Source organism: Bacillus sp. 205(2023), from assembly GCF_037027485.1.
GTDB lineage: Bacteria > Bacillota > Bacilli > Bacillales > Bacillaceae > Bacillus > Bacillus halotolerans.
The window spans coordinates 57,672-261,451 of the sequence record NZ_JAXCHF010000006.1 but is presented as its reverse complement, the minus strand read 5'-3'; the positions used below and the strand labels follow the sequence as shown (position 1 = coordinate 261,451).

Below are 203,780 nucleotides of genomic sequence, written 5' to 3'. Positions count from 1 at the left end.
ATACATTTATTATTATAACAACATTCGTATTCAAACGAAACTAAACAGCCAATCACCGATAAGCTATCGGCAATTGGCTGTATAAAAGGTGTTTTGATCCCTGTCTCAAAAACAGGGGTCAGTCCCTGTCGGAGAGGTTTTTTTATTGCAGCCAGCTGGATCAAAGTCTTTTCAAATGCTGAAAAGTTGTTTGAAATTAATAAGTAGCCCAAAATGTATAGCTGATGGTCTTTTTAGTTCCTGTGTTAGTGAATTTGAATCTGTAATTTGTTTTGTAGCTTTTAGAAGCTTGTTTGTAACTTAAATTTGTAGAGCCTTTTTTCTTTGCATAAAAAGTTTTCACATTTTTCCAGCCTTTATTTGTCTTTTGTTGCAGAGTGGCTGTAATTTTCCCGCTGCCTGATCCGTTCGCCGTAATGTTGGCCCAAGTACCTTGCCCTGGATAATAAATATGAAAAGTTGGCGAGTAAGTATAGTTTTTAAATGAGCCCGAATGGTAATGAGTACTCCATATTTGACCTTTTTTAACCCAATCTTTAGCTTCTGCTTTGTTGTTTACTAGGTCAATAGCCGTAAAACTTGTTACGGCTACGACGAAAGCCAGCAACATCATATATAGCTTTTTCTTCATTGAGTATTTCCTCCTAGCTTATTCTGGTTCTTTCTTCATGTTCATATCATAAACCGTGAGAAATAATGTAACATCGTCCTAATCTCCCAAATTAGAAACTTTATTTTGTTGAAATATGTCGAAATTGGATAAAAAATGACTATTTTACTGCGTCTATAGGTATGATAGCAAGGATGGAAGGCTATTGATTTTGTTTGCTATATGGATGATAATACAGCCAGTTTAGTCACTCTTCACGTGAGATGAACTGATAAACACGGCAACGCTCTGTGTGTGTTTAAAATGAAAAAGATATATTTTCATATGGAAGATTGAATGTTATAAGGAATCGATACTGATGAAAGAGAAGATTCGCAACCTAAAAAAAGAACGTAAAACAGTGATCAAAGTGTTAAAATAAAAAAACCGATTTCGAGTTGAAATCGGTTTTTTTATGCATATAAATAACCCAAACCTTGAACGATGTTGGGTGAATGTGCTATTATAAATTGTATTTGCCTGCTTTTATCATATATTAAATATATATCCAATTCTATTTTACATTATTTCTTCTTCGTTTGTCAACTATTTTCTGGAGGTGCCGTTCATGAATCAGCATGATAAGGAATGGAAAGAAGAGCAGTCAAGAATAGATGATGTACTGCAGGAGCTCGAGAATAAAGAGCGGCTTCTCGAAACGTCCGCGGGCGGATTAAAGCATGATATTATCGGATTACGAAAAAACTTCTGGGAGGATGTCACGGTTAACTTTGATGACGTCCATGAAGCGGTTGAAACGATGGCAAGCATTAAGCAGCAGGCAGAGCTGCTGTCTGATCGGGAACGGAATCATCGGCATATGGATCAGCAGCTCAAACGAATTCATCAATTAAAAGCATCGCCTTATTTCGGCCGGATTGATTTTATTGAAAACGGCGAGAAACAGGCGGAGCAGATCTATATCGGTTTAGCATCCTGTATGGATGAGCTGGAGGAACACTTTCTGATTTATGATTGGAGAGCACCGATATCAAGCCTTTACTATAATTATTCCCCAGGAAAAGCTGAATACGAGGTTCCCGGTGAAACGATAGAAGGGGAAATGGTGCTGAAGCGCCAGTTTATCATTAAAAACGGCGCTCTCAAAGCGATGTTTAATACTGATATGACGATTGGCGATGAAATGCTGCAAGAGGTATTAAGCCATCACTCTGATACACAAATGAAAAACATCGTGTCCACGATTCAAAAAGAACAAAATCAGATTATCCGAAATGAAAAAAGCAAATTTCTGATTGTGCAGGGTGCGGCAGGCAGCGGAAAAACGTCAGCAGCGCTTCAGCGTGTCGCTTACTTGTTATACAGGCACCGCGGTGTAATTGATGCCGGACAAATCGTTTTATTTTCCCCAAACTTTTTGTTTAACAGTTATGTCTCCTCTGTTTTGCCTGAATTAGGTGAAGAAAATATGGAACAGGCGACGTTTCAGGAATATATCGAGCATCGGCTTGGCCGCAAGTTTCAATGTGAAAGCCCCTTTGATCAGCTGGAATATTGCCTGACCAAAACAAAAGATGGCAGTTTTCAATCAAGGCTTGCCGGAATCACGTGGAAAGCAGGCTTATCTTTTCAGCAATTTATTGATGAATACGCCAGCAGGCTGTCTTCTGAAGGAATGATTTTTAAAAATATCGTTTTCCGCGGACAAAAACTGATCACAAAGGAACAAGTCCAAGCGTATTTTTACTCGCTCGATCAAAGCCTGTCCATTCCGAACCGGATGGAACAAACGGCAAATTGGCTGCTGAGTGAGCTTAACAAGCTGGAGAAAAAGGAACGGCGAAAGGATTGGGTCGTTCAGGAAGCCGAACTTCTCGACAAAGAGGAATATTTGGAAGTGTACAAAAAGCTGCAGGCAAAGAAACGGTTTAGTGAGAGTACATTTAACGATCATCAGAGAGAACAGCAGCTGCTTGCCGCCATGATTGTAAAAAAGGCCTTCAAACCAATTAAACAGGCGGTCAGGCAGCTGGCGTTTCTTGATGTCAAACAGCTGTATCTGCAATTGTTTTCTGACTGGGGAAGCAAAACTCAAACAGAGGATACTGCGGCAATAGGGGAGCTGACAAGATCGGCATTTGGAGAAAATAAACTGCTCTATGAGGACGCGTCTCCATTTCTATATTTGCAGGATTTGCTAGAAGGCAGAAAGAAAAACACACAGATCAAACATCTATTTATCGATGAAGCTCAAGATTATTCTCCATTCCAGATGGCGTATATCAGGAGTATTTTTCCGTCTGCCAGCATGACGGTGCTCGGTGATATCAATCAGTCTATTTACGCCCATGCGATAAACGGTGCAGCACGTATGGATGCCGGCTTTGAAAAAGAGCAGGCTGAGTGTGTCCGTTTAAAAAGAACGTACAGATCAACGAGACAAATTGTGGAATTGACAAAAGCGCTGCTGCAGGACGGGGCGGACATTGAGCCTTTTAACAGAGATGGGGAAATGCCCTGCGTGTTAAAAAGCGAGGGTCGCGAGGATCTTTGTCAAAAGCTTACGCGAGAAATTGGGCGACTTAGAAAGAAAGGGCATGAAACCATTGCTGTTATTTGCAAAACGGCGCAGCAGTCAAGACAGGCACACGCTCAAATGAGCGAATATACCGATATTCGGCTGATTCATAAAGAAAACCAAACGTTTCAAAAGGGAGTCTGTGTGATTCCGGTTTATTTAGCGAAGGGAATTGAGTTTGACGCAGTACTTGTCTATGATGCCTCAGAAGAACAATATAGAACAGAGCACGACCGCAGGCTGCTGTACACTGCTTGCACCCGGGCCATGCACGGGCTGACCGTTTCTTCTATCGGTGAACCAAGTCCGTTTGTGAGTGCTGTGCCCCCTCATTTATATAAGAATGTTGATTGAAAGAGAAGGGGTGCCTTCTCTTTTTTCTTCATTTAAATGAGACAAAGGGGTTTTATCATTAATAATCTTAATCGTTATCATCATGTAAATATATTTTACTTGCGGTGTGTCTTCCGGTAAAGTTCAATTAGATACTATTTCGATCAGTTTATACAATTTTGTGAGGTGGATACGTTGCAACTTCAGGTAATGAACAGTCCGTTTAATCAGGAGCAGGCAGAGCTCCTTAACCGTCTTCTGCCAACCTTGACAGAATCTCAGAAAATCTGGCTGAGCGGCTATTTATCAGCGCAATCTGTTTCCGTGCTGGAAACATCGGGGGCGCCGGCTGCTGTGTCTGCGGGTGTAACGGCACCGGCCATTTCAAAAGAAGTCACCGTCCTTTACGGTTCACAGACGGGAAACGCACAAGGGCTTGCAGAGAACGCCGGCAAGCAGCTTGAGGAGCGAGGCTTTCAAGTCACCGTTTCATCCATGAGCGACTTTAAGCCGAACCAGCTCAAGAAAATTAACAATCTTCTGATTGTCGTCAGTACGCATGGCGAAGGTGAGCCGCCTGATAACGCGCTGTCGTTTCACGAATTTTTGCACGGAAGACGGGCGCCTAAGCTTGAGGATCTTCGCTTTTCTGTTTTGGCGCTTGGTGACAGTTCATACGAATTCTTCTGTCAGACAGGAAAAGAATTTGATCAGCGCTTAGAAGAGCTTGGCGGAAAACGAATTTCTCCGCGCGTTGACTGTGATTTGGATTATGATGAGCCGGCTGCTGAATGGCTGGAAAGCGTATGTGAGGGCTTAAGTGAAGCCGAGGGCGGAAGCGTAGCGCCTGCGCCGGCCGCAGCGCCTCAAACTGGTGAATCTGCGTATTCAAGAACAAATCCTTTCCGGGCGGAAGTGTTAGAAAATTTAAATTTAAACGGCCGCGGATCAAATAAAGAAACACGACATGTAGAGTTGTCTCTTGAAGGATCAGGACTTACGTATGAACCTGGTGACAGCCTCGGCGTCTATCCGGAAAATGATCCGGAGCTTGTCGATTTGCTGCTTCAGGAAATGAATTGGGACCTCGAAGAAATTGTGACGCTGAATAAGCAAGGCGATGTCCGCCCGCTGAAAGAAGCGCTGATTTCTCATTATGAAATTACTGTTCTCACAAAGCCGCTTCTTGAACAGGCTGCTCATTTGACGGGAAGCGAGGAGCTTAGAGAGCTTTTAGCACCGGGAAATGAGGGTAAAGTGAAAGCGTATATTGAAGGGCGCGATTTGCTTGATCTGATCCGGGATTATGGCCCGTTCAGTGTAACGGCGCAGGAGTTTGTATCCATTCTTCGAAAAATGCCGGCCCGCCTCTATTCAATTGCGAGCAGCTTATCCGCAAACCCGGATGAAGTGCATTTAACAATTGGTGCAGTCCGGTACGACGCGCATGGCCGCGAACGAAAAGGCGTCTGCTCGATTTTATGTGCGGAGCGTCTGCAGCCGGGAGACACACTGCCGGTTTATGTCCAGCATAATCAGAACTTCAAGCTTCCGAAGGATCCTGAAACACCGATTATCATGGTCGGTCCTGGGACAGGCGTTGCGCCGTTCCGTTCCTTTATGCAGGAGCGCGAGGAGACGGGAGCTGAAGGAAAAGCATGGATGTTCTTCGGTGATCAGCATTTTGTTACAGATTTCCTATATCAGACAGAGTGGCAGAATTGGCTGAAAGACGGCGTGCTGACAAAAATGGACGTAGCGTTCTCACGCGATACGGAAGAAAAAGTGTATGTGCAGCACCGCATGCTTGAACAGAGTGCAGAACTGTTTGAATGGCTTCAAGAAGGAGCGGCTGTTTACATTTGCGGAGATGAAAAGCACATGGCACACGATGTCCATAACACACTCTTAGAAATTATAGAAAAAGAAGGCAATATGACCCGTGAAGAAGCGGAAGTTTATCTTGCCGATATGCAGCAGCAAAAACGTTATCAGCGTGATGTATACTAATTTGACCTGAAAGGAGTTTTTCAACATGGTGACCAAAATCTTAAAAGCACCGGACGGCTCTCCAAGTGACGTCGAGCGCATTAAAGAAGAAAGCGATTATTTGCGCGGCACACTAAAAGAAGTGATGCTGGATCGGATCAGTGCGGGAATTCCGGATGATGACAACCGCCTGATGAAACACCACGGCAGTTATTTGCAGGATGACCGCGATCTCCGCAATGAACGCCAAAAGCAAAAGCTTGAACCGGCTTATCAATTCATGCTGCGCGTCCGTATGCCGGGCGGCGTATCGACGCCTGAGCAATGGCTCGTGATGGATGAACTTTCGCAGAAATACGGTAACGGCACCCTAAAGCTGACGACGCGTGAAACGTTCCAAATGCACGGGATTTTAAAATGGAACATGAAAAAAACCATTCAGACGATCCATTCGGCTCTTCTGGATACAATCGCGGCTTGCGGAGACGTAAACCGGAATGTGATGTGCGCATCAAATCCTTACCAGTCTGAAATCCATTCCGAAGTATACGAATGGTCCAAAAAATTAAGTGATGATCTCCTGCCTCGAACAAGAGCGTATCATGAAATTTGGCTTGATGAGGAAAGAGTGGCCGGCACGCCTGACGCAGAAGAAGTCGAGCCGATGTACGGGCCGCTTTACCTGCCGCGGAAATTCAAAATCGGTATTGCGGTTCCGCCGTCAAATGATATTGACGTCTTTTCACAGGATCTCGGATTCATTGCGATTGTGGAAGATGGCAAGCTTATCGGATTTAACGTGGCAATCGGCGGCGGTATGGGAATGACGCACGGCGACAAAGCGACATATCCGCAGTTAGCCAAGGTAATTGGATTCTGCCGTCCTGAACAGATGTATGACGTTGCTGAAAAAACAATTACGATTCAGCGTGACTACGGAAACCGTTCCGTCCGTAAAAATGCCCGTTTCAAATACACAGTTGACCGCCTCGGTTTGGAAACAGTGAAAGAGGAATTGGAAAACCGTCTCGGCTGGAGCCTGGAAGAAGCGAAGCCGTACCATTTTGATCATAACGGCGACCGCTACGGATGGGTGGAAGGCATTGAGGATAAATGGCATTTTACGCTGTTTGTCGAAGGCGGCCGTGTGACGGATTACGAGGATTATAAGCTGATGACAGGCTTGCGTGAAATTGCTAAAGTTCATACAGGCGATTTCCGTCTGACAGCCAATCAGAACTTGATTATCGGTAATGTTCCAAGCGAGAAAAAGGATGAAATCAACGCATTAATCGATCAATACGGATTAACTGACGGAAAGCATTATACAGCGCTGCGCCGCAGCTCTATGGCGTGTGTTGCTCTTCCGACCTGCGGATTGGCGATGGCTGAAGCAGAACGTTATTTGCCGTCCCTTTTAGATAAAGTGGATGAGATTATTGACGAAAACGGTCTTCGTGATGAGGAAATTACCATTCGCATGACAGGCTGCCCGAACGGCTGCGCCCGCCATGCGCTCGGAGAGATCGGATTTATCGGAAAGGCGCCTGGCAAATATAATATGTATCTAGGCGCTGCATTTGACGGCAGCCGCTTAAGCAAAATGTACCGCGAAAATATCGGAGAAGAAGACATTTTGAGCGAGCTGCGCGTCCTGCTTTCCCGCTATGCGAAAGAACGCGAGGAAGGTGAGCACTTCGGTGATTTCGTCATTCGCGCCGGTATCATTAAAGCGACAACTGACGGGATGAATTTTCATAATTGAGATGAGAGACAGGGGGATTGCCCTGTCTCTTTTTGATTTTGCTTTGCGGCAAAAAAGTTCACCATGAGCATATCATGAGAAAAAATACCCTAAAAAGGGTACTATAAAAGAAGACTAGTGTGGAGGAGACTCCTGCGGAATCCAGTATTGGATGTAAGGCCATCCTTTATCTTTTGCAAGCCTCAGCCTCTTCGGACAAAAATTTATCAACTCATCAAGCAGATACGCAGCAGATTAAGGAGGTTATGCATTTGGACATATTTTTAGTCGTCCTTGTTTTACTGGCTATTATTGCGATTTCTAACATTGTCAATCGGTTTATCCCGTTTATTCCAGTGCCTCTGATTCAGGTGGCGCTTGGGATTATTGCCGCCTCATTTCCACAGGGGCTTCATTTTGAATTAAACACGGAATTGTTTTTCGTCTTGTTTATTGCGCCTCTTCTGTTTAATGATGGAAAGAGGACGCCTCGGGCGGAGCTTTGGAATTTAAGAGCTCCAATTTTATTGCTTGCACTTGGCCTTGTATTTGCGACTGTGATTGTAGGAGGATACACGATCCATTGGATGATTCCTGATATTCCGCTGGCAGCGGCCTTTGGACTGGCAGCCATTCTTTCGCCGACTGATGTTGTCGCTGTCAGCGCATTATCAGGAAGGGTGAAGATGCCGAAAGGAATTCTGCGCCTGCTTGAAGGGGAAGGGCTGATGAATGATGCATCAGGTCTGGTCGCCTTTAAATTTGCGATTGCCGCAGCGGTTACCGGGGCATTTTCACTGGCGCAAGCAGCGGTCAGCTTTGTGTTTATTTCTGCTGGCGGCCTTTTGTGCGGAGTTGTCATTTCGTTCTTGATTATCCGCTTTCGTCTATTCCTGCGCCGCCTTGGCATGCAGGATGTCACGATGCACATGCTGATTCAAATTCTGACGCCTTTTGTGATTTATTTGGCAGCGGAGGAAATCGGTGTTTCCGGCATTTTAGCCGTTGTGGCGGGCGGTATTACGCATGCGGTTGAACAGGACCGTCTCGAATCGACGATGGTGAAGCTGCAAATCGTCTCATCGAGTACGTGGAACATTATTTTATTTATTTTGAACGGTCTTGTCTTTGTCATCCTTGGCACACAGATTCCGGATGTCATTTCGGTGATTTTTAACGATACAGCGATCAGCAACATGAAAGTGATCGGCTATATTTTGGTCATTACATTTACGTTAATGCTTCTTAGATTTCTGTGGGTGCTGTTCTTCTGGAACGGCAAGTGGTTCTTTAATAAAGATCAAACCATTTATAAGCCGGGACTTCGTTCTACATTGTTAATTTCCATTTCAGGTGTGCGGGGAGCGGTTACGCTTGCAGGTTCATTCTCCATCCCATATTTCCTGGAGGATGGCACACCGTTTCCGGAAAGAAATCTGATTCTCTTTTTAGCCGCAGGCGTCATTTTATGCACGCTTGTTATCGCCACCTTCGTGCTTCCGCTTCTGACTGAAAAAGAAGAAGATGACGAAGAAAAAAATAAGAAGCTGCTGACGGCGAGACGCAAACTGATTAAAACGGCTCTCAAAACGATCAAAGAAGACATGAATGATACAAACAAAACGGCGTCTCTTGCGGTCATTGCCGAATACAATGAGAAAATGAAAAACCTTCGTTTTCAGCAATATACAACGTCAACCCGCATAAAAAAGTATGAACGGAAAGTCCGCGCTCAAGGGATTAAAGCCGAGCAGGAAGAACTGATGAAACTGCTGGAGCGGGGAGACATCCCGGAAGAAACGGCAAATGCTCTGCAAGAACGGTTTAATGAATTGGAAATTTTGTATGCCAACCCGTTTAAAGTCGGTTTATCAAAAACAAGGCTGAAACGTCTGATGTATTGGATTTTCTTCGGAGAACATAAAAAGCCGGAGATGTCGATTTTAAACGAAGAGGGATTAATGAGAGCAACTAGGGTTAAAACGGCTAAAGCTGCGATAGGACATTTGGAAAAGCATATACCGGAAGAACATAAGGAAGTATTTTTATCTGTCATCTCGTTTTATAAACAATTAATTTTCAGATTGGAGCACAGCCATCACGAACATAAATCGAACGCCCATTTTGAAAATCAGAAGCTGGAAGTGAAGCTGAAGGCTGTGCAGGCGATCAGAAATGAGATTCAGACGCTCTTTGAGGAGCGGGAAATTTCCCGGGACATCTCTCATGAGCTTCGCCAATATATTAATGATGTGGAAGCCGCAATGCTAGAAGGCGGCGAATAATGCCAAGAAAAAAAGCTGGCATCGGACGCCAGCTTTTTTCTATAGGTTAGGGGCGATGGAATTCGACAGTGTTGTCGTTTCGGTCGAACCAGCCTCTGAAGGCCCAGTTGATCCAGCCGCCGTCTCCTTTGTTTGTGAAGCTTCCGTCTTCAAATACCCAAATGCCGTACGTAATGCCGTCATAAACGGCCGAGCCGTAAAACTGAACACCATTTAAGTGATCTTCATATTCCTGGCTTAAGTTAAAAACCATGACGTTGTATTTTTGGCCGGATGCGTAGAAGGAAGATTCCATGAGATTTTTCACAAAACCGTCCCTGTTCTGGGCTGATTTAATGGCATCTGAGATTTGGTTGGCAATCCCAAGCAAATCAAGGTTGACGTTTAAACCGACTTCTGCGGCAGCTGTTCCGGCTGTTGTTTTCTGTGAGATCTTCGGTGCGGGATTTTCCTCAGCAGAGGCAAGGGACAAAGGGGCAATTGTCAAAGCGGCGCCAAGTGCAAGAGTCATTGGGATACGAATACGTTTCAATTTGTTTCCTCCTCTATGTTTTTGTGGGCTACAGTATTCGCTTACCCTGCTCACTGTCTAAATAATCTTATAATTGATAAAATAGGAAAAAAATAGTACAAATGCGCATTGTTTACTATGAAATAAAAAACGTCCGTATGAAAAAAGAAGCAAAAAGAGGCTCTTAAGCGTATTATTGGTATCTGCTGAGAGGAATGTGAGATAATATAGACGCTTACATTTCGATGAAAGGGTGGATGTTCAAGTGGCAACAAGTTTAAAAGATACTGTAAAGCTACATAACGGAGTTGAAATGCCTTGGTTCGGTCTTGGTGTTTTTAAAGTAGAAAACGGAAGTGAAGCGACTGAATCGGTTAAAGCTGCGATTAAAAATGGCTACCGCAGCATTGATACAGCGGCTGTCTATAAAAATGAAGAAGGTGTAGGCATCGGCATTAAAGAATCCGGTGTTGCAAGAGAAGAGCTCTTCATTACATCAAAAGTATGGAATGAAGATCAGGGTTACGACACAACGCTTGCTGCCTTTGAAAAAAGCCTGGAAAGACTTCAGCTTGATTATTTAGACTTATATTTAATCCACTGGCCTGGCAAGGATAAGTATAAAGATACATGGCGCGCGCTTGAAAAGCTGTACAAAGACGGCAAAATCCGCGCGATCGGCGTCAGCAACTTCCAAGTTCATCATTTAGAAGAGCTTTTGAAAGATGCTGAAATCAAACCGATGGTGAACCAAGTTGAATTTCACCCTCGTTTGACGCAAAAAGAATTAAGAGACTACTGCAAAAAGCAAGGCATCCAGCTGGAAGCATGGTCTCCGCTTATGCAGGGCCAGCTGCTTGATAACGAAGTGCTGACACAGATCGCTGAAAAATATAATAAATCTGTAGCACAAGTGATTTTGCGCTGGGATCTTCAGCATGAAGTTGTAACGATTCCAAAATCGATTAAAGAACACCGTATTATCGAAAACGCTGATATTTTTGATTTCGAATTGTCTCAAGAAGACATGGACAAGATTGATGCGTTAAATCAAGATGAACGTGTCGGTCCAAACCCCGATGAGCTTCTGTTTTAATCAAAAACTCCCCGTCTGCACAAGGGGAGTTTTTTAGTGGGTTTTTTTCAGTTGAATCAAAAAAAGCATCAGAAAAGAAATGACGATGATACAGACGACCCACGCCCATGCAAGTGCGTTGTTGCCGGAATCCAAAGCGACATAAATGGCTGTCGGCAGTGTTTGGGTAACACCCGGGATATTCCCGGCAAACATTAAGGTGGCGCCGAATTCACCGAGCGCCCGCGCCAGACTGAGAATGCTTCCGGTCAGCAACGATGGATACGCCAGCGGAATGGAGATATGGATAAACACCTTCCATCTGCTTGCTCCGTCTACCATTGCCGCTCCCTCTATATCGGGGTCAATATCGGAAAATCCGGTTTTGGCCGATTGATACATAAGCGGAAAAGCCACGATAGCAGAAGCAATCACAGCAGCCCACCAGGTGAAAATCACAGGCTGGTGAAAGATCCATTCGATCGCTTGTCCGATGAAGCTGTGCTTTCCAAACATGACGATCAAAATAAAACCGACAACGGTGGGCGGAAGAACGAGAGGAAGCATAAAAATCGTTTCGAGTACGGTTTTTCCGAAAAATGACGCTCGTGACATCCATGCCCCTGCCAAAGTTCCGAGAATGATCACCGCGATTCCGGCGACCGCCGCCACTTGAAAGGAAAGCATAACCGGCGTGAAAAATTCTGAAGTGCTGATGTTATTCAGCAGTAAAACCATATTTCTCAAACACTTTCATCGCTTCATCTGTTTGCAGGTAATCGTAAAATTCCTTCGCTTCCTTATGGTGTTTCGTATCTTTTACAATTCCTAACGGATAAACGATCGGGCTGTGTGTATCAGCTTTTGCCTCGTCAACGATTTTGACTTTCTTAGAGATCAGCGCGTCTGTTTTATAAACGACACCTGCGTCTACATTGCCTGTTTCTACATATGAAAGAACCTGGCGAACGTCTTTTCCGTACACGATCTTATCTTTTACTTTGCCCCAAAGAGACAGCTTTGTCAGTGATTCTTTTCCATAAGCTCCTGCCGGTACAGATTCTGGAGTCCCGAGAGCAATTTTTTCTGAATCAGTCAGATTGTCGAAGCCTGTGACCGGTGAATCACCATCCTTAGGCACAACGAGCACAATTTCATTTCCGACTAAATGGGTGCTGTCTTTTTTAGCGATATCCCCATCATCTACAAGCTTTTGGAATTTGTCCTCAGCGGCTGAGAAGAACAGATCGGCCCCGGCTCCTTGAGAAATTTGCTTTTGCAAGGCACCTGATGAGCCAAAGTTATCTTGGATCGTAATATTGTGATGGGTTTTCTCGTAATTCTTTTGAATTTCCTCGAGTGCATCCTGGGCACTGGCAGCTGCTGAGACAGTTAAGGTCACTTTCTTCTCATTGTCACTTGATGATTGGCTGGCAGAGCAGCCTGCTGCAAGCAGAAAAACAGTTAATGCTGCGGTCAGAATGGAATACTTCTTAAACATGATTGCACCCCTTATAATTAGTTATATCCAATTATAACTGATTATGTTTGGGTTATGTGGGTTTTTTTACATTCTCCGAAAAGGTATAATGAAATAGGAGAGTGATGATGATGAATGAAACCTCTTCCTATACGATAGAAGAAGTTGCTGGTCTGCTGAAGGTATCAAAGCTGACCGTTTATGATTTGATTAAAAAAGGCATGATCCCTGCTTACCGTGTCGGAAGGCAGATGCGTGTCGATGAAGCAGATTTAAAGCAATATAAGGCGAACATGAGAATGTCTCAGCCTGTGTCTTCACCCGAAGAGCCGAGAAAGGCACAGGAGCCGATGCCGGAGGGAAGGCGGAATGTCGTCATCAGCGGACAGGATATATCGATGGATCTGCTCAGCAAGCATTTGGAAAATGCCATTCAAGAGACGCCGCTCCGCCAATACAAAGGAAGCTTAAACAGCCTCATTGACATGTACCAAGGCAAATGCGACATTGTCAGCCTGCATCTGTACGATGCGGAAACCGCTCAATATAATACGCCTTATGTGAAACGCATTCTGTCAGGCGAACCGTTTTGTCAGATGAATGTTGTCCTTCGCAAAGCCGGCTTATACGTTCAAAAAGGAAATCCGAAAAACATACAAGGCTGGGATGACCTGAAACGAACCGACATCCGCATCATCAACAGAGAAAAAGGATCGGGCGCAAGAGTGCTGCTTGACGAACAGCTTGGTCTGCTTGGTGTGACACCTTCAGATGTCAAGGGCTACAGTGACATTGTGACTGATCATTATGCTGTTGCCTCCCAAGTCTCGAGCGGACAGGCAGACGCGGGAATCGGGGCGCAGCACGCGGCACATATGGGAAGCGTTGATTTTATCCCGCTCATCGAGGAACAATACGACATTGTCATTTTGAAAAAACACCAGCAGCTGCTTGAAGCTGTAAAGAGCATCTTGAAATCGGAAGAATATAAGGCCAACCTGTCTCATCTTAATGGCTATCAAACGAAGCTGACAGGTAAAGTGATATACGAAACATGAAAAAAATCCCTCGTAGAGGGATTTTTTTATTGACCATAAAAGCGCAGAAGGTCTCCGTTTAACATTTTATCAGAGAGAGACAGCTCTTCATTTGCTTTTTCTTTATAGGGAGCGCACGCATCTTGATTTTCTAACACTTCTCCTGTTTTTTGGCTGTAGCATGTGTTTTTCGTATATACATAGTCGTTCGTGATAAAGCTGCCGTTTCTCAGCACGGCAAATGGCGTTCGGTTGTTTGACAGCAAATCATTGCCAAACTGAATATCACCTTTTGTATCAATTCCGAGCAGGTGCATCAGAGTCGGCCTGACGTCAACCTGTCCTCCGGCATCGGAGATTGTTTCCGGGTTTTGATCAGTGATTCCAGGAATATGAATGATAAACGGCACCCGCTGAAGCTGGACGGTGTCATATGGCGTAATTTCACTTTTTCCTAAAAACTCAGCCAGGGCTTTATTATGGGCTTCTGATATGCCGTAATGATCTCCCATAAAGACAATCATCGAGTTTTCGTATAAGCCTTCATCCTTGAGCTTTTTGATAAAATGCTTCAGTGCCTCATCCTCATAGCGAACCGTCGTCACATAGCGGTTTAACAGGTCACTGCTTGAATCATATTCATCAATCAGCTGATCCTTTTCATCAATTTCAAACGGAAAATGGTTCGTCAATGTGATGAAATTGCTGTAGAACGGCTGCGGCAGGCTTTTCAGTTTACCAGCTGACTGTGCCAGAAATTCCTTATCCTTTAATCCCCAGCTTGTTGAGGTTTCAGGAGTCACATGGAACTCATCGACATCAAAAAAGCGGTCAATCCCAAACGTTTTATACATCACATCTCTGTTCCAAAATGTTTTATGATTGGCGTGAAAGACGGCTGAATAATAATCATTCTGCTTGAGTGATTTGTACATCGTATGAAATTGATGGTCACTTTTCGTAAAAAAGACGGCGCCGCTTAGGGAAGGATATAGAGAGTTAGCGACGATAAATTCAGAATCAGACGTTTTTCCTTGCTCTGTTTGCTGGTAAAAATGATCAAAGGAATAGCTTTTTTTCATCAGATCATTCATAAACGGGGTAATTTCTTTTCCGTTTACCTTTTCATTCAGAACAAAGCTTTGAGTCGATTCAAGCGTCACAAAAATCACATTCCGTCCCTTTGCCAGTCCGAACTTGCTTTGATCAGGCTTGCTGTAGTCAGCCTCAGTGTAGTTTTTGATTGTAGAGAGGCTGTCTTCATCGGCAAATGCCTTCGCACTCATATTGACAGTCTGAGAAATGGTATCGTAGATGTGGAACTGAAACAGGCCAATGCTTTTGACAAGCACTTCCCGGTCGAAGGAATGTGCCAATAGCTTCGGCTGTTCAATTTCTGCAAGCCCCAGCGTACTTATAAGAATCCCGCAGGAAGCGGCATAGTACCGCTTGACCGTACGGGGGTTCGCTTTTGACTCGGGACTCTTCTCTTTTCTGGAGAGCAGCAGAAGAAAAGCCAAATCCGCAAACAGAGCGATGAACAAAGGATTGAACAGTTCTTTTACACTGCTGCCCATATCGCTCATGTTGCTGGCCTGAAACAAAACCGGGATGGTAATAAAATCGATATAAAAGCCGTAAAAAATCGTGTTGGAGATCAAAATGGCAGTCAGAACCAAATTGGCAATCAGCAAAAAGATGCGCTGCTTGCTGCCTTTTAAAAGCAGTCCAATCCCAAATAGAGGGAGTATGAAGCTAAGCGGATTGATCAGCAGAATCAGCTCCTGCAATAGAGAGTCGATCTGCAAATCAAAACCCAGTTTATAGATCACATAAGTTTTGATCCACATGAATAAGATGGATAAACTTAAAAAACGCTGATTGTGAAAAAAGGTTCCTTTCATCAATTTATAACTCCTCACGTTTTCTTGAACATCTGCCATGAGATGCTTCTTATGTAAAACCTACTAAAAACAGTCTTCTTAGACAAGCTTCAGCACTCGTGTTTAAAACATACGCCCATGGAACAGCATATAAAAATAATAGCATGATGCTATTGTCAGACCGGCCAACACAAGCTGTTCGGAAAAACTGCCTGTCTTCATATACAGCGGCAGCCGTATGCGAATGGTTGAAGGGAATAACAATTTGATGCCATTCACTGTCCAGGCATCCAGAACCAAGTGGCTTGCCATTCCGATCATCAGCCCTGCTGATATGTTTTTATCTGGAATATATGTGGCTGTGATAAAAAACATGATGAGCAGAAACAGCAGGCTGTGTGTAAAGGTGCGGTGGCCAAATACGGAACTGACAATTTTCGATAAGATAGGAAATCTTCTTCCGATTTTACTCTGCGTGTGGCAGATGTCGGGAATTAATGCGCCAACCGCGCCGGACGCCGCCATGAGTACTGGGTCAAATCCATAATAATAAGCCGCTGCGGTACAAGAAGCGATGCCTCCCATGATGTGTGTTTTTCCTGTCATTTCCCCGCTTCTCCTTTATCTTTTGCAAAAATCTCTGAATTACAAATATATCAAGAGAATGTATGTTTGAGCAACAGAACTTTGGCCGATAAAAAAATGAGCCGCATAATTTCCTGAGAAAAAGGCATCTTAAAGATGTACCTATTTTCTAAAAGAGGTGATACGAATGGCTTTCTTTAATAAAGATAAAGGTAAACGTTCTGAAAAAGAAAAAAACGTAATCCAAGGAGCTCTTGAAGATGCCGGTTCAGCTCTTAAAGATGATCCGCTTCAAGAAGCTGTGCAAAAAAAGAAAAATAATCGCTAACCGCATGCGGATAGGGCTTGGCTCTATCCGTATTTTCCATCTGTTCCCTTTGACAGATCATTCTTTCTTTGATAACCTTCTGGGAGTAACTGAATAAATAAATCCTCACTCTTTCTCAGTGAGGTAGAGGTTGCGCGGATGATGAGTCACACATGCCAGGCTGACAGGAGCTGTTAAACATGTGTAAAAGGCATCAGCGCCGAAGTGTGGAGAAAGCCGATCCTTCTCTATGCTGGGACTGTATCTGAATAAGTGCAGGACTGCCGCGTGCTTTTTCGCGGAGGGCTATCCGGAGATCAAGGGTGTGTGTTTCTTTAAGCATGGACTTTTGTTCAGGCTTTTTTTGTGTTTACATGATCTCGGGTTCTGGTCCGTACAAAGAATCATTGGAGGTACTGGAATGGAACAGACAAAAAAATGGGGTTTTTGGTTATTAACGGCGTTTGTCGTTGGAAATATGGTTGGATCGGGGATTTTCTCCCTGCCGAGTTCGCTTGCTTCGATTGCAAGTCCGCTTGGCGCTACGTCCGCCTGGCTTTTGACAGGTGCGGGCGTGCTGATGATTGCGCTTGTCTTCGGGCACTTGTCTATTCGCAAGCCTGAGCTGACAGCGGGGCCGCAAAGTTATGCGAGAGCGCTGTTTTCTGATCCGAAAAAAGGGAACGCTGCCGGATTCACAATGGTGTGGGGCTACTGGGTAGCGAGCTGGATCAGTAACGTGGCGATTATCACAAGTCTTGCCGGTTACTTGACTTCGTTTTTCCCGATTTTAGTTGATAAACGTGTACTGTTTGCTGTCGGCAGCCAAGAGGTGACACTCGGCCAATTGCTGACGTTTGCAGTATGTACGATTTTGCTCTGGGGAACGCACACGATTCTTGTTGCAAGCATTAACGGTGCAAGTAAATTAAACTTTATCACAACGTTTTCAAAAGTATTAGGTTTTGTTTTCTTTATCATTGCCGGATTGTTTGTGTTTCAAACGACATTATTCGATCATTTTTATTTTCCGATTCAAGGTGAGAACGGCACAAGCATTGGCATCGGCGGACAGGTTCACAACGCCGCCATTTCTACTCTATGGGCGTTTGTCGGAATTGAATCAGCAGTGATCTTGTCTGGACGCGCGCGTACTCAGCGTGATGTGAAACGTGCGACCATCACAGGTTTGTTGATCGCGTTAAGCATTTACATTATTGTCACATTGATCACAATGGGGGTTCTGCCGCACGATAAGCTTGTCGGATCTGAAAAACCGTTCGTTGATGTGCTGTATGCGATTGTCGGAAACGCAGGAAGCGTGATTATGGCGCTACTGGCGATTCTTTGCTTATTCGGAACGATGCTCGGCTGGATTTTGCTTGGCTCTGAGGTTCCGTACCAAGCTGCTAAAGCAGGAGATTTTCCGGCGGTCTTTGCGAAAACAAATAAAAAGGGAAGCCCGGTTATTTCTTTGATCATTACAAATGTGATGTCACAGGTCTTCATATTCTCTGTTATTTCCCGGACAATAAGTGACGCATTTACGTTTTTAACGACAGCGGCAACCCTTGCGTATTTAATTCCGTATTTAGTGTCTGCGATTTACAGCCTGAAGCTTGTTATAAAAGGCGAAACGTATGATCAGCTGAAAGGTTCCCGGGTAAAAGACGGATTGATCGCGATTTTAGCGTGTGTATACTCATTGTTTGTTATCGTAACAGGCACAGCGGATTTAACGACATTTATTCTCGGCATCGGTTTGTTCTTTGTCGGTCTGGTGATTTATCCGTTTGTGATTAAGAAATTCTCGAAAGAAAAACAAGCATAAAAAAAGACACCTGACAATGCAGTCAGGTGTCTTTTTTATAAAAACGTTATTTCTCCTGTTATAAGTCCCATACACAAAATAACGGACAGGAACGCTGTCAGTGATAGGACATTCGAATATGCAAAAAACGCTTTTTCAGTTTCTTCAGAAAATGAAACAAAGCCAGCACTAGGATAAAAACGAGAAGCACATGAGAAAAAGGGTTTCCGATATAAAGACCGTTGAAAAAACTAATGGCAATGATGATGCAGCTTAATAGGAATTGAGAAAGAAAATATGCGATGCGGTTCAATAGGAGTTGCTCCGTCCTGTCGGATTCTTTGCAATATAGAAAAGAGCCGCAGATAGTGCGGCTCTTTGTTTATTTTGTTAAGCTTTCCGTAATAAATTTCAGCTGTCCTTCTAGTGAAATCGGGTCTGAGAAATAGAAGCCGATCGGGTCAATTTTATAGACATGATCATTTTTGACAGCATCGAGGTTTTTCCAAATGGAACTGTCAAATACGCCGCCATCGTCTCCGCCTGATTGCCATGGACCCGCAAAAATGTAATCTCCGGCGAAGTCAGGGAGCTTTTCTAAAGAAATGCTGGTATACCCTGGGCCTTGGTCAATCGCTTTTTCCTTTGTCAGCTTTGTGGCCTGTAAACCAAGATCTTTGTAGACGATGCTTCCGCCTCTTCCGAAATCTTTACCGAATACATAAATGTCTTTGCCGTTTGTTTGCATAATAGAAACTGTTTTGTCACCAATGACTTTTTGAATTTTTGTTTTGGCTGCCGCGACTTTTTTGTCCCACTCGGCAAGCCACTTCTCCGCTTTATCTTCCGTTCCTGTCATTTTTGCGAATTCTTTCAGCTGTTCAATGTTATCGAGCTTATCGTATTTCACCGCAACAGTCGGCGCGATTTTTTCGAGCTTTTTAATATCGGCGCCTTGTGTTGTCCAAACGATGATCAGGTCAGGCTTTAAATCAATCACTTTTTCAACAGAAGTGCCGTCTCCGATATTTGTGACACCGTCGGTTTTACCTTTGTAGTAAGGGTTTTTAAATACATTTTCAGGTGCTCCGACGACGTTGATGCCCAGTGTTTTGAAGTCTCCGTAGTAGCCGTCAGCCATGACAACCACCCGTTTAGGATGTTTAGGAATTTTCACATTTCCGTTTTCAGCCTTGTATGTAATGGTTTCTTCGTCTTTTGAATCAGAGGAAGAGCCTTTGCTTTCTGAGTGATTTCCGCAGGCTGCCAGCGCTGCAATCAATAGCAGGGCAAAAAATGCGGCTCCGAGTTTCTTATATATATGGGTCATATCTCATACCTTCTTTCTGGAAAATGGGTGATAAAGAGAATCATTATCAATGTGATTATACCATCGCAAGAGCCAGTTGACACGATATTTTTGCAATTATATTCTCATTTTTGTTTAAAACGCTCTATTAAATCAGCGGAAAAAAGTGATATACTGAAACAGCAATTGATAATCATTATCATTATCGAAAGGAAGTACGGCTGTTGAGTCACATGAAAAATAAACAGATGATATCAGATGAAGAAATTCAATGGACATCCCGGTCGTTTGGTGCGGTCATTGTGCTTTTTGCGGGGGTATGTTTATTATGCTTCGGCGCGATGCTGTCCATTTCTCTCGGTGCTGCGGATATCCATTTACGGACTGTGTGGGACGCCATCTTTCATTTCCAGCCAAATGAAACCTCACACCAAATCATACACGATCTTCGGCTGCCAAGAACGGCTGCTGCCGCGCTTGTCGGCGCATTGTTAGCCGTGTCTGGGGCGATCATGCAGGGCATGACGAGAAACCCATTGGCGGAGCCTTCTATTATGGGGATAACATCGGGCTCTGCTTTTGCTATTTCGATTGCGTTTGCTTTTTTCCCAGGACTTTCTGCCTTCGGGCTTGTGCTGTGGTCCTTTGCGGGCGCGGGATTGGGGGCATCGACGGTATTGGGCATCGGCATGTTTTCCAGGGGCGGTCTCACGCCTGTAAAGCTTGCTCTTGCCGGAACGGCCGTCAGTTATTTCTTTACGGGCATTTCAACCGCAATTGCGCTCCGTTTTGATGTAGCACAGGATGTCAGCTTTTGGTACGCAGGCGGGGTAGCGGGTGTGAAATGGTCAGGCGTTCAGCTGCTGGTTATTGCAGGAGCTGTCGGTTTGACGTTTGCGTTTATCATTGCCCGGTCTGTGACGGTGTTAAGCCTCGGTGACGATCTGGCGAAGGGGCTTGGGCAGTATACATCAGCGGTGAAACTGGTTGGCATGCTTGTCGTTGTGGTGTTGACGGGAGCTGCTGTTTCCATTGCCGGCACTATCGCGTTTATCGGACTGATCATTCCTCATATCACAAGGTTTTTGGTAGGGGTTGATTATCGGTGGATCATTCCTTGCTCGGCGGTGCTTGGCGCTGTTTTGCTTGTTTTTGCTGACATTGCGGCCAGACTCGTGAACGCGCCGTTTGAAACGCCTGTCGGCGCGCTGACCTCCCTCATCGGTGTTCCCTTTTTCTTTTATTTGGCACGTCGTGAAAGGAGAGGGCTGTAATGAAAACGAAAACGAAAAAACCTCTAGTTGTGATAGCAGTGACTTTTCTGCTGATCGTGCTTGTCTTTTTTATCAGTCTGAATATGGGTGTCATTAAAATTGCCCCATTGCAAACGCTCAAGGTCTTTTTCGGCCAAGGGACGGCGCGGGATGAGCTTGTCTTATTTGAGTTCAGGCTGCCGCGAATAATGTTGTCGTTGCTTGTTGGGGCGGGTATCGCTGTTGCCGGAGCCATTTTGCAAAGCGTGTCTCAAAATGATTTGGCTGAACCGGGTATTCTCGGGATTAACGCCGGGGGTTCGCTTGCTGTTGTGCTCTTTATTTACTTTTTTCAAGGGTCAGCATCAGATCTCGGCTTTTTAGGAACGTTTATGCTGCCGTTCAGTGCTTTGGCAGGCGCGTTCCTCGCCGCGTTTCTCATTTATCTTCTGGCTTGGAAAAAAGGTGTGACTCCGATTCGGCTGATCCTAGTCGGAATCGGTGTGAATGCCGGATTTAATGCCCTTTTGCTTATTTTTCAGCTCAAAATGGACCCGCATGACTTTATGCAGGCTGCAGTTTGGATATCAGGTTCGATATGGGGGGCCAATTGGAACATGATCTGGGCGGTACTCCCCTGGATTGTGATTTTGCTTCCTTTTACTTTATATAAAGCACGCTATCTGAACATTTTACAGCTGGGAGACCAATTAGCGACCGGACTTGGCACTGCTGTTGAAAAGGAAAGACGGATTCTCCTTCTGGCAGCGGTCGCTCTTGCCGCATCCTGTGTCGCAGCTGCAGGAGGCATCGCGTTCCTCGGATTAATCGCACCGCATGTGGCAAGAAGGCTTACCGGTCCCCGCCACCAGACGCTTATACCGGTTTCCGCCTTTATCGGCGCGTTTCTGTTTCTGCTGGCTGATACGCTGGCGAGAAATGTATTGGCACCGTCAGAAATTCCGGTCGGACTTGTCATCTCCGTATTAGGTGCGCCTTACTTTATTTATTTATTGATGAAATCGAATTGAGGAGGGGACCGAACTTGAATTCATTATCAACGGAACAGCTTGGGATCGGTTATGGAGACAGGCTGATTGTAGAAGATTTAAATATATCCATTCCTAAAGGAAAAATAACAACCTTAATTGGGCCGAATGGCTGCGGAAAGTCAACGATATTAAAAACGATGTCCAGAATTATGCGCTCGCATCAAGGTGCCGTTTACTTAAACGGCAATGTGATTCATAAAATGTCTACTAAGGACATTGCGAAGGATATGGCCATTTTGCCGCAGACGCCTGAGGCTCCGAGCGGATTAACGGTGTACGAATTGGTGTCATACGGCAGATTTCCGCATCAATCAGGCTTCGGCAGATTAAATGATGAAGACCGCCGCATCATCAAATGGGCCCTCGAAGAAACCGGCATGGCGGAATACCATGAGCGTCCGATTGAGGCGTTGTCAGGCGGACAGCGTCAGCGCGTGTGGATTGCGATGGCGCTTGCACAAGGGACAGAGCTGCTTTTGCTTGACGAGCCAACAACATATCTCGATCTCGCACATCAGCTCGAAATCCTGCAGCTGCTTGACAGACTGAACAAGGAACAGGGGCGGACGATTTTAATGGTGATTCATGATCTGAATCACGCGGCCCGTTTTTCCCATTATATGATTGCGCTCAAAAAAGGCACGGTCATCAAGGAAGGGACCGCACTGGAGGTCATGACGCCGGATATTTTGAAGCGGGTATTCCAGATTGATGCCGAAATCGTCACTGATCCTCGTACAAATAAACCAGTATGCTTAACTTATGACCTGATTAAAACTGAAAAACAGCTTGTTTCTGTGTAAGAAAAATCCCGGTATGACGCCGGGATTTTTTATTTTCAACCATAAAAATATAATTTTCCTTGCTAATTCCAGATTTTGAAGAAAAAGATTGAAAGTCTATTTGAATTAATAGATAATATTGGTTAGAATGTTTCGAAAATATTACGAAGATTACAGAAAGAGGAGATCATTGTGTCCAAGAAGAAAAAATGGCTTATTGCCGGTTCGATATGTGCCGGTGTGCTCCTACTGGCGGGGATCGGCGCCGGCGGTTTTTACTTTTTTACTCACATGAACCAAGTTGCCGTATCATCGGAGCCTTATGCTGAAGCGGTCGCGGTGTATATGGGCGGTGAATCTGAATCTGCCCAATCGTTTTCGGGAAAAGTTGAACCAGAGAAACAGCAAAAAGTATACATAGATTCAGAGAAAGGAAGCATTAAAAAAACGTACGTCAAAGAAGGCGATAAGGTTAAAAAAGGCGATAAGCTTTTCGAGTACGAGGGCGAGGATCATTCTGACGAAATTGAGCAAAGCAATTTACAAACCGAAATGACAAACCTTCAAATCAGCCGCTTGCAAAAATCAATAGCAGAAACTGAGAAGAAGCTGAAGACAGCCGGAAAAGACGAGAAAGCACAGCTTCAAGACGAGCTTGACCAGGCCAATTTTGATTTAAAGACAAGCCAGCTTGAACTGAAGCAGCACCAAAAAGAACTGGCTGCACTTACAAAAAACAAAGGTTCAAATGTGATCACAAGCAAGCATGACGGTATCGTTCAGAGCGTCAATCAGGATATTGCGGACGGCGCAACGGGTGATCAGGCAGCAGGCCCGTATATCCAAATCGTTTCAACGGGCAAATACCTTGTGAAAAGCCAAATCAACGAGCTGTTAATGGACACGATTAAAAAAGGCAGCAAAGTCAGAGTTACGCTGAAAACAGGCGGTGAAGGCGAGTGGAAAGGCAAGATTACTTCAATCGGCAAGCTTCCTGCTGGAACAGGCGAGGGGGAAGAGTCAGAAAGTTATGCTGAAGAAGAAATGAATCCCCAATCCTCTAACTATCCTTTCACTGTTTTATTGGACAGCCATAAGGGCCTTGAAGTCGGCTATCATGTCAATATTGAAGTTATGAGTGACGAAGCAGATGCGAATACGATTAAGCTGCCGTCCGACATGATTATCCAGGACGATGGCGAACCATACGTTTGGAAGACGGATGAGGAGCAGAAAGCGGTTAAACAGCCTGTTGAAATCGGAGAGACAGACGAAAGTGACATGGTCGAAATCAAAAGCGGCCTGACACCGGAAGATTATGTGATCTATCCTGATCCAGCGGTCAAGGAAGGAAAGCAGGTTACAGTCAATGCTGACACTGAATAATATTTCTAAATCGTACAAGCTGGGCAAAGAAGAGGTGCCGATCTTAAAGCATATTAATCTCACCGTCAAAGCTGGTGAATTTCTGGCCATTATGGGGCCGTCCGGTTCAGGGAAGTCTACGTTAATGAATATTATAGGCTGTTTGGACAGGCCGACCTCCGGAACCTATATGCTGGACCAGATGGATGTATTAAAAGGGAAAGACGGTGCTTTGGCTGACATTCGCAACGAATCGATCGGGTTTGTGTTTCAAACCTTTCATTTGCTGCCGCGCCTTACCGCACTGCAAAATGTCGAGCTGCCGATGATTTACAATAAGGTAAAGAAAAAAGAAAGAAGGCAAAGAGCCTATGAAGCTCTTGAAAAGGTTGGTTTGAAAGATAGGATCTCTTACAAGCCGCCAAAGCTGTCCGGCGGACAAAAGCAGCGGGTGGCGATTGCCAGAGCCCTTGTCAATCAGCCTCGGTTTATTCTGGCAGATGAACCGACCGGGGCGCTTGATACAAAATCAAGTGAACAAATTTTGTCGCTGTTTTCACAATTGCATCATGAAGGCACAACGATCATTATGATTACCCATGACCCGGACGTCGCCAGAAAAGCCGACAGAACCGTGTTTATCAGAGACGGAGAATTAGTGTTAGACGAGAGAGGGATTAGCCATGCTTGAACATATTCGGATCTCCTTTCAATCTATTTTTTCGCATAAGCTGAGGTCGATTCTTACGATGCTTGGTGTCATTATCGGTATAGCGGCGATCATTGCGATCGTCTCTATGCTGAAAGGCCAAAGCGAGCAATTAAAGCAAAGCATGATCGGCATGGGAAATAACGCGATTAATGTTGTGTACCAGCCAACAGGCGGGGAGGAGGAAGGCGGTTACCAGGAGGTTTCTTACACGTCCGCACCCCCTGTATCTGAAGAAACCATTAAGACAATAAAATCAGACCCGGTTGTAAAAGGATTATCTTTATATTACTTGTCCGAAGGCTCCACCGTTTTTCACTTAACGAACGTTTCTTATCCTCAAGTGTACGGAGTGGATGCTGATTATTTCGATATGTTCCCGATCAGCATCACTGAGGGGAGAAAGCTGGCGGAAAAAGAATTAAACAGCACACACCAAGTGGTTATGATCAATGAGGCCGCAAGAGATGAGCTGTTTCCTGACGGTGACGCTCTGCACAAAAACATTGAGATGAATGGTGTGCCGTTCCGGGTTGCCGGTGTTTTTCATGAAAAGAAACAGGAAGAAAGCATGTTTGATGGCGACTATGCGAATCCGGTTTTATATGTGCCGAAAAAAGTGTGGCCGCTTATTGAAGGATTTGACGCGCCGACACAGATTGCGGTGCAGGCAGACTCTTCTGAGCATATCCAAGAAGCCGGTGTAATGGCCGCGGACCTTCTAAATCAAGGACTTTCAGATGCTGATTTGGAAAAAGCGGAGTACAGCGTGATGGATCTTCAGGAGGTCGCTCAGGAAGTGGAGTCCTTTAACCAGTCGTTTGCTCTGCTGCTTGGCGGAATTGCCAGCATCTCGCTTTTGGTCGGAGGCATCGGTGTCATGAACATTATGCTTGTTTCAGTGACGGAGCGCACGCGGGAAATCGGAATTAAGAAGGCGCTCGGTGCCAAGCGGCGCGTGATTTTATTTCAATTTTTAACAGAGGCCGTCGTGCTGACAAGTATTGGCGGAATTCTCGGTGTGCTGGCGGGCTTTGGCATCGCTAAACTTATCACGGTTATCTTTCCGATGCCTTTTATCATCTCCGTTCCGGCAGTTATCGGAGCACTCATTTTCTCAATGGCAGTCGGCATTATTTTCGGCTTGCTGCCGTCCATTAAGGCATCGAAGCTTCAGCCTGTTGACGCGCTTCGATATGAATAAAAAGAACGCATCCAATCGGATGGCGTTCTTTTTTTATTTGGGCAGTGCTGAATTGCATTTATCCAAAATAAGAAAAACGGCTGCTAGGATCATTTCTTCTGTGGTTGACAGCCAAATGTTATGAATCATTTGATCTGCCGTATAAGCGGTCATCCATAAAAACAGCAGCTGGACGGTGCCGGCCATAAGGATAAAAGCTCGTTTTCCAGTCTTAAAAAACGTAAAACTATGTATCATCAGCCGTTCAAAAGGTTCAAAGCATAGTCCGAGCACAAGAAATAACACAGCAAAAAGCAGGACATGAGCAGCTGATCGGTAGCTCGTTCCCGCCAAAGAAAAGACACAGAGAATGATTGTAAAATAGCAAAATAACACAGCCGCCGCTGCCAGCACATACTGTACGGCCTGCCGTAATAAATACTTTTGATGTATCACTGGTTCATCTCCTTATCAGCGCTTGCAGAGAGAGAACGAGCGCTCTCTGCAAGCTGCCAGTTTTTTATTTGCTGCTTTTCTTTTTCACAACCGGATGCTTTTCTTTTGAAAGGACATCCGTAAATTCTTTGCCTAAGTCAAGGTGTTCTTGGATGAAGGTTTCAGGAAGCATTGCGAGCCATTGGTTTAAAGACACATCGGCATAATGGTCATCTTTAAAGATTTCTAAAAAGACGAGCGGTTCATCACCGAGGTTTTCTACGTAGTGGCCCATCGCAAATGGAACATAACCAACATCCCCGGCTTGATAGTTAAAGGTTCTCGCATGGCCGTCAGCAGCAAAAACAGTCATTCTCGCTTTACCGGAGATGTAATATTGCCATTCATGCGTATTCGGATGCCAGTGAAGCTCTCTCATGGCGCCTGGTTCCACGGTTACAAGCGCAGATGCAATGGTTTTAGACACTGTAAAGTTTGTCGAATCCGCAATGTACACCTTTCCTCCTTCTGATGCAATCGGCTCCTGTTCAAGAAGGCGGTACGTAAACGGATAAGGCACTTCACCGTACGGCCCTTCTACAATGTCATCTTTTAAACAGCCGGGCACAGGTTTTTCAAATATATATTTTTCTTTGCCTGGCAAATTCGCGATTTCTTTTTCTGTTACGCCAAAATTAGCGGCAATCACTTCTTTAGGGGTGTGGGCAAGCCAGTCTGTCAGCTGGAACGTGCTGTTTTCAGAGAATGACCCGTCGTCAAACACGAGCAGGAACTCTGCCCCTTCTTCAAGCGCTTGAATCGAGTGCGGCAGGCCTGACGGGAAGTACCATAAATCTCCTTCGCCTACATCATCAATAAAGCTGCGGCCCTTTTCATCCACAATCGTGACGCGTGCTTTCCCGTAGATCATATAAGCCCACTCTGCTTCCTTATGCCAATGAAGCTCGCGAATGGCGCCTGGCTTCAGCCGCATATTAACAGAAGCCAGGTTTTCTGAAATCGGCAGCTCACGTACGGTAACTTCACGGGCGTACCCGCCTTTTTCCAAACGGTTATGAGTATCTGAGAAAGAAAACTTCATATTTTCAACGGTGCCATGATCGGTTTCCGGCGGTACGAGCATATCGGGATTCTGCCGGTCCCTTTCAATATTACGCGGGATTTTCACTGTCGCTCCCTTATCTCCTCTGATTGGCTGGGGAATGTCGTTTTGTTTTTTCATTTTCCTGTCTCCTCCTTAAAAATAATTGTGGCGCAGAAAGAGAATGTGAAAGGCCTTTCGTTTTCCCTTCTGTCTTGTTAAGTGAAAAAAACCGATGAAAAGTCAACTTCGATACAAAATTAATGTTTCGCTTTCTGATCTTTCAGCTCTGTCATCAGTTCAATGAGCTGATCGAATTTTTTCTCGAAACGGGTCAGCAGGTACATCGCGATCAGTGCCGGGAACCCGAGATTGCTGATCTGCTTGACGACTTCCTCTATAAAAACCTGATCCATGAAAAACACCTCCCTCCTTTTTGTGCAGTCATGTAAGTAAGTGAAGGGAATCCAAGAAATCGTAAACCATGACTGGAAGGTTTGCTTCAGCAAGCGCTAGTCTGAAAGTAGTAGTTTACTTTTTTTTGCTTTCCTTCATTTAATTTAGTAGGGAGGCGGTTTGATGGACTATCAAGGTCTGTTGCGATCGAAATGTAAGGAGATTATGAAGCATCCCATCGTGAAGCATTTTTTGAGCAACCCTCAGCATTACCGTTTGTTCAAAAATGTAATGGAAAACCCGAATGAAAAGGATGCAAAATCGTTGGACGAGCAATTCAAGCAATTTTATAAGGAGATTCGCATCGTCAAGTATATGAATTCAATGATTCGGATTTTTTCCATCGATTTTGATAAGCGGGTTCGCAAAAATCAAAAACGGTATCCGCTGACGGTTGATCATCCGGAAGCAGGGGAACGACTTCCTTCCGAAGCGGGAAGTGACGCGTTTGAGGAATTTTTAGACCTGCAGGATGATTTGAGCCAGCATGTCCAGGATTATCAGCTTTATCAAGCGATCCAGAAGCTGACTGACAAACAAAAAAGCGTGCTGACAAAAGTCTATCTTCACGGTGCCACGATGCAGGAAATCGCTGATTCATTAGGTGAGTCCCGGCAAAATATCTCTAATATTCATAAAAAGGGGTTAGAAAATATCAGAAAGCAGCTAGAGGCGCAAAAAAAGGGGGAAAAGTAAACTGTGAGCGGCCAGTTTGAACATCATAGGAATAAAGATGAAATGTACGACATTGAGCATCTGATTGCATGCTTTTCACCGATGATCAGAAAAAAACTCAGCAATACGTCCTATCAAGAAAGAGAAGATTTGGAGCAGGAGCTGAAAATCAAAATGTTTGAAAAGGCTGATATGCTTCTGTGTCAGGATGTTCCGGGATTTTGGGAGTTTATTCTGTATATGGTAGACGAGAACTCATAACGATATCTCATTCTAAGAAAAACGGGAACATTTTGCAGGTTCCCGTTTCCTGCTGTTCACCCCCGTCAAGAGCCCTCCTATTCAAAAATGTACCAAAAAGAAACGATATAATGATAAGATGAAAAAAAACAGTGACAGAAAGGAACATAAAAGTGGAAAATGCGTCAATTTTAATCGTAGACGATGAGAAAGCGATTGTGGATATGATCAAACGCGTTCTCGAAAAAGAAGGTTATCGACATATACTGGATGCGGCAAGTGCAGAGGAAGCCATTCCGGTTGTCAAGACAAATAAGGTTGATTTAATCGTATTGGATGTCATGATGGGCGGAATGACCGGTTTTGAGGCCTGCACATTAATCAGGGAGTATTCAGACGCCCCGATTTTTTTCCTGACGGCGAGATCATCGGACGCTGACAAATTATCGGGTTTTGCGGTCGGAGCTGATGATTATATTACAAAACCATTTAATCCGCTGGAATTAGCCGCGCGGATCAGAGCGCATTTAAAGCGTACGTATCAGTCGAATGCAGCTGACTCAAACAAAACCTATACATATGATTACTTTACATTTTCTCCGCAAAATGCCGAGCTGATTGTGGGCGGGGAAACTGTAGCCTGTTCGGCTCAGCTTTTGCAGCTGCTTCAGTATTTTTGTGAACATCCCAATGTGGTGCTTTCTAAAGATCAAATTTATGAAAAAGTATGGGGCTATCCTTCGTACGGAGATAACAATACCGTCATGGTTCATATCCGCAAGCTTCGGGAAAAAATTGAGCGTGACCCGAGCAATCCGGAATATATCGTAACCGTTCGCGGTCTCGGATACCGTTTTATCCCGAGTCCAGAAGGAAACGGAAAGCGCCCATGAGGTTAAGGTGGAAGTTTCTGTTTCACTTTTTCGGGCAGATGCTGATTGTTATCCTTCTTCTTTCCATCATGCTTGTGGCTTCCTTTTTCTATTTAGACGCGCGATTCAGCGATGCGGAATCCAATTCAGGGCTGACAAAGGCAACGACTGACACGCTTGAGGCGTATCTCGATGTAAACGAAGACGGGTCATGGGAAGTGGACGATTTTCTGAAGAAATCTGTTGATAAACAGCACGGCTGGATGCAAATCATTGATTCTAATGGAAAAACGGATTATTCCTACAGCGTGCCGAAAGACGTGCCCGGCACCTACACTAAGAAGGAGCTTTTGTCTATTTATAAAAGCAAGAAGCTTGATAACTATAAGCTGAATTATTGGGCAATCAATATTGAAGACAAGTCGTACCTCCTCTTGTTCGGCTGGAAATCAAAGAGCGAACAGCTGCTGACTTCCATTGAAAGCCGTGAACCCTCCATCGACTCTTTGTCACAATATAAGTCCAGTACAATTGACTATATTAAGCGTGAAAAAGGAGCCGTGTATCTGTTAGACAGAAACGGGAACATACTCGACAGCATTAACAGCAAGAAAAGCGAAAGAAAAACGATGAACCAGCTGGAGCTTCTCAAATACAGCTCTAAACCATGGAACTATAAACGGGAGATTTCTGTTAAATTCCTCGATCAAAACAGGTGGATGGTCGCTTCGGTGCCAAACCCTGTCTATATTACTGACCAGGAGTTTAATAAATCGTTTCTGAGGGTTGTCCTGAAAGCGATGTTTCTGATTATGGGCGTTCTGATTCTTTATATATTCTGGATGACTGCCTGGTATATGTTCAGATTCGGCTTGCCGATTTTTCATACAATCAAATGGCTTGTCAATCTATCAAAAGGGAAGCTTGAAGAACCGAAAAACCGTAAAGGGCGCCCTGTCAGTAAAAACAAAAAGGGAAAAATCAAACAGCCGTACCGCTTCTTCGGTGAGATATTTGAATCTATGGATCAGCTGACTGAAACGCTGAGACGGGATAAGACAAACAGAGAAAAAATCCAGGCAACACGGGAAGAATGGATTGCCGGTTTGTCTCATGATTTAAAAACACCCCTCAGCAGCATTTACGGATACAGCATGATGCTTGAATCGAAGCAATACGACTGGTCTCCTGAGGAAGTGAAAGAAATGGGACAGGTTGTCAGAGAGAAATCGGAATACATGTCAAAGCTGATCGAGGACTTAAATTTAACGTATCGTCTGAAAAATGACGCTCTGCCGATGGAGAGAAAGCTCACGAGCCTCATTCCGTTTTTTAAAAATGTCATTGAGGACTTCAAGAAAAATCCGTTTTCTGAAGGATATGATATTTCATTTGTATCAAGAGAAGAGCATATTGAATTTGCGCTGGATGAAGCCTGGTTCAGACGCATTCTGGAAAATCTGCTCGGAAATGCTGTGAAGCACAACGATAAAGGAACAGCGATTCAGGTGATTCTTGAACAGACAAAAAATCATATTTCATTGAAGGTCAAAGACAATGGCAAAGGAATGGATGAGGAAACGATCACCCATTTATTTAACCGTTATTACAGAGGAACCAATACGAAAGATCCGTCTGCCGGGACGGGGCTTGGACTGGCGATTGCCAAAGAGCTGGTGCACCTGCATAACGGAACGATTCACGTCAACAGCAGGATCAATATCGGCTCCGTCATTACCATCCTTTTCAAAAAAGAATAAGGTGTGTGGTTTGGACACCTCTTTGCCGGGAATAACAATATATAGACTGAAGCTAAAGAGGTGTTACACATGGATGCAGTATTAGAAGCAGACACTAGGGCAGTAATCGGTGAAGGTCCGTTATGGGATGAAGAAAACGGCCGTCTATACTGGGTTGATATTTTAGGAAGCGAGCTCCATATTTTCGATCCTAAAGAAAAAATCAATCGTTCGGTCAAATTTACATCCTTTGTGACGGCGCTTGCGAAATATTCAAAGGATGAGCTGATCATGACGATGAAAGACGGTTTTTACCTGTATCATCTTCATGATGACAGTCTTGAAAAAATCAAACAGCCGAAGGATATGCATGAGAGCCTTCGGTTTAACGACGCCAAATGTGATCCGTACGGAAGGCTTTGGGCAGGGACGACGAGCATGGAAGGCGAACAAAAACAAGCCTCGCTTTACCGTTTGGACACAGATGGCAGCCTTGTCAAAATGAAAGATCAAGTTTCAACCTCGAACGGTTTGGATTGGGATCGCGAACGCAGCCTGATGTACTACATTGACACGCCGACGCAGGAGATTGTGTGCTATCAATACGATCCCGAAAGCGGAAACGTCTCAAACCCAGAAACCGTCTATCGTTTTGAAAAATCGGATGGACTGCCGGATGGCATGACAATTGATCAAAACGGCATGCTGTGGGTGGCGCTGTTTGGCGGGAGCCGTGTGGTTCACATTGATCCTTTTCAGAAAAAAGAAATTGATTCAATAAGTGTTCCGGCCAAATATGTCACGTGCTGTGCGTTCGGCGGCCAGGACATGAAAACCCTTTACATCACAACAGCTACTGAACAAATGACCGAAACAGAAAGATATGAACAGCCTCATGCGGGCGGATTGTTTTCAGCAAAACTTGAAACGGGCGGATACCAGCCGGTTCCATTCGCCGGGGAATTATAAAGTTATAAAAAAACGCATCCGAAAACGGATGCGTTTTTGCATTTAAAGTGAACGGATAATTCCGCCTTCCACACGCTGTGCCGTGCCATTAATGGCAGATGCGGCATCAGATGCGAGGAATACAATTGTGCTCGCGACTTCTTCGGCTGTTGCGTATCTTTGAATGAGTGAAGTCGGCTCATTCACTTTAAAATAGTCTTTCACAAATGTATCTGTATCCTGGCCGGCTGCCTTTGCGGCGCCCTCCATATAGGAAGCAACGCCTTCTGTCCAAGTAGGTCCCGGGAGCACTGAATTAACCGTAACCTTTGTGCCCTTCGTCATTTCAGCCATTCCTCTGGACAGGCTGATCAGCGCTGTTTTGGTCATTGAATAAGGAATCATAGTCGGAAGCGGTTTGACGCCTGCTTCACTTGCGATATTCAAAATGCGGCCGCTGTTTTTGGCAAGCATCTTTGGAAGGAAGTGACGGCTTGTCCGAACAGCGCTCATCACGTTTACTTCAAAATATTGATTCCATTCTTCATCCGTTACATCGGCGAAATCCTTCACTTCAAAGAAACCGAGATTGTTGACAAGAACATCTATATCACCGATCTGTTTCACTTTTTCAAGAAAAACTGCTGCTTCATCCGGTTTTGATAAGTCGGCGGCTGCTCCATGCACCGTTCCATATGAAGAAAGCTCTTCAACCGTGCGATCGACTGTCTCTTGTTTTCGGCCATTGACTATAACGGCTGCACCTTCTTGCAAAAAGCTTTTCGCTGCGGCTTTCCCGATGCCGGAAGTTGAGCCTGTGATTAAGACAAGCTTGTCTTTTAGCTGTAAGTCCATAAGAATCATTCCTTTTTTATTGATCATGCTACTTAGTATACAAGATGAAATTTAGTGTTTACGAGAATTTTGCTTCCATACATGCAGCGGCGGAAAAGTCATTCATACTGCATATACAAGCCTGTCAGCCATATAGTATAATAACTCCGAAAAAGGATACGAATGTCAAACAGGTGCCGGTACGTGAAAATAGCCGGCTTAATAGGGAAACCGGTAAAAGCCGGTGCGGTCCCGCCACTGTAATTGGCCTTTGCGCCAAGAGCCAGGATACCTGCCTGTTTGATAAACACGAAATCTGCGAGGACAGATGATGTGTAAACAATAGGCTTTTTTGTTGTTTACAGCGTCTTTACCATCGTAGAGATGCTTTTTTAGTTCATTTAGGAGGAAAGGGTATGAAAAAATTAGCCGCAATATGGACGGCGCTTCTGCTGACCGCCATTATGATTTCAGGCTGCGGCAATGCGGCAGATGAGAAGGATTCCAATGCGAAGCAAAAGACTGCCGCGTCTGAAGCGTTCCCTGTCACAATTGATGATGCGTCAAACCAGGATGTTACCATCAAAAAGGAGCCGAAAAAAATTGTTTCGTTAATGCCGAGCAACACGGAAATTACATATGCTCTCGGACTCGGTGACAAAGTGGTCGGCGTCACAACAAACGATACATATCCAAAGGAAGTCAAACAGGTTGAGAAGGTTGGGGATATGAATGTAAACGTTGAGAAAGTCATTTCTCTTAAACCTGATCTCGTTCTCGCCCATGAATCTTCCATGTCAGCCTCAGCAGATGCCATCAAGCAGCTGAAGGACGCTGGCATTGCTGTGCTGACTGTCAATGATGCACAATCATTCGCAGAGGTATACAAATCAATCGAAATGATCGGTGAAGCTGCCGGGGCTGAGAAAAAAGCGGGCCAACTGGTCAACAGCATGAAATCAGACCTGCAGGAGATTAAAGAAAAAGCGAAATCCATTTCAAAAGGCGAGGAAAAAAGCGTCTTTATTGAGGTTTCGCCCGATCCTGACATTTACACAACCGGAAAAGACACATTTATGAATGAAATGCTGAATGTCATCCATGCTAAAAACGCTGCAGCGGATCAAAAAGGCTGGGTGCAAATGACAGACGAGGCCATCGTAAAGCTGAATCCAGACGCCATTGTCACAACGGACGGTGTGAAAGCGGATGCGGTGGAAAAACGCGATGGCTGGAGCGGAATCAATGCTGTGAAACATCATCGCGTTTATGATGTTGATCCTGATCTCGTCACACGTTCAGGTCCGCGTCTGATCGAAGGGGTCGAAGAACTTGCGGAAAGCATCTACCCGGATACGTTTAAAGAATAATCGCTTTGCTGCTTATAGCATCAGTTTCTTATTTTTAGCTGCCAGTATCATATTGGGCATTTCCTGCGGCAGTCTGCCCATTCCGATATCCGCCATCTTTCATATCTTTTGGCATGAAGGTTTTGGCGGCTCTGCCGGCTCCTATGATCCAATGTATACAAATATTATGATGAATATCAGACTGCCGAGAGTCGTGCTGGCCGCCCTTGTGGGGGCGGCTCTTTCTATCGCAGGGGCTGCTTTTCAGGGACTTTTAAAAAATCCGCTCGCTGATCCGTATACGCTCGGTGTTTCGTCCGGTGCTTCCGTCGGGGCGGTTTCAACCTTATTTTTTGGACTGCAATTCCCTGTCATCGGAGGCTTTACACTGCCGGTTGTAAGTGTAGCTGCAGCGCTTGTCACGATTGTGGCTGTTCTTTCGTTCAGCCGCCTCGTTCACGCTTCGATGTCTGTCTCTACGCTTATTCTGATCGGTGTCATCATCAATTCATTTTTGGGCGCATTTATTTCTCTCATCATTGCTCTGACAGGCGATAATTTGCTGCCGATTGTGCATTGGCTGCTTGGCAGCGTCTCGATGAGAGGCTGGAGCTACGTTGCCCTGTTTCTCCCGTTTTTTCTTTTAGGAACCATGCTCCTGATCATAAACGGAAGAGAACTCAACGTGATGACCTATGGAGAGGAGAAAGCAAGGCTTCTCGGGGTCAGCGTCCAGCATAGAAAAATGCTGATTTTAATTGCAGGGTCACTGCTGACAGGCAGTGCTGTGGCTGTATCCGGCACCATTGGATTTGTCGGGCTTGTGATTCCGCATATCACAAGATTGCTGTGGGGAACGGATCATCGGCATTTATTGCCGCTGTCTGCCTTGCTTGGCGCGGGATTTCTCGTTTTGGCCGATCTGCTTTCGAGAACAATGATTGAACCGGTTGAGCTGCCGATCGGCATTATTACAGCCTTAGCGGGAGCTCCTGTTTTCGCTCTGATTTTAATTCGGCAGCATCGCGGGGGGAGAAGCTTATGATCAAGGCAGAGGGGCTGTCGGGAGGTTACGGAGACAGCCGGCTGATTAAAAATATCAGTTTAACAGTGAAGAAGGGAGAATTTCTTGGCATTCTCGGACCGAACGGGAGCGGAAAAACAACACTGCTTCACTTGCTGACAGGGACACTTCCGGCAATAGAAGGCTCCGTTTGTCTGGCTGGCAAACCACTCACTGAATATAAACCGAAGAAACTGGCGCAAATGATGGCAGTTCTGCCGCAAAAAACAGATCAAGCCTTTAGCTTCACTGTCAAAGAAACCGTATCCTTCGGCAGATATCCATTTCAAAAAGGGCTGTTCAGCCAGCAGACTGAAGAGGATGAAGCCATTATTCGGAATGCGATGGAACAAACAGGGGTACTCGCTTTCGCTGAGAAATCGATTCGTGAACTAAGCGGGGGCGAACAGCAGCGGGTTTATTTGGCTCAAGCACTGGCGCAGCAGCCGCGCATTTTATTTTTAGACGAACCGACTAATTTTCTGGATTTGGCCTATCAAAAAGAACTGCTCGATCTTATCAAGCGCCTGACGAGAGAAAATGGGCTGACTGCTGTCAGTGTTTTTCACGATCTGAACACCGCTAGCCTGTACTGTGATGAAATCGTCTTTATAAAAAACGGAACAGCCGGGCCTAAGCAAAAACCGGAAACCGCCATCACAGAAGAGCACATTAAGGCGTTGTATAACACGAAAGTCAGCACTTTCATCCATCATCAATTGCCTAAACCGCTTATTGCAATTCAGCCTGAAAACTGTACCCTAAAGCAGCAGGCGATTCCGTTTGAAACTTTGCTGCAAGTGCGGCGCGACGAGATCCTCTTGCAAACGGAAATCCCGCTCCGCACGCTGTCTTCTGCTCCTGTCGGTTCAGGCTTTTCTTGGAACCGGACGTTTCTCCATAAACGGCTGCCTGCCCAGTCAGATCAAAAAGAGGAGCTTTCAGCCTATTTATCTGAAAACAGCTTTTATCCGCAGGAAACCTGTGCGATGGCCTCCTCCGGCAGACTTGACCGGCTTGTGTGCCGTACGTTTGAAGACGAAGAGCTGTCCGTTTGTATTTGTGTCATGTCCGGCTTTTCGATATGGATTTTGATCAACGGCTTTGCGACAGACCAATTCTTCGTCAGGGCTGTCATGGGGGCAGAAGCCGAGCGCATGAAAGTGCTGGGCGGTGAACAGGATGAACATGGAGAAATCCTCGTTGCAGCGACACAAACTGAAGAGACATCTTCAGAAACCATAGAAAAACGGCTGAATCAATTGATTCGGTTTGGGACAGCTGAATGTGTGCGGGCGGCTGCGGACCTGCTTGAATAAGTCTGTAAAGGAGACAGATAAGATGAAACTATATACAAAAACAGGCGATAACGGGCAAACGAGTTTAATCGGAGGCAGAACAGACAAGGACAGCCTCCGAGTAGAAAGCTACGGCACGATTGATGAGCTGAACAGTTTTGTCGGACTGGCTTTGGCTGAACTTTCCGGGAAGCGCGGCTTTGAGGATCTAACGGCCGAGCTGCTCAACATTCAGCACGAGCTCTTTGACTGCGGGGGCGATCTGGCAATCATCACAGAAAAAAGAGACTATAAATTGAAGGAAGAATCCGTCTCCTTTTTAGAAATGCGCATTGACGCCTATACAGAAGAGGCACCTGAACTAAAGAGATTTATACTTCCGGGCGGATCAAAGGCCGCTTCGCTTCTCCATGTGGCGCGCACCATTACAAGGCGGGCGGAACGCCAAGTGGTGGCGCTGATGAAAACGGAAGAGATCCATGAAATGGTGCTCCGTTATCTCAATCGATTGTCCGACTATTTCTTTGCCGCAGCACGGGTTGTCAACGTGAGAAGCGGTATTGACGATGTGGAGTATGAAAGAAGCGCTATTGTGTTTCGCGATCGAAACAGCAGCGGATCATAAAAACACATTAATGAAAGCTGGCATTTTCAATACATGCCGGCTTTTTATTTTTTTCATTTTGTCAATTTCCCTTTTTACGACAAAAAATGAACCTTATGAATTATTGACTGAAAAATGGAAAAATGAGATATTGTAACAAAATGATGTAAAAAATAGGCAGTGGGGGGCTCTGATAGATGGTGAGACTCATTGAAAGTGATAGCGTCTGGAAGAGAAATTTCAACTTTCTTTTTTTCTCAAGAATAGTCAAGATTTCCGGCGATATGTTCGCATTTAATTCGATATTATGGTTTTTAATTTTTGACGGTGAAGGTGCGATCGGAACTGCTTTATTGATTGCTGTCACCTTTTTGCCGGAAGCCGTTTTAGCACCTGTGACGGGTCCTTTCATGAAGCAGAATACATTGAAATTCTGGATGTACTTTTCAGACCTGACAAGAGCCGCGGTTGTTTTAATCATTCCGATCTGCCATTTCGGCGGATTCTCTCCGCTGTGGTTTGTTATGACTCTTATGATTGTGCATTCAGCTACTGGCGCTGCCTACAATCCTGCTTCCATTGCTTTAATCCCTCAAATTGTAGATGAAAAGGGCATTCAAAAAGCAAATGCTGTGCTGCAGTCGTCCGCCCAAATTGTCCGGCTTGGAGCTGTGACACTATGCGGCGCTCTCCTTACGTTTATCAGTCCTTCATATACAATGCTTATGGCTCTCGTACTTTATCTTATTTCTGGTTTTCTTGTTCTCTTTATCAAATACACTGCTGTTGAAACAAAATCGGAATCAGCGGCCGTTGCACAGAGAGGTACATATTTTGGCAGACTGAAACGCGGTTTTGTCCTTGTCAGAAAACACCAAATCTTATATCCGCTCGCTATCTATTGTATTTTTATGAATTTCGCGGCAGCCCCTTGGGAAGCTCTCTCCGCTGTGTATGTTGCGGAGGATTTAAACGGACAGCCGATTGTATATTCGCTATTAAAAGCAACCACCGCAATAGGCGCGTTTTTATTGGGATTTGTACTGACAAAAGTAAAAGTAAACAAGTACGGACTGCTTTTCGTAACGGCAGGCATTATTGAAGGATTCGCTTTCTTTATTACCGGAATGAATACCTTTTTGCCGCTCGTCTTTTTCGCCGCCTTTACATTTGGCGCTGCAGTCAGTGCGATCAACGTTCCTGAGTATACGATTATACAGACATCTGTCGATAGCGAGGACCAGCCGCAAGTTTATGCCGTCATACATATGATCTCAAATATTTCGATTCCGGCCGGCGCTGTCATTTGCGGATATGCCGCAAATGCTTTTGGTTCAGGAAAGGTGATCGCTGCCGGGGGAGTTGTGGAAATTATCGCGGGTATCGGAATCCTTCTGTTTACAAAGCTGGCCAAAGCAGAACAATCCGATTTGGTAAAAGAAAGGGAAGCAAGTGTTCATCTGTAAAGGTTTTTGAAGAAGCCATGCCTCGTGCATGGCTTTTTTTTATGCCGCTGGGTCCGGTGCTGTCTACGACTCTGGTCTTATCCAAAAATCAATCTCTGATTCGTTTTGCTCATCTTCTGTTTTGTATAAGATGAAGACAAGGAAAACGAAAGGAGGATCTGCATGAAGATCAACAAGAAAACGATAGGCGGATTCTTATTAATTGTATTTGGAATCTCCGTCTTTTTTGGGGGAGGCAGCTTCGGATTTATGATTCCGCTTGTGATCGGAGGCTTGCTGACATACGCGGGAATCAAAAGATTCGCAGCGGGCAAAACCATTACAGGTATCATCTTGGGCGGAATCGGGGCGATGATGCTCATTTGCTCACTGCCGTTTCTCGTCGGAATTGCACTCGCAGCCGCTATGGTGTATTACGGCTGGAAACTGATGAAAAACGGATCCGCGGAAAGCGATGTGTCAGGCTTTGATCCTGAGCCAGCTTCTGCCGGCTACCAGTCTCATTTTGATGACGAATGGGAAAATTTCTTAAAGAAAAAATAACACATGATATGAGGAGGAATAACGGTATGGTATTAAAAAGAATGAGAGATATGTTTGTTGCGTCAGTTCATGAAGGCTTGGATAAACTGGAGAACCCTAAGATGATGCTGAATCAATACGTTCGTGATATGGAAAGCGATATTGCAAAAGCAAAACAAACGATCGTCAAACAGCATACGATTGCCTATCAATTTAAGAAAAAATATGAAGAAGCAAATGAAGTGGCTGGAAAGCGTAAGAATCAAGCTCAGCTCGCTTTTGATGCCGGTGAAGAAGAGCTTGCGAAAAAAGCGCTGACAGAAATGAAGTATTTAGAGGGAAAGGCAGCAGAGCACAAAGCTTCCTATGAACAGGCAAGCAGCCAGCTGGCTGAGCTGAAAGAACAGCTGGCCACACTGGAAACAAGACTTCAGGACGTAAAGGATAAAAAACAGGCGCTGATTGCCCGGGCAAATGCCGCAAAAGCAAAGGAGCATATGAACGCGACATTCGACAAAATTGACAGTGAAAGCGCGTATCGTGAATTTCTGCGGATTGAAAACCGAATTGAGGAAATGGAAATCCGTGCTGATTATTCGAAATCAGCGGAAGCCGGCACAGAATCGAGCCGAAGTGAATTTGCAGGTGAAGTAGAAGCTGAAATCGAAAAGATGCGGGAACTCTCATTGAAAAAATCAGATCAAACTTCACATGCAGCAAATGAATAAGCGGGACAGGGAAGGGTTTTCGTCAAGTCCTTCCCTTCCGCGCGTATCAATTCACAGGCTTTTCCTTTATAATAGAATGAATGAGAAGGATGAAAACAAATGAAAAAAATGCTGGGCAAACTGCTGATCATTGCCGGTATTCTTATTTTTTCCGCAGTTGTAATCAAAGACGTGCTTGCTGAAGGTCTTTCATTCATAAACGGCACTGAAGCTGACTCAGCCAGTGCTTCACCGCATGAGATCGAAAGCGTAATCATTGAATCGGATCACAAGAATGTGAAGATCATAGCGGAAGAGCGTAATGACATATCAGCAACCATCTCAGGTGACTCCGGGAAATTGTTTGTGGCTGAAAAGAGAAGAAAGCTGGAGCTGACGGCAAAGGAAAAAGAATTTCAATTTTTGAATGGATTTCATCGCTCTTCCCTTGTCGTCCGCATTCCATACACGTACAAAGGCGGTTTGGTTGTGAGAACATCAAGCGGCGACGTGTCTGTAGCCGGTAACAAACATCTCACGCTTTCCGAGCTGAACGCAGCATCTGCAAGCGGAAATATGGACGTAACGGGTATCCGCCTCCAGGAGCTGAAGATGAAGGGCTCTTCCGGGGATGTGTCGATATCAAATACACACGCTAAAACAGCCGGCATCCGCTTAACTTCAGGCGACGCAAACTTGGACGGTGTTTCAGGCTCACTTGATGTACGGATGACATCAGGAAACTTTCGTGCGGATGTAGAAAAGGTAGCAGGCTCTTCAGCTGTCACATTAACGAGCGGTGATGTGTATCTGGAGCTTCCCGAAAACGGCAGTTTCAAAGTCAATGCGGCTTCAAAGAGCGGAAGCGTTAGCTCGGCGTATCCATTTGCTGATACAGCACATAAAGATCATCATCAAATCACAGGCTCACATGGAAGCGGCCAGCATCTAGTTGATATTAAAACAGACAGCGGGGATGTAGCGATACAGTAGCATCTGGCAGAAGAAAGGAGGCGGAACAACCAGAATGACAAAAAAACAGCTTCTTGGACTTATGATTGCTTTATTTGGCATCAGTATGTTTTTGCAAATTATCGGAATAGGCGATCTGCTGTTTTGGCCGCTCTTTTTTCTGATTGCCGGCTTTTTTTTAAAAAAGTACTCCCGTGACTGGCTTGGGTCCGTCATGTATATCTTTGCCGCTTTCTTATTTTTGAAAAATCTGTTCAGCATTACCTTTAACTTATTTGGCTACGCGTTTGCCGCATTTTTAATCTACGCAGGCTACCGGCTTGTGAAAGGAAAGCCAATTTTTGAACCGAATGAGAAGCCTATCGACTTAACGAAAAAAGAAAAACAGTCCGAGCCTCCTAAAGATGTGAAACACCCTGACATGCGAAGCTTTTTTATCGGCGAGCTGCTGATGATGAAGCAGCCGTTTGACCTGAATGATTTAAATGTATCGGGTTTTATCGGCGATGTGAAAATCGACTTGTCAAAAGCGATGATTCCGGAGGGCGAGAGCACGATTGTCATCAGCGGAGTGATCGGAAACGTTGATATTTATGTTCCATCAGACCTTGAAGTGGCTGTCAGCTCGTCCGTTTTTATCGGCGACATTAATCTGATCGGCTCGAAGAAAAGCGGATTAGGCACAAAGGTATACGCCGCGTCTTCTGATTTCAGCGAGTCCAAACGCCGGGTAAAAGTATCCGTCTCCCTATTTATCGGTGATGTGGATGTGAAATACGTATGAGAAAAAAACTGCTTGCCAGTCTCCAGTGGCGCGCCATTCGCATGACAACGGGAATCAGTCTGCTCCTTTTTGTCTGCTTGATTTCTTTTATGATGGTTTACTATCGGCTCGATCCGTTTGTGCTGCTGTCGTCAAGCTGGTTCGGGATTCCGTTTATCCTGATTTTGGTGCTGATCAGCCTTACGATCGGTTTTGCGTCAGGCTACATGTACGGCAACCGGCTGAAAACAAGGGTCGATACATTGATCGAATCGATTTTAACATTTGAAAACGGTAACTTCGCTTATCGAATTCCTCCGCTCGGGGACGATGAAATCGGGCTTGCAGCCGATCAGCTGAATGAAATGGCGAAGCGGGTTGAACTTCAAGTCGCTTCCCTCCAAAAGCTTTCAAATGAACGGGCTGAATGGCAGGTGCAAATGAAGAAATCAGTCATTACAGAAGAACGCCAGCGATTGGCAAGAGACCTGCACGATGCTGTCAGCCAGCAGCTCTTTGCGATATCCATGATGACCTCCGCCGTATTAGAACACGTAAAAGATACGGATGATAAAACTGTGAAACGGATCAAGATGGTAGAGCACATGGCGGGAGAAGCCCAAAATGAAATGAGGGCGCTGCTGCTCCATTTAAGGCCAGTGACGCTCGAAGGGAAAGGGCTGAAGGAGGGTCTTACGGAGCTTTTGGACGAGTTCCGGAAAAAACAGCCGCTTGATATCGAGTGGGACATACAGGATACACCGATTTCCAAAGGAGTAGAGGATCATTTATTCAGGATCGTACAGGAGGCCCTTTCGAATGTATTCAGGCATTCAAAAGCCTCAAAAGTATCTGTCATCCTCGGTGCAAAGAACAACCAGCTGCGGCTGAAGGTCATTGATAACGGAAAAGGATTCAAGATGGGCCGGGTAAAAGCGTCATCCTATGGCTTGAATTCGATGAAAGAACGTGCAAGCGAAATAGGCGGAGTCGCCGAGGTGATCTCGGTTGAAGGAAAAGGCACACAAATCGAAGTAAAGGTCCCGATTTTCCCGGAAGAAAAAGGAGAGAACGAACGTGATTCGAGTATTGTTGATTGATGATCATGAAATGGTCAGAATGGGGCTCGCCGCATTTTTGGAAGCACAGCCCGATATTGATGTCATCGGCGAAGCATCTGATGGCAGCGAGGGTGTACAGCTTGCTGTTGAATTAAAGCCTGATGTGATTTTAATGGATCTTGTCATGGAAGGCATGGACGGCATTGAAGCGACAAAGCAAATTTGCCAGAAGCTTTCCGATCCGAAAATTATTGTGCTCACAAGCTTCATTGATGATGACAAAGTGTACCCGGTCATTGAAGCGGGAGCGCTCAGCTACTTATTAAAAACGTCAAAAGCGGCCGAAATCGCTGATGCGATCCGTGCCGCAAGCAAGGGAGAGCCAAAGCTTGAATCAAAAGTGGCGGGGAAAGTATTATCCCGGCTGCGCCACTCAGGCGAAAACGCGCTCCCGCATGAATCCCTCACGAAACGGGAGCTTGAGATTCTCTGTCTGATTGCAGAAGGAAAAACAAATAAAGAAATTGGGGAGGAGCTGTTTATCACGATCAAAACAGTCAAAACCCACATCACCAATATTTTATCAAAGCTGGATGTCAGCGACCGGACACAGGCAGCCGTCTACGCACACCGCAATCACCTCGTAAAATAGGCGTCCGTTATTTGGACGCGCCCTTCGTTCCGAAGTCTCTGACGACCACATTGACATGATATTCTATTTCCGCATTGCTGAAATAATCATCCCATTTGTTTGAGATCTTTTTCCATTTCTGAGGATAATGGATTCTGACTTCGTTTCCCAGTCCGGTCACGTCTGTTTTGATCTCTTTCTGCAGCGTGCCCTTAATAAATGCTGTGACTGTGTCTTCTAATCGTTTTTCGACTGTTCTTTCAATATCTTTGATATATGAATCCTTAAACGAATCTTCATCAGGATTCCAGTCCTCGGATAAACGCCCTTCAATATTGCGCGTGACGGTGAATGTAAACTTTCCGTCCTTGTAGGATGTCTTGACCTTTCGATTGCTGGAATACACTTCGTAAGAAAAAAGATAGCCATTACGTCTCAAATCAATGACGCCGCCTTTGACCGCGCCGGTAAATAAGTTAATATTTTGAACTTCACCCGGTGTTAAATTTCTGCTCCATAACTTATCTTTTATGATAGCAGCTCCGTTTATTGCGAGTTTGCCGTTTTCCTTACCGACATGAGGGATGAGGAACGAATCGTCAGAGGTCAAGTGTTCTGAGATCTCCCCCAATGTAACAGGCTCCATCATTCTGATCGTGACCGCATTATTCTCTGTCAGATCGTAAATTACATTGGATGCGGGTTCGCCTTGATCATTCATTTTAAATATATCCTTAGTTCTGTCATCGGTGACAAAGACGTATGAACTCCTCCTTGTTCCGTTGTCTCTGACAAACTGGTTAATGATCGCGTCCATTCCAATATGATCCGCAATCACGCTCTTGGAAATCAGAATGAGACGCAAATGCTGTGAAAACGTAGGATTGTGCTTTAATGCCGACGTTCTCATCATTTGATGAACCGTTTCACCCTTTGTGACAGCAATCTGTGTCGGATCAGATGAAGAGCCTTCCTTTGAACTGATTTTTTTCGGCACAAGAATCTGCTGGGTCAGTTCTAAATTATGATCATCCGGCTTGTCTAAGCCTACTCCGATCACCAAGCTTAATTCTTCGATATTCTTGCTGTCCCAGCATCCGGACAGCAAAAGGGTGCATATGAAAATACATAAAATCCGGATTTTCATTTTGCTGTAATCCTCCTTTTGACAGCTACAATGAAAAAGAGAATGAAGGGAAGTAAAAACACGCAGACGAAAATGTATCCGAGATAATCGCTATACATCATGACCTGATTGGCGTCATCCGGCCACAAAGAAAAATAATAGACAGCCGCGCCAATGAGAACCATGCTTTTTTTAGTCGATAATCCAAACGTCTTCTTCAGCCCGTTAGCGGCAAAATACCCGTAAATGACAAACGTTGTGAAAAATTGAATAATCCAAACGACTAGCAAAAACGATTCAAACCGTTCAATGAATATGCCTTTCAGCTCAAAAGACTGAAAGAGAGAAATGGTCGGCCAGATCAGCGTTTTCACCTCAGGAGCTGTCAAAGCCCCGACAACGATGATATACGTCAGGATATATAAAATAATCGGAATCAGAAATCCGATAGCCGCGTATCTGAATGTGTATTTCTTTTTTTTCATATGTTCAGGAAGAAACAGCATCACTTCCATTCCTAAAAATGAGATCGAAACAACAGTAAGGGAGTTCGCAATGGGGCCCAAGCCTTCACCTAAAACAGGGCGCAAGTTATTGATGTCAAAAATTTTAAAACTGATCCCAAACACAATCAGCAAAATAATAATCGTAACCGTTAAATAAAAGGGAAATAGCCGCGAAACATCACTTAGCCCCCCAACGATTAAATAGATGCCGCAGCAGATAAACGTTATAATAATGACCTGAATCGGCGTTCTCTCCAGCAGGAAAAACTTCACCATTTCAGCCATCGCCCTGGTTTCAAAACTGGCCACGCCGATAAAATAGCAGGAGATCAAAAGCCCGATGATGCTGCCAATCCATTTCCCAAGGCCTTCCCGCAAATACTCAAACAGTGAGGGATATTGATGTTTTTTCTGAATGAGCGTGTTTAAATAAATGAAAAAAATAAAAATGACACCTTCTAATATCAGCGAGATCCAGCCGTCAGGAGTATTACCCTTAGTGGTCAGCGCTCGGGGCAATGTTAAAAGACCAGCACCGAGCATTGTATTTGCAACAACAGAAATACCTTGAAAGGTATTAAGTTTGAGTGGAGTCTGTTTTTGGCTCATTTGGATTATTCGCCTCTTTTGGTTTGTTTTTAATTGGGAGACGGATAATGGAATCCTCTGTATTTTTCAGGCTGAAAAATCCATTTGGCGAAAAATACGGAGATCCAAAGCTCGTTTGTCTCGTAAGGTGCGTATAAATGACCAGCATAAATAAAATAATCCCGTACAGCCCGAGTATTGCGGCGGAAAACATCGAAATAAAACGCAGCACCCGGAAAGACAGCCCCATTCCGTATTGGGGAACGGTAAAGGATGCTAGGGCAATGACACTGACGACAATAACCATAATCGAACTGACCAGATTCGCTTCTACCGCTGCCTGTCCGATGACTACGCCCCCGACTAGGCCGATCGTTTGCCCGAGCGGATTGGGGAGACGCAGCCCGGCTTCCCTCAGCAGCTCGATGGTTACTTCCATCAGCAAGGCTTCAAATATCGGAGGAAACGGCACGTTTTCCCTGTTTGCTGAAATTGTGACGGCGAGCGCGGTCGGCAAGAGCCCTTGATGGAATGACACGAGTGCGATATAAATTGATGACAAAAACAAGGTGATAAATATAGAAGCAAAACGCAGCGACCGGATAAGGGATGCCGAGATCCAGCGTTCGTAGTAATCATCCGGAGATTGCATCAGTATACCGAGTGAAACCGGCACCAAAAGCACAAATGGGGAACTGTCCACCAAAATCGCAACCCGGCCGTTGAACAGGGCGGACGACACTTTATCGGGCCTTTCCGTATTTTGAATTTGCGGAAATGGCGAGTATTTATTATCTTCAATAAGTTCTTCTAGCGTTCCGCTGTCCTGGATATCCTCCAGTTTGATATTGTTAAGCCGCGCTTTTACTTCTTTCACAACGGACTTTTTTGCTTTGCCTTCAATGTACATCATCGCCGCCGGCTTCAGTTTGTTATCGCCAATCATGATTTTTTTGGTAATGAGTTTCGGATGAGAGGTCCTTTGCCTAATCAGAGCAAGATTTGTGTCGATATCCTCCACAAACGCAACCTTTGGTCCGCGAACCACTTTTTCAGTCGTCGGCTCTGCCAGGCTTCTTGTTTGTTTCTTTCCTGTGGACAGGATATAGACTTTATTGAGTCCATTAACAAACACCGCACAATTGCCGCTGAGAATCTCCTTAACCGTTTTTTCTGCCGTTTCTACCGGCCTTGCGTCAATTTGGTCGAGGCGTTTTTTGACCTGCTCAAGCGTCAGCGTCTCCTCATCCTTGATTAAGGTTTTGATCGATTCTAAAACCTTCTGCTGGTCATTCAATTCACTAAAGTAGAGATAGTAAAAAACAAGTCCGTTCGCCAGCATTTTTTTATTTTTCACCAGATCATCGTTTTCTTTTAATTTTGGAAGCACCAATGCTAAATTATCGTGTATATATTCCTTAAATTCTGTTTGTTCCAACGAGGTCACCTCTTGTCCAAAACCTTAGTAGAGGTTATCTTTTCCTGTTAAAAAAATGATATACTGTGTTACAGTATTTTATGGCAGAAGTTTTTTTATGAAAGCGGAGGATATGAAGTGGCACAGGTAAGACTTGCAGGAAAACAAGAAGAAATAGAACAGCTCATTAAATCATTTGAAAAGCATTACGATGTCTCTTATACATCAAGGGAGTACGGACGAACGAATCCGAAGTACAAATATTCAAAGGACTCCCGCGTATATCTTGAATTAAAATTAAAATCTGCCAAGATCGAAAAATAAAAAGGATTTTTTATATCACTGGCGAATTTGATCTATTGAAGCAACCGTTATGGAGGGATACATAAAATGGACTACAGAATTGAAAGAGACACCATGGGAGAAGTAAAAGTTCCTGCTGATAAATTTTGGGGCGCCCAAACACAGCGAAGCAAGGAGAACTTCAAGATTGGTTCTGAAAAAATGCCGATGCGTGTTGTGAAGGCGTTTGCAATATTGAAACGCAGCACGGCGATCGCTAATAAACGCCTGGGCAATCTAGATGCGGAAAAAGCGGAAGCCATTGCAGCAGTTTGTGATGATGTGCTCAAAGGCAAATACGATGATAACTTCCCGCTTGTTGTATGGCAGACCGGAAGCGGCACACAAAGCAACATGAACATGAACGAAGTGGTGGCCAATCGCGCGACTGCGTTATTAAAAGAAAAGAACTCTGATCAAACGATTCATCCAAACGATGACGTTAACCGCAGCCAAAGCTCAAACGATACGTTCCCGACAGCGATGCACGTTGCTGCCGTTTTATCTGTCTATGAACAGCTTGTGCCTGCGCTTGATCAGCTTCGCAATACGTTAGACGAAAAAGCGAAAGCATACAATGATATTGTGAAAATCGGACGTACGCATCTTCAGGATGCCACACCTCTGACTCTTGGACAGGAAATCAGCGGATGGGTGCACATGCTCGATCGTTCGAAGGAAATGATTTTAGAAGCGACAGACAAAATGCGTGCGCTTGCAATCGGAGGTACAGCTGTCGGAACAGGAATCAATGCTCACCCGGAATTTGGAGAGCTTGTTTCAGAGGAGATCACGAAACTGACAGGTCAAACGTTTAACAGCTCGTCGAATAAATTCCATGCGCTGACAAGCCATGACGAAATCACATATGCACACGGCGCTTTAAAAGCTCTTGCCGCTGATTTAATGAAAATCGCAAACGATGTCAGATGGCTTGCGAGCGGGCCTCGCTGCGGCATCGGGGAGATTGTCATTCCTGAAAATGAGCCTGGCAGCTCCATTATGCCTGGAAAAGTGAACCCGACACAAAGTGAAGCACTGACGATGATCGCAGCGCAAATTATGGGGAACGATGCGACAATCGGCTTTGCCGCAAGTCAGGGGAACTTTGAACTAAACGTATTTAAACCTGTGATCATTTACAACTTCCTGCAATCCGTGCAGCTGCTGAGTGACGGAATGAACTCCTTCCATGATAAGTGTGCTGTCGGTATCGAGCCAAATAAAGAAACGATTCAGGAAAACTTGTCGAATTCTTTAATGCTGGTTACGGCGCTGAATCCGCATATCGGATATGAAAATGCCGCAAAAATTGCCAAGCTTGCCCATAAAGAGGGATTGACGCTGAAAGAAGCGGCTTTGAAGCTTGAATTGCTGACAGAGGAACAATTTAACGAAATGGTGAAACCGGAAGATATGGTAAAACCAAAGGCGTAATAGAGAAAAAACGGCTGCTTGTAAAGCAGCCGTTCTTCTAAATATATTGCTGTTTCAAGAGATATGTAAGCTGCTCGGCATCCTCTGCGAGAGCTTCCGACTCCATCAGATTATGGATCATTCCTTTTATGATCACCAGCTTCGGTGTTTTTTTCTTCATTTCTGCTTCAAGTATGTCCAAGCTCTCCGATAATTCAAAAGAGGAGTTTGTGTTCAAGTTTTTTATTTTTTCACGAAGGCTTTTCACAATCGATTCAGTCAGCGGGTCAGGCCGTCCGTGAGACAGGGGCCCGAATAAAGAGCTTGCTTCTTCTAATGTAATGAAAGGCTCATCGTTTCGTTCAGACATGCCTTTGACCATATCATCAATTCGGTTAATAACGATATCTGCTAATTGATCCGGCTTCACAGTATACCCGAGCAAAATCATGCATTCCAGGTAAATCTGGCTGATTCCTTCTATTAGAAAACAAAGCTCCGCTGTATAAGGTTCAGCTTTCTCTCCATATATGTTTAACAGACTGTCAATGTGAAATTGAAGGGAAGTCTGTCGGATTTTTTTCGCGTATTGCTCTACTTCATCCGTATAAGGCAGAGAACCTTCCTTCATCTGCATTGTAATAAAGTCTTTGTGTTCAAGGATGTTTTCATAGAACACGGTAAGCTGCTTGCGGTAAGCTGTTCTGGGGCTGTCGCCTTTCGTTTTAATATTTAAAATACGGGTAAACGTTTTATCATAATAGTAATTCAGCATAGACAAAAGCAGCGCTTCTTTAGAAGGAAAATAAATATAAAAAGCGCCTTTAGAAATTTTGCATGCTTTGGCAATTTCCTGAACCGATGTTGAGTTATATCCTTTTTGGGCAAACAGTTTAATGGCTGTTTCAAAAATCAGCTTCTCTTTTTCCTTCAAATGGTTCCACCCTTTCGGAGCCTGAGGCCTACATAGGATATGACCATATAGTCATACCGTACGTTATAAATTTAACCTTATTGTAACTTGTTTTTTTATCATGTATTATTTATATTATAAATTGAGATGACCGAACGGTCAAAGCTCAAGCGAAAGGGTGAATCTGAAATGAGAGAATTGGACGAAATGATCAGCCGCTTGCGAAACAGAGGAATTAAAGTGGAAAAAGTCAAATATCCGAAGCAGACGTTGTCAGAGAAAAAATGGGTTCATCAATGCAAACAGCCGCTCAAAACAAATTACAGAGATTTTAACGGCTATTCTTTCACATAAAAAGTAGACTGCAAAAACATCTACAGTCTATTTTGGCACTGCTATGCGGTATGTTACACCCGTTTTGTCATTTTCAATTGAGATAGACGCCTTATGTAGAGTTAAAATACGTTTTACGATGCTGAGACCAATGCCGAATTCGCCTTTCTTCCCTTTATTAAAAGGCTCATAGAGGCTGGAAAGCATCTCATCTTCAATATGCGGTCCGTCATTTTTAATGGTGATAAAGATATTCCGATCATCTTGTTTCATGATGATTTCAATCTTTGTTGCGGCATAGCGGATTTGATTTTCCAGTATGTTCTCCAGAAGCTTGTTCCATTGCTCGGGATCACCAGGCATGAGAATGTCTTCTTCTACATCAATTCCCCATGATAATTCTTTTCGCGCCCATTTCAGTCTTTCAATGACTTCTTCTGTCACTTCCATAATACTGAATGTTTCATGTTGTACTTTTTGCTTAGATAAGTAATCGAGCTTTGTTAAATATAATAAATCTTTTATTTTTTTCTCCAGCTTAAGGGCTTCGCCTTCAATGACATCTACTGTATTTTCAAGATCTCCTTTAGGAAAAATCCCATCTTTAATGGATTGGGTATATCCCCTGATCACCATAACCGGTGTTTTTAAATCATGAGAAATATTTTGTAAAAGGGTTCTTTCTGTTTCATCCTTTTGCACGAGCTTTTGGCGCATCTCTTCGATGGTATGGCCCAATTTGCCGATTTCATCTTTCCGATCCACTATGACAGGATCATCCCAATCCTGTTCTGAAATCCGTTTGACGTGCTTTTCAAACGAAACGAGAGGCCTTGATAAATATTTCGCAAGCCAAATCGCCGGAATCCAGCTTAATAAAATGACAACCGCTATAATAAACAGCAGCTGTTTGAACAGGGTGAAGGCCAGATCGTCCCGATAAGAATCAAGTGCATAGGACAGCATCATGGCGGATTGCCCGTTGACGGAAAGTCCCTTCTTAATGACAAAAAACACTTTTTCGCCATTAATTTCAGCGCTGTATCGTTTCTTTTTGGCTTCCTGTTTATCAGCCAGTTGGTATACCTTATGGATAAACGCGGACGACAGGATTCTCAAATCCTTGTTTGACGAAGCCGCTTCATTTTCGGGCAGAAGCACGTGCTGTACAGAGCGCACGGTCGTCGGCGCCGTGGCTTCCTCGCTGTAATAGCGCCTTTCGATTGAACCAGGCAGGCGGTACTCAGTCAGAACATGCTGTTCATTTTCAATGGTGGTGTACGTTTCATTGGTGAAAAAATCACGCAGCGTGTTTGAAAATAAAACAAGCAATAAAATTGATATGGCTAACAGGATGCCGGAGATGACAACCCATATTTGAAACGAGAGCGGCTTGTTTTTCATGATGTCATCATCCTGTAGCCAAACCCGTAAATGGTCTCCACTTTGAGTTCAGGCATCTTTTTACGCAGCCTCCGGACAAGATCGTCAACAACGCGGTCAGTTCCAAAGTAATCATGTCCCCATACCTTGACGAGAATATCCTCACGGGAATATGGATGCCCTTTATGATGGATAAATAAGAGGAGGAGATCAAATTCCTTCGACGTTAAATTAATCAAATTGCCGTTTTCATCATAGACCTCACGGGCGTCTTCCGCGACCCGATAGGAGGAGACGACGGTTTCGTTTTTTTGTGCGGCCGGCGCTTCCTTATAGACAAGCTGCAATAGTTTTTGCACACGTATAATCAGTTCCCGCGGGAGAAAAGGTTTTGAAATATAGTCATTGCTTCCAAGCTCTAACCCAAGCACTCTGTCAATATCGGCGTCTCGTGCGGAAATAAAAATGACCGGCACGTCAGGGTCTTTCTCTTTGATTTCTTTTATTAATGTATAGCCGTCAGTATCCGGCAGCATGATATCGAGAATCCACAGGTGGGGAGACGGCGTCATTTTTTTTCTGGCGTCTTCGCCTTTCGTAAAAGATGTAATGTTCCAGCCCTCATTCTCTAAATACTTCGTCAGCAATTCATTCAGATTATCCTCATCCTCAACTAGATAAATGGTATATGACAAGGCTCTTCACATCCTTTCAACGTCATTATAAACTAGTTTTAACATACGGCAGGCAATTTTCATAATTTCACATATTCTTTTCATTTTTATCCCACAATGTTTGTTTATGATGTGTATAAGGGAAGAAAGGAAAAGAAAAGAGCGGGGAAGATGTAGGATGATCAAACATATTCTATTTTGGTGCTTTGCTTTTCTCCTCATTATTGGGACAATTGAACTTGTACATGCGATGAATATGTAACGATAAACGAAAACCGAATAAGGAGTGTATGCATATGGATTACAGACGTGATGACCAAAACGGGGAACAACACACAGAACCTTCACATACAGAAAACCAGAAGCTGATTGAGCATCCTGAACAAGAACTGCTTGATCAGCCTCATTCTGATGAAGCGGGACGAAAAGAAACGGTTTCCGCTTTAGAAATGGAAAAGAAAGAAACAGCTGTAAAAAAAGAAAAGAAGCGGAGAGCCACATGGCTGAGCCCGATTTTAGGCGGGATCATCGGCGGCGGACTGATGCTTGGCATCGCGCCTTATTTGCCGTCTGACCATAATCAGACGACCGAGACGGCTTCCGCAAATAAACAGGTGCAATCAGACAATTTTACAACGACACCTGTGACAAACGCGACCAACGTGGCTGATATGGTAGAGGACTTAGAGCCGACAATTGTCGGAATCTCAAATATCCAAACCTCTCAAAATAACACATTCGGCACAGAAGGCAGCTCCGGCTCAGAAAGTGAAAGCGGAACGGGGTCAGGGGTCATTTTCAAAAAAGACAATAACAAAGCATATATCATTACAAACAACCACGTGGTGGAAGGAGCGAATAAGCTGACTGTTACTCTGTACAATGGAAAAACGGAGACAGCCAAGCTTGTGGGAAGCGATACAATTACAGATTTGGCTGTTTTGGAAATCAGCGGAAAGAACGTCAAAAAAGTGGCGAGCTTCGGGGATTCTTCGCAGCTGCGCACAGGTGAAAAAGTCATCGCCATCGGTAACCCGCTCGGCCAGCAATTCTCCGGAACAGTGACACAAGGGATCATCAGCGGACTTAACCGGACGATTGATGTCGATACGACTCAAGGTACGGTTGAGATGAATGTGCTGCAAACAGACGCGGCAATCAATCCGGGGAACAGCGGCGGCCCGTTAATCAATTCAAACGGCCAAGTGATCGGTATCAACAGTTTGAAAGTAAGTGAAAACGGGGTTGAGTCACTCGGTTTTGCGATTCCAAGCAACGATGTAGAGCCAATTGTTGACCAGCTTCTTGAAAACGGAAAAGTGGACCGTCCATTCTTAGGCGTGCAAATGATTGATATGTCACAAGTTCCTGAAACGTACCAGGAAAACACACTCGGCCTGTTTGGCGATCAATTGAGCAAAGGTGTCTACGTCAAAGAAGTTCAATCCAATTCACCGGCGGCTAAAGCAGGAATGAAATCTGAGGATGTTATTGTCAAATTAAACGGAAAAGATATCCAAAGCAGTGCGGATATCCGTCAAATCCTATATAAAGATTTAAAAGTCGGAGATAAAACAACAATTCAAGTGATACGAAACGGAAAAACGAAAAACCTGAACGTGACACTGACCAAGCAGACAGAAAGCCTCAGCAGCTAAATAGCAAAAAAGCTGAACCCGAAGAGGGTTCAGCTTTTTTTTAGCCTAAATAAGAGGAAAGCATCCATACTTGTTTTTCGACTTCATCGATTAATCCGACAAACAAGTCTGCTGTCGCATTGTCTTGATTTTCTTCCGCAAGGCCGATGACGAATTTAGACTCGCTGCTGATTTGTTTGTAGTCGTTCACCAAAGCTTGGACCATTTCTGAAGCTGACGTTTCGTTTCCGCCGTCTGTGATAGATGCTTGCTCAGTGTATTCTTTCAGAGTGGCAACAGGCTGTCCTCCGATAGCCAGCAGGCGCTCAGCAATCGTATCCACAGTTTCCGCCGCGTGGTCATACAGTTCTTCAAATTTTTCATGCAATGTAAAGAAGTGAGGCCCTTTTACATACCAATGAAAACGGTGCAGCTTGGAGTATAGAAGAAACCAGTTTGATAATTGGGTGTTCATTGAATTCTCAACTAATGTCAGGTTTGTTTTTGCGTTTTCGGTTTTCATAATCTTACGTCCTCCTTGTGATCTGTTAATTTAATTATACCACGTATTAATTAAAAATCAATACTAAATTATAATTATTATAATTTAGATCAGCTGAATAGTTTTTTCTTCAGGATAGACTCCCATGCGGACCAAGGAAAAAGCGCTCGGAATAACAGGGTGAGCTTGACGCCTTTTCCGATCGGATGACGCAATTTCTTTAAACGCTGTTTCATGGCTAATTGATAAATGATGTCGGCAACCTCTTGGGGATCTCCGCTTTCATCGGCATTTTTTTCAACATAAGAAAGGATCTTTTTATAGTATTGATGATAAGCTGAATCGTCAGCCGGCACAGTCATGTGATTCGATAACGATGTTGACCAGATCGATGTTTTGTATGAGCCTGGCTCGATCAGAGCGGTTTCAATGCCGAAAGGAAGCAGCTCCAGACGCAGGCTTTCTGAAAACCCCTCCAATGCATACTTGGAAGAGGCGTAAGGCGACAATGCGGGAAATCCGGTTAACCCGCTGATACTGCTTACGTTTATAATCTTTGCCCCGCTATGCTTTCGTATGTAAGGAAGGACGGTTTTTGTGACATTGATTAATCCGAAAACGTTCGTTTCAAATTGCTTTCTGAAATGCTCCATCGGCACATCCTCGATAAATCCCCCGTAAGCTGTCCCCGCATTGTTGACGAGTAAATCAATTGGGGCATACGCACTTATGGTTTTTCCAAAGGCTTCGATCGAGTGTTCATCAGTGACATCGAGAGCGGTGATGTGAATGGAGTCAGCTACATGATGTTTTGCTGCTAAACCGCGCAGCTGTTCCGCTTTCTCGGGCTGCCTTGCTGTGGCAATGACGAAAAATGACTGAGCCAGTTTGACTGCTGCCAGCAGACCGAAACCGCTAGACGCTCCTGTAACGATAGCTATTTTTTTATTCATTTTCCATATCCTCCTGTTTGGCGCTACAGCTATTGTACAATGATGCATAGAGAATGACGCCATAAAAGAAATTTTTATACAATAATTCAGAATTGTTCTATAATAAAATCAAATAAGGAAAGGGGTTTTGAGTCATGGGATTGCAAGGGGTAAACAAAACATGGGATCTGGATTCGTTTTTTAAAGGCGGGAGCCAGTCAGAAGAATTCAAGGGATATATTGAAAAGCTGTCACAAAGCCTGCGTGCATTTCAAGACATGACAGATGCATTTGAGGCGCCAGAAACATCTGATGATGCTGGAAGGCTGACCGCATTGCTTGATGCATTTGAACAAAATTCGGTCAAGCTGCAGCAGGCCGGTGCTTTTGTCTCTTGTCTTCAGGCACAGAACATTAGCGATCAGAAGGCAAATGAACATAAATCATTCATGCATCAGCTAGTCGCAGATTTTCAGTCCTCCCTTGTCACATTGGATCATAAACTTGTGGAGATTGATCAAGGCGTGTGGGAAGAATTGCTCAAAACACCTGGACTGCGAGAGGTATCATACATATTAAATGAAAGAAGAGAACGGGTTGCGGAAAAGCTCAGCCCAGACAAAGAAAAACTGATTGGAAGTCTTGCGGTTGACGGTTATCATGCCTGGGATGATTTATATCATATCGTTGTCGGAAAAATGACCATTCCGTTTGAGGAAAAACAATTATCTGTCGGACAGGCGGAAAACATGATGTCTTCTCAGGACCGTGATGTCAGGAAAACCGTTTTTGAACGCACCAATCAAGCTTGGGAGCGGGAACAGGATATTTTCAGCAGCACGCTGAATCATTTGGCGGGGTTCCGGCTGGAAACCTACAAAGCGAGGGGATGGGAGGACGTTCTGAAGGAGCCGCTGCAAATCAACCGGATGAAAAAAGAAACGCTGGATACGATGTGGCAGGTCATTACTGAAAATAAGCAGCCGTTCGTTCAGTTTCTCAATCGGAAAGCATCCATGCTCGGTCTCGAAAAGCTCGATTGGTATGACGTTGAGGCACCGATTGGGTCTGCCGGGAAGGAATATTCATACGATGAAGCCGCAAACTTAATTGTCAGCCAATTTTCCACGTTCGGCCGAAAGTTGTCCGCTTTTACAGAAAAGGCGTTCCGTGACCGCTGGATTGAAGCCGAGGACAGAAGCGGAAAAAGAGTCGGCGGCTTTTGCACGAGCTTTCCGGACAGCGGGGAATCCCGTATCTTCATGACGTTTTCCGGCAGTGCCTCGAACGTCTCAACGCTTGCCCATGAACTCGGGCATGCCTTTCATCAGGAAGCGATGCTCAATGTAAGGCCGTTAAATCGATCCTACGCCATGAACGTAGCGGAAACTGCCTCAACTTTTGCGGAAATGATTGTGGCAGACGCGACTGTCAATCAGGCGGAGACAAAGGAAGAAAAGCTTGTGCTTCTGGAGGATAAAGTGCAAAGAAGCGTTGCTTTCTTTATGAATATCCATGCGAGGTTTTTATTTGAAACGAGGTTTTACGAGGAACGAAAGCGGGGAATTGTGCCGGCGGACCGTTTAAACGAGCTGATGGAAGAAGCGCAAAAAGAAGCGTTCTGCGGCGCTTTAGGCGAGTATCATCCGCTATTCTGGGCGTCAAAGCTCCACTTTCATATTACGAGAGTGCCGTTTTATAATTACCCTTATACGTTCGGCTATCTGTTTTCTCTCGGTATTTATGCTCTGGCGCTTGAAGAAAAAAACACGTTTGAAGAGAAATATATAGCGCTATTGCGTGATACGGCATCCATGACCGTAGAAGATTTAGCGATGAAGCATTTAGGCGCAGACATCACGAAGAGAGACTTTTGGGAAAATGCCATCAAGCTGGCAGTGCAGGACGCCGAAGCCTTTTTGCAAATGACTGAATCATAAAGGAAAGCCGGGCGCTGAAGCCCGGCTTTTTCTGTTCTTTTCTCTGAATGAGGATTCCATCCCTTGGACATACCTAAAAGAAAGAGAATTCTACAGGGGGGAACCATTATGCATTTGATCAGAGCGGCGGGGGCCGTTTGTCTCGCAGTTGTTCTGATTGCGGGCTGCCGTCTCAATGAAGAACAGCAGCAAGCAGAAGGAGAAAATACGGCAGTTACTCATATGAAATCTGTTCCTTACAGCAATTTCTCGCTTCGCGTCAGCTATGGTGACGGTGAGCATAATCGCTATGAAGGGATATACGAAAAAAACGGAACTCATGAAACAGCAGAAATACAAGATAAGCTCTCAGGCATCAATCAAGAGGGAGAAGAAGCGTTGGATGAGATGAAAATGATTCTGAGCGAGCTATCCGTGACAGATCAAATGGCTGAAAAGGAAGTAATTCACAGTGTGCTGGCGGCTTTTAACCTTGACAGCCACTATGATCATATCGACTTAAAACTGAAGCTTAAGAACGGCGCTGTCAGAGAAATTAAAAAATAGTCATGTGCTGAAAAACCCATAACCGCCATTTTTGACCAGGAAACTAATTGAAAATGATTTTCAAAGTCACTGTTTTCTGCTACAATGAGGGATATATGACCATATCAGAGACTGAATATTGTATCACTTGCATTGATGACAATTTACTTACATGCATGTCTATATAAAACGTGCGATACATAGAGCTGCTAAAAAGCCAGCAAAAAGGAGCGGTTAAGGGTATGAGTGCAATTTCTACAGAAACGCTGAGCTTAGGGTACGGGGATGCCGTTATTATTGATGAACTGAATTTAACGATTCCAAAAGGTGAAATTACCGTATTTATCGGCAGCAACGGCTGCGGAAAATCGACACTTTTACGTTCGTTGGCGCGGCTGATGAAGCCGAGAGGCGGTTCTGTGCTATTGGAAGGAAGAGCGATCGCCAAGCTTCCGACAAAGGAAGTCGCAAAGGAGCTTGCCATTCTGCCGCAGGGGCCTTCTGCTCCGGAGGGACTGACGGTGCATCAGCTTGTAAAGCAGGGAAGATATCCTTATCAAAACTGGCTGAAACAGTGGTCAAAAGAGGATGAGGCAGCTGTTGAGAGAGCGCTTAAAGCCACAAAGCTGGAAGATATGGCTGACCGCGCCGTCGATTCCTTATCAGGCGGACAGCGCCAGCGGGCTTGGATTGCGATGACGCTTGCCCAGGAAACGGATATTATACTTCTGGATGAACCGACAACGTATTTGGATATGACGCATCAAATTGAAATTCTTGATTTGCTGTTTGAGCTGAATGAGAAGGAACAGCGGACGATCGTCATGGTGCTCCATGATTTGAATTTAGCTTGCCGCTACGCACATCACCTTGTGGCTATTAAAGATAAACAGATTTACGCTGAAGGCCGTCCGGAAGAGGTCATTACTTGTGATCTGGTGCAAAATGTGTTTTCTATGAACTGTCAGGTCACACAGGACCCGCTGTTCGGAACGCCTCTTTGCATTCCTCATGGCCGGGGCAGATGCATTGTCCGGGAAGCGGCTTTCACATCACATGGATAAATAACACGGCTAAAGGAGCTTTCATCAATGAGAAAGCTCCTTGCTGTTTTTTTGAAAGGAAGATGTATAAATGGAACAAAAACTGCAAGAACAGCTGGATGGATTGCTTGAAAAATATACCGAGCTGCTCCTTGGGGAGTCAAATCATGAATTAAAAGAAGAAGTGAAGCAGTGGATCTTGTACACGCATATCGCCAAAAGCATGCCTCCGCTCGCCAAGCATTGGAATACTACATATCCTGACGCAAAGCAGGGCATGAAAGACATCATACAGCATATCAAACAGTTAAATGAAGAGCATCGAAACAAAGAATAGGCTAAAAAAGCAGTCTGCCGCTCATGAACGGCAGACTGCTTTTTGTTATGTGGCTGTTTCATTTGGTGCGAAGGAATCCATAAAGGTACGCAGCGCGCTGCTGATAAACGAATCCTTCCGGAAAATAAACTCCGTTTTCATCTGTCTGAGAGGTTCAGGGAGCGTGTACAATCGGATCGAACCTTCAGACTCGTGTTTTTGTACAACAGTCCGCGGCAGCAATGAGATGCCAAGGCCCGCTGTTACCCCGCCTACAATCGCTTCAAGTGTGCCGAACTCCATAATCACCGGCTGTGTGACGCCGACGGAGTGCAGCCATTTTTCAAGGGTATCTCGGTACGAACAGCCTGTGCTGTAAACGAGAATCGGCTTTGTGATCGCTTCTTCTGCACAGGATACAGATGCAGCGGACACGACTACGGGCTCCTCCTCAAATGCGGGGAAGGACTGAAGCTCAGGATGATTGCATTCACAGCCGATAAACGCTCCATCGAGTTCATACCGAAGAACTTTATCGATTAAAAATTGTGTATGCCCTGTTGTTAAAGACAGCTGTACGTTTGGATACTCTTCATAATACGAAGCAAGCAGTTTTGGAAGCCTGACTGCGGCGGCTGTCTGAGTGGAACCGATCATCAGCTGTCCGCTCGGCTCAGTTGAGGAAGAGAGCGCTTTGGACGCCTCATCCAGCAGCCCGATAATTTTATCCGTATAATCCAGCAGAAGCTTTCCGCTAGAAGAGAGTGTCATCCCTCGATTATGGCGCAAAAAAAGGGTGGTGCCGAGCTCAGCTTCCAATTGCTGAATTCTGGCCGTCACATTTGATTGCACGTAGCCAAGCTGCAGTGCGGCTTTCGTAATTGTGCCTTCACGGGCTACCATTTGAAACACACGCAGATCTCCGCTTTCCATGTTGAATCCCCCGTTCTTTTGATATCAATCTAAATGATATAGAGTATCTTTAACAATCATTATACGTAACACCAAACCTCCATTACAATAGAATCAGCAGTTTAGATTTCAAAATATATACAAACAACAAGGAGTGGCGGCAATGGATCTTAAAAACAAAACAGCTCTCGTCACTGGGGGCGGCACGGGAATAGGAAGAGCAGCATGCATTGAATTAGCGAAACGCGGAGCGATTGTTGCGGTGAATTATTCACGCTCGCGAGCTGAGGCGGAGGAAACAGCAGAAATCATCAAAAGCGAGGGAGGGCAGGCCGTTGCTATCCAAGCCGATGTGTCCAAAAACAGTGAAGTGCAGGACATGGTTCAAGCGATAGTAAAGCAATACGGCACGATTGACGTTTTAATCAACAACGCAAGTATTACACGGCATATTCCAATGGATGATCTCGACGCCGCGACAGAGGACGTATGGGACGAGTTATATGCGGTCAATGTCAAAGGAATGTTTTTTTGCGCGAGAGCAGCGGCTCCTTTCATGAAAAAAAGCAAGGCTGGGGCGATCGTTAATATCGGCAGTATCGCGGGGTCAACCGGGGCGGGCTCTTCTATGCCTTACGCTGTGTCAAAAGCAGCGGTGCACGGCCTGACAAAATCATTGGCACACGCTTTGGCGCCAGAAATCAGAGTGTGCGGTGTCGCACCCGGAGCTGTCGCGACAAGATGGTGGGCGGGGCGTGAAGAAAAAATGAAAAACATGAGCGGCACTTTGCTGTTGCAGCGAATTGCTGAAGCGAGTGATGTGGCACGGCTGATTTGTTCCGTGCTTGAACAGGAATCCCTGACAGGACAAATCATCACGATTGACAGCGGCCAGACGATGTAAAGAAAGGAGCGCGTGAGAGATGCCATTTATACAGATTCATTTACGAGCGGGGAGAAGCAAAGAATGGCTTCAAAAACTGAGCAGAGCCATTCACCAGTCTATGATCGCAGAAATCAATGTACCGGCTGATGATTACTTTCAAGTGATCCGGCAATACCAAAAAAGCGAATTTTTTTATGATCCGTCTTATTTACAGGTAGAGCGCACAGATGAACTGATTTACATCCATTTTACATTGAAAGATTCAAGAACAACAGAACAGAAGAAATCGTTTTACCATTCAGTGGCAAGCCGGATTCATTCGGAGCTCGGTGTAAGAAAAGAAGATGTGTTTATCATATTGGCCGGAAATCAGGATGAGGATTGGTCCTTCGGAAACGGAAGGGCCCAGATGATCGAATAAAAAAGCCCCCGCGGTTATGTCCGCGGGGTGAGCTATTAATGAGAAGGGGATTCAACGGCTTTTGCCGCTTTTTCCTTTTGTTCATCCGTTTTCTTATTCGAAAGCTTAATAGGTTTTAAGAATAAGGTAAATACAGCTCCGACTGCGATAAAGATGAGGCCTGCATAAAAAACACTGTGGAGCGAATCCATCAACGATGTTTTTAATATCGGCATAATATGGGATGAGAAAGCCGCAGGGATTTGTTTAATTGCGTCCGGGCTGAACAGTGATTGCAGCAGCCCTTGCGGATTTGTATCAATCATACCCTTTAGCTGGGCGGCAAATGAGCTTGCCTGTGCCGGAAGCGAGTCTAAATATGGAACCAGTTTATCAGTCAGCAAGCTTCCGGATCTGGCATTCATTACAGCGCCCAGCATGGTAATGCCGAATGTGCCCCCGATAGAACGGAAGAATTGGCTGGAAGAGGTGACGACCCCAAGCTCCTCTTTCGAAAAGCTTTCCTGTAAAGCCAGCGTCAGAATCGGCATCACAAGACCCATTCCAAGACCGATAATGGCCATATAGGATGTTGCGACAAGTTTGCTCGTGTCTAAATCCAAAGTGGTTAACAGAAGGAATCCGCCAGCCATAATCAGCATGCCTGTTATGATTTGCGGTTTAATTCCTATTTTGTAAACAAGCTGGCCGCCGATAATGCTTGTGATGATCATTGAGATCATCATCGGTGTCATAATGGTGCCTGATTCAGACGCGCTTACACCGACAATTCCCTGCATAAAGAAAGGAACAAACGTAATCGCGCCAAACATTCCGATACTCATAAAAAAGCCGATCAGGTTCAAAAACGTAAATGTTCTATTTTTAAATAGATACATTGGAAGGATCGGTTCTTTCGCTTTCGATTCAACAATAATAAAGCTCACAATTCCGATCAGTGCGAGTGCGAACAAGCCGAGAATCTGCCATGAACCCCATGCGTAATCTTTCCCGCCGAAGCTTAGGGCAAGAAGAAGGCTGACAACCCCGACAATCATTGTAAAAATACCGGCGATATCAAAGTTGATCGGACCGGTCTGCTTACGGCCCTGCAATCCTCTGGCAATAAAAATAACCGCGATAATTCCAACAGGAAGGTTAATGTAAAAAACCCATTTCCAGTTTAATGAATCAACGATCCAGCCGCCGATTTGCGGCCCGATAACAGAGGCAAGCCCGTAAATGGCTCCAAAGACCCCTTGGAATTTGGCACGCTGTTTCCCTGTAAATAAGTCACCGATGACAATCATGGCCATCGGCATCATAATACCTCCGCCAATTCCCTGCAAACCGCGGAAAATAATCAATTCTGTCATATTGTTGGCCATTCCGCACAGAGCTGAAGCAGCCATAAAAATAAGCAACCCTGATACATAGACGATCCGGCGCCCCAATAAGTCGGCTAATTTACCGGCAATCGGCACGACCGTTGTTGATGTTAACAAATACGCCGTAGTCAGCCAGGTCATCATGCTCAAACCGCCAAGATCTCCGACGATTTTCGGCATGGCAGTTCCGACAATGGTACCGTCAAGGGCTGAGAAAAACATGGCAATGATTAAGCCTGTTATTAATAAAGTCCGTTTTGATTGTTTTCCTTCATTACTCATTTCATCCGTTTCCTCTTTTCCTATTTTACTTTTCATTGGTTTCGGCAGCAGCTTGTGCAAGCTTTTTCGTCATATGCGCTGCCTGCAGCAGTTCCTCTTCCGTCAGGTAGGAAAGGTATCGTGCCATTATGGCTTTTCTGCCCGCCAAAACGTCCTCGAACTTTCTGTCTCCTTCATCGGTAAGGCTGATATTAATGACTCGCCTGTCTTGTGTATTGTGTTTTCTGACGATCAGACTTTTTTGTTCAAGGCGGTCTGCCATTAACGTTACCGCGCTTGGCTTGACCTCCATCCGTTCGGCAATTTCAGAAATTTTAAGGCTGCCATTCTTTTTTAAGCTTGCAAGCACAAACAGCTGCGCGGGGGTAATCCCCTGTTTCTCCATGCTATCCAGCATTTCAGGCTGTATCTTTTGAAAGAGCGCCTGAAGCGATAACTGAATATCAGACATTAACTGATCCGCACTCTTCATCTTCATTTCTCCTCTTTAATATAACTCATGTTTATATTTAATGTATTGAAATAGTTAATGCTTATTAAATATAAATAAGCGTTAATAAAAAGTCAACTAATTTTACACACAAAAAAAGGATAGATGCCAGTAAAGCACATCATACCCTTTTTGCGGATCTGATTGATGGAACTTTATTGCTGATAAGGAGACTGCTGCTGAATGGTTTGCTGGAACTTTTGATAGGATTGCTGCAGCTTTTGGGCGTCCTCTGCTTCAACAGTATACCATCCATATTGGAACATGAGATCATACAGTTTTCTTTGCGCTTTTTGTGACTCATCAAAAATGGATTGAATATCCTGATAGAGAGATTCATGGCTGAACTCGTGCAGAGCAGTGCAATACGCAGTGGTCATGTATTTTTCCGTTGTCAAAAGTTCATTGACGACATCTCTGTCATTCATTTCTGATGTAGTCGGCACAGGTGTTTGCGGGTTGCCGATTTTCTGATTTTGCTGATTCATTTTGGCGCCTCCTTATTGGATATAGCCGGACTGCTGCTGGCCTGGCTGCAGGTGCTTTAATATTCTTTGATAGTGATCGTGATGCATATGTCCGACGCGGTCTAGTTCTTGTTTTAATGTTTGATCCTGGCACTGCTGCGCCATAAAATGCGCTTTTTTCATTGCGAGCAGATTCCAGTTCAGCATGTCATTCAGATACAAATGATCCTTTGTCGAAATAACAGAGGGCGGCATTTGAGATTGCTGCTGATTGTTCATTGTAATCCTCCTTTGCGTTCTATTCGTTTTATGTTTCCTTCAGTATGGGAGTTATATACAGGTGTTTTGAAGAAGGCTGTATCGTCAGGAGGGAATTGGATGTTGAGACATATGTTTTTATTCATATCTCAAAATAAAACGCTCACCAAGCTTGCCAAAGCATACGGATCACGGCTGGGGGCGCGGAGATTTGTCGCGGGGGACACGATTGAATCGGCTGTTCGGGCCATTAAAAAGCTGAATCAATCCGGATTGTGCACAACCATCGATTATTTAGGCGAGTATGCGGCTACACAAAAAGAAGCAAGTCGAGTCGCAGAGGAATGCAAGAAGGCGATTCAAGCGATTGCCGAATACCGGTTAGATTCCGAGCTTTCCCTTAAGCTGACGTCACTGGGGCTCGATATTTCAGAAGAGCTGGCCGTTTCACATTTGCGTGACATTTTATCTGCTGCGAAGGAAAATGACGTGGCTGTGACGATTGATATGGAGGACTACTCACATTATGAACAGACGCTTGCCATCTACAGGCAGTGCAAGCAGGAATTTGACATGCTGGGTACGGTGATACAGGCGTATCTTTACCGGGCTGCAGAAGATATCCGAAAGCTGCACGATCTCAAGCCGAATCTCAGACTTGTCAAAGGCGCTTACAAGGAATCTGCGGCCGTTGCATTCCCTGATAAAAAAGGAACAGACCTTCACTTTCAGAGCTTGATTAAACTTCATCTGCTGAGCGGGAACTATACTGCCGTCGCTACACACGATGATGACATCATTGCGTTTACGAAGAAACTCGTTGCCGAGCATCAAATCCCGCTGTCACAATTCGAGTTTCAAATGCTTTACGGGATTAGGCCGGAGCGGCAGAAGGAACTCGTGAAGGAAGGGTACAAGATGCGTGTATATGTCCCGTATGGAACCGACTGGTTTAGCTACTTTATGAGAAGAATCGCCGAAAGACCCGCAAATGCGGCTTTTGTGTTAAAAGGGATTTTCAAAAAGTGAAAGCAGCCGCGAACCGCAGCTGCATTGTTATTGTTCCATGTTGTGTTTCTTATACTGCTGATTTTGGCTTGTCCGTTTTCCGCCGCCGTAATGCTGTGTCGGACCGGCATCTCCTTTCACGCTCGCCGCGCTTACTGCTGCTGAAGACGGGTTCTTTTTCTCTCGCACCATTCCCTTCACCTCCGGGTTTAAGTTTCCCGTCTTCTATCTGCTTCATACAAAAAAATAACAAATTAGCTATTGAAGTCGAAACAAAAATCTTTTATGATGAAAGAAGAAACGGGTTTCCATTTTTTTTGACCAAAAAATGAATGATTATTCATTCAACGTTCAAGGGGGATGTCTCATGCACAAACACATTCAAAAAGCAGCCGTTTTAGGATCGGGGGTTATGGGTTCCGGTATTGCTGCGCATTTGGCTAACATCGGAATTCCGGTCCTGCTGCTTGATATTGTGCCGAACGATTTAACAAAGGAAGAGGAGAAAAAGGGGCTGACGAAGGAAAGTCCGGAGGTGCGCAGCAGGCTGAGCAGATCTGCGGTGAAAAAGCTGCTGAAACAAAAGCCCGCCCCTCTTACGTCAGCACAAAATACCGCTTATATTACTCCCGGCAATCTAGAAGATGATGTTGAGAAGCTGAAGGAAGCTGATTGGATTATTGAGGTCGTTGTTGAAAATCTCGAGGTCAAAAAGAAGATTTTCTCTCTCGTGGATGAGCATCGGAAACTGGGCAGCATCGTCTCGAGCAACACGTCCGGCATCTCAGTGCAGGCAATGGCTGAAGGCAGGTCTGATGATTTTAAAGGTCATTTTCTCGGAACACACTTTTTTAACCCGGCGCGATATTTAAAGCTGCTGGAGATCATTCCGATTAAGGAAACGGATCCTGACATCCTGGCGTTTATGACATCCTTCGGTGAAAATGTCCTCGGCAAAGGTGTGGTTACAGCTAAGGACACACCAAATTTTATCGCAAACCGAATCGGGACGTACGGACTTCTCATTACGGTTCAAGAAATGCTGAAAGGTGGCTATCAGGTCGGAGAAGTCGACTCCATCACAGGCCCGCTGATCGGCAGACCGAAAAGCGCAACCTTCAGAACACTCGATGTTGTCGGCCTTGATACGTTTGCTCACGTCGCCCGAAACGTATATGACAAAGCAGAGGGAGACGAAAAAGAAGTGTTTCGCCTGCCTGACTTCATGAATGACATGCTGCAAAAAGGCTGGATCGGAAGCAAATCCGGTCAAGGCTTTTATAAAAAAGAAGGAAAAACGATTTATGAGCTAGACCCGATGACGCTTACTTACGGAGAACGGACAAAGATGAAAACACCGGCTCTTGAAGCAGCAAAGCAAGCTAAAGGGACAAAAGCCAAAATGAAAGCGCTTATTTATTCGGAAGACAGGGCTGGCCAGCTGCTGTGGAATATCACGTCGCAAACGCTGCTTTACTCAGCCCAGCTGCTCGGAGAAATTGCTGACGATATTCATGCAATTGACCAAGCCATGAAATGGGGATTCGGCTGGGAACTGGGACCATTCGAAATCTGGGACGCAATCGGTCTCAGACAGTCGGCGGAAAAGCTTGAACAGCTTGGAGCGGAGATTCCCGGCTGGATAAAAGATATGCTGGACAAAGGGAATGAGACCTTCTACATCAGAGAAAACGGAACAGTGCTTTATTACGAAAGCGGCGAATACAGAGCTGTAAAAGAAAACAAGAAACGAATCCATTTACAATCGGTCAAAGAAACAAACGGCGTCATTGCCAAAAACAGCGGAGCCAGCCTGATCGACCTTGGAGACGATGTGGCGCTTCTCGAGTTTCACTCGAAAAGCAATGCCATCGGGTTCGACATCATTCAAATGATCAACAGAGCTTTGGAAGAAACAGAGCGGAATTATAAAGGGCTTGTCATCGGCAATCAAGGCAAAAATTTCTGTGTGGGCGCCAATCTCGCCATGATCTTAATGGAAGTACAGGATGACAACTTTATGGAAGTTGATTTGATAATACGGCGTTTTCAAGAAACAATGATGAACATCAAATACAGCGCGAAACCTGTTGTGGCAGCTCCATTTGGCATGACGCTCGGCGGAGGGACGGAAGTCTGTCTCCCTGCTGCACGAATACAAGCGGCAAGCGAAGCCTATATGGGACTTGTAGAATCAGGAGTCGGCCTTATCCCTGGCGGAGGGGGCAATAAAGAGCTGTACATCAATCATCTTCGCCGCGGTCTTGATCCGATGAATGCGGCCATGAAAACATTTGAAACGATCGCGATGGCTAAGGTGTCAACTTCCGCCCAAGAGGCTCGGGAACTGAACATTTTAAAAGAGGCTGACCGTATCAGCACTAACCAGGATCACCTCCTGTACGATGCAAAGCAGTTAGCCGCCTCTTTATACGATACCGGCTGGCGGCCGCCTGTAAAAGAAAAGGTCAAGGTTGCGGGGGAAACAGGTTATGCCGCGCTTCTGCTCGGTGCAGAGCAAATGAAGCTGTCCGGCTACCTATCTGAGCATGATATGAAAATTGCAAAAAAACTCGCTTTTGTGATTGCCGGCGGAAAAGTGCCGTTCGGTACAGAGGTGGATGAAGAGTATTTATTGGAAATTGAGAGAGAAGCGTTTTTAAGTCTGGCAGGCGAGGCGAAATCTCAAGCGAGAATGCAGCATATGCTGGTGAAAGGCAAACCTTTACGGAACTAGGAGGGAGTTTATGAAAGAGGCAGTCATTGTGGCAGGAGCAAGAACACCGGTAGGGAAAGCGAAAAAAGGTTCATTGGCCACCGTTCGCCCGGATGATTTGGGAGCCATTTGCGTGAAAGAAACGCTGAAACGAGCAGGCGGCTATGAGGGCAATATTGACGATTTAATTATTGGCTGTGCGACACCTGAAGCAGAACAGGGGCTCAATATGGCGAGAAATATCGGCGCGCTTGCGGGTCTGCCATATACGGTGCCGGCGATTACGGTCAACCGCTACTGTTCCTCAGGTCTTCAGTCCATCGCATATGCGGCAGAAAAAATCATGCTTGGCGCCTACGATACGGCCATTGCAGGCGGAGCGGAATCTATGTCACAGGTTCCGATGATGGGGCATGTGACCCGTCCGAACCTCGCATTAGCCGAGAAAGCGCCGGAGTATTACATGAGCATGGGACACACGGCAGAACAGGTTGCGAAAAAATACGGCGTTTCCCGTGAAGATCAGGATGCTTTTGCCGTGCGCAGCCACCAGAAAGCTGCCAAAGCCCTTGCAGAGGGGAAATTTAAAGATGAAATTGTCCCAGTCGAAGTCAAGGTGACAGAAATCGGCGAAAACCATAAGCCGCAGGAAAAACATACTGTTTTTTCTCAGGATGAAGGTGTCCGTCCGCAAACGACCACAGACATTTTAAGCACATTACGCCCGGCCTTTTCCATTGACGGGACAGTTACTGCCGGAAATTCCTCGCAAACAAGTGACGGGGCGGCGGCTGTCATGCTGATGGATCGCGAAAAAGCGGATGCGCTTGGTTTGGCGCCGCTTGTCAAATTCCGGTCCTTTGCAGTTGGCGGGGTGCCGCCGGAAGTCATGGGCATCGGGCCCGTGGAAGCCATTCCGCGCGCACTGAAGCTTGCCGGGCTTCAACTGCAGGACATCGGGCTGTTCGAACTGAACGAAGCTTTTGCATCACAAGCCATCCAAGTCATCAGGGAGCTGGGGATTGATGAGGAGAAAGTGAATGTCAACGGGGGCGCTATCGCACTCGGACACCCGCTTGGCTGTACGGGCACAAAGCTTACTCTTTCGCTGATTCACGAAATGAAACGAAGAAACGAGCAATTTGGTGTCGTTACAATGTGTATCGGCGGCGGGATGGGAGCAGCCGGTGTATTTGAATTATGCTAAAGGGGGAAAAACAAATGACGAAAAAAACGGCTGAAGTACTAAAAGGCGGCGGTTTCTTAATCGAGGATGTCACATATGATCAGATGTATACACCGGAGGATTTCACCGACGAGCATAAAATGATTGCGAAAACAACGGAGGATTACATTGAGCAGGACGTTCTGCCGCATATAGATGAAATTGAGAACCATCAATTTGAACATTCCGTCCGGCTTTTGAAGAAAGCGGGAGAACTGGGGCTTCTCGGAGCCGATGTTCCCGAGGAATACGGCGGGCTGGGCCTTGATAAAATCAGCTCGGCGCTGATCACTGAAAAATTTTCGCGTGCAGGAAGCTTTTCACTTTCTTACGGTGCACATGTCGGCATCGGTTCCTTGCCGATCGTATTCTTCGGAACGGAAGAGCAAAAGAAAAAATATCTCCCTGATCTGGCTTCAGGGGAAAAGATCGCTGCGTACGCACTGACTGAGCCGGGTTCCGGATCTGATGCGTTAGGCGCAAAAACGACAGCGGTGCTGAATGAAGCAGGAACGCATTACGTATTAACCGGAGAAAAACAGTGGATCACCAACTCAGCTTTTGCCGATGTCTTTGTCGTTTACGCCAAAGTGGACGGCGAAAAGTTTTCCGCTTTTATTGTAGAAAAAGATTTTCCGGGCGTATCAACCGGACCTGAAGAAAAGAAAATGGGAATTAAAGGGTCCTCGACAAGAACCCTCATTTTGGATCAGGCTGAGGTGCCGAAGGAAAACCTTCTTGGAGAAATCGGCAAAGGGCATGTCATCGCTTTTAATATTTTAAATATCGGCCGCTACAAGCTGGCAGTAGGAACGATCGGCGCGTCAAAACGGGTGATCGAGCTGTCTGCAGCTTACGCAAATCAGCGCCGCCAATTTAAAACGCCGATCGCAGGCTTTTCGCTGACCCAGGAAAAAATCGCGACGATGGCATCAAGACTGTATGCGATGGAAAGCTCTGTGTACAGAACCGTTGGGCTGTTTGAAGACAATATGAGCCAGTTCACAGCTGAAGACCTAAAGGACGGAAGACAAATTGCGAAGTCCATTGCCGAATACGCCATTGAATGCTCTCTCAACAAGGTGTTTGGCTCTGAAACGCTTGATTATATTGTCGATGAAGGCGTGCAAATCCACGGCGGCTACGGATTTATGCAGGAGTATGAGGTGGAAAGAGCCTATCGGGATTCCAGGATCAACCGGATTTTCGAAGGAACAAATGAAATCAACCGGTTAATCGTGCCAAGCACGTTTCTGAAGAAAGCGATGAAAGGCGAGCTGCCTCTTTTTGAAAAGGCACAGGCGCTTCAAGAAGAACTCATGATGCTTATGCCTGAGGAGCCGGGCACCGGCGTATTAGAGCAAGAGAAATATATTGTCAAGCAAGCCAAAAAAATCGCCCTGTTCGCCGCGGGTCTTGCCGCGCAAAAATACGGAAAAGCGATCGATCGTGAACAAGAAATTCTCGTAAACGTTGCTGATATTGTCAGCAATGTATATGCAATGGAATCAGCCGTGCTCAGAACGGAAAAGGCCATTGCCGCGCAAGGAAGCGATAAAGCAGCGCAAAAGCTGCTGTACACAGAAATTTTCGTTCAAGAAGCCTTTAACGAAATTGAAGCCCATGCGAAAGAATCTTTACTTGCAATGGAAGAAGGAGATTCTCTCCGTATGATGCTCTCGGCTCTCCGCAAGCTGACACGCGTGACGCCTAAAAATGTCATTCGAAAAAAACGTGAAGCGGCAGCGGGTGTGTTCGAGGCCGAAAAATATATTGTCTGAGTCCCAAGGAGCTCCGCTCATCCGGAGCTCTTTTTTTATGAAGCACTGTTTTAGGTTTTTAAAACAAACTGTGTTAAAATAACCTCGATTATTTTATTGAGGGGGAAGAAGATGTCGTTAACTTTTTACTGGTACCCTAAATGCGGAACGTGCCGCAAAGCGAAGAAATGGCTTGAAGAGCACGGAAAAGAAATCAACGAAATACATATTGCAGAACAGCCTCCAAGCAAAGAGGAGCTAAAATCGCTTTATGAAAAAAGCGGGCTGGATTTAAAGAAATTCTTCAACACAAGCGGCATGAAATACCGTGAACTGAATCTGAAGGAAAAACTGTATCACATGTCAGAAGACGAACAGCTTGAACTGCTGGCTTCGGACGGAATGCTGATCAAGCGCCCGCTCACAACAGACGGCGAAAAAGTGACAGTCGGCTTTAAAGAAGATCAATTTGAAGAAAACTGGTCATGATGTAAATTTTTTTCGAAAAGTGTGGTATCTTCTTATTGTAGTGCTGTAAAAAATGGAGGGATTCAATTGAGCATACCTAAAGATTTGCGTTACTCAGAAGAACACGAGTGGGTAAAAGTTGAAGGAGAAAAAGCCAAAATCGGCATTACCCATTTTGCCCAATCCGAGCTCGGAGATATCGTGTTTGTTGAGCTTCCTGAAGTCGGCGCTGAAATCAAAGCGGACGAGCCTTTCGGAAGTGTAGAATCCGTAAAAACGGTATCTGAGCTTTACGCACCGATTAACGGAACTGTAGTGGAAGTAAACGAAGATCTTGATGACAGCCCGGAGTTCGTCAACGAATCTCCGTATGAAAAAGCATGGATGATCGTCGTTGAACCGTCTGACGCGTCTGAAATTGAAAAACTAATGACAGCAGAGCAATACGAAGAGATGACACAACAAGACTAAAACCGGATAGCTGAGAAGGCAATTGGATACGCTAACGCTATGGGAGGTGTCCAATATGGCTTTCAGCAAACAAAAGCTCGATGTCACCAATGATGTGACAGGCCGCTTTCAAAATGGCCGGCTCTCGTTATATCATGAAGATGAGATGATCGGCCAAATGACAGGCATGAATGAATATGAGCTTAAGTCCGGTTTTACCTACGAAAATGAAAAGTTTTATAAGACAGCCGACGTGGTTTCAGGAGACGATCAGAAATATGTGGATTGTGACTACGAAAGCGGCTGGTGTTAATGTTGGCGGTGAATTTCACTGCCTTCTTTTACAATCTGAACGTTTCAAATTTGACGCGGCAGGTGAAGCAGATGAACATGGACGAGCTGGAAAAAGTCATGATTGTTGAAGGGAAATCAGATAAAGAAAAGGTTGAAAGCGTCCTGGATGAGCCAGTGCGCATTATCTGCACAAACGGAACAATCAGCCAGCTGAAGCTGGAGGAATTGGCAGACGAGCTTTACGAGAAGGACGTCTATATTTTGGTTGATGCCGATGAATCAGGCGAGAAATTGAGAAAACAGCTGAAAAGGGAATTTAATGAAGCCTACCATTTATATATCGACAGAGCCTATAAGGAAGTGGAGGCGGCGCCCAGACACCATATAGCATCTGTATTGCTGAGCGCAAATCTGAATGTCCATACGATTTTTCTTGAAAGAAAGACCTGAGGTGTTATAGCATGAAAGAACTCCAAGAACAAGAACTTGAACACATTACTGATGATGTGTATCTCCTATATTTATATACTCCGTTTTGCGGGACCTGCCAGCTGGCAAGCAAAATGCTGACAGTTGTCGAAGAAATGCTTCCGTCTGTCGCCTTCTATAAAAATAATCTCAACTATTCACCGGCGTTTGCTAAAGCATATCAAATTGAAAGCGTCCCTTGTTTTCTGCTGTTTAAGGGCGGGAAAGTAATTGAAAGAGGGTATGCGTTTCATTCCGTTTCTTACTTATATGAGCTGATCAAACAAAAATCATCTTCTGCATCTCATTTATGACATTTTTCTCGGCGCATTCCAATGAAATTGTCGTTCGTTTTATAAAGGGGTTCTTGCGCTGAAGAGAGAAATGTGTATGTATGACCAACAAATAGGAGGTTGTACAAATGGAGAAAGCGGAAGTTTTAGAAGATGATTACCAGCATCTGTTTTTAAAACCCCTTTTGAACACTTCAACATTGCTCATTACCTTCCAAGGAGAAACAGAAGCCTTAACCGTCTCAATAAACGAACAAGGGGAAATGAAAAAGATTTCTCCGCCCCACACGTCCAACCTGACCTTTTATGGAAACCAAACAGAAATCATTGATCTTTTGCATGGAGACATTTCCCTTCAGCACCTGATCCAGAGCGGAAGCCTAAAGGTAAAGGGTTCATTCAGAGCGCTGTTAAAGCTGGAAGCCATTCTGTGGCTGACTAATGGTTTTTTTCAGAGGATTCTAAAGAATTGAAAAATAGTAAATTATTATAATAGTAAAAGTTGACATTATTTATTTTATTGACATTTTATCATTCGCCATGCTATTCTACATTAAGAATTTCCGGACGAAAAAGACTATATATTTCTCTTATCAAGAGAGGTGGAGGGAAGTGCCCTATGAAGCCCGGCAACCATCAACACTGTTGAAATGGTGCCAATTCACACGAAGCGTTCAGCTTTGAAAGATGAGAGAAAGGCGAGTTTTATATAAGCCTTTCTGCTCAAGTGTGCAGAAAGGCTTTTCTTTTGCAGAAAAAACCGGAAGATTTCTTAGAATAGTGTTAAGGCAGGTGATCGCTTTGATCAATCTTCAGGATGTTTCAAAAGTGTATAAGTCGAAACATGGAGATGTCAATGCTGTCCAAAATGTCTCGCTTTCCATAAAAAAAGGTGAGATTTTTGGAATTATAGGATATAGCGGGGCTGGTAAAAGTTCCTTAATCCGTCTGCTGAACGGACTTGAGAAACCGAGCTCAGGAATCGTGGAAGTGGCGGGAACAAAGATTAATGAAGTAAACGGACGCAACTTAAGAAAAGCACGCCATGAAATCAGTATGATTTTCCAGCATTTCAATTTGCTCTGGTCGCGAACTGTCAGAGATAACATCATGTTTCCTTTAGAAATTGCCGGGGTGAAAAAAAGCGAGCGGATCAAGCGTGCCAATGAATTGATTAAACTGGTAGGTTTAGAAGGAAAAGAAAAATCTTACCCGTCCCAGCTGAGCGGCGGACAAAAGCAGCGGGTCGGAATCGCCAGAGCGCTCGCAAACAATCCAAAGGTTCTCCTTTGTGATGAAGCGACATCAGCTTTAGATCCGCAAACAACTGATTCAATCTTGGATCTTTTGTCCGATATTAATGAAAGACTCGGTTTGACGATTGTGCTGATCACACACGAAATGCATGTCATCCGCAAAATTTGCAACAGAGTCGCTGTCATGGAAAACGGAAAGGTTGTTGAAGAAGGAGAAGTTCTCGATGTCTTCAAGAATCCGAAGGAAGAAATGACAAAACGATTTGTCCAGCAGGTGACTGAGCCTGAAGAAACAAAAGAAACGCTTCAGCATCTTTTTGACGAAAAAGCGTCAGGAACAACGGTTCAGCTCACATTTGTCGGCGAAGCGGCTGAACAGCCTCTGATTACAGAGATGATCAGAAACTTCAATGTCAGTGTCAATATTCTGCAAGGGAAAATCTCGCAGACGAAGGACGGAGCATACGGTTCATTGTTCATCCATATTGACGGTGACGAGGAAGAAGTGCAAAACGTGATCCGGTTTATTAATGACAAACAGGTGAAAGCAGAGGTGATCACGAATGTTTGAAAAATACTTCCCGAACGTTGATGTAACTGAATTATGGAACGCGACATACGAGACGCTTTATATGACGCTGATCTCTTTGGTTTTTGCCTTTGTCATCGGGGTGATCCTCGGTCTGCTGCTCTTTCTCACAAGCAAAGGGAGCCTCTGGCAGAACAAAGCGGTCAACACTGTGATTGCGGCCATTGTCAATGTATTCAGGTCTATTCCGTTCCTCATTTTAATTATTTTATTACTAGGTTTTACGAAGTTTTTAGTCGGCACCATCTTAGGGCCGAACGCGGCACTGCCGGCGTTAGTCATCGGCTCAGCCCCGTTTTACGCGCGGCTTGCTGAAATTGCGCTGCGCGAGGTGGATAAAGGCGTCATCGAAGCTGCGAAATCAATGGGAGCCAAAACATCAACGATTATTTTCAAAGTGCTGCTTCCGGAATCCATGCCGGCCCTTATTTCTGGGATCACGGTTACGGCCATCGCTTTGATCGGCTCAACGGCAATTGCAGGCGCCATCGGTTCAGGAGGCCTTGGAAACCTTGCATATGTAGAAGGATATCAGTCTAATAATACTGATGTTACCTTCGTTGCTACTGTATTTATTTTAATCATCGTTTTCATTATTCAAATGATCGGTGATGTCATAACAAATATAATAGACAAACGATAAGGGAGGATTTACATTGAAAAAGCTATTTTTAGGTGCATTACTGCTTGTATTTGCAGGAGTTATGGCTGCCTGCGGTTCTAATAACGCTGAATCCGGCAAGAAAGAAATTGTTGTTGCAGCTACAAAAACACCGCATGCAGAAATTTTAAAAGAAGCTGAACCATTGTTAAAAGAAAAAGGCTACACACTGAAAGTGAAAGTGCTTAGTGATTACAAAATGTACAACAAAGCCTTAGCTGATAAAGAAGTGGATGCGAACTTCTTCCAGCACATTCCTTACCTTGAGCAAGAAATGAAAGAAAACAAAGATTATAAACTTGCGAATGCCGGTGCGATTCACTTAGAGCCATTCGGTATTTATTCTAAAAAATACAAATCATTAAAAGATCTTCCCGACGATGCGACAATTATCTTGACAAATAACGTCGCTGAACAAGGCCGTATGCTTGCAATGCTTGAGAATGCAGGATTAATTACACTTGATTCCAAAGTGGAGACAGTCGATGCAACACTGAAAGACATTAAGAAAAACCCGAAAAACCTTCAGTTCAAAAAAGTAGCGCCTGAATTAACGGCAAAAGCATATGAAAACAAAGAAGGAGACGCGGCCTTCATCAATGTGAACTATGCGATCCAAAATAAATTAAATCCTAAAAAAGACGCGATTGAAGTGGAATCAACAAAAGATAACCCTTACGCCAATATCATTGCAGTGAGAGATGGCGAAGAGGATTCTGCGAAAATCAAAGCGCTTATGGAAGTTCTTCACTCTAAAAAAATCAAAGACTTCATCGATAAAAAATATGACGGAGCTGTGCTTCCTGTATCTGAATAAGACTGAAACCCCGGATGAGAAATCCGGGGTTCAATTATTGACAAAGCCCTAAAACGATATTGGTTTTAGGGCTTTGTCATCTTTTCGGCGTGATTGAACACCCTTGAAGTCTAGGAAGACCGAGCATTGGGCGGATTTTAAAGGATGTGATGACAACGGTGTTTAGGCAGGACACCTGAGAATTTAGCCGTTGTTCCACTACGTATTGAGCACCAACGCGCAGGTCTGACAACGAATGCGAGGGTTTGCTGACCCGCTGAGACCCTGGATGAGAAATCCGGGGTTTTTTGGGTATTTTCCTTAAAGCTGTTCATAATAAAAAGGAATGTTAAACAGATGGAGGGATTTTCTTTGAATCAAGATAGAGGAAGCATGCAGGACGCGCTAAAACAATATAAACAAAGTTTAGGCACATTTGAACAGAAGATGCCGATGATGGGAAGAAAGTTTAACGAATTTACCGAGCAATGCTTTGCAGCTAATTCACTAACAGAAAGAGAAAAACAGCTGATTGCATTGGGGATCGCTATCAATGCTCAGGACGAATATTGCATGATCTATCACACAAAAGGCTGTCTTGACCAAGGAGCGACGGAAGAAAACATTCTTGAAGCTGTCAGTGTGGCGGCGGCATTCGGAGGCGGAGCTGCTCTAAGCCAAGGTGTGACAGTTGTCCAGCAGTGCATAGAGGAATTTGGAAACACTACGCATTAGAAGAAGGAATATTCCGAAAAACGATTCTCATTTCAACTCAAAGGGTCCTTTCGTCTCATCCGTTGTTATATCAAGCCATATCCATTTTGCAGCGTCAGTCGCAGAGCTGATACAATAGCAGTAAATAAATGAAGGGATTGATTCATTATTTGCAGCAGCCAGGACAGACTGGACCTCGATTATACGTCAGAAATGGAAAAAGCGATGCAGCTGTCGCATGGGATCGGGTACGAGGAATACGGACGCCGGCTGGATACAAGAATGGAAGTTGAGCGGCAGAGAGAGCTTGAATATAAAAAATGCAAGCGGTATTCTGCGGAGCTTAATGAGAAAATCGGTCTTTAAAAAAAGGGTGGGAATCCACTCTTTTTCTTTTTCAATTGCTTTAATAAAGTGCTGAACTTTGTTAAACTTGAGAAATGTGCAAGGCACGATAAAAAGTTGTATTTACTTTTCATTTGTTATAAAATTAGAATGAGAATAAAATGAGAATAATGATTATATATTTTTGGAGGTATAGATATGGCTGCTTCAACATTAACGATCAAAGATCTTCACGTTGAAATCGAAGGGAAAGAGATCTTAAAAGGTGTAAACCTTGAAATAAAAGGCGGAGAGTTCCACGCCGTAATGGGACCGAACGGTACTGGTAAATCAACTCTGTCAGCTGCTATTATGGGGCATCCTAAATATGAAGTAACGAAGGGCAGCATCACGCTTGACGGCAAAGATGTACTGGAAATGGAAGTGGACGAGCGTGCGCAGGCAGGTTTGTTCCTTGCAATGCAGTACCCAAGTGAAATCAGCGGTGTGACAAATGCCGACTTCCTTCGTTCTGCGATCAACGCGCGCAGAGAAGAAGGCGACGAAATTTCTCTTATGAAATTCATCCGCAAAATGGACGAAAACATGGAGTTCTTAGAAATGGACCCTGAAATGGCTCAGCGCTACCTCAACGAAGGCTTCTCAGGCGGGGAGAAAAAACGCAACGAAATCCTTCAGCTGATGATGATTGAACCGAAAATCGCCATCCTTGATGAAATCGACTCAGGTCTTGATATTGACGCTTTGAAAGTTGTATCAAAAGGGATCAACAAAATGCGCAGCGAAAGCTTCGGCTGCCTGATGATCACTCACTATCAGCGTCTGTTAAACTACATCACTCCTGATGTGGTTCACGTTATGATGCAAGGCCGCGTTGTAAAATCCGGCGGTGCAGAGCTTGCACAGCGTCTTGAAGCAGAAGGTTATGACTGGATTAAAAAAGAACTTGGCATTGAAGACGAAACTGTAGGCCAAGAAGCGTAAGCGTTAGGGGGATTAATATGACACTAGATACAAAACTATCCGTAGATCAGGAGTATCTCAAAAGCTTTTCCGAAAAGCATCAAGAACCTGCCTGGCTGAAAAACCTGCGCTTACAGGCTCTTGAACAAGCTGAGGATCTGCCGATGCCGAAGCCTGACAAAACAAAAATCACAAACTGGAACTTCACGAACTTCGCGAAGCATACAGTTGATAATGAGCCGCTTTCTTCATTAGAAGATTTGACTGATGAAGCAAAAGCGCTGATCGATGTCGAAAACGAAGATAAAACGTTATATGTACAGCGTGATCAGACGCCTGCATACCTTTCTCTTTCTCAGGAATTGAAAGACAAAGGCGTTATCTTTACTGATATTTTGACTGCTGCACGCGAGCACAGCGACTTAGTGGAGAAATACTTTATGAAAGACGGCGTGAAAGTTGATGAGCATAAATTAACTGCACTTCACGCAGCTCTTGTTAACGGAGGGGCATTCCTCTATGTTCCGAAAAATGTTCAGGTGGAGACGCCGGTTCAGGCTGTTTATGTCCACGAAAGCAACGATACAGCTCTATTCAACCACGTATTGATTGTGGCGGAAGACCATAGCTCAGTAACGTATGTAGAAAACTACATCAGCACGGTCAACCCGAAAGATGCTGTATTCAATATTATCAGTGAGGTTATCACAGGTGATAATGCCAGTGTGACATACGGTGCGGTGGATAATCTGTCTTCCGGCGTGACAACTTACGTCAACCGCCGCGGTGCTGCACGCGGCCGCGACAGCAAAATCGAGTGGGCTCTCGGCCTCATGAACGATGGCGACACCATTTCCGAAAACACAACAAACCTTTACGGTGACGGCACCTACGGCGACACGAAAACGGTTGTTGTTGGAAGAGGAGAGCAAACAGAAAACTTCACGACACAAATCATTCATTTCGGTAAAGCTTCTGAAGGATATATCTTGAAGCACGGTGTGATGAAGGATTCCGCTTCTTCTATCTTTAACGGAATCGGCAAAATCGAACATGGCGCTTCTAAAGCAAATGCGGAACAGGAATCCCGTGTGCTGATGCTCAGCGAAAAAGCGCGCGGAGATGCAAACCCTATTCTTTTAATTGACGAAGACGATGTAACTGCAGGACATGCGGCATCTGTCGGCCGTGTGGACCCTATTCAGCTTTACTACCTGATGAGCCGCGGTATTGCGAAAGAAGAAGCAGAACGCTTAGTCATCTACGGATTCCTTGCGCCGGTAGTTAACGAACTTCCGATTGAAGGCGTTAAGAGACAATTGGTTTCTGTTATCGAAAGGAAAGTGAAGTAATGAATATCACAGATATTCGTGAACAGTTCCCGATCCTTCATCAGCAAGTGAACGGACATGATCTCGTTTATCTCGACAGCGCGGCGACTTCCCAGAAGCCGCGTGCTGTCATTGAAACACTGGATAAGTATTATAACCAATACAATTCCAATGTTCACCGGGGCGTCCATACGCTTGGAACCAGAGCGACAGACGGTTATGAAGGAGCGCGTGAAAAAGTCCGCAAGTTTATTAACGCGAAGTCAATGGCTGAGATTATTTTCACAAAAGGCACGACCACATCACTGAATATGGTGGCGTTAAGCTATGCGCGCGCCAACCTGAAACCGGGTGATGAAGTGGTCATCACCTATATGGAGCATCATGCGAATATCATTCCGTGGCAGCAGGCTGTCAAAGCGACTGGCGCCACATTAAAATATATTCCGCTGCAGGAAGACGGCACGATTTCATTAGATGACGTCAGAGCAACAGTCACGAGCAATACGAAGATTGTTGCGGTATCTCATGTGTCTAATGTTCTCGGCACGATCAACCCGATAAAAGAAATGGCGAACATCGCTCATGACAACGGGGCTGTCATTGTGGTGGACGGTGCACAAAGCACGCCTCACATGAAAATTGACGTGCAGGATCTCGATTGCGACTTCTTTGCGCTTTCTTCCCACAAAATGTGCGGTCCTACCGGAGTAGGCGTGCTGTACGGAAAGAAAGCCCTGCTGGAAAACATGGAGCCTGCCGAATTCGGCGGTGAAATGATCGACTTTGTCGGGCTTTATGAATCAACTTGGAAAGAGCTTCCGTGGAAATTCGAAGCGGGTACTCCGATTATTGCTGGAGCAATCGGTCTCGGTGCCGCAATTGATTTTCTCGAAGAAATCGGCCTTGATGAGATTTCCCGCCACGAGCACAAGCTTGCAGCTTATGCGCTTGAACGCTTCCGTCAGCTTGACGGCGTGACGGTTTACGGACCGGAAGAGCGTGCCGGGCTGATCACATTTAACCTTGATGATGTTCATCCGCACGATGTGGCAACCGTACTTGATGCGGAAGGGATCGCTGTCAGAGCGGGTCACCATTGCGCCCAGCCGCTGATGAAATGGCTGGATGTAACTGCTACTGCGAGAGCAAGCTTTTATCTGTATAATACAGAGGAAGAGATTGATAAGCTTGTGGAAGCTCTTCAAAAGACAAAGGAGTATTTTACAAATGTCTTTTAATGCAAACTTAGATACATTGTACAGACAAGTGATTATGGATCATTACAAAAACCCGCGCAACAAAGGGGTTTTGAATGACAGCATTGTCGTGGATATGAACAATCCGACATGCGGCGACCGAATCAGGCTGACAATGAAGCTTGACGGAGACATCGTGGAAGATGCGAAATTTGAAGGGGAAGGCTGTTCCATTTCAATGGCATCCGCTTCGATGATGACTCAGGCGATTAAAGGGAAAGATATTGAAACAGCCCTTTCCATGTCTAAGATTTTCTCGGATATGATGCAAGGGAAAGAATATGATGATTCTATAGATCTGGGTGATATTGAAGCCCTTCAAGGCGTTTCAAAATTCCCGGCCCGTATTAAATGTGCAACCCTGTCATGGAAGGCACTTGAAAAAGGAGTCGCTAAAGAAGAAGGCGGCAATTAAAAGGATTGGAGTGAAAATGGATGGCTAAAAAAATGCCTGATATTGGTGAATACAAATATGGTTTTCACGACAAGGACGTTTCCATTTTCCGTTCAGAGCGCGGATTGACAAAAGAAATCGTAGAAGAAATTTCTCGCATGAAAGAAGAGCCTCAATGGATGCTTGATTTCCGCTTGAAGTCACTTGAACATTTCTACAACATGCCAATGCCTCAATGGGGCGGAGATCTAAACTCACTGAACTTTGACGAAATTACGTACTACGTAAAACCGTCTGAGCGTTCAGAGCGTTCTTGGGATGAAGTTCCTGAAGAAATTAAGCAAACATTCGACAAGCTCGGTATTCCAGAAGCTGAACAAAAATACCTTGCGGGTGTTTCTGCTCAGTACGAATCTGAGGTTGTATACCACAATATGAAAGAAGATCTTGAAGCGCAAGGCATCGTCTTTAAAGACACTGACAGCGCGCTGAAAGAGAACGAAGATATTTTCCGTGAGCACTGGGCAAAAGTGATCCCGCCGACTGATAACAAGTTTGCGGCACTGAACTCAGCTGTTTGGTCCGGCGGATCTTTCATCTACGTGCCTAAAGGCGTAAAGGTTGAAACACCGCTTCAAGCTTACTTCCGTATCAACTCTGAAAACATGGGTCAGTTCGAACGTACGCTGATCATCGTTGACGAAGAAGCAAGCGTGCATTATGTTGAGGGCTGTACGGCGCCTGTTTACACAACAAACTCTCTTCACAGTGCGGTTGTTGAAATCATCGTGAAAAAAGGCGGATACTGCCGTTATACAACGATCCAAAACTGGGCGAACAACGTTTACAACCTTGTAACGAAGCGTACGATCTGTGAAGAAAACGCAACTATGGAATGGATCGATGGCAACATCGGATCTAAACTGACAATGAAATATCCGGCTTGTATCCTAAAAGGCGAAGGCGCGCGCGGTATGACGCTTTCTATCGCTCTTGCGGGTAAAGGCCAGCATCAGGATGCGGGTGCGAAAATGATTCACCTGGCGCCAAACACATCTTCCACAATCGTATCAAAATCGATCTCTAAACAAGGCGGGAAAGTAACCTACCGCGGAATTGTCCACTTCGGACGTAAAGCGGAAGGCGCTCGTTCCAACATCGAGTGTGATACGCTCATTATGGATAACAAATCAACATCAGATACAATTCCTTACAATGAAATCTTAAATGATAACATTTCATTGGAACACGAAGCGAAAGTGTCTAAAGTATCTGAAGAACAGCTCTTCTACTTGATGAGCCGCGGGATTTCCGAAGAAGAAGCGACTGAAATGATCGTAATGGGCTTCATCGAGCCATTCACAAAAGAGCTTCCAATGGAATACGCAGTTGAAATGAACCGTTTGATTAAGTTCGAAATGGAAGGTTCAATCGGTTAATGTAAAAATAAAACCCGGCGGAATACCGCCGGGTTTTGTTTGTTTACAGACGAACACTAATCGTGACAACTCCTAGTACGCTTGTTCCCTTATAGATCGTAACTTGAGCAGAACCAGGTATTGACTTGCTGTATACCACTCCGCTTTGACTTACAGAGATATAATCACGACCGGAAGTTACAACATAGCTGGTGGCTCCTTCTCTAGCAATATTTAAGTAACTGTTTACTTTCATTTGGTAAAAGGCATCCATGACTTTAATAGGGCTGTTTGATACATGTTGAATTGAAGGTGTTGGAGTAGCTGACATTTCTTCAGCAGAGGCCACACCGCCTAAGCTTAAAGCCAAAGCTGAAACTGATAGTGCAGAAATAATCGCTTTTTTACATTTCATTTGTAACACTCCTTTTTTATTTTTCCTTACACCTTACAATTTGGATAAAGAAAGGTTAGTTCCTGTTACTTAATATGTATAATTTGTTAACATATGGTTGTTAGCTAAATGATGTATACTTTAAATGATGAGAACCGCAGGCATGTTTAAGCCTGCGGTTGCTATTTCAACTTTCGGATATATCATTAGGATGAATATTGATGGTGGATGCTGCTGAGGGAATATCAACTTTTTTCATCTCTAGCAATTGAGTATAGGCCGTGTCGAATTCATCTTTTGTCATCTGTTTTGCGGCTAATGCAGAGCATAAAATGGCAAAGGCAATCGGCATTGTGTCAATGTGAATATCAATATGGACTTCCGAATTGCCGCTGTTTTCGATAACAGAGCCATTTTTGGGCATTTCCGCAGTATGTCTGTTGATAGGAATGATGTTTTCGTTCATTATTCTTCTCCGTCTTGTGACTGCGCCTGTGACTGATCCTGATCTGAATTCACGTTGACCACGACGCTTGAATTGCCGCTGTTTACAACTTTGGCAATTGCCGCATTGCGGTCTGTGTTTTCTTCATTTTCATGACGATTTTCGCTCATGGTATCATCCTTTCTCTATTGATAGTGACAGGATATTCAATAGGAGAGTGAAGAGATTGGACGAACTTCGCGGTTTTTCCACATTGGGTCTATAGGTCGAAGGAAAGCACTCTATTTGGTAAAATGAATAGATATTATAAAAGAAAAGGTGTTTGCATATGAAGTCTTACATCATCGTCGGCGCAGGCATACTAGGTGCATCGACGGCTTATCATCTCGCAAAATCAGGAGCCCGGGTTACGGTGATAGACCGGAAGGAACTGGGACAAGCTACGGATGCGGCGGCGGGGATCGTCTGCCCTTGGCTGTCGCAGCGCCGCAATCAGGATTGGTATCAGCTCGCTAAGGGCGGAGCGCGATACTATGCGGATTTAATCAAACAGTTGGAAGAGGACGGAGAAACGGATACAGGATATAAGCGTGTCGGTGCGATCAGCATTCACACTGATGCGGTGAAGCTCGATAAGATGGAGGAGCGGGCGTATAAGAGACGGGAGGACGCGCCGGAGATCGGTGAGATTACCCGCTTGTCCGCGAGTGAGACGAAAAAGCTGTTTCCGATTTTAGCTGATGGCTATGAATCGGTTCATATCAGCGGCGCCGCTCGTGTGAACGGGAGGGCGCTATGCCGGTCGCTTTTAAACGCTGCCGAGAAACATGGTGCAGTCATTGTAAAAGGAAACGCGTCCTTGCTTTTTGAGAACGGAAGAGTCACCGGTGTCCAAACAGACAAGCAGCAGTTTGAGGCAGATAATGTGATCGTGACTGGAGGGGCATGGGCCAATGAATTGATGAAGCCTCTGGGCATTCATTTTCAAGTGTCCTTTCAGAAGGCGCAGATTATGCATTTTGAAATCCCTGGCGCAGATACCGGATCATGGCCGGTGGTGATGCCGCCGAATGACCAGTATATTCTGTCCTTTGATGACGGCAGAATTGTAGCAGGCGCCACCCATGAAAATGAGGCCGATCTTAAAGACCTGCGTGTGACAGCAGGGGGACAGCATGAAGTCTTGAGCAAAGCACTTGCCGCAGCCCCTGGGCTTGCTGACAGCACAGTCATTGAAACAAGAGTGGGCTTCAGACCGTTTACACCGGGGTTTCTGCCAGTGGTGGGTGCCGTGCCGAATGTTCAAGGACTTTACGCCGCTAACGGTTTAGGCGCGTCGGGACTAACGATGGGACCGTTTCTCGGTTCAGAGCTCGCAAAGCTAGTTCTCGGAAAGCAGACAGAAATAGACCTTAGCCCTTATGATCTTGCCTGTGCGCTTGCATAATAATGAAAGGCATGACAAACAAATATAGTAAAGCTGTTCTAGCTTTTCTTTCCTGTCTGTGTTAGCATTTATCTTTAATGAAAAAGAGGACGTGAACTGATTTTGATAAAAATTGATATACCCGCACCGAATGTCACCATCACTGAACGACAGCAGTCAGCTAATGATAACGAGCCGAAAATAAAGGCGATTTACGGATTCATCGACTTTCACCAGATACCTAGGGATAAAGGCGGCATCTTCATGTTTTATAACATTCATGACGAACTGCTATTTGTCGGTAAAGCCAGAAAGTTAAGACAGAGAATTAAGAAACATTTTGAAGACACTGTCTCACCGATCAAAAATCACAGGGACGAAGTTTATAAAATTGAAGTATGTGTAGTCGAAGATCCAATGGAAAGAGAAATTTACGAAACCTACATCATCAATACACAGCACTCGAAGTACAATATAGACAAGGTATTTTTTAAATAAGAAGTCAGTCTGCGGATTGAACAGTGAAGCCAGAGCTTGAGTTAAGTTCTGGCTTTTTGATTTGGCATTTTTCTACACGCAGATCCGTTGTCTATCATCTGAGTAAATTATTGAGAAATTTCAGAAAATGATATTGACAATCCTAGCTGCGGACTTTAATATAACAATATATAATGTTATATAACGTTATATAATAAAAACGAGGAGTGAAGGATTTGAGTCAGGTCACAGCAAAAGTTAATCGTGAGGTTCAAGCTTTCTTGCAGGATTTGAAAGGAAAAACCATTGACCATGTATTCTTTGTCGCATGCGGAGGGTCTTCGGCCATCATGTATCCGAGTAAATATGTGTTTGACAGGGAGTCAAAATCAATCAGCTCTGACCTTTACAGCTCTAATGAATTTATTCAGCGAAACCCTGTGCAGCTCGGTGAAAAGTCTCTTGTCATTTTGTGCTCGCATTCGGGAAATACCCCGGAAACGGTAAAAGCCGCTGCATTTGCGAGAAGCAAAGGCGCGCTTACGATTGCAATGACGTATAAGCCGGAGTCTCCTTTAGCACAGGAAGCGCAATATGTCGCCCAATATGACTGGGGGGATGAGGCGCAGGCGATCAATACGAACTATGGCGTTCTATATCAAATCGTTTTCGGCGCTTTGCAGGTATTAGAAAACAATACGACATTTGAACAAGCAATAGAAGGTTTAGATCAATTGCAGGCTGTGTATGATGAAGCCCTTAAGCAGGAAGCTGAAAACACACAGCAATTTGCGAAAGCGCATGAAAAAGAAAGCATCATTTATACAATGGCAAGCGGTGCAAACTACGGTGTCGCTTACTCCTACAGCATCTGCATTCTCATGGAAATGCAATGGATTCATTCCCACGCCATTCATGCCGGAGAATATTTTCACGGACCGTTTGAAATTATTGATGAATCCGTGCCGTTTATCATCCTGCTCGGTTTAGATGAAACAAGGCCTCTTGAAGAGCGGGCGCTTACCTTCTCGAAAAAATATGGCAAAAAGCTGACTGTGCTTGATGCCGCATCTTACGACTTCACTGCAATTGACGATTCAGTAAAAGGCTACCTTGCTCCGCTCGTTCTTAACCGTGTGCTGAGAAGCTATGCGGACGCTTTGGCAGAAGCAAGAAATCATCCTTTATCTCATAGAAGATACATGTGGAAAGTTGAGTATTGATCTGAAAAAGAGGAACCATTATGCATTAGACTATAATGTTATATAACATTATAGTCTAATGTCCAGAGGAGGCCAACCCTTTGAAGAAAATGTTTTTATTTTTGATCATTGCAGCTGTCAGTATGCTTACCATTGCGGGCTGTTCGAGCCAGGGCAGTTCAGCGGATGGAAAGGTGACATTGAAATTTTTCCACAGATGGCCGAAGGAGCCGGAAAAAAGGTATTTTGAAGAGGTTGTAAAGGAATTTGAAAAAGAGCATCCGGATATCGACATTCAAACTGAAGCGGTTTTGAATGACTCCTATAAAGATAAAATTAAAGTTATGCTGGGAACCAGCAGCCCTCCTGATATTTACTTCTCATGGAGTGACGAGTTTGCTTTTAAATTTATCAGAGGAAATAAAGCACTTGATCTCTCGTCCTACTACAAAGATGATACAGATTGGTCATCGCAGCTCGTTCAATCGCAAGTTACACCATTTACGTATGAAAACAAACAATATGGCGTGCCGTGGCAAATGGACGCTAAATCATTTTTCTATAATAAAGATATTTTTAAAAAGCTCAATCTAGAGCCGCCGGCGACTTGGGATGAACTCATCGATGTCTCCAAGAAGCTGAAAGAAAATGGCTATACGCCGATCAGTTTCGGAACAAAAGCGCCTTGGACAATCTCACATTATATCGGCACGCTGAATCAGCGGATGGTCGATGAAAAAACAAGAGAAAAGGATTATAACGCCAAAACGGGTGAATTTACCGATGAAGGCTATGTGAAAGCACTTGAAAAGCTGCAGGAACTGATGCCTTACTTCAATAAACATGTAAATTCCGTCGACCATGAATATGTGAGACAGCAATTTAAGAGCGGAAAGTCGGCGATGATATATGCGGAAACGGCTGAAATCAAACTGGTCGAGCCAGTGAATCTAGGGATGTTCTCATTCCCTGAAATCAGCGGGCAAAAAGGATCTTCAGAAGCGTTAACGGGGGCGCCTGAAGGATTTATGATTTCCTCGAAAACAAAACATCCGAAGGAAGCAGTAGAATTTTTGCAATTTCTGACGTCGAAAAAAATGGGTGAAAAGCTCATTAAAGACGTCGGCAAATACAGTGCGGTGAAAGGGACGGCAACCGAAGAAAATTCTACAGCCATTCAGCGTGAAGCCGTTCAGCATATCGTAGATGCCAAATCAATGGTTCCGTGGTTCGATATGGATGTAGATGTTGAAATCGCAGATGTGTACTTAACAAGCGTCCAGCAAATGCTTGGCGGCGACATGACACCGGAGCAGGTCATGAAAGCCGTCCAAAAAGCAGCCAAGCAAGTGAAGGCGTCAGCTGAATAAATCAAAGAAAAGGTGAAGCGACGCACCTTTTCTTTTTATAAAGGAGATGAGTTATCCTTGGTCAACCAAAATAGAATAATCCCCTATTTGTTTTTACTGCCGGCTCTTGTTTTTCTACTTTTCGTTTATATCCCGATTTTTGAGAATGTCTTTCTCAGTCTGTTTCAATGGAGCTCTTTTTCTCCGGAAAAAACGTTTATCGGATTGAAGAACTATGTTGAATTATTTCGTGATCCTGTCTTTTATCAAGCCCTCACGAATAACGTGCTCTACGCAGTGATCTCAATTGTATGCCAGGTGTTTGGCGGTTTGATTTTGGCGGCGGTGCTTGAGGATAAGCTGGTCAGAAAATGGTCGCCTTTTTTTCGTACCGTTTTCTTTTTGCCGGTTGTCATCTCAATGACGGTTATCGCGCTTTTATTTGATTTTATTTACAACCCTGAGACGGGACTTTTGAATCAGCTGCTTCAGGTAATCGGGCTGGATCAGCTGACGAGGGCATGGCTCGGGGAGGACAGCACAGCTATGCTTTCTGTCATCTTTGTGTCGCAGTGGCAGTCTGTCGGTTATATTGCGATGCTGTATATTGTGTCGATTCAAAAAATACCGGATGAACTGTATGAAGCAGCGCGGCTTGACGGTGCGGGGAAAATTCAGCAGTTTTTTCACATTACCATTCCCCAGACGAAAGAGATGTCTTTTGTTGCGGTGGTGATGACGCTGACAGGCGCTTTTACAGTGTTTAACGAGCCGTACATTTTGACAGGCGGCGGACCGGGAAACGCTTCTGAGGTATTAAGCACATTCTTATATAAAAGTGCCTTTACAAAGGATATGATGGGTTATGCTTCAGCGATTGCCACTATTGTGTTACTCATTACGCTTGCTTTGTCGCTCATGCAAATGAAGTTCTTTAAAACCGGAAAGGAGGACTAACAGATGCTGCCTCAAAAGAAGACAGATTCGTTTAGATTAGAGCCTGTGCCTGACCGGCACATCGAGGTGAAAAGAAAGCCGAGGCGAAAATGGTATATCGGAGAAACGTCTGTATGGGTTTTTCTGTTTCTTTATCTAATCGCGATTGCTTATCCGCTTTTATGGATGGTCATGAGCGCCTTTAAAAGCTCGGATGATATTTTTGAGAACAGCTGGTCGCTGCCGTCTTCGTGGCATCCGGAGAACTTTGTGTCCGCCTGGAATCAGGGGATTTCTTCTTATTTTATGAACAGTGTAATCGTGACGGCGCTGACATGTGTGATTACTGTTTTTATCAGCGCATGGGCGGCGTACGGGCTTTCGAGGTTCGAGTTTAAAGGAAGAGGGTTCTTTTTGGTGCTTTGTCTTGGCGGTTTGATGCTGACGCCTCAGGTCAGTCTTGTGCCGCTTTATTCCATTATTCAGTCGCTGGGGCTTTACAATACGTATTGGGCTTTGATTTTGCCTTATGCGGCTTATCGGATTCCGTTTACCATCATTTTAATCCGCTCTTATTTTCTTTCTATTTCTAAAGAATTAGAAGAGGCGGCTTATTTAGATGGGTGTACGAGTTTCGGAGTATTTTTCAGAATTTTCTTACCAATGAGTGTGCCGATTTTAGTGACGTCGGGTATTCTGACAGCTTACCATACGTGGAATGAGTTTATGTTTGCGATTATTTTCATAGATGACGAGAATTTGCGGACCATTCCAGCGGGGCTGATGCAGTTCCGAGATGCACTGCAGACGGATTGGGGCGTCTTGCTGGCGGGATTAACGATTTCTGCCGCGCCAATTATTATTCTATTTTTATTTATGCAGAAATATTTTGTCCGCGGGATTGCAAGCGGAAGTGTAAAAGGATAAAGGAGGAAGCATAATGAAATTAATTGCTGTTGGAGACAACGTTGTAGACTACTATCAGGATCAAGAAACATTCTACCCGGGAGGAAATGCCTTAAATGTCGCAGTGCTTGCAAAACGGCTCGGGCATGAGGCTTCTTATATCGGAATCGTCGGCAATGACGAAGCCGCGGCTCATCTGCTGAATGTGCTGAAATTGGAGAAGGTAAACGCTGATTTTATTCGCCAGGCGCATGGGGAAAACGGAATGGCAATCGTTACCCTTGATGAACAGGGGGACCGGATCTTTGTCCGATCGAATAAGGGTGGCATCCAGTCGCGTCTCCGTCTTGTGTTTCAGGAAAAGGACTTATCTTTTATCAGCGGGCATGATCTGCTGCATACCAGTGTGTACAGCAAGCTTGAGAACGATTTGCCGCAGCTGTGCGGGCTGATCCCGGTCTCTTTTGATTTTTCAACAAATCGAGAGGATGAGTATTTGAAAAAGGTCTGTCCTTATGTGACGTATGCGTTCTTTTCAGGAAGCGATTTGAGTGAGACGGAGTGCGGCCAGCTTGCCAAAAAGGCACATGAGTACGGAGCAAAAATCGTTTGCATGACCCGCGGCGGGCAAGGAGCGATCCTGTCTGCGGGGGACCGAATCTACCATCAGCCGATTGTGGAAGCTGATATAATAGATACACTCGGAGCGGGAGATTCATTTATCGCGGGATTTTTGACTGCGTTTTGTGAGAAGCAGGATATGACGAACGCTTTGCGCCAAGGAGCGGAAACAGCTGCGAAAACATGCGGAGTGTACGGGGCATTCGGTTACGGCTATCCCTATCGCCTGGAGGAAGGGGGAAGCAGTGAAAAAACGAGAATACTATAAGCAGTGTCTCGTTTTTTATGCCTGTCATGTGTAGGGACTGTTGATTGTAAATGTGACACGGTTTGTGTGCATCAAAAACAGTGAGCAGTAGATCGGCTGATCGTTTGAGGTAAATGCGGTTTTATCGATTTCAAACAGCGCATCCCCGATATCGCAATCCAAGTATTTGCTTTCCTCCTGCTGGGCATAGACAACATTTAATAGTTTTGTATTGTGAGTGGGAACAACTTGGTATTGCTGTTTCAAAATATCATGCATAGATACACCGTCAGCAATAAACGTATTGATGGCAGGAAACATGTCCAGCGGGTAATGCGTGATCTCAAAGGTGAGCGGCTGATCATCGTTATATAAAATCCGTTTTAATTCAACGACAGAGCTCTCGGGATTGATCTGAAGCTTTTCGGCGATCGGTTTCGATGCTGGAATGATTTCATGGGACAGAACCTGGTGCTTCGGTTTTTTTCCGGTTGATTCCATAAATTCCGAGTAGCCGTTTACTGCGATCAGCTCTCTCTTCAATTTAGGCTTTTTAACGAACGTTCCTTTTCCCTGCTGCCTGATCAGATAGCCTTCTTCGACCAGATCGAGAATGGCTTTTCTGACGGTAATACGGCTGACATTATACTTGCTGCAAAGCTCGTTTTCTGTGGGCAGCTTGGCAGCCGGGGAATACAAGCCCTTTTTAATGTCATCTGTTATGATTTGTTTTAGCTGAATGTATAAAGGTGTTGAACTTCCGTTGTTTAACAAGGGGTAGCCTCCTTTTAAGCTATTATTTATATTATAATGTATTATGACGTTATAATACAAATTTGCATTTTTTGTTTTAGAAATATAGCAAATATGGGAATCGATTACTCTAAAAATAACAGAAAGACCGAGTTGTTTCCAGTGACGAAATAACGGAGAAAAAAAGACGGGGGGAGTTTTCTGATGGCTTCATTAACATTTGAACATGTCAAAAAATCATATCATTCACAATTAACGGTGAAGGATTTTGATTTAGATGTAAAAGATAAAGAGCTTTTGGTGCTGGTGGGGCCGTCAGGCTGCGGCAAATCGACAACCCTGCGGATGGTGGCTGGGCTGGAAAGCATTTCGGAAGGAAGCCTCTTTATCGATGGGGAACGGGTCAATGATCTTCCGCCGAAGGAGCGTGATATCGCGATGGTGTTTCAAAACTATGCGCTGTATCCGCATATGACTGTTTTCGATAACATGGCATTTGGACTGAAGCTCAGAAAAATGCCGAAACAAGAAATTGCCGAGCGGGTGCATGCAGCTGCAAACATTTTGGAGATTGAGCATTTGCTGAAGAGAAAACCGAAGGCACTTTCCGGCGGCCAGCGGCAAAGGGTGGCGCTTGGCAGATCAATTGTGCGGGAACCAAAGGTCTTTTTAATGGATGAACCGCTTTCTAATCTGGATGCGAAGCTGAGAGTGACGATGCGGACAGAAATCAGCAAGCTTCACCAGCGGCTGGAAGCAACCATTATCTATGTCACCCATGATCAGACTGAAGCGATGACGATGGGCGATCGGATTGTCGTCATGAATGAAGGTAAAATTCAGCAAGTGGCCAAGCCTCATGATATCTATCATTATCCGGCAAACCTGTTCGTGGCCGGGTTTATTGGCTCTCCCGGAATGAACTTTTTCAAAGGCATGATTGAAGAGCACCATGGCGAGCTGTTTTTCACAAACCCTTCGATCCGGCTTCATATTCCTGAAGAAAAGGCGAAACGGCTGAAGGAAAAAGGCTATGCCGGAAAACAGATGACAGCCGGTGTACGGCCGGAGCACATCGCACAAATGACTGGAAATGACCGGCTGTTTGATTCTGTGTTTAAAGCGACGGTGGAAGTGAATGAAAATTTGGGATCTGAGCTGATTGTGCATGTCAGCGCCGGGAACGAGCGGCTCACGGTTCGCCTGGATGGCGGCAATCGAATCTCCGCGGGCGATACAATTCAGCTGGCGGTGAAAATGGATCACGCCGTCTTTTTCGATGCGGAAACGGAACAGGCTGTGTATTAGAAAAGGTGCTCCCTTCGGGGGAGCACCTTTTTCTTACGGCCAAATGTCGTCTGCCCATTCAGGGTGATCGATAAATGGATTTCGGTTGTGCTGATATTTTTCATAAATGATTTCATTTCTTTTTCTTTCGCGGGCATCAACAGGGTCCTGCCTATTCCATTCAAGCAAGGCGGATTGTTTTCCGTGATAAGGAGCAGAGCCGTTTCCTGTCCTATCATTGAGCTCAAGATCAGGGTAGCCGTCATCTCCTTCGTAACGGACAGCCATGTAAAACAGCATGCGGGCGACATCGCCTTTCACATCATCGCGGGGCTCCCAAGAATCTCCGTCATAATAATTTCCGGGCGCTTTCGCATACTCGTTGCCGCCGTTGTCAAAGTCCATGTTGCCTCTGGCACTGTTTACTTGGACGTCTGCTGGACGCAAGTGATGAATATCAGTGCCGGGCCCTTTGCTTGTACCAAAATCGCCATGGGATTTCGCCCAGACATGCTCCCGGTTCCAGTCCCCGACATTGCCGCCGTTCAGGTTTTTCGAACGGGATTCATTCGTATAGAGCAGGATGACGTTATTCGGATTGGCCGGATCTGCATCTGTTTCTTTCAGCGCGTTCCATACCTCGCTGTAAGACAGCATCGTATGTCCGCTAATGATGCGGTGCAACGCGCTTTTTAACGCCTCTCCGCTTTTTCCTTCAGCACCTTCATAATAGGTGTCTGTGTCGGCGTATGGTGCCGCGGGAGAGACTAATGAGAGAATGCCCCCGGAGGCTGCGGAAGAAGTAGCTGCACGGTCATTCAGGTTCAATCCGGTTTGCGCGCTTGCCGAAGCAGAGGGCGCAAACCATCCGGAAATCAGTAATACACAGACGAGCGGCAGAAACCTTGCTTTTTTTGTCATCACTTGCCCTCCTTTAGATCAGATCATGTCTATTATCTAAAATTGAGATAAAGGTTAGAAGTGTCATTTTGTATATTTTTTATTAAATTTGTAAATTAGTAACTTTGGAGGAGGCGGAACTCTATTGTTCCAGGATCTTTAGTCCGCGTTATTGCTCCCGCTGAGTTTTGGCAAGCGCTGTTCCTTGTTCGAGTGCTGCTTCACTGCAAGCATTGCCTTCCCGTGTTTTTCGCTAGTTCATACAATAAATCTTTAGAACCACTTTTTCCTCTCGCTGTTTTTTTAATCCATTGCTGCCTATTGACTCTCTTCCTTACTGGCTGCTATTCCTAAAATGGAATGGCAGGCTGGTTATTATGACCAAAAAACAAACATTTTTTTGGTTTATGTGCTGATGAACTATACGTCTTCCTCCCTCTATAATGAAGTCACCATAACGGCCAGAGGAGGAAGCACATGGAAAAGCAGAGGCTTTCAGCAGAAAGCGGCATCGCTGATTACATCGATTGGCTTGCCCAATTCGGTGCGTCTGCTGATGGCGGGGTGACGAGACTTTTGTACACCAAGGAGTGGATGGACGCGCAGCTCGCCGTGAAAGCGGAGATGTCGGTTTTTGGGCTTGACGCCAGATTTGACGATGTCGGCAATGTCTTTGGAAGGCTTCAGGGCACCCAGTCTCCGGATGAAGTGATTTTAGCCGGCTCACATATCGATACTGTGATCAATGGGGGAAAGTATGATGGCTCATATGGCGTGCTTGCGGCAATGCTTGCTTTAAAGCAGCTCAAAGAAACATACGGAGCGCCTAAAAAAACGCTTGAGGCCGTGTCTTTATGTGAGGAAGAGGGCAGCCGTTTTCCGATGACATACTGGGGATCAGGGAATATGATGGGTGCTTTGGCATTGAAGCATGCGGAAGTACCGAGAGACGGATCAGGTGTTTTATTACAAGAGGCGATGCATGACAGCGGTTTTGGCAGAGGCGTGTATCCGTCAGCGCACAGGACAGACATCAACGCTTTTATTGAAATTCACATTGAACAAGGACAGACGCTTGAAATGTCAGGACGAGATCTCGGTGTGGTGACAAGTATAGTCGGGCAGAGGAGATATCTGATTACGCTTGAGGGAGAATGTAACCACGCAGGGACCACCTCCATGAAGTGGCGCAAGGACCCGCTCGCAGCCAGCAGCCGAGTGATTCATGAACTGCTGCTTCGCGCTGAAGAACAGCCGGATGAGCTTCGTCTGACATGCGGAAAAATGACGGTGGAGCCCAATGTGGCCAATGTCATTCCTGGACGGGTGCAGTTTTCAATCGATATTCGACATCAAAACCAGCGTGTTCTGGAGCATTTTCATGAAGAAATGACTGCTGTCATCAACGGCATTTGTGACGAAAAAGGGATTCACGCCATGATTGATGAATATATGCGGATAGAGCCTGTGCCGATGGACGAAACGCTTTCTGCCAAGGCTCTTGAGACAGCGGCAGAAAACGGTATCAGCTGTGAAGAAATGGTGAGCGGGGCAGGGCATGATGCGCAAATGATCGGAAGGAGCTGCCCCGCTTGTATGCTGTTTGTGCCAAGCAGAGGCGGCATCAGCCATTCGCCGAAGGAATTTACTTCTGCACGTCAGCTTGAGATCGGCGTCCGCACATTGACTGATTTATTATACAAACTGGCTTACTGATGAAGGAGGAATGGCTGTGTCAGGCAGAAAAGAATTATGTACACCATTAAGAACGATTATGACACCGGGACCCGTAGAGGTCGATCCGCGTGTATTAAGAGTGATGAGCACGCCGGTTGTCGGCCAATTTGACCCGGCGTTTACCGATATCATGAATGAAACGATGGAGATGCTCCGAGAATTGTTTCAAACAAAAAACCGCTGGGCGTATCCGATTGACGGCACATCCCGGGCGGGAATCGAAGCGGTGTTAGCGAGTGTCATTGAACCGGGAGATGACGTGCTTATTCCGATATACGGACGCTTCGGCTTTTTGCTGACTGAAATTGCCGAGCGGTACGGGGCGAATGTTCATACGCTTGAGTGTGAGTGGGGAACGGTTTTAGACCCTGACGCTATTATACGGGAAATGGAAAAAGTGAAGCCGAAAATTGTAGCAATGGTACATGGGGAAACATCAACTGGCCGAATTCATCCGCTGAAAGCGATCGGAGAAGCGTGCCGTGCTTGGGATGCACTGTTTATAGTCGATGCGGTAGCGACAATTGGGGGCTGCGAGGTGAAAGTGGATGAATGGAACATTGACGCAGCTATCGGCGGCACGCAAAAGTGTTTGTCTGTTCCGTCGGGGATGGCGCCGATTACATATAATGAACGGGTGGCGGACATCCTTGCGGCGCGCAAAAAGGTGGAACGCGGAATTGCGACTCAGGCAGACAAGGCGCCGCTTGCCGGAAATCGTCCGATCACCAGCAATTATTTTGATTTGAGCCAGCTTGAGGATTATTGGAGCGAACGGCGGCTCAATCATCATACAGAAGCGACGACGATGCTTTATGCCTTGCGTGAGGGCGTGAGACTGGTGCTTGATGAAGGTCTTGAAGCACGTTTCGAGCGGCATCAATACCATGAGGCCGCATTAATAGCCGGGATTAAGGCGATGGGGCTGAAGCTGTTTGGGGATGAGAGCTGCAAAATGCCTGTTGTCACCTGTGTGCAAATCCCGGACGGCGTGGACGGAGAGTCGGTCCGCCATATGCTTTTGGCACAGTTCGGAATCGAAATCGCCAGCTCATTCGGCCCTTTAGCCGGGAAGATTTGGAGAATTGGTACGATGGGCTACAGCTGCAGAAGAGAAAACGTACTGTTTGTCCTTGCCGGATTAGAAGCTGTGCTCCTCAGACACGGCGCTGTGATCGAAGCGGGAAAAGCGCTTCAGGCCGCGCTTGATGTATATGAAAATGCTAAGAGCCAGGCAGCGATTTAAAGAAAAAGCTTGCGGAATTCCGCAGGCTTTTTTCATTTTCGCTCATTCTCCAATCTGATTTTCTCCGTTTGACTCTTTTTACAAATCCGTTTTCTCTGTGTTGCATTTTCTGACGGAGCATGAGTCACTTTTTCTTTTTTCATCTATTCTTTATACAAGGCACCTATAAAATGACGTTTTATTTCTTACAGCAATTTTTGAAAGGGGGATGCGGCATTGGAGTATTTTCACACGATATTAGATGCGCTTCTGGAAGATCAGGATGAAGCTGTGCTGGCGACTATTGTTCAAGTTGAAGGCTCTGCATATCGAAAAGCAGGCGCCACCATGCTCTTTAAGAAAAACGGAGAAAGAATCGGCTTGCTGAGCGGCGGGTGTCTGGAAGAGGATGTATCCGAAAGAATCGGTGAGCTCGGCGATCAGCTGACGACAGCGCTTATATCCTATGACATGAGAGCTGAAGACGATCTTTCGTGGGGCATGGGAGTCGGCTGCAATGGCGTTATTCATATCTATGCGGAACGAATCTCTCAGGAAAAAAAGCGGCACTATGAAAGAGTAAGAGACTGCCTTCATTCAGGAAAAGCCGTAACAGCCGTTACACAGATTGAATCCTCACAGGCAGGGCGTTATCTGTTTTTGTCAGAGAACGGGTATTTTGGGCACTGGCCGGATGTGCCGCTTCAAGATATTCAACGCACCGCTTCAACGCTTCATGTACCGCATTTTGATCCATCATCAAACATTTTTATTCAGCGTATTGAGCCGAAGCCGCGTCTCATTCTGTTTGGGGCGGGCCCAGATATGATACCGCTCGCCAATTTGGCGGCTGAGACCGGATTTTCTGTCATTGTGACAGATTGGCGGCCTGCATATTGCACAGCCTCTCTTTTTCCAAAAGCAGATCAGCTGATCACTGCCTTTCCGGAGCAGATGCTCAGTGAATTTGGTTTTTCCCCTCAGGATTCCGCTGTTGTGGCGACTCACCATTTTCAGCACGATCAAGTCATCGTTGAATCCTTATTTTCTCGAGACCTTCATTATATCGGGCTTTTGGGTTCCGAAAACCGCACGAAACGGCTGCTGAATGGAAAACAGCCGCCCGCGCATTTTTACAGTCCGGTCGGGTTGAAAATCGGCGCGGAAGGCCCAGAGGAAATTGCCGTCAGCATCGTTGCGGAAATCCTTCAAACACGAAAACGGCTGGCGGTTATATGAGCATTATCGGTGTATTTTTGGCGGCCGGAAAAAGCGAGAGAATGGGCACAAACAAGCTGGCATTGCCGCTAAAAGGAGAAACGATCGGATCGGTTTCATTAAAAACAGCTCTATTATCCCGTCTTGACCATGTGCTGATTGTCGAGAGAACAGAAAATGCTTCACTTGAGTGGATCGGGGCGCAATATCAAGCACCGCCTTTTCTGGATCGCTGGAGTTTGCATGTCTGTAAAGAGGCGGAAAAGGGCCAAGGGCATTCTGTCAGCAGCGGGGTGAAAAAAGCGGAAAGCATGGGGGCAGACGGGATCGTCATTCTGTTGGGTGACCAGCCGCAGCTTTCTGTCGATCATGTAAATGCCCTGATATCAAGGGCTCATGAAATGTTTGCCGTGTCAGCATCTTTGCGTACGCTCAGTCCGCCTATTTATTTCTCATCCGCCTGTTTTCCATATGTAAAGGAGTTAAAGGGAGATGAGGGTGCCCGCAGGCTGCTGAAAAACGGACAGCTTGGCACTGGAGCGGTGCTGGCAGTGAAAGCGTGCGAGGAACTGGAAGATATTGATACGCCGGAGGAATATGACACTGTCAGGAGGCGAATACATGAACGGACAAGTGACACAAGCGCGAATGAACATTCAATTATGGAAGCCGGCAGCGCTTGATGAGGCATTTTCTCTTTTGGAGCAGCTTGCGCCAGATGTGTGTGCAGCATCGGGCAGCACGCTGCTCCAGCTCCAATGGGACAAAGGAATTCTTCCGAAAGCGCATCTCATCAGCCTCGAAGGCATTGATGAGATGAAAGGCATTACCGCAGACGGCACCCATGTGTCGATCGGGGCGCTCACCACGCTGAATGAATGCAGAAAAAAAAGCCTCATCAAGCGAGATCTGGCTTGCTTATGTGATGCAGTTTCTGCTGTTGCAGCGCCGGGAATCCGAAGCCGGGCCACAATTGGCGGCAACATAGCGAGTAAAATAGGGGATTTGATTCCGCTTCTGCTTGTGCTTGATGCGGAGCTTATCGTTTATCAGAAGGAGCTTGTCAGGCTGCCGCTTGCTGAATGGATCTCCAGTGAAGAGTATTCACATGGAATCGTGACGCGTGTGATCATCCCGCGTCCAGAGGGAGATCGTGTGTTTTTCCGCAAGCTGGGAAGGCGGCAGGCATTTACCGGAGCGGTTGCTGTGGCGGCAGGACGTTTACTGAAAGACGGTGACATTCGCCTCGCAGCGGGCCATGCCGATATTAGGCCGAAAAGATTAATAGAGAGCGAATGTAAATGGATTGATCCTGAATGGAAGGCACACGAGCTGTACGAAACACTTATCAAGGAGCTGCCGTTTTCAGCCGATGCTTTCGTGTCAGCGGCATACAGAAAAAAAGCGGCTGCCAACGTCATCATGTCCGAGCTGATGTTTGAGGGAGGGGAATAAATGAGCATAAGCAAACCGCCAAGAATAAGGCCGGATGGAAGGGAAAAGGTCACGGGTGAATTGAAGTATATGACTGATCTCACCTTTCCGGGAATGCTGTACGGCAAAATCCTGAGAAGCGCTTGCCCTCATGCGGAAATCGTATCGATTTGCACCAAAAAGGCTGAAGAAATGGAAGGTGTGCGGGCGGTCGTCACCCATAAGGATGTTCCGGGTTTCAATCGTTTTGGGATTGTCATTCCTGACCAGCCGGTTCTATGCGAGGATAGAGTGCGTTATGTGGGGGATGCAGTTGCCGCTGTCGCCGCAGAAACAGAAGACATTGCCGAAGCCGCGCTGGAGCTGATTCACGTGGTGTACAGGGAGCTGGAGGTCATTGATTCTCCGGAAAAAGCGCTCCGGCCAGATGCGTATATGCTGCACCCGGACGGGAACATCCTTCATCGTGCGTTTTTCTCGCACGGCGATGTGGAAGCGGGATTCCAATCGTGTCACACCATCCTTGAAGAAACCTACGAACTGCCGCGGCAGATGCATACGTATATGGAAACGGAAGGGGGTGTAGCTGTTCCGGAACGTGACGGGGGTTTTACAATGTACGCTGGCACTCAGCACGGCTACAAGGACCGTTTTCAGCTTGCCCGCATTTTTGGTATTCCTGAAGAGAAAATTCGGGTTGTGTCGAGTCCGATGGGCGGCTCATTTGGCGGAAAGGATGAGCTGAATATTCAGCCGTATGCCGCGCTTTTAGCCCGTAAAAGCGGGCGTCCGGTCAAAATTCATCAGACGAGGCAGGAATCTGTACGCTCAGGAATCAAACGCCACCCGATGAAAATCACGATCAAAACAGGGGCTGATCAAACAGGGAAGCTTCTGGCTCATGATGTGAAAATCATTGCCGATACAGGCGCTTACGCCACGCTGGGACCGGCAGTCCTGGATTTTTCTGCCGAGCATGCCGCCGGTCCGTACCGCATTCCGAATATCCGTACTGAAGGGATTTCTGTGTATACGAACAATGGGGTGGCGGGAGAATTCAGAGGCTTTGGCGGCAATCAAATCACATTTGCGCTTGAAACCCATCTAGATCGCCTCAGCAGCATACTCGGCATCGACCCGCTGGAGCTGCGAAGAAGAAATATCAGAAAACCGCATGACCCGGGGCCGCTTGAGCATCGGATTGCGCCCACTGACGGAGCGGCGCAGGTGTTGAACGTCATTTCTGCATCTCCTATTTTCAAAAGAAAACATCAGACGTCTCGTTATAAACGAAGAGGTGTTGGAGCCGCGATTACCATGCACGGGGGCGGGCTTGGCTATGGACGGATGGATGCCGCAGGAGGGCGCCTTTCCCTTTCAAGTGACGGCAAAATCACGGTTTCGTTTGGGTTTGAAGAGTGCGGGCAGGGCATCCTCGCCGCGATTGAACATATTGTGACCGAAGAGCTGGGCTGCGCGGCGGAGGATATTTCCATTATCATCGGGGATACCGCAAAAGCGCCAAAGTCAGGCTCCTCCACAGCATCCCGCGGCACGAGCATGGTGTGGCACGCGATCCAGCGTTTGAAGAAACCGTTTCTATATCAGTTGAAAAAACGTGCCGCACAAATGGTCTCATGTTTGCCTGAACAACTCATTCTCCGCGCTGGGGGGCTGCGGATGCATAATACAAAGGAGCTGGTGGTGACCTATAAGGAATTGGCAAAAAAAGGCCCTTTGACTGAGGAAACAGCATTCGATTTTCCGACAACGCCCGATCCTGTGGTCGGCGGCCATTTTCTCTACTCATTTGGAGCGGCTGCAGTTGAGGTGGAGGTTGATCTATTAACAGGCGATGTCAGAGTGATAGATTGTGAGCACGCCATTGCGGCAGGTCCGGTTGTCAGTCCGCAGGGCTATCGTGGACAAATCGAAGGCGGCGCTGCTATGGCGCTCGGCTATACGCTGATGGAGGAAGCAAAAATGACGGACGGCCGTTACACGGCGGAGAATTTGGATCAATATGTAATTCCGGGAATCAAAGATGTTCCGGCAATGAAACTGACCGCGATAGAAGAGCTGATGGATGGTGACTCATATGGCCCGCGCGGTGTCGGAGAAATAGGAACGATCGCCATCACCCCGGCGATTGTAAAGGCGGTACATGATGCCGTCGGCTGCTGGGTGAACAAGCTGCCGATTTCGCGTGAAGAGCTGCTTGGTGAGATAGACAGAAAGGGGATAAAGCAATGGACGTAAAAGAAGCAGGATCTTTCTCTGTAAAAAAGCATCGGTTCCGAATGAACGTAAATGGAATAGCGCGGGAGGTTGATGCGGTTCCTACAGCTTGCTTGAGTGACCTTCTGCGGACGGAATTCCAGCTGACCGGAACTAAAATTTCCTGCGGAATCGGCCGTTGCGGTGCATGTTCTGTCCTGCTAGACGGCAAGCTCGCCAATGCGTGTATGACCATGGCATACCAAGCGGACGGCCATTCGATCACAACCATTGAGGGGCTTCAAAAAGAAGAACTGGATATCTGCCAAACCGCTTTCCTGGAGGAAGGAGGCTTCCAATGCGGATATTGCACACCAGGGATGACGATTGCGCTCAAAGCTCTGTTTCAGGAAAACCCGCAACCTACTGACGAAGATATTGAAGAAGGGCTGGCGGGCAATTTGTGCAGGTGTACCGGTTATGGAGGGATTATGCGGTCGGCTTGCAGGATTAGAAAAGAGGTAGCAAGTGGGAAAAGGGAGTCATTGGACTTTTCCCGCAGCTACGGCAAAGCACCGGATATAAAAAATTAAGCGAATCGATAAAGGATAAACGTCAATTACAGATCGTGAAGATGAAATACCTCTTCTCCCTTTACTTTTTGCCTAGTTGTGTTTGATACTAGAAATGGGTAATGTTACAAATTAAGGAAAGAGGGAGAAGAGATGATGAATAACTTAAATTGGTGGAAAATACTTTTACTAACCTTTCTTTGTTCCCTGATTTTTTCTGTCGTCTTTGTCACTGTTCAACGGATTGACTTAATACTCAATCCACCGGAAGTACCTGTTAAATCGATTGAAAAAATAAAATAATTCATTTTGGAGAAAAGGGAATGAAAAAAAATTTTTGTAGGTGCGGAAGAAATCGATCCGATAGAAACTAACAAATCCGTTAACAAGCGTTTCTAAATGGTAGGATTAATTGAAGAGCGTGATCAAGACGCGGCCGCGTTGTGGGAAAACATCTCGCTCTCATCTCATATTGTAATGGAGGACGAGGATTTGTAGCGAGTGTTATATTTCCCTGTCAAAACCTTGTCGCTATAGCAAAACAAACGCCATAAAGAATTCTTATGGCGTCTGACGGATATGGGGGAAGGTGAGTTCTTAATAGCCACCGAAGAAAGAAGTGCCAACGATGATTAATAGGATAAATAGCACCACGATCAAAGGGAATGACCTCATAACTTCACCTCCCTTAAAAGAGGATAGTACATGATATGCTGATGGAGATAACTTGATAGTGATACTAGTTTAATTGATTTTAAATTTTTTTTAGTCTAAGTAGAAATAGAGAACGATAAATTTAATATTTAAAAACAAACTCGAACTCTCAAATACGAGGTCCGGATGTGGCATAATTCGCAGGAACCTTCTCACAATAGGGAGGGTCTTTTATTTATGCAGTGATCCAGCAATCACCTAAACATCTACGGAGCCTGCCTCACCAGCGGGCGGGCTCTTTTCTTAACTCCCCCTATACACCTGATAACCAAACGGCGACAGCAAAAGCGGGATATGATAATCAGCTTCCGGATCAGAAAGATGGAAACGAACTGTTACAATCGTTAAAAACGGCTCAGCCGTGTTCGCTTTCTTTCCTGCAAAGTAGTCTCCTGCATGAAATTCCATCACATACTCTCCAGACACCAGCTCTTCCCCTGCCAGTAGCGGAGCATCGACTCGGCCGTCATCGTTGGTGAAGGCCTCTTTAACAGGGATGACCTCTTCGTTCAGCCGCTTCAATTCGATTTTTACGTTCGCCGCAGGTTTGCCGCAGGTTAAATCCAAGATATGCGTTGTCAGCTTCCCCATCAGGCATTCAGGCTCCCTAATGCTTCCCCGGCTTTCCGTTTTTCTTTCTCGGCGTCTTCTCTCGTCACGGTGAACCGCTGGAAACCGAATGGCGGGCGCGGTTCTGTGTAGACTTTTCCTTTTGTGCCCGGAATCTCTTCGACGACTGTATCCCATGTGTGATTTTGAGATTGGAAGCTGACATCCGCGAGCTGCGGGAATCTCGTTAATATTCTGCATCCGATATGATAGATTAAGTTTTGAATGGAGGGCGTTTCGAGCTCGTGAAATACAGTGCTCGCTAAGTCACGTACCTGCTCAGCCGCCACGTAACGGGCTGGATCGGCGGCGTATGCATCATCCGCATGTTCGTAACGCCAGCTGATGTTTAAATAGACAAAGAGCGGCCGATTGCCATCTTCAGGGAGAGTCGTATATTCGTCTCTGATAAAGCCGACGAAGGAGTTTCCGCTTACTTTGACAAGCTGGAGATCCGTGATTTCGCTGTATTGCTCCTTCAGCGTTATCGTATCCCCAGTTCGTTCTGCTTTGAGCACCGACCGAGCGCGTTCATTGCGCGATCTTCTGAAGACAAGCTGGCTTGTGCCGAGCTCTTGATCGTCGTATGCAGGCATCGCTTCAAACGGAATGTCTTCGCCTGTCAGAGTGATCGTGTCCATATGTGAATAGGTGTCTAAAAATCTGTGAGCCACATAATGCAAGAAGCCTTCGGTGGTTGTTCCCTCATAGGAAGCGAGGTGGCGCTGAATAAAGTTTTTCATCGAATCCGTAGCCACGATGAGTGTATTATCTCCGTCTGTAAATGACGGCAAAAAGGCATCTCCGCCAATTTCGCATGTCACATCAATGCCGACAACTGTATTGGTTCTGCCCGTAAAAGAAGACTCTGGGATTTGATTTATGCCTGTGAGCGGTTTTAAAAACGTTCGGTAGGCAAACACATTTCCTTTGCCGTAAGACATGGTTCTTTTCATTTGAATCTCTCCTTTTTCTGTAATGATGTCCTCTAAACGAAAGCGGGCGATGCGGTATATTTCCTCAAGTGCCTGCTGGAATTCTGTTTCTGGTTTGTTCTTCAGCCTTGTCAGCAGGGCTTGGCGGATCTCCTGTTTCGTTTTTTCCTTTACCGCTAAAATAAAAGGAAAACCGAAGTTGTGATAGTAGTCTTCATTTTGTTTGAGAAATTCCTCGTATTCCTGCTGTTCAAGCTTACTGAGCCCTGCGTTTTGCTGCTCTTTTACAGAGGAAGCGCTCATTGGTTTCTTGGTGCCGAGCCGGGGGTGTTTGCAGATGAGCTCAAGCTGTGTCTTGCGATCCGCAGCTTTGACTAAGCGGGACATTTTTTGATGCAAATCAGAAAGGGAGGAAAACGGGCGGAGTGCCGCGGCCTCCTCCGCAATCCATGCAGAGTGCTCGAAAATAGATCCAAGTGTGTCAGTCAGTGTTTGTCTATCCATTTGATTCAGGTCGTCAATCGTGAACATGAGCCATCACCCTTTACGTATTGATTTCCGCGCCATGGGGCCGTTTGAATTGATAAAAAGCGTTCAGTGCGATCGCGGTTAAGCTGCCAATGACAATGCCGCTTCCGGTCAGCACGGAAGCTGCTCCCGGAAGAGATGAAAACAAAGCGGGCACCGTCGTGGCGCCAAGCCCTAAGCTGACAGAAGAAGCAATGATCAGGAGATTGCTTTGTGATTTAAAATCGATGCCGGAAAGCATTTTAATGCCGTAAGAAATGACCATGCCGAACATGACAATCATCGCGCCGCCGAGCACTGCATTCGGGATCACGGTCGTCAATGCCGCGGCTTTTGGAATCAGACCGACTGCCATCAGCATAAATCCCGTGATGGCGATGACATTGACACTTTTCATTTTTGAAAGCTGAACGATGCCGACGTTTTGCGAGAAGGCTGTATACGGAAACGCGTTAAATAAGCCGCCAAGCACAATCGCAAGCCCTTCCGCACGGTAGCCTTTCTCAAGATCTTTTTCTGTTAGTTTCCTGTTTGTCATATCGGAAAGAGCAAAGTAAACACCCGTTGATTCAACAAGGCTGACAATCGCAACCAATAGCATGGTGAGAATGGCGGGAAGCTCAAAGGTTGGCGTGCCGAAATAAAATAGAGAAGGAATATGAACCCAGGATGCCTCCGCGACGTCAGAAAAATCGACTTTTCCCATAAAGAAAGCGGCTGCCGTTCCAGCTGCAAGGCCGAGCAAAATCGCAATGGAGCGGATAAACCCTTTAAAGAAATAAAACAGCACTAAAATAAAGGCTGTAACGGCAAAGCCAAGCAGCACGTTGCCTAGTGAGCCGAAGTCTTTGCTGCCTTCGCCGCCGGCCAGATTATTCATCGCCGTCGGAATCAGGCTGATGCCGATAATCATAACGACTGAGCCGGTTACGACCGGCGGGAAAAAACGGACAAGCTTCCCGAAGAAGCCCGCGGCTAAAACGACAATCAGCCCGGCTGCGATAATCGAACCGTAAATCGCTGAGACACCGTATGTGCTGCCGATAGAAATCATCGGGCCGACTGCAGTAAATGTACAGCCGAGCACAACAGGAAGGCCGATGCCGAAATAGCGGTTTTTCCAGAGCTGTAACAGAGTCGCAGCCCCGCACATAAACAAATCAATGGCAATTAAATACGTCAGCTGGCCCGCATTGAGCCCGATCGCAGCTCCGACGATCAGAGGGACGAGAATGGCTCCTGCGTACATCGCCAGCATATGCTGAAGCCCAAGCATCAAAAGCTGAAAGGAATGATGCTGTTCCTTCATCTCTATTTACACCTCTTTTTCTAAAACAAGTGTGTTTTCTAATACCGGCAGTTCTTCCTTCTGAACGGTTTTTTCCTTGCTGGCACGCAAACTGAAGAATAGGTTTAAAAAGATCGCAGTCAGGCTTCCTGTGATAATGCCGTCACTGACCAAAATGCGGATCGGAGCGGGAAACTCTGCGAAAATCGCCGGCACTGTGCTGGCGCCGATGCCGAGTGCGATTGAGCAGGCGATGGTCAGCAGATGATATTGGTTTTTCAGATCCACTGTGCTGAGCATTTTTACTCCGGAGGCGATAACCATGCCGAACATGACAACGGTTGCGCCGCCGAGTACAGCCGCGGGAACGGAGGAAGCAAGAGCGGCAACCTTAGGAATCAGCCCAAGGAAAAGAAGGATACAGCCCGCGGTGACGACGACGTTTCTCGTTTTCACCTTTGTCAGCTGCAATAATCCGGCGTTTTGTGCAAATGTATTATAGGGAAAGGCGTTGAACAGCCCGCCTATCATAATGGCGATTCCCTCCGCCCGGTAGCCTTTGACCAGGTCTTTTTCGGTTAGGGGCCGGCCGCATATCTTTCCGATGGCGTAAAAAACGCCGGTTGATTCAACGATAATGACAATTCCGACGATCAGCATCGTGATGATCGGACCGATTTCAAAAGATGGAGCGCCAAAGTAAAACGGCTTCGGGATTTGAAAGAATGGGGCTTCAGATACAGATGAAAAGCTGACCTTGCCCATGACGGCAGCCGCCGCAGTACCCGCAGCAATCCCGATCAGAACGGAAAGCGTTCGGGCAAACCCTTTGAGAAAGCGGTTGAGGACTAAGATCAGGATAAGGACGCTGACAGAAAGAAGAAGGTTTTCGAGAGAACCGTACTCGGGATTAGCACTGCCGTTTACTTTTTCTCCGCCAGCCATATTTTTCACACCTGTCGGAACAAGAGAAAGACCAATCAAGGTCACAACAGTTCCTGTTACGACAGGAGGGAATAACACGGTCAGCTTGCCGAAGAACCCGGCACACAAGAAGATCAAGACACCAGCTGCAATGATTGAACCGTAAATCGCTGAAATGCCGTAATTTGCACCAATTGCAATCATCGGGGTGACGGCCACGAACGAGCTGCCGAGCATGACGGGAAGGCCGATGCCGATGTACGCTCCTCGCCAGGTTTGCAAAAGCGTCGCGGCTCCGCATGTTAACAGGTCAATCGCCAATAGATAGGACAGCTGTTCCGACGTTACATTCAGCGCTCTGCCGACAAGCAGAGGCACCAAAATCGCACCTGCGTACATGGCCAGCACATGCTGCAGGCCAAGAGTGAACACTGCAAACGGTTTTTGTTTCACTACAGTCCCTCCTTTTTCATGTAAACTTTAGTAACATGATAACGTGCCGTTTGCCGGCTGTCATTGGCTACAGTAGCTGAAAAATAGGAGCGTTATTGCTGAAAGTAACGAAAAGACATTTCGTTTGTAACATCATGTGACAAGTGCTAGCTGATCAGCCGCTGCATCCGCAAAGCAAGCCGCAACCGCATTGTCGTTTCGGGATCTTTTAAGCTTTTGCCCAGTAATTCTTCACATTTTTCGAGGCGGTAAATGACCGTATTGCGATGCACGTACAAACGTTTTGCCGTCTCGGAAATCTGGCAGTGTGTCTCTAGATAGACAGACAGTGTATGAAGCAGGCTTTGATCCTCCTGCTGCTTTTCAGCCAGGCTTTGAAGAGTGGAATTGTAAAATTTCTTCAAATCCTCAACCGGAAGCAGGCGAAGCAGCTCAGGTACATCTTTTGCGTGATACACTTGGATAAACTCCGTGCTTCTTGATAAATGCCCTGATTGGAGAGCGTCAGACGCTTCTGTGAAAGCGTCCGGAACATCGATCAGCTTTTGGCAAATGTTGCTGATGCCAAAGGACAATGTCCGTTTAAATTGGGTTTTGACCTGTGTTTGGAACTGCTCTAAAAAGCTGATCACTGAGGCGTGCATTTCACTCCAGCTGTCTGTCGCCTCGATCAGCAGAATGCCGACATTTCCTTTAATAAAGAGGTGAGGCGGAAACGGGAAGGCAGACAATTCGCCTTCAAGAAATTCAAATACGCTGTCAGAGGCCAGCTGATTTTCAGTAAAGCTGATCGATCTGTCATTCCGGTCGAGCTTTCCGGCGATGCACATATATTTTTGATCCCAGCGGAGTTTAAATTCTTTTGCCCGGTTTTTGATTTCGTCGTCTGAAGAGAACGACCGCTCGATAAAATTACTGAAAAACTCATTCCGCGCCCGCCAGCTGTATTGCTTCAGCGCGTTTTCCTTCAGCAGCTCAAAGGAAATCACGTTCGCAGCCTGTTCAATGGTGAGAATCAATCCTTTGTCAGCGGCTTGGACCATTTCCGGTATAAGCAGGTAGCCGCAGCTTTTTTCGTGATTATAGATAGGAAGGACAGAATATGTTTTCTGATTTGAGATCGAAGAGAAACAAGTGAAAAACGGCCCGGACACGGTGTGCAGCGTGCTTTTGAGCTTTTCGGTTTCAAATGAAATCTGATGAGATGCAGAAAGCATTTTGGCATGCTGGTCAAGGAGCAGCACGGGAAGATGAAGGAGGTCTGATACCTTTTTGAGCAGAGATTGCAATCCCTTGCCGCTCATAATGTGGTTTGTGAATTTCTTATGTGCGTAAATGGCTTGCTGAAGCTCGTTTGAACGCATATCAAGAATATGGCTCAGCGTGGCGTTGACAATGTCTCCGAGGCGTATATGCTCAGGGAGCTCGATGATCGGAAACGCGTGTGAATCGGCGAGGTCAATGATTTCTTTCGGGATATCCTCCAGGTACCGTTTTGTTTTAATGCCGAGACCGGCACAGCCGCGTTTTGCCATTTGCCGAATCAGCTCTGATAACTGGTGACGATTGTCCTTCAGGTGATACGCGGTGGTGACGAGCAGCTCGTCTTTATGCAAAAAATCCGCGATATCAGGAGCATCCATCATGTTGACATGCTGAACCTCTCTTTCTCCCCCTGCTTTTCCCGCAATTAAAACTGCATTTTCGTAAGCTGGTATTTTCATCACATCAAAAATATTCATAGCTCATTCTCCTTTTCGCACAAAAAGTAACCATTGGTTAAGATGAATAAATTTCATTATTAATTCTAGCTGTTTTGCTGATGTAATACGATCATAGTAACAGTAAAATGTTGAAAATAGACTGATTGTGTTACATAAACTGACATAAAAATTCATCATCCTTACAGGGGAGGGTTCAGTATGGCTTACGATTTAGTAATAAAAGGAGCAAAGGCAGTCACGCCGGATGGTGTTAAAGAAGCTGATATTGCAATGAAAAACGGGACAATTGCCAAGATCGGTTCTGCAATTGAAGCAGAGGGGGCACCGGTTGTGGAGGCTAGCGGGCAATATGTTTTTCCGGGTGCGGTCGATTGCCATGTTCATTTCAACGAACCGGGCAGAGAGGATTGGGAAGGGTTTGAAACGGGCTCACAGATGATGGCTGCAGGCGGCTGCACCACTTATTTTGATATGCCGCTGAACTGCATTCCATCCACGGTGACGGCTGAAAACCTTCTCGCAAAAGCTGAAATCGGCAGGCGAAAATCGGCGGTGGATTTTGCGTTATGGGGCGGCCTTGTGCCCGGTCATATTGATGACATACATCCGATGGCTGAAGCGGGTGCGATAGGATTTAAAGCATTTTTATCAAAATCAGGCACAGAGGAGTTTCGCTCTGTTGATGAACGGACCTTGCTCAAAGGAATGAAAGAAATTGCGGCCGCAGGAAAAATCCTTGCTCTTCACGCAGAAAGCGATGCGATCACAAGCTTTTTGCAGATGGAATGGGCGAATAAAGGGAAAGTGAATGCGGATGCGTACGCGGCCTCCCGCCCGGAGGAAGCCGAAGCTGAAGCGGTGTATCGCACGATTCAGTATGCGAAAGTGACGGGCTGTCCAGTTCATTTTGTCCATATCAGCACGGCGAAAGCGGTCCGGCTGATCAGAGAGGCGAAACGGGAAGGGCTTGATGTTTCGGTCGAAACATGCCCGCATTATGTTTTGTTCAGCCATGACGATTTACGGGAAAAGGGCTCTGTCGCAAAATGCGCCCCTCCGCTCAGATCGCAGCCATCAAAAGAGGCGTTAATTGATACGCTGATCGCGGGGGATATTGACATGGTGTCCTCGGACCACTCCCCCTGCCGTCCTTCTCTGAAGCGGGAGGATAATATGTTTTTGTCATGGGGCGGAATCAGCGGCGGGCAGTTTACTTTATTGGCCATGCTTGAATTGGCCCTTGAGCGGGACATTCCATTTGAAACCATTGCTGAATGGACAGCGGGGGCACCCGCGAAGCGATTCGGCCTTCAGCAAAAAGGGCGGCTTGAAGAGGGGCGGGACGCGGATCTCGTTCTCGTCAGCATGGAGCCGTACACAGTCACAACAGAAACGATGTTTGCAAAACATAAGCAGAGCATTTATGAAGGACATACTTTCCCCTGCCGCATCTCGGCCACCTACAGCAGAGGACGGAGCGTGTACAGTGATGGGGAGAAAGCAGACAGCGAAATTGAGGGAGCACTGGTCGTTCCTTCGTAAGGCCGGCAGATTGAATTCTGCCGGTTTTTTTATGTCAGTGACTTTGGTTTTTAAAAATCAATCATCGTGGTATCTTTTTAAAAAGGGGGCTTTCGATGATGGAACACATCAAACACATACTAAACCAATCATGGTCGCTGCATACGAGTTCCAAATGGACGAAAGAATGCCCGGCATGCGGCCAATGCGGCGTGACGGCATTGGTGATACAGGAGCAATTCGGAGGCGATATTTTCAAAACAAAGGTCGGTGAGAGCTGGCATTTTTATAACAGCATAAATGGGGCTGTGTACGACTTTACGAGTGAACAGTTTCAGGAGGCTATTGAGTACCAAAATATCCCTTCCGCAAGAGAGGAGGCGTTTTTGGATACCAATGAGGAACAATATCAGCATCTGCGCTCAGCGTTTTTCCGCAATATGAACAGCATTTCCGAGGAAACCTGAAAACGCGTGTGATAAACTGGAAGAGAGGTGAATGATTGTGATTTATATCGGACTGACGGGATGGGGGGATCATGACAGCATTTATCCGCCGAAAACGGCCAGCCAGAAAAAATTGCAGGCCTATTCCTCCCATTTTCCGATCGTGGAATTAGACGCGAGCTTTTACGCGATTCAGCCGGCGCGCAACAATGAAAAGTGGGTGAAGGAAACACCGGAAACCTTCCAATTTATCATTAAAGCGTATCAGGGCATGACGGGGCATCAGCGCGGCGACATTCCGTTTGACTCCAAAGAGGAGATGTTTGATGCTTTTAAGCTGTCCTTAACGCCATATTTACATAGCCATAAGCTCGCCATGGTGCTGTTTCAATTTCCGCCGTGGTTTGACTGCAAGAAAGAAAATGTCGCTTATTTAAGATGGTGCAAAAATCAAATGGGCGATATTCCTTGCGCGCTTGAGTTCAGAAACCGCTCCTGGTTTTCGCCGCCATTTTATGAGCAGACGCTTTCCTTTATGAAAGCGGAAGGCTGGATTCACAGCGTATGTGACGAACCGCAAATCGGCGAGGGAAGCGTCCCGACTGTGTTGCGGGCGACCGATGAAAACAAAACGCTCGTCAGGTTTCACGGACGCAATAAGCAGGGCTGGATGAAGCCCGATGGCGGGAAAAACTGGCGTGAGGTCAGATATTTATACCGCTATAACAAACAGGAGCTGGAAGACTGGAAAAAGCATCTGAACGAATTGCAGCAGCAGTGTAAAGATGTATTTGTCCTGTTCAACAACAATTCCGGCGGAGACGCCGCGGATAACGGCAAGCAGATGCTTGAACTGCTTGATATCGAGTACCCCGGACTTTCTCCGAGACAGCTCGATTTATTTTAGAAAAGAGGTTTTGATTGATGTCGTTTGTGATTTTGATCGTACTGGGATTTATCGCGGGTACGGTAGGAAGTTTGATTGGACTCGGCGGCGGGATTGTCATCGTTCCGGCCATGATGTTTTTAAGCGCGGTGACGCCGTATTTTCAGGATGTGACGCCGCAGGTCGCCATCGGGACTTCGCTTCTGGTCATTATTTTTACGGGTCTTTCCTCAACTTTGGCTTATATTAAATATAAAACGGTTGATTATAAAAGCGGGCTCATTTTCTTTATCGGTTCAGGTCCGGGCAGCATTATTGGTGCTTACGTGTCAAAGCTTTTTAATTCAAACTCGTTTTCCATTTGGTTTGGCATATTTATGATTCTTATTTCATTATCCTTAATGCTGAAAGCGAAGGCACGGCCGGTAAACAAAGAGCACAGAGGAATAATACGGACTTTTCAGGATGATGCCGGAGAGCCCTATACTTACTCGTATCAGGCATCTGTCGGGATTGCCATCGCCTTTGTTGTCGGCTTTTTAGGCGGGCTCTTTGGAATAGGCGGCGGCTCGCTGATGGTTCCAGCCATGATGCTGTTATTTCTGTTCCCGCCAAAGGTTGCGGTGGCAACGTCCATGTTCATTATTTTCCTGTCTTCTATGACAGGATCTGTTTCACATATCATGTCCGGGCATGTGAATTGGCTGTATGCCCTCGCACTTGTGCCCGGCGCTTGGTTCGGCGGAAGGCTTGGCGCCGCCATCAACCGAAAAATGCAGACGAAAACGATCGTCATGATTATGCGGATCGTATTAATTTTGATCGGCTGCCAGCTCATTTATGAAGGCATTTTCAGCTGAACGATTAGGGAGAGAATGGGATGAAAGAGAAGCTCCGCTTATATCACACAAATGATTTGCACAGCCATTTTGAAAATTGGCCAAAAATAACAGATTATATTGAGCAAAAAAGAAAAGAACATCAGTTGTACAGCGAAGAGACGCTCGTTTTTGATATTGGTGATCATATTGATCGTTTTCATTTTGTGACAGAGGCGACATTCGGAAAAACCAATGTAGACCTCTTAAACCGTCTTCAAATTGATGGAGCGGCTATCGGCAATAACGAGGGGATTACGCTTCCTCATGAAGAGCTTGCTTCTTTATATGATCATGCCGAGTTTCCCGTTATCGTCTCTAATCTGTATGACAAAAACGGAAACCGCCCGTCCTGGGCGGTTCCTTACCATATCAAAACATTGAGAAACGGTATGACCATTGCTTTGTTAGGTGTAACGGTACCGTATTATCCCGTCTATGACAAGCTGGAATGGACTGTTACTGATGCGCTCGAAAGTATAAAAGAAACCATACAGGAAGTGAAAGGACAGGCTGATATCATCGTTCTCCTGTCGCATTTGGGAATTCTTGACGATCAAGCGGTTGCTGAAGCGGTTCCGGAGATTGACGTTATCCTCGAGTCTCATACTCACCATCTGCTTGAAAATGGACAGATGGTCAACGGCGTATTGCTTGCCAGCGCTGAGAAATACGGAAACTATGTCGGCTGTGTAGACATCACGATGGACACTGAAAAGCGAAAAATCATCAGCAAAACAGCGTCTGTTCAAAACATGGCTGAATGGACAGGGGAATCGGCGGAAACCAAAGCATTTCTTGAGGAAAAAGAACGTGAAGCCAAGGAAAAGCTGTCCGTTGCCGTTGCGGAGCTTGCGCAAGATGCTGAAGTCAAGTGGTTTGAAGAATCCGATCTGCCTTTACTTCTGGCATATGCGTTAAAGGAATGGTGCGGAGCCGACATCAGCATGGTGAATTCCGGCGTCATCCTCGGACCGCTTAAAGCCGGCCCGGTGACCAAACTTGACCTGCACCGCATCTGCCCTCACCCCATCAACCCGGTTACTGTCCGCCTGACGGGAGAGGAACTGAAGGAAACGATTGTTCATGCCGCTTCGGAACAGATGGAGCAGCTTCGAATTAAAGGATTGGGCTTCCGGGGAGAAGTAATGGGGAAAATGGTGTACGCGGGTGTCGATGTCGAAACAAAACGGCTGGACGATGGGATGACGCACGTCACCCGGATTACGCTGAACGGAGATGACATAGATAAAAATAAACAATACGCTGTGGCCGTGCTTGACATGTTTACGCTCGGCAGGCTGTTTCCGATCATCCGCGACGCCGAGGTAAAAGAATATTTTATGCCGGAATTTTTGCGGGATCTGCTTGCCTGGAAGCTTGCACAATAAGGAGGTCAGCCCACAACAAGCCGTGCCCTTCATCATAAAGTGATGAAGGAAGGGAGTGGTTGACGTGGTAAATCTGACACCGATTATGATCGAAGGACAGCCTTTTACAGCTGTGACAGTAAAGCTTCCAAAAACAAATTTCATGGCAGTCTCCAATGATCACGGATACATTATGTGCGGCGCGCTTGATGTGGCGCTGCTGAATGAAAAATTAAAGGAGCGTGGAATTGTGGCGGGACGGGCGGTTGGTGTGCGAACAATTGACCAGCTGTTAGACGCCCCTTTAGAATCCGTCACATATGCCGCAGAAGATCTTGGCATTCATGCCGGCATGAGCGGCAGAGAAGCGCTTTTAAAAATGGTGAAATAAAATAAATTGGCCTTGGCTATTACTATGTCCCCCCTTACAAGCATACATTGTGATATGTAAGGGGGGATTTTCTTGCCAAGATATCGCGGCCCTCTTCGCAAGAGAGGACCTTTGCCTTTCCGGTACGTGCTGCTGCTGTCACTCGTATTCTTTATCATATCTACAACAGTCAGCCTTTGGATTATCAACGGCTCTATTAAACCGGTATTAATGAGCATCGGTGAAATGGAAACGAAGCGTGTGGCAACAGAGGTGATTCAGGATTCGATTGAGGATTATATGTCTGACAGCGAAAATATGAAAGATATGTTTCAAATGAATTCTGATGAAAACGGAAATTTAACGACAATCGATTTTAATACACAGATTATAAACAGTGTGAAAACAAAGGTGACAAAGCAGCTTCAGTCTCATCTGAAAGAGATGGAAACCCACACCGGACACAGCGGCGCCAGTGAAAATATTATGATCAACATCCCATTGGGACAGGTGACAGGAAACAGCCTTCTTGGAAACCTCGGTCCGAAAATCCCGGTCCGGTTCAATTTAATCGGTGACGCCTTTACGGACGTCAAAACAAAAATAAAGCCATACGGCATTAATAACGCACTTATTGATATCAGCATCTTCGTAGAAATTAAAGTGAAGGTCATCATCCCGTTCGCAAGCAAAACAGCCGTGGTCACCAATAATGTTCCTGTATCAATTAAAGCAGTGCAGGGCGAAGTGCCGCAATTTTATAACGGAAGCGGCGGTTCAGGTGTTACGCCTTCTGTCCAGCTTCCAAGCAGCAAAGAAGAAGACAGCCATGATTCAAAAAATGAAAAAAACAGCAAATAAAGCCGCCTTTTCATGAGGCGGCTTTCGTCATTTCTTTTTCTTGTACTCATAGCGCTCCCACGCTCTCAAATGTGGATAAGGATCAAACGACCATTCAGTTTTTCCATTATCCTTATACATGCCATAGTGCAGGTGCGGCGGGAATTTTCCGGCCGTGCCAGGCGGGCCGTATCCTGAGCTGCCCACTGACCCGATCACTTGGCCGGGCTCAACGATCTGCCCTGTTTTAATGCCTTTTGCAAACCCATTGAGGTGGGCGAAATAATGATACGTATTGTTAATATCTCTGATGCCGATTCTCCATCCTCCAAAGCGGTTCCAGCCTTTCATTTCAATGACGCCGTAACAGGTGGATTTAACAGGAAGGCCATAGTGGGCAAAGAGATCTGTTCCTTCATGAATCCGCCTTCCCCCAAAGCCCCGGGCGTCTCCCCACGTGCTGCGGTAACTGTAATCCGTTCTGATCGGAAGCGGAAACGCATGCTCGCCCAAATCAATATGACCGTAAGCCTTAAACAGCTTCATGAACTCGGATATGATTCCCACCGTTTGATCACGGCGGTAATAATTCCAGAGCCCGATGCGGATATTCTCCTCATCTGTGCCGTACGACAGCAGATATTGTGCGAATGTATACAGAATGTCTTCATCATTGCTGACCTCGGCTTTCCCGTCGCCGTCACCGTCCATTCCGATTCCGTCAAACACTTTTATGCTTAACGGCGCATCGTCTTTCGGGTTCGGGTTTTCTGGTCCGCTCCAGATCTCATCCGGTACATAGATGCTGATGATTCCCGTTTTGTCAGGCAGATCCTTTCTGTTGCTCCGCACATTCTCCTCGTATTGATCAACAGCGGCAAGCGCATGCCAAGGAATCTGCGTTACAGCCTCGACTTTATGATATAATTCCATCCGTCTGGAAAGCACCGGATCTGAAAGCTCTTTTCCAGACGCATAAGGTTCAAATGCAAACAAAAGGAGAAGAAGGGCAGATAACACAACTTTCACAAAATAATCTCCTTTCAATATTGAATACACATAGTTTGCGGCAACCCGGCGAGAAAATGTCAGTAATGATCTTCCCTTGTCGAGAAATTTTTCCTATGTTAAAGTGTCTAAAGAAAAGACTTTCTTTAGTTAGAAAAACATTATTTTTGTTGCAGAAATGAAAAAACTGCACCTATCTCGTTTTCAGAATGTTTCGTGTCAGAAATTGAGTATATTGGATATTGGAGATGATGGGAATTGGCAAAGAAAGACGAACACCTCAGAAAGCCCGAATGGCTCAAAATTAAATTAAATACAAATGAAAATTATACAGGACTCAAAAAACTCATGCGGGAAAATAATCTGCACACCGTATGTGAAGAAGCAAAATGTCCGAATATTCATGAATGCTGGGCAGTGAGACGTACAGCGACATTTATGATCTTAGGATCTGTTTGTACGAGAGCGTGCCGTTTCTGCGCCGTCAAAACGGGCCTTCCGACTGAACTTGACCTGCAAGAGCCGGAACGCGTAGCAGATTCCGTCGCTCTGATGAATCTGAAACACGCGGTTATCACAGCTGTTGCGCGTGATGACCAAAAAGACGGCGGTGCGGGTATTTTCGCGGAAACTGTCCGTGCAATCCGGAGAAAAAGCCCGTTCACAACGATTGAGGTGCTTCCGTCAGATATGGGCGGAAACTATGATAACTTAAAAACGTTAATGGATACGCGCCCTGACATCCTGAATCACAATATCGAAACAGTTCGCCGCCTGACGCCAAGAGTCCGTGCGCGTGCGACTTACGACCGTTCATTGGAATTTTTGCGCCGCGCGAAAGAAATGCAGCCTGACATCCCGACAAAATCAAGCATCATGATCGGACTCGGTGAAACGAAAGAAGAAATTATCGAAGTGATGGACGACCTCTTGGCAAACAATGTTGATATTATGGCAATCGGCCAATACTTGCAGCCGTCGAAGAAGCACTTAAAAGTCCAAAAATATTATCACCCTGATGAATTTGCAGAATTGAAGGAAATCGCGATGCAAAAAGGTTTCAGCCACTGTGAAGCCGGTCCGCTTGTCCGTTCCTCCTACCATGCGGATGAACAGGTTAACGAAGCATCTAAAAAACGCCAAGCGCAAGCATAATGCCAAAACGCCAGATCATCTGGCGTTTTTGTCATTCCTATTGGTTTCCTTGTCCTGGCGTGTTTCTCCATTGGCATTTTCGTTTTCCGAGACAGGGCTTCCTTGCGGGGAGGTTTTCATTTCTTGTATCGTCCCCGACATGATATCTCTGACATCTCTTGAACTGGAACCGAGATTGCTGTAATTTTTGATGGCCTGCATGTGATTCGGATTGTCGGAAATGTACACATGATAGTAACGTGGAATCACCGAAACCGCCGTTTTTTTCACTTGATCAGCTGTCAGCTCACGGTTTTTCGAATCGGTTTTGTACACGACAAGCGCTTCTTGGTCAGTGACAAGCGCTGCGGCATCTTGAATATGAGGGAGCTGAACCGTTAAGCTTGATATGATGTGAGCGGTTTCTTCACGGTCTGGCGCCGGTGTCTCCTGCTGTTCGGCGTCCAATTGTTCTTTTTGATAGCGGACATAACCAAACTGTTCATTCTCATCATGCCTGTTAAAAGCCTCATCGCGGTCAGATACATGAATGGGTCTGGTTTCATTTTGATGCTGGGCATTCTGTTCAGCGTTATTGAATCCTGCGCCTCCGCATCCGGATAAAAGCCCGGTCATCAGGCAGAGGCTGACAGCAGTTCGCTTCATTTGTAATCCCTCCTCATGTGTAGGGTAGCCAAATCACACGAATTATTCTTTAGCAATTGATGGGGACGGGGCAATGAATTATGATAGGAATGAGTGAAAAAGAGGTGAGATCATGATTCTTATTCAAAATGCCGAATTTGAGCTGGTGCACAATTTCAAAGACGGCTTCAACGAAGAGGCTTTTAAAGCCCGTTATTCCGATATTTTAAATAAATACGATTACATTGTGGGAGACTGGGGATACGGCCAGCTCAGGCTCAAGGGCTTCTTTGACGACCAGAATCAAAAGGCGACCTTTGAAACCAAAATCAGCACATTGGACGAATACATTTACGAATACTGTAATTTCGGCTGTGCGTATTTTGTCTTAAAACGGATCAGAAAATAACCATTACACAAAGGGGATGCTGTCATGTATTTTGTTGACAGAAACAAGATAGAGCATACACTCGGGTTCTTCGAGCGTCAGCTGGCGCTGTTTCATTCGCAAACAGACTGGAAATCCGAAATCGAGGGGCTCGCGCTTGAACGCATCGGCCACTTGTTAATCGAATGCATTCTCGATACAGGAAATGACATGATTGACGGTTTTATTATGCGGGACCCGGGCAGCTATGATGATATCATGGACATACTGGTTGATGAAAAAGTCGTAACGGAAGAAGAGGGAGCAGAGCTGAAGCAATTGATTGCGTACCGAAAAACATTGGTTCAGCAATACCAGCTCGCTGACAGTGCAGAGCTTTACAAGCTGATCACCGCGCATCTAGCGGTCCTTCAAGTCTTTCCGAAACGAATCAGAAGCTACTTGGAAACAGAGCTGGGCCCTGTTTCCGCGTTTAAATAACGACAGGAAAGCCACAGGAGTGTTTAAAAATGAAAACATATAAAGGATATCTAATTGATTTAGACGGAACGATGTACAACGGCACAGAAAAAATCGAGGAAGCGTGTGAATTTGTCAGAACGCTGAAAGACCGCGGCATTCCTTATCTTTTTGTGACAAACAACTCTTCCCGCACACCGAAGCAGGTGGCGGACAAGCTGGTCTCTTTTGACATTCCGGCAACAGAGGAGCAGGTTTTTACGACAAGCATGGCGACTGCCCAGCATATCGCCCAGCAGAAAAAAGACGCGTCTGTGTATGTGATCGGGGAAGAAGGAATTCGCCAGGCGATTGAAGAAAACGGCCTGACCTTTGCAGAGGAAGAGGCGGACTTTGTTGTTGTCGGAATTGACCGCGGGATTACATACGAAAAACTTGCCGTCGGCTGCCTCGCAATCAGAAATGGCGCCCGCTTTATTTCCACAAACGGTGACATTGCCATACCGACTGAAAGAGGCCTCCTGCCGGGCAACGGTTCACTGACCTCCGTGTTAACCGTATCCACAGGCGTGCAGCCGGTATTTATCGGCAAGCCGGAATCCATCATCATGGAGCAGGCGATGCGTGTTCTCGGCACTGACGTATCCGAAACACTTATGGTCGGCGACAACTACGCGACTGATATTATGGCAGGCATTAATGCAGGGATGGATACGCTGCTTGTCCACACAGGCGTAACGAAAAGAGAGCATATGACAGACGATATGGAAAAACCGACTCACGCTATTGATTCTCTGACTGAGTGGATTCAGCATATATAAAAAAGGGCGCCCCAAAGGGGTGCCCTTTATTCTGTATGCCGCGCGCGGTGTGCAAGCCTGCTGGAGGCCGCAGCGGAAATAGCGCCGACAATGTCATCAAGAAATGTATGGCATTCGCCGGTTGATTTATCATTTAAACGGCCGAGGATACCGGGTTTTTCCTTGTCGATGTATCCATAGTTTGTAAACCCGATGGACCCGTAAATATTCACGATGGAAAAAGCCAGAACTTCATCTACTCCATATAGGCTTTCATCTATCTCCAGCATCGTTTGCAGCGGTTCAGACAGTTTTTTCTGCTCAGCAAGAACGTCCAATTCAATGCCCGTTAAAATCGCGTTTTGCACCTCACGCTTTGCGAGGACCCGATTCACATTCAACGTGCATTCATCCATGGTTAAATCCGGATGATATTTTTTCTGCAGAAAAAAGACAAGCTCGGCAATATCAGATACCTCAACGCCGCGCTCCTTCATCCGTTCTCTTGCTTTGGCTTCCATCTGACTGATTTGTTCTTTATCTGACATCAACTTCACCCAATCTTTTTTTACTAGTTTATACAAAACGTACGAGATGTTTACGACTTTTTCTTGCTCCTTCGTCGGATTAAAATATGTATTCATAATTCCGCCTGTGTATGACTACGATGTGATGAGCCCTAATTCAACAGGCAGGTGATCATTGTGAAAGGCACAATAAAAGAAAAATACGGCATTCATATCAGGCAGCTTTCCATGTATCAGCATACTTATCAATGCTTTCAAACACCGAATTCCTTCTTTTTGATTGTTCCCGTTTCCCATTTCTCAGATGAGGAGCTGGCGGAGCTTTATTACATGAGTCAGTATTTACAAGAACAAAGTGACCCATACGTTTCCGTTTTTATCTTTACAAAAGAAGGCGAGCTGACCTTTGAACATGAAGGAAAAACGTACGCTCTGCTGAAGGCGGCTCCTCCTTTTTCAAACCGGTCATTTTCCATAGGGACAGAACTGGCGGAGTTTCATCGAAAGGGCAGAGGATACCCGTACGAAGTGAAGGAGGCCGGAAGAATCGGGCAGTGGAAAGATCTGTGGGGAAAACGCATTGATCAGCTTGAAGCGTTTTGGCAGCGAAAGGTTCATACCCCTCCGCACGAGCCCTTTGATAAAAAAATGATTGAATCGTTTCCATATTATTTAGGACTGTCAGAAAACGCGATTCAATATTTAGTCGATACTGAGCTCGATGACAAACCGCAAGCGGCTGATTCAGGAACAATATGCCATCAGAGGATGGAAAGAAATACGTGGTCTTCTGAATCCCTTATCAGGATTCCGGCTGACTGGGTCTTTGACCACGCTGCACGCGATTTAGCCGAATATATGAGACACACATTTTTGCACCATCGTGATGATTTTAACCGGCAGGGCTTTCGCTTTTTGCAGGAATACGAGCAAATCACACCGCTGTCTTCATTTTCGAAACGTCTTTTGTACAGCCGTCTCCTTTTTCCGCTTCATTATTATGAAATCGTGGAAGGCTACTATATTTCTTCAGAATCGGAAAAGCACTATTATGAAGAGCAGCTCGACTACATTCTCAGCGATTCGGGCTATGAACAATTTCTGAATGCCGCCCAGGAGTTTATGAACATGAGGGCGCAGAACATTTTTGTTCCCCCTGTCAGCTGGCTCGGAAAGGGCGGCTTGTAAGGAAGGAGAAAATCTGACAAAAATAATTAGAAAATAAAGAATCTTGTCATATCAATTGGTTAAGCGTTTACATTCGCAAAATTCAGCAGATTGTTGTCTTGTCAAAACAGAAATGGGCTTATATAATATTTGTAACTTATATGTCTGTGTTGAGTTAACAATTGTCTCTCTTGAGAGGACAATCCGAAGAAGGGTGGAGTTTTTTTGAAAGCAATTCGTGTAGGGCTTTTAGGCTTAGGTACCGTCGGAAGCGGTGTCGTTAAAATTATTCAAGACCATCAGGATAAGCTGATGCATCAGGTTGGCTGTCCAATTACGATAAAAAAAGTGCTTGTGAAAGATGTAGAGAAAAAAAGAGAAGTAGATTTGCCGAAGGAAGTGCTCACGACAGAAGTATATGATGTGATCGACGATCCAGATGTTGATGTCATCATCGAGGTGATCGGCGGTGTTGAGCAGACAAAGCAATATTTGCTTGACGCTTTGAGATCGAAAAAACACGTTGTCACGGCAAACAAAGATTTAATGGCCGTATACGGTTCTGAACTGCTAGCTGAAGCAAAGGAAAATGGCTGTGATATTTACTTCGAAGCCAGCGTTGCTGGCGGGATTCCAATTCTTCGCACATTAGAGGAAGGCCTCTCATCAGACAGGATTACTAAAATGATGGGAATCGTAAACGGAACAACGAACTTTATCTTAACCAAAATGATTAAAGAGAAAAGCCCTTACGAGGAAGTGCTTAAGGAAGCGCAGGATCTGGGGTTTGCCGAAGCTGACCCGACTTCAGATGTGGAAGGGCTCGACGCCGCACGGAAAATGGCAATATTGGCGCGTCTCGGCTTCTCAATGAACGTCGATCTGGAAGATGTCAAAGTGAAGGGGATCTCCCAGATTACAGACGAGGATATCAGCTTCAGCAAACGTCTCGGCTACACAATGAAGCTGATCGGAATTGCCCAGCGTGACGGCAGCAAAATTGAAGTCAGCGTTCAGCCGACGCTGCTTCCAGATCACCATCCGCTTTCTGCCGTGCATAATGAATATAACGCCGTCTACGTGTATGGCGAAGCTGTCGGAGAGACGATGTTCTATGGCCCGGGAGCGGGAAGCATGCCGACAGCCACATCAGTTGTGTCTGACCTGGTTGCTGTCATGAAAAACATGCGTCTCGGCGTAACCGGCAACAGCTTTGTTGCGCCGCAATATGAGAAAAACATGAAGTCGCCGTCCGATATTTATGCACAGCAATTTTTGAGAATTCACGTGAAGGATGAGGTAGGCTCATTCTCGAAAATCACGTCTGTATTCTCAGAACGGGGCGTCAGCTTTGAAAAAATTCTTCAGCTGCCGATTAAGGGGCATGATGAGTTAGCAGAAATCGTCATCGTCACACACCACACATCAGAAGCTGATTTCAGTGATATCCTGCAAAACTTAAATGATTTGGAAGTCGTTCAAGAAGTCAAAAGCACATATCGTGTAGAAGGGAACGGTTGGAGCTAATGTGGAAAGGACTTATCCATCAATATAAAGAGTTTTTACCCGTAACGGATCAAACACCGGCGCTTACGTTACATGAAGGCAATACGCCGCTCATTCATTTGCCGAAGCTGTCTGAACAGCTCGGGATTGAGCTCCATGTCAAAACAGAAGGCGTAAACCCTACTGGATCTTTTAAAGACCGCGGGATGGTCATGGCGGTGGCAAAGGCGAAAGAGGAAGGCAACGACACGATTATGTGCGCGTCAACCGGAAATACATCAGCGGCTGCGGCTGCTTATGCAGCCCGCGCCGATATGAAATGTATTGTCATCATCCCGAACGGGAAAATCGCGTTTGGCAAGCTCGCTCAAGCAGTCATGTACGGAGCTGAAATCATTGCGATCGACGGCAACTTTGATGATGCCCTTAAGATTGTCCGTTCAATTTGTGAAAAATCACCGATCGCACTTGTCAACTCGGTCAACCCTTACCGCATCGAAGGCCAAAAAACAGCTGCCTTTGAAGTATGCGAACAGCTGGGCGAAGCACCGGACGTTTTGGCGATCCCGGTCGGAAACGCGGGAAACATCACGGCGTACTGGAAGGGCTTCAAAGAATATCATGAGAAAAACGGCACTGGCCTTCCGAAAATGCGCGGTTTTGAAGCGGAAGGTGCAGCTGCGATCGTCCGCAACGAAGTCATTGAAAACCCGGAAACAGTGGCAACAGCGATTCGTATCGGAAACCCGGCAAGCTGGGATAAAGCTGTAAAAGCGGCTGAGGAGTCCAATGGGAAAATTGACGAAGTCACTGACGATGAAATTCTTCATGCGTATCAGCTGATCGCCCGTGAAGAAGGCGTGTTTGCAGAACCGGGCTCCTGCGCATCTATTGCAGGTGTGCTGAAACAAGTAAAATCAGGAGAAATTCCGAAAGGCAGCAAGGTTGTGGCTGTGTTAACAGGGAACGGGCTGAAAGACCCGAACACAGCGGTCGACATTTCTGAAATGAAGCCGGTCACCCTGCCGACTGATGAAGACAGCATCCTCGAATACTTAAAAGGAGCGGCCCGTGTATGAACGATGCCGACATGCTGTTCTCTGTCACTGTTCCAGGAAGCACGGCTAACCTAGGCCCCGGCTTTGATTCAGTCGGAATGGCGCTCAGCAGATATTTGAAGCTGACCGTCTTTGAAAGCGATCATTGGTCTTTTGAAGCTGAAACAGAAACAGTCGCCGGAATTCCGGCGGGTACAGATAATATGATCTATCAAGTGGCGAAACGGACGGCAGATATGTACGGAAAAGCAATGCCTCCTGCACATGTGAAAGTGTGGAGCGACATCCCGCTTGCACGCGGTCTTGGCAGCAGTGCTGCGGCCATAGTGGCGGCTATAGAACTGGCAGACGAATTATGCGGTTTACAGCTCTCCGAAGCAGACAAGCTGCATTTAGCCAGCCTTGAAGAAGGACATCCGGACAATGCAGGCGCTTCTCTCGTCGGCGGGCTTGTGATCGGACTGCATGAAGACGACGAGACGCAAATGATCCGCGTGCCGGATGCCGACATTGATGTCGTGGTTGTCATTCCTTTTTACGAGGTGCTGACAAGAGACGCGCGGGACGTGCTCCCGGCAGAGTTTCCATATGCGGACGCTGTAAAAGCCAGCGCCGTCAGCAACATTCTCATCGCGGCGATCATGTCAAAGGATTGGCCGCTTGTCGGAAAAATCATGAAAAAGGATATGTTCCATCAGCCGTATCGGGCGATGCTTGTCCCGGAATTGTCTAAAGTGGAGCATGTTGCCGAGATGAAAGGCGCTTATGGAACTGCCCTCAGCGGAGCGGGGCCGACGATTCTCGTCATGACCGAAAAAGGAAAAGGAGAAGCGCTGAAAGAGCAGCTCGCACTTCATTTCCCGCATTGTGAAGTCGACGCTTTGACCGTTCCGAAAGAGGGAAGTATAATAGAGCGAAATCCTTTCTATCAAGTGAAAAGTGTATAGTTCATTCCAAGCGTTCCTCAGCGTCAGCGGAGGACGCTTTTTTTCTTCCTGATATAAAGGGATTTTTATTTAGAAAAACGAAATACATGTAAAAAGGAGGAGATTGATATGAAAAAGCTGATGACCGCGGAAGATATGACAGCCATTGTCTCGGTGACAGACCCTCAATACGCCCCGGACGGGAAGCGTGCGGCTTATGTGAAGTCACAAGCAAACAAAGAGAAAGATTCATATACTTCAAATATATGGGTATATGATGCAGAAAGCGGCGCGTCCATTCCTTGGACATATGGAGAAAAGCGGAGTACTGATCCTAGATGGTCTCCTGACGGACGCCAGATTGCGTTTGTTTCTGACCGTGATGGCGATGTGTCTCAGCTTTATATAATGAGCGCTGAAGGCGGTGAGGCAAAAAAACTGACTGATATTCCGTATGGTGTGTCTCAGCCGGTATGGTCTCCGGATGGAGAGTCAGTGCTTGTCACGGTCAGTCTTGGAGATGAAGAAAGTGTTTATGATCAAGAGAAAACGGAACCCGACAGCTTTGAACCGGTTGAAGTGCATGGTTTAGCCTATAAACGGGACGGAAAAGGGCTGACGAGAGGCGCGTATGCACAGCTTGTGCTTGTCAGCGTGAAGTCTGGTGAGGTAAAACAGCTGATTAATGAAAAAGCTGACCACTTCGATCCGGCTTTTTCTCCTAACGGCAAATCTCTCGTTTTTTCGGCTAATTTGACTGAAACGGATGATGCCAGCAAGCCGCACGATGTCTGCATGGTGTCGCTGGAGACTGAAGATCTCAAGCTGATTACCTCTCATCGCGGCTCATTCGGACCCAGCTCTTTTTCACCGGACGGAAGGTACCTTGCTTTGCTTGGGCATGAGCAGGAATATCGGAATGCAACGCTAGAAAAAGCGTGGCTTTATGATATAGAGTTAGACCGCCTTACGTGTCTCACTGATATGCTGGACGTTCACTTAGCAGATGCGTTGATTGGAGACTCACTGATAGGAGGAGCTGAACAGCGCCCGGTTTGGACAAAAGACAGTCAAGGGTTTTATGTCATCGGCACAGAACAAGGCAGCACGGGAATCTATTATGTTTCTATAGAAGGACTCGTATATCCGATTCGGTTAGAAAAAGAATATATCAACAGCTTTTCCATTCACCCTGATGAACAAAGCTTTATTGCCAGTGTGACAAAGCCTGGCAGACCTAGTGAGCTATACAGCATTCCGCTTGGACAGGAAGAAAAACGGCTGACTGATGCGAATGACAAGTTTGTTGACGAGCACCTCATTTCGTTACCTGAAGACATTCAATATGTGACAGAAGACGGGATGACGGTGAACGGCTGGCTGATGAAACCTGCTCAGGCTGCAGAGGGCAAAAACTATCCGCTTATTCTCAATATACACGGCGGTCCGCATATGATGTACGGGCATACATATTTTCACGAATTTCAGGTGCTGGCGGCGAAAGGATATGCAGTGGTTTATGTAAATCCAAGAGGAAGTCATGGCTACGGACAGGAATTTGTGAACGCAGTCAGAGGGGATTACGGCGGAAAAGACTATCAGGACGTGATGCAGGCAGTGGATGAGGCGATCAAAAGAGATCCGCAGATTGATGCCGAGCGGATAGGGGTCACAGGCGGAAGCTACGGAGGCTTTATGACCAACTGGATCGTGGGGCAGACAAATCGTTTTAAAGCAGCTGTCACTCAGCGTTCGATTTCAAACTGGCTCAGCTTTCACGGCGTTAGTGATATCGGGTATTTTTTCACGGACTGGCAGCTTGAGCATGACATGTTTACCGATACAGAAAAGCTGTGGGACCGTTCCCCTTTAAAATATGCGGCAAACGTGCAGACGCCCCTTTTAATTCTTCATGGCGAACGTGATGACCGGTGCCCGATTGAACAGGCTGAACAGCTTTTTATCGCCTTGAAAAAAATGAACAAGGAAACCGTGCTGGTCCGTTTTCCGAAAGCGTCGCATAATTTGTCACGCAGCGGACACCCGGGACAGCGGATCAAGCGCCTGACCTATATAAGCTCATGGTTTGACCAATATCTCTCATAAAAAAAGCCAGGCTGATCAAATATCAGCCTGGCTGCTTTATTAAAAGACTTGTTCTACTTCAATTACACCCGGCACTTCTTCAAGAAGAGCGCGTTCAATTCCGGCTTTCAGCGTAATTGTTGAACTTGGGCAGCTGCCGCATGCACCTAGAAGACGAAGCTTAACAATACCTTCATCAACGTCTACAAGCTCACAGTCACCGCCGTCACGAAGTAAAAACGGACGAAGTTTGTCCAGTACTTCCTGCACCTGTTCTTTCATTTCAACTTCAGTCATGACATTCGCTCCTTTCGTCGTCATAAAACCATTATATTCAGTGTAACAATAAAAATCTATTGTTTGGTTTGCAGAATTGCTCCCATTATTATAGCACATTCAGACTTGAACACAAAAACGGTTTTTTCTATAAAAACGTCTTTTGTCTCTGTATACTTAATAGAAAGAATGTAATGCAGAGAAATGGGGGCACTTATCAATGACCAAAACAGTCATGCTCAGCGTATATGGGGCAGAAACCGTTTGTGCAAGCTGTGTCAATATGCCGACGGCTAAAGATACATATGAATGGCTTGAGGCTGCGCTGAAAAGAAAATATCCGAATCAGCCTTTTGAAATCCAATACATCGACATTTACGAGCCGCCTGACGTCGAAAACGTAAAACAGCTTGCGGAAAAAATCAGAAATGACGAATATTTTTATCCGCTCGTCCTCGTAGAAAATAAAATTGTCGGAGAAGGCAATCCGAAATTGAAGGATGTATATGAGGAAATGGAGAGATACGGTTATACAGAAAACCGCTGACTTCATCAGCGGTTCTGCTATTATCCGTTATGGTGTTTGTACATCCACAGCAAGCCGGATTTCAGTAAACGCGGAACACGGCCGATCAGCGGCCGGTCAGCAACAAGTCCGAAGCCGGCTTTTTTTCCGAGTGAACCTAAAACGCCTTTCAGCTTAAACTGAGGCATTGATTCAGGAAGGGCTTCACCATTCCAGCGTTTTTGCAATATTTGGACAATCTGTTCTGCTTGAGCCTCTGCCAGCTGGGCACTCGGTGCGTGAGGAAGGCTGGCGCAATCTCCGACAACGTACAGATGTTCATCACCCGGGACATTGTGATGAGGGGTTAACACGACACGGCCTTGTGCGTCCTTTTCCACATCCAAGTCTCTGACGACTTTATTCGGCTGTATGCCGGCTGTCCATACGATGGCGTCTGCGGAAATGGCGTCATCGTGGTTATACACAACGCCTTCTTCTACTCTTGTGATATTTGCCCTGTTAATAATGCGGACACCGTGCTCTTCGAACCATTTTTGCACATATTTGCTCAAACGCTCGGGAAAGCTTGATAAAATGAGATCTCCGCGGTCAAACAAAATAATGTTCAGATCGTCACGGCTTTCTCTTAATTCACTTGCAAGTTCAACGCCGCTAAGGCCTGCTCCGACAATGGCAACAGTCGCTTCGGCGCATAAGTTGTTCAGCTTTTGATAGGTTTCGCGGGACTGATCGATGGTTTGAATGCTGTAGGTGAATTCGGGCGCTCCCGGCACGTTATGATATTTATCCTCGCAGCCGAGCCCGATCACTGCGTCATCGTAAGAAATCGGTTCGCGGTCATGGAACAGCACTTGTTTTTGTGCAATATCAATTGATGAAATATCGCCGTACTCGACATCCAGGCGAGGGTGCTCTGGGAACGTCACTCTGATATGGTGGTCAGAAATTGTGCCTGCGGCAAGGGCATAATATTCTGTTTTTAAGCAGTGATAAGGATTTCTGTCAATTAACGTGATTGAAACATCATGAGGCAGCTGGTTGGGCAATAAGCGATGAAGAACACGCATGTTTCCGTAACCTCCGCCGATCAAGACCAATTTTTTCATTTGAATTCCCCTTTAACCCGAAGAGTATGATAGACACATTGATGAAAAATACGAACTTTGTAAAATAACATCTAGAATTATATCGAATTTGATCTAAAATCACAATATTAGTTTCAAAATAACCTACAAATTAGCCTTAAAAGGCAAAATAGTAAAACGTTATTGCAGGAATGATATGTTACGATAATAAATTTTAATGCGTTCGTTGTCTTTGACGAATAGTGAAAAATTCGCGATAATGTTCATATGTGAGGTGAAACCGCATGAATCCAATGATTGAATTTTGTGTCAGCAATCTGGCTCACGGCTCTCAGGAAGCCCGAGCGATTTTAGAGAAAGATCCGAATCTGGATGTTCTTGAATACGGCTGTTTAAGCTATTGCGGGAAATGTATGGAATCATTATTCGCTCTAGTAAACGGAGAAGTCGTTACGGGTGAAACACCTGCTGAGCTTGTTGAGAATATATATACATTTATTGAAGAAAACCCAATGTTTTGAAGAAAAGGGCCTGTTTCAGGCCCTTTTTTATTTTGCGGTACAAAAGTACTGAAAAAATGTGTAGACATCAAAAAATATTATTGTTATCGTATAAAAGATTTGTTTTAAATAAATTTTAAGAGGTGTAGGTGTATTCATGAATGTTCTTTGGGGACTGCTCGGCGCAGTTGGGATAATCGCCATCGCGTTTTTATTTTCAGAAAAGAAAAGCAATATTAGAATAAGAACCGTCATCGTTGGTTTATGTATACAGGTGGCGTTTGGATACATCGTGTTGAAATGGGAAGCGGGACGCGCTGTTTTTTTATGGTTTTCAAGCCGTGTACAGCTTCTGATTGATTATGCGAATGAAGGCATCAGTTTCATATTTGGGCCGCTTTTAAAAGTCGGCGACAGCCCGGCGTTTGCATTAAGTGTACTGCCTGTTATCATTTTCTTCTCAGCACTGATCGCAGTTTTATATCATTTAAAAATCATGCAGCTCATTTTCCGTGTGATCGGCGGCGGATTGTCGAAACTTCTTGGGACAAGCAAAACGGAATCTCTTGCGGCTGCTGCTAATATTTTTGTAGGGCAATCGGAATCTCCGTTAGTGATCAGGCCCCTCATTGCAGGGCTGACGCGCTCTGAACTGTTTACAATTATGACGAGCGGTCTATCGGCTGTTGCGGGTTCAACTTTGTTTGGCTACGCCCTTCTCGGTATTCCGATTGAATACTTGCTCGCGGCGAGCTTCATGGCTGCTCCTGCGGGTCTGGTATTCGGAAAATTAATCATTCCTGAAACGGAAACGCCGCAAACAGTAAAAGGCGATTTCAAAATGGATGAAGGCGAAGGAGCGGCCAATGTAATTGACGCGGCTGCAAAGGGTGCGTCAACAGGTCTGCAAATTGCGCTGAACGTTGGTGCGATGCTGCTTGCCTTCGTCGCATTAATCGCCGTGGTCAACGGTATTCTCGGCGGTGTTTTCGGCTTGTTCGGTTTAAAAGATGTCACATTAGAATCTATCCTCGGCTATGTGTTTTCTCCAATCGCCTTTATGATTGGTGTGCCATGGCATGAAGCCTTGCATGCCGGAAGCTTTATCGGCCAGAAATTGGTGCTGAATGAGTTTGTCGCTTATTCTAACTTCGGTCCGCACATCGGCGAGTTTTCTAAAAAAACCGCTACGATTATCAGTTTTGCGTTATGCGGATTCGCAAATTTCTCTTCGATTGCGATTATGCTCGGTACGCTTGGCGGTTTAGCGCCAAGCCGCCGCTCAGATATCGCACGCCTCGGGTTAAAGGCTGTTCTGGCGGGAACATTAGCCAATCTGCTGAGCGCGGCTATTGCCGGCATGTTCATATAAAAGATAAAAGCTCCTTGCGTCATTGCAAGGAGCTTTTATGTATGAAAAACGGGGGATAATTGTATTGTGTCCGTTTATAATAGCTTTTATACTAAGAAAAAGAGAAAAAGTTGGAGGCATCTATGAACTCATTTCGATTTACCAAAATGCACGGACTTGGAAACAGCTATATATACGTGAATCAATTTGAAGAACAACTGCCGGAAGAACAACTGTCTGAAATAGCGGTTCAAGTGTCTTCCGTTTATACAGGGATCGGCTCCGACGGAATGATCCTCATATGTCCTTCAGATCAAGCACCTGTCAAAATGCGGATTTTTAATAATGACGGGTCTGAAGGGAAAAACTGCGGCAACGGTTTGCGCTGCGTTGCAAAATACGCGTATGAGCATAAGCTGGTTGAGGAAACATCTTTTCTGATTGAAACCCTCTCCGGGCTTGTGAAAGCAGAGGTTCAAGCTGAAAACGGAAAAGTGAATGTTGTCACTGTCGATATGGGTGAACCGCGTCTGACAAAAGCCGAGCTTCCGATGCTTGGCGGCGGTGAAGAGCAAACCATTAATGAAACAATGACATTTGGCGAAGCTGAGCTAAAAGGCACCGCGGTTTCCATGGGCAATCCGCATATCGTTTTTCCGATTGCCGATATTGAACAGGCACCGCTGACGACACTGGGACCGGTGATTGAAAAAGATCCAAGATTTCCGGAAGGTGTGAATGTCGAGTTTGTGGAAACCGTGAATGAGCATGAACTGCACTTCCGCGTGTGGGAACGGGGATCAGGCATCACACAGGCTTGCGGAACAGGCGCTTGTGCAGCGGCTGTCGCATCTGTTTTAAACGGCGTATCAAGACGAAATGAAGACATTACGGTTCATTTAGCGGGCGGAGATTTGGTCATTAATTGGAAAGAGAACGGCCATGTGATGATGACAGGTCCGGCAGAGACTGTTTGTGAGGGCGTCTATTTTTTATAAAACAGCTAGTTTGAGAAATGAGCCGATCAAGTTTATAATAAAAGACAACATCCGGTTTCTAAAAGGAGGTTCACATTAATGAGCAACCCTGTAACAATTACAGAAGCAGCAGCTTTGCATATAAAAGATATGATGAAAGAGCATGAAGAAGAAAACGCGTTTCTGCGTGTCGGCGTTAAAGGCGGCGGCTGCAGCGGTCTTTCATACGGAATGGGCTTTGAGCATGAAAAAAGCGAAGCAGACAGTATGTTTGAGGAGCACGGCATTACTGTTCTCGTTGACAAAGAAAGCCTTGATATCATGAACGGCACTATTATAGACTTTAAGCAATCCATGCTTGGCGGCGGTTTTACCATCGATAATCCAAACGCCATCGCCTCATGCGGCTGCGGTTCTTCTTTCAGGACAGCGACGAATGCAGGTAAACCAGAAGAGTGCTAATAATAGAAAAAGCCAAGTCAAGCGGCGAGCCGCTGACTTGGCTTTTTTTATTTTTAATACTTATCTCCATTAAAAATCGAATTCTTCACGATGACATAATCCACATTGCGGATAGCCTCCAGCTTAGTTCCGCCAGCATAAGAAATAGAAGATTGAAGATCCTGTTCCATTTCAATCAGCGTATCCATGATTGCGCCTTTATGCTCTACGTGCATTTTTTTGCCTTCGACATTTTTCTTTTCGCCTTTTTGATATTCAGAGGCTGAGCCAAAGTATTCTTTGTAGAGCTTTCCGTCTTTTTCAATGGTTTGTCCCGGTGATTCCTCGTGTCCGGCAAATAGTGAACCGATCATGACCATGGTGGCGCCGAATCGAATTGATTTTGCGATGTCGCCATGGGTGCGGATTCCGCCATCCGCGATAATCGGTTTGCTGGCGGCTTTTGCGCACCAGCGCAGCGCGGCTAATTGCCATCCGCCTGTGCCGAAACCGGTTTTAATTTTCGTTATACATACTTTTCCCGGTCCGATGCCGACTTTTGTGGCATCCGCTCCGGCATTTTCGAGCTCTCTGACCGCTTCCGGTGTTCCGACATTTCCCGCGATGACAAAGCTGTCCGGAAGATGTTTTTTGAGGTGCTGAATCATCTCAATGACGGCATTGGAATGTCCGTGAGCGATGTCGATGGTCACGTATTCAGGGACCAGATTTTCTTCTGCCAGGTGACGGACAAATTCATACTCCTCATCTTTGACCCCAACGCTGATAGAAGAGAATAGGCCGCGTGCGTTCATGTCCTTTATAAAGTCAATCCGTTTTTCAGGTTCAAAGCGGTGCATCACATAAAAGTAGCCGTTTTCGGCTAATGAAACCGCAAGTTTCTCATCTATAATCGTCTGCATATTGGCAGGAACGACGGGCAATTTAAATGTACGTCCGCCTAAACGCACGGATGTATCACATTCAGAACGGCTGTTCACAATGCATTTTGCAGGAATTAGCTGAATATCTTCGTAATCAAACACATTTTCCATAGAATCCACTCCTAAATACGAATATTTATAATAAATATATATCAAATGTTCGCCTTGTATAATGTACTCTGTTTGAGAGAGGATGTCAAACGATTTATCTGATGATTGATGTGATCCAGGTGCGGAAGCTTGTCATTCAGGATGAGTTTGGGTATCATAGTCTTAACGAATGATCTCATAGAGCGGATGATAAAACGCTAATATATAAGTTCAGCACAGCTTGGTCCTACAGCACCAGGCTTTCTTTATGACATGGATATGTGAAAGGAGCGAGTGGAGATGACTCAAAACGAGGAACAAACACCGAAGTCCCAAAAGATCCAAGACCGCATTATCATGACCACGATCTGGATTATAGCAGCCCTTGTGATTGCGCTGGTTATTGGAACTGCGATGAATTATATAAATATCTTTAAATAAAAAAGGAGCTGTGTCATCTTGACACAAACTCCTTTTTTTATTATTTATTTTCAAAAAGACTTGTAGAGTGCAGAGGCTGTACGCGAGCTTTCGGGTCCATGTAAGCTTTCGCGTTGTTAACAGCTGTCGGTGCTTCGCCGAAGCCGCTTGCGATCAGGTTGACTTTTCCTTCGTATGTGCAAATGTCACCTGCTGCGAAGAAGCCTTCGATATTTGTTTCCATCGTTGATTTGACGACAATGGAATTTTTCTCAATTTCAAGTCCCCAGTTTTTAATCGGTCCAAGAGATGAGACGAAGCCGTAGTTGACAATTAAGTCATCGATTTCTAAAATCTCTTTGCGCTCGCCTTTCACTTCCTCAAGCACAAGCTGCTCGATTTTGTCTTCTCCGATGAGCTCTGTCGGAACAAATGGAGTCAGGACATTCACTTTAGATGCGTGAAGGTTTTCCACACTGTGCTCATGCGCGCGGAATTTATCGCGGCGGTGAACGATGGAAACTTCTTTTGCGATTGGCTCAAGCATAAGCGCCCAGTCAACCGCTGAATCTCCTCCGCCAAGAATCGCAACGCGTCTGCCGGCGAATTTTTGTAAATCATCAACGAAGTAGTGAAGGTTTTTGCCTTCGTATTGTTCGGCTGTTTCAAGCTCGAGCTTTCGTGGTTTGAATGCGCCGTTTCCTGCAGTGATGATGACCGTTTTAGAGTAATGGGTTTCTTCGTTTGTCACAAGCTTAAACACGCCGTCTGCTTGTTTTTCAACAGATTCAACCGCTTGCTCTAAACAAATCGTTTGGTCGAATTTCGCCATTTGCTCTTTTAAGTTGTTCACTAGCTCTTGGGCGCGGATTTTCGGGAATCCTGCTACGTCATATATATATTTCTCAGGGTACAGGGCACTAAGCTGTCCGCCAAGCTGAGGCAGGCTTTCGATAATTTTGACGCTTGCCTGTCTCATGCCACCGTAAAAAGCGGTGAATAAGCCGACCGGTCCCCCGCCTATAATTGTAATATCATAAACCTTTGTATCCTCTCGCATACGAAAATTGCCTCCTAAATGAAAATTGTTATTAATTATACCATATTGCTCTTAAAATTGACGAGTCAGCAGAAAAATTTGCGAGTGCATTGTATGCGCATTCATTCTTGATCATATGCCCGCGGGCCGATACGATAAGAAAAAAATGAATTCATCTTTTTTCTGAATGTTTCATGAACCAGCCGGATACACATGATAGTAGTGCTATGGGTGTGGACTTCACAAAAAACTTTTCAATATATTTCATAAAATCCTGCCAATAAGCTGAAGATAACACAAATGATGATTTTTATATGCGTCTAACAGAAAAAAAAGAGAAGGTGGATGTGATGGCATTGAATAAGCCCAAAATCGTGATTTTAGGTGCAGGTTATGGCGGATTGATGACAGTGACAAGGCTGACGAAGCATGTCGGTCCGAATGATGCTGATATTACGCTTGTGAATAAACACAATTATCATTATGAAACGACATGGATGCACGAAGCGAGCGCCGGCACGCTCCATCATGACCGCTGCCGTTATCAGATAAAAGATGTAATCAACCAGTCACGTGTCAATTTTGTACAGGATACCGTGAAGGCAATCAAAATAGACGAGAAGAAAGTTGTGCTTGCCAATGGAGAGCTGCAGTACGATTATTTAGTTATCGGCCTCGGAGCGGTACCTGAAACGTTCGGCATTAAAGGCTTAAAAGAATTTGCGTTTCCGATCGCCAATATCAATACATCTCGTGTGCTTCGGGAACATATTGAGCTGCAATTTGCGACTTACAACATCGAAGCTGAAAAAAGGCCGGACAGGTTAACAATCGTTGTCGGGGGAGCCGGGTTTACGGGTATTGAATTTCTTGGCGAACTGGCTGCCCGCGTGCCGGAGCTCTGCAAGGAGTATGACGTTGACAGAAGCCTTGTACGCATTATCTGCGTAGAAGCAGCGCCGACCGTATTGCCGGGCTTTGATCCCGAGCTTGTCGATTATGCTGTTCACTATCTTGAGGAGAATGGCGTTGAGTTTAAAATCGGCACGGCGGTTCAAGAGTGTACCTCAGAAGGAGTCACAGTCGGCAAAAAAGATGAGGAGCCCGAGCAAATCAAATCGCAAACAGTGGTGTGGGCGGCAGGTGTCCGCGGACATCCGATTGTGGAAGAAGCCGGCTTTGAAAATATGCGCGGCCGGGTGAAAGTCAATCCTGATCTTCGCGCGCCCGGACATGACAACGTGTTTATTCTCGGCGACAGCTCGCTGTTTATCAATGAAGACACTGACCGTCCTTATCCGCCGACCGCCCAAATTGCGATGCAGCAGGGAACTACGGTCGCTAAAAACATTGCAAAACTCATTAAGGGCGGCGAGCTTGAAGAATTCAAACCTGATATAAAAGGAACGGTGGCTTCTCTCGGCGAGCATAATGCGGTCGGAGTCGTGTACGGAAGAAAACTGAAAGGCACGCCGGCTTCTTTTATGAAAAAAGTCATCGATAACCGCTCGCTGTTTTTAATCGGCGGACTCGGACTCACACTGAAAAAAGGCAAATTTAAGTTTTTCTAAAAACCCGCTCTCCGCGGGTTTTGTTTTATTAAAAAACGTCAAAATAAAAAGAGAACAAGAGCAAAATAAAAATGTTTCCGCTTACATCAAAAGATTTGTCACATGATCTGACTTTATCATTGACAGCTTGGTATGGTATTATTATCTGAAAATTAAGAAAAAGGTGATGCTAAGATGAAAACCGCAACGACAACCGCTTCACAGGCATGCCCGTTTTGCTCAGGGAAAGGGTATTTTCAATTAATCCTCGGCGGTTCAGAAACTTGTCCGTCATGTCAGGGGACAGGTAAAGACAGTCATTCATTTTCCAGCCGTTGACTTTTTAAAAGCCCCCGCGGTACACTAAAAGTAACGCAGGGGGTGGGGTTTTGATTAGTCTGCCAGTCGTTATCATCTCAATTGTTTTATTTTTTGTTTTGTTTTTTGGAATCGGTTTCTTATTAAACATGCTGCTGAGAATGTCCTGGATTATGGCTGTGATTTATCCGATTGTATGCCTTTTTATAATCAGCAAGGAAAAGCTGATCAGCTATATCCAATCGCCAGGCGAATCCTTTGCCAGCCTGTTTCAGAGAATCGTATCGTTAGCTGCTGCAGATGTATTGATTTTAGCCAGCGGTCTGGCCGGCGCCATTGTCTCAGGCATAGCGATCAACATGCTCAGAAAAAGAGGATATCAGATGTTTTAATGCCGCTTTCTTTCTTAAGAAAGCTTTTTTTGTGCCTTCAGCGCATTCACCGTTTTGAATATTGCTCCCGCTATTTGGGAACAATGATTCGGAGGAGAGGTGAATAATGTTGAAAATGATCAGACGTTTGCTGATGGCCTGTTTATTTCTGCTCGCGTTTGCCACGACATATTTAGCCATATCAGGAGTAGAGGCGAAGGACTTATCAAAATGGGTGCAAGAAAATAATGAGAAGCACTCGAAGAACACAGGGCTGACATTAAAAGCATTGCAGCAGAAAAACGAAAAAACGATGTCCGCTGCAGCCAAAGCAAAAGACAAACCATTGGAAGAAGCCTTTGACTGGAACCAGTATCCAGCGCGAAAAGTAACGGCTACAGGCTATACAGCGGGAGTCGAATCGACGGGTAAAAAGCCTGGTGATCCATTATACGGGCTTACATATTCAGGTGTTAAAGTGAAAAGAGATTTATACTCTACGGTTGCCGCCGATCCATCCGTTTTTCCGATCGGCACCATTTTATTCATCCCGAACTATGGTTTGGGCGTTGTTGCGGACACAGGATCTGCCATCAAGGGAAACCGCATTGATCTGTACTTTGAAACCGTTCATGATGTCTACAATGAATGGGGCAAAAAAACCCTGGACGTGTATGTGATTAAGAAGGGGACCGGAAAAGTCACTGAGGATGAACTGGTAAAGCTTAATGAAACAAAATCATTGCAGGTGTTCAGAAATCAATACAAAACCGTGAAAGAATAAAACGCTCCAGCTGCGGCTGAAGCGTTATTTTTTTACAGAAAAAAGTATGCCAGTGCCAGTGTTAATAAAATTCCTGTCAATCCGCCAAAAAAGACCTCGATTGGCTGATGGCCGAGAAGCTCTTTCAGCTTTTTTTGTTTTTCTTTCTCTTCGGCTTTCGGGAAATCTTTTGCTTCATTCACAAAACGGTTAAAATCAATCACAAGTTTATTAATGACTGTTGCCTGCTCGCCGGCATGACGTCTGACGCCGGTTGCGTCAAACATGGTAATGACGGCGAAAATGGCTGAAACCGCAAAGAGAGAGGAACCTAATCCATGCTCTAAAGCTACGCCGGTAGAGAGCGCCGTAACAGCTGCGGAGTGGGAACTCGGCATGCCGCCTGTGCTTGTCACCAGCGACCAGTCCAGTTTTCTGGATACGATAAATTGTATCGGCACTTTAATGACTTGTGCAAAGATGATGGCAGCAAGGCTTGATAATAAAGGAAAATTCATAAAAAGTTCCATAGGCGACATCCTTTCTATATGAAAATCTTTCGTGTTACAAAAGAAAAAAGCAGGTCTTTGTCTGTTGTTTGATAAAATAAATGTAAGGAAAGAATGTTTTTCCTATTATACCATTGTTCATTACAAATACCCATTACGTTAGGAGTGTAAGCCTTATGTTTTATGCGGTTCAACAATTAGAGCATACTGAAACCCTAGTGGTCGGACTTTTTCAAAAAAGCCAGCTGACAGGCAAAGCAAAGGAAATTGATGAAAAACTGGAAGGCCATCTGACTCAGCTTCTGAAAGACGGTGATGTCTCTGCCAAACGGAATCAAGTATCAAAAGTATTCCCTCCGTCCTCCGCTGGTATGAAACGTATTTATTTCGTCGGTTTGGGAAGAGAGGCGAATTATTCATTTGAAGAGGCGAAGGAAAGCTTTGCCCATGTTTTTCAAGCCATTCATAAAGACAGAAAACAAGAGGCTGCCGTACTGCTTGACACATTTATTTGTGAAGAAGTTCCCGCAGCGGATGCCGCTCACGCATTAGCTGAGAGCTGCCTGCTTGCTTCTTATGAGGTGCAGGATTATAAGCACAAATCAAATGAGCCGGATAAACAGCTTGAATCCATCTATGCCGTCACAGATGAAGATACACAAGAAGTGCAGGCCGGTCTTCTTGTCGGCCGGGCATACGGGCAGGGCACAAATTCGGCGAGAACGCTTGTTAATATGCCGGGAAATATGCTGACAGCAACTGACTTGGCTTCTTATGCGTCCGAGCTTGCGGCGAAGTATGATTTTGAGTGTGAAATATTGGAGAAATCGGATATGGAAGAGCTCGGTATGGGCGCAATCCTTGCGGTAAACCAAGGCTCTGCCGAACCGCCCAAAATGATTGTCTTGAAGTATCAGGGCAAAAAGGAATGGGAAAACGTTATCGGGCTTGTCGGAAAAGGAATTACCTTTGACACAGGCGGTTACTCTATTAAAACGAAAACAGGAATTGTCGGCATGAAATCCGATATGGGAGGAGCGGCAGCGGCCCTTGGCGCAATGGAAACGATCGGCGAGCTTCGTCCGGAGCAAAATGTGCTGGCTGTCATTCCGTCAACCGACAACATGGTTTCAGGCGGAGCGATGAAGCCTGACGATGTCATCGTGTCATTAAGCGGAAAAACAATTGAAATCCTTAACACGGATGCAGAAGGAAGGCTTGTGCTTGCAGACGGCCTTACATATGCAAAACAGCATGGCGCGTCTGTACTTGTTGATGTGGCAACGCTCACCGGCGGCGTTGTTGTGGCATTGGGCACAGAAACAACCGGCGCCATGACAAATAACGAGAGCTTTTATCAGCGGGTGGCTGAAGCTGCGGAAGAGTGCGGTGAGGCCATCTGGCAGCTGCCGATTACAGAAAAGGATAAAAAACGTGTGAAAAACAGCCAAATGGCGGATTTAAACAATTCACCGGGACGGGAAGGCCATGCCATTATGGCAGGAACGTTTCTAGGTGAGTTTGCTGAAACGACTCCTTGGGTCCATCTTGATATTGCAGGCACAGCAACTTCAAGTAAAGCAACCTGCTTCGGTCCGTCCGGTGCAACCGGCGTCATGGCAAGAACACTGGCTACGCTGGCAGAAAGATTCACAGCGGAAGAAGACGCAAAAGCATAATAAATATAGCCCTGCAGCGATTTCGCGGCAGGGTTTTTTTTCTCCAAAATCTTTAGTTGACTAAAGTATCATGAATATGATACGATACGTTCGTACTTTATTTATCTACTACATTAGCAAACTAAAGGATTTTTGGAGGGGTATCATGAATGCAGTCGTCATCGCAGTGCTGCTTATGCTTGTCTTAAGCCTTCTGCGTGTCAATATAGTTATTGCTTTAATCATAGGTGCTTTGGCCGGCGGCTTAACAGGAGGACTCGGCCTGGGTGAAACGGTTAAAGCCTTTACAGAAGGGCTCGGCGGAAATGCCACCGTTGCAGTCAGCTACGCTATGCTTGGTGCGTTTGCTGCGGCTTTAACGAAAACAGGTCTTCCGGATGCTATGGTGGAAGCTTCTGTGAAATTAATTGGAAACAAAGAAGATACTCGAAAAAAGGCACTGTCTAAAGTGCTTATCGTACTGATTATTTTAATCGTAGCTTGTTTTTCACAAAACGTGGTACCGGTTCACATCGCATTTATTCCTGTGCTGATACCGCCGCTTTTAAAAATCTTTAATGAGCTTGAAATGGACCGCAGGCTGATTGCGTGTGTGATTACGTTCGGCTTAACGGCTCCTTATATTGTACTGCCTGTTGGCTTCGGCCAGATATTCCAAGGCATGCTGAAGGACAACATGGCCGATGCAGGTTTAAACGTTCCGCTTGGCGATATCCCGTACGCGCTGATCATACCGGTTGCAGGCATGGTTGTCGGTTTGATTTTATCAGTAATCGTTTTTCGTAAACCAAAAGTGTATGAAACAAAAGAAATCTCAGGTGTAAAAGCATCTCCATATACGAAAAAAAGCCTGGGAATCGCGGTTCTCGCCATTGTAGTGTCACTCGGCGTCCAGCTTTATTTATCGCAGACCTTGGGAGTAGAAGGGATGATTATGGGGGCGCTGGCCGGCCTGATTATCCTGTTTGTCAGCGGTGTAATGAAACGTGACGAAGCGGATTCATTGATTACTGACGGTATGGTATTAATGGCCTTTATCGGATTTGTTATGCTTGTTGCAGCCGGTTTCTCAAATGTATTGACAAAAACCGGAGATGTCGAGTCATTGGTCAAAACATCAGCTGGTATTATCGGGCACAGTCAGTCACTGGGTGCATTGCTGATGCTGATTGTCGGCTTGCTGATTACAATGGGAATCGGCTCATCTTTTGCAACGATTCCGGTGATCACAACGATCTTTGTGCCTCTATGTATGCAGCTCGGCTTCAGCCCGATGGCAACGATTGCGATTATCGGAGCGGCTGCCGCGCTTGGCGACGCCGGTTCACCTGCCAGCGACAGTACGCTTGGCCCGACTTCGGGTCTGAGTGCGGACGGACAGCATCACCACATTTGGGACACTTGTGTGCCGACATTTATCTTTTATAATATTCCGCTTGTTATTTTTGGCTGGATTGCGGCGCTTGTCTTATAGAAAAAAGGCTCTCCTTAACGGGACTGACCCCATAAGATGAGACAAATAAAAAACACCTTCAAGTTTGAAAACGGATGATTGTTAGCCGAAATTAGACTTGGAGGTGTTTTTTCTATGGGGACAAGAGTGAGTTATCCGGTTGAAGTTAAGCAGAAGGCTGTAGAAATGAGATTGGCAGGCGTGCCTATGAAAGAGATCATGCAGGAATTGAAGATCAAGAATAAGACGCAGGTTCAGACATGGGTTAGATGGCATAAGGCTGGGGATACACATCGATTTGAACAGCCTGTTGGTAAGCAATACACTTACGGAAAAGGTCCGGAGTATTCTTCCGAATTAGAGAAACTGCAGGCAGAGAACCGTTATCTGAGACAACAGAATGAAGTTCTAAAAAAGTACAACGAATTGGAAAGGAAGTTGATAGCCAAACGTCAGTCGAACTTGTAGAAGTATTGCACGGCACAATGACCGTACAGAATATCTGTGTTCATTTAGGTATCTCACGAGCGTCTTATTATCGTTGGAAGAAGAACTTGATGAAAGATCATCCCAAGTGCCATTTGGAAAAACAAATCGGCACGTTGTGCCGAGAGCACAAGTATCGATATGGATATCGAAAAATTACAGCTATATTAAAAAAGGAAATGCGTATTAACCATAAAACGGTTCAGCGTATCATGCAGAAAAATCAGTGGCAGTGCCGGGTTAAGGTGAAAAAACGCAAGAAGAATGGGCAGCCATATGCCGTGGTTGATAATATATTAGATCGGAACTTTCAGTCTGATCGTCCTCTTGAAAAACTAGTAACGGACATCACATATTTGCCTTATGGACAGAAACAATTGTACCTTTCCAGTATATTGGATGTATACAATGGAGAAGTAATTGCTTTCACGATTGGAGATAAGCAGGACACAGACTTTGTCTTAAACACACTTGATCAGCTGCCAACACTGCCTCAGAACTGCGTGTTACATAGTGACCAAGGATCTGTGTATACATCTTATGAGTATCAGAAAGCTGTTAAAACAAAAGGCATTACCATGAGCATGTCCCGCAAAGGGACGCCCGCTGATAATGCCTCCATCGAATCGTTTCATTCCTCACTAAAGTCTGAAACGTTCTATCTTAACAGCATTAATCGAACCACGACCGCCATCGTAGAACGCACTGTCAAAGAATACATTTATTATTATAACAACATTCGTATTCAAACGAAACTAAACAGCCAATCACCGATAAGCTATCGGCAATTGGCTGTATAAAAGGTGTTTTGATCCCTGTCTCAAAAACAGGGGTCAGTCCCTAACGGGAGAGCCTTTTTTGTTTATCATTTCAAAAAACCGTCCATCGGAACGGTTTTTAAGTGGACGATATTTGATGTCTGTTAAAGCCGGTTGCTTTATGAATAGAGCGGTAGATCGCAGGTGCGATAAACGTCAGCAGCACAGCCAGCGCCGTGTCTTTTACCATAAACCAAGTCATAAAGCCCCAAGCCGTGCCGTAGCTCACCGGTGTATGAATCCACAGATTCAGCGCAAGATACATATAGGTGGTGCCGATGATATACATAATGGCCGTTCCGATAAGAGAAGCAATCAGAAAACGGGTTTTACTTGGCTGAATTTTGCGTTCTAATAACCATCCAGCTGCGAATGCTGCAGGAATGTATGAGATAATGAAGCCGCCGCTTTTACCTGCAAATGGTGCGAAGCCCGCGGAAAACTGAGCGAACACTGGTGCCCCGGCCAATCCGACAAGCGCATATACAAGCATCGCGATAGCAGCGCGTTTGCTGCCGAGAAGCAAAGCCGCCAAGAGGCAGAAAAACGGCTGCATCGACAGCGGAATGCCGGCAACTTGCAAAAAGGGCGCGACTGATGTAATGTTGGCGCCGACAGCCATAAGTGCGGCGAACATGCCGATCAGCGCCATATCACCCGCACGAAGTTTATGTTGTTTCATCGTTGTTCCCCCTTAGGTTTACATACACAATCATAGAGTAATAAAGATCTGAATGATTGTCAACATAAATATAATTTAGGTTAACAAAAGGAGGATTTGCATGTATTTCGGAAAAATAAAACAGGCAGATCAGTCAGGAAGAGTGCCGCCCAATCAAAATGTGACGACTTCGTTTCCTGTGCTTCATACGGGGAACGTCCCGTATTATGAGGATATGACGAAGTGGAATCTGCAAGTATACGGATTGGTTGATCACCCTATGCTTTTAAGCTTTGAAGATATAAAAGCCTTTCCTCAGTGTGAATCGGAAAATGACATTCATTGCGTGACAGGCTGGTCGCGGCTTGATAATGTTTGGCAGGGGGTAAGGACAAGGGATATTGCGGAGAAAGCCGGGGTAAGAGAAGAGGCGGGCTATGTCATTTTACACGCGGAAGAGGGCTGGACGACAAATCTGCCGCTCGATGACTTTTTGGCTGAAACATCACTGCTCGCTTATGCGCATAACGGCGAACCTTTAACGCCTGAACACGGCTTCCCGCTGCGAGGGGTGTTTCCTCATTTGTATTTTTGGAAAAGCGCTAAGTGGCTGCGCGGCATCCAATTTACGAAAGAAAATCATCCCGGTTTTTGGGAGCAGAACGGCTATCATATGAGAGGCGACCCTTGGCAGAATCAGAGATTTACATGGGATTAAGGTTCTAGTAAACGTAGGATAATCAGCATCTTTTCAAGGATTTTATTTCCATATTGCTAGTCATCAGGTACCTTATTTAGATAAGGTGCCTTTTTTATTAAGGAAAAAGTTGACTTTGTTTGCCAGAAAACCTATTATTTGAGTTGTCTAGTTGATAGTGAAAATCATTATCATAAATGCAGCCAGTTTTAAGGAGAGGAATGTCGTACTGCATGATTGAGAAAAAAACAGATGGGGCTAAAGGCGGGACCTACAACGCATTTACCATTCCGGGAACGGAAGTGCGTAAAATGTCTTCACGCAATGGCAGCCGCGGCTATCAAATCTTTATCTCAAAACCGAGCACAGAGCCGCCGCCTTCTGGTTATCCGGTTATTTATCTGCTCGATGCCAATTCTATTTTTGGTACAATGTCGGAAGCTGTTCGAGTGCAGGGGCGCCGTCCTGAGAAAACAGGGGTGATTCCCGCTGTGATTGTCGGTATTGGCTATGACACAACAGAACCGTTTTCTTCTGCGCGCCACCGGGATTTTACAATGCCTACGTCTTACTCGGAGCTGCCGGTAAGGCCTGACGGCAAAGAATGGCCGGAGCATGGCGGAGCGGGGGACTTTTTAAGGTTTATTGAAGAGGATCTCAAACCGGAGATTGAACAAGATTATGAGATTGACAGAAACAGACAAACGATCTTTGGCCACTCTCTTGGCGGGCTCTTCGTTTTGCAGGTGCTCTTAACGAAACCGGATGCATTCCAAACGTATATCGCGGGCAGTCCGTCCATTCATTGGAATAAACCATTTATTGAAAAGGAAACTGAGCGTTTCGCTTCCTGTTTAAAGAAAAACGGTCAGCCTGTTAATCTTCTGCTTGCGGCAGGAGAATTGGAAAAGCATCATAAATGCCGAATGAACGATAACGCGAAGGAGCTTTACGAGCGGCTGTCTACTTTGGCTGACCAAGGCGTACGGACAGAATTTTGCGAGTTTTCAGGAGAAGGACATATTTCGGTTCTTCCTGTTTTGGTCAGCAGGGCATTGCGTTTCGCGCTTCACCCTGACGGCCCGCACATTTCAATGAGCTGAGAATTGTCTCAGCTCCCATATTTGTCACAAAAATTATATTTGACTGTCGGATGACATAAGGATATGATTATTTTTATAATTGATAATGATAATCATTATCAATAGATTACGATTCATGGTAAGGTGAAGCAGTCTTTTTCGCAAAATGTCATTTTTGGCGTTACAAGCGAAGAAAGGAAATGATGAAATGAATGTAAGAGGTATAGAAGGCAAGATCGCATTGATTACAGGGGCTGCCCAAGGAATAGGTGAAGCTGTTGCACGGACGCTTGCCGGTCAGGGGGCGCACATTGCTGCGGTTGATTACAATCCAGAAAAGCTTGAAAAAGTCGTGAACAGCCTCAAAGCTGAGGGGTGTCATGCCGAAGCCTTTCCGGCGGATGTGAGAGACAGTGCGGCGATTGACGATATCACGGCTCGAATCGAACGTGACATGGGCCCGATTGACATATTGGTGAACGTAGCGGGTGTGCTTCGGCCAGGGCTGATTCATTCTCTCAGTGATGAGGAATGGGAGGCCACTTTCTCAGTGAATTCGACTGGTGTTTTTAACGCGTCGCGCTCAGTCAGCAAATATATGATGAACCGCAGATCCGGTTCGATTGTAACAGTAGGATCAAATGCAGCCGGTGTGCCAAGGACATCTATGGCGGCATACGCCTCATCAAAGGCAGCGGCCGTGATGTTTACAAAGTGCCTTGGCCTTGAGCTTGCAGAATACAACATTCGCTGCAATATTGTTTCTCCCGGATCAACGGAAACAGACATGCAGTGGTCCTTATGGGCTGATGAAAATGGAGCAGAACAAGTCATCAAAGGCTCGCTTGATACATTTAAAACGGGAATTCCGCTCAAAAAACTGGCCCAGCCTTCGGATATTGCTGATGCCGTGCTTTTTTTGGTTTCTGAGCAGGCAGGCCATATTACGATGCATAATTTATGTGTAGATGGCGGCGCGACCTTAGGCGTATAACGTAACTCAAAGGAGGTTTATGAAGATGTTGGAACAAAACGTTATATCTGAAACAAAGGCGGAGCATTTGCTTCGTGATTATCAGCCGGGCACTTTTTTCCTGGCTTCCCCTCACCGTGTGCTGCTTGGAAAAGGAATAAGTGAAACCGTGCCGGATGCAGACGGCCAAAACCAATTAGAAACCTTACCCAGCCGCATTGCTGAGGCGCTTAACAAAGCAAAGCAATCGGGGCAAAGCCGTCCGGTTGTTGTGGGAGCTGTTCCATTTGATCATTTGAAATCGCCCCGGCTCGTCGTTCCGGAGGAGGTACGGTGGTCGGGACCGCTTCAATTCGATCATGCCAACATCGAACAGCAGCGGGAACATACATATCAAATACAGCCTGTACCTGCACCGGAGGACTATAAAAAAGGTGTAGAACAAGGATTGGCAAGCATTGCTGACGGCACACTCAGCAAAATTGTCCTGTCCAGATCGCTGCATCTGACATCATCTGAAGCGATACAAACGGGAGAACTGCTTCACCATCTGGCGCGGCATAATACACACGGTTATACTTTTGCAGCCGATGTATCCGGCCAAGATGATTCATCTTCCCATCGGACACTACTCGGAGCAAGTCCGGAGCTTCTCGTTTCGAGAATGGGAACTCAGGTGGTATCCAATCCGTTAGCGGGCTCTAGACCTCGCAGTGATGATCCTGTTGAGGACCAGCGCCGGGCCGATGAATTGCTTTCCTCCGCAAAGGATCTTCATGAGCATGCTGTTGTGGCTGATGCGGTTGCCGCCGGGCTGCGGCCTTTTTGCCGGACGCTGGACGTTCCGGAAAAGCCTTCGCTGATCCAAACTGAGACGATGTGGCATTTGTCCAGTGTCATTAAAGGAGAGCTTTCTGATCCGACTGTAACCGCGCTGGAACTAGCCGCCGCGCTTCATCCTACGCCGGCAGTCTGCGGAACACCGACTGACCTTGCAAGAGAAGCCATCCGGGAAATTGAACCTTTTGACCGCGGTTTCTTCACCGGCATGGTAGGCTGGTGTGACGATGCAGGCGATGGCGAATGGATCGTTACGATTCGCTGTGCAGAGGCTGAAGAACGTTCACTTCGTCTTTTTGCAGGTGCCGGTGTTGTAGCCGGATCAAAAGCAGAGGACGAGCTCCAGGAGACATCCGCAAAGTTTCGGACAATGCTTCGGGCAATGGGTGTCAATCACATATGATCAGAAATAAATGCAGGAGGGAAACAGCATGCTGAATGGATTTACGCCTTGGCCCAAGGAGTTTGCGGAAAAGTACCGGGAGAACGGGTGCTGGGCCGGTGAGACTTTTGGAGACATGTTAAGAGACAGGGCTGCCAAACATGGCGATCGTATCGCGATTACATGCGGGGACACCCATTGGAGCTATCAAGAGCTTGACACAAGGGCTGACTCTCTGGCAGCCGGATTGCAGAAGCTCGGTATTAAACAAATGGATCGTGTAGTGGTGCAGCTGCCGAATATCGCGGAGTTTTTCGAAGTCATCTTTGCGCTTTTTCGGCTGGGAGCGCTCCCGGTCTTTGCACTGCCCTCTCATCGAAGCAGTGAGATTACATATTTTTGCGAGTTTGCTGAAGCGGAGGCTTATATCATCCCCGATTCTCATTCGGGATTTGACTACCGCACACTTGCCAGACAGGTTCAAAGCAAGCTGCCGTCCTTGAAACACATCATTGTCGCAGGTGAGGCGGAGGAATTCCAGCCGCTTGAGGCATTGCATACAGAACCTGGCGAGCTGCCTGAAGTAAAATCTTCGGATGTGGCGTTCCTCCAGCTTTCTGGCGGAAGCACCGGCTTATCGAAACTGATACCGCGAACTCACGATGATTATATATATAGCCTGCGGATGAGTGCGGAGGTTTGCTGGCTTGATCACAGCACTGTGTACTTGGCCGCATTGCCGATGGCGCACAATTACCCGCTGAGCTCACCCGGGGTGCTAGGCGTATTATACGCTGGAGGAAAAGTGGTTTTATCTCCTTCTCCGAGTCCGGACGACTCTTTCCCTTTGATTGAACGGGAACAGGTGACAATAACAGCTCTTGTCCCGCCGCTTGCAATGGTATGGATGGACGCTGCTGCCTCACGAGATGACGATTTATCAAGCCTTCAAGTGCTGCAGGTAGGCGGCGCGAAATTCAGCGCTGAAGCCGCGCGCAAAGTGAAATCTGTATTCGGCTGCACCTTGCAGCAGGTCTTCGGAATGGCAGAAGGACTCGTTAATTATACAAGGCTTGATGACCTGGAAGAAGTTATTGTTAATACCCAAGGTAAGCCGATGTCTTCTTACGATGAAATACGTGTGTGGGATGACCAGGACCGTGACGTGAAACCTGGTGAAACGGGGCACCTGCTGACACGGGGACCGTATACGATCCGGGGATACTATAAGGCTGATGAGCACAATGCGGCTTCGTTTACCGAGGACGGCTTTTACCGCACTGGCGATCTAGTGAGACTGACACCCGACGGTTATGTTGTCGTGGAAGGACGGGCAAAGGATCAAATCAACCGCGGCGGAGAAAAAGTGGCGGCTGAAGAGGTTGAAAATCATCTTCTGGCGCATCCGGCTGTGCATGATGCGGCAATGGTCTCAATGCCTGACCAATTTCTTGGTGAAAGATCATGTGTTTTCATTATTCCCCGGGATCAAGCGCCGAAAGCCGCAGAGCTCAAAGCTTTTCTAAGAGAACGCGGGCTTGCAGCATATAAAATTCCAGACCGGATCGAATTTGTTGAGTCCTTCCCGCAGACAGGGGTAGGAAAGGTAAGCAAAAAGGCGCTTCGCGAAGCGATCGCCGAAAAACTTCTTGCAGGTTCGAAAAAATAGAAACGATTTGAAAGGGAGTGTTCAAATGGCTATTCCTGCCATTCAGCCGTATCAAATGCCGACAGCGTCTGATATGCCAGCAAACAAAGTATCATGGGTGCCTGATCCAAATCGGGCAGTCTTCTTAATACACGATATGCAGAACTATTTTGTCGACGCGTTTACAGCAGGAGCGTCTCCGGTAACAGAGCTTTCAGCAAATATACGCAAGCTGAAGGATCAATGTGTTCAGCTCGGAATACCTGTTGTCTACACAGCGCAGCCCGGCAGCCAAAATCCGGAGGACCGGGCGTTGCTGACTGATTTTTGGGGACCTGGATTAAGCAGCGGTCCTTACGAGGAAAAAATTGTGGCCGAGCTTGCACCGGAAGACAATGATCTCGTATTGACAAAATGGAGATACAGCGCATTTAAGAGAACGAATCTGCTTGAGATCATGCGTGAACAGGGGCGCGATCAGCTGATCATCTCCGGGATTTATGCTCATATTGGCTGTCTCGTTACAGCATGTGAAGCGTTTATGGAGGATATCGAAGCATTTTTTGTTGCTGATGCAGTTGCGGACTTTTCTCGGGACAAGCATAAAATGGCGCTTGATTATGCGGCTGGGCGCTGTGCGTTTACGCTGATGACCGACAGCTTGCTTGATCAGCTGAAACATACGCCTTCTGCGGCTCAAAAGCCATCAGAAAAAGCTGAAAAACATGTATTTACCTGCGAGAGTATCCGAACACAAATTGCTGAGCTTCTTCAAGAATCGCCTGATGATATTGCAGATAATGAAGACTTACTGAATAGGGGACTTGATTCTGTAAGGATCATGACATTAGTTGAACAATGGCGCCGTGAAGGAGCCGAGGTGACATTCGTCGAACTGGCTGAACGGCCGACAATAGAAGAATGGCAGAAATTGCTTTCAATCCGCATTGAGAGAGTGCTGCCAAACGCGGACTATTTATAAAAGGAGGTAAAAAAACGGATGCCTGATACAAAAGATCTTCAATATTCTTTAACCGGAGCGCAAACCGGTATTTGGTTTGCTCAGCAGCTTGATCCGGATAATCCAATCTACAATACAGCCGAATATATAGAAATCAACGGCCCAATCGACATTTCTCTTTTTGAAGAAGCTTTACGGCACGTAATAAAAGAAGCGGAATCACTTCATGTCCGCTTTGGTGAAGATATGGACGGGCCTTGGCAGATGATGAATCCATCACCGGATGTACAGCTCCAAGTCATTGACGTCAGCTCTGAGCCTGATCCGGAAAAGACAGCTTTACACTGGATGAAAGCTGATTTGGCAAAGCCGGTCGATTTACAGCATGACCCATTGTTCCGAGAAGCTTTGTTTAAAGCCGGGCCTCAGCGTTTCTTTTGGTATCAGCGCATTCACCATATTGCGATCGACGGCTTTGGGTTTTCGCTGATTGCTCAGCGGGTTGCACATGCTTATACTGCACTTGCAGGAGGGCGGTCCGCTGATGATCGTTCCTTCGGCTCTTTGCAGGATATTTTGGAGGAGGACGCAGCGTACCGCGCGTCTGAAACATATGAAGAGGATCGGCAATTCTGGCTGAATCATTTTGCGGACAGGCCTGAAGTTGTCAGTTTAGCAGAACGGGCGCCGAGAACCTCAAAAAGCTTTCTTCGCCAGACTGCTTATTTGCCGCCATCAGATGTAAACGCGCTGAAAGAGGCGGCGCGCTATTACGCCGGAAGCTGGCATGAAGTCGTGATTGCGGTATCAGCTGCTTATGTGCACCGTATGACCGGCTCTGAGGATGTTGTGCTCGGACTGCCTATGATGGGACGGATGGGATCGGCATCCTTGAATGTTCCGGCTATGGTGATGAATCTTCTCCCGCTGAGGCTGTCTGTGAGTCCTTCGATGAGCTTTTCTGAGCTTGTGCTGCAAATTTCCCGGGAAATCCGCAGTATCCGGCAGCATCATAAATACCGCCATGAGGAACTGCGGCGGGACCTGAAACTAATAGGAGAAAATCATAGATTATTTGGCCCGCAAATAAATCTTATGCCTTTTGATTACGGTCTCGACTTTGCCGGAGCCCGGGGGACGACGCACAATCTGTCAGCCGGTCCTGTGGATGATTTGTCGATAAATGTCTATGACAGAACAGACGGAAGCGGGCTGCGAATTGATGTGGATGCCAATCCTGAAGTATACAGCGAGTCAGAAATAAAGGTGCATCAGCAGCGGATCTTACAGCTTTTACAAACGGCGTCAGCCGGTGAGGACATGCTGATTGGGCAAATGGAGTTTCTTTTGCCTGCAGAAAAAACACGGGTCATAAGCGAATGGAATGAGACAGCAAAATCCGAGCGGCTTCTCAGCCTTCCGGATATGTTTCAGGAGCAGGCTGACCGTTCTCCTGAACGTATCGCCCTGATTTGCGATCACATTCAATTAAGCTATCAAGAGCTGAATGAACAAGCAAACCGCCTCGCGCATCTTTTGATAGAAAAAGGGCTTGGGCCGGAGCAGTTTGTCGCCTTGGCCCTGCCGCGGTCTTCCGAGATGGTAGCTGCAATGCTCGCCGTACTAAAGACTGGTGCTGCTTATCTTCCGCTTGATCCGGAGTTTCCTGCCGACAGAATTTCATACATGCTGAAGGATGCAAAGCCATCATGCATTATAACGACTGAGGAAATTGCAGACAGTCTGCCTGACGATCTAACGGCACCGCAGCTTGTGCTGGATCTGCCTGTGACAAAAGAGATTGTGAAGCGTTATTCTGCCGACAACCCAAATGTACATGTATCTCTTGCCCATCCGGCGTATATCATCTATACATCAGGATCAACAGGAAGGCCAAAGGGTGTTGTTGTCACGCTGAAAAGTTTAAGTAATTTTCTGCTGTCTATGCAGGAGACATTTTCTCTCAATGAACAAGACAGGCTGCTGGCTGTGACGACTGTCGCTTTTGATATTTCTGCTTTAGAATTATTCCTCCCGCTTATCAGCGGAGCGAGTATTGTTGTTGCTCAAAAAGATACAATCCGTGAGCCGCAGGCATTAGCTGAAATGATTGAATATTTTGATATAACGATTATGCAGGCAACGCCGACCCTGTGGCATGCGTTGGTCACAAACGAACCTGAGAAACTTCGGGAGCTCAGGGTGCTTGTCGGGGGAGAGGCGCTTCCGAGCGGGCTTTTAGAGGCCTTGCAGGCGCTTGATTGTCCAGTGACTAATTTATACGGTCCTACTGAAACAACCATTTGGTCTGCGGCAGCTTTTCTCGAAAAAGGAGTACAGGGTGTGCCTCCGATCGGAAAGCCGATTTGGAATACGCAGGTATATGTGCTCGATAATAGTTTGCAGCCCGTTCCGCCAGGCATTGTGGGAGAGCTCTATATTGCGGGAACCGGATTGGCCCGCGGATATTTAGGGCGCCCTGATTTAACGGCGGAGCGCTTTGTTGCTGATCCGTACGGACCGCCGGGCACACGGATGTACCGAACCGGAGATCAGGCCCGCTGGCGTGCGGATGGGTCTCTGGATTACATCGGGCGGGCCGATCATCAAATCAAGATTCGCGGTTTCCGCATTGAGCTTGGAGAAATTGATGCCGTGCTTGCTAAACATCCGCAAATGAAACAGGCTGCGGTTGTCGTTCGAGAGGACCAGCCGGGAGATAAACGATTGGTGGCGTATCTGGTCGTTTCTTCAGCTCTAGATATTGCTGAGCTTCGCCGTTATGTCGGTGCCAGACTGCCTGATTATATGGTGCCTGCGGCATTTGTGGAGATCGATGAACTGCCACTAACACCTAACGGCAAGATTGACCGGAAAGCATTGCCGGCACCTGATTTTGGGGCGTCTGTCACTGATCGGGGACCGCGAACGCCTCAAGAAGAGATACTGTGTGATCTGTTTGCGGAGGTTCTAGGTCTTGCCCGCGTAGGCATCGATGACAGTTTCTTCGAGCTGGGCGGCCATTCTCTCCTTGCTGCCCGTTTGATGAGCCGTATTCGTGAGACGATGGGAGCTGAGCTGGGCATCGCCAAGCTCTTTGACGAACCGACAGTTGCCGGACTTGCTGCACATCTTGATCAGGCGCAGAGTGTCCGTCCCGCTTTGCAAAGAGCGGAACGTCCAGAGAACATTCCGCTTTCTTTTGCACAGCGCCGGCTATGGTTCCTCCATTGTCTGGAAGGGCCAAGTCCTACATATAATATCCCGGTTGCCGTCCGTCTTTCAGGTGAACTGAACCAAGAAGCGCTGCAAGCGGCCCTATATGATCTCATCAGCCGCCATGAAAGCCTTCGGACCATTTTCCCTGAATCACAGGGGACATCTTATCAGCGCATTTTGGACGCCGATCAAGCCCGTCCTGATTTATATGTTACAGAAATGAAGAAAGAGGAGCTTTCTGAGAGGCTTGCCGATGCTGCTCGCTACAGCTTTGACCTTGCAGCTGAGCCTGCTTTCCGGGCCGAGCTTTTTGTTATCGGTCCCGACGAGTACGTGCTGCTGCTGCTCGTGCACCATATTGTCGGAGACGCATGGTCATTGACTCCTCTGACTCGTGATCTGGCTGCTGCTTATACCGCCCGCTGTCACGGGAGAGCTCCCGAATGGACACCGCTTGCTGTGCAGTATGCGGATTATGCGCTCTGGCAGCAAAGTCTGCTCGGAAGCGAGCATGATCCAGACAGTTTGATTGCCGGTCAGCTTGCTTTCTGGAAAAAAAGACTGAAAGATTTGCCCGATCAGCTCGAGCTGCCAACCGATTATTCACGGCCTGCTGAGCCGAGTCATCAAGGAGATACAATCCATTTCCATATAGACTCAGAGCTTCACAGGCGATTGCTGGAGCTGGCCCGTGCCAATAAAGTAAGTCTGTTTATGGTGCTTCAATCAGGACTTGCCGCCTTGCTGACAAGGCTCGGAGCTGGTACTGATATTCCGATTGGAAGCCCGATTGCGGGGCGGAATGACGATGCGCTTAGTGATCTTGTGGGACTGTTTATCAATACATTGGTGCTCAGAACAGACACCTCTGGTGATCCGAGTTTCCGTGAGCTTCTTGACAGAGTGCGGGAAGTGAATCTGGCAGCCTATGAAAATCAGGATCTGCCGTTTGAAAGACTTGTAGAGGTGCTCAATCCTGCTCGCTCCCGGGCCACGCATCCATTATTCCAAGTCATGCTCGCGTTCCAGAACACACCTGACGCAGAGCTGAGCCTGCCTGGTACAGAAAGCAGCCTGCGCATTCACAGCGTAGGATCTGCCAAATTTGATTTAACATTAGAAATCAGTGAAAGCCGTCTTGATGACGGGACACCAAATGGACTGGAAGGACTGCTTGAGTACAGCACCGATCTATTTAAACGGGAAACTGTTCAAGCCCTTGCTGATCGCCTTCTGCGGCTGCTTGAGGCTGCCGAGGCTGATCCTGATCAGGAAATCGGAAGACTGGATATTCTTGCACAAGAGGAACGCAGCATCACGGTAACGGATTGGCAAAGTGTTTCTGAAAAGATTCCGCAAGCGTGTCTTCCGGAGCTGTTTGAGAAACAAGCTGCGCTGAGCCCTGATTCCATAGCTGTCGTTTATGAAGATCAGGCGATGAGCTATATGGAGCTGAATGAAAGGGCGAACCGGCTTGCCAGGCTGCTGATCAGTAAAGGCGTCGGACCGGAGCAATTTGTGGCATTAGCTTTACCTCGCTCATTGGATATGACTGTTAGCCTGTTAGCGGTACTAAAAGCGGGAGCTGCATACCTGCCGCTTGATCCGGACTATCCGGCTGACCGCATCGCTTTTATGCTGAGCGATGCGCGGCCTGCGTTTATCATCACGAGCTCACAGGCGGAAAATCAAATCCCGCCTGCAGAAAATGTGCAGAACATTGTGCTGGATGATCCGGAATTACGCGAGAAACTAAAAACATACAGCTCTTTGAATCCGGGTAATACGGACAGGATTCGCCCGCTGTCACCTTTCAGCACGGCTTATGTTATTTATACATCCGGTTCAACAGGCGTTCCAAAAGGCGTCATGATTCCTCACCAAAATGTGACGAGGTTATTTAGAGCGACCGATCACTGGTTCCATTTCGGTTCAGACGACGTGTGGACAATGTTCCATTCCTACGCGTTTGACTTTTCTGTTTGGGAGATTTGGGGACCTTTGCTGAACGGCGGCCGCCTTGTTATCGTGCCTCATGACATCAGCAGATCTCCGGAAGCGTTTCTGCGTCTGCTGGTAAAAGAGGGTGTGACTGTTTTGAACCAGACACCATCAGCGTTCTATCAGTTTATGCAGGCGGAAAGGGAGCAGCCTGATCTCGGACAGGCGCTCAGCCTTCGATATGTTGTTTTTGGCGGAGAAGCGCTTGAACTCAGCCGTTTAGAGGATTGGTATCATCGCCACCCTGAACAGGCGCCGAAACTGATCAATATGTATGGTATTACTGAAACAACAGTGCACGTCAGCTATATCGAATTAGACCGGAATATTGCAGCTTTACGAGCAAACAGCCTGATCGGCTGCGGAATTCCCGATCTTGGGGTGTATGTGCTGGATGAGCGTTTACAGCCGGTTCCGCCGGGTGTGGCTGGAGAACTGTATGTGTCAGGCGCCGGATTGGCCCGAGGCTATTTAGGACGGCCCGGTTTAACGGCGGAACGCTTCATCGCTGACCCGTTCGGGCCTCCGGGCACACGGATGTACCGCACGGGAGATGTAGCCCGCAGGCGTGCTGACGGTTCTCTGGATTATGTCGGCCGTGCCGATCATCAAGTGAAAATCCGGGGCTTCCGGATTGAACTGGGAGAAATTGAAGCTGCGCTTGTTCAGCATTCACAGCTGGAAGATGCGGCAGTGATCGTTCGTGAGAACCAGCCGGGAGATAAACGTTTGGCCGCTTATGTCATACCTTCCTCGGAAGAAACGTTTGATACGGCGGAACTGCGCAGGTATGCTGCTGAAAGACTGCCAGATTACATGGTGCCTTCAGCCTTTGTGACGATGAAAGAATTGCCGCTGACGCCGAATGGAAAGCTTGACCGTAAAGCGCTGCCTGCTCCAGATTTTGCTGCTGCGGTGACAGGTCGCGGGCCGAGAACCCCGCAAGAAGAAATCCTTTGTGACTTGTTTATGGAAGTGCTTCATTTGCCGCGTGTCGGTATTGATGACCGTTTCTTCGATTTGGGCGGACATTCCCTGCTCGCAGTTCAGCTGATGAGCCGCATACGTGAAGCGCTCGGGGTTGAACTCAGCATTGGCAATCTATTTGAAGCGCCGACTGTGGCAGGGCTTGCCGAAAGACTGGAGATGGGATCAAGCCAAAGCGCCCTTGATGTTTTGCTGCCGCTCCGAACAAGCGGAGACCGGCTTCCGTTGTTTTGCGTACATCCGGCGGGCGGACTTAGCTGGTGTTATGCCGGACTGATGACATCTTTAGGAACGGATTATCCCATCTATGGACTGCAAGCGCGGGGAATTGGACAGCAGGAGGCGCTTCCGAAAACACTCGATGACATGGCTGCCGACTATATAGAACAGATTCGGACGATCCAGCCGAAAGGGCCGTACCATTTGCTTGGCTGGTCCCTAGGCGGAAATGTCGTTCAAGCAATGGCAACACAGCTGCAAAAGCAAGGGGAAGACGTTTCTCTATTGGTGATGCTGGACGCCTACCCAAACCACTTCCTTCCTATAAAAGAGGCACCGGATGATGAGGAAGCGCTTATTGCCCTCCTCGCGTTAGGCGGGTACGACCCAGACAGCTTAGGAGACAAACCGCTTGATTTTGAAACAGCCATTGAGATTCTGCGGCGAGACGGAAGCGCACTTGCCAGTCTGGACGAATCGGTCATTTTGAATCTAAAGAATACGTACGTCAATTCTGTCGGCATTTTAGGTTCATATGCACCGAAAACCTTCCGTGGAAATGTTCTGTTTTTCAGATCAACTATCATTCCTGAATGGTTTGACCCGATTGAACCTGATTCGTGGAAGCCTTATATTGACGGACAAATTGAACAAATCGACATTGACTGCCGCCATAAAGATCTCTGTCAGCCGGAACCGCTCGCAGTCATCGGCCGGGTTCTGGCGGCTAAATTGGAAGAAATGAATCAATAAAGGAGGAAAAGCAATGGCAAATCCTTTTGAAAATGCGGATGGCATATACCTTGTTCTCATCAATGAAGAGGGCCAATATTCCTTGTGGCCCGGCTTTATCGATGTGCCGAGCGGCTGGACAGTCGTTCATGAACAAAAAGGGCGTGAGGCTTGTCTGGACTACATCCAATCACATTGGAGCGATATGAGGCCGAACAGCCTAAAGCCTGTTGAAAATGTCTAAATATATTGAGGGTAAAAAAAAGAGACTGCAGAAGGCAGTCTCTTTTTCTATCTTACGCAGACGTTTGGGTATGATCGCAATCTCTGACGGGGTTCCCGTTTTCATCCGTACACCATGACTGGGATAAAAACGCCAAAAACACGGCCGCCCACTGATCGGCAAATTGAATCAGAATACCTCCGTCATGCCAAGAGCCGTTGTCTTTTTTCCAGCGGGTATCCAGCGCATTGCCTTGATTCATGTGGATATTGTGCATACCGTTTGTCGGGGTAAAGCCGAATATTTTATCTGCCGCCTGTTCAGGTCCAAATTTTGATCCAAATATATAAACCGGCGCTTTCTCTTCTTTCGCTTTCTTCATATACGTTTCAATAAAGTCATTTAAATCATTATCAGGCCCCGTGATTTCATGAGGCAAAGGCTTCATTTCCCGTGAATCAAAAAGATTGCCCCGCACGTAATCCAGGGCTACTTCACGATTTTCGTCATTGATCTTCGTATATCCATACGGCATGTTCGGAAGAATGGTAATTGAGCTCGAATCAAACTGATCATCAGCTAAATACAATACTTCTGATTCCTCGGAACTGGACATGACATTGATGGCGCACCTGTAATACGTATTCTCTTCACCGAGCATCTTCACTTGGAAATGAGGACTGTCATCATCTGTTTCCCGCTTCATATCTAAGACAACGCCTTTTAATACGCCATATTGCTGAACAGCCATATGAATCCTCCTTTATGATCAAGTTCTTCGTTTTAATTCGAGAAATCATTTCCATTTTCCTTTTTAAAAGATAAAAAAAGCCTGCAGAAATTTTTCTGCAAGCTCCATATGAATTAAGCGCCCGCCACAGATGATTCATCCTGTAAGGCTTTCTCGGCAGGGACATATTCGTATCCTAAATCTTTGGCAACCGCCTCATAGGTCACGTGGCCGTTTGCTGTGTTTAATCCCGCTCTTAGTGCCGCATTGTCCGCGAGTGCTTGTGCTGCCCCTTTGTTTGCGATTTGCAGCGCGTATGGAACCGTGACGTTCGTTAAAGCAATTGTTGATGTGCGAGGCACAGCGCCCGGCATGTTCGCAACAGCATAGTGAACGACGCCGTGTTTTTCATATGTCGGCTGATCGTGTGTCGTAATGTGATCGACAGTTTCGACGATGCCGCCTTGGTCAATTGCAACGTCCACAATCACTGAACCAGGCTTCATTTGTTTCACCATTTCCTCTGTGACAAGCGTCGGAGCTTTAGCACCAGGGATTAACACGGCGCAAATGAGAAGGTCCGCTTCGGCTACCGAGTCGGCGATATTGACCGGGTTAGAAATTAACGTTTTAATTTGATGGCCGAATATATCATCAAGCTGACGCAGGCGATCCGCGTTTAAGTCGATGATTGTCACATCTGCACCCAGGCCGACAGCCATTTTCGCCGCGTTGGTTCCGACTACACCCCCACCGATAATGGTTACCTTTCCGCGGGCAACGCCAGGCACTCCGGCAAGGAGGATTCCTTTTCCGCCTTTAGGTTTCTCTAGGAACTGCGCTCCGATTTGCGCTGCCATTCTGCCTGCCACCTCGGACATCGGGGTAAGCAGCGGCAATGTCCGTCCCTCACTTACCGTTTCATACGCGATCGCTGTGACGCCATTATCCTTCAGTGCCTGTGCAAGTTCCGGTTCAGCCGCTAAGTGGAGGTAAGTAAACAGTACAAGCCCTTTCCGGAAGTATGCATATTCTTCCGGAAGCGGCTCTTTGACCTTCATGACCATTTCAGCGTCCCATACCTGTTTCGGATCAGCAATGATTTCCGCTCCTGCTGACTCATAAGCTTCATTTTCAAAGCCGCTTCCAAGGCCTGCGCCTGATTCAACCAGCACGCGGTGACCGTTTGAAACGAGCTGTGAAACGCCCCCAGGCGTCAATGCGACACGGTTTTCATTGTTTTTTATCTCTTTAGGAACCCCAATGATCATATCTATTTCCTCCCGTATATGTGATATGTTTAGTGTAGCTTGATTTTTTGGAAAATTCTTTGTTTGAAAAAGAAAATAAAAAAACAAGGGTTTGTGAAATTTCACAAACCCTTGTTTCGAAGTTTGATATCCAAATATATAGTAAACTTTTGATTCACATTTTTTAAATCAATCTCAGCGATCTGGCTGATTCGCTTCAGCCGGTAATGCAATGTATTAACGTGAATATTCAAGACCTTAGAGGCGGTATTCACATTGCTGTCGGCTTCAATAAAACGTTCGAGCGTTTCGACCATATTGGACTGGTGATCCCGGTCGTACTGCTCGAGTTTTGAAAGGGAGTAATTGAAATATCCCGTTTGCTTCCGTTTCTCATCTAACACGTCCAAGTATTGATAAATGCCTAATTCTGAAAAACTGAAAAGATGCTTGGTTTCTTCAGCAAACCGTTCCTTTGCTTTTAATACGGACAATGCTTCCTGATATGAACGGCAGACAAACGAAATGGAGTTGTATATTCCGCCAATTGCAATAGAAGCATCCTCTATTTTATAACGTTCCCTCAGCTGCCTTTGCGTGCTGAAAGCGAACTGTTTTAAATCTTGAAAAGGACGATCCGTTTTTGGCGCGGTTAAAATGATAAGTTCATTGGAGTCAACGGTCGTCAGCAGAGCATGAACCTGCTGGGTCGTTTCCTGCAGATAATGAAGCTGCTGTTCTGTTTTTTCGGTCAGCTCGCCGTTTACCCGGATGATCATCACGGAAAATTCAGAGGGAACGACCATTCCAAGCTTGTTAAACCCATCCGTCATGTCCTGTTCTTGATAGATGTGTCCGGTCAGCATTTTCCAGAAAAATTCTTGGCTGCGCTCCTCATTTTTCGTTTTTCGGATTTGGAGCTTAAGCAGCTTGTTTCTGACTGCATTAGCCGCCATTTTTAATGTCAGCAGATCATCATCCGACAGTGTTTTTTGAATTTCAAGCGCCCAAATAAACCCCAGTACCTGGTTGTTCTTCCAAATCGAAATCGCGACGCGGTTGCTTAGTCCGACTTCGTCAATTTCCTTCACTCTGATCGGCTGGTCCGTTTTTAGCAGTGCGGGAATCGTCCCATCTTTCCACAATTTATTAATAACCTTCTCCGGCACTCTTCTGCCAATGATCGTAGACGTCCGTGCAGGATCAGTACAATCGCTGTGGGTGCTGTAGGCCAGCAGTTTGTGGTTCACATCTTCAATGGTGATCGGACATTGAAGCACTTCACTGATATGATCAGCCACATCTTCCAGTCTGTCAAAACTGTATTTAAACGGATCCTTTGGCATGGTCATCATTATCCCTACTTTTCCATCCTTTTATTCTTTGCTCTCTTTGACATCAAATCGTCTTGCTTTTATTATGATTGTTCTTGTTTGTGAAAATCAACAACAAAGAATGACAGTATAATAGAAGTAAACAAAGTCAAAAAACACTTTTTAAATATAATGAGATACATGTTCTGTCTTGGGCGGGGAACAGGCTGATGAATATTTCTGAAAAACTGAACCTTTCAGAGATGGTGCTGTAGCATCAAATTTTCTGAAAGGTTTTTTTTGGGAGTTAGAGAATCATTTGGGCCTTTTGGATTATTTGAAGAAGGCGGAGCGGATTGAGAAAATAAACCTATTTGTTTAACAAAATATGTAATTTTTAAGAGGTGAGAGGTAAACCATTGGACTCATTTTGTAAAATTAAAACATATTTGTTTGACTGTACCGAAAAACTGTTTTTATAATAATTACGTTCTAAAAATAAGTGAATTAGCCCATATTTAGGCTGATGGCACAGGAGGTAATGAGGAATATGGCAGGATTAATTCGTGTCACACCCGAAGAGCTAAGAGCGATGGCGAAGCAATATGGCGTTGAAAGCCAAGAAGTATTAAATCAGGTTGATCGTTTAAACCGAATGATCTCTGATTTAAAAAGCATGTGGGAAGGTGCTTCTAGCGAAGCGTTCGCAGATCAATACGAGCAGCTCAAACCTTCATTTATCAAAATGTCAGATTTGCTTCAAGATGTAAACCAGCAGCTTGATCAAACAGCAAATACTCTTGAGTCTACTGACCAAGACATCGCAAATCAAATCCGCGGATAACAGTATGAAAGGGAAGGAGCGCCTGATTCACCAGAAGACGGCGCTCTTTCTATGTAAGGGTGAATGAACATGTATATTGATATTACGATAGATTTGAAACATTATAACGGAAGTGTCTTCGATCTCAGATTGTCAGATTACCACCCGGTGAAAAAAGTCATTGACATCGCTTGGCAGGCCCAAAGCGTTTCCATACCTCCGCGCGAAGGGCACTGGATCAGAGTGGTCAATAAGGATACGGTGTTTTCCGGAGAATGCAAGCTATCTGATTGCGGCATTACAAGCGGAGACCGGCTTGAAATATTATGAAAGGATCTGGTTGAATGTCAGGTGAACAAACATCATATTTAGAAAACCAATTAGAAGCTGCTTCTCAGAAAACGGAAGACGGCTATACATTTACCTTTCAACGGGAAAAAATAAAGCTTCTGGACGGTCTCGAAACGAACGTGATCAAGGATGTAAATCCATCTTTTCATAAAGAGATCGATGTGACGGAAGACGAAGTGATCATCACAATCCAACCTCCTCCCTCCTATAAAGAATTTCGCTTAATAAAAGCTAAAGATAAAAAAAGCAAATGGCAGTTTGCCTATCAGCTTGTTCAGGCTGTACAGCAGCACAAGTTATCAAGGCTGCATTTGATTGTGGCCCCGGAAAACATTGTATTCGATAAAGGACTGACCCCATATTTTCTTCATTACGGCGTAAAAGAAAGCATTCCGCCTTACGAGCATGATGAGGAAAGAGTCTGGCGGGAGCTGAAAGCCGCAGCGGCTTTGGCAGTCGACGGCGCTTTTGCATTTGAGGACTATTTGAAATTCAATGAAACGCTGACATTCTCTCCGGAGGCAAAAGCGATATTGGACGCGAAGTCCTATGATGAACTGCTCGAGCTGATTCAGACACATATCGATGAGCTCGAAGCCAAAGCAAAAACATACATACATATCCCGAAAAAGAAATGGAACATCCAAAGATATATCGGCCTGGGACTCATTGTGTTGCTTGTGCCGGCTCTGATTTATTCGATGTATGCCTTATTTTTCGCGCAGCCGAAGCATCAGGCGATTGTGGAAAGCAACCGCGCTTTCTTGAACAAGCAGTACAGCGGGGTCATCAACACGCTGGCTAAATATGATGCGGAAAGCCTGCCTGAATCAGTGCAGTATCAGCTTGCAATGTCTTATGTTGAGGTTGAAAAATTAGGCGACACTCAAAAGAAACAAATTGAAAATAATCTGGTCACGCTGCAATCAGATCCACAGCACTTTCTTTATTGGATAGACATAGGGAGAGGCGAGAATAAAGAAGCCATTAGTATCGGAAGAAAGCTGGAGTATAACCCGTATATAGGGCTGGGGCTGATCCGATATAAGGCTGAGATATTAGCAGATGACAGTATGAAAGATGATGAAAAGCAAAAAGAATTGGATACGGTACAAAGCGAGATCGACCAAATTACCAAACAAATGAAAGAACAAAAAGAAGAAGCGATAACAGACACGGCAGAAACTGATACAGCCAGCCAAGCCGCTGAAGAACAATCAGATAAAGAAAAGCAGCAAGCTGAAGAGAAAGCGGCAGAGGAAAAAGCCGCAGCCGAGGAAAAAGCGAAAAAAGAAGAACAAGAGAAAAAAGAGAAAGAAAAGAAAGATGAGAAAAAAGATGACAAATAAAGTGAAACATGAAGTTCAGGTCATCGCACGCCGTATTTCGGCCGTTAGGGGGTTCGCCATTTGAGTCTATTATGGGTTTTCTATCAGCAAAACGTCCAAAAACTAAAACTGTCTGATCTCCCGGCGTCCCAGCCGGTGACCATAGGGCCTGATGTGAAGGATTCCATTACGATCGGCACCATTCCGTTTGAGAACGGGGTAATTTCTCTTCAAAGGAAGGAATCCGGCGGCCAGTACGATGTTTTCCTGGGAAATGATTGCCTGGGCAGTCTTGAAACTGATACATCATTTTCTCTTCAAACGGATCAGCAGGATATACGTCTGTTTTTAATTGCCGGAAAACCTGAAAAATCCGTTTATTTTACAGGAAACAGAGACGAAATGACATGTTCCTCAGAAAAGACAGATGCAGATATCTATCTGAACCCGAATGATTTTGCTTTTGCGGAGCAAAGCACATTTTCATTACTGCATATCGGCGAGAAATGGTCGATTCTCTCAAAAAGCGGGAATGTGTTCTTGAACGGAGAGAAGGTAATAGGTGCTGCGCCGCTCAAGCCGGGGGATGAAATATTCTGGAACTTTACGCAAATGAGAGTAACTGAACAAGATCTCTTAGAAATCGTTCATTACACACCGCTTGAAACAGTGTTAACCAAAACCGTCAAACCAAGCACAGAAATGCAAAAGAAATATCCGCAGTACAGAAGAACGCCGCGGATGGTGTACGATTTGCCAGATGACCGTGTGTCCTTCAGTTTTCCCTCTCAGGAGAGCGATCAAACCAATAGAGGGCTGTGGCTCGTCATCCTGCCTCCGCTTGTGATGCTGATCGTGATGGGCGTTGTCGCCATCATCCAGCCGCGTGGCATATTTATACTCGTTTCTCTGGCGATGTTTATGATGACCCTTATTACCTCGACCGTTCAATATTTCCGGGATAAAAACCAGCGGAAAAAACGCGAGGAAAAGCGGGAGCGCGTGTATAAGCTTTACCTAGATAATAAGAGAAAAGAGCTTCAGGCGCTTGCTGAAAAGCAAAAGCAGGTTCTTGACTTTCATTTTCCTTCTTTTGAACAAATGAAGTACTTAACAAGTGAAATCAGTGACCGAATTTGGGAAAAATCGCTCGAAAGCAAGGATTATCTCCAGGTTCGGCTCGGGACCGGAACAGTTCCTGCAAGCTATGAAATCAATATGAGCGGCGGAGACTTGGCGAACCGTGATATTGATGACCTTATGGAGAAATCGCAGCACATGCAGCGTGTCTATAAGGACATTCGCAATGCGCCGGTTACGGTCGATTTGGCGGAGGGGCCGATGGGTCTTGTCGGAAAATCGCAGATTGTTAAGAATGAAATTCACCAGCTGATCGGCCAGCTTTCGTTTTTCAACAGTTATCACGATTTGCGCTTCGTCTTTATTTTTCATGAAGAGGAGTATAAAGACTGGGAGTGGATGAAGTGGCTTCCGCAATTTCAAATGCCCCATATTTATGCGAAAGGCTTTATTTATAATGAACAAACGCGTGACCAGCTCCTGTCCTCACTTTATGAATTGATCAGAGAGCGCGATCTCGAAGATGACAAAGAAAAACTGCAGTTTAAACCGCATTTTGTATTTGTCATTACGAATCAGCAGCTGATTTCAGAGCACGTCATTCTTGAATATTTAGAAGGGCAGCATGAGCAGCTGGGCATCTCTACAATTGTCGCCGCGGAAACAAAGGAAAGTTTATCAGAAAACATTACGACCCTTGTCCGCTATATCAACGAAAATGAAGGCGACATTTTAATACAAAAGAAAAAAGCAGTAAGAATTCCGTTCCGGCTCGATCATCATCAGCGCGAGGACAACGAACGGTTTTCACGCACGCTTCGCACGCTGAATCACCAGGTGGGCATTACGAACTCCATTCCGGAAATGGTCTCGTTCCTGGAGCTTTTCCATGCGAAGGAAGTAAAAGAAATCGGAATCCAGCAAAGGTGGCTGACGAGTGAATCGTCAAAGTCGCTGTCGGTGCCGATCGGCTATAAAGGGAAGGATGACATTGTGCATCTGAACCTTCACGAAAAAGCCCACGGGCCGCACGGTTTGCTTGCGGGGACGACAGGTTCGGGGAAAAGTGAATTTCTCCAGACCTACATCTTGTCACTTGCGGTGCATTTTCACCCGCATGAAGCGGCTTTCTTATTAATTGACTATAAAGGCGGAGGAATGGCGCAGCCGTTCCGCAATATTCCCCACCTGCTCGGCACGATCACCAATATTGAAGGCAGCCAAAACTTCAGTATGCGTGCGCTCGCTTCGATTAAAAGCGAGCTGAAAAAAAGGCAGCGTCTGTTTGATCAATATCAAGTCAATCACATCAATGACTATACAAAGCTGTACAAGCAGGGGAAAGCAGAAGTAGCAATGCCGCACTTATTCTTAATTTCAGATGAGTTTGCAGAGCTGAAAAGCGAAGAGCCCGACTTTATCAGAGAGCTTGTCAGTGCCGCACGTATCGGCCGAAGCCTTGGCGTACATTTGATTTTGGCGACACAGAAGCCGGGCGGTATCATCGACGACCAAATCTGGAGTAACTCGCGCTTTAAAGTAGCGCTTAAAGTTCAGGATGCCACCGATAGTAAAGAGATTTTGAAAAACAGCGATGCCGCGAACATCACGGTTACCGGACGCGGTTATTTGCAGGTCGGAAACAATGAAGTGTACGAGCTGTTCCAATCCGCCTGGAGCGGGGCCCCTTACTTAGAGGAAGTTTACGGAACAGAGGATGAAATCGCGATTGTCACGGATACCGGCCTGATACCGCTTTCTGAGGTCGACACGGAAGAAATGGCGAAAAAAGAGGTTCAGTCAGAAATCGAAGCAGTGGTTGACGAAATCGAACGCATTCAAGAGGAAATGGGAATCGAGAAGCTGCCGAGCCCTTGGCTGCCGCCGCTTGCGGAACGTATCCCGCGCACCCTTTTCCCATCAGAAGAAAAGGACCATTTCCACTTTGCCTATGTTGATGAACCTGATCTGCAAAGACAGGCGCCGATTGCTTATAAAATGATGGAAGACGGAAATATCGGCATTTTCGGCTCCTCAGGCTATGGAAAATCGATAGCAGCGGCAACATTCCTGATGAGTTTTGCAGACGTCTACACGCCTGAAGAGCTTCATGTCTATATCTTTGATTTCGGGAACGGAACGCTCCTGCCATTAGCGAAGCTGCCGCACACGGCGGATTACTTCCTGATGGATCAGTCGAGAAAAATTGAAAAGTTCATGATCCGGATCAAAGAGGAAATCGACCGCCGAAAACGTCTGTTCCGTGAAAAAGAAATCAGCCATATCAAAATGTACAATGCGCTGAGCGAAGAAGAGCTTCCATTCATTTTCATCACAATCGACAACTTTGATATCGTCAAGGATGAGATGCATGAGCTTGAATCGGAATTTGTCCAGCTTTCCAGAGACGGACAAAGCTTTGGGATTTACTTTATGCTGACGGCAACGCGCGTAAATGCTGTCCGCCAGTCGCTCTTGAACAACCTGAAAACAAAGGTTGTCCATTATCTGATGGATCAATCTGAGGGATATTCCATTTACGGACGGCCGAAGTTCAGCCTTGAGCCGATTCCGGGGCGCGTGATCATTCAAAAGGAAGAGCTTTATTTCGCCCAAATGTTCCTGCCTGTTGAAGCAGAGGATGATATCGGCATGTTCAACGAGCTGAAAGCAGAAGTGCAGGTTCTTCAGGATCGCTATGCTTCACTGCAGCAGCCGGCTCCGATTCCGATGCTGCCGGAAAGCCTGTCGACGAGAGAGTTTTCTCTCCGCTTCAATCTGGAACGCAAGCCTTTATCTGTGCCGATCGGGCTTCATGAAGAAAGCGTCAGCCCGGTGTACTTTGACTTGGCTAAGCACAAGCATTGCCTGATATTAGGGCAGACACAGCGAGGAAAAACAAACGTCTTAAAAGTGATGCTTGAGCATCTGCTTGATGATGAAACGGAAATGATCGGTTTGTTTGACTCGATCGACCGCGGTTTATCCAAATATGCCAAAGAAACAGATGTCGCATATATGGAAACAAAAGATGATATTGAACAGTGGATTGAAACAGCAGAAGACATTTTTAAAACAAGAGAAGCAATGTATGTAGAAGCCGTTCGCCAGGGAGACGCACAAAGCCTGCGATTCTCTCAAGTGGTTCTGATGATTGACGGAATTACGAGATTCCAGCAGACGATTGATACGAGAATTCAAGACCGCTTGGCGAACTTTATGAAATCTTACGCGCATCTTGGCTTCAGCTTTATTCCGGCAGGCAATCACAGTGAGTTCTCCAAAGGCTATGATTCCCTGACGACTGAGATGAAGCAAATCAGACACGCTATCCTGCTGATGAAAAAATCTGAACAAAATGTCATTCCTCTTCCGTACCAAAGACAGGAGCCGGAGATTCAGCCGGGCTTCGGATATGTTGTGGAAAACGGGAAGGAGCAAAAAGTTCAAATTCCTTTATGTTCTGCTGAAAGGGAGAGTGCTAGATGACAGAACAACGAAAAAACTTGATCAAGTTAATATCCGCCGTCATCATTATTTTGCTGCTGCCGGTTTTGTTTTTCCGGTTCATCGGGGAAGATCCGGCGAAAAAAGCAGCCAATTCCACGCGGCAAATCGCAGTGGTGAATGAAGACACAGGCGTATTGAGTGATGAGGTGAAAGCGGACGATGAGGATGATCAATCCGCCCAGTTCGGTAAGGAAGTAGCTGCCGTTCTGGGGGAACGTCCTGATTATTCTTGGACGGTCGTGAACCGAAGTGCAGCCGAAACAGGCCTGAAATCGAAAAAATACGATGCGATCGTCTACATTCCCTCAGATTTCTCAAAAAACATTTTGAGCTATGACAAAGAGCGTCCTCAAAAAGCCACGCTTGAGTTCAGCATTCAAGATAACCTGAATGCGGTCAACAAAGAAAAAGTGCAGCGTGAGCTTGAAGATGCCCAGAAAACAATGAACAAAAAAATGTCGGCCTTATATTGGAACTTTGTCTCACAAAAAGTGGACAATATCAGAGGAGAGTTTGACAAGATCGTCAATAAAGAATCTGAATTCCAAAATGTCATGTACAATTTCTATAAACCAAGCTCTAACGATTTGGCAGGTGAGATCAAACGCCAGAAAGACCTAATCGATGAGCTGAAGAAATCAATGAATGAAGCCCAAGGCACGACAAAAGAAAAAGCATCGACAGCGGAGGAAGCAAAAAACACGCTGAAAGACTTCGTTGATACAGTTGAACGATACAAAGAATATCAAGAAAATCAAAAAAAGCTGCTATTGGCAGCCCAGGATTCAACTCAGCAGCAAATCCAGACAGGATTGGATGCCATTTCAGCACAGCAAAAGGCCAATCAGTTCAGCGAGCAGATGAGCGGCCTGTCAACAGGGATCAGCCAAGTGAAAACACAGCTTGGACAAACCAGCACAGTTCTGGCAGGCGCCCAGCAAATCAGGGAAGGCCAGGTGCCTCAGCAGGAACTTGGTATGGCGAAGATACAAAGCAATTTAATCGATCAGTATCAGGCCGCATCAAGACAGGCTGCATTAAACCAAGTATACGGACTGCTTGTTGAAGCGCGCGAGGCGCTCACTGTTGCGAAAGGTGACCCGCAGCCTGATGGAGATAATGGTTCAGATGATGAAGATAAAGACCCTAACGAAGAAAACCCTGAAGAACTGAAAATCGATCTTGAAAAACAGCGTGAAGAATTGAAAAGCATTGCCGCTGACATTCAGGACATTTCAGACAATTTAAAGGAGCCTGAAAAAGAGGAGCCGGCGCCAGAGACCCCGGGAACTGAAAATCCAGGAACAGACAATCCGTCCCCTGAAAACCCTGACAAACCTGATGACGGAAGCAACCCAAATCCTGATGATACACAGGGAGACACCGGAAACAATGATAACAGCAGTGATACCGGGAAAGACGGACAAACGGACGGCAATAATCAGGATCAAGACCAGCAGCAGGGAACAGACGGTCAGGAGCAGAACGGAGATGCCTCAAATGGTGAGTCAGATAGCGGACAAACCGAAACGGGCACATCTGCCGAACAGACTGCTTCATCTGACTCAGCCCTTCAATTTATCCAGCTGGCAAACGAAAACGAAGACACGACTCAGCCTGGAAATGAAGATCAACCAGGAAACGACGACATTTCTGATATCGCAAAAGCGAAAGAACAGCTCAGCAAAGCGTCAGAACGAATTAAGCAAATCGAAGAAGAGCTCAAAGAAAAAGAAACTGCCCATAATGAAGAGCTGAATAAGAAATTAGAAGAACTTAAAGAGCAAATGGATGGGCTTAATGATGAAATTGATGACTTGAAAGACCAAGTGGAAAAACTCGAAACGAAACTTGAAAATCTCGAAGCGAAACGGCAGCAGGAGTTCGAAGGGATTTACAGAGCGATTCGCGAGCTGGAAAATAAAGATCAGCTTCAATTTCCAGGAGAAATCAATACAGAAAGCATCTCCGCTTTAATGAGATACTATAAATATTTATCTGTGTATGACTCTGTATTATCCGGAACGGTTGACAGCATTGCAAAAACCAATGCCATTGACGGCCAGCAGGGCAACGTCAAATCAGTCCTAGCCATCAAATCGGAAGAATCAGCAAGCTGGGAAGATCTCAAAAACAACACGATGCAAACCGATGAAGACATCGACAATTTCATCAATGGCATGACCGAGTTTGCAGACAGCTACGGCAGCTATATCCGTGATTCTCAAGCCGATGTTCTCGACGAACTGACGAAAATCTCTGAGAGTGCGTCAAAAGCGTCGGAACAGCTTGTAACCGGCGCAGCGCAGGAATCTGCAACGTTCAATAATGATGGCCTGTCAGGCACAATGGCACTGAGCGTGCAAGATACGGTCGGCCAGGAAGTGCTGCAAATGTCAGACGTGATGGGCTCATTATCTGAACGCCAGTCAGGCATTATTGATTACACAACCAACATGCAGCAAAGCGTAAATGATGTGCAGACGAAAGCTGACACATTAAACAACAACTGGGGTAAAAATGTTGCTTCCACGAAGCTTGTACGCAGTGACGTATACGGCATTCTGGGCAATACATTAGTAGATGGCCAAAACAACGGCTATGTATATGATTACTTGGCAAACCCGCTTAAAATCAGCGGTCAGGTTCCGGAAGAAAAAATTCAGACGGTGCCGCCGGTTGTCATCCTGGTTATTATTTTGATCAGCAGTCTGTTAATCGGATATTTCAGCTCGTATTATCAGAATGCGCCGCTGCTCGTCAAAGGAGCGCTTTTCGGAATTCTGAATATCCTTGTCGGCTTGATGATCAGCTTGTTCGGTTTGAATATTTATTCCCTGCCGGACGATCAGACGATTAAGTGGTCTGTATTTACGATTTTATTGCTGGTCGCAAGCTCTGCCTTTATCCGGGCAGCATTCCGGTTTGGATCAATTCCTGGGTGGGTTGCTTCAGCGGCAATGATTTTATTCTATGTTGCGCCGCTTATTGATTTGATTATGCCGAACTTCACATTTGAAGATCCGGTGTCTAAGGTATACATCGACATCCAGTACGGAACAGGGCATTTGTTTACAATGGGAATATCGGTTCTGCTGATCATTACGTTGATTGCAGCGGCTCTGCCGCTTGTCATTCGCTTGATAGCAGAAAAAACAGCGGAAAGCGATGAAACGTATGAAGCGTAATCGCAGCTTGGAAAAGGGGATCATGATGTGTATGCTCTCCTTTTCCCTTTTCATACCCTCTGCCGCTGCTGCCGAAACCGAAGAAAATACGGATGTCGCGCCAAACCAATATGAAAAGAAAGATATTGAAATCGATACGAATTATTTGCATGAAGATTCTTCCTATGAGGAGAAAACAGAACTGCCTGAGGAGCAAAAGGATATTACCTTTGATAAGCCGAAGGACCGGGACGCCGAGCTGATAAAGGATTTGTTTACATCAACAGATGATGAGGGCTCCAACACCATCGCGGCTCAATCTAAACAGCTGGGGATTACATTTGCCGAGAAACCGATCACAAAAGCGTCATCAATAGAAATGAAAGAAAAAGGTTCATCTTCACTCCTGCTTCCGATCATCTATATCGTGCTGATTCTGCTCGGGATCGCAGGCATTGTTTTTCTCATACCAAAGGTTATCGTGCAGGAAAATAAAAAGGCGTAAGCGCCCGCGCTTGTTTTGCATAAAAGCGGTCCGTACAATAAGAACGGAAGGAGGCGGTTTCCAATGGAACTTTATATCATCACCGGAGCGTCAAAAGGACTGGGGAAAGCCATTGCATTACAGGCTCTGGAAAAAGACCATGAAATCCATGCCCTGTCCAGAACAACAACAGATGTTTCTCATGAGAAACTGACACAGCACCAGATCGACCTGATCAATCTCACAGAGGCTGAGCAGCAATTCAAAACATTGCTTTCATCCATCAATCCGGCTGATTATTCAGCCATCACACTGATCAATAATGCTGGAATGGTAACGCCGATCAAACGCGCCGGAGAAGCGTCTCTTGAAGAGCTGCAGCGCCATTATCAGCTTAATCTGACAGCGCCCGTGCTCTTGAGCCAGCTGTTTACAAAACAGTTTGCTGCTTTCAGCGGAAGAAAAACAATCGTAAATATTACCTCTGGCGCGGCCAAAAACCCATACAAGGGTTGGAGCGCGTATTGCAGCTCAAAAGCCGGACTTGATATGTTTACGAGAACGTTCGGATTTGAACAGGAAGACGAAGAACGGCCGGTGAACATGATTTCTTTCTCGCCGGGTGTCATGGACACTGACATGCAGGCCGTCATCCGTTCATCATCGAAAAAGGATTTCCACGATATCGAGCGGTTCCGGAAATTGAATGAAACAGGAAGCCTTCGCAGTCCGGCCTTTATTGCCGGCACGCTGCTTTCTTTATTAGAGAAAGGCGCGGAAAACGGGCGCATATATGATATTAAAGAGTTTTTGTAGAGCAGAGTGAATCTGCTCTTTTTTTATATAAAAAGGCGATAACTTAAGCATTCCGGAGTTCGGCTGCATATACTGACTGAAACTCTGCTTTTAGGGTATAACAAACATGAAAAGTAAACAAAAATGATATGACATAAGAATTGAGTTTCTCTGCAAATTATGTTAGGATTCTAAAAATATCTAAAGGAGGGGTTTCCATGAGAAAGGTTACATTAATGGATGTCTTCGCCCATCCAATTGCACAAAAATATTTACAGCGTTCCGGCGTGGCTCATGCGATTGCCTGCGCCTATCATGCATACAGGCTGTCTGTAAAGGCTGATATCAGCCCTGATTTAGCCGCAAAAGCGGCATTGCTGCATGACATCGGACATTATGAATGGTATACAGACGGAAAATGGGATTATGAGAAATACAGAAGAAATGACATCCATGCCATTAAAGGGGCGGAACGGGCGCATAAGCTCTTGATTCGTCTTGGTGAAGAACCGAAAGCGGCAAAAGAGATTGCCCTTGCCATATTGCTTCATACCGATTCCTATCTGCCTGAAGGTGAACTCGATAAAAATACGCTGCAGCAGATTGTCAAAAAAGCGGACGAACTTGATGAAGAACCTGGCGGCCACCATCATTACCGACAAATTGACGAAGCAACCGCACTGAAAAAAATAGAAAAGCTGGACCGATTAATCGACCAAGCCCAGTCTTCTATAAAAAAGCCTGTATAGGTCCCGCCTGTATTCGGAACAGCGTCCGCTTTCTTCGCTGTCTCCGTTTCATCACCATTTCCTTACACCCGCGTGAATCACACTCCCCAATCGTCTCCGCATCCCCTGGTGTTATCCGGTAAGCCTGTGTCATTATCCTTAACCGTGGCATAAGCTGAGATAAAACATATAAAGGGGATTGAAGTATGGCCAACCAAGGTAGTCCGCAACTGGTCTCATTAGTCGATCCTTATGTCTATCAGACCATCAAAAAGCTCATCGGCTCAAAATTCATTATCCAGACAGTACGAGATACGGTCAGAGGCAGACTGATTGATGTAAAACCGGACCATATCATCATTGAAGCAGCCCGAAATTCTGTTTTTTTAATCAGCATCCAGCACATGGTTTCCGTCACGCCAGATTACAGTGAACGGGTGTAACAGTGCTTGCGCTTGAAAAATAGGCGTACACCGGGACGTCCTATTTTTCAGTTAAGCGCTGTAAAAACGCCCCGTCATAAATTGTGCCGCCAAGATCAAAACCGGAGCGGTTATCTGAAATAAAGCGTAAACAACAACCGAAGTGATACCCGCCCGCATCCTTTACATATAAACGGGGCTTCCCGGCAAACGGAGCACAGCGCCGCTGCCCCTCAGTCATTCTATCGTTTTGATTCACATCAAGCAGGATAAAATCTAAACGTTAAGCTAGTCCGCAAGTACATAAATCAGTGCGGCGTCCCTGCCGTATGTCACAGCTTGCATAATCAACAGTCCATTCACTGATTAAGAGTTCTGATATCAGTTCATTTTTGTTACAATGATGGGGTGCAAGTTCTTTTATCTGATAGACAAAGAAAAACTAGGAGGAACAAGCTTGTTGAAATCAAAAGTCCATTTTTGGACATTGCAAATTTTATTTGTTTTGCTGATTATTTTCGTAGCAACAAAAGTTTCATTTGTGTTTCAGCCGTTCATCGTGTTTATCTCGACATTGTTTTTCCCGATGCTGATTGCCGGAATTCTGTATTTTATTTTTAATCCGGTCGTCCGACTGCTTGAGAAAAAAATGCCGCGGACATTATCGATTCTGCTCATCTATTTAGTATTTATCGGTTTGCTAGCCTTTGTTTCTGCGGCAGTCGGGCCTGTCATTACATCGCAGGTGACCGGGCTGTTTAACAATCTTCCTGAATATATAAAACAGATTCAGGCATTAACAAAAGATTTATCTCACTCTCAGTGGTTTACCTGGATGATGACACAGGATTATGTATCCATATCAAAAATTGAGCAGTCTCTGACAAGCTTTCTCCAAAACCTGCCGCAAAATATTACATCCAGTTTATCGGCGGTGTTTGGTGTCGTGACAAATATCACACTTGTCATTATCACTGTTCCGTTTATCCTCTTTTATATGCTGAAGGATGGACACCGCTTTCCGCACCTGGCAGTCAAAATACTTCCGGCTTCATACCGGACAGAAGGTCTAAAGATCTTTAAGGATTTAACCGACACACTCGCTGCGTATTTTCAGGGACAGCTGTTAATCTGTCTTTTTGTAGGGACAGCGTGCTTTATCGGATACTTGATAACAGGGCTGCCATATGCGCTGATTCTTGGAATTGTCATGGCCATTACAAATATCATTCCTTATGTCGGGCCTTTTCTCGGCGCTGCGCCGGCTGTTATTATCGGCTTTATGGATTCACCGGCCAAAGCGCTTTTTGCGATCATTGTGGTTGTGATCGTTCAGCAGCTCGACGGAAATCTGCTTTCTCCGCTCGTTATCGGAAAACGTTTGAATACGCACCCGCTTACCATCATTTTGCTGTTGATTGGAGCAGGAAGCTTCGGCGGCATTCTCGGCATGATTTTAGCTGTGCCGGTGTATGCGGTAGTCAAAGCGTTTTTCCTGAATATCGTGCGGCTGATCAAGCTGCGCCAGCGGTCACGCCTTGAAGAAAACGAACGTCCCGCTGAATAGGCGGGCACCATTGGCTCCTTTCCGCATATGATGCTGTAAATCAGTGCGGAGGTGGGGAAATGCCTGCGATTGTAGGGCCGATATATATTATGTCTATATCAGGTGATGCTGCGGCCAGCTTTGGAGATGTGTTTGCGATTGCGCCGAAAAGCGTCGATCACACAGGTGCTGGGTCTGGCACATTTCAGCTGGGGGATTTTGTGAAGATCAATAACGAATATAGTAAAACAATTTTAAACGATGCCGATATCATTGATGATACCGTTTCGTTTAACGGGTAACAGCCTTTTCTAGAGAGGCTGTTGCTTTTTTATTGTATAATATGGATAGTCTTTTAAATAGCGAGGTCATGTTATGAAAATCAGAAAAGCAAATATCAGCACACAAACAGGAATGATCACTGATGTATATCTGCATGAAAACAGAAAAGAGCTGCATACGCTAGTAGCCGTTCCGCAGCTGGAGTGGAGCACGATTATTTCATACGAGGAAGAAAAATCATCGCTGCCTGAACGGCTGGAGGCTTCTTTGCGCCGGCATACAGAGGACGAGCCTGCTGGTGAGCTGGCAAAAAAAATCATTCACTGGGTAACGGAAATGTAACAGCCCTTGAAAGTTTAGCCCCCGCAGGATCAGGCGATAATGAAGACAAACAAGACGGGAGGACGAGCTTTTGAGTGATGAAACGCTGGATCTCTATTTACAGCAAGGAATGTACGGGCCGCTGGAAACAAAACCTGACGAGCGCCATTTGTTTTTAGGCTCATTGCGGGAAAGAGTGCTTTTGGCACTGACGAAAGGGCAGGTGCTCAGAAGCAAACCGTATGACGAAGCGGAGCAAGCGTTTAAACGCAATAAAAATATATCTCTTCTTATCAATGGAGAGCTTCAGTATCAGTCTTATTCACCTTATGTAAAAATGGCGAACCGAAACGGAGTGCCTTTTAAAGTCGTATCTGATCTTCAGTTTCATACGCCTTTAGGCCTTGTCATTGCGGCGGACAGTGCGGTAAATCATGAATCTATATATATTCAGGACGACATTTTTAACAGGTCGGTGCTGAAATCTTAAGAGACAAACGGACCGTTTGTCTTTTTATTCATGGCAATTCCCTTACAACGGGAGATAAGATATAATGTTCTCATACTGATGGCGGGGAGGCCGGCTATGAAAAAAGCACTTATTTGTATTGATTATACGAATGATTTTGTGGCGAGTGATGGAAAATTGACCTGCGGGGAGCCCGGCAGAATGATTGAAGAGGCGATCGTCAATTTGACAGAACACTTTATCACAAACGGTGATTACGTCGTATTTGCAGTAGATTCTCACAATGAAGGGGATCAATATCATCCTGAAACCCGTCTGTTCCCACCGCATAATATTAAGAGTACGGAAGGAAAAGACCTGTACGGAAAGCTTTTGCCTCTATATCAGAAACATGCACATGATCATAATGTATATTACATGGAAAAAACGAGATATTCTGCTTTTGCGGGTACTGACTTAGAACTGAAACTCAGAGAGCGGCAGATTGACGAGCTGCATTTAGCCGGCGTCTGCACAGATATCTGTGTCTTGCATACAGCGGTTGATGCATACAACAAAGGTTTCCGGATTGTTGTGCATAAACAGGCTGTTGCCAGCTTTAATCAGGAGGGGCATACGTGGGCTCTTTCCCATTTTGCAAACAGCATCGGAGCGCAAGTGGCAGAGTAAGGAAGGGGAAAAACAGTGTTAGAGTACGGTTTTAAAGATGACAGCCTGTCATTACATACAGACCTTTATCAAATCAATATGGCGGAAACTTACTGGAGAGACGGCATTCATGAAAAGAAAGCGATTTTTGAGCTTTTTTTCAGAAAGCTTCCGTTTGAGAATGGCTATGCGGTTTTTGCGGGCTTGGAAAAAGCCATTGAATATCTGGAGAACTTCAAGTTTACCGATAGTGACCTGACTTATTTACGAGATGAGCTTGGCTACCATGAAGATTTTATTGATTATTTGAGCGGTTTATCTTTTACAGGTTCTCTTTATTCCATGAAAGAAGGAGAGCTGGTTTTTAACAATGAGCCGATTATGAGGGTGGAAGCTCCCCTTGTAGAAGCGCAGCTTATTGAAACAGCTTTGCTTAACATTGTGAATTACCAAACATTAATCGCGACAAAAGCAGCGCGCATCAAGGGCGTCATTGGTGACGAAATTGCACTTGAATTCGGAACAAGACGGGCGCATGAAATGGATGCGGCTATGTGGGGAGCGAGAGCAGCGTTAATCGGCGGCTTCAGCGCGACAAGCAATGTAAGAGCCGGAAAGCGCTTTAATATCCCGGTATCAGGCACACATGCCCATGCGCTTGTGCAGGCCTACCGCGATGAATATACAGCATTCAAAAAATACGCGGAAACGCATAAGGATTGCGTCTTCTTAGTCGACACGTATGATACGCTTCGTTCAGGCATGCCGAATGCGATTAAAGTTGCCAAGGAATTCGGAGACCGCATCAACTTCATTGGCATCCGCCTGGATAGCGGCGATTTGGCTTACCTGTCAAAAAAAGCCCGGAAAATGCTTGATGAAGCAGGTTTTACAGACGCGAAAGTCATTGCGTCAAGCGACCTGGATGAGCATACCATTATGAATTTAAAGGCTCAGGGAGCGCGCATAGATGTCTGGGGTGTCGGCACGAAGTTGATTACAGCCTATGACCAGCCGGCTCTCGGCGCGGTTTATAAGCTCGTCTCCATCGAAGAAAATGGAGAAATGGTCGACACGATCAAAATTTCATCCAACCCTGATAAAGTGACGACACCTGGCAGAAAGAAAGTGTACCGGATTATTAATCAGTTAAATCATCATTCTGAAGGAGATTACATTGCGCTTTATGACGAGCAGGTGAATGACCAGAAGCGGCTGAGAATGTTCCATCCGGTTCATACCTTCATCAGCAAATTCGTCACGAATTTCTATGCGAAGGATCTTCACGAGCTGATTTTTGAAAAAGGCATCCTATGCTACCAGAACCCTGAGATTTCTGACATTCAGCAATATGTACAAGACAACCTCAGTCTTCTGTGGGAGGAATATAAGAGAATCAGCAAACCTGAAGAATACCCGGTTGATTTAAGCGAGGACTGCTGGAGCAACAAAATGCAGCGGATCCATGAAGTGAAAAGCAGACTGGAAGAAGAGCTCGAAGAATAAAGCAAACTGGCCTTTCGTTCGCGAAGAGGCCAGTTTTTTTGTGGGAATAATATTTTTCATGTTTAGACAAATTTCGTCAAATTATTTGATATACTTAGGGTGGAAAGCCGCGTGTTTTGTAAGGAGGATAAATCAATGAGGGTGTTTGTTGCAAGACAGCCTATATTTAATAGAAAAGAACAGGTTGTCGCTTATGAACTTTTATATAGAGAGAGCGAAGAGAATGTGTATTCCGCTGCAGACGGCGATCAGGCTACAACAGATTTGGTGATTAACAGCTTTTTAAACATCGGAATCGAGAAGCTGACGGAAGGAAAACGCTGTTTTGTCAATTTCACTGAAAGCCTGATGTTTTCGGATCTCCCCACCTCCTTCAATCCAAAACAGCTTGTGATTGAAATCCTTGAAGATATACCGATCACTCCGGCTCTCGTCTCAAGGTGCAGAGAGCTGAAAAAAATGGGGTATACGCTGGCACTCGATGATTTTTACGCGATAAACCCGAAAAATGAGAAATTATTGGAAAAGCTCATGAGCTATATTGATATATTGAAAGTTGATTTTCTTAAAACCACCCGAATGGAACGCCGAAACATTTTGCAAACCTACAGCTATTGCGGCCTGATTTTTTTAGCTGAGAAAGTAGAAACACGCAAAGAATATGAACAAGCGGCGCAAGATGGCTTTCAGTTATTCCAAGGCTACTTTTTCAGCGAACCGCGCATCATCAGCGGCCATGATCTGTCGACCCATTTTTATTCTTACTATGAATTGCTCAACGAATTAAGCAAAGAGCAGCCTAACATCCAGCGTGTAACTGAGTACATAGAACGCGATTTATCGCTGTCATATCAAATTTTAAAATTCTTAAACTCATCCCATAGCCGCTTAACCCAAAAGATCGACAGCATTAAGCAGGCTATCATGCTTCTTGGGTTTAACGAAATCAAACGGTGGATTTACATCCTTTCCTTTAAGGATTTAAGCAGAAAAGGGAATTCGAGCAAACACGAAATCATAAAAATTTCTTTAATGAGAGCAAAGCTATGTGAACTGTTGGCAAGAAAAACAGCGCGCCCGCAGCCGGCCTCGTATATGCTGATCGGGATGTTTTCTCTCATAGACACCCTTTTGCACAGAGAAATAGAAGAGATTATTCAAGAATTGCCTTTAATAGATGAAGTAGGTCAAGCGTTATTAGGTCATCAAAATGACTATTACCAAATGCTTGAGCTTGTGAAGTTAATCGAAACCAACAATTGGGACACTTGCGGAGAATTAGCAAAAGAATTGGACAAGGAAGAAGCGTACGACTGTTATTTGGAAGCCTTGGAGTGGTGTCATAAGCTCATGGGCGAAAAGTAATTGCGGTCTTCTGACCACCGCAATGCCACGATAATTCGGCTTTGCGTGCTGATCAGGCTGATGTATATGCCATCGGGATTAAAGACCGAATCCACATCATGCCGGACGCCTGTCTGTTTGATCAGACGCTTTACTGTTTGTTTATCTGACTGCTCCGCTGCGGTCATGAGGCGGCGCGAAAGCTCCTGTGACCCCGCAATGCGCCTAAGCACAAGCTGAGCATCAGCGAGCAGCCCAGCGGCATCCTGGGCGGAACGGATAAAGATCTCTGTATTGGCGGCAGGAGCGGGCGGACGGCGTATGGCGTACGGATAGACGTAAAACCAAGGATAAGGATATCTCATGGAAGCACCTCGCAATAAGGGGATATGTCTATATGTATAGATCACTCAGGTGCCGGATATGACAAAGCGAAAAGGCCACAACTTTGCGTTGCGGTCTTTTCGGTGTTTGTCGGTCACGATACGCCAAGAATCGCATATTGAATTTTGAAAAAGCGGCGAGGGGGACTATAGTCTTACATTGTGAAACAGATAAACACAATAAAAACAAGGGAATTAAGAATCTTTCTCAATTTCATCCGAAATCACCGTTTTTCCGCATAGAAAAATAGTCCCGTTCTTATTGTGATTCCTTTGAGCATAAGGACCTATTGATATTTGCGGTGTCACGCAGGATCTTTTTGTATACTTTTCGGTGAAAAATAAGCAGAAACCAGATACACTATTAGTAACAGATCAAATACCTAGGACTCGTTCACCATACACAATTCATTGATCTTTCAAAAAAAGGAGTGTGGAAACGATGGAAAAGAAACTTGAAGAAGTAAAACAATTATTATTCCGACTCGAACTTGATATTAAAGAAACGACAGATTCATTACGAAACATTAACAAAAGCATTGATCAGCTCGATAAATACACATACGCAATGAAAATTTCGTAAAAAAGACTTGGAAACAAGTCTTTTTTTTCGTTCTTCCCGTACAATAAATGGATAAAGTATTATATGATTGTTAAAAAACGAAAAACCTGCTGTCCTTTAAATGTCCCATTTAGTAAAATGGAATGGGAAGGGGGAAGTCGTTATTGAGCAGATGTGTTTAGATACTGTCCGGATCAAGGAGAAAATGAAGGATATTGTAAGCCAAAAAATAATGAATCAAGACTTGAATCACTATCTTCAGGATTTTATTGGATCCAAGGATACTTTTGAGTTTGCTGATTTGGCTTTTCATCATTATCTAGCTTTTAACGGTCAGGACAAAAAAGCAATTGAATTGCTAGCTGCCGGAATTGAATTGCTTATACTCTCATTCGATATTTATGATGACTTAGAGGATAAAGATAATAGAAATGCTGTATGGATGAAGATTGACTCGTCTATCGCTTTAAATGCAGTTACAGCTCTTTACACCCTAAGTATACAAGTGATGTGCCAAGCTAGTCATGAACCAGAATTTTCACAAGAGATATTGAATTTTGCGTTACAATCAATTCAAGGCCAGCATGATGATATTGTGAATGCGCCGCAAACGGAAGAAACCTGTCTTGACATGATCAAAAATAAGTCAGGAGCGCTAACGGCGTTGCCCTGTGTAATGGGAGTAATGTTGGCAACCGGCAAATACCATCCCATTGTGGCTTCTTATTCTTATGAACTTGGCATTATTGCACAAATCGAAAATGATTACCAAGGTTTATATTATTTAAATAACGATTTTGTTCAGAAAAAGAATACATTGGCATACTTATATTTAAATAAACGTTTTAATGAAGCTTCTGAAGAAATCTTGAGTTGGTATGAAAATGCTGCGTTGTTCTTATCATTAGATCCCAAATATATAAAAGATAAACTAACTGAGGCAGGCGTAGTGCAATATTTACTTGTGATGAAACACTTGTCATTACAAAAACTCAAAAAAGAAATCGCTAGATTAGAATTACAAGATAATAAGATAGAAGAATTAATAACAGGAATGATAAAATAAAGGAGGATTTATATGCAGGAAATCGTTGGATACTTAGTGAAAAATCCGGAAGTTTTAGATGAGGTTATAGAAGGAAGAGCCTCCTTATTGAATATAGATAAGGATCAATTGAAAAGCATAGTTGATGCTTTTGGAGGATTGCAAATTTATACCAATGGTAATTGGGTTCCTTCGTGAGGCTTTATTAAATGAAGGCATGGTACAACAAAGTTTCAATTTTGTTGATTTTAGTAAGTTTAGTTTATGTAACTTATTTAACGTATATAAGTTCGAGTAAACTTTTAGTTGGTGCAGCGGTAGCCAAAAACCATGACAATGAAGTTGTGGTAACAAACATTGAGGAATTCTCTACGGCTTACTATTCTGGATTACAAAAAGGGGACGTTATTAAAAGCATTAATAATCATAAAGTTAAACGTCCTCTTGAAGTTCAAAAATATAATTCAAACCATGTGAGTTCAATAGTCGTCGAGAGGGATGGAGAAAAGGTTAGGGTTAAGCCTGATTTAATGAATGATGGGAATTTTACTACTTTTGTAATCCCACTAATATTTTATATAGCTTGTCTATTTTGTTGTTTCTTTGTCCTGAAAATAAATGAATCGAAAAAATTATTCTCTGCTTTAATTTTAATCATTTTTTTGTTATCTGCTTCTTTAGCATATTTAAGTGCGGGTGGATCCGCAAAGGGGGATTTGTTAAGCAGATGTATAATGGTATTCACTTTAACATCTGTAATGCTTAACTATCTTCTCTTCTTATATCAGTATTTTAAAGAGCTAGGCACTGTGTTATTTAACAAAAAAGTTTTTATATTATATTCAATTCCAGTATTAAATCTAGTTTTTGAATTGTTTCGTACTCAACTTTTCTTTAGGCATTATGTGCCTAAAATAAATTTACTATCATTCTTTATTTCATTTATAATCGTGAGCGTTTATTTTGGATCTATTTTAATTAAAAGTAAGGATACTGAACAAGCGCATATTATAAAAGTTCTTACCATAATTAATATTTTATCTTTTTCGCCGTTTTTGTTTTTATATATAATACCTTATGTATTCTTAGGTACAGATGGCATTTCTTCTTTTCTAGCTGCTTCTTTTATGTTCCTAATACCATTTTCTTTGGTTTATCAATTTATGACAAATAAAATTTATAATGTGGACTTTATTTTAAGCAGGTTAAAATATTATGGAATATTAGCATTAACGCCCACAATTATTTTAGTTACTGTATTTGAGTTAATGGGAAGCCCAGCTGGAGATTACTATTATTTCAGACTTGCGATTCTGATGTATATGATTATGGTGGCAGTGTTTTATTATAAAGAAGTACTTGATTTCAGATTTAGATTAAAGAGAGTTTCGGAAAAATTTAATTATCAAGACAGCACATATAAATTTACACAGCTGATTAGAGACTCAACCTCCTTGACCCAAGTATTTGAAGAACTGAAAAACACAATACTTGAGGTTTCACTTGTAAGCAGAGCTCATGTTTATGAGGTTTCAGCTGATGGAAGTATTAAACTCCACGAAGAACTTAATGTAAATTCATTTGAAAAAGTCTATCAAAAAGAGTTCAAAAAAGTAACATCTGAAATTGGTAAAATTGTTGAATTTAATAAGGGATTTGTCATGAAAATAGGTGAACGCGGCGGAAAATCATTTGTGATTCTATGTTTATCTAAAATGAATACGCCCCGCCTTACGCTTGAAGAACTTTCTTGGCTGAAAACCTTGGCTTTTTATACAAATGTCTCAATCGAAAACGTCATGAAAATTGAAGAGCTGATGAGTCATTTAGAAGAAATAAAACAACAGGAATCAAACCCCGTTTGGCTCAAAAAACTCATGTACACGATCGAAGAAAAACAACGTTCTGATCTCGCCCGCGATCTCCACGATTCAGTTCTTCAGGATTTGATTTCATTAAAACGGCAGTGTGAACTGTTTTTGGCTGATTTTAAGAAGGATGATGATCCATGTCGTGAAGAGGTGCAGGACAAGCTCGTACAGATGAATGAGCAGATGTCTGATGTGATTTCGATGACGAGGGAGACGTGTCATGAATTGCGGCCGCAGCTTTTGTATGATTTGGGACTGGTGAAGGCGCTGTCTAAGCTGGTGGCGCAGCAGCAGGAGCGGGTTCCGTTTCATATCCGCTTAAATACCGGCAGATTTACGGCGTCGCTTGATTTGGATTCGCAGCTGAATTTGTACAGGATCATTCAAGAGTTCTTATCAAATGCAGTGAAACACTCTCAGGCGACGGAAGTGCTTATCATGCTGATCAGTATTCAGAACAAAATTGTTCTTCATTATGAGGATGATGGTGTCGGATTTGATCTAGAGAAAAATAACGAACATTCCATGAGTATGGGTCTTTCTGGCATTAAGGAGCGAGTCAGGGCTTTAGATGGACGCCTCCGAATCGAAACAAGTGAAGGAAAGGGCTTTAAGGCCGATATTGAAATGGAATTGTAATGGTTTTATAACGTAAACGACTTGGCAGAAGCCAAGTCTTTTTTATAAAATGGAAATGAGTGAGTAAAAGGGAGGAAAACATGAAAAAGATACTAGTGATTGATGACCATCCGGCTGTCATGGAAGGCACCAAGACAATTTTGGAAACGGATTCGAATTTGTCTGTTGATTGTCTCAGTCCTGAACCCAGCGAACAGTTCATACACCAGCATGATTTCTCATCATATGATCTCATCTTAATGGATTTGAACTTAGGCGGTGATGTCAATGGGATGGAGCTTTCTAAACAGATTTTACAAGAGAATCCTCATTGTAAAATTATCGTATATACCGGTTATGAGGTCGAGGATTATTTTGAGGAAGCGATTCGTGCGGGTCTGCACGGCGCCATCAGCAAAACCGAATCAAAGGAAAAGATCACCCAATACATATATCACGTGCTCAACGGAGAAATTTTAGTCGATTTCGCTTACTTTAAACAGCTGATGACTCAGCAAAAAACAAAGCCGGCCCCTTCCTCTCAAAAAGAACAAGATGTGCTCACACCAAGAGAATGCCTGATTCTTCAAGAAGTTGAAAAAGGTTTTACCAACCAAGAAATTGCAGATGCGCTTCATTTAAGCAAGCGGTCCATTGAATACAGCCTGACGTCGATTTTCAACAAGCTTAATGTCGGTTCCAGGACGGAAGCGGTGTTGATTGCAAAATCAGACGGTGTGCTTTAAATAAGGGAGTTAAAACTATGGATATGAAACATACATTGCTTGGCGCGCTGGGAATTGAAATTGTAGAAAGCACAGCGGAACGCTGCGTGGCAGTGATGCCGGTGGATCATCGGACCGTCCAGCCCTTTGGTTATTTGCATGGAGGCGCTTCAGTGGCTCTTGCGGAAACTGCGGCGAGCGTGGGTGCCCAACATCTAATCGATTCTCGTACACAAGCTTGTGTCGGTTTGGAGATTAACGCCAATCATCTGAAATCTGTCAAGGAAGGAACGGTAAAGGCGGTAGCCGAGCCCGTTCATAAAGGCAGAACGACCATTGTGTATCAGATTCACATTTATGACGGGCAAGAGAGGCTGATCTGTATATCCAGATGCACGCTGGCTGTCATCACAAAATAAAAAAACAGCCGGAACTCTGCCTGTCCGGCTGCTCATTTTTATAGGTAAGAATCCTCTTTTCGTTTAATCACAAAGTTTCTGATTCCGTTATAGTCGTCCTGTACACTTCTTTCATCCAGCTTGACGCCAGAGTTGTACGCAGCTCGGCAGATCAAGTGTCCCCCGACCGGCGCCGTAATAAAGATAAAGAAAATCCCGAGCAGAATTTTTGCTGATATCTCTCCTGTAATAAACCACAAAAAGAAGAAGACACCGAGCAAAATCATATTTACCCCTAACGTTGAGCCTTTAGAAGCAGCGTGAGAGCGTGTGTACATATCGGGAAGGCGAAGCGTCCCGAAGGAAGCCGCAAGACAGATTAGCGCCCCCATTAGGATAAATATCGCTACTGCTATTTTAGCGATCACGATCATTTTCGATAATCTCTCCTTTCTCTAAGAACTTAGAAAACGCAATGGTTCCGATAAAAGACAAAATACCCAGCAATAATATGATATCAAGAAAAATACTCGTATTCAGCAGGATGGAGACAAGCGCTGTCATCGCTATCAGATTAATGCCGATTGCATCCAGAGCCACAACCCGGTCAGGAACAGTCGGCCCTTTGATGACACGAACGACATACAACAGGGTGGACACCGCCATAATGCCGAGCGCGATTTGAAGGATTAACGTAAACATCAGCGGCTCACCTCCTGTATGGCTTTTTCAAATGACTCACGAATATCAAAAATCGCTTTTTCCGCATCCTCAATATCCATCGCGTGAATATAGAGAATGGTCCGGTCATCGGAAATATCCATGACCAATGTTCCCGGCGTTAATGTAATAAGCAGTGAAAGCAGGGTAATTTCCCAATCCTTTGTCAGCTCTGTTTTAAATGCGAATATGCCTGGTTTGATATCCAGTTTTGGCGACAGGACTGTTTTCAGCACACTGACGTTGGCAAGGTATAATTCCCTTATAAAGATCAAAAAAAGTTTGATAATCGAAAACATTTTCCATAGATAAAACGGTTGAGCAAGGAAGCGCCGGAAGAAGAAGAGAGAGATCATTCCCAGGATAAAGCCTGTGATGAATCCGGCGGCGCTTGCGTCATTGCTCAAGAACATCCAGCAAAAAGCGAGAAACACATTTAATAAAATTTGAAATGCCATGCGATCTACTCCTTCAAAACAGCTTCAATATATTTTTCCGGATTCAGCAAAGTCTCGGCCGCTTGATCAACGTACGGTGACACCCATTCTGTACCCAATCCGAAGAGAAGAGACAGCAAGAGAAAAATAGCTGCCGGATATAGAAGCCCTTTAGCTGTTCTAAAATTTTGCTTTGGTGTTTCTTTTTCTTCGCCCCAAAACGCATGGATAAAGATTCTTAACACGGAATACAGGACGAGCAGGCTTGAAAGCAGGATCAGCATGGAAATCGTAAATTCACCTTCAGCGAAGCCGCCTTCTGCAATTTTAAATTTGCCTACAAATCCGCTGAGAGGCGGGATGCCGGCAAGAGATACAGCCGACATGAAGAACATCCATCCAAGAACGGGGTATCGTTTGATCAGACCGCCCATTCGTTGCAGGCTTGCTGTTCCTGTCAAAGCGATCAGCGTGCCTGCCAGCATAAATAATGCGCCTTTAATCAGCATGTCGTGAATCAGGTAGTAAATCGCACCTTGAATGGATGCGGGCGTTTGAACTGCAACACCGAACAAAATAACGCCGACAGCAGTAATAATGTTATAGATCACGATTTTCATGACATTCTGATAGGCAAGTGAACCGATGACACCGAAGATGACAGTGAGAGCCGCGAGCCATATCATCAGCTGGTGGGTAAACGCTGTATCGTGAATGAAAATCAGTGTGAACACTCTTGTGATCGCATATAATCCGACCTTGGTCAGCAATGCGCCGAACAATGCAGAGATGGCTGCCGGCGGCGCGTAATAAGAGCCGGGAAGCCAAAAGTAGAGAGGGAAGATCCCGCCCTTCATACCAAACACGATAAGTAACAGGACACCGATTACAGTAATCAGCCCAGTTTGCCCGGATTCGCTGATTCTCACACTTAAATCCGCCATGTTTAATGTGCCGGTCACCGCGTATAAAAAGCCGACGCCGATGACAAACAATGCTGATGACACGATATTAAACACAATGTATTTAAGCGACTCCCGCAGCTGAATTTTTGTGCCGCCTAATACAATCAGCATATAAGAAGCAATAAGCAGAAGCTCGAAAAATACGTACATATTAAATAAATCGCCTGTTAAAAACGCTCCGCTTACACCAGCCAGCAAAAACTGCACGCCGGAGTAATAAAAGGCACGTTCCCGTTTTTCACCGATAGAACGGAAGGAATAAAGCACAACCAATAAGCCGATGACTGCTGTGGTCAGAACAAGCAGGCTGGCAAATTGATCTGCAACAAGCACAATTCCGTAGGGGGCTTTCCAGCCGCCCAAACTCAGTGTCTGAATGCCGTTTGTAAAAACAGTCTGCACGAGTAAAACGCTGATCACAATTCCGAGTGCGGATGCCGCAGTGCTGAAGATCCGCATGAGCATGATGTGTTTGTTCATGAAAATCAGCAGAATGGCGGACAGGAGCGGGATCAGAATTGGCAATATAACAAAATTATTCATGTTGATCATTTCCCCTCATTTGATCCAAATCGTCCGTTTTCAATTCCTGATAGGCTCGAAACGCCATGACGAGGATGAAGGATGTAACTCCAAATGAAATGACAATAGCCGTCAAAATCAGGGCTTGCGGAAGCGGATCGACAAATGACTTGGCATGCTCGCTCAAAATCGGTGCGGCGCCTTGTTTTAATCCTCCCATAGTTAAAAGCATTAAATGAACGCCGTGGCTCAAAAGCGCTGTTCCGATAATGACCCGAAGCAGGCTTTTAGACAGCAGCAAATACGTAGCAGCCATAAAAATAATACCGGCTGTAACAGCCATTAAGATTTCCATTATTCTTCCTCTCCAATCGTTTGAATAATGGTCATCGTAATGCCTACGACAACAAGATAAACGCCTAAATCAAAAAGCGTCGCCGTGGCGAGCTCCGTTTTCCCAAAAATCGGCAGATGAAAGTAACCGAATGTGTGGGTTAAGAAGGGCGCCCCGAAGACAAAGGAGCCAACTCCTGTTAAGACAGCGAGCAGAAGACCGGCTCCCGCGACGTAAATGAAATTAACCGGCAAAATGGAACGCACAGTTTTTAAATCATAAGCCAGCAGCAGCAAAACGATGGAAGAGGATGTGATCAGCCCGCCGACAAAGCCTCCTCCAGGCGCGTTATGGCCTGATAAAAATAAATAGAAAGAGAAAAGCAATATGATAAAGGATACAAGCTTTGTCACGGTCTGCAAAATGAGGTCGTTTGTTTTTTGTTCATTCACCGCTTTTCCCCTCCTCTTTTACTTTTGTTTTAATCATGCTGAAGATGCCGAGAGCGGCAATCGTTAATACCGTAATTTCAAACATTGTATCAAAGCCCCTGAAATCAACGAGAATGACATTGACGACATTATCTCCTCCGCCAAGATCGTGGCTGTGCTTTGTAAAGAAGGAGGCGATACTGTCTTTTGTCCGCTGGCTTGAGGATGCAATACCGAGCAGGGTGACAATAATGCCGACTCCTAAAGCAATGATAAAGTTTGTCATTCGGAACGTTCTCGTTTTCTTTTTCAGCCGCAGTTTCGGCAAATGATAGAAACAAAGCAGAAACAGGGCGACGGAAATCGTCTCAATGACCAGCTGGGTCAAAGCCAAATCGGGCGCTCTGAAAATAACAAAAAACAATGCAAGCGTATAACCGACAACACCAAGTGAAATAATTGCCGTCAGTCTGGATCGGGCGAATACAGTCGCCGCTGTCGCGCTGATCATGACAAGTGTCAGAATCATTTCGTATATGCCGATTTTCGCCATACCCTCAGTTGTAAAGGAAAATCCGCCTTTCAAAACGAGAGCCCCGCTCATCAGAATGATAAATCCAGCGAAGATATACAGAAGATAATCCCGTAAAAATCCGGTCATATATTGTTTTGTCACTCGATAAGAGCCTTTTTCCATGATGGTCAGGAGCTTCTCGTATAACCGATTGAGCGTGAGTTTCGATGGAAACAGCTTATAGATCCCTTTCCACTTGTTTATCGTCAAGTATCCGATCGTACCGACAGCGATAATGCCCAGTGTCATCAGAACTTCGGCTGTAAACCCGTGCCACTGTGAAATATGAACATGAAACTTCTCATGGCTGTCCAGCAGTGTCGGATAGATTGAATTCATCGCAGGCTCTATCAAGCTGTAGGACAATATATTCGGGAAAAAGAAGAGACTGACAGCGAGCGCAACAAGAATGACAGGTGATACGAGCATTCCGATCGGCGCTTCATGAGCCTGTTTTTCGAGTTTTTCAGGCTGGTAATTGCCTTTAAATGTTTTAAACAGCAGTTTCATGCTGTAGATAAATGTAAACACACTTCCTGCCCAAGCGAGGACAGGGAACAGCGCTCCCCACGTCTGGACGTTGAACAAATCGACATGTGTCACACGAAGCATGCTGGTGAAAAACATTTCTTTACTCAAAAATCCGTTAAACGGCGGGAGACCAGCCATTGAAAATGTGCCAATCAAGGAAATCGTAAATGTAATCGGCATGATCGCCATCAGTCCGCCGAGCTTTCTGACGTCCCGTGTGCCTGTTTCATGATCAATGATGCCGACTGCCATAAACAAGCTTCCTTTAAAGGTAGCATGATTGATGAGATGGAAAATGGCAGCCATGGCGGCAACTGTATAATATTCTGTATGGCCGTAATGCAGGGCTGCAGCGCTGACACCAAGCATCGAGATGATCATGCCGAGCTGGCTGACGGTTGAAAACGCCAAGATGGATTTTAAGTCGGTTTGTTTGACGGCATGGAATGAACCCCAAACCATGGTGAAAATCCCGACGAGAGAAACAATCCAAAACCACTGAGCTGAAAAGGCGAAAATTGGACTGAATCTTGCAATCACATAAATTCCCGCTTTGACCATCGTGGCTGAATGGAGATACGCGCTGACAGGCGTCGGCGCTTCCATGGCGTCAGGCAGCCAAATGTAAAAAGGAAACTGGGCGGACTTTGTAAATGCGCCTATTAAAATCAAAATCATCGCCGGAATAAATAGATCATGGCCGGCAATTAACTGAACCTGATTGATCATTTCTCTGATACTGAAAGAATCTGTGATCAGATAAAGGAGAATGAATCCTCCCAGCATACACAGTCCGCCGCTTACCGTAATCAAGAGCGATTTTGCGGCGCCGTAGCGAGATTTTTCACGCTTGTACCAATATCCAATCAGCAAAAAGGACGAAAGGCTGGTAAGCTCCCAGAACATGTAGAGAACCATGACGTTGTCAACAAGAACAACACCGAGCATAGCGCCCATGAACATTAATAAATAGACATAAAAAGGCCCAAGCTGTTCTTTTTCTTTCGATAAATAAAAAATACTGTAAAGAGTGACCAACGAGCCGATCCCCGTTATCAGTAAGGCGAATAGCAGTCCGAGACCGTCTACATAAACGGTAAAGTTAATGCCTAATGAAGGAATCCACTCCAATACCGATCGTAATGTTTCTCCCGACTGAGTCATTCTGATCATTGGAAGAAAGTATATAAACAGCAAGACGGGCAGGATCAGAACAAACCAGCCCGTATGCACTCTTTTTGCGTATTTTGCCAGAAAGGGAATGATAAAAGCAAATACAAAAGGCGATAAAATAGCAAAATGTAAGAGCTGCAAAGACAAGACCTCCTTTTCTTTAATTGAAACCTGTTCTATGTATAAATCATTAGAATATACGGTCAAACGACCCAGTCCAAATTATATCGCACTTTTTTGGAAGCCGCCATGCTTCAACCTGCCGCGAATGAATTTTACAAGTTCTCTTGACCTTAAAATAAGTTTAGCAAAAATCAGGTCATTTGTATATTTAAAATCGCTCCTGATCAAGCTGTATGTAAGGAGCTGATCATGGTGAAGAGAAAGGTCCTTATGTGCTCAGGTTTATTCTGCTCGATATGTGCAGGGGCATTCATGCTGAATCAATATGACGGCCGTGCCGGTGTGGCAGACAATGATGATTGGGAACTGTATTTATTGGAGCACCACCTGTCAACTAAAATGAGTGAGGCGGAATCTAAGGATAGGCCGTTTGGGCCTAGGGAGTATATGCGGATTGTGAACAAATAAAAAAAGAGTGCCGTCTAAGACGGAACTCTTTTTCTGATTATGAAGTGAAAAAGCGAAGTAAAATCGTCGCGCAAATGACAGTTCCAGCTCCGCCGAGGCGGGTAGAAATTTGGGCGAATGGCATAAGGCCCATTCTTCCTGAAGCGGACAAAATGGCGACATCTCCCGTTCCGCCGAGACCGCTGTGACAGCAGGTAACGATTGCGGATTCAACAGGGTACATGTTCATCAGCTTGCCTACAAAATATCCGGAAGAAATCATGGCAACGACAACTGAAATACAAATGATGACAAACGGAATAGAAATCACAGACGCCACGTCATCTAAAGGGATAAAGAGAATCCCGAGGCCTACCATAAGCGGCCATGTAAAGCTTGATGAAATAAACTTATAAAGCTGGTACGCGCCATCCTCCATTTTTTTCGGAAGGATATTTGCATATTTGATTGCAGCTGCTGAAATAATCATTAAAATAGCGCCTGGGATGAAGATAAATTTCTCCAGTAAACCGCCGAAAATAAAGAACGTACAAGCGAGCAGAACTCCGGCTCCCATCAGTTTAAAGTCAATTTTAGCTTCAGCCTCTTTTTGATTGAACATATCGTTCGCTTTCTTAGATTTGACGAGACGCCCATTGCCGTTTAGGTCAGGACGTTTTTCGCCCAGTTTTTTCATTAAAGCAGCACAGATAATAGCAAAAACGTTTCCAATGATAGCGGCAGGGACCAGCTGAGACACATACACATCAGCGGAAGACCCCAATATTTGCGAATAAGCAATCGAGAGCGGCAAAATTCCTTCACCTATTCCCCCGGCAATAATTGGCACAACGACAAAGAAAAAGGAATCATAGGCACTGTAGCCGAAGATGAATCCGACGAGCACGCCGGCCGCAACCGCCGCAATTGTGCCCGCTACTAAAGGAACGAACATTCTGATGAATCCCTGTATTAAAACAGTTCTGTTCATTCCAAGAATGCTTCCTACAACAAGACAAGCGATATAGAAATAAAGAAAGTTAGACGTTTTCATTAAATTGGTTACAGCATCTAATGATGATGGATTCAACACATTATAAAAAACTAAAAAAGATGGCACAAACAAAGATAAAATAGCAGGACCGCCAATATCCTTTAAAATTGGAATCCGCTGGCCGATATCGCCAAGAAAGACACCTAAAATCATAATGATGGCAAACCCGCCCAGCATGTTTGCAGGCAGCTCGTTGTAATAGGCCGCAAGAATAATAATGACAGCTAATGCTGTATATAATGGGAGAGGAATCACGCCGATTTCCCAAGTCCATATTTTCTTAAACAGGCTTTTCTCCTGTGTGTCTTTGTGCTCAGGTAAAACTTCCTCTGTTTTGTGAATTGCTCCCATTGTCATACACCCCCATGTATTGTTTGTTACAGTCTACAAGAAAGCGCTAACAAAGAATATTTTTTTAAGTTAAATAATTAATAAACAACTAAATTAATTGGGTATTTTGGAGTAGAAAAAATCCCTGAGAAGCCGCTTCCCAGGGAGATGTGGTTACCGTTTTCCTTTGATATAAGGCACACCATTTGCTTTTGGCGCATCTGCGCGTCCGATAAAGCCGGTTAAGGCGAGAATGGTTAATACGTAAGGGGCAATCAGCATATATACATTCGGTATGTCCTTAAAAAGAGGGAGCAGTGAGCCGATAATGCTTAAGCTTTGCGCGAATCCGAAAAACAGGGCAGCGCCGAGTGCGCCGATCGGATGCCATTTTCCGAATACAAGGGCGGCGAGTGCGATAAAGCCTTGCCCGGAAATGGTAGAGTGCGTAAAGTCGAGGGCAATTGTTGACGCATATACGCCGCCCCCGAGGCCGCCGAACAATCCGCTGATCATCACGCCGATATAGCGCATTTTGTAAACATTGATCCCCATAGTATCGGCCGCCATCGGATGTTCTCCGACGGAACGAATACGGAGGCCGAACGGGGTTTTAAACAAGATAAACCACGAAATAAAGGCCAGGACAATTGCGAGAATAGACGTATAATAGACATCTGAAAAGAAGATTTTTCCCAATACGGGGATGTCGCTCAAGCCGGGAATACTTGTTTTATAAAAAGGCTCGGGAATTTTGTCAGTTTGCGCTTTTCCGTAAATCAGCTTTACGATAAATAAAGTAGCCCCAAGCGCCAGCATATTAATGGCGACGCCGCTGACTGTCTGATCAGCGCGAAACGATATCGCCGCTGCCGCATGAATCAGTGAAAACAGCGCGCCGGCTGCCATAGCGGCAATGAGCGAAAGCCAAGGTGCTGCGGCTCCCAATTCAGGGCCTAAAAATAAATTGAATAAAACACTGGTGAACGCTCCGATAATCATAAGGCCTTCAAGGCCGATATTGACGACGCCTGATCTCTCGGAAAATACGCCGCCGAGAGCGGTTAAAATAAGCGGGGCTGCGTATACGAGTGTGGCAGGGACAATGATTGATACAATCTGCAGAAAGTCCACTTAGTTCGCCCCCTTTTTCTTCAATTTATCCGCGACAAAACGAATGGCATAGCTTGAAGCAACAAACAGAATGATAATGGCAATCACAATATCGACAACCTCAGAAGGTACGCCTGATTCAATTGGCATATTTAATGCCCCGATTTTGAGTCCGCCAAGCAAAGCTGCCGCAAGCACAACACCGACCGCAGTGTTCCCGCCCAGAAGAGCGACGGCAATACCGTCAAAGCCGACGCCGGTAAATGCGCCTTTGACAGCTGCGTATTCAAACGTTCCCAGACCTTCCATGGCACCTGCAAGGCCTGCAAAAGCTCCTGAAATGAGCATGGAGGTCATAATATTCTTCCGCACGCTCATACCGGCGTACTGGGACGCGTGCTGGTTGAATCCGACTGCCCGAAGCTCAAAGCCTTTCGTTGTTTTGTTAATCATAAACCACATAACAACAGCTGCGAGAAGGGCGATGACGATCCCCCAGTGAAGCCTTGAATAATCCGTAATCTGCTCAAGAAACGGCGAGCGCAGTGAGGCCGATTCGTGAATTTTTTCCGTCTTATCCTGATTGTCTGTCATAACTTTTGAAATCAAATAATTGGTCATATGCAGCGCGATATAATTCATCATAATGGTGACAATGACCTCATGAACATAGAACCGTGCTTTTAAAAAGCCGGGAATAAATCCCCATAAACCGCCTGCTGCAGCCGCTGTGATCAGTGCAAGCGGCATATGAATATATGCCGGTCCGTCAAACACCGTTCCAACCCAAACGGCAGCTGTCCAGCCCACTAGCAGCTGTCCCTCTACCCCGATATTGAAAAGCCCGGTTCGGAAAGCGAAAGCAACAGCTAATCCGGATAAAATATAAGGTGTAATCTGCCGGACGGTTTCCCCGATGTAATAGATTTCTCCAAATATCCCATTCCATAAAGCGGAATAGCCGCTGATCACACTGTATCCGCTCGCAAGCATAATAAGTGCGCCGGCCAGCAAGCCGAGCATGATTGCAATGAGCGGCACGAGTAAATGAGAGAGTCGTTTAACCATTTGCTTTCCCCGCTTCCTTTTGCGTGCTTCCCGCCATCAAGAGGCCGAGCTCTTGCTCAGTCGTATCCTGCGGATTGACGCTGGATATGATGCTGCCTTCAAAAATGACAGCGATTCTGTCACTGAGATTCATGATTTCATCCAGCTCAAACGATAGAAGAAGAACGGCTTTTCCGGCATCACGCTGTTCAATGAGTTTTTTATGGACAAATTCAATCGCTCCGACATCAAGGCCGCGAGTCGGCTGGGCGGCGATTAACAAGTCAGGATTGCGGTCAATTTCCCTTCCGATAATTGCTTTTTGCTGGTTTCCGCCTGACAATGCCCGCGCCTGTGTATATTCATCGGGGGTTCTGACATCGTACTCGCTGATCAGGCTGCGTGCTTTCTTATACATTTCGCCTTTATGTAAAACACCGAATGCTGAATAAGGCTTTTTGTAATAGCTTTGGAGCACGATATTCTCACCGATCGGAAAATCCAAAACGAGGCCGTGTTTATGGCGGTCCTGTGGAATATGCCCGATTCCGGATTCCGTTACTTTTCTCGGCGTCAGGTTTTGTATCTGTTTTCCGTTTAAGGAAATGGTTCCAGACTCCGTTTTTCGGAGTCCTGTAATCGCTTCAATCAGCTCTGACTGTCCGTTTCCGTCAACGCCGGCTATGCCGACAATTTCTCCGGCATTGACAGAAAGCGATAAATTCCTTACAGCTTCTACTCCGCGAGTATCTTTTACAGTGATTCTGTCAATCGCCAGCACTTCAGATCCCGGCTGAGCCGCTTTTTTTTCTGTTTTGAACGATACCTCGCGGCCGACCATCAGACTGGCGAGCTCGTCTTGATTTGTATCCCGGACATCCAGTGATTTGATGCCTTTTCCTTTGCGGATAATGGTAACGCGGTCACAAACCTCCATGATTTCTTTCAGTTTATGGGTAATTAAAATAATTGATTTTCCCTCGTTAACGAGGTTCTTCATGATTTGAATGAGTTCTTTGATTTCATGAGGCGTCAGCACAGCTGTCGGTTCATCAAAAATCAGAATGTCAGCCCCGCGGTAGAGGGTTTTTAAAATTTCTGCACGCTGCTGCATGCCGACGGATATGTCAGCTACTTTTGCCTCGGGATTAATTTGAAGTCCGTATCGGTCGGAAATGTCCTGAACTTCTCGGACAGCGCGTTTTCGGTCAATCCGCCCGAGCTTTTTCGGCTCCTTCCCGAGAATAATGTTTTCAGCAACTGTAAATGTATCGACAAGCATAAAATGCTGATGCACCATGCCGATTCCGAGATCATTCGCTTTGTTCGGGCTGTTGATGTGCACCTTCTCACCGCGGACCCGAATTTCCCCCTTTTCTGGCTGATACAGCCCGAAAAGGACGTTCATCAAAGTTGATTTGCCCGCTCCATTTTCACCGAGCAGCGCGTGGATTTCGCCTTTTTTGACCTGAAGATTAATGTTGTCATTTGCGACGATACCGGGAAACTCCTTGCGTATATTGAGCATTTCAATGACATATTCCACAGAATTGACCGCTCCTTTTTTCAAGATGCTTTTAACAAAGCCGCAAGGACATGTGCAGCTTTGCTCTGAAAGAAAAACAAGGGATAAGGGCTCTTCTCCTTATCCCCGCGATTCTTATTCAGCTTTGAAATTTTTCAGCTCTTTCTCTGTTCCCGGCACTTCTAATCCGTCGATGATTTTTTTCTTCCAATCATCAACTGCTTTGATTACATCATCCGATAGGTTTTGTTTAGAGGAAGAAATGCCGACTCCGTCTTGATCAAGTCCGTATGTAAGCGTTTCTCCGCCGGGGAATTTGCCTTCGCTTGCTTTCTTTGTTAAATCTTCAACTGCTGTATCAACCTTTTTGACCATGGAAGTAAGGGTGACGTTATCGTCTGTTCCTTCTACTTGGCCTTCTGCGTATTGATCTTTATCGACTCCGATCACCCAAACATCACGCTTCGGGTCTTCTTTTTTCAGGTTCTTGGCTTCTGTAAAGACACCTGTGCCGGTGGCGCCTGCGGAGTGGTAAATCACATCAACGCCTGATTTATACATGCTCTCGGCGGTTGCTTTTCCAACGTCCGCTTTATCAAATCCGCCCGCATACTTCACCTGGACAGTTGCGTCAGGTTTTACAGCCTGAACCCCTGCACGGAAGCCGACTTCGAATTTTTTGATTAACTCGGATTCCATGCCGCCCACAAATCCGATTTTTCCTGATTTGCTTGTTAAAGCTGCGGCCACTCCGACGAGAAATGAGCCTTCCTGCTCTTTAAACGTAATGCTTGCGACGTTGTCTTTATCGACGACTGCGTCAATAATCGCAAAGTTTGTATTTTTGCGCTGATCGGCGATTTCACTGATTGAATCTTCCATCAAATAACCAACGCCATAGATCAAGTCGAAATTCTCACGCGCTAATTTATTTAAGTTTGTTGTATAATCTGCATCTGATTTAGATTGCAGGTAGTCGTATCCGTTTTTTCCTTTTTCCAGACCATTATCTTTACCGAAGGCTTGGATGCCTTCCCATGCTGATTGGTTAAAGGATTTGTCATCCACCCCGCCAATGTCGGTGACCATCGCCACACTGAATTTGTTTTTGCCCTCACTGTTTCCGCTGCTTTTTTCGCTGTTTCCGCATGCGCCTAAAATGGTGCCCGCTGCGATTACAAGTGACATCGCCAATCCGATTTTGCGTTTATTCAAGATAAAACCCCCCAGGAAAATTTGGCCTGAGCTGATCCGGACAGTCATGAGATGGGATGCCTCACTCAATTCTTAGAATCGATAAAATTTTCAGATAATAACAATTAGAATGAGCTGAGACAGTTCTGATCTTCCCTTAGTAAGTGTGGCATGAATGTTTCCTTCGAAAGGCGGGGAAGAGAAAAGGATGTTGAAGGTGTTCCGGGCGGAAAACCGAGACATCTCTTTCTGAAGTGTGACTTATGACTTAGTCTAGGGATCAACTAACCACTCATAATTTATCATTTTACTTACAAGAAATAAATAGAATTACGCATAATTTTAAAAAATATGTATTTTTGGAATTGTGTAATCAGATATGCAAAAAAGTCCTTTATTATTCTTGTATAGCTTATTGGCGAAATGTTCAAGCACCTTGGCAAGAGATGTGACAGAAAAAACGCACTGCTCGACATGAACAGTGCGTTTTTTTATAAATATTGCTTAATTCCGTTAAGGTTGCCTGTATTGACATTGTACTGAAACACCGGTCTTCCGATCGTTCCGTACGCCATTTCGACATTCAGAACCTGTATATCCTCAAGAAATTTTAAGTATTTTCGGATGGATACTTGAGATATTTCAGTATGATTTGCCAGGTCTTCTGTCGTAAAGGACTCGTTTTCAAAGGATTGAATGCTGGACCAAATCAGCTTCAGCGTGCTTTTTGTCAGCCCTTTTGGCAGGTGCACTTTTTCTGTCGCCTCCTTCTTATGAAACAGTTCCGCGTCCAATTCTTTTTGGCTCATGTTTCGATGGGTGGAATACACTTTTTGTTTTCGTCTGTAATCAGAAAGGGCAGTCTGAAAACGTTCAAATTCAAACGGTTTGATTAAGTAATCCACAGCTCCGTAACGAAGTGTTTTTTTGATGACGTCCAGCTCGCTTGCCGCAGAGATGACAATCACGTCAACCGCTTCATTTTGGGCTCTCAATTCCGTCAGCAGCTCAAGCCCGTTTTTGCCCGGCATATAAATATCAAGCAAAATGAGGTCGATGTGATGCTCTCCTAAAATATGCAGAGCGCTTTGAAAGGAAGAGGCGATTCCTTTCAGCTGAAAGCCTTCTATTTGGCTTAAATATCGTTTATTTAATTCACCCACCATGGGGTCATCTTCAACTATTAGTACATTAATCATGGTTTTCCTCCTTCGGTTCGTACGGGATGCGAAGACTGAATGTGGTTCCTTCATTTTTTTCGCTGGTGATAATCATTTGGCCCTTTAAATTCTCCATGCTTTGCTGGGTGAAATAAAGGCCGAATCCCCGGTTTTTGCCCTTTGTTGAATAGCCTTGTTCGAATACCTTGACTTGGTCTTCTTCGGACATGCCGGCTCCTGTATCGGTAATTTCAATGTCCAATATCTTGTCATGAAAACGCATGGACATCGTGATTTGTTTTTTCGGCATATTGGCAACAGCGTCCAAGGCGTTGTTGATGAGATTTCCGATAATCGTAATCAGTTCATGAATGACTGAAGGATCTGCTGCGTTTGGAATAACTCCGCTGCATTCAATATCGAGATTTGCGCCCTGCTCTCGTATGTAGCTCTGTTTTCCCAACAGAAATCCGGCCAGCACGGAGCTTTTGACATCATTTATGATTTCACTTGTTTCTGATTTTTGCTGAATGGCAATATCTTTAATATAATCTCCAAGATCGTCATACTCTTTCAGCTGGACGAGACCTAATATCACATGCAGTTTGTTCATAAATTCATGAGACTGCGCTCTCAGTGCGTTTGCATACATTTTAACACCGGAAAGCTGTTCAGCTAAATGTTTTACCTCGGTTTTGTCCCGGAATGTCGCAATCGCTCCGACGGTTTGTCCTTTTAGCTGGATGGGCACTTCATTAAATACAAGCTCTAATCCGTTAATACGCACATCTCTGTCTTGAAGAGGTTTTCGGGTCTCAATGACATTTTTCAGACGGCTCTTCGGCAGGATGTCATTGACATCCTGATCGACGGGATTTGTTTCTATGCCCATTTTAATGAAAAGGCGCTTTGCTTCCGCATTGGCAAGCTTGATTTTACCGTGTTCGTCGACAGCGAGTATGCCTTCTTTCGTTGATTCAAGCATCGCGCTTCGTTCTTGAAGAAGTGTCGCGATTTCATACGGTTCAAGTCCGTACATGATATTTTTCACCGTGCGTGCGACGATAACAGCTCCGATGACGCCGACGAATATACTGACGCAAATAATAAAATAGAGCGGCCGTAAGCTGTGGCTGATGACTTCGTCAATTTCATTCACTGTGATGCCGACCGCAACGGCTCCGACTTGTTTTCCATTCTTGGCGTAGACAGGCACGAACGCTCTCTGCGATTTCCCAAGCGTGCCTGAGGCGGTGCTGATATGGACATGTCCTTTTAATACTTCGGCTTCATCTCCGCCCCTGAATTTTTTTCCGATTTTGCTGTGGTCCGGATGGGTTCTGCGAATGCCGTTCATATCCATGACAACGACAAATTCTGTACCGGTAATTTTCTGGACGTCCAGCGTGTAGCTGAGCAGTTCCTTCTGGTTTTTTCCGCTCTCCAAAGCGGAGGCAGTAATCGGTGCGTCGGCAACCATTTCAGCCGTTTGCAGCGCTGTGTCTCTTTCCTGATCACGTATCCTTTTAGAGGTTTGGGCACCGACGGTAAAAAAGGTGATGAGCAGTGCGATTAACACGACGATACAGACAAATATGGTGAGTCTGGTTTGCAGTTTTAATGTTTTTTTCATATAAAACTTCCTTACGTTTTATGATTCCTGCGTACTACTTTACTCTCAAAATGCCGCTTTGTGAAGATTTGGGACCGTAATTCGTAAAAAGGAGAAAAAATGGAATAATTTATCTTGTCAATGTGTTTTAAGTCCTCCATAATAAATGAGGTAGATTACAGAAAGGGACTTTTTTATATGAAAAATACTTATTTGACAGGATACTTTCCGCTGATTGCGATCCTGCTTTTTAGTTCGTCTTTATCCATTTCAACTTCACTCTATGCATTGAAGATGCTGTCTTCATTTGGAATGTACGATGGGATGCTCGATTACTTCTCAGAGAAAGGAATCAGACTTGCGTTATTTGCGGCCTTTGCACTTTTATATTTTATGGTTCTGTCCGCTCTGAAATTAATTGCAAATACCGTGACTGAGCTGTCACTGCTGTTTTTCGCAAATGATCCGGAAGGAAAAAACCTGAAAACAGTCAGAATGGGCTCTATCATATATTTAGGCGGCGGGATCTTATCCTTTGTGCTATTGCAAAATGTCATCTGGATTGTGATCTGGTTTGCAGTTGTTACACTTGCTTACTTTGTGTTCGTTGTTTACCGGATTTATTCAACACTTTCTATCATGTCATTGGTAGGATTCATTCTGTTGGAACTGCTGTTTTGGTTTACATTTGTTATCGGTATTCTGTTCATATTTATCAAGCTTTATAATAGCATAATGGCTAGCTTACCTGTGTAAGCTAGCCATTTTTTCGTTTATGGTAAAAATCTATTTTTTATAGAAGGGGAGGGGAGCATACATTCATTTTTTTTGCCGAACCACTTATAGCGGTTTTTGGCAATAAAAGAATAGAGCATATCTCTGACAGGTTTCGGCACTGCAAAAAACAGGACGAAGAGCCGCCATGGGCCCCGCAGATGCCTGAAAACCTTTATGGCTGCAGTTGACTTAGTGTAAACCTGGCCGTCTTCAATAAAGACAAAGCTGTCAAAATGCTCAGTCGGAAGCCCGCTTTTTTTCAGCAGGCTCTGTCCTGTTTCCGATTGAAGCGATGCAAATGAAATCAAACCGTTTGGATCACGCTTTATGATAAATTGAACGGCACCGTTGCATAAGTTGCACACACCGTCAAACAGCAATACGCGATTTGGAATTTGTTTTGATGTCACTGCAGATCCCCTCCGATTCTTTAATAAGCTGCCTGCAGCGTTCCTTTCCAGATGGAAAGCTGAGGGCTGATACTGTGAAGGTATTCAACGCTGCTCGGTGTATCTTTTCCGACCCAGACACCCATTGTGTACGTATCTGTCAGGCCGACGAACCACATATCATGATAATCATTTGAGGTTCCCGTTTTACCGCCGATATAAGGCGCTTTGAAATATGCTTTTTTCCCTGTCCCGCTTTTAACAACGGAAGACATCAGTTTTTTCAGCTGCATGTTTGTGCGGACGCTGAATATCTGTGTCGCTTTGTCATTCCATTTATAAATCGTTTTTCCTTTTAAATCCGTCACTTTTGTAATCGCGTGGCTCGGCGAGTAGCTTCCGCTGTTGCCGAATGTTGTATACGCCTTTGTCATCTCAAGAGGCGTCATGCCGTGTGTAAATCCGCCAAGCGCCGCCGGCAGAAGATAGTCGCTGTTGACAAGCTTTGAAAAATGATACGGCTCAATATAGCTGAATGCTTTTTGGATGCCAACGCGGTCCAGCATTCTGATGGCCGGTGTATTATACGAGTTTTTAAACGCTGTATCGAGCGTTACTGTGCCGTATGTGCGGTTATTGTAGTTTTGCGGACAGTAGTCCCTGCTGCAAAATTTGCCGGCATCAATTGTGCTGCTTGCCGTCGCACCTGTCTGTTCAATATAAGGTCCGTAATCGAGAAGCGGCTTAATGGATGACCCTGGCTGTCTGTATGCTTGGTAGGCACGGTTAAAATCATACTTGCGATAGTTTTTGCCGCCGGATAGAGCGACAACTTGATGCGTCTGGTGATTAATCACAGCCGCTCCGCCCTGTACGCCCGCATACGGAAGCTTCGAATTCATTTGTGCCACGACTTGATTTTGCATGTACGGATCAAGTGCGGTATAAATTTTTACGCCATCTTTCAGAAGTGTGCTGACTCTGGCGGACAGCTCGTTTTCTATCTTGTCTTTTTGTTTTCCTGACGCTTTTTGAAGACGCTTATCAAAGCCTTCAGATTCAGACACTAGTTGAGTGAATTCATCATTTACGTAGGAAACGTAGTCCGGATATTTGTCTTCTTTCTCTTCGACATCCAGTTTGATTTTTTGTTTTACGGCTTTTTTCAGCTCTTTGTCCGTAATGACTCCGGCATTTTTTAACCCTTTAAGCAAGCGTTCTTGACGGCTTTTCGTGTAGTCAAAATGCTTGAGAGGATCATATAATGTAGGGTTATTAGGTATAGCGCAAATAAAAGCCATTTCTCCCAGTGTGAGAGATTTCAGCGGTTTGCTGAAATAGAATTCAGCAGCTGATCCGACGCCATAAACGCCGTTATTAAAATAAATCGTATTTAAGTAGGCTTCAAGAATCTCATTTTTCGTATACTTTTTCTCAAGCTGATAGGAGTACGCAAGCTCAGTCAGTTTGCGGCTGAAGGAGCGCTCGTGGCTCAAATACAAGTTTCTTGTAAGCTGCTGTGTGATGGTGCTGGCCCCCTGGTCAATCTTTTTGTCCTTCACGTTGGAAGCGGCCGCCCGCACCATCCCCATAAAGTCAAAGCCTTTATGTTCGTAAAAATGGCGGTCCTCGGACGTTAAAAATATCTGTTTGACTTCTTCGGGAATCTTCTTGAAGGGAACCAGCACACGGTTCTCATCATCGCTGACGATTTCCGAGACCAGAGATCCGTCCCTGTCGTACATGTAGCTGTTCTGAACAAGGCTGATCTCTTTCAAATCAATATTCTTATCAAGCACCTGATCCAGGGACTTCATTTGTTTTACTTCTTTTCCGGAAGCGATAACTGTAAATGCAAACAATGGGATTATGCAAAGGAGCAAAATCCATCCGATCATTTTTCGTAACATGGTCACTCTCTTTTCTCCTAAATTCTAGCCATATCGTACCATTCTTTTGAGTTTACGAGAAGGTTAAATTTAGAAGACTCCTCAATTTTTGCTGAGAATCAGCTTGCTTTGGCATACGATTCTTTTTGGAATTTCTTCATGATCCAAAGCAGGCAGGCACCTGCGAAAAAGAGAAATGCTGTGACATAAAAGGCTGCAGAGATATTGAAGTGACTTGATATAATACCGCCGAGAAGAGGTCCGAGAACGTTTC

The 203,780-nt window shown here is 45.4% G+C and carries 203 protein-coding genes, 1 pseudogene and 3 riboswitches (1 of these 207 only partly in view); of the genes and pseudogenes, 137 read left to right on the top strand and 67 right to left on the bottom strand.

The genetic code is table 11. From position 1 onward, the window contains the following. Positions 1–85, top strand: an 85-nt coding sequence (locus WA325_RS21470; protein WP_134980913.1) for an IS3 family transposase, incomplete at its 5' end; no start/stop codon positions are given. Between the two features lie 111 nt (positions 86–196). On the opposite strand, the gene WA325_RS16035 is transcribed toward WA325_RS21470, so the two are convergent. Beyond that, positions 197–631 (bottom strand): hypothetical protein, encoded by a 435-nt coding sequence (locus tag WA325_RS16035; protein ID WP_024122837.1) that lies wholly within the window; start codon positions 629–631, stop codon positions 197–199. Between the two features lie 586 nt (positions 632–1,217). Here WA325_RS16035 and helD point away from each other — a divergent pair. From helD to WA325_RS16015, 4 genes are all read left to right on the top strand, one after another. Then, complete coding sequence (gene helD / locus WA325_RS16030; RefSeq protein ID WP_336183932.1) at positions 1,218–3,542, top strand: RNA polymerase recycling motor HelD; 2,325 nt, start codon at positions 1,218–1,220, stop codon at positions 3,540–3,542. Positions 3,543–3,716: 174 nt separating this feature from the next. Beyond that, complete coding sequence (locus WA325_RS16025; protein ID WP_336183931.1) at positions 3,717–5,531, top strand: assimilatory sulfite reductase (NADPH) flavoprotein subunit; 1,815 nt, start codon at positions 3,717–3,719, stop codon at positions 5,529–5,531. Between the two features lie 25 nt (positions 5,532–5,556). Further along, positions 5,557–7,275: an assimilatory sulfite reductase (NADPH) hemoprotein subunit gene (gene cysI / locus WA325_RS16020; protein ID WP_105991571.1), complete on the top strand. Its 1,719-nt coding sequence runs from the start codon at positions 5,557–5,559 to the stop codon at positions 7,273–7,275. Positions 7,276–7,526: 251 nt separating this feature from the next. Then, entirely contained in the window at positions 7,527–9,539 is a 2,013-nt protein-coding gene (locus WA325_RS16015) for a Na+/H+ antiporter (RefSeq protein WP_322011574.1), read from the top strand. 46 nt (positions 9,540–9,585) lie between these two features. Here the strand turns inward: WA325_RS16015 and yvgO are convergent, their stop codons facing one another. Further along, positions 9,586–10,071: a stress response protein YvgO gene (gene yvgO, locus WA325_RS16010; protein WP_024122833.1), complete on the bottom strand. Its 486-nt coding sequence runs from the start codon at positions 10,069–10,071 to the stop codon at positions 9,586–9,588. Positions 10,072–10,315: 244 nt separating this feature from the next. On the opposite strand from yvgO, the gene pgoN reads away from it, so the two are divergent. Continuing rightward, on the top strand, positions 10,316–11,146 hold the full coding sequence (gene pgoN, locus WA325_RS16005) for a glyoxal/methylglyoxal reductase (protein WP_044159103.1): 831 nt from the start codon (positions 10,316–10,318) through the stop codon (positions 11,144–11,146). Positions 11,147–11,179: 33 nt separating this feature from the next. On the opposite strand, the gene modB is transcribed toward pgoN, so the two are convergent. Together modB and modA are read right to left on the bottom strand one after the other, a co-directional pair. Then, positions 11,180–11,872 carry a molybdate ABC transporter permease subunit gene (modB, locus tag WA325_RS16000; protein WP_142391631.1) on the bottom strand — a complete coding sequence of 231 codons (693 nt, stop codon included), beginning with the start codon at positions 11,870–11,872 and terminating at the stop codon, positions 11,180–11,182. Next, entirely contained in the window at positions 11,844–12,626 is a 783-nt protein-coding gene (gene modA / locus WA325_RS15995; protein WP_227598736.1) for a molybdate ABC transporter substrate-binding protein, read from the bottom strand. Before modA ends, modB begins: the two co-directional genes overlap by 29 nt. Positions 12,627–12,736: 110 nt before the next feature. Between modA and WA325_RS15990 the strand changes: the two genes are divergently transcribed. After that, positions 12,737–13,663 carry a substrate-binding domain-containing protein gene (locus tag WA325_RS15990; RefSeq protein ID WP_059292701.1) on the top strand — a complete coding sequence of 309 codons (927 nt, stop codon included), beginning with the start codon at positions 12,737–12,739 and terminating at the stop codon, positions 13,661–13,663. A 26-nt stretch (positions 13,664–13,689) separates the two neighbouring features. Here WA325_RS15990 and WA325_RS15985 read toward each other — a convergent pair whose 3' ends face one another. Both WA325_RS15985 and WA325_RS15980 read right to left on the bottom strand, forming a co-directional pair. Continuing rightward, positions 13,690–15,546 carry an LTA synthase family protein gene (locus WA325_RS15985; RefSeq protein ID WP_336183930.1) on the bottom strand — a complete coding sequence of 619 codons (1,857 nt, stop codon included), beginning with the start codon at positions 15,544–15,546 and terminating at the stop codon, positions 13,690–13,692. A 102-nt stretch (positions 15,547–15,648) separates the two neighbouring features. Continuing rightward, the gene (locus WA325_RS15980; RefSeq protein WP_024122827.1) at positions 15,649–16,131 is read right to left on the bottom strand and encodes a metal-dependent hydrolase; all 483 of its coding nucleotides are present in this window, start codon (positions 16,129–16,131) and stop codon (positions 15,649–15,651) included. A 166-nt stretch (positions 16,132–16,297) separates the two neighbouring features. On the opposite strand from WA325_RS15980, the gene sspJ reads away from it, so the two are divergent. After that, the gene (gene sspJ, locus WA325_RS15975; RefSeq protein ID WP_010331863.1) at positions 16,298–16,438 is read left to right on the top strand and encodes a small acid-soluble spore protein SspJ; all 141 of its coding nucleotides are present in this window, start codon (positions 16,298–16,300) and stop codon (positions 16,436–16,438) included. A 116-nt stretch (positions 16,439–16,554) separates the two neighbouring features. Next, positions 16,555–16,734: riboswitch (Lysine riboswitch) on the top strand. 104 nt (positions 16,735–16,838) lie between these two features. Further along, a complete protein-coding gene (locus WA325_RS15970; protein ID WP_103671332.1) occupies positions 16,839–18,248 on the top strand; it encodes an amino acid permease in 1,410 nt (469 codons plus the stop codon). Between the two features lie 97 nt (positions 18,249–18,345). Here the strand turns inward: WA325_RS15970 and WA325_RS15965 are convergent, their stop codons facing one another. Then, the gene (locus tag WA325_RS15965) at positions 18,346–18,540 is read right to left on the bottom strand and encodes a hypothetical protein (protein ID WP_336183929.1); all 195 of its coding nucleotides are present in this window, start codon (positions 18,538–18,540) and stop codon (positions 18,346–18,348) included. A 69-nt stretch (positions 18,541–18,609) separates the two neighbouring features. Next, positions 18,610–19,557 (bottom strand): iron-hydroxamate ABC transporter substrate-binding protein, encoded by a 948-nt coding sequence (locus WA325_RS15960; protein ID WP_202853407.1) that lies wholly within the window; start codon positions 19,555–19,557, stop codon positions 18,610–18,612. Positions 19,558–19,769: 212 nt separating this feature from the next. On the opposite strand from WA325_RS15960, the gene WA325_RS15955 reads away from it, so the two are divergent. The 6 genes from WA325_RS15955 to WA325_RS15930 all read left to right on the top strand — a co-directional run bounded on the left by WA325_RS15955 (position 19,770) and on the right by WA325_RS15930 (position 25,901). Beyond that, positions 19,770–20,810: a FecCD family ABC transporter permease gene (locus tag WA325_RS15955; protein ID WP_373422517.1), complete on the top strand. Its 1,041-nt coding sequence runs from the start codon at positions 19,770–19,772 to the stop codon at positions 20,808–20,810. Then, entirely contained in the window at positions 20,810–21,820 is a 1,011-nt protein-coding gene (locus WA325_RS15950) for a FecCD family ABC transporter permease (protein ID WP_248339538.1), read from the top strand. The genes WA325_RS15955 and WA325_RS15950 overlap by 1 nt, the downstream gene beginning before the upstream one ends. 14 nt (positions 21,821–21,834) lie before the next feature. Further along, positions 21,835–22,644: an ABC transporter ATP-binding protein gene (locus WA325_RS15945; RefSeq protein ID WP_202853406.1), complete on the top strand. Its 810-nt coding sequence runs from the start codon at positions 21,835–21,837 to the stop codon at positions 22,642–22,644. Positions 22,645–22,815: 171 nt separating this feature from the next. Beyond that, complete coding sequence (locus WA325_RS15940; protein WP_336183928.1) at positions 22,816–24,009, top strand: efflux RND transporter periplasmic adaptor subunit; 1,194 nt, start codon at positions 22,816–22,818, stop codon at positions 24,007–24,009. After that, the gene (locus WA325_RS15935; protein ID WP_227598728.1) at positions 23,993–24,679 is read left to right on the top strand and encodes an ABC transporter ATP-binding protein; all 687 of its coding nucleotides are present in this window, start codon (positions 23,993–23,995) and stop codon (positions 24,677–24,679) included. Before WA325_RS15940 ends, WA325_RS15935 begins: the two co-directional genes overlap by 17 nt. Beyond that, on the top strand, positions 24,672–25,901 hold the full coding sequence (locus WA325_RS15930; RefSeq protein WP_105953878.1) for an ABC transporter permease: 1,230 nt from the start codon (positions 24,672–24,674) through the stop codon (positions 25,899–25,901). The genes WA325_RS15935 and WA325_RS15930 overlap by 8 nt, the downstream gene beginning before the upstream one ends. Before the next feature lie 33 nt (positions 25,902–25,934). On the opposite strand, the gene WA325_RS15925 is transcribed toward WA325_RS15930, so the two are convergent. The 3 genes from WA325_RS15925 to WA325_RS15915 form a co-directional block, all read right to left on the bottom strand. Beyond that, the gene (locus WA325_RS15925) at positions 25,935–26,336 is read right to left on the bottom strand and encodes a YrvL family regulatory protein (RefSeq protein WP_105953877.1); all 402 of its coding nucleotides are present in this window, start codon (positions 26,334–26,336) and stop codon (positions 25,935–25,937) included. Positions 26,337–26,400: 64 nt separating this feature from the next. Further along, on the bottom strand, positions 26,401–27,558 hold the full coding sequence (oxdC, locus tag WA325_RS15920) for an oxalate decarboxylase (RefSeq protein ID WP_202853404.1): 1,158 nt from the start codon (positions 27,556–27,558) through the stop codon (positions 26,401–26,403). A gap of 119 nt (positions 27,559–27,677) precedes the next feature. Continuing rightward, a complete protein-coding gene (locus WA325_RS15915) occupies positions 27,678–27,833 on the bottom strand; it encodes a YvrJ family protein (protein ID WP_024122815.1) in 156 nt (51 codons plus the stop codon). 205 nt (positions 27,834–28,038) lie between these two features. Between WA325_RS15915 and sigO the strand changes: the two genes are divergently transcribed. The 5 genes from sigO (at position 28,039) to WA325_RS15890 (ending at position 32,368) form a co-directional block, all read left to right on the top strand. After that, the gene (gene sigO, locus WA325_RS15910) at positions 28,039–28,569 is read left to right on the top strand and encodes an RNA polymerase sigma factor SigO (RefSeq protein ID WP_202853410.1); all 531 of its coding nucleotides are present in this window, start codon (positions 28,039–28,041) and stop codon (positions 28,567–28,569) included. A gap of 3 nt (positions 28,570–28,572) precedes the next feature. After that, positions 28,573–28,809 carry a sigma-O factor regulator RsoA gene (rsoA, locus tag WA325_RS15905; protein ID WP_202853403.1) on the top strand — a complete coding sequence of 79 codons (237 nt, stop codon included), beginning with the start codon at positions 28,573–28,575 and terminating at the stop codon, positions 28,807–28,809. Positions 28,810–28,961: 152 nt separating this feature from the next. Beyond that, positions 28,962–29,681, top strand: a complete 720-nt coding sequence (gene yvrH / locus WA325_RS15900) for a two-component system response regulator YvrH (RefSeq protein WP_105991583.1) — start codon at positions 28,962–28,964, stop codon at positions 29,679–29,681. Further along, positions 29,678–31,420 (top strand): ATP-binding response regulator, encoded by a 1,743-nt coding sequence (locus WA325_RS15895; RefSeq protein ID WP_105991584.1) that lies wholly within the window; start codon positions 29,678–29,680, stop codon positions 31,418–31,420. Before yvrH ends, WA325_RS15895 begins: the two co-directional genes overlap by 4 nt. 69 nt (positions 31,421–31,489) lie before the next feature. Next, the gene (locus WA325_RS15890; RefSeq protein WP_105953873.1) at positions 31,490–32,368 is read left to right on the top strand and encodes an SMP-30/gluconolactonase/LRE family protein; all 879 of its coding nucleotides are present in this window, start codon (positions 31,490–31,492) and stop codon (positions 32,366–32,368) included. A 42-nt stretch (positions 32,369–32,410) separates the two neighbouring features. Here the strand turns inward: WA325_RS15890 and WA325_RS15885 are convergent, their stop codons facing one another. After that, positions 32,411–33,202, bottom strand: coding sequence for an SDR family NAD(P)-dependent oxidoreductase (locus WA325_RS15885; protein ID WP_105953872.1), 792 nt, complete (start codon positions 33,200–33,202; stop codon positions 32,411–32,413). A gap of 154 nt (positions 33,203–33,356) precedes the next feature. After that, positions 33,357–33,495: riboswitch (cobalamin riboswitch) on the top strand. A gap of 102 nt (positions 33,496–33,597) precedes the next feature. Here WA325_RS15885 and WA325_RS15880 point away from each other — a divergent pair. The 11 genes from WA325_RS15880 to liaR all read left to right on the top strand — a co-directional run bounded on the left by WA325_RS15880 (position 33,598) and on the right by liaR (position 43,638). Further along, positions 33,598–34,551, top strand: a complete 954-nt coding sequence (locus WA325_RS15880) for an ABC transporter substrate-binding protein (RefSeq protein ID WP_336183927.1) — start codon at positions 33,598–33,600, stop codon at positions 34,549–34,551. Beyond that, positions 34,514–35,575, top strand: a complete 1,062-nt coding sequence (locus WA325_RS15875) for a FecCD family ABC transporter permease (protein WP_336183926.1) — start codon at positions 34,514–34,516, stop codon at positions 35,573–35,575. Before WA325_RS15880 ends, WA325_RS15875 begins: the two co-directional genes overlap by 38 nt. Then, a complete protein-coding gene (locus WA325_RS15870) occupies positions 35,575–36,912 on the top strand; it encodes an ABC transporter ATP-binding protein (RefSeq protein ID WP_248339569.1) in 1,338 nt (445 codons plus the stop codon). Before WA325_RS15875 ends, WA325_RS15870 begins: the two co-directional genes overlap by 1 nt. Positions 36,913–36,934: 22 nt before the next feature. Continuing rightward, entirely contained in the window at positions 36,935–37,516 is a 582-nt protein-coding gene (locus WA325_RS15865) for a cob(I)yrinic acid a,c-diamide adenosyltransferase (RefSeq protein ID WP_217827975.1), read from the top strand. Positions 37,517–37,692: 176 nt separating this feature from the next. Further along, positions 37,693–38,961, top strand: coding sequence for an MFS transporter (locus WA325_RS15860; protein ID WP_101864069.1), 1,269 nt, complete (start codon positions 37,693–37,695; stop codon positions 38,959–38,961). Positions 38,962–39,123: 162 nt separating this feature from the next. Next, positions 39,124–39,504, top strand: coding sequence for a cell envelope stress-induced membrane anchor protein LiaI (liaI, locus tag WA325_RS15855; RefSeq protein ID WP_095714047.1), 381 nt, complete (start codon positions 39,124–39,126; stop codon positions 39,502–39,504). A 26-nt stretch (positions 39,505–39,530) separates the two neighbouring features. Next, a complete protein-coding gene (gene liaH, locus WA325_RS15850; RefSeq protein WP_336183925.1) occupies positions 39,531–40,211 on the top strand; it encodes a stress responsive protein LiaH in 681 nt (226 codons plus the stop codon). A gap of 99 nt (positions 40,212–40,310) precedes the next feature. Beyond that, positions 40,311–41,183: a LiaG family protein gene (liaG, locus tag WA325_RS15845; protein WP_336183924.1), complete on the top strand. Its 873-nt coding sequence runs from the start codon at positions 40,311–40,313 to the stop codon at positions 41,181–41,183. A gap of 34 nt (positions 41,184–41,217) precedes the next feature. Continuing rightward, complete coding sequence (liaF, locus tag WA325_RS15840; RefSeq protein ID WP_105953865.1) at positions 41,218–41,946, top strand: cell wall-active antibiotics response protein LiaF; 729 nt, start codon at positions 41,218–41,220, stop codon at positions 41,944–41,946. Further along, the gene (liaS, locus tag WA325_RS15835; RefSeq protein WP_105953864.1) at positions 41,943–43,025 is read left to right on the top strand and encodes a two-component system sensor histidine kinase LiaS; all 1,083 of its coding nucleotides are present in this window, start codon (positions 41,943–41,945) and stop codon (positions 43,023–43,025) included. The genes liaF and liaS overlap by 4 nt, the downstream gene beginning before the upstream one ends. Continuing rightward, positions 43,003–43,638 (top strand): two-component system response regulator LiaR, encoded by a 636-nt coding sequence (liaR, locus tag WA325_RS15830; RefSeq protein ID WP_024122798.1) that lies wholly within the window; start codon positions 43,003–43,005, stop codon positions 43,636–43,638. Before liaS ends, liaR begins: the two co-directional genes overlap by 23 nt. A gap of 7 nt (positions 43,639–43,645) precedes the next feature. On the opposite strand, the gene WA325_RS15825 is transcribed toward liaR, so the two are convergent. From WA325_RS15825 to WA325_RS15815, 3 genes are read right to left on the bottom strand one after another with little or no spacing between them, the layout of a single operon-like run. Then, positions 43,646–44,764, bottom strand: a complete 1,119-nt coding sequence (locus tag WA325_RS15825; RefSeq protein WP_336183923.1) for a Ger(x)C family spore germination protein — start codon at positions 44,762–44,764, stop codon at positions 43,646–43,648. Next, positions 44,761–45,858, bottom strand: coding sequence for a spore germination receptor protein GerAB (gene gerAB / locus WA325_RS15820; protein WP_336183922.1), 1,098 nt, complete (start codon positions 45,856–45,858; stop codon positions 44,761–44,763). The genes WA325_RS15825 and gerAB overlap by 4 nt, the downstream gene beginning before the upstream one ends. Beyond that, positions 45,827–47,275: a spore germination protein gene (locus WA325_RS15815; RefSeq protein ID WP_105991595.1), complete on the bottom strand. Its 1,449-nt coding sequence runs from the start codon at positions 47,273–47,275 to the stop codon at positions 45,827–45,829. Before WA325_RS15815 ends, gerAB begins: the two co-directional genes overlap by 32 nt. A 117-nt stretch (positions 47,276–47,392) precedes the next feature. Between WA325_RS15815 and WA325_RS15810 the strand changes: the two genes are divergently transcribed. Both WA325_RS15810 and fumC read left to right on the top strand, forming a co-directional pair. Then, positions 47,393–47,578 (top strand): YvzF family protein, encoded by a 186-nt coding sequence (locus WA325_RS15810; protein WP_010331829.1) that lies wholly within the window; start codon positions 47,393–47,395, stop codon positions 47,576–47,578. 66 nt (positions 47,579–47,644) lie between these two features. Beyond that, the gene (gene fumC, locus WA325_RS15805; RefSeq protein WP_010331827.1) at positions 47,645–49,033 is read left to right on the top strand and encodes a class II fumarate hydratase; all 1,389 of its coding nucleotides are present in this window, start codon (positions 47,645–47,647) and stop codon (positions 49,031–49,033) included. 37 nt (positions 49,034–49,070) lie between these two features. Here fumC and WA325_RS15800 read toward each other — a convergent pair whose 3' ends face one another. Next, positions 49,071–49,946 (bottom strand): TetR/AcrR family transcriptional regulator, encoded by an 876-nt coding sequence (locus WA325_RS15800; RefSeq protein ID WP_202853391.1) that lies wholly within the window; start codon positions 49,944–49,946, stop codon positions 49,071–49,073. A gap of 168 nt (positions 49,947–50,114) precedes the next feature. On the opposite strand from WA325_RS15800, the gene spxO reads away from it, so the two are divergent. Continuing rightward, positions 50,115–50,279 (top strand): anti-adapter protein SpxO, encoded by a 165-nt coding sequence (gene spxO / locus WA325_RS15795; RefSeq protein ID WP_003221681.1) that lies wholly within the window; start codon positions 50,115–50,117, stop codon positions 50,277–50,279. Between the two features lie 27 nt (positions 50,280–50,306). Here the strand turns inward: spxO and cssS are convergent, their stop codons facing one another. Then, a complete protein-coding gene (cssS, locus tag WA325_RS15790) occupies positions 50,307–51,662 on the bottom strand; it encodes a secretion stress-responsive two-component system sensor histidine kinase CssS (protein WP_305934723.1) in 1,356 nt (451 codons plus the stop codon). Then, on the bottom strand, positions 51,659–52,336 hold the full coding sequence (gene cssR, locus WA325_RS15785; protein ID WP_024122792.1) for a secretion stress-responsive two-component system response regulator CssR: 678 nt from the start codon (positions 52,334–52,336) through the stop codon (positions 51,659–51,661). The genes cssS and cssR overlap by 4 nt, the downstream gene beginning before the upstream one ends. Before the next feature lie 275 nt (positions 52,337–52,611). Between cssR and WA325_RS15780 the strand changes: the two genes are divergently transcribed. Further along, a complete protein-coding gene (locus tag WA325_RS15780) occupies positions 52,612–53,973 on the top strand; it encodes a S1C family serine protease (protein WP_336183921.1) in 1,362 nt (453 codons plus the stop codon). 40 nt (positions 53,974–54,013) lie between these two features. Here WA325_RS15780 and mrgA read toward each other — a convergent pair whose 3' ends face one another. Together mrgA and WA325_RS15770 are read right to left on the bottom strand one after the other, a co-directional pair. Next, positions 54,014–54,475, bottom strand: coding sequence for a Dps family protein (gene mrgA / locus WA325_RS15775; protein WP_024122790.1), 462 nt, complete (start codon positions 54,473–54,475; stop codon positions 54,014–54,016). Between the two features lie 89 nt (positions 54,476–54,564). After that, on the bottom strand, positions 54,565–55,407 hold the full coding sequence (locus WA325_RS15770) for an oxidoreductase (protein WP_105953856.1): 843 nt from the start codon (positions 55,405–55,407) through the stop codon (positions 54,565–54,567). Between the two features lie 134 nt (positions 55,408–55,541). Here WA325_RS15770 and WA325_RS15765 point away from each other — a divergent pair, with 134 nt between their 5' ends. From WA325_RS15765 to WA325_RS15750, 4 genes and pseudogenes are all read left to right on the top strand, one after another. Beyond that, positions 55,542–57,326 carry a M3 family oligoendopeptidase gene (locus WA325_RS15765; RefSeq protein ID WP_336183920.1) on the top strand — a complete coding sequence of 595 codons (1,785 nt, stop codon included), beginning with the start codon at positions 55,542–55,544 and terminating at the stop codon, positions 57,324–57,326. Between the two features lie 108 nt (positions 57,327–57,434). Further along, positions 57,435–57,872 (top strand): YusW family protein, encoded by a 438-nt coding sequence (locus WA325_RS15760; RefSeq protein WP_095714038.1) that lies wholly within the window; start codon positions 57,435–57,437, stop codon positions 57,870–57,872. 221 nt (positions 57,873–58,093) lie between these two features. Beyond that, complete coding sequence (locus tag WA325_RS15755) at positions 58,094–58,915, top strand: ABC transporter ATP-binding protein (RefSeq protein ID WP_024122786.1); 822 nt, start codon at positions 58,094–58,096, stop codon at positions 58,913–58,915. Between the two features lie 27 nt (positions 58,916–58,942). Next, positions 58,943–59,231 (top strand): annotated as a pseudogene (locus WA325_RS15750) (YusU family protein). 45 nt (positions 59,232–59,276) lie between these two features. Here WA325_RS15750 and WA325_RS15745 read toward each other — a convergent pair. Further along, the gene (locus WA325_RS15745; protein ID WP_202853709.1) at positions 59,277–60,143 is read right to left on the bottom strand and encodes a LysR family transcriptional regulator; all 867 of its coding nucleotides are present in this window, start codon (positions 60,141–60,143) and stop codon (positions 59,277–59,279) included. A gap of 142 nt (positions 60,144–60,285) precedes the next feature. On the opposite strand from WA325_RS15745, the gene WA325_RS15740 reads away from it, so the two are divergent. Both WA325_RS15740 and WA325_RS15735 read left to right on the top strand, forming a co-directional pair. Further along, entirely contained in the window at positions 60,286–61,026 is a 741-nt protein-coding gene (locus WA325_RS15740) for an SDR family NAD(P)-dependent oxidoreductase (RefSeq protein ID WP_106295643.1), read from the top strand. 19 nt (positions 61,027–61,045) lie between these two features. Further along, positions 61,046–61,429, top strand: coding sequence for a tautomerase family protein (locus tag WA325_RS15735; protein ID WP_105953851.1), 384 nt, complete (start codon positions 61,046–61,048; stop codon positions 61,427–61,429). Between the two features lie 35 nt (positions 61,430–61,464). Here the strand turns inward: WA325_RS15735 and mdtP are convergent, their stop codons facing one another. From mdtP to WA325_RS15715, 4 genes are all read right to left on the bottom strand, one after another. Beyond that, on the bottom strand, positions 61,465–63,078 hold the full coding sequence (gene mdtP, locus WA325_RS15730; protein ID WP_105954122.1) for a multidrug efflux MFS transporter MdtP: 1,614 nt from the start codon (positions 63,076–63,078) through the stop codon (positions 61,465–61,467). Between the two features lie 25 nt (positions 63,079–63,103). After that, positions 63,104–63,550: a MarR family transcriptional regulator gene (locus tag WA325_RS15725; RefSeq protein ID WP_044159054.1), complete on the bottom strand. Its 447-nt coding sequence runs from the start codon at positions 63,548–63,550 to the stop codon at positions 63,104–63,106. Between the two features lie 173 nt (positions 63,551–63,723). Beyond that, complete coding sequence (locus WA325_RS15720) at positions 63,724–64,056, bottom strand: spore coat protein (RefSeq protein WP_202853710.1); 333 nt, start codon at positions 64,054–64,056, stop codon at positions 63,724–63,726. Positions 64,057–64,068: 12 nt separating this feature from the next. Next, a complete protein-coding gene (locus tag WA325_RS15715; RefSeq protein ID WP_010331808.1) occupies positions 64,069–64,314 on the bottom strand; it encodes a hypothetical protein in 246 nt (81 codons plus the stop codon). Positions 64,315–64,413: 99 nt separating this feature from the next. On the opposite strand from WA325_RS15715, the gene WA325_RS15710 reads away from it, so the two are divergent. Continuing rightward, the gene (locus WA325_RS15710) at positions 64,414–65,322 is read left to right on the top strand and encodes a proline dehydrogenase (protein ID WP_336183919.1); all 909 of its coding nucleotides are present in this window, start codon (positions 64,414–64,416) and stop codon (positions 65,320–65,322) included. A gap of 27 nt (positions 65,323–65,349) precedes the next feature. Here WA325_RS15710 and WA325_RS15705 read toward each other — a convergent pair whose 3' ends face one another. Further along, positions 65,350–65,493 (bottom strand): YuzL family protein, encoded by a 144-nt coding sequence (locus WA325_RS15705; RefSeq protein ID WP_010331806.1) that lies wholly within the window; start codon positions 65,491–65,493, stop codon positions 65,350–65,352. Between the two features lie 175 nt (positions 65,494–65,668). Between WA325_RS15705 and WA325_RS15700 the strand changes: the two genes are divergently transcribed. The 19 genes from WA325_RS15700 to sufB all read left to right on the top strand — a co-directional run bounded on the left by WA325_RS15700 (position 65,669) and on the right by sufB (position 82,722). Then, positions 65,669–68,038 carry a 3-hydroxyacyl-CoA dehydrogenase/enoyl-CoA hydratase family protein gene (locus WA325_RS15700; protein ID WP_336183918.1) on the top strand — a complete coding sequence of 790 codons (2,370 nt, stop codon included), beginning with the start codon at positions 65,669–65,671 and terminating at the stop codon, positions 68,036–68,038. Positions 68,039–68,048: 10 nt separating this feature from the next. Then, the gene (locus WA325_RS15695) at positions 68,049–69,224 is read left to right on the top strand and encodes an acetyl-CoA C-acetyltransferase (RefSeq protein WP_305934731.1); all 1,176 of its coding nucleotides are present in this window, start codon (positions 68,049–68,051) and stop codon (positions 69,222–69,224) included. 14 nt (positions 69,225–69,238) lie between these two features. Further along, positions 69,239–71,023, top strand: a complete 1,785-nt coding sequence (gene fadE, locus WA325_RS15690; protein WP_044159046.1) for an acyl-CoA dehydrogenase FadE — start codon at positions 69,239–69,241, stop codon at positions 71,021–71,023. Positions 71,024–71,134: 111 nt separating this feature from the next. Then, on the top strand, positions 71,135–71,491 hold the full coding sequence (locus WA325_RS15685) for an arsenate reductase family protein (RefSeq protein ID WP_024122775.1): 357 nt from the start codon (positions 71,135–71,137) through the stop codon (positions 71,489–71,491). Between the two features lie 66 nt (positions 71,492–71,557). Beyond that, positions 71,558–71,941 carry a glycine cleavage system protein GcvH gene (gene gcvH, locus WA325_RS15680; protein ID WP_010331800.1) on the top strand — a complete coding sequence of 128 codons (384 nt, stop codon included), beginning with the start codon at positions 71,558–71,560 and terminating at the stop codon, positions 71,939–71,941. Between the two features lie 55 nt (positions 71,942–71,996). After that, entirely contained in the window at positions 71,997–72,233 is a 237-nt protein-coding gene (locus WA325_RS15675; protein WP_010331799.1) for a YusG family protein, read from the top strand. A gap of 77 nt (positions 72,234–72,310) precedes the next feature. After that, positions 72,311–72,664 (top strand): toprim domain-containing protein, encoded by a 354-nt coding sequence (locus WA325_RS15670; RefSeq protein WP_181185718.1) that lies wholly within the window; start codon positions 72,311–72,313, stop codon positions 72,662–72,664. Positions 72,665–72,675: 11 nt separating this feature from the next. Continuing rightward, positions 72,676–72,996 carry a thioredoxin family protein gene (locus tag WA325_RS15665; protein WP_024122773.1) on the top strand — a complete coding sequence of 107 codons (321 nt, stop codon included), beginning with the start codon at positions 72,676–72,678 and terminating at the stop codon, positions 72,994–72,996. Positions 72,997–73,103: 107 nt separating this feature from the next. After that, positions 73,104–73,448, top strand: coding sequence for an SCP2 sterol-binding domain-containing protein (locus tag WA325_RS15660; RefSeq protein WP_024122772.1), 345 nt, complete (start codon positions 73,104–73,106; stop codon positions 73,446–73,448). A gap of 114 nt (positions 73,449–73,562) precedes the next feature. Then, positions 73,563–73,669, top strand: a riboswitch (SAM riboswitch). A gap of 107 nt (positions 73,670–73,776) precedes the next feature. Further along, positions 73,777–74,802 (top strand): methionine ABC transporter ATP-binding protein MetN, encoded by a 1,026-nt coding sequence (gene metN, locus WA325_RS15655; protein ID WP_105954121.1) that lies wholly within the window; start codon positions 73,777–73,779, stop codon positions 74,800–74,802. Continuing rightward, positions 74,795–75,463 (top strand): methionine ABC transporter permease MetP, encoded by a 669-nt coding sequence (gene metP, locus WA325_RS15650; protein WP_010331792.1) that lies wholly within the window; start codon positions 74,795–74,797, stop codon positions 75,461–75,463. The genes metN and metP overlap by 8 nt, the downstream gene beginning before the upstream one ends. A 13-nt stretch (positions 75,464–75,476) precedes the next feature. After that, the gene (metQ, locus tag WA325_RS15645) at positions 75,477–76,298 is read left to right on the top strand and encodes a methionine ABC transporter substrate-binding lipoprotein MetQ (protein WP_105953847.1); all 822 of its coding nucleotides are present in this window, start codon (positions 75,477–75,479) and stop codon (positions 76,296–76,298) included. Between the two features lie 336 nt (positions 76,299–76,634). Further along, entirely contained in the window at positions 76,635–77,012 is a 378-nt protein-coding gene (locus WA325_RS15640) for a carboxymuconolactone decarboxylase family protein (RefSeq protein WP_038954281.1), read from the top strand. A gap of 192 nt (positions 77,013–77,204) precedes the next feature. After that, entirely contained in the window at positions 77,205–77,357 is a 153-nt protein-coding gene (locus tag WA325_RS15635; protein ID WP_010331789.1) for a hypothetical protein, read from the top strand. Positions 77,358–77,534: 177 nt separating this feature from the next. Next, positions 77,535–78,320 (top strand): Fe-S cluster assembly ATPase SufC, encoded by a 786-nt coding sequence (gene sufC, locus WA325_RS15630; RefSeq protein ID WP_010331788.1) that lies wholly within the window; start codon positions 77,535–77,537, stop codon positions 78,318–78,320. Positions 78,321–78,337: 17 nt separating this feature from the next. After that, entirely contained in the window at positions 78,338–79,651 is a 1,314-nt protein-coding gene (gene sufD / locus WA325_RS15625; RefSeq protein ID WP_336183917.1) for a Fe-S cluster assembly protein SufD, read from the top strand. After that, on the top strand, positions 79,651–80,871 hold the full coding sequence (gene sufS, locus WA325_RS15620; protein ID WP_105953845.1) for a cysteine desulfurase SufS: 1,221 nt from the start codon (positions 79,651–79,653) through the stop codon (positions 80,869–80,871). The genes sufD and sufS overlap by 1 nt, the downstream gene beginning before the upstream one ends. Next, a complete protein-coding gene (sufU, locus tag WA325_RS15615) occupies positions 80,861–81,304 on the top strand; it encodes a Fe-S cluster assembly sulfur transfer protein SufU (RefSeq protein WP_003222809.1) in 444 nt (147 codons plus the stop codon). The genes sufS and sufU overlap by 11 nt, the downstream gene beginning before the upstream one ends. 20 nt (positions 81,305–81,324) lie before the next feature. Next, entirely contained in the window at positions 81,325–82,722 is a 1,398-nt protein-coding gene (gene sufB, locus WA325_RS15610) for a Fe-S cluster assembly protein SufB (RefSeq protein WP_024713611.1), read from the top strand. A 43-nt stretch (positions 82,723–82,765) separates the two neighbouring features. On the opposite strand, the gene WA325_RS15605 is transcribed toward sufB, so the two are convergent. From WA325_RS15605 to WA325_RS15595, 3 genes are all read right to left on the bottom strand, one after another. Beyond that, complete coding sequence (locus tag WA325_RS15605; RefSeq protein ID WP_105991609.1) at positions 82,766–83,116, bottom strand: hypothetical protein; 351 nt, start codon at positions 83,114–83,116, stop codon at positions 82,766–82,768. A 166-nt stretch (positions 83,117–83,282) separates the two neighbouring features. Further along, complete coding sequence (locus WA325_RS15600; protein ID WP_105953843.1) at positions 83,283–83,561, bottom strand: hypothetical protein; 279 nt, start codon at positions 83,559–83,561, stop codon at positions 83,283–83,285. Further along, the gene (locus tag WA325_RS15595; protein WP_248337968.1) at positions 83,561–83,710 is read right to left on the bottom strand and encodes a spore protein; all 150 of its coding nucleotides are present in this window, start codon (positions 83,708–83,710) and stop codon (positions 83,561–83,563) included. Before WA325_RS15595 ends, WA325_RS15600 begins: the two co-directional genes overlap by 1 nt. A gap of 158 nt (positions 83,711–83,868) precedes the next feature. Here WA325_RS15595 and WA325_RS15590 point away from each other — a divergent pair, with 158 nt between their 5' ends. The 7 genes from WA325_RS15590 to WA325_RS15560 all read left to right on the top strand — a co-directional run bounded on the left by WA325_RS15590 (position 83,869) and on the right by WA325_RS15560 (position 90,725). Next, on the top strand, positions 83,869–84,987 hold the full coding sequence (locus tag WA325_RS15590) for an NAD(P)/FAD-dependent oxidoreductase (RefSeq protein WP_336183916.1): 1,119 nt from the start codon (positions 83,869–83,871) through the stop codon (positions 84,985–84,987). 102 nt (positions 84,988–85,089) lie between these two features. Beyond that, the gene (locus WA325_RS15585) at positions 85,090–85,464 is read left to right on the top strand and encodes a nucleotide excision repair endonuclease (RefSeq protein WP_010331777.1); all 375 of its coding nucleotides are present in this window, start codon (positions 85,090–85,092) and stop codon (positions 85,462–85,464) included. Between the two features lie 215 nt (positions 85,465–85,679). Next, complete coding sequence (frlB, locus tag WA325_RS15580) at positions 85,680–86,666, top strand: fructosamine deglycase FrlB (protein WP_127696501.1); 987 nt, start codon at positions 85,680–85,682, stop codon at positions 86,664–86,666. 80 nt (positions 86,667–86,746) lie between these two features. Continuing rightward, positions 86,747–88,015 carry an ABC transporter substrate-binding protein gene (locus WA325_RS15575; protein WP_336183915.1) on the top strand — a complete coding sequence of 423 codons (1,269 nt, stop codon included), beginning with the start codon at positions 86,747–86,749 and terminating at the stop codon, positions 88,013–88,015. Positions 88,016–88,072: 57 nt separating this feature from the next. Then, positions 88,073–88,951 (top strand): carbohydrate ABC transporter permease, encoded by an 879-nt coding sequence (locus WA325_RS15570; protein ID WP_336183914.1) that lies wholly within the window; start codon positions 88,073–88,075, stop codon positions 88,949–88,951. A 3-nt stretch (positions 88,952–88,954) separates the two neighbouring features. Further along, on the top strand, positions 88,955–89,857 hold the full coding sequence (locus WA325_RS15565; RefSeq protein ID WP_059334818.1) for a carbohydrate ABC transporter permease: 903 nt from the start codon (positions 88,955–88,957) through the stop codon (positions 89,855–89,857). Positions 89,858–89,870: 13 nt separating this feature from the next. Then, the gene (locus WA325_RS15560) at positions 89,871–90,725 is read left to right on the top strand and encodes a fructoselysine 6-kinase (protein ID WP_105953836.1); all 855 of its coding nucleotides are present in this window, start codon (positions 89,871–89,873) and stop codon (positions 90,723–90,725) included. Positions 90,726–90,749: 24 nt separating this feature from the next. On the opposite strand, the gene frlR is transcribed toward WA325_RS15560, so the two are convergent. Beyond that, positions 90,750–91,478 (bottom strand): transcriptional regulator FrlR, encoded by a 729-nt coding sequence (gene frlR / locus WA325_RS15555; protein WP_336183913.1) that lies wholly within the window; start codon positions 91,476–91,478, stop codon positions 90,750–90,752. 183 nt (positions 91,479–91,661) lie between these two features. On the opposite strand from frlR, the gene WA325_RS15550 reads away from it, so the two are divergent. Next, on the top strand, positions 91,662–92,765 hold the full coding sequence (locus WA325_RS15550; RefSeq protein WP_336183912.1) for an ABC transporter ATP-binding protein: 1,104 nt from the start codon (positions 91,662–91,664) through the stop codon (positions 92,763–92,765). Positions 92,766–92,798: 33 nt separating this feature from the next. On the opposite strand, the gene WA325_RS15545 is transcribed toward WA325_RS15550, so the two are convergent. Then, positions 92,799–93,665: an endonuclease I family protein gene (locus WA325_RS15545; RefSeq protein WP_044159027.1), complete on the bottom strand. Its 867-nt coding sequence runs from the start codon at positions 93,663–93,665 to the stop codon at positions 92,799–92,801. 456 nt (positions 93,666–94,121) lie between these two features. On the opposite strand from WA325_RS15545, the gene allC reads away from it, so the two are divergent. From allC to pucE, 7 genes are all read left to right on the top strand, one after another. Further along, positions 94,122–95,360 carry an allantoate deiminase gene (gene allC / locus WA325_RS15540; protein ID WP_336183911.1) on the top strand — a complete coding sequence of 413 codons (1,239 nt, stop codon included), beginning with the start codon at positions 94,122–94,124 and terminating at the stop codon, positions 95,358–95,360. A 16-nt stretch (positions 95,361–95,376) separates the two neighbouring features. Beyond that, positions 95,377–96,627, top strand: a complete 1,251-nt coding sequence (locus tag WA325_RS15535) for a pyridoxal-phosphate-dependent aminotransferase family protein (RefSeq protein ID WP_336183910.1) — start codon at positions 95,377–95,379, stop codon at positions 96,625–96,627. Between the two features lie 216 nt (positions 96,628–96,843). Next, complete coding sequence (locus WA325_RS15530; protein WP_336183909.1) at positions 96,844–97,845, top strand: XdhC family protein; 1,002 nt, start codon at positions 96,844–96,846, stop codon at positions 97,843–97,845. After that, positions 97,842–98,507 (top strand): xanthine dehydrogenase accessory protein PucB, encoded by a 666-nt coding sequence (gene pucB / locus WA325_RS15525; protein WP_336183908.1) that lies wholly within the window; start codon positions 97,842–97,844, stop codon positions 98,505–98,507. Before WA325_RS15530 ends, pucB begins: the two co-directional genes overlap by 4 nt. Beyond that, positions 98,446–99,279 carry a xanthine dehydrogenase subunit C gene (pucC, locus tag WA325_RS15520; protein ID WP_105953828.1) on the top strand — a complete coding sequence of 278 codons (834 nt, stop codon included), beginning with the start codon at positions 98,446–98,448 and terminating at the stop codon, positions 99,277–99,279. Before pucB ends, pucC begins: the two co-directional genes overlap by 62 nt. Next, a complete protein-coding gene (gene pucD, locus WA325_RS15515; RefSeq protein ID WP_336183907.1) occupies positions 99,280–101,517 on the top strand; it encodes a xanthine dehydrogenase subunit D in 2,238 nt (745 codons plus the stop codon). Beyond that, entirely contained in the window at positions 101,508–102,068 is a 561-nt protein-coding gene (gene pucE / locus WA325_RS15510; protein ID WP_248337988.1) for a xanthine dehydrogenase subunit E, read from the top strand. Before pucD ends, pucE begins: the two co-directional genes overlap by 10 nt. 576 nt (positions 102,069–102,644) lie before the next feature. Here pucE and WA325_RS15505 read toward each other — a convergent pair. The 6 genes from WA325_RS15505 to pucR form a co-directional block, all read right to left on the bottom strand. Beyond that, the gene (locus tag WA325_RS15505) at positions 102,645–102,722 is read right to left on the bottom strand and encodes a YjcZ family sporulation protein (RefSeq protein WP_072175780.1); all 78 of its coding nucleotides are present in this window, start codon (positions 102,720–102,722) and stop codon (positions 102,645–102,647) included. A gap of 282 nt (positions 102,723–103,004) precedes the next feature. After that, positions 103,005–103,352, bottom strand: coding sequence for a hydroxyisourate hydrolase (gene uraH, locus WA325_RS15500; RefSeq protein WP_105953825.1), 348 nt, complete (start codon positions 103,350–103,352; stop codon positions 103,005–103,007). Then, positions 103,352–104,836: a factor-independent urate hydroxylase gene (pucL, locus tag WA325_RS15495; RefSeq protein ID WP_248337994.1), complete on the bottom strand. Its 1,485-nt coding sequence runs from the start codon at positions 104,834–104,836 to the stop codon at positions 103,352–103,354. Before pucL ends, uraH begins: the two co-directional genes overlap by 1 nt. 13 nt (positions 104,837–104,849) lie before the next feature. Then, positions 104,850–106,142 (bottom strand): nucleobase:cation symporter-2 family protein, encoded by a 1,293-nt coding sequence (locus tag WA325_RS15490; protein WP_105991623.1) that lies wholly within the window; start codon positions 106,140–106,142, stop codon positions 104,850–104,852. A gap of 6 nt (positions 106,143–106,148) precedes the next feature. Then, positions 106,149–107,444, bottom strand: coding sequence for a nucleobase:cation symporter-2 family protein (locus WA325_RS15485; RefSeq protein WP_442895285.1), 1,296 nt, complete (start codon positions 107,442–107,444; stop codon positions 106,149–106,151). 200 nt (positions 107,445–107,644) lie between these two features. Continuing rightward, a complete protein-coding gene (gene pucR, locus WA325_RS15480) occupies positions 107,645–109,240 on the bottom strand; it encodes a purine catabolism transcriptional regulator PucR (RefSeq protein ID WP_336183905.1) in 1,596 nt (531 codons plus the stop codon). A 180-nt stretch (positions 109,241–109,420) separates the two neighbouring features. Here pucR and WA325_RS15475 point away from each other — a divergent pair, with 180 nt between their 5' ends. The 7 genes from WA325_RS15475 to yunB all read left to right on the top strand — a co-directional run bounded on the left by WA325_RS15475 (position 109,421) and on the right by yunB (position 115,554). Further along, a complete protein-coding gene (locus WA325_RS15475) occupies positions 109,421–110,764 on the top strand; it encodes an allantoinase (RefSeq protein ID WP_105991625.1) in 1,344 nt (447 codons plus the stop codon). 98 nt (positions 110,765–110,862) lie between these two features. Next, on the top strand, positions 110,863–111,210 hold the full coding sequence (locus tag WA325_RS15470; RefSeq protein WP_326327045.1) for a YunG family protein: 348 nt from the start codon (positions 110,863–110,865) through the stop codon (positions 111,208–111,210). 37 nt (positions 111,211–111,247) lie between these two features. Beyond that, positions 111,248–112,096: a DUF72 domain-containing protein gene (locus WA325_RS15465; RefSeq protein ID WP_105954120.1), complete on the top strand. Its 849-nt coding sequence runs from the start codon at positions 111,248–111,250 to the stop codon at positions 112,094–112,096. 17 nt (positions 112,097–112,113) lie between these two features. After that, positions 112,114–112,935, top strand: coding sequence for a sulfite exporter TauE/SafE family protein (locus WA325_RS15460; protein ID WP_024122737.1), 822 nt, complete (start codon positions 112,114–112,116; stop codon positions 112,933–112,935). A 20-nt stretch (positions 112,936–112,955) separates the two neighbouring features. Continuing rightward, a complete protein-coding gene (locus tag WA325_RS15455) occupies positions 112,956–114,344 on the top strand; it encodes a bifunctional metallophosphatase/5'-nucleotidase (RefSeq protein ID WP_336183904.1) in 1,389 nt (462 codons plus the stop codon). Positions 114,345–114,408: 64 nt separating this feature from the next. Continuing rightward, positions 114,409–114,714, top strand: a complete 306-nt coding sequence (locus WA325_RS15450; protein ID WP_010331750.1) for a YunC family protein — start codon at positions 114,409–114,411, stop codon at positions 114,712–114,714. A 72-nt stretch (positions 114,715–114,786) separates the two neighbouring features. After that, a complete protein-coding gene (gene yunB, locus WA325_RS15445) occupies positions 114,787–115,554 on the top strand; it encodes a sporulation protein YunB (protein ID WP_059292623.1) in 768 nt (255 codons plus the stop codon). Positions 115,555–115,581: 27 nt separating this feature from the next. On the opposite strand, the gene lytH is transcribed toward yunB, so the two are convergent. Beyond that, positions 115,582–116,562, bottom strand: coding sequence for an L-Ala--D-Glu endopeptidase (gene lytH / locus WA325_RS15440; RefSeq protein ID WP_336183903.1), 981 nt, complete (start codon positions 116,560–116,562; stop codon positions 115,582–115,584). 237 nt (positions 116,563–116,799) lie between these two features. On the opposite strand from lytH, the gene lipA reads away from it, so the two are divergent. Next, a complete protein-coding gene (lipA, locus tag WA325_RS15435) occupies positions 116,800–117,696 on the top strand; it encodes a lipoyl synthase (protein ID WP_010331747.1) in 897 nt (298 codons plus the stop codon). 15 nt (positions 117,697–117,711) lie between these two features. Here lipA and WA325_RS15430 read toward each other — a convergent pair whose 3' ends face one another. Continuing rightward, positions 117,712–118,341 (bottom strand): YhcN/YlaJ family sporulation lipoprotein, encoded by a 630-nt coding sequence (locus tag WA325_RS15430; RefSeq protein WP_202852983.1) that lies wholly within the window; start codon positions 118,339–118,341, stop codon positions 117,712–117,714. A gap of 112 nt (positions 118,342–118,453) precedes the next feature. On the opposite strand from WA325_RS15430, the gene WA325_RS15425 reads away from it, so the two are divergent. Genes WA325_RS15425 through nucF form a run of 3 tightly spaced genes read left to right on the top strand, consistent with a single transcriptional unit; the run spans position 118,454 to position 119,988 of the window. Next, positions 118,454–118,729: a YutD family protein gene (locus WA325_RS15425; protein ID WP_003228682.1), complete on the top strand. Its 276-nt coding sequence runs from the start codon at positions 118,454–118,456 to the stop codon at positions 118,727–118,729. A 24-nt stretch (positions 118,730–118,753) separates the two neighbouring features. After that, entirely contained in the window at positions 118,754–119,188 is a 435-nt protein-coding gene (locus tag WA325_RS15420; protein WP_105953817.1) for a DUF86 domain-containing protein, read from the top strand. 29 nt (positions 119,189–119,217) lie between these two features. Then, positions 119,218–119,988: a 5' nucleotidase NucF gene (nucF, locus tag WA325_RS15415; protein ID WP_024122731.1), complete on the top strand. Its 771-nt coding sequence runs from the start codon at positions 119,218–119,220 to the stop codon at positions 119,986–119,988. Positions 119,989–120,014: 26 nt separating this feature from the next. On the opposite strand, the gene WA325_RS15410 is transcribed toward nucF, so the two are convergent. Further along, entirely contained in the window at positions 120,015–120,515 is a 501-nt protein-coding gene (locus WA325_RS15410) for a phosphatidylglycerophosphatase A family protein (protein ID WP_024122730.1), read from the bottom strand. A 153-nt stretch (positions 120,516–120,668) separates the two neighbouring features. Here WA325_RS15410 and yutH point away from each other — a divergent pair, with 153 nt between their 5' ends. The 5 genes from yutH to WA325_RS15385 all read left to right on the top strand — a co-directional run bounded on the left by yutH (position 120,669) and on the right by WA325_RS15385 (position 127,257). After that, on the top strand, positions 120,669–121,682 hold the full coding sequence (yutH, locus tag WA325_RS15405; protein ID WP_105991685.1) for a spore coat putative kinase YutH: 1,014 nt from the start codon (positions 120,669–120,671) through the stop codon (positions 121,680–121,682). Between the two features lie 204 nt (positions 121,683–121,886). Next, positions 121,887–123,188 carry a homoserine dehydrogenase gene (locus tag WA325_RS15400; protein WP_044158994.1) on the top strand — a complete coding sequence of 434 codons (1,302 nt, stop codon included), beginning with the start codon at positions 121,887–121,889 and terminating at the stop codon, positions 123,186–123,188. Then, entirely contained in the window at positions 123,188–124,246 is a 1,059-nt protein-coding gene (gene thrC / locus WA325_RS15395) for a threonine synthase (protein WP_024122727.1), read from the top strand. Before WA325_RS15400 ends, thrC begins: the two co-directional genes overlap by 1 nt. After that, on the top strand, positions 124,243–125,172 hold the full coding sequence (gene thrB, locus WA325_RS15390; protein WP_326326748.1) for a homoserine kinase: 930 nt from the start codon (positions 124,243–124,245) through the stop codon (positions 125,170–125,172). The genes thrC and thrB overlap by 4 nt, the downstream gene beginning before the upstream one ends. Positions 125,173–125,280: 108 nt before the next feature. Then, complete coding sequence (locus WA325_RS15385; RefSeq protein ID WP_336183902.1) at positions 125,281–127,257, top strand: S9 family peptidase; 1,977 nt, start codon at positions 125,281–125,283, stop codon at positions 127,255–127,257. Between the two features lie 39 nt (positions 127,258–127,296). On the opposite strand, the gene WA325_RS15380 is transcribed toward WA325_RS15385, so the two are convergent. Beyond that, a complete protein-coding gene (locus WA325_RS15380) occupies positions 127,297–127,632 on the bottom strand; it encodes a NifU family protein (RefSeq protein WP_174754433.1) in 336 nt (111 codons plus the stop codon). A gap of 100 nt (positions 127,633–127,732) precedes the next feature. On the opposite strand from WA325_RS15380, the gene WA325_RS15375 reads away from it, so the two are divergent. Beyond that, on the top strand, positions 127,733–128,059 hold the full coding sequence (locus WA325_RS15375; protein WP_024122724.1) for a YuzD family protein: 327 nt from the start codon (positions 127,733–127,735) through the stop codon (positions 128,057–128,059). 20 nt (positions 128,060–128,079) lie between these two features. On the opposite strand, the gene WA325_RS15370 is transcribed toward WA325_RS15375, so the two are convergent. After that, complete coding sequence (locus tag WA325_RS15370) at positions 128,080–129,147, bottom strand: NAD(P)/FAD-dependent oxidoreductase (RefSeq protein WP_024122723.1); 1,068 nt, start codon at positions 129,145–129,147, stop codon at positions 128,080–128,082. Positions 129,148–129,410: 263 nt separating this feature from the next. Here WA325_RS15370 and WA325_RS15365 point away from each other — a divergent pair, with 263 nt between their 5' ends. The 4 genes from WA325_RS15365 (at position 129,411) to WA325_RS15350 (ending at position 132,416) form a co-directional block, all read left to right on the top strand. Further along, a complete protein-coding gene (locus WA325_RS15365) occupies positions 129,411–129,647 on the top strand; it encodes a YuzB family protein (protein WP_010331736.1) in 237 nt (78 codons plus the stop codon). Positions 129,648–129,783: 136 nt separating this feature from the next. Continuing rightward, on the top strand, positions 129,784–130,998 hold the full coding sequence (locus WA325_RS15360; protein WP_024122722.1) for a NupC/NupG family nucleoside CNT transporter: 1,215 nt from the start codon (positions 129,784–129,786) through the stop codon (positions 130,996–130,998). 122 nt (positions 130,999–131,120) lie between these two features. Next, positions 131,121–131,975 carry a diaminopimelate epimerase gene (dapF, locus tag WA325_RS15355; RefSeq protein ID WP_095713996.1) on the top strand — a complete coding sequence of 285 codons (855 nt, stop codon included), beginning with the start codon at positions 131,121–131,123 and terminating at the stop codon, positions 131,973–131,975. 78 nt (positions 131,976–132,053) lie between these two features. Then, positions 132,054–132,416 carry a HesB/IscA family protein gene (locus tag WA325_RS15350; RefSeq protein ID WP_010331733.1) on the top strand — a complete coding sequence of 121 codons (363 nt, stop codon included), beginning with the start codon at positions 132,054–132,056 and terminating at the stop codon, positions 132,414–132,416. A gap of 53 nt (positions 132,417–132,469) precedes the next feature. On the opposite strand, the gene guaC is transcribed toward WA325_RS15350, so the two are convergent. Further along, entirely contained in the window at positions 132,470–133,450 is a 981-nt protein-coding gene (gene guaC, locus WA325_RS15345; protein WP_024122720.1) for a GMP reductase, read from the bottom strand. 279 nt (positions 133,451–133,729) lie between these two features. Here guaC and WA325_RS15340 point away from each other — a divergent pair, with 279 nt between their 5' ends. Continuing rightward, on the top strand, positions 133,730–133,870 hold the full coding sequence (locus WA325_RS15340; protein ID WP_336183901.1) for a hypothetical protein: 141 nt from the start codon (positions 133,730–133,732) through the stop codon (positions 133,868–133,870). A 40-nt stretch (positions 133,871–133,910) separates the two neighbouring features. Here WA325_RS15340 and yumC read toward each other — a convergent pair whose 3' ends face one another. Further along, the gene (gene yumC / locus WA325_RS15335; RefSeq protein ID WP_024122718.1) at positions 133,911–134,909 is read right to left on the bottom strand and encodes a ferredoxin--NADP reductase 2; all 999 of its coding nucleotides are present in this window, start codon (positions 134,907–134,909) and stop codon (positions 133,911–133,913) included. A gap of 329 nt (positions 134,910–135,238) precedes the next feature. On the opposite strand from yumC, the gene WA325_RS15330 reads away from it, so the two are divergent. From WA325_RS15330 to WA325_RS15315, 4 genes are all read left to right on the top strand, one after another. Further along, positions 135,239–136,459 (top strand): NAD(P)/FAD-dependent oxidoreductase, encoded by a 1,221-nt coding sequence (locus WA325_RS15330; RefSeq protein ID WP_049809958.1) that lies wholly within the window; start codon positions 135,239–135,241, stop codon positions 136,457–136,459. Positions 136,460–136,633: 174 nt separating this feature from the next. Further along, a complete protein-coding gene (locus tag WA325_RS15325) occupies positions 136,634–136,777 on the top strand; it encodes a YuiA family protein (RefSeq protein ID WP_024122716.1) in 144 nt (47 codons plus the stop codon). 50 nt (positions 136,778–136,827) lie between these two features. Next, a complete protein-coding gene (locus tag WA325_RS15320) occupies positions 136,828–137,148 on the top strand; it encodes a YuiB family protein (protein WP_024122715.1) in 321 nt (106 codons plus the stop codon). A gap of 103 nt (positions 137,149–137,251) precedes the next feature. Beyond that, positions 137,252–137,911: a 3D domain-containing protein gene (locus WA325_RS15315; RefSeq protein ID WP_095713993.1), complete on the top strand. Its 660-nt coding sequence runs from the start codon at positions 137,252–137,254 to the stop codon at positions 137,909–137,911. Positions 137,912–137,943: 32 nt separating this feature from the next. Here WA325_RS15315 and WA325_RS15310 read toward each other — a convergent pair whose 3' ends face one another. Continuing rightward, complete coding sequence (locus tag WA325_RS15310; RefSeq protein WP_044158979.1) at positions 137,944–138,420, bottom strand: divergent PAP2 family protein; 477 nt, start codon at positions 138,418–138,420, stop codon at positions 137,944–137,946. Between the two features lie 155 nt (positions 138,421–138,575). Between WA325_RS15310 and WA325_RS15305 the strand changes: the two genes are divergently transcribed. From WA325_RS15305 to WA325_RS15295, 3 genes are all read left to right on the top strand, one after another. Next, a complete protein-coding gene (locus WA325_RS15305; RefSeq protein ID WP_336183900.1) occupies positions 138,576–140,078 on the top strand; it encodes a leucyl aminopeptidase in 1,503 nt (500 codons plus the stop codon). Between the two features lie 145 nt (positions 140,079–140,223). After that, positions 140,224–141,552 (top strand): Na+/H+ antiporter family protein, encoded by a 1,329-nt coding sequence (locus WA325_RS15300; RefSeq protein ID WP_105955495.1) that lies wholly within the window; start codon positions 140,224–140,226, stop codon positions 141,550–141,552. Between the two features lie 114 nt (positions 141,553–141,666). Then, positions 141,667–142,817, top strand: a protein-coding gene (locus WA325_RS15295) for an IS3 family transposase (RefSeq protein ID WP_336183899.1) whose coding sequence is annotated in 2 segments (ribosomal slippage) — positions 141,667–141,940 and positions 141,940–142,817 — 1,152 coding nt in all. Because the reading frame shifts where the segments join, the coding sequence is not laid out codon by codon here. 97 nt (positions 142,818–142,914) lie between these two features. On the opposite strand, the gene WA325_RS15290 is transcribed toward WA325_RS15295, so the two are convergent. Next, a complete protein-coding gene (locus WA325_RS15290; RefSeq protein WP_105955494.1) occupies positions 142,915–143,517 on the bottom strand; it encodes a biotin transporter BioY in 603 nt (200 codons plus the stop codon). Between the two features lie 100 nt (positions 143,518–143,617). On the opposite strand from WA325_RS15290, the gene WA325_RS15285 reads away from it, so the two are divergent. From WA325_RS15285 to WA325_RS15250, 8 genes are all read left to right on the top strand, one after another. Further along, positions 143,618–144,214: a sulfite oxidase-like oxidoreductase gene (locus tag WA325_RS15285; protein WP_105955493.1), complete on the top strand. Its 597-nt coding sequence runs from the start codon at positions 143,618–143,620 to the stop codon at positions 144,212–144,214. Positions 144,215–144,426: 212 nt separating this feature from the next. Further along, complete coding sequence (besA, locus tag WA325_RS15280; RefSeq protein ID WP_336183898.1) at positions 144,427–145,296, top strand: ferri-bacillibactin esterase BesA; 870 nt, start codon at positions 144,427–144,429, stop codon at positions 145,294–145,296. A gap of 187 nt (positions 145,297–145,483) precedes the next feature. After that, positions 145,484–146,269: a 2,3-dihydro-2,3-dihydroxybenzoate dehydrogenase gene (locus WA325_RS15275; RefSeq protein WP_095714062.1), complete on the top strand. Its 786-nt coding sequence runs from the start codon at positions 145,484–145,486 to the stop codon at positions 146,267–146,269. Positions 146,270–146,294: 25 nt separating this feature from the next. Further along, the gene (gene dhbC / locus WA325_RS15270) at positions 146,295–147,491 is read left to right on the top strand and encodes an isochorismate synthase DhbC (RefSeq protein WP_336183897.1); all 1,197 of its coding nucleotides are present in this window, start codon (positions 146,295–146,297) and stop codon (positions 147,489–147,491) included. Between the two features lie 28 nt (positions 147,492–147,519). Next, positions 147,520–149,139: a (2,3-dihydroxybenzoyl)adenylate synthase gene (locus WA325_RS15265; protein ID WP_105955490.1), complete on the top strand. Its 1,620-nt coding sequence runs from the start codon at positions 147,520–147,522 to the stop codon at positions 149,137–149,139. Positions 149,140–149,164: 25 nt separating this feature from the next. Further along, positions 149,165–150,100 carry an isochorismatase gene (locus WA325_RS15260; protein WP_105955489.1) on the top strand — a complete coding sequence of 312 codons (936 nt, stop codon included), beginning with the start codon at positions 149,165–149,167 and terminating at the stop codon, positions 150,098–150,100. Between the two features lie 18 nt (positions 150,101–150,118). Next, entirely contained in the window at positions 150,119–157,258 is a 7,140-nt protein-coding gene (locus WA325_RS15255; protein WP_336183896.1) for an amino acid adenylation domain-containing protein, read from the top strand. Between the two features lie 13 nt (positions 157,259–157,271). Continuing rightward, positions 157,272–157,481 carry an MbtH family protein gene (locus WA325_RS15250; RefSeq protein WP_044158967.1) on the top strand — a complete coding sequence of 70 codons (210 nt, stop codon included), beginning with the start codon at positions 157,272–157,274 and terminating at the stop codon, positions 157,479–157,481. A gap of 52 nt (positions 157,482–157,533) precedes the next feature. Here the strand turns inward: WA325_RS15250 and WA325_RS15245 are convergent, their stop codons facing one another. The 3 genes from WA325_RS15245 to WA325_RS15235 all read right to left on the bottom strand — a co-directional run bounded on the left by WA325_RS15245 (position 157,534) and on the right by WA325_RS15235 (position 160,786). Beyond that, positions 157,534–158,211, bottom strand: a complete 678-nt coding sequence (locus tag WA325_RS15245; protein WP_010331713.1) for a YukJ family protein — start codon at positions 158,209–158,211, stop codon at positions 157,534–157,536. A 113-nt stretch (positions 158,212–158,324) separates the two neighbouring features. After that, positions 158,325–159,461, bottom strand: a complete 1,137-nt coding sequence (ald, locus tag WA325_RS15240) for an alanine dehydrogenase (RefSeq protein ID WP_105955487.1) — start codon at positions 159,459–159,461, stop codon at positions 158,325–158,327. A gap of 101 nt (positions 159,462–159,562) precedes the next feature. Beyond that, positions 159,563–160,786, bottom strand: coding sequence for a PucR family transcriptional regulator (locus WA325_RS15235; protein ID WP_105955503.1), 1,224 nt, complete (start codon positions 160,784–160,786; stop codon positions 159,563–159,565). A 517-nt stretch (positions 160,787–161,303) separates the two neighbouring features. Between WA325_RS15235 and WA325_RS15230 the strand changes: the two genes are divergently transcribed. From WA325_RS15230 to WA325_RS15155, 16 genes are all read left to right on the top strand, one after another. After that, positions 161,304–161,597 carry a WXG100 family type VII secretion target gene (locus WA325_RS15230; RefSeq protein WP_003220661.1) on the top strand — a complete coding sequence of 98 codons (294 nt, stop codon included), beginning with the start codon at positions 161,304–161,306 and terminating at the stop codon, positions 161,595–161,597. 69 nt (positions 161,598–161,666) lie between these two features. Next, positions 161,667–161,906: an ESX secretion system protein YukD gene (yukD, locus tag WA325_RS15225; RefSeq protein ID WP_010331710.1), complete on the top strand. Its 240-nt coding sequence runs from the start codon at positions 161,667–161,669 to the stop codon at positions 161,904–161,906. A 14-nt stretch (positions 161,907–161,920) separates the two neighbouring features. After that, a complete protein-coding gene (gene essB, locus WA325_RS15220) occupies positions 161,921–163,276 on the top strand; it encodes a type VII secretion protein EssB (protein ID WP_105955486.1) in 1,356 nt (451 codons plus the stop codon). A gap of 60 nt (positions 163,277–163,336) precedes the next feature. Next, positions 163,337–167,824, top strand: coding sequence for a type VII secretion protein EssC (gene essC / locus WA325_RS15215; RefSeq protein WP_336183895.1), 4,488 nt, complete (start codon positions 163,337–163,339; stop codon positions 167,822–167,824). Continuing rightward, entirely contained in the window at positions 167,821–171,033 is a 3,213-nt protein-coding gene (gene esaA, locus WA325_RS15210; RefSeq protein ID WP_336183894.1) for a type VII secretion protein EsaA, read from the top strand. The genes essC and esaA overlap by 4 nt, the downstream gene beginning before the upstream one ends. A 31-nt stretch (positions 171,034–171,064) precedes the next feature. Further along, entirely contained in the window at positions 171,065–171,517 is a 453-nt protein-coding gene (gene essA / locus WA325_RS15205) for a type VII secretion protein EssA (protein WP_336183935.1), read from the top strand. Between the two features lie 63 nt (positions 171,518–171,580). Next, positions 171,581–172,312, top strand: a complete 732-nt coding sequence (locus WA325_RS15200) for a (S)-benzoin forming benzil reductase (protein WP_336183893.1) — start codon at positions 171,581–171,583, stop codon at positions 172,310–172,312. 197 nt (positions 172,313–172,509) lie between these two features. Continuing rightward, on the top strand, positions 172,510–173,040 hold the full coding sequence (locus tag WA325_RS15195) for an HD domain-containing protein (protein WP_024122693.1): 531 nt from the start codon (positions 172,510–172,512) through the stop codon (positions 173,038–173,040). Positions 173,041–173,225: 185 nt separating this feature from the next. Further along, positions 173,226–173,462 (top strand): YuzF family protein, encoded by a 237-nt coding sequence (locus tag WA325_RS15190; RefSeq protein ID WP_010331703.1) that lies wholly within the window; start codon positions 173,226–173,228, stop codon positions 173,460–173,462. Between the two features lie 436 nt (positions 173,463–173,898). Beyond that, a complete protein-coding gene (locus WA325_RS15185; RefSeq protein ID WP_105955480.1) occupies positions 173,899–175,008 on the top strand; it encodes an AI-2E family transporter in 1,110 nt (369 codons plus the stop codon). Positions 175,009–175,067: 59 nt separating this feature from the next. Further along, positions 175,068–175,289: a spore germination protein gene (locus WA325_RS15180; protein WP_044158952.1), complete on the top strand. Its 222-nt coding sequence runs from the start codon at positions 175,068–175,070 to the stop codon at positions 175,287–175,289. A 73-nt stretch (positions 175,290–175,362) separates the two neighbouring features. Then, positions 175,363–175,611: a YueH family protein gene (locus WA325_RS15175; RefSeq protein WP_024122689.1), complete on the top strand. Its 249-nt coding sequence runs from the start codon at positions 175,363–175,365 to the stop codon at positions 175,609–175,611. A gap of 70 nt (positions 175,612–175,681) precedes the next feature. Beyond that, positions 175,682–176,080: a YueI family protein gene (locus WA325_RS15170; protein WP_105955479.1), complete on the top strand. Its 399-nt coding sequence runs from the start codon at positions 175,682–175,684 to the stop codon at positions 176,078–176,080. Between the two features lie 96 nt (positions 176,081–176,176). Further along, the gene (locus WA325_RS15165; protein WP_336183892.1) at positions 176,177–176,728 is read left to right on the top strand and encodes a cysteine hydrolase family protein; all 552 of its coding nucleotides are present in this window, start codon (positions 176,177–176,179) and stop codon (positions 176,726–176,728) included. A gap of 15 nt (positions 176,729–176,743) precedes the next feature. After that, the gene (locus WA325_RS15160; RefSeq protein WP_024122686.1) at positions 176,744–178,213 is read left to right on the top strand and encodes a nicotinate phosphoribosyltransferase; all 1,470 of its coding nucleotides are present in this window, start codon (positions 176,744–176,746) and stop codon (positions 178,211–178,213) included. 135 nt (positions 178,214–178,348) lie between these two features. Beyond that, positions 178,349–179,578, top strand: coding sequence for an EAL and HDOD domain-containing protein (locus WA325_RS15155; RefSeq protein WP_044158949.1), 1,230 nt, complete (start codon positions 178,349–178,351; stop codon positions 179,576–179,578). On the opposite strand, the gene WA325_RS15150 is transcribed toward WA325_RS15155, so the two are convergent. Further along, positions 179,554–179,922 carry a hypothetical protein gene (locus WA325_RS15150; RefSeq protein ID WP_105955477.1) on the bottom strand — a complete coding sequence of 123 codons (369 nt, stop codon included), beginning with the start codon at positions 179,920–179,922 and terminating at the stop codon, positions 179,554–179,556. The two genes, WA325_RS15155 and WA325_RS15150, sit on opposite strands and share 25 nt — an antisense overlap. Positions 179,923–180,382: 460 nt before the next feature. Between WA325_RS15150 and degQ the strand changes: the two genes are divergently transcribed. From degQ to WA325_RS15120, 6 genes are all read left to right on the top strand, one after another. Further along, positions 180,383–180,523 carry a degradation enzyme regulation protein DegQ gene (degQ, locus tag WA325_RS15145; RefSeq protein ID WP_024122683.1) on the top strand — a complete coding sequence of 47 codons (141 nt, stop codon included), beginning with the start codon at positions 180,383–180,385 and terminating at the stop codon, positions 180,521–180,523. Between the two features lie 184 nt (positions 180,524–180,707). Then, positions 180,708–181,568, top strand: a complete 861-nt coding sequence (locus WA325_RS15140) for a polyprenyl synthetase family protein (protein ID WP_105991687.1) — start codon at positions 180,708–180,710, stop codon at positions 181,566–181,568. A 12-nt stretch (positions 181,569–181,580) separates the two neighbouring features. Beyond that, positions 181,581–181,745, top strand: a complete 165-nt coding sequence (comX, locus tag WA325_RS15135; RefSeq protein ID WP_105991648.1) for a competence pheromone ComX — start codon at positions 181,581–181,583, stop codon at positions 181,743–181,745. An 11-nt stretch (positions 181,746–181,756) separates the two neighbouring features. Then, the gene (locus WA325_RS15130; RefSeq protein WP_105991649.1) at positions 181,757–184,057 is read left to right on the top strand and encodes a histidine kinase; all 2,301 of its coding nucleotides are present in this window, start codon (positions 181,757–181,759) and stop codon (positions 184,055–184,057) included. Positions 184,058–184,137: 80 nt separating this feature from the next. Then, positions 184,138–184,782 (top strand): two-component system response regulator ComA, encoded by a 645-nt coding sequence (gene comA / locus WA325_RS15125; RefSeq protein ID WP_101864137.1) that lies wholly within the window; start codon positions 184,138–184,140, stop codon positions 184,780–184,782. A gap of 17 nt (positions 184,783–184,799) precedes the next feature. Continuing rightward, complete coding sequence (locus tag WA325_RS15120) at positions 184,800–185,180, top strand: hotdog fold thioesterase (protein WP_024122679.1); 381 nt, start codon at positions 184,800–184,802, stop codon at positions 185,178–185,180. A 38-nt stretch (positions 185,181–185,218) separates the two neighbouring features. Here WA325_RS15120 and mnhG read toward each other — a convergent pair whose 3' ends face one another. From mnhG to WA325_RS15085, 7 genes are read right to left on the bottom strand one after another with little or no spacing between them, the layout of a single operon-like run. After that, on the bottom strand, positions 185,219–185,593 hold the full coding sequence (mnhG, locus tag WA325_RS15115) for a monovalent cation/H(+) antiporter subunit G (RefSeq protein ID WP_105991650.1): 375 nt from the start codon (positions 185,591–185,593) through the stop codon (positions 185,219–185,221). Next, on the bottom strand, positions 185,577–185,861 hold the full coding sequence (locus WA325_RS15110) for a Na(+)/H(+) antiporter subunit F1 (protein WP_024122677.1): 285 nt from the start codon (positions 185,859–185,861) through the stop codon (positions 185,577–185,579). The genes mnhG and WA325_RS15110 overlap by 17 nt, the downstream gene beginning before the upstream one ends. Further along, complete coding sequence (locus WA325_RS15105; protein WP_101864138.1) at positions 185,861–186,337, bottom strand: Na+/H+ antiporter subunit E; 477 nt, start codon at positions 186,335–186,337, stop codon at positions 185,861–185,863. Before WA325_RS15105 ends, WA325_RS15110 begins: the two co-directional genes overlap by 1 nt. Before the next feature lie 5 nt (positions 186,338–186,342). After that, entirely contained in the window at positions 186,343–187,824 is a 1,482-nt protein-coding gene (locus WA325_RS15100; RefSeq protein ID WP_105991651.1) for a Na+/H+ antiporter subunit D, read from the bottom strand. Then, positions 187,817–188,158: a Na(+)/H(+) antiporter subunit C gene (locus tag WA325_RS15095; RefSeq protein ID WP_105955471.1), complete on the bottom strand. Its 342-nt coding sequence runs from the start codon at positions 188,156–188,158 to the stop codon at positions 187,817–187,819. The genes WA325_RS15100 and WA325_RS15095 overlap by 8 nt, the downstream gene beginning before the upstream one ends. Next, a complete protein-coding gene (locus tag WA325_RS15090) occupies positions 188,158–188,589 on the bottom strand; it encodes a Na(+)/H(+) antiporter subunit B (RefSeq protein ID WP_044158935.1) in 432 nt (143 codons plus the stop codon). The genes WA325_RS15095 and WA325_RS15090 overlap by 1 nt, the downstream gene beginning before the upstream one ends. Then, positions 188,582–190,987 (bottom strand): Na+/H+ antiporter subunit A, encoded by a 2,406-nt coding sequence (locus WA325_RS15085; RefSeq protein WP_326326704.1) that lies wholly within the window; start codon positions 190,985–190,987, stop codon positions 188,582–188,584. The genes WA325_RS15090 and WA325_RS15085 overlap by 8 nt, the downstream gene beginning before the upstream one ends. Before the next feature lie 234 nt (positions 190,988–191,221). Between WA325_RS15085 and WA325_RS15080 the strand changes: the two genes are divergently transcribed. Continuing rightward, positions 191,222–191,437: a hypothetical protein gene (locus WA325_RS15080; RefSeq protein ID WP_105955502.1), complete on the top strand. Its 216-nt coding sequence runs from the start codon at positions 191,222–191,224 to the stop codon at positions 191,435–191,437. 37 nt (positions 191,438–191,474) lie between these two features. On the opposite strand, the gene maeN is transcribed toward WA325_RS15080, so the two are convergent. The 7 genes from maeN to maeL form a co-directional block, all read right to left on the bottom strand. Beyond that, the gene (gene maeN / locus WA325_RS15075) at positions 191,475–192,821 is read right to left on the bottom strand and encodes a sodium/malate symporter MaeN (RefSeq protein ID WP_105955469.1); all 1,347 of its coding nucleotides are present in this window, start codon (positions 192,819–192,821) and stop codon (positions 191,475–191,477) included. A gap of 153 nt (positions 192,822–192,974) precedes the next feature. After that, entirely contained in the window at positions 192,975–193,934 is a 960-nt protein-coding gene (gene nupQ, locus WA325_RS15070) for a guanosine ABC transporter permease NupQ (protein WP_024122669.1), read from the bottom strand. Next, entirely contained in the window at positions 193,935–194,981 is a 1,047-nt protein-coding gene (locus WA325_RS15065; RefSeq protein WP_105955468.1) for an ABC transporter permease, read from the bottom strand. It lies immediately after the preceding gene. Then, entirely contained in the window at positions 194,974–196,506 is a 1,533-nt protein-coding gene (locus WA325_RS15060) for an ABC transporter ATP-binding protein (protein WP_105955467.1), read from the bottom strand. Before WA325_RS15060 ends, WA325_RS15065 begins: the two co-directional genes overlap by 8 nt. A 114-nt stretch (positions 196,507–196,620) precedes the next feature. Then, positions 196,621–197,700, bottom strand: coding sequence for a guanosine ABC transporter substrate-binding protein NupN (gene nupN, locus WA325_RS15055; RefSeq protein WP_024122666.1), 1,080 nt, complete (start codon positions 197,698–197,700; stop codon positions 196,621–196,623). Positions 197,701–198,170: 470 nt separating this feature from the next. After that, a complete protein-coding gene (gene maeM / locus WA325_RS15050) occupies positions 198,171–198,878 on the bottom strand; it encodes a two-component system response regulator MaeM (RefSeq protein ID WP_024122665.1) in 708 nt (235 codons plus the stop codon). Further along, positions 198,871–200,472: a two-component system sensor histidine kinase MaeL gene (gene maeL / locus WA325_RS15045; RefSeq protein WP_024122664.1), complete on the bottom strand. Its 1,602-nt coding sequence runs from the start codon at positions 200,470–200,472 to the stop codon at positions 198,871–198,873. The genes maeM and maeL overlap by 8 nt, the downstream gene beginning before the upstream one ends. 177 nt (positions 200,473–200,649) lie before the next feature. On the opposite strand from maeL, the gene WA325_RS15040 reads away from it, so the two are divergent. Then, positions 200,650–201,207 carry a YufK family protein gene (locus tag WA325_RS15040; RefSeq protein ID WP_095713969.1) on the top strand — a complete coding sequence of 186 codons (558 nt, stop codon included), beginning with the start codon at positions 200,650–200,652 and terminating at the stop codon, positions 201,205–201,207. A 17-nt stretch (positions 201,208–201,224) separates the two neighbouring features. On the opposite strand, the gene WA325_RS15035 is transcribed toward WA325_RS15040, so the two are convergent. The 3 genes from WA325_RS15035 to WA325_RS15025 form a co-directional block, all read right to left on the bottom strand. Further along, the gene (locus WA325_RS15035; RefSeq protein WP_059292652.1) at positions 201,225–201,638 is read right to left on the bottom strand and encodes a thiol-disulfide oxidoreductase DCC family protein; all 414 of its coding nucleotides are present in this window, start codon (positions 201,636–201,638) and stop codon (positions 201,225–201,227) included. Positions 201,639–201,658: 20 nt separating this feature from the next. Continuing rightward, positions 201,659–203,533, bottom strand: a complete 1,875-nt coding sequence (locus WA325_RS15030; protein ID WP_083244502.1) for a transglycosylase domain-containing protein — start codon at positions 203,531–203,533, stop codon at positions 201,659–201,661. Between the two features lie 92 nt (positions 203,534–203,625). Beyond that, positions 203,626–203,780, bottom strand: partial view of a multidrug efflux MFS transporter gene (locus tag WA325_RS15025; protein ID WP_308315553.1) — the 3' portion only. It continues 1,054 nt past the right edge of the window; the window shows 155 of its 1,209 coding nt (coding positions 1,055–1,209); its start codon lies beyond the right edge, outside the window; the stop codon is at positions 203,626–203,628.

Excerpts from the sequence above, each read along its gene's own strand:
- WA325_RS15110 (WP_024122677.1), bottom strand. The coding sequence starts at position 185,861 with ATGTTTACGTTAATCCTTCAAATCGCGCTCGGCATTATGGCGGTGTCC.
- WA325_RS15960 (WP_202853407.1), bottom strand. The coding sequence starts at position 19,557 with ATGACCCATATATATAAGAAACTCGGAGCCGCATTTTTTGCCCTGCTA.
- guaC (WP_024122720.1), bottom strand. The coding sequence starts at position 133,450 with ATGGAAAATGTGTTTGATTACGAAGATATTCAGCTAATTCCTGCAAAA.
- WA325_RS15065 (WP_105955468.1), bottom strand. The coding sequence starts at position 194,981 with ATGGTTAAACGACTCTCTCATTTACTCGTGCCGCTCATTGCAATCATG.
- WA325_RS15640 (WP_038954281.1), top strand. The coding sequence starts at position 76,635 with ATGGAGGGATTTTCTTTGAATCAAGATAGAGGAAGCATGCAGGACGCG.
- WA325_RS15230 (WP_003220661.1), top strand. The coding sequence starts at position 161,304 with ATGGCAGGATTAATTCGTGTCACACCCGAAGAGCTAAGAGCGATGGCG.
- WA325_RS15380 (WP_174754433.1), bottom strand. The coding sequence starts at position 127,632 with ATGTGCTATAATAATGGGAGCAATTCTGCAAACCAAACAATAGATTTT.
- WA325_RS15250 (WP_044158967.1), top strand. The coding sequence starts at position 157,272 with ATGGCAAATCCTTTTGAAAATGCGGATGGCATATACCTTGTTCTCATC.
- thrB (WP_326326748.1), top strand. The coding sequence starts at position 124,243 with ATGAACGATGCCGACATGCTGTTCTCTGTCACTGTTCCAGGAAGCACG.
- WA325_RS15140 (WP_105991687.1), top strand. The coding sequence starts at position 180,708 with ATGAAGGATATTGTAAGCCAAAAAATAATGAATCAAGACTTGAATCAC.
- WA325_RS15190 (WP_010331703.1), top strand. The coding sequence starts at position 173,226 with ATGGCCAACCAAGGTAGTCCGCAACTGGTCTCATTAGTCGATCCTTAT.
- WA325_RS15890 (WP_105953873.1), top strand. The coding sequence starts at position 31,490 with ATGGATGCAGTATTAGAAGCAGACACTAGGGCAGTAATCGGTGAAGGT.
- allC (WP_336183911.1), top strand. The coding sequence starts at position 94,122 with ATGGAAAAGCAGAGGCTTTCAGCAGAAAGCGGCATCGCTGATTACATC.
- WA325_RS15195 (WP_024122693.1), top strand. The coding sequence starts at position 172,510 with ATGAGAAAGGTTACATTAATGGATGTCTTCGCCCATCCAATTGCACAA.
- sufS (WP_105953845.1), top strand. The coding sequence starts at position 79,651 with ATGAATATCACAGATATTCGTGAACAGTTCCCGATCCTTCATCAGCAA.
- WA325_RS15565 (WP_059334818.1), top strand. The coding sequence starts at position 88,955 with ATGCTGCCTCAAAAGAAGACAGATTCGTTTAGATTAGAGCCTGTGCCT.
- WA325_RS15470 (WP_326327045.1), top strand. The coding sequence starts at position 110,863 with ATGGAACACATCAAACACATACTAAACCAATCATGGTCGCTGCATACG.
- WA325_RS15985 (WP_336183930.1), bottom strand. The coding sequence starts at position 15,546 with ATGAAAGGAACCTTTTTTCACAATCAGCGTTTTTTAAGTTTATCCATC.
- WA325_RS15760 (WP_095714038.1), top strand. The coding sequence starts at position 57,435 with ATGCATTTGATCAGAGCGGCGGGGGCCGTTTGTCTCGCAGTTGTTCTG.
- WA325_RS15040 (WP_095713969.1), top strand. The coding sequence starts at position 200,650 with ATGAAAAATACTTATTTGACAGGATACTTTCCGCTGATTGCGATCCTG.
- WA325_RS15425 (WP_003228682.1), top strand. The coding sequence starts at position 118,454 with ATGATTCTTATTCAAAATGCCGAATTTGAGCTGGTGCACAATTTCAAA.
- WA325_RS15365 (WP_010331736.1), top strand. The coding sequence starts at position 129,411 with ATGAATCCAATGATTGAATTTTGTGTCAGCAATCTGGCTCACGGCTCT.
- maeM (WP_024122665.1), bottom strand. The coding sequence starts at position 198,878 with ATGATTAATGTACTAATAGTTGAAGATGACCCCATGGTGGGTGAATTA.
- WA325_RS15950 (WP_248339538.1), top strand. The coding sequence starts at position 20,810 with ATGAAAACGAAAACGAAAAAACCTCTAGTTGTGATAGCAGTGACTTTT.
- WA325_RS15275 (WP_095714062.1), top strand. The coding sequence starts at position 145,484 with ATGAATGTAAGAGGTATAGAAGGCAAGATCGCATTGATTACAGGGGCT.
- WA325_RS15255 (WP_336183896.1), top strand. The coding sequence starts at position 150,119 with ATGCCTGATACAAAAGATCTTCAATATTCTTTAACCGGAGCGCAAACC.
- WA325_RS15265 (WP_105955490.1), top strand. The coding sequence starts at position 147,520 with ATGCTGAATGGATTTACGCCTTGGCCCAAGGAGTTTGCGGAAAAGTAC.
- sufB (WP_024713611.1), top strand. The coding sequence starts at position 81,325 with ATGGCTAAAAAAATGCCTGATATTGGTGAATACAAATATGGTTTTCAC.
- sufC (WP_010331788.1), top strand. The coding sequence starts at position 77,535 with ATGGCTGCTTCAACATTAACGATCAAAGATCTTCACGTTGAAATCGAA.
- WA325_RS15410 (WP_024122730.1), bottom strand. The coding sequence starts at position 120,515 with ATGTCAGATAAAGAACAAATCAGTCAGATGGAAGCCAAAGCAAGAGAA.
- liaH (WP_336183925.1), top strand. The coding sequence starts at position 39,531 with ATGGTATTAAAAAGAATGAGAGATATGTTTGTTGCGTCAGTTCATGAA.
- WA325_RS15635 (WP_010331789.1), top strand. The coding sequence starts at position 77,205 with ATGGAAAAAGCGATGCAGCTGTCGCATGGGATCGGGTACGAGGAATAC.
- WA325_RS15700 (WP_336183918.1), top strand. The coding sequence starts at position 65,669 with ATGCACAAACACATTCAAAAAGCAGCCGTTTTAGGATCGGGGGTTATG.
- WA325_RS15375 (WP_024122724.1), top strand. The coding sequence starts at position 127,733 with ATGACCAAAACAGTCATGCTCAGCGTATATGGGGCAGAAACCGTTTGT.
- WA325_RS15550 (WP_336183912.1), top strand. The coding sequence starts at position 91,662 with ATGGCTTCATTAACATTTGAACATGTCAAAAAATCATATCATTCACAA.
- metP (WP_010331792.1), top strand. The coding sequence starts at position 74,795 with ATGTTTGAAAAATACTTCCCGAACGTTGATGTAACTGAATTATGGAAC.
- WA325_RS15695 (WP_305934731.1), top strand. The coding sequence starts at position 68,049 with ATGAAAGAGGCAGTCATTGTGGCAGGAGCAAGAACACCGGTAGGGAAA.
- uraH (WP_105953825.1), bottom strand. The coding sequence starts at position 103,352 with ATGGGGAAGCTGACAACGCATATCTTGGATTTAACCTGCGGCAAACCT.
- WA325_RS15740 (WP_106295643.1), top strand. The coding sequence starts at position 60,286 with ATGGATCTTAAAAACAAAACAGCTCTCGTCACTGGGGGCGGCACGGGA.
- WA325_RS15770 (WP_105953856.1), bottom strand. The coding sequence starts at position 55,407 with ATGAATAAAAAAATAGCTATCGTTACAGGAGCGTCTAGCGGTTTCGGT.
- WA325_RS15155 (WP_044158949.1), top strand. The coding sequence starts at position 178,349 with ATGAGGGTGTTTGTTGCAAGACAGCCTATATTTAATAGAAAAGAACAG.
- WA325_RS15895 (WP_105991584.1), top strand. The coding sequence starts at position 29,678 with ATGAGGTTAAGGTGGAAGTTTCTGTTTCACTTTTTCGGGCAGATGCTG.
- WA325_RS15385 (WP_336183902.1), top strand. The coding sequence starts at position 125,281 with ATGAAAAAGCTGATGACCGCGGAAGATATGACAGCCATTGTCTCGGTG.
- WA325_RS15340 (WP_336183901.1), top strand. The coding sequence starts at position 133,730 with ATGACTCAAAACGAGGAACAAACACCGAAGTCCCAAAAGATCCAAGAC.
- WA325_RS15235 (WP_105955503.1), bottom strand. The coding sequence starts at position 160,786 with ATGCCAAAGGATCCGTTTAAATACAGTTTTGACAGACTGGAAGATGTG.
- WA325_RS15325 (WP_024122716.1), top strand. The coding sequence starts at position 136,634 with ATGAAAACCGCAACGACAACCGCTTCACAGGCATGCCCGTTTTGCTCA.
- WA325_RS15660 (WP_024122772.1), top strand. The coding sequence starts at position 73,104 with ATGGAGAAAGCGGAAGTTTTAGAAGATGATTACCAGCATCTGTTTTTA.
- pucL (WP_248337994.1), bottom strand. The coding sequence starts at position 104,836 with ATGTTCACGATTGACGACCTGAATCAAATGGATAGACAAACACTGACT.
- sigO (WP_202853410.1), top strand. The coding sequence starts at position 28,039 with ATGAAGCATCCCATCGTGAAGCATTTTTTGAGCAACCCTCAGCATTAC.
- WA325_RS15420 (WP_105953817.1), top strand. The coding sequence starts at position 118,754 with ATGTATTTTGTTGACAGAAACAAGATAGAGCATACACTCGGGTTCTTC.
- WA325_RS15935 (WP_227598728.1), top strand. The coding sequence starts at position 23,993 with ATGCTGACACTGAATAATATTTCTAAATCGTACAAGCTGGGCAAAGAA.
- WA325_RS15475 (WP_105991625.1), top strand. The coding sequence starts at position 109,421 with ATGGCTTACGATTTAGTAATAAAAGGAGCAAAGGCAGTCACGCCGGAT.
- fumC (WP_010331827.1), top strand. The coding sequence starts at position 47,645 with ATGGACTACAGAATTGAAAGAGACACCATGGGAGAAGTAAAAGTTCCT.
- WA325_RS15955 (WP_373422517.1), top strand. The coding sequence starts at position 19,770 with ATGAAAAATAAACAGATGATATCAGATGAAGAAATTCAATGGACATCC.
- liaS (WP_105953864.1), top strand. The coding sequence starts at position 41,943 with ATGAGAAAAAAACTGCTTGCCAGTCTCCAGTGGCGCGCCATTCGCATG.
- dapF (WP_095713996.1), top strand. The coding sequence starts at position 131,121 with ATGAACTCATTTCGATTTACCAAAATGCACGGACTTGGAAACAGCTAT.
- WA325_RS15860 (WP_101864069.1), top strand. The coding sequence starts at position 37,693 with ATGGTGAGACTCATTGAAAGTGATAGCGTCTGGAAGAGAAATTTCAAC.
- dhbC (WP_336183897.1), top strand. The coding sequence starts at position 146,295 with ATGTTGGAACAAAACGTTATATCTGAAACAAAGGCGGAGCATTTGCTT.
- WA325_RS15675 (WP_010331799.1), top strand. The coding sequence starts at position 71,997 with ATGGCTTTCAGCAAACAAAAGCTCGATGTCACCAATGATGTGACAGGC.
- WA325_RS15755 (WP_024122786.1), top strand. The coding sequence starts at position 58,094 with ATGAGTGCAATTTCTACAGAAACGCTGAGCTTAGGGTACGGGGATGCC.
- besA (WP_336183898.1), top strand. The coding sequence starts at position 144,427 with ATGATTGAGAAAAAAACAGATGGGGCTAAAGGCGGGACCTACAACGCA.
- pucE (WP_248337988.1), top strand. The coding sequence starts at position 101,508 with ATGGACGTAAAAGAAGCAGGATCTTTCTCTGTAAAAAAGCATCGGTTC.
- esaA (WP_336183894.1), top strand. The coding sequence starts at position 167,821 with ATGACAGAACAACGAAAAAACTTGATCAAGTTAATATCCGCCGTCATC.
- WA325_RS15725 (WP_044159054.1), bottom strand. The coding sequence starts at position 63,550 with ATGAAGAGTGCGGATCAGTTAATGTCTGATATTCAGTTATCGCTTCAG.
- modA (WP_227598736.1), bottom strand. The coding sequence starts at position 12,626 with ATGTTTAAGAAGTATTCCATTCTGACCGCAGCATTAACTGTTTTTCTG.
- WA325_RS15165 (WP_336183892.1), top strand. The coding sequence starts at position 176,177 with ATGAAAAAAGCACTTATTTGTATTGATTATACGAATGATTTTGTGGCG.
- WA325_RS15560 (WP_105953836.1), top strand. The coding sequence starts at position 89,871 with ATGAAATTAATTGCTGTTGGAGACAACGTTGTAGACTACTATCAGGAT.
- WA325_RS15505 (WP_072175780.1), bottom strand. The coding sequence starts at position 102,722 with ATGAGGTCATTCCCTTTGATCGTGGTGCTATTTATCCTATTAATCATC.
- WA325_RS15990 (WP_059292701.1), top strand. The coding sequence starts at position 12,737 with ATGAATGAAACCTCTTCCTATACGATAGAAGAAGTTGCTGGTCTGCTG.
- degQ (WP_024122683.1), top strand. The coding sequence starts at position 180,383 with ATGGAAAAGAAACTTGAAGAAGTAAAACAATTATTATTCCGACTCGAA.
- nucF (WP_024122731.1), top strand. The coding sequence starts at position 119,218 with ATGAAAACATATAAAGGATATCTAATTGATTTAGACGGAACGATGTAC.
- liaG (WP_336183924.1), top strand. The coding sequence starts at position 40,311 with ATGAAAAAAATGCTGGGCAAACTGCTGATCATTGCCGGTATTCTTATT.
- oxdC (WP_202853404.1), bottom strand. The coding sequence starts at position 27,558 with ATGAAAAAACAAAACGACATTCCCCAGCCAATCAGAGGAGATAAGGGA.
- WA325_RS15490 (WP_105991623.1), bottom strand. The coding sequence starts at position 106,142 with ATGAAGGAACAGCATCATTCCTTTCAGCTTTTGATGCTTGGGCTTCAG.
- mrgA (WP_024122790.1), bottom strand. The coding sequence starts at position 54,475 with ATGAAAACCGAAAACGCAAAAACAAACCTGACATTAGTTGAGAATTCA.
- WA325_RS15885 (WP_105953872.1), bottom strand. The coding sequence starts at position 33,202 with ATGGACTTACAGCTAAAAGACAAGCTTGTCTTAATCACAGGCTCAACT.
- yukD (WP_010331710.1), top strand. The coding sequence starts at position 161,667 with ATGTATATTGATATTACGATAGATTTGAAACATTATAACGGAAGTGTC.
- WA325_RS15930 (WP_105953878.1), top strand. The coding sequence starts at position 24,672 with ATGCTTGAACATATTCGGATCTCCTTTCAATCTATTTTTTCGCATAAG.
- WA325_RS15455 (WP_336183904.1), top strand. The coding sequence starts at position 112,956 with ATGAAAGAGAAGCTCCGCTTATATCACACAAATGATTTGCACAGCCAT.
- WA325_RS15665 (WP_024122773.1), top strand. The coding sequence starts at position 72,676 with ATGAAAGAACTCCAAGAACAAGAACTTGAACACATTACTGATGATGTG.
- liaI (WP_095714047.1), top strand. The coding sequence starts at position 39,124 with ATGAAGATCAACAAGAAAACGATAGGCGGATTCTTATTAATTGTATTT.
- pucB (WP_336183908.1), top strand. The coding sequence starts at position 97,842 with ATGAGCATTATCGGTGTATTTTTGGCGGCCGGAAAAAGCGAGAGAATG.
- WA325_RS15710 (WP_336183919.1), top strand. The coding sequence starts at position 64,414 with ATGTTGAGACATATGTTTTTATTCATATCTCAAAATAAAACGCTCACC.
- fadE (WP_044159046.1), top strand. The coding sequence starts at position 69,239 with ATGACGAAAAAAACGGCTGAAGTACTAAAAGGCGGCGGTTTCTTAATC.
- WA325_RS15120 (WP_024122679.1), top strand. The coding sequence starts at position 184,800 with ATGGATATGAAACATACATTGCTTGGCGCGCTGGGAATTGAAATTGTA.
- WA325_RS15360 (WP_024122722.1), top strand. The coding sequence starts at position 129,784 with ATGAATGTTCTTTGGGGACTGCTCGGCGCAGTTGGGATAATCGCCATC.
- sufU (WP_003222809.1), top strand. The coding sequence starts at position 80,861 with ATGTCTTTTAATGCAAACTTAGATACATTGTACAGACAAGTGATTATG.
- comA (WP_101864137.1), top strand. The coding sequence starts at position 184,138 with ATGAAAAAGATACTAGTGATTGATGACCATCCGGCTGTCATGGAAGGC.
- WA325_RS15150 (WP_105955477.1), bottom strand. The coding sequence starts at position 179,922 with ATGAGATATCCTTATCCTTGGTTTTACGTCTATCCGTACGCCATACGC.
- WA325_RS15095 (WP_105955471.1), bottom strand. The coding sequence starts at position 188,158 with ATGGAAATCTTAATGGCTGTTACAGCCGGTATTATTTTTATGGCTGCT.
- WA325_RS15545 (WP_044159027.1), bottom strand. The coding sequence starts at position 93,665 with ATGACAAAAAAAGCAAGGTTTCTGCCGCTCGTCTGTGTATTACTGATT.
- WA325_RS15180 (WP_044158952.1), top strand. The coding sequence starts at position 175,068 with ATGCCTGCGATTGTAGGGCCGATATATATTATGTCTATATCAGGTGAT.
- sufD (WP_336183917.1), top strand. The coding sequence starts at position 78,338 with ATGACACTAGATACAAAACTATCCGTAGATCAGGAGTATCTCAAAAGC.
- pucD (WP_336183907.1), top strand. The coding sequence starts at position 99,280 with ATGAGCATAAGCAAACCGCCAAGAATAAGGCCGGATGGAAGGGAAAAG.
- WA325_RS15915 (WP_024122815.1), bottom strand. The coding sequence starts at position 27,833 with ATGGATCAGGTTTTTATAGAGGAAGTCGTCAAGCAGATCAGCAATCTC.
- WA325_RS15980 (WP_024122827.1), bottom strand. The coding sequence starts at position 16,131 with ATGACAGGAAAAACACACATCATGGGAGGCATCGCTTCTTGTACCGCA.
- WA325_RS15305 (WP_336183900.1), top strand. The coding sequence starts at position 138,576 with ATGTTTTATGCGGTTCAACAATTAGAGCATACTGAAACCCTAGTGGTC.
- WA325_RS15310 (WP_044158979.1), bottom strand. The coding sequence starts at position 138,420 with ATGGAACTTTTTATGAATTTTCCTTTATTATCAAGCCTTGCTGCCATC.
- thrC (WP_024122727.1), top strand. The coding sequence starts at position 123,188 with ATGTGGAAAGGACTTATCCATCAATATAAAGAGTTTTTACCCGTAACG.
- essA (WP_336183935.1), top strand. The coding sequence starts at position 171,065 with ATGCTCTCCTTTTCCCTTTTCATACCCTCTGCCGCTGCTGCCGAAACC.
- WA325_RS15765 (WP_336183920.1), top strand. The coding sequence starts at position 55,542 with ATGGGATTGCAAGGGGTAAACAAAACATGGGATCTGGATTCGTTTTTT.
- WA325_RS15175 (WP_024122689.1), top strand. The coding sequence starts at position 175,363 with ATGAAAATCAGAAAAGCAAATATCAGCACACAAACAGGAATGATCACT.
- WA325_RS15100 (WP_105991651.1), bottom strand. The coding sequence starts at position 187,824 with ATGAATAATTTTGTTATATTGCCAATTCTGATCCCGCTCCTGTCCGCC.
- WA325_RS15370 (WP_024122723.1), bottom strand. The coding sequence starts at position 129,147 with ATGAAAAAATTGGTCTTGATCGGCGGAGGTTACGGAAACATGCGTGTT.
- WA325_RS15290 (WP_105955494.1), bottom strand. The coding sequence starts at position 143,517 with ATGAAACAACATAAACTTCGTGCGGGTGATATGGCGCTGATCGGCATG.
- mnhG (WP_105991650.1), bottom strand. The coding sequence starts at position 185,593 with ATGATCGTGATCGCTAAAATAGCAGTAGCGATATTTATCCTAATGGGG.
- mdtP (WP_105954122.1), bottom strand. The coding sequence starts at position 63,078 with ATGAGTAATGAAGGAAAACAATCAAAACGGACTTTATTAATAACAGGC.
- gerAB (WP_336183922.1), bottom strand. The coding sequence starts at position 45,858 with ATGAGCCAAAAACAGACTCCACTCAAACTTAATACCTTTCAAGGTATT.
- comX (WP_105991648.1), top strand. The coding sequence starts at position 181,581 with ATGCAGGAAATCGTTGGATACTTAGTGAAAAATCCGGAAGTTTTAGAT.
- WA325_RS15260 (WP_105955489.1), top strand. The coding sequence starts at position 149,165 with ATGGCTATTCCTGCCATTCAGCCGTATCAAATGCCGACAGCGTCTGAT.
- WA325_RS15285 (WP_105955493.1), top strand. The coding sequence starts at position 143,618 with ATGTATTTCGGAAAAATAAAACAGGCAGATCAGTCAGGAAGAGTGCCG.
- cssS (WP_305934723.1), bottom strand. The coding sequence starts at position 51,662 with ATGAAAAACAAGCCGCTCTCGTTTCAAATATGGGTTGTCATCTCCGGC.
- WA325_RS15245 (WP_010331713.1), bottom strand. The coding sequence starts at position 158,211 with ATGGCTGTTCAGCAATATGGCGTATTAAAAGGCGTTGTCTTAGATATG.
- WA325_RS16035 (WP_024122837.1), bottom strand. The coding sequence starts at position 631 with ATGAAGAAAAAGCTATATATGATGTTGCTGGCTTTCGTCGTAGCCGTA.
- WA325_RS15105 (WP_101864138.1), bottom strand. The coding sequence starts at position 186,337 with ATGGCATTTCAAATTTTATTAAATGTGTTTCTCGCTTTTTGCTGGATG.
- WA325_RS15595 (WP_248337968.1), bottom strand. The coding sequence starts at position 83,710 with ATGAGCGAAAATCGTCATGAAAATGAAGAAAACACAGACCGCAATGCG.
- WA325_RS15970 (WP_103671332.1), top strand. The coding sequence starts at position 16,839 with ATGGAACAGACAAAAAAATGGGGTTTTTGGTTATTAACGGCGTTTGTC.
- essB (WP_105955486.1), top strand. The coding sequence starts at position 161,921 with ATGTCAGGTGAACAAACATCATATTTAGAAAACCAATTAGAAGCTGCT.
- WA325_RS15350 (WP_010331733.1), top strand. The coding sequence starts at position 132,054 with ATGAGCAACCCTGTAACAATTACAGAAGCAGCAGCTTTGCATATAAAA.
- WA325_RS15200 (WP_336183893.1), top strand. The coding sequence starts at position 171,581 with ATGGAACTTTATATCATCACCGGAGCGTCAAAAGGACTGGGGAAAGCC.
- WA325_RS15825 (WP_336183923.1), bottom strand. The coding sequence starts at position 44,764 with ATGAAAATCCGGATTTTATGTATTTTCATATGCACCCTTTTGCTGTCC.
- WA325_RS15735 (WP_105953851.1), top strand. The coding sequence starts at position 61,046 with ATGCCATTTATACAGATTCATTTACGAGCGGGGAGAAGCAAAGAATGG.
- WA325_RS15780 (WP_336183921.1), top strand. The coding sequence starts at position 52,612 with ATGGATTACAGACGTGATGACCAAAACGGGGAACAACACACAGAACCT.
- spxO (WP_003221681.1), top strand. The coding sequence starts at position 50,115 with ATGAGAGAATTGGACGAAATGATCAGCCGCTTGCGAAACAGAGGAATT.
- WA325_RS15670 (WP_181185718.1), top strand. The coding sequence starts at position 72,311 with ATGGACGAGCTGGAAAAAGTCATGATTGTTGAAGGGAAATCAGATAAA.
- WA325_RS15685 (WP_024122775.1), top strand. The coding sequence starts at position 71,135 with ATGTCGTTAACTTTTTACTGGTACCCTAAATGCGGAACGTGCCGCAAA.
- helD (WP_336183932.1), top strand. The coding sequence starts at position 1,218 with ATGAATCAGCATGATAAGGAATGGAAAGAAGAGCAGTCAAGAATAGAT.
- pucR (WP_336183905.1), bottom strand. The coding sequence starts at position 109,240 with ATGAATATTTTTGATGTGATGAAAATACCAGCTTACGAAAATGCAGTT.
- WA325_RS15880 (WP_336183927.1), top strand. The coding sequence starts at position 33,598 with ATGAAAAAATTAGCCGCAATATGGACGGCGCTTCTGCTGACCGCCATT.
- liaF (WP_105953865.1), top strand. The coding sequence starts at position 41,218 with ATGACAAAAAAACAGCTTCTTGGACTTATGATTGCTTTATTTGGCATC.
- ald (WP_105955487.1), bottom strand. The coding sequence starts at position 159,461 with ATGATCATTGGGGTTCCTAAAGAGATAAAAAACAATGAAAACCGTGTC.
- WA325_RS15600 (WP_105953843.1), bottom strand. The coding sequence starts at position 83,561 with ATGAACGAAAACATCATTCCTATCAACAGACATACTGCGGAAATGCCC.
- WA325_RS15745 (WP_202853709.1), bottom strand. The coding sequence starts at position 60,143 with ATGGAAAGCGGAGATCTGCGTGTGTTTCAAATGGTAGCCCGTGAAGGC.
- WA325_RS15715 (WP_010331808.1), bottom strand. The coding sequence starts at position 64,314 with ATGAACAATCAGCAGCAATCTCAAATGCCGCCCTCTGTTATTTCGACA.
- sspJ (WP_010331863.1), top strand. The coding sequence starts at position 16,298 with ATGGCTTTCTTTAATAAAGATAAAGGTAAACGTTCTGAAAAAGAAAAA.
- WA325_RS15130 (WP_105991649.1), top strand. The coding sequence starts at position 181,757 with ATGAAGGCATGGTACAACAAAGTTTCAATTTTGTTGATTTTAGTAAGT.
- WA325_RS15460 (WP_024122737.1), top strand. The coding sequence starts at position 112,114 with ATGTCGTTTGTGATTTTGATCGTACTGGGATTTATCGCGGGTACGGTA.
- yumC (WP_024122718.1), bottom strand. The coding sequence starts at position 134,909 with ATGCGAGAGGATACAAAGGTTTATGATATTACAATTATAGGCGGGGGA.
- WA325_RS15605 (WP_105991609.1), bottom strand. The coding sequence starts at position 83,116 with ATGAAATGTAAAAAAGCGATTATTTCTGCACTATCAGTTTCAGCTTTG.
- maeL (WP_024122664.1), bottom strand. The coding sequence starts at position 200,472 with ATGAAAAAAACATTAAAACTGCAAACCAGACTCACCATATTTGTCTGT.
- WA325_RS15430 (WP_202852983.1), bottom strand. The coding sequence starts at position 118,341 with ATGAAGCGAACTGCTGTCAGCCTCTGCCTGATGACCGGGCTTTTATCC.
- WA325_RS15720 (WP_202853710.1), bottom strand. The coding sequence starts at position 64,056 with ATGAATCAGCAAAATCAGAAAATCGGCAACCCGCAAACACCTGTGCCG.
- WA325_RS15590 (WP_336183916.1), top strand. The coding sequence starts at position 83,869 with ATGAAGTCTTACATCATCGTCGGCGCAGGCATACTAGGTGCATCGACG.
- maeN (WP_105955469.1), bottom strand. The coding sequence starts at position 192,821 with ATGGGAGCAATTCACAAAACAGAGGAAGTTTTACCTGAGCACAAAGAC.
- WA325_RS15485 (WP_442895285.1), bottom strand. The coding sequence starts at position 107,444 with ATGTACGCAGGTGCGATTTTGGTGCCTCTGCTTGTCGGCAGAGCGCTG.
- WA325_RS15865 (WP_217827975.1), top strand. The coding sequence starts at position 36,935 with ATGAAACTATATACAAAAACAGGCGATAACGGGCAAACGAGTTTAATC.
- WA325_RS15330 (WP_049809958.1), top strand. The coding sequence starts at position 135,239 with ATGGCATTGAATAAGCCCAAAATCGTGATTTTAGGTGCAGGTTATGGC.
- cysI (WP_105991571.1), top strand. The coding sequence starts at position 5,557 with ATGGTGACCAAAATCTTAAAAGCACCGGACGGCTCTCCAAGTGACGTC.
- WA325_RS15705 (WP_010331806.1), bottom strand. The coding sequence starts at position 65,493 with ATGGTGCGAGAGAAAAAGAACCCGTCTTCAGCAGCAGTAAGCGCGGCG.
- WA325_RS15300 (WP_105955495.1), top strand. The coding sequence starts at position 140,224 with ATGAATGCAGTCGTCATCGCAGTGCTGCTTATGCTTGTCTTAAGCCTT.
- pucC (WP_105953828.1), top strand. The coding sequence starts at position 98,446 with ATGAACGGACAAGTGACACAAGCGCGAATGAACATTCAATTATGGAAG.